The sequence below is a fragment of the Kluyvera genomosp. 1 genome, assembly GCF_001266615.1.
Lineage (GTDB): Bacteria > Pseudomonadota > Gammaproteobacteria > Enterobacterales > Enterobacteriaceae > Kluyvera > Kluyvera cryocrescens_A.
Genome location: NZ_LGHZ01000012.1, coordinates 1 through 230686 on the forward strand (window position 1 = coordinate 1; position 230686 = coordinate 230686).

A 230686-nucleotide genomic window follows, 5' to 3' on the forward strand; every position below is an offset into this window, starting at 1 on the left:
CAGGAATAGCACCATTAACTGATTGATTGCCCCGCAGTAAAGACTCACCACCAGCCCTGCGAGAATCAGCGTGACCGGCGACAGACGTTTACCCCACGCCACGCCGAACACCAGCGCACCGACGATACATGCCCCCGCGAGCGCTGCAAATTGCGAAGTCAGTACGCCTGGAATCGCCCACAGTGTAGTGACGGTCATACCGAGCTGCGCCCCCGTCGCCACGCCAAGCGTGGTCGGTTCTGCCAGTGGATTTCGCAGCACCTGCTGGAACAGCACGCCAACCAGCCCTAACCCTGCACCAACCAGCAGTGAAATCGTCAGGCGCGGCAGCAGGCTGTAGTGGAAGAGCATCTGGTCGATAGCGTCAATGTTCGGCTGACGCATAGCCATAAACCACTGACTGCTCGGCAGTGCAAGGTTGAAGTTAAACCAGGTCAACGCCAGTGCGGCAATAAACAGCACGACGAGTAAGAGGGCGGCAAATGGCGACAATTTTGCTTTCACGCCTTGCCTCCGAGTGCATTATCCAGAATACGGGCAAAATTCATCGCCGACAGCGTTGCCCCATAGAACCACACAGCAGGAACAATTTGCAGACGGTTTGCGCGAACGAACGGCATCGCCTGCCATAGTGGTGTAGCCTCAAGCTGACGCATTTGCGCGGCGTTGCCGTGATCAAAGCACAGCACATCCACGTCTTTATAGGCAGCCAGCCGGTCGATACCCACCGCTGTACTGCCCCAAAAATTAGTTTCCCCTTGCCAGGCGTTTTTCACCCCTAGACGGTCCAGGATCTCCTGGAACAGACAGTTAGGCCCGAACACCAACATATGGCGCGGATCCAGCAATGAAACCATCAGCAAGGGACGGTCGCCGCGGTATTTAAAGCGCGGCTTCAGACTGTCGATATAGGCGTCGAATTCCGCCAGATGACGCTGCGCCACCGCCTGCTTGTCCAGCATTTCCGCCATCTCCAACAACGAGCGACGCGCCTGAGCCAGCGGCAATTTACCGTCACTGAAGGCAAAGCTGCGGCCAGGGGCGATTCTGGCGAGGATTTCTGGCGAAGGGCCATAGCCTGCCGACCAGACAAGCATCGAAGGCTTCATCTGCGTCAACAGTTCAAGATTGGGCTCAGTACGTAACCCGACATCAATCACCGACTCCGGCAGCACCGGTTCGTTGACCCACATCCGGTAGTTAGGAATATCCGCTACGCCGTAGGGTGTGACACCCAGCGCCAGCATCAGCTCAACGGGCAGCCACTCCAGCGCCACGATACGCTCCGCGCTAACCGGCGCGGCCTGCGCCTTTTGCATCTGCCACAGCAGCGGTGAGAGCGCCATCGCCGTCAGTAAACGACGGCGGCTAATCCGATTATCAACCATCATCAATAGACAAAACTTACCGGTGCAGCACCGGCTGGATGAGGCAGAATGCCCATTGGAATACCGTAGATTTTTTCCAGCGTTTCGCTGCGCATCAGCTCATTCGGTGTGCCCTGGGCAATCATTTCACCGCCGCGCAGCGCCACCAGATAATCACAGTAGCGCGCCGCCATATTGATATCATGCAGCACAGCAATCACCGTCAGACCACGCTGTTCGCTTAAGCGATGTACCAGCGCCAGCACATCAACCTGGTGTGCGATATCCAGCGCCGAGGTCGGTTCATCCAACAGCAGACAGCGGCTGTCTTGCGCAACCAGCATCGCAATCCACGCACGCTGACGTTCACCGCCAGAGAGGCTATCAACCAAACGCTGAGCCAGCGGTTTTAACCCCACCAGCGCAATGGCTTCGTCCACTTTCTCGCGGTCGGCAACGCCAAAACGCCCCAGCGCGCCGTGCCATGGGTAGCGACCAATCGCCACCAGCTCACGTACCGTCATCCCTTCCGCCGGCGGTAATTGCTGCGGCAGATAGGCGACCTTGCGGGCAAAGGCTTTGCTGTTCCAGCTCGCCAGCGGCTGACCATCCAGCAGGATATCACCCTCTGATGGCGGCTGATGCCGGCCTAGCATTTTCAATAGCGTGGATTTACCCGAACCGTTATGCCCGATAAGACCAGTCACTTTCCCCGCAGGAAAAGTTAAAGAGAGTGGGTGAAGAAGCGTACGGCCTGGAACGCGAAAAACGACCTGTTCCAGAGAAAAGGTCGTATCAGAATGAGTTGTGTTGTCCTGCATAACCGTCAACATGTTAAAGGGCGCGGAAAACCCGCGCCCTGGAGGTGGTTAGAAACGGAACGTTGCAGTAGCAACAACCTGACGCTCTGCGCCCCAGTAGCATGCATACTCGCTATAGCAGCTGGAAACGTATTCACGATCGAACAGGTTATTCACGTTAACTGCGACTGACGATCCCGCCAGGCCGAAGCGTGCCAGATCGTATTTCACCATGGCATCAACAACGGTGTAGTCACCTACGTTAAACGATTCGTTTTTCTTGCCGGTTGAGGTGTCATTTTTGTAGTAACTGACAGTCGAACCGGTGTAACGCACACCCGCCCCGAAGGTCAGGCCACTGAGTGCAGTATCGTAGAAGGTGTAATCAGTCCAAAGAGAAGCCTGGTTACGTGGAACCTCTGCTGGACGTTTGCCTTTAAAGATAGTGTCTTCAGTGTATTCTGCATCGTTATAGCTGTAGGCTGCCGTTACGTTGATATTTTCGTTAACGGCTGCTTTGGCCTCCAACTCAAGACCACGGGAACGAATTTCACCGGTCTGAACGCTATACAGGCCCGTAGAGTCGTTCGGATCGGACGTCAGGTTCTTGTTTTTGGTCAGTTGGTAAATGGCTGCTGTCAGGACAACAGGCATATCCTTCGGTACGTATTTCACGCCCGTCTCATACTGCTTACCGCGAGAAGGATCGAACGGTTTGCCTTCTTTCGTCGAACCAGAAGTTGGTTCGAAGGATTCGCTATAGCTAAAGTATGGGGAAATACCGTTATCAAACAGATAGTTCACCCCACCACGCCAGGTGAACTGCTGGTCGTGATTCATGGCTTCTGTACCGGTGGTACGAGTCAGGGTTGAGGTCTTCGCATAGTCATAACGACCGCCCAGCGTCAGCACCCATTTGTCCCATTCCATCTGATCCTGTGCGTACAGGCCGGTCTGTTCCATACGGTTCAGAACCTGATACTTCGCATACGGACCGCTGACGTCGATGTTCGGATTACCGTACTGCGGATTCAACATATTCAGAGAATCAGCTGAACCGTACAGTGCATCGATGTCGTTACGCATACGAGAGTAATCAACACCGGTTAGCAGCGTATGGCCGACGTCACCAGTAGCAAAGTTGGATTGCAGCTGAGTATCGACAGTAAAGGTATTCAGATCTTCGTCAGAACGGACGTAGTTACGTTTGATGTTACCGGCACCGTCATAGCCAAAGCCATACACAGAACGGTACAGCGTTTTCACCTGGTCGTAGCGCAGGTTCTGGCGCACGGTGAAGGTATCGTTAAACGCGTGAGAGAAGTTGTAGCCCACCATCTGCTGGCGACGCTGCATCTTGTTATCTCGTTCACCTTCGTTGAAATCGGTCGGCAGCTTATGCGAATTGCCGTTGGCATCAACGTAAGGAACAACGGTACCTTCGCGTGGCAGCCAGCCGTAGTAGCCTGCATCCGGATCGCTTTGGAAGTTGCTCAGGAAGGTGAAGTCAGTTTTATCATCCGGACGCCAGCTAAAGGATGGTGCCACCGCGTAGCGGCTGGATTTCACCATGTCCTGCTGAGCATCCTGACTGCGGCCTAAGCCGGTCAGACGATAAGACCATACGCCAGCGTCATCAATCGCATCGCTGAAGTCAAAACCGGTCTGCCAGAGGTTATCCGTACCCATTTTGAACTGAATTTCGCGCAGCGGTTCAGTCGTCGGGCGCTTGCTGACCATGCTGACGATACCGCCCGGGTTGCTGTTGCCATACAGCACGGACGTTGGCCCACGCATCACTTCTACGCGTTCCAGGAAATAAGGGTCCATGGAAATTTCAGAGTAGTTATTACCCTGAAGTTTCATCCCATCCAGATATTGGTTGGTATTAACGGTGGTTGGTGCTGTAAAGCCACGAATGGAAACAACATCATAAGTCGAAGAGCTGCCGCGAGTGGAGAAGACGCTCGGCGTATAGGCCATAGCATCTTTCACGGTCGTCGGTTGACGAATATCCATCTCCTGACGGGTAATCACCGAAACAGACTGTGGCGTCTTCTCAATCGGAGTATCCGTTTTGGTTGCCGTCGCTGAGTGCTTAGCAGCAATCGTTGCCGCCGGACCCCAGGCACTTTCCTGAGCCGCAGGTGCTGCGGTGACGGTGATGGTTTCTTCTTTCGGTTTATCTGCAGCCTGTGCGTAAACAGACATGCCGCTAACCGCTGTGGCGACTACGACTGCGAGTTTACGCAGCGAGTGGGTTGGCTGAGCAGTTTTAGAACGCGCCATTGGTATGTCTCTGATGAAGTGAATGATAACGTAAACGAGAATTATTATTATAACCGGATGCATGATAGGACAGCAGCTGGACGTATAGCAAGCGATAAAAGTCCCTACCAGAATTAAGGGGTTAAGAAATAAACAGATGAAATAAAGGCGTTAAGAAAAAGAAAAAAAGAGATGAAAAAAAGCCCCTGTATCAAACAGAGGCTTTTTAATGACCACAAGGTCGTATTAATTCCCGCCGAACATATCCTTAATCCAGCCGGCTACGCCATCGCTGTCTTTCTTCTCCTGCGCTGGCGGCTGTTGCTGCTGTTGCTGCTGCGGTTGAGAAGAGGAATTATCAAACGGATTCGCAGACTGCTGCTCAATCTGCTGCTGGCTCTGCTGGCAGAGCGCATCCGGATTGGTGGTCCAGACCGGCAGCATACGCAAGCCACCGCCGCCGCAGATAAAGTTACCGTTTTCATCCACGCCCATATTGACGATATCTTCCGGCGGCGTCAGATCCAGCGCGATCGGCGATTCACTCGATAAATAGCGCTGGTAGATAGACATCGCACCGCTAGCACCGTACAGCTTGGTTGGCTGGTTGTTATCGCGACCTACCCAGGTAATCACCACTTCACGCCCATCAATCCCGGCAAACCAGGTATCGACGTTATTGTTGGTGGTCCCGGTTTTCCCTGCCAAATGCAGGTTCGGGTATTTCGCGCCCAACTGACGGCCCGTACCGCGCTGGACCACCTGCTGCATGGTCCACAGCGTCATGTAGGCCGCCTGTGCCGGAACGGCGCGTTCAGCCTGCGGGAAGCTCTGATACAACACAGTACCGTCTTCAGCAATCACCGAACGCAGCGCCGAAAGCGTTGCGCGGTTACCGCCGCTGGCGATAGTCTGGAACGCCTGCGCCACTTCAATCGGCGTCAGGTTCAGCGCACCCAGCAGCATTGCCGGAACGGCGTTAAGCTGATCTTTCGGCGCCCCCAACTTCAACCAGGTATCGGTGACGGCTGGTAAGCCTAGCGCCATGCCAAGGTTGACGGTCGGCACGTTCATCGAACGGGTCAACGCATCCACCAGCATGACCTGGCCGCTGTAGCGACGATCGTCATTCTGCGGTGACCATACCTGGCCGTTTGGCTGACGCAGAGCAATTGGCGCATCGGCAATCCAGGTATTCAAGCGATACTGATTCGGCTGGCTTAACGCCGTCAGATAGGTCGCCGGTTTTGCCAGAGAACCAATTGAACGACGCGCCTGCATAGCACGGTTGTAACCGGCAAACTGCGGCTCAGCCCCGCCAACCATGGCACGCACTTCACCACTGAAGCGGTCAACCACCACCATCGCAGTTTCCAGGTCATTCAGCTTGCGCTGTTTCTTCAGTACCGGAATGCCTTCGGTCGCTGCTTTTTCTGCGGCATCCTGGGCAACAGAGTCGAAGGTAGTGAAGATTTTCACCCCAGACAGGTCTTTGACCTTATCGCCCAGCTTCGCCTGCAGCTCCTGACGTACCATCTGCATAAATGCTGGCTGCGGCGAAATCACCCCACCGCGCGGCTGTACGCCCAGTGGTCTCGCGCTCAGCATGTCGTACAGTTCCTGATCGATGACTTTCTGCTGTTGCAGCAGGCGCAGCACCAGGTTACGACGCTCCAGCGCCAGTTTCGGGTTACGCCATGGGTTATAAACCGACGCCCCTTTCACCATGCCCACCAGCAGCGCCTGCTGATCGAGGCTCAGCTCTTCGACCGGACGGCCAAAGTAATAGAGGCTCGCCAGCGGGAAGCCGCGGATCTCATTGTCGCCGCTCTGACCGAGATACACCTCGTTCATGTACAGCTCAAGAATACGGTCCTTGCTGTAACGTGCATCGACGATCAGCGCCATGTACGCTTCGTTCGCTTTACGCCAGTAGGAACGTTCGCTGGAGAGGAACAGGTTTTTCACCAGCTGCTGGGTCAGCGTACTCGCGCCCTGCACCGTACGTCCGGCAGTCAGGTTGGCCAATACCGCACGACCAATCGAGAAGAAGCTGATGCCGTCGTGCTCGTAGAAATGGCGGTCTTCGGTGGCGATAAGCGTGTCCACCAGCAGGTCCGGGAAGCCATTGCGCGGGACAAACAGACGCTGCTCGCCGTTTGGCGAGGACATCATGGTAATCAGGCGCGGGTCGAGGCGGAAGAAACCGAACTGACGGTTGCTGTCCATGTTCTCGATGGTTTCCAGATGATCACCATCAAAGGTCAGGCGCGCACGCACCTGCCCTTCTTTGCTGTCCGGGAAATCGAACGGGCGGCGGATCATTTCGATGCTGTTGGCCTGCACGGTGAATTCACCCGGCCGCGTCATCGCCGTCACCTGACGATACTGAGTCGCGGTCAGCAGCTGTACCATCTCGTTTTTGCTGATGGTCATATCCGGCTCAAGGTTGACCATACGGCCATACACCGCCGCCGGAAGCTGCCAGACTTTGCCATCAATACGGCTGCGGATTTTTTGATCCAAATAGACGCCGTAAATCGCGATCAATACCGCAAAGACGATGCCGAGTTTGAGCAGGAACCAGAACCAGCGGTGTTTTCTGCGTGGTTTGCCTCCTTTACCGCCGCCTTTACGCGAACGCGGTTTTTCCTCATCGTAGTCATCGTCATCATAATCGTCGTCATACTCATCATCTCTGAGCTGTCGACGGCTTACCTTTTGTTTCGCCGGACGTGCAGGCTTACCTTTTCGTCCAATCGGCTCGCGGTCATTCCCCGCCATGCTTTCTCTCCGCAACATTCAGGCATAAAGGCCTGATTCTCAATTCTTCTGTCCTGTGACAGAAGAAGATATCTCTCAATTTTACGTCCCGGCGTAAACGTTTCAGCCAGGTTTACACCATCACGAATACTTCTTCGTCCGCCGCGTTGGCGCGGTATTCGCCGGGTCGTCCGGCCAGACATGCTTCGGATAGCGCCCTTTCATTTCTTTTTGCACCTCGCGGTACGCCCCTTGCCAGAACGCGCTTAAATCACGCGTGATCTGCAATGGACGCTGAGCGGGTGAAAGTAGCTCCAGCACCAGTGCCACTCGCCCTTGGGCGATGGTCGGCGTACTGGCTTCACCAAACATTTCCTGCATCCGTACCGCGAGTGCCGGCGGATTGTCTTCGTCATAGCGAATCGCAATTCGGCTTCCCGTCGGCACAGTGTAATGAGTTGGCAGTGAACTCTCCAGACGTTGTTGTAATGACCACGGCATCCGGTCGCGCAGCGCCTGGCAAATATCGACGGATTTCAGCCCGCGCAACGAATGGACGCCATTCATATGCGGCAACAGCCAGCTTTCCAGCTCATCCAGAAGCGTCGCGTCATCCACCGCAGGCCATGGTTCCTCGGGCAACCAGCGTGCTGCACACTGTAAACGCAAGCGTAGCTGCTGCGCTTCGCTCGTCCAGTTAAGCACGCTTAATCCTTTCTCGCGAATCCCGGTCAGCATGGCCTGATGCAGTTCGCTTTCGGACAGCTTGCCCAGCGGGCGCACGCTAAGCGTCAATTGGCCAATCTGGCTTCGACGCAGCGCCTTGAGCGTCCCCTGAGCATCATCCCACTCAATGGTGTCAGATTGTTGAAGCAGTGAAGGACAACGGGCGGTGAGCGCGTCAATATCCAGCGCACAGGCCTGCAAAATACGCGCATCCGGCGACGCGCTAACCTGCAGCAACAGCGGCGCAATCAGCCATTCGTAGCGGTTTAACGCATCATCCGCATCCAGCATCGCTCCCATTCCGTTGGCCAGTTGATAGCGTCCTTCCTGGCCACGCCGACGGGCAATACGGTCAGGGAAGCCCTGCGCCAGCAGCGCGGGGATCGCATCGCTATCCGGCTGCCCCGCGCGACGATTAAGGCGCTTACACAGCTGTTGGCTGCGCTGCTGCCATTGGCCCTGCGGGCGGGCAAATGCCTGTAACAGGTCATGATTGGCACCACGCGGTGGCTCTTCAAGAATCGCCGCCAGCCGTGCGGCCGTTGCCACTTCATCATCGCTCTGTGCCGCCACCAGCATCGCTGCCAGGCGCGGATCGTTGCCCAGCGTCGCCATTTTCTGCCCCTTCGCCGTTAAACGCTCATCGGCCAGCGCCGCAAGCTGCGTCAACAGCCGACGCGCTGCCGCCAGGTTTACGGCCGGGGGCTGATCCAGCCAATTGAGCTGTGTTGGATCGGTGCAGCCCCACTGCAACAATTCCAGCAGCAGTGACGACAGATCGCTTTGTAAGATTTCCGCATCGCTTTGCACCGCCGCGCGTTCTGCCTGCTCTTTTGCCAGCAGATGCATGCAGACGCCCGGCTCCAGTCGCCCGGCACGGCCGGCGCGCTGGGTCATCGACGCCTGGCTTACCCGCTGGGTTAACAAACGCGTCAACCCGGTGCGCACGTCAAAACGGGCGACGCGCTCCTGCGCGCTGTCCACCACTAGGCGAATACCTTCAATGGTCAGGCTGGTTTCGGCGATATTGGTCGCCAGCACCACCTTACGTTTACCCGGCGGTGCGGGAAGAATCGCCTGCCGCTGTTCGCTGAGCGATAGCGCACCATATAAAGGACAAAGCAGCACATCATCAGCCACCCGTTCGGCAAGATAGTTTTGTACACGCTGAATCTCGCCCACGCCGGGCAAAAACAACAACAGTGAACCGGGCTCATTGCGCAACAGTTCCGCCGTGGCAATTGCCACCGCTTCATCAAAGCGCTGGTGTGAGGGCAACGACTGATAGCGGCGTTCCACCGGGTAGGCCCGGCCTTCGGAAATAATGGTTGGTGCCTGCGGCAGGAGACGCTGGAGTTTGTCGTTATCCAGCGTCGCCGACATGATAAGCAGCTTGAGATCATCACGAAGCCCCTGCTGCACATCCAGCAACAACGCCAGCGCCAGATCCGCCTGCAGGCTGCGCTCATGAAACTCATCCAGGATCACCAGCCCCACGCCCGACAGTTCGGGATCGTGCTGGATCATGCGCGTCAGGATCCCCTCGGTCACAACTTCCAGCCGGGTATTGGTGCCCACACAAGTTTCGGCACGCATACGGTATCCTACCGTTTCGCCCGGCTTTTCACCCAACAGCTCCGCCAGACGTTGCGCAACGTTGCGCGCCGCCAGCCGACGTGGCTCCAGCAGGAGAATACGCCCTTCAATCGCTCCTTCACGCAAAATCTGCAACGGCAGCCAGGTTGATTTGCCCGCGCCCGTTGGCGCATTAAGCAGAACCTGTGGGGATTGCCGTAAGGCGAGAAGGAGTTCAGGAAGGATGCTTGCGACCGGCAACAGGGACACGAATGGCTCCAGGGGTTAACATTAAACGGCGGACATTGTAGCATCGCCTCAATTCATAACCGAGTACCCACGATGTCTGAGTCAAAAAGACTGTTTTTCGCCGTTGAGATCCCGGCGAAAATTCAGAAGCAGCTGGTGCAGTGGCGAGCGGATAATTTTCCCGCCGACGCCGGTGTGCCGGTAGCTGCCGCCAATATGCACATCACGCTGGCGTTTCTCGGCGAGGTCAGCGCGGAAAAACAGCTCGCGCTAGCGGCCATGGCCGGACGCATTCACCAGCCAGGCTTTACGCTGCATCTCGACGATGCCGGGCAGTGGCTGCGTTCGCGCGTAGTCTGGCTCGGTACGCGCCAGCCGCCACGCGGTTTGCTACAGCTCGCCAATATGCTACGTGCGCAGGCCGCCCGCAGCGGCTGTTATCAAAGCCCACAGCCGTTCCACCCACACCTGACGCTGCTGCGTAACGCGGGCCAGGCGGTGCCGATTCCGGCTCCGGGTTTTCATTGGGACTTTCCGGTGACGGAGTTTGTTCTGTATGAATCGCGCTATGCCGGAGGGCGTACACGATACACGCCATTACAGCGCTGGACGCTCAGCGAATAAATAAGGAAACCCAATGCAGTTCATGCCGCCGCTCCAGTCCGCCACGCTAATTAAACGCTATAAACGCTTTCTGGCCGACGTGGTCACGCCATCGGGCGAGGTTTTTACCCTTCACTGTCCAAACACCGGCGCGATGACCGGTTGCGCAACGCCGGGCGATACCGTGTGGTATTCAACATCCGAAAATACTAAACGCAAATATCCGCATACCTGGGAACTGACTCAAACGCAAAATGGGGAATTTATCTGCGTTAACACGCTTCGTGCGAATACCGTAGCAAAAGAAGCGATCGAGACCGGAAATATTCCTGAACTCACCGGCTACAACACGCTGAAAAGTGAAGTGAAATACGGTGAGGAAAACAGCCGGATTGATATCATGTTACAGGCAGATGATCGCCCCAGATGCTATATTGAAGTGAAGTCGGTAACGCTCGCTGAAAATGAGTTTGGTTATTTTCCCGATGCAGTCACCCTGCGGGGCCAAAAACATTTACGCGAGCTTATGGGCGTTGTGGCGAACGGAGAGCGCGCCGTTTTACTGTTTGCAATCTTGCACTCAGCCATTGAATATTTCTCTCCTGCACACCATATTGATGCTCAATACGCAAAGCTATTGAATGAGGCTTACAAAAAGGGGGTGGAGATTTTGGCTTATAAAGCGGAACTTTCTGCCGATAATATGACTCTGATATCGCCGTTACCCGTTTCATTGGTTTCGGGTGAATTTGCATAGAAAGTGTTCGGGCTGCGGCGCAAATACGCTTTTCCTCACAGCATTGTCAAGTGTTACGTTTAGATAATTGCCAACCGGAAAAGCATCTGTTATTTATAGCGGCCTGATTTTTCCCCCGAACACGGGGATCGATAGTGCGTGTTAAGGAGAAACAACATGCAAGAAGGGCAAAACCGTAAAACATCGTCCCTGAGTATTCTGTCCATCGCTGGGGTGGAGCCGTACCAGGTGAAACCGGGCGAAGAGTATATGAACGAAGCCCAGCTAGCGCACTTCCGACGTATTCTTGAAGCATGGCGTAATCAACTTAGGGATGAAGTCGATCGCACCGTTACTCACATGCAGGACGAAGCTGCAAACTTCCCGGATCCGGTAGACCGTGCCGCACAGGAAGAAGAGTTCAGCCTCGAACTGCGTAACCGCGATCGTGAACGTAAGCTGATCAAAAAGATCGAGAAGACGTTGAAGAAAGTCGAAGATGAAGATTTCGGCTACTGCGAATCCTGTGGTGTTGAAATTGGTATTCGTCGTCTGGAAGCGCGCCCAACGGCCGACCTGTGTATTGACTGCAAAACGCTGGCAGAAATCCGCGAAAAGCAGATGGCAGGTTGATAGAACGCTAACACTCTATCTTCAAGGCGGGAGTCACTTCCCGCCTTGTTGTTTTTTATTGCTATAAAAATGTCATCACAACCTTATATAGGGCGCTTCGCCCCCTCACCTTCCGGTGAACTGCATTTTGGTTCTCTAATTGCGGCCCTTGGCAGCTATCTACAGGCTCGTGCCAGGCAAGGTATCTGGCGAGTTCGCATCGAAGATATTGATCCTCCACGTGAAGTTCCCGGTGCTGCAACCACCATTTTGCATCAGCTGGAACATTACGGCCTGCACTGGGACGGCGATGTTCTGTGGCAGTCTCAGCGCCATGACGCCTACCGTGAAGCGCTGGCTTGGCTGAAAAATCAGGACCTGTGTTATTTCTGTACCTGCACGCGTGCGCGTATTCAGAGTATCGGCGGCACCTATGACGGCCACTGCCGCACGCTGAATAATGGCCCCGACAACGCGGCCCTGCGTCTGCATCAGCTGCATCCAGTATTGGAATTTACCGATCTGCTGCGCGGTACGCTTATAGCCGATGAACGCCTGGCACGCGAGGATTTCATTATTCATCGCCGTGATGGGCTTTTTGCCTATAACCTCGCCGTGGTCGTGGACGACCATTTTCAGGGGGTTACTGAGATTGTGCGCGGTGCGGATTTAATTGAGCCGACGGTCCGGCAAATTTCGCTCTACCAACAGTTTGGCTGGCCGGTGCCTGACTATATTCATCTGCCGCTGGCATTGACTGTAGAAGGTGCTAAACTTTCCAAGCAAAATCATGCACCTGCTTTGCCTCACGGCGACCCTCGCCCGATACTCATCGAGGCGCTGCGCTTTTTGGGCCAGGACATTCCGGCGCAATGGCAGGATTTCAATACAGCGGATCTCTTGCAAAATGCAGTCACTAAGTGGTCGCTTTCCGCTGTGCCTGAGACGGCGAAGATCAATCCGCCATTCTCAAACGCGTAATGCTGAGCTATGATTAGCCGCTATTTTTTTGTCCTGGATACTGATATTACCGAGGTGCACCATTTTTACCCGAGTCGCTAATTTCTGCCGCAAGGTGCTAAGCCGTGAGGAGAGCGAGGCTGAAAACGCCGTTGCTAAACCTGTTATGACTGTCATTCCGCGCGAGCAGCACGCTATTTCCCGCAAAGATATTAGCGAGAACGCCCTCAAGGTTCTTTATCGTCTGAATAAAGCTGGCTACGAGGCATACCTCGTCGGCGGGGGTGTCCGCGACCTGCTTCTAGGCAAAAAACCGAAAGATTTCGATGTGACCACCAGCGCTACGCCAGACCAGGTACGTAAGCTGTTCCGTAACTGCCGTTTGGTCGGTCGCCGCTTCCGTCTGGCCCACGTCATGTTTGGCCCGGAAATTATCGAGGTCGCCACCTTCCGTGGCCACCACGAAGATGGTCAGTCTGACCGTACCACCTCTCAGCGTGGGCAAAATGGCATGCTGCTGCGCGACAACATCTTCGGCTCCATCGAAGATGACGCTCAGCGCCGCGACTTTACCATCAACAGCCTTTATTACAGCGTGGCTGACTTTACCGTCCGCGACTACGTTGGCGGCATGCAGGATCTGTCTGACGGCGTGATTCGCCTGATAGGCGTACCGGAAACCCGCTACCGCGAAGATCCGGTACGTATGCTGCGCGCCGTGCGTTTTGCCGCCAAGCTGAGTATGAGTATTAGCCCGGAAACCGCTGAGCCAATTCCGCGTCTGGCAACGCTGATGAACGATGTCCCTCCGGCGCGTCTGTTTGAAGAAGCGCTCAAGCTGCTTCAAGCGGGCTACGGCTATGAAACCTATAAGCTGCTGCGCGAATATAATCTGTTCCAGCCACTGTTCCCAACCATCACCCGCTATTTCACCGAAGACGGCGATAGCCCGATGGAACGCATTATTGCGCAGGTGCTGAAGAACACCGATAACCGCATTCATAACGATATGCGCGTTAACCCAGCATTCCTGTTTGCCGCGATGTTCTGGTATCCGCTGCTGGAGATGGCGCAGAAGATTGCCCAGGAAAGCGGTCTGGCCTACCACGACGCTTTCGCGCTGGCGATGAATGAAGTGCTGGATGAAGCCTGCCGTTCACTGGCCATTCCAAAACGTATTACCTCGCTGGTACGCGATATCTGGCAGCTGCAGCTGCGTATGTCTCGTCGTCAGGGTAAGCGCGCCTGGAAGCTGATGGAGCATCCTAAATTCCGCGCCGCATTCGATCTGCTGGCACTGCGTGCTGAAGCCGAAAACAATCATGAATTGCAGCGTCTCACCCAATGGTGGAGCGAATTCCAGGTTGTCGCGCCGCCCGCGCAAAAAGACATGCTTAACGAGCTGGATGACGAGCCGGAAAATCGCCGTCGCCATCGCCGCCCGCGTAAACGTGCACCGCGTCGCGAGGGTAGCGCGTGACGCTGGTTTATATCGCACTCGGCAGCAACCTCGCCTCGCCACTTGAGCAGGTGAATGCTGCCGTCAAGGCACTGGGAGAAATTCCGGACACACGCCTTGTCGCGGTCTCCTCGTTTTATCGCACGCCGCCACTTGGACCGCAGGATCAGCCAGATTATCTCAATGCTGCCGTCGCGCTGGAGACTGCGTTAGCGCCAGAAGTGCTGCTGAGCCATACCCAACGCATTGAACTGCAGCAGGGGCGCGTACGCAAAGCCGAACGCTGGGGGCCACGCACACTCGATTTAGACATTATGCTGTTTGGTCAGGCGATGATTAATACCGATATTCTGACCGTGCCCCACTACGACATGCATAACCGCGGCTTTATGCTGTGGCCCCTGTATGAAATCGCCCCTTCTCTGACATTCCCTGACGGGATCAGCCTGCAACAGCATCTTGAAACGCTGGGCGCTGAAAAACCCGCACTCTGGTAACGTATAGCTCTCATTTTTAACGTTCCCTGCTTTACGGGGAATCGGTTGCCTAAAATAATTGCCCCCCTGAATTCGGCTGTTAAAATGCCGGGTAATTCGACCTTATCATCAGGGATTATTATGAAACCGACCACCATCGCGGTATTGCAGAAATGCAAGCAAGAGAAAAAACGCTTCGCCACCATTACGGCTTACGATTACAGCTTTGCCAAACTGTTCGCCGACGTTGGCATCAACGTGATGCTGGTCGGTGATTCTCTTGGCATGACGGTGCAGGGGCACGATTCCACCCTGCCGGTTACCGTTGACGATATTGCTTACCATACACACGCCGTTCGCCGCGGGGCACCAAACTGCCTGCTGCTGTCCGATCTGCCGTTCATGGCTTACGCCACGCCTGAACAAGCCTTTGAAAACGCCGCCACCGTTATGCGTGCGGGCGCCAATATGGTGAAAATCGAAGGCGGAGCCTGGCTGGTTGAGACGGTGAAAATGCTCACCGACCGTGCTGTACCGGTATGTGGTCATCTGGGATTAACACCGCAGTCAGTCAACGTCTTTGGCGGCTACAAGGTCCAGGGGCGCGGCGATGCCGGCCAGGTCCTGCTCGACGACGCGTTAGCCCTGGAAGCCGCTGGCGCTCAGCTGCTGGTACTGGAGTGCGTGCCGGTTGAGCTGGCGAGGCGCGTTACTGAAGCGTTATCGATCCCGGTTATTGGTATCGGTGCCGGTAATGTCACCGACGGGCAGATCCTCGTAATGCATGACGCCTTCGGCATCACCGGTGGCCATATCCCTAAATTTGCTAAAAATTTCCTTGCTGAAGCGGGCGACATGCGTGCCGCTGTGCGGCAGTATATGACGGAAGTGGAGTCCGGGGTCTATCCGGGCGAAGAACACAGTTTCCATTAAGGAGTCTTGTTGTGCTAATTATCGAAACCCTGCCGCTGCTGCGCCAGCATATCCGCCGTCTGCGTCAGGAAGGCAAACGCGTCGCGCTGGTCCCGACGATGGGCAATCTCCACGATGGCCATATGACGCTGGTTGAAGAAGCCAAAACGCGAGCAGATGTGGTCATTGTCAGCATCTTCGTCAACCCGATGCAATTCGACCGCGTTGAAGATCTGGCAAACTACCCGCGCACGCTCCAGGAAGACTGTGAAAAGCTGAACAAGCGTAAAGTCGATTACGTCTTTGCCCCAGCCGTCGCAGAAATCTACCCACAGGGCACCGAGAGCCATACCATTGTTGATGTTCCCGGTCTTTCAACCATGCTCGAAGGTGCCAGCCGTCCAGGCCACTTCCGCGGCGTGTCTACCATCGTGAGCAAACTGTTCAATCTGATTCAGCCTGATATCGCCTGCTTCGGTGAAAAAGATTTCCAGCAGCTGGCGCTGCTGCGCAAGATGGTCGCCGATATGGGCTATGACATTGAGATCGTCGGCGTGCCGATTATCCGTGCGAAAGATGGCCTCGCGCTCAGCTCGCGCAACGGCTATCTGACGGCAGAACAGCGTAAAATCGCGCCGGGTCTGTATAAAGTGCTCAGCAGCGTGGCCGAAAAACTGAAAGGCGGTGAACGCGATCAGGATGAGATGATAACCCTCGCAGAACAGGCGCTGAACGAGAAAGGCTTCCGTGCCGACGATATTCAGATCCGCGATGCTGATACCCTGCTCGACCTGACGGAAAACAGCAAACGTGCGGTTATCCTGATGGCCGCCTGGCTTGGTAAAGCCCGCTTGATTGATAATCAAAGCGTCGAGCTGTAATACCCGCCTCGTAGCCCGGCGGCAGTTTACTCCCCCGGGCTACGAGGAAAAATGATGTCAGTACAGGTGTTAATTTACGCTTTCAGCGATGTGTTCTGGCTACATGAATGGTAGCGATGCTGTGATACGACAAGGGTTGCAGAGCATAATGCGGGATGATGCGCAATTCATCGAGGCCTGGTGAATCGCATATGGACACCTGGTTTAAATCAGGCAATACTGCCTGCGAAATTTCTCAAGGCAGCCGCTGACTGCTTTGTTTCCGTTAAGAATTAAAGGTAGACGCTATGATTCGCACTATGCTGCAGGGCAAACTCCACCGCGTTAAGGTCACGCAGTCTGACCTGCACTATGAAGGTTCCTGCGCGATTGATCAGGACTTCCTTGACGCCGCGGGGATCCTGGAAAACGAAGCCATTGATATCTGGAACGTTAACAACGGCAAACGTTTCTCAACCTACGCTATCGCGGCGGAACGTGGTTCTAAAATCATTTCCGTTAACGGTGCGGCTGCACACAACGCCGATGTTGGCGATATCGTCATCATCGCCAGCTTTGTCACTATGTCTGATGAAGAAGCCCGCACCTGGCGCCCGAACGTGGCCTATTTTGAAGGCGACAATGAAATGAAACGTACTGCGAAAGCTATTCCAGTACAGGTTGCCTGATCTCCTCTGGCGCCCGGCATTCGTCGAGCGCCAGCTTAACCCTGCGGCTGGTTACTGACTAACCGCGACATCGTCTCCAGCGAATCCGTTCTCAGAATATACAGTCTCTTGAGCAGCATCGGATTATCCCCCGGCTTCACCTTCCCTTTCACCGTCGTCACCGCCAGATGAAAACCGGCATCACCCGCTGCCTTCACCGCCGTCGCGTTGTAGCCACCGAACGGATAGGAAAGGTACAGCACATGTGGATTAAACTGCGCCAGAGCACGCCTGGAGTGCTCAAAATCAAAAAGGATGTTGTGGTAGCTGCGGCTAAGCAAAATCGGCCGACGATAGCCGTCTACCCGATGCAAGAAGTGGGTATGCGACTGGAAGTCGAACACGTTTTTAATTTCGTTAAGTTCAGAAATACTCATAAACTGCAGCGATTTCGGCGCCCACTTTTGCGGGTGACGCTTGATGCGCGATGAAATAATAAACGCCGTCGCCTTCATACCGTACTGATGCAGTATCGGCCAGGCATAGCGGCTCACCGATTTGAGCCCATCGTCAAAGGTGATGACCACCGCCCGCGCGGGTAAATTAGCGCGGTTATGCACGTAATCTTCTAGCTGATACATCGTCAGCGTGGTGTAACCCATATCGCGCAGCCAGGTCATCTGGTTACTGAAAGCACGCACGGAAGTGGTGGTTGAGGTATGGCGAAAACGGGTGTTCTCTTCATCACGCAGAATATGGTGATAAGTCAGGACCGGAATTCCGTTGTCAGGCTGCGCATCCAGCGCGCTGATATAGGCTAGCCGATCGCCAATGCGAATTTGGTACCAGGTCTGGTTCAGACGGTCTTTAAGCCGGTTAATGACCGGATAACGCAAGTTCTCCGCCAGCGTTCCAAACGGCGCGCTACCGACGTCCGGCGCGTTATAAACCGGCGTATCTTTCCACGTAATCAGGTTCTGATTGCTAAGCGGCTTATTTAAATCCCCCAACCCATCTTCAACCCGCTGACGTCCCTGCACCGGCTCAAGATGACCTTTGTCGATAAAGCCTTTGCCGAAGCCAAAATTAAAGGTGTAGTAATCCTCAACGTCCGGCTCAATGGCAATAATTTGCCCGGCGCGCAGATTTCCTACCGTCATGGTTTTATTGCCGATGCGCGCCCAAACCGTCGCATCTTCGGTGGTTTGCATATAGCGCATAGGCAAAGCGGCGGCGGCACCACCGGAGAGGAACAAAACAAGCAGTACGACAGCGCGTATAACCATGAGCAATAACCAAAGCGGGAACCGACCTGTTTATTGTAACAAAAGCGGCATCAATACCAACGTTTAATTCTCATACAAATCATGGAGTAGAACAAAGGGGGGATTTTTCTGCTGCTGATGCCACAAGCTCGTGACTCCCGGCGTTCCCAGCTCAACGATACGCTGACGAAACTCGCTGCTGCTCGTGGATTCCCGCATTGGAACCATTTGCTCAAGCAATGAATACTGGATACCGGCGATGACTTCACAGCCGCTGTGCTTGTGGCTCATCAGCGATGCCACACGATACGGCGCAGCGCCTGCGCTGTCGGTGAGGAAAATAACACCGTCGCCCGAGTCAGTCTGATGCAGCGCTTCGCACATCATGCGACTCAGCATATTGGCGCTTAATCCGCGCCAATAATTCACCGCCCGACACTGCGGTAGCGGACCATATTTTTTTTCCAGACGATCCAGCAGTTCCTGTGCGCGATCGTCATGGCAGGAAATCACCCAACCCAACATAGCTTGCCTCCTTAGCAGGCAAGTAGTTTAGCGAAGCAATCGATAATTTGGGGTGATGGTTGTCAAAAAACGCTTCCCGGCAGCGGTTAACTGCCGGGAAAGACAGCGTAATTAACTGCGCAGACCGCGCCCGCGCTGGATCAGATACCAGCACAGCAGGTAGAAGGCAGCGATAAACACCACCAGCACGCCGAAGGTGGTGACCAGCGGCACATCGTTAATGCCGAGGAAACCATAGCGGAAGCCGCTAATCATGTAGACGATCGGGTTCAGATGCGACAGCGCCTGCCAGAACGGCGGCAGCAGAGTCAGCGAATAGAACACCCCACCCAGATAGGTCAGCGGCGTCAACACGAAGGTTGGGATCAGGCTAATGTCGTCAAAGGTTTTGGCGAATACAGCATTCAGCAGGCCGGCCAGCGAGAACAGTACCGCCGTCAGCACCAGCGTCAACGCGACGAAAACCCATGAGTGCACCTGGAATGGCACAAAGAAGAGTGAAATGGCGGTCACCAGAACGCCGACACACAGGCCACGCGCGACGCCACCGCCAACAAAACCGGCGATGATGACATGCGTCGGTACCGGGGCAACCAGCAATTCTTCAATGTTGCGCTGAAACTTGGCACTGAAGAACGATGACGCCACGTTGGCGTAAGCGTTGGTGATCACCGCCATCATGATCAGGCCCGGCACGATGAATTGCATGTAGCTAAAACCGTGCATTTCGCCAATCCGCGAGCCAATCAGGTTACCGAAGATGATAAAGTACAGCGTCATAGTGATGACGGGCGGCACCAGCGTCTGCACCCAAATACGCATAAAGCGGTGGATCTCTTTCGCCCAGATGCTTTTCAGCGCGACCCAATAAAGCTGCATCATGCGCGATCTCCTTGTTTTTCATGAACCAGTGAAACAAACAGCTCTTCCAGGCGGTTCGCTTTGTTACGCATACTCAATACTTGAATTCCCTGTGCGCTAAGCTGCGCGAAGACGCTGTTAATTCCCTGCTCACGCAGCACTTCCACTTCCAGCGTTGAGGTGTCCACCAGGCTATACTGGTAGCCTTCCAGCTTCGGCAGCGGGCTTTTCGGCGCCAGGTCGAGGATAAAGGTTTCTGATTTCAGCTTGGAAAGCAGATTCTTCATCGAGGTGTTTTCCACCAGTTCACCACGCTGGATAATACCGATATTGCGGCACAGCATTTCTGCCTCTTCCAGGTAGTGGGTGGTGAGGATAATGGTAGTGCCTTTATCGTTGAGATCTTTGAGGAATCCCCACATTGAGCGGCGCAGCTCAATATCTACGCCAGCCGTAGGTTCATCGAGAATCAACAGTTTAGGCTCATGCATCAGCGCGCGAGCAATCATCAGGCGACGCTTCATACCACCGGAAAGCATCCGCGCACGTTCATTGCGTTTTTCCCACAAATCGAGCTGCTTGAGGTATTTTTCGCTGCGGATAACCGCTTCTTTGTACTCAACGCCGTAGTAACCCGCCTGGTTCACGACGATTTGCTGTACAGTTTCAAACGGGTTGAAGTTGAACTCCTGCGGCACGAGACCCAGCTGGCGTTTGGCATTGACCACGTCTTTTTGCAGATCATAGCCAAAGACGCTGACGCGCCCGGACGTTTTGTTCACCAGCGAACTGATAATGCCGATGGTAGTGGATTTCCCCGCGCCGTTCGGCCCCAGAAGCGCATAAAAATCGCCGGCTTCAACTTGTAAATCTATCCCACGCAGCGCCTGGACGCCGCCGGGATAGGTTTTCGTCAGTTGCTCTAATTCCAGTGCAATGGTCATAGATATTTGCTTACCTTACATTCTGATACTTGATATTTACTCTACGTAATTTACGTTGCGACAAGGCGGCGACGCAGCGAATCTCCAGGAGCGTACACCAGTACGTGACTGGGGTAAGCGAGGAAAGCCAACGCAGTGGCAACGTAAAGTACAACGAGTATTTGGTTTTAATAAATCAGGAGTTGCCCTATATTAGCCCAACGCAATTTACTTGGTTACAGCCTCCATGAACGACATAGATACACTCATCAGCAACAACGCACTATGGTCAAAAATGCTGGTAGAAGAGGATCCCGGTTTTTTTGAGAAACTGTCGCAAGCGCAAAAACCGCGCTTTTTATGGATTGGGTGTTCTGACAGCCGTGTTCCCGCCGAACGTTTGACCGGGCTCGAGCCTGGCGAACTGTTTGTTCACCGTAATGTAGCCAACCTGGTGATTCATACCGATCTCAACTGCCTTTCCGTGGTGCAGTATGCCGTTGATGTGCTGGAAGTTGAACACATTATTATCTGCGGCCACTATGGCTGCGGCGGCGTTCAGGCGGCGGTAGAAAACCCAGAACTGGGACTTATCGACAACTGGCTGCTGCACATCCGCGATATCTGGTTCAAACATAGCTCATTGCTTGGCGAGATGCCGCCGGAACGTCGCATGGATACCCTTTGCGAACTCAACGTTATGGAGCAGGTGTATAACCTCGGTCATTCCACCATTATGCAGTCAGCGTGGAAGCGCGGTCAGAAAGTGATGATTCACGGCTGGGCTTACGGTATTCACGATGGCCTGCTGCGCGATCTTGATGTCACGGCCACCAGCCGCGAGACTCTGGAACAGCGCTACCGCCACGGAATTTCCAACCTCAAGTTAAAGCACATCAACCACAAGTAAGTGAAAAGTGCCGGGCAGTGGCGATGCCTTACCCGGCCTACAGGTCTGTGCCCGCAGGCCTGATAAGTGAAGCGCCAGCAGGCGCTCCTCGCAATATTACTCGTCCAGCATGACCACTTTGCCAACGTACGGCAGATGGCGATAGCGCTGAGCATAGTCGATACCGTAACCGACCACGAACTCATCAGGGATGGAGAATCCGATAAACTCAACCGGCACATCAACTTCACGGCGGGATGGTTTATCCAGCAGCGTACAGATGGCCAGCGATTTCGGCTCGCGCAGCCCCAAAATTTCACGCACTTTCGACAGGGTGTTACCTGAGTCGATAATGTCTTCAACGATTAGCACGTCTTTACCACGAATATCTTCGTCGAGGTCTTTGAGGATTTTCACGTCGCGGGTGGTGGACATACCGCTGCCATAGCTGGATGCCGTCATAAAATCGACTTCGTGCGGAACCTGTACTTCACGGCACAGGTCAGCCATGAACATGAACGAGCCGCGCAGCAGGCCCACTAACACCATTTCGCTGCCGCTATCCTGGTAGCGCTCATTAATCAGACGACCTAATTCGGCGATACGTGCTTTGATCTCCGCTTCCGGGATCATCACTTCAACAGTATGTTTCATTTAACTAACCACATGATTTTAAATGTAAATCACTCAACCTGTTAACCCTAAGGCACCAGGTTGATCAGCAAGCGAGAAAGTATACCAGTAAAAGGGATCGGGCCGTTAATTCGATAATAAAGCTCATTTTGTGATTTCGATCACACTTGTTAAATCCTATAATGAAATGAAAGCAATAATTAACAAACGAATGGACACCTTTCTATGGCAGAAACAAAATCTCAACAATCACGGCTACTCGTGAGGCTAACGGCCCTCTTCGCGGCATTCTGCGGGCTGTATTTGTTAATCGGTGGTATATGGCTGGTCGCGATCGGCGGCTCCTGGTACTACCCCATCGCAGGTCTGGTGATGCTGGGTATTACCGCGATGCTCTGGCGCGCGAAGCGTTCAGCACTGTGGCTTTACGCACTACTGCTGGTCGCCACCATGGTCTGGGGCGTCTGGGAAGTTGGCTTTGACTTCTGGGCGCTGACGCCGCGCAGCGATGTGCTGGTCATCTTCGGCGTGTGGCTGATTCTGCCATTCGTCTGGCATCGTCTGGTAGTACCTTCCAGCGGTGCGGTCGCCGCGCTGCTGGTTGCCCTGCTGATTAGCGCCGGGATCCTCACCTGGGCCGGTTTTAACGACCCGCAGGAGGTGAACGGCACGCTGAGCGCGGATGCTACGCCTGCCGAGCCTATCTCACAGGTTGCCGATCAGGATTGGCCTGCTTACGGGCGCAATCAGGAAGGTCAACGGTTCTCCCCGCTCAAGCAAATCAATGCGGATAACGTACACAATCTGAAGGAAGCGTGGGTATTCCGTACCGGCGACCTGAAGCAGCCAAACGATCCGGGTGAAATCACCAACGAAGTGACACCGATTAAAATCGGCAACATGCTGTATCTCTGTACCGCCCACCAGCGCGTGTTTGCTCTGGATGCGGCAACCGGTAAAGAGAAGTGGCACTTTGACCCGCAGTTGGGCACCGACCCGAGCTTCCAGCATGTGACCTGTCGCGGTGTTTCATACCATGAAGCCACGGCCGCCAACGCTTCGCCGGATGTGGTGGCCGACTGCCCACGTCGTATCATCCTGCCGGTAAACGATGGTCGTATTTTTGCGCTCAACGCCGATACCGGCAAGCTGTGCGAGTCCTTCGCCAATAAAGGTATCCTCAATCTGCAGACCAACATGCCAGTGACCACACCAGGCATGTACGAACCGACATCACCACCTATCGTCACCGATAAAGTGATCGTGATTGCCGGTGCGGTCACCGATAACTTCTCGACTCGTGAGCCCTCTGGCGTAATTCGCGGTTTCGACATCAACAGCGGCAAACTGCTGTGGGCTTTCGATCCGGGTGCTAAAGATCCGAACGCTATCCCGGATGACGAACACCATTACACGCTCAACTCACCAAACTCGTGGGCGCCAGCCGCCTATGACGCGAAGCTGGATCTGGTTTATCTGCCGATGGGCGTGACCACCCCGGATATCTGGGGCGGTAATCGCACACCTGAGCAGGAGCGCTACGCGAGCTCAATTGTGGCGCTGAATGCGACCACTGGTAAACTGGCCTGGAGCTATCAGACCGTCCACCACGACCTGTGGGATATGGATATGCCGTCCCAGCCTACGCTGGCAGATATTACGGTTAACGGCAAAACAGTACCGGTTGTCTATGCTCCAGCGAAAACAGGCAACATCTTCGTGCTGGATCGTCGTAACGGCGAGCTGGTCGTTCCGGCCCCGGAAAAACCGGTTCCGCAGGGTGCAGCCAAAGGCGACTACGTCACCAAAACGCAGCCATTCTCTGATCTCAGCTTCCGTCCGAAGAAAGATCTGACTGGCGCGGACATGTGGGGCGCCACCATGTTTGACCAGCTGGTGTGCCGCGTGATGTTCCATCAGATGCGCTATGAAGGCATTTTCACGCCGCCATCTGAACAGGGTACGCTGGTGTTCCCGGGTAACCTCGGAATGTTTGAATGGGGTGGTATCTCTGTCGATCCAAACCGTCAGGTGGCAATTGCCAACCCGATGGCGCTGCCGTTCGTATCGAAGCTTATCCCTCGTGGCCCAGGCAACCCGATGGAACCGCCGAAAGACGCAAAATCCAGCGGTACCGAGTCCGGTATTCAGCCGCAGTATGGCGTACCGTTTGGCGTGACGCTGAACGCTTTCCTGTCACCGTTTGGCCTACCGTGCAAACAGCCGGCCTGGGGTTACATCTCGGCGCTGGATCTGAAAACCAACGAAGTGGTGTGGAAAAAACGTCTGGGTACGCCGCAGGATAGCCTGCCGTTCCCGATGCCAATTCCGCTGCCGTTCAATATGGGTATGCCAATGCTGGGCGGCCCAATTTCAACAGCCGGTAACGTCCTGTTTATCGCCGCCACGGCTGATAACTACCTGCGCGCCTATAACATGAGTAACGGTGAGAAACTGTGGCAGGGACGTCTGCCAGCAGGCGGCCAGGCAACACCGATGACCTATGAAGTGAATGGCAAGCAGTATGTTGTCATTTCTGCCGGCGGTCACGGTTCGTTTGGCACAAAAATGGGCGACTACATCGTGGCATACGCCCTCCCGGACGACGCGAAGTAAGCGCAAGAAAAACCCCGAGGCGATATAAACACACTCGGGGTTTGACAGCAGGCCGGATGACGCTAACGCGCATCCGGCTTTTTTATACGGTAAATCCGAGCATCATGCCGGTATCTTCATGTTCCAACAGGTGGCAGTGCGCCATATACATGTTCTCTTTCGATGCCTCGTGGTCGAATTTCACCAGCACTTCGCTCACCCCGCCTTCCACGCGTACCGTATCTTTCCAGCCTGTACGATGAGCCGCTGGAGCCTGACCATTTTCACGTAAAATACGGAACTGGGTACCGTGAATATGGAATGGGTGCAGCATCATGTCGCCTTCACCGGAAATCACCCAGCGCTCGTACTGCCCTTTGGTCGCGGCAAACATCGGTTCATTCATATCAAATGCCTTACCATTTATACGGTTAGCATTATGGAAATCAAAACCACCATCACCGTGATGCATATTACCCATCCCACCGTGATCCATTTTCATGCCGCCATGTCCCATCATGTTGCCGTGATCCATGCCGCCCATCGCCTGATTGCCGTACTTCTTCATCAGCGCCTGCATACCCATCATGTCGAGCATCGGGTCCATCGATAGCTGGAGCTTACGCTGGGTGATCCCGTCCAGCGAGGGCAGCGCGGACATGGAGGCCAGCGAATCCGGCAGCGTCCCCGAACCGGGAATCCCCACCGGCTGCACGCGCAGCACCGGTACCGCGCTATCAAATGGCGCAATGGCCATCCCCATCTGTGTTACCGGCAGCGTGACCAGATCAAATGGCTTGCCGTCGCGGACATCCACCAGCACTTCAAAGCGCTCGCCCATCAGCATCGGCAGTTCATTGACCTGCACCGGCTCCGCCAGCAGGCCGCCGTCGCTGGCGACCACATACAGCGCACGTTTATCACTGGCGGCAATCGTCAGCGAACGAGCATTGCAGCCATTCAGCAGACGTAGACGCACCCAGCCGCGCGGCGGCGCATGCTGCGGATACTGGACACCGTTGGTCAACAGAGTATCGCCAAACCACCCCACCGCTGCGCTCATGATATCGAGCTGGTAGTCAATCTCGCCCGCTGCGGTAAATTTCTTATCCTGCATAATCACTGGGATATCATCGATACCCCACTGCTTCGGCAGCATCAGCTTCTGACTGTCTTCATCCTCAATCAATACCAGACCCGCTAGCCCCATCGCCACCTGATGCCCGGTTTTTCCGTGCTGATGCGGGTGGAACCAACAGGTCGCCGCACGCTGCGTCGGCGTAAAGCTGACCGTACGACTGGCACCGGGTTGAATCACCCCCTGCGGCCCGCCGTCAACATCACCAGAGACTTCCAGTCCATGCCAATGCACGGTGGTTTCTTCTGCCAGGCTGTTGCTAATTTTCACCGTTGCCAGCTTCCATTGCTCAAGCTTTATCGCCGGGCCCAAAAGGTTGCCGTTGTATCCCCAGGTGGTCGCCGTTTTCCCGCCAAACTGCGTCTTTCCGGCCTGCACGTTAATCAGTATCTGGTTATTCGCATCAGGAGTGAGTAAAGGTGGAATGGGAAGCGTGGTACGTTCGGCGGCGAATACCGCCCGGCTCCACAAAGGCAAGGCGCTGACGGCACCGATAGCGGCACCCAGTTTGATAAAATCACGACGATGCATCGTTACATCCTTTTCGGCTTCTGGTGATTAATTGAGCTTAAACCCTACCCCTGCGGGAAGGTCAAGCATAAAGCGGCGAATAATGCTCCCCGTCCCGTTGGGAAGTATGTTAACGTTGAATATCGACGATGTAAGGTATAAGAAATGACAATGTTTTTCCGGACTGTGCTGCTTGGATCGCTGCTGGCGATCTCCAGCTCAAGTTATGCGCTAAGCGAATCTGAAGCGGAAGATATGGCCGATCTGACGGCGGTATTTGTGTTCCTGAAAAATGACTGTGGCTACCAGAACCTGCCTAACACGCAAATTCGTCGTGCGCTGGTCTTTTTTGCTCAGCAGAACCAGTGGGATCTGAGCAACTACGATACCTTCAATATGAAAGCACTCGGTGAAGACAGCTATCGCGACCTCAGCGGTATCGGTATCCCAACCGCGAAAAAATGCAAAGCGCTGGCCCGGGACTCCCTTAGCCTTCTCGCTTACGTAAAATAAAAATAAATCTTCGCGTGAGATAAACATGTAGCCGTATCAGGCGGCTACATAGCGCGATATTGCTCTCAGCGTTTCATCAATCCTTATCTTCAATTCACATCTCACTTCAACAATTCATTAAGCGTTGCGTTAATAAATAAATATAAAAATCACTATTCACATATTAAAAAACACATCATCACGCATTGCATTATTAATATCTCAACACTACCATCGCTCGATATCAAACCCGACCATCAATGGAATGAGACCTTGAATATATCTTCTATTATCCGCATTGTACCGCTGGCTATTATTTTGTTATCTGGCTGTCATTCGACACAATCCCAACCATCATCCGGGCTGGCAAAACAAGCATCAGAGAGCGAGCAAACTCAACAACAAACTGAGCAACGCCGAGTCGCCAGTGAGCAAGAGCGTATTAATACCTGCCGTCAGGCTTTAGAGTCGCTAAAAGAAGTGAGTCCTCAACAGGCCGCAAAATTGGGTAATGATTTTACAGCCTTAATCAACGCGGCATCGCAGTACAATGCCGTGCGTAATAAGGTGGCCGAACCGACAAAACAAGGAATTGACTCAATGTATCAGTTTAAATCAATCAAGCTATGTGCTGATATCGAAAAGGAGTTGATAGACAGTCTGGTTAAGCGTGGCGACAATATTAAATCATGAAAATATTGATTACGCTTTATGTAAATACGTTGGCGCTAATCATTACGTTAGCGCTATTGTTTTCGCATAATGCCTATGCCGAACAAGAAATGTTAGCGAACGTAACGGCGAATTCAAACAGCAACGGTTCAGGCCCGGCATTTCTGGATTATGCACAGCAGCAAACGCAGGAAAATAAAAACTCAGAAAAAATCGCTGTGAGCAAACCAATAAATACTGAGATAGTTAACAACTCAAAGCCTCAACATATAAAAAGAATCTCAGATCAATCTTCAACTATTGCGCAAAAAGATAAAACAATTCGCCAACTGCAAAAGCAGTTGGCGGACAAATCCACTGCAATATCATCAGCACCGGCCCAGCAACAGATGCTGGTCGCAAAACTAAAACAGTTGCAGGAAAAACTCGACGCGGCCACCGCGGAAAAACAGCAGTTAATCCAGCAGGCACTCGCTGTGGATAAAACAAAAACGCAGAACACGGCAAAATCTGCCGAAACAGCAAAAATGATAGCACAGCAGGCGGCAAAGCTTTCCCTTGTTGAATCAGAGAAGCATAAGCTGGAGACCTTCCTGTCTACGGTCGCCGCCCAGGAACAGGAGCTGAAAACACAGTTAGCCAACACGGAAGCAAAAAATAGAGAAATGACCGAAAAGCTAACCAGCGCAGTATCTGATAAACGCACGTTTACCGAAAAACTGACAGCAAGCGAAGCGGCCCAGAAGGTTTTCAGCAAAAAAGTCAGCGACGTGGAAAGTGAGAAAGAAAATCTTCTGACAAAACTCAACGCCATCACAACGGAAAAAGAGGCGTTAACGAAAAAGCTTGGTATTGCCGCGGCCGATAAGCAGGCCATCACGGCAAAACTAACCGATACCAAAGTAGAACTGCTGGCTTTGACAACAAAACTTGATCTACTCACCATCGCACAGCTGCAGTCATCTGAGAATAACGGGGCGCTGGCCCAGCAAGTGGAAAAAGATAAACAGCGTCTGCTGGCACAAACGGATCAAATCAAACAGCTCAACGCGCAGCTAAGCAGCACCAACAGTAAAAGTAAGACGACACCGCTCGATCTCTCCAGTGAGTCCCAGCAACAAGCCTATTCGATTGGCGTGTCTCTGGGAGATAAAGCGCTAAAAATGTTATCGACCCGAGATGCTCAGGGCATCAAAATCGATCTTAACACCGCCCTACAAGGAATCGCTGATGCCTTCTCAGGAACAATCGCTTTAGATGAAAAAACGCGTGATAAAGCCCTATTTACCGCCTCTGAAAAGGTAGCCAGGAGTTTACAGAAAGTTGAGCAACAGGCAGCAAGTGATGGCAAGCGCTATCAGGAAGAATTCGCGAAACAAAAAGGGGTGATGCTGAGTCAAGGAGCCTATAGCCGCATTGACTCTTTGGGCGAAGGTAAAATTCATGACGATGATATTGTTACCGTCACTATCAAGGAAATGCTTACCGATGGAACCGTCATCAATGATATGGCTGCAGAGGATAAGGTCCTGTCACAAAAATTAAAAACCTATCCTCCGATATTCCTTGCGGCAATCAAGCGCCTGCAAAATCACGGGACAGTGACCATTGTAATCCCTGCCGAACGCGCATACGGTACTGAAGGCCGTCCCCCAAAAATTCCACCAGGGGCAACCATGGTCTATTCGGTCAGTATTATCGATACCGTTGCCGCCAACCCTCTGGCTAAACAGTCATAACGCAAACGCCTCCCGGTAAGGGAGGCGCTCGCTTTGGGGGCGAATCAGACTACCTTATTTTTGCTGTAAAAATTGCCGATAGGCGGCAACAACCTGCAAAAAATCTTCGACGCCACAGAGCGATAGGCTCTCTTCATCGTAGTAGTTCATCCCTTCTTCCATTTCATCGCCAGAGAACTCCAGCTGATTGGCGCGAATCATCACTTCCTCACCATCCAACCACAGGGTGTACTCATGCCCGGCGCGCTGCCATGAACGTTCACTGCCTTTTACAGTACGTGCGGCCTGTTCTACTTCGTCCAGTAGTGAGAGGTTATCTTTGACCTCTTCGTTAAACCAGTGACCGACCACTTCGTGGCCCATCGACATACGTACTCTTACCCCTCCGGTAACGTCGCGCAGAAATTCGTATTCCATGATCTGTTCCTCTACAAAGGCAATGCGTCACCGCTGCATTGTACCTATAGGTAATTATCGCAGCAGCGGGCAATAAAAAAAGCGCGCCAGGTAGAGGTCGTGCAAATAAAAGCACGTTCGCCACCGGTATGACCGTATTATCATCAATTTCCGGGCATTATTCCGCCATCTATGCCGACAGGCTGGTACGAAGCGGTGGGAGGATGAATTGCCGTGCGGCAAAAAGCGGTTAGGAATAAGGATAAAAGCCGGCATAGACCTTTACTGTGTATCGCAGAAATAAAAAAGGGGAAAGCTAATGCTCTCCCCTTTCCCATTTCCCGGAGGCGGCGTTTACACGCTTTCCCCGATCAATCACCTTAAACCGCGGTCTGGAAAATCACGCCATCGGCTTTCTCAGTGTACTGAGCCAGCTGGTCGAAGTTCAGATAACGATAGGTATCAACAGCCGTCTTATCAACCTGCGCAACGTAGGTCTGATACTCTTCCGGCGTAGGCAGTTTACCGATAAGCGCCGCCACCGCCGCCAGCTCAGCCGAAGCCAGGAAGACGTTAGCACCGGTACCTAAACGGTTTGGGAAGTTACGGGTAGAGGTAGAAACCACCGTCGCCCCATCCGCTACGCGCGCCTGGTTACCCATACACAGGGAACAGCCAGGGATTTCGATGCGTGCGCCACTCTTACCAAACACGCTGTAGTAGCCTTCTTCCGTCAGCTGTGCCGCATCCATACGGGTTGGCGGAGCCACCCACAGGCGCGTTGGCAGCTGGCCTTTATGCGCATCCAGCAGTTTACCTGCCGCACGGAAGTGGCCAATGTTGGTCATGCAAGAACCGATAAACACTTCATCGATCTTCTCACCCTGCACATCGGACAGCAGACGGGCATCGTCAGGATCGTTTGGCGCACACAGGATTGGCTCTTTGATATCCGCCAGATCGATGTCGATCACTGCCGCATATTCGGCATCAGCATCAGCTTCCAGCAGCTGCGGATCCGCCAGCCATTTTTCCATGCCCTGCACGCGACGTTCCAGAGTACGGCGGTCGCCGTAGCCTTCCGCAATCATCCACTTCAGCAGCACGATGTTGGAGGTCAGGTACTCTTCAATCGGAGCCTGGTTCAGTTTGATGGTACAGCCCGCCGCAGAACGCTCTGCGGACGCATCGGTCAGCTCAAACGCCTGCTCGACTTTCAGATCTGGCAGACCTTCAATTTCCAGGATGCGGCCAGAGAAGATATTTTTCTTCCCTTTCTTCTCAACGGTCAGCAGACCCTGACGAATCGCGTACAGCGGAATAGCATGTACCAGATCGCGCAGAGTAATGCCTGGCTGCATTTTGCCTTTGAAACGCACCAGAACGGATTCCGGCATATCCAGCGGCATCACACCGGTCGCAGCAGCAAACGCCACGAGACCCGAGCCCGCAGGGAAAGAGATACCGATTGGGAAACGGGTGTGGGAATCACCGCCGGTGCCCACGGTATCTGGCAGCAGCATGCGGTTCAGCCAGGAGTGGATAACGCCATCGCCCGGACGCAGCGATACGCCGCCACGGTTCATGATGAAGTCAGGCAGAGTGTGGTGCGTAGTGACATCAACCGGCTTCGGATATGCAGCGGTGTGACAGAACGACTGCATCACCAGATCGGAAGAGAAGCCCAGGCACGCCAGGTCTTTCAGTTCGTCACGGGTCATTGGGCCAGTGGTGTCCTGTGAACCCACGGAAGTCATTTTCGGCTCGCAGTATGCGCCAGGGCGAATACCGGTCACGCCGCAGGCACGGCCAACCATTTTCTGCGCCAGAGAGAAGCCACGGCTGCTTTCCGCCACGTCTTTCGCCTGACGGAAGACATCACTGTGCGGCAGACCCAGCGATTCACGCGCTTTAGTGGTCAGGCCACGGCCGATGATCAGTGGAATACGGCCACCGGCGCGCACTTCGTCGATCAATACGTCCGTTTTCAGTTCGAAGTTTGCCAGCAGCTCGTTGGTTTCGTGATTGCGCACTTCACCTTTGAATGGGTATACGTCAATCACGTCGCCCATGTTCAGCTTGTTCACGTCAACTTCAATTGGCAGTGCGCCCGCATCTTCCATGGTGTTAAAGAAGATAGGTGCAATTTTACCGCCGAGGCACAGGCCACCGCCGCGCTTGTTCGGCACGTGCGGGATATCGTCGCCCATAAACCACAGTACGGAGTTGGTTGCGGATTTACGGGAAGAACCGGTACCCACAACGTCGCCAACGTAGGCCAGAGGGAAACCTTTTTGCTGCAGCGCTTCGATCTGTTTGATCGGGCCAACGGCGCCCGGCTGATCCGGGTCAATGCCTTCGCGGGCGTTTTTCAACATTGCCAACGCGTGCAGTGGAATATCTGGACGGGACCACGCATCCGGTGCAGGAGACAGGTCATCGGTGTTGGTTTCGCCGGTAACTTTAAAGACGGTAACGGTGATTTTATCAGCCAGCTGCGGACGGTTCAGGAACCATTCTGCGTCAGCCCAGGACTGGATAACCTGTTTCGCATAGACGTTGCCCGCTTTGGCTTTTTCTTCTACGTCATAGAAGTTGTCAAACATCAGCAGAGTCTGGGACAGCGCTTTCGCGGCAATCGGTGCCAGTTTTGCATCGTCCAGGGCATCGATCAGCGGATGGATGTTGTAGCCACCCTGCATGGTGCCTAACAGTTCAACGGCTTTTTCAGGGGTAACCAGCGGAGAGGTCGCTTCGCCTTTCGCAACGGCTGCGAGGAAGCCCGCTTTGACATAGGCGGCTTCATCAACGCCCGGCGGTACACGATTAATTAACAGGTCTAACAGGAATTCTTCTTCGCCAGCAGGCGGATTTTTTAGCAGCTCAACCAAGCCGGCCATTTGGGTTGCATCTAAGGGTTTGGCAACAATCCCTTCGGCGGCACGCTCAGCTACGTGCTCACGGTATTCTTTTAGCACGACGGTATCTCCTCGCTCTCATTGTCATATGCGGTCGGCGATCTCTTCACGCTCCTGTGAGACAGCAGTTTGTAGGGTAAAAGCCCGGTACCGCGTGGGCCAGCATAGCAGGATTTCCAGAGGGTGTTAATCCGTTTACAAAAAAGCAACATTAAATACTTGCTGAATCGTTAAGGCCAAAATAAACCCATTCTTAACTGTTTTTTTAGACACAATAATCTTATCCGGTTACACACTTCGACCCTCGATCCCAACTTAAGTCAAAAACGAAAAATAAGCCTCCCTATACTTCCGCCAGTGCTGACATTTTCGACAATACTCTCTGCAACAGGCCAAACTATTTGCGCCAGGAGACACAAATGACATTACCTTTTAAGCCTCATATCCTTGCTCTGATCTGCAGTGCAGGGCTGCTAGCGGCCTCCGGTACTCTATATGTCAAAAGCCGCGCCGCCGATGCGCAACCGGCGCCAGTGGTTCACCCCACCGTCCCAGCTCCGGCTCCAGCGGTTGAGCCTACGGCCAGCGTTCAACCGGCAGCGCCGACTTACACTTCTGCGCAAATTGACCAGCTAACGGCTCCCGTGGCTCTGTATCCTGACAACTTACTGTCACAGGTGCTGATGGCCTCTACCTACCCCAGCAATGTGCTACAAGCCGTACAGTGGTCGCAGGATAACCCCACTCAAAAAGGTGATGCCGCGGTGCAGGCCGTCGCAAATCAGCCATGGGATCCGAGCGTAAAATCACTGGTTGCGTTTCCAGCGCTGCTGTCACTGATGGGCGAAAACCCGCAGTGGGTTCAGGACCTTGGCAATGCCTTCCTGGCGCAGCCGCAGGATGTAATGAATTCGGTACAAAAACTTCGCGCGGTGGCTCAACAAACGGGGACACTGAAATCAACACCGCAACAGAAGGTCACCACCGCCACAAAAGCCGCTGTTCCAGCCTCTTCGGGGACGACAAAAACCACGGTAACTGCACCGCCGCCTCAGGTTATTAAGATTGAATCCACCGATCCGAATGTCGTATACGTGCCAACTTATAATCCAAATACCGCATACGGTGCCTGGCCATCCACCGCCTACCCTCCGGTTTATTTGCCACCAACTCCGGGCCAGCAGTTCACCAACAGCTTTGTGAACGGACTGGGCTTTAGTCTTGGCGTAGCAACCACCTATGCGCTGTTCAGCAGCATCGATTGGGATGACGATGACGATCATCACCATCACGATGATGACTATCATGACGGTGGCTGGCACGGCGGCGGCAATAACAACATCAACATTGACGTCAATAACTACAACCACATTACCGGCCAGAACTTTAATGGTAATAACACTCACTGGCAGCACAATCCGGCGTATCGCAACAACGTGCCTTACCCAAATAATAATGTCGCGCAGCACTTCCACCCGACTAACGTGCCGGGCGGCTTAAGTGCCACACAGAACACGCCTGCAGTTCTGGACAACCAGCGCCAGGCAGCACTCAATCAATTCCAGCACAGTACCCACAATGGTGCGGCCAAAAACCTAACCTCAGGCAATGTGGCAGCGCCGGGAACGCGTGATGCCCAACGTCAGGCAGCCTCTAATCAGCTGCACCAGATCACCCAGCGTAGTAACTATCGTGGCTATGATGGAGCGCAGACCGCGAAGCAAAAATTACAGAATCCGACGGCACAACAGCAACAGCGCCGTGAGAATGCAAAATCTCATCTGCAAAATCCAACAACGCAACAGCAGCAGCGACGCGAACAGCTCCAACAGCATCAAGGTTCGCTCACCTCAGAACAGTACCAGCATCGCCAGCAGCAGGTGCAAAACCTCCGTGCCAATGCGTTAAGCGGCAATGATAGCCGTTCGCCATCCTGGCAGTCGCAGAGTCAACGAGGGCAGCAAAGCCGTCATGCGTCAGGTATCAGCGATGCGCAAAAATCGGCTGCGCGCGAACATCTCTCTCAACATCGTGAACTGCATCACCGCTAAGGAGACGCTATGAAAAAGCTCATCATCACCGGCCTGCTGACGCTGTTCACTCTGCCAGCGTTTGCCCAGCAGAATTACGCTACGCCGGAAAAAGCCGCCAGCGCCTTTGCCAATGCGCTAACCACGCAGGATGATAACGCGCTCAATGAGGTGCTAGGCGATAACTGGCGCCAGTATCTCCCACAGCGTGAAGATGAACCGGAGGCCGTTGCCCGCTTCCTGCGCGACTGGAAGGTAGGTCACCAGATTGATGAACATGGTGACACCGCTCATCTCAATGTCGGTAGCGACAGCTGGCAACTGCCGATCCCGATGATCAAGACGGCCAAAGGCTGGCACTTTGATATGGTTCAGGGGCAGGATGAAATCCAGACCCGCGAAATCGGCCGTAATGAGCTGTCGGCCATTCAAGCCATGCACGCTTATGTGGATGCGCAGAACGATTACTATCAACGTTTCCAGCATTACGCCGCAAAATTGCTGAGCAGCGAGGGGCAGAAAGACGGGCTTTACTGGCCAACGGGCCCCGGCGAGGAACCCAGTCCATTGGGGCCAGCCTATAGCCCAACCCTGCCTGATGTTGGTTATCACGGTTATCGTTTCCGCATTATCGCCGATCAAGACCCGCAGGGCTTTGCCCTGATTGCCTGGCCCGTCAAATTTGCTGAAACGGGGATCATGAGTTTTATTGTCGATCAGAACGATACGGTATATCAGGCTAATCTTGGCGAGCAGTCCGCATTGAAAGCGGCAGAGATGAAAGTCTTTACCAGAGACAAGCCCTGGGATGAGATGACGCAGTAAAAAAAAAAGACCTGGCACCAGCCAGGTCTTTTTCTTGGGGGACAAAATACCACTATGGTGTCAAAGCGTGCTGTCCTGATACAGGCTGAGTACTGGAAAGCGCCTGTTCGTCAGCTTTGATGCTACCCGTGTTTGCCGCCCACACTCCTTCTTGCGTTTTGCTGATAGCCTGATGCTGCACATTGAGGTTCTGCCCCATCGATGCAATATGCGTGGATTCTGTCCCTCCACTGTTATCAGCCCATGGGATAACCGGATCGTCGGCTATGGCGAAACCAGAAATGAGCGTAGTGGCAAGTAATGTCGTCGTCAGAAAGGCTTTCATGATGCACCTCAACATCGTTCACACGCTATAAGTTTAGTGCATAACTATTATTGAGATAATGACCAGTTGTTTGCAGATATTTTTAAAGAAATGTTTTTAAATACATCAATTACCGCTTCGCTAGCGTTCTACAGACATAAAAAAAGCGGCCGTTAAGCCGCTTTTTTCACATCCGAAGAATTACTTCTTCTTCGCCTTGGCGTTCGGCAGGTCGGTAATGCTACCTTCAAAGATTTCTGCTGCCAGGCCAACAGACTCGTGCAGAGTCGGGTGAGCGTGGATGGTCAGCGCGATATCTTCAGCATCACAGCCCATTTCGATAGCCAGACCGATTTCACCCAGCAGCTCGCCGCCGTTGGTACCGACAATCGCACCACCGATAACACGGTGAGATTCTTTGTCGAAGATAAGCTTGGTCATACCGTCTGCGCAGTCGGAAGCGATAGCACGGCCAGAAGCTGCCCACGGGAAGGTGGCGGTTTCATAGCTGATGCCTTTCTCTTTCGCTTCTTTCTCAGTCAGACCCACCCAGGCAACTTCTGGATCAGTATACGCAATGGATGGAATCACTTTCGGATCGAAGTAGTGTTTCTTACCGGCGATAACTTCAGCGGCAACGTGGCCTTCGTGAACACCTTTGTGCGCCAGCATCGGCTGACCGACGATATCGCCGATAGCAAAGATGTGCGGTACGTTGGTGCGCAGCTGTTTGTCGACGTGGATGAAGCCACGGTCGTCAACTTCCACGCCAGCTTTGCCCGCGTCGAGGTTTTTACCGTTTGGTACGCGACCGATAGCCACCAGTACGGCGTCATAACGCTGTGCTTCTGCAGGGGCTTTTTTGCCTTCCATGGAAACATAGATACCGTCTGCTTTTGCTTCAACGGCGGTCACTTTGGTTTCCAGCATCAGGTTGAATTTCTTGCTGATACGTTTGGTGAAGACTTTAACAATGTCTTTGTCGGCTGCCGGGATAACCTGGTCAAACATTTCAACCACGTCAATCTCTGAACCCAGCGCATGGTATACGGTACCCATTTCCAGACCGATGATACCACCGCCCATGACCAACAGGCGTTTTGGAACTTCTTTCAGTTCCAGTGCGTCTGTGGAGTCCCACACTCGTGGATCTTCATGTGGAATAAATGGCAGTTCAATCGGACGGGAACCCGCCGCGATGATGGCATTGTCGAAGTTGATAACGGTTTTGCCGTTTTCACCTTCCACTTCCAGAGTGTTGGCTCCGGTGAATTTACCCAGACCGTTAACCACTTTCACTTTACGGCCTTTCGCCATACCAGCCAGACCGCCGGTCAGTTGAGTGATTACTTTCTCTTTCCAGGTACGAATTTTGTCGATATCGGTTTTCGGCTCGCCGAAGACGATACCGTGTTCAGCCAGTGATTTGGCTTCTTCGATAACTTTTGCAACGTGCAGCAGCGCTTTAGAAGGGATACAGCCAACGTTCAGACAAACACCGCCCAGGGTGCTGTAACGTTCTACGATTACGGTCTCCAGACCTAAATCCGCGCAACGGAAGGCAGCAGAATAACCTGCTGGGCCCGCCCCAAGTACCACGACCTGAGTTTTAATTTCAGTGCTCATCATGACCTCTATCATTTATATCCGGCGGGTCTGACGCTTATGTTTTTACGCCCATGTCCACCGGGACGTTCTATCCGCGTGTATTTTACAAAATTGTTAACAATTTTTAAACAACAAACGGCAAACGATTTTGTCCTTTGTTGCTGGTAACCCCGAAACAGCCCCAAGGTTACCAGAAAAAAGCCGGCCGTCAGGCCGGCTTTTTTGTTACATCACCAAACGGCGAATGTCGCTCAACATGTTGTTGATGATGGTGATGAAACGCGCACCATCAGCACCGTCGATTACGCGGTGGTCGAAGGAAAGAGACATCGGCATCATCAGACGCGGAGTGAACTCTTTACCGTTCCACACTGGCTCCATCGCAGATTTGGAGACACCGAGGATAGCCACTTCTGGCGCGTTAACGATTGGCGCGAAGTGAGTCGTCCCGATACCACCCAGGCTGGAGATAGTGAAGCAACCGCCCTGCATTTCGCCCGCGGTCAGCTTGCCATCACGTGCTTTCTTAGAGATCGCCATCAGTTCGCGAGACAGCTCGGTAATGCTCTTCTTGTTCACGTCTTTGAAGACCGGAACAACCAGACCATTTGGCGTATCAACTGCAACACCGATGTTGATGTATTTCTTCAGCGTCAGCTTCTGACCATCTTCAGACAGAGAGCTGTTGAAACGTGGCATCTGCTCAAGCGCCGCTGCAACGGCTTTCATGATGAAGACCACTGGGGTGAACTTCACGTCCAGTTTGCGCTTAGCAGCTTCATCGTTCTGGGCTTTACGGAACGCTTCCAGATCGGTGATATCGGTTTTGTCGAAGTGGGTAACGTGCGGGATCATCACCCAGTTACGGCTCAGGTTAGCACCAGAGATTTTCTGGATGCGGCCCATTTCCACTTCTTCGATTTCGCCAAACTTGCTGAAGTCGACCTTCGGCCAAGGCAGCATGCCCGGCAGACCGCCGCCAGCCGCTGCTGCTGGAGCAGCTTCAGCGCGCTTGATAGCGTCTTTCACGTAAGATTGAACGTCTTCACGCAGGATACGACCTTTACGACCGGTACCTTTCACTTTCGCCAGGTTAACACCGAATTCGCGCGCCAGGCGACGAATCAGCGGAGTCGCGTGAACGTAAGCGTCGTTTTCAGCGAAATCGGATTTACCGGCTGCTGCGGCTGCCGGAGCAGGTGCCGCAGCTGGCGCAGGTGCAGCGGCCGGAGCCGGTGCTGCTGCTTGTGCCGGAGCGGCTGCTGGTGCAGCGCCTTCCACTTCGAAGACCATAATCAGAGAGCCGGTTTTCACTTTGTCGCCGGTGCTGATTTTGATCTCTTTCACGGTACCCGCGAACGGAGCCGGGACTTCCATGGAAGCTTTGTCGCCTTCAACGGTGATCAGTGACTGTTCAGCGGCAATTTTATCGCCCACTTTCACCATCACTTCGGTCACTTCAACTTCGTCACCGCCGATGTCCGGTACGTTCACTTCTTTAGAACCGGAAGCTGCTGGTGCAGCCGCCGCAGCTGGAGCCGCAGCCTGAGCTGGTGCCGCAGCAGGCGCAGCGCCCGCAACTTCGAAGACCATAATCAGGGAGCCAGTCGACACTTTGTCACCGGTGTTGATTTTGATCTCTTTAACGGTACCCGCGAATGGCGCAGGAACTTCCATAGACGCTTTGTCGCCTTCTACGGTGATCAGAGACTGCTCAGCCGTAACGGTGTCGCCCACTTTAACCATGATTTCGGTGACTTCGACTTCGTCGCCGCCGATGTCAGGCACGTGTACGTCTTTTGCCGCTGCCGCAGCAGGTGCTGCTGCCGGAGCCGCTTCTTTCTTCTCTTCTGCCTTGGCAGGTGCAGCTGCTGCTGCACCGTCGGCGGAATCGAAAATCATGATCAGTTTGCCGGTCTCAGTTTTGTCGCCAACAGAGACTTTGATCTCTTTAACAACGCCAGCCTGAGGAGACGGAACTTCCATAGAGGCTTTGTCGCCTTCTACGGTGATCAGCGACTGTTCAGCTTCAACTTTGTCGCCTACTTTGACCAGGATCTCGGTGATTTCAACTTCATCAGCCCCGATGTCCGGTACATTGATTTCGATAGCCATTGTTTCTTTACCTCTTACGCCAGACGCGGGTTAACTTTTTCTGCATCGATGTTGAATTTAGTGATGGCTTCCGCAACCACTTTCTTATCGATTTCGCCACGTTTAGCCAGTTCGCCCAGTGCCGCTACAACCACGTAGGAAGCATCAACTTCGAAGTGGTGACGCAGGTTTTCACGGCTGTCAGAGCGGCCAAAGCCGTCGGTACCCAGTACGCGGTAATCATCAGCCGGTACATAAGTACGAACCTGCTCAGCAAACAGTTTCATATAGTCGGTGGATGCCACTGCCGGCGCGTCGTTCATCACCTGAGCGATGTAAGGAACGCGTGGAGTTTCCATTGGGTGCAGCATGTTCCAGCGCTCACAGTCCTGACCATCACGTGCCAGTTCGGTGAAGGAGGTGACGGAGTAAACGTCGGAACCTACGCCGTAGTCGTTCGCCAGGATCTGCGCTGCTTCACGAACGTGACGCAGGATAGAACCGGAGCCCAGCAGCTGAACTTTACCTTTGCTACCTGCAACGGTTTCGAGTTTATAGATACCTTTACGGATACCTTCCTCGGCACCTGCTGGCATCGCCGGCATGTGGTAGTTTTCGTTCAGCGTGGTGATGTAGTAGTAAACGTTCTCTTGCGCTTCACCGTACATACGTTCCAGACCATCATGCATGATGACCGCAACTTCGTACGCGTAAGACGGATCGTAAGAGATACAGTTCGGGATAGTCAGAGACTGAATATGGCTGTGACCATCTTCGTGCTGCAGACCTTCGCCGTTCAGCGTCGTACGACCGGAAGTACCGCCTACCAGGAAGCCGCGAGCCTGTTGGTCGCCAGCCTGCCAGCACAGGTCACCGATACGCTGGAACCCGAACATGGAGTAGTAGATGTAGAACGGGATCATCGGCAGGTTGTTGGTGCTGTAAGAAGTCGCAGCCGCCAGCCAGGATGCGCCAGCGCCCAGTTCGTTGATACCTTCCTGCAGGATCTGACCTTTTTCGTCTTCTTTGTAGTAAGCAACCTGCTCACGGTCCTGCGGGGTGTACTGCTGGCCGTTCGGGCTGTAAATACCGATCTGACGGAACAGGCCTTCCATACCAAAGGTACGCGCTTCATCGGCGATGATTGGCACCAGACGGTCTTTGATGGACTTGTTCTTCAGCATCACGTTCAGGGCACGAACAAACGCGATGGTGGTAGAAATTTCTTTGTTCTGCTCTTCCAGCAGCGGACCGAAATCTTCCAGCGTTGGCAGCTCCAGCTTCTCGTCGAAGTTAGGCTGACGGCTTGGCAGATAACCGTGCAGTTTTTCACGCTGGGCGTGCAGATAGGTGTGCTCTTCGGAACCTTCAGGGAAGGTCACGTATGGCAGTTTTTCGATATCAGCATCGGCAACCGGCACATTGAAACGATCGCGGACGTAGCGAACGCCGTCCATGTTCATTTTCTTAACCTGGTGAGCGATGTTTTTACCTTCAGCGGTGTCGCCCATGCCATAACCTTTGATGGTATGAGCAAGGATTACGGTCGCTTTACCGGTCGTTTCCTGCGCTTTTTTCAGTGCAGCGAAGACTTTCTTCGGATCGTGACCACCACGGTTCAGTGCCCAGATCTGCTCGTCGCTCCAGTCAGCAACCAGCGCAGCGGTTTCTGGGTATTTACCGAAGAAGTGCTCACGAACATAAGCGCCGTCTTTGGATTTGAAGGTCTGGTAGTCGCCGTCAACGGTTTCGTTCATCAGCTGGATCAGTTTACCGCTGGTGTCTTTACGCAGCAGCTCATCCCAACGACCGCCCCAGATAACCTTGATAACGTTCCAGCCAGCACCTGCGAAGATGCCTTCCAGTTCGTTAATGATCTTGCCGTTACCGGTGACTGGGCCATCCAGACGCTGCAGGTTACAGTTGATAACGAAGACCAGGTTGTCCAGTTTTTCACGGGTGGCAATGGTAATCGCACCTTTGGATTCTGGCTCATCCATCTCGCCGTCGCCCAGGAAGGCATAAACGGTTTGCTTGGAGGTGTCTTTCAGACCACGGTGTTCCAGATATTTCAGGAATTTAGCCTGGTAGATCGCACCGATTGGACCCAGACCCATAGAAACGGTCGGGAACTGCCAGAAGGTTGGCATCAGTTTCGGGTGCGGGTAGGAAGACAGACCTTTACCGTGAACTTCCTGACGGAAGTTGTTCATCTGCTCTTCGGTCAGACGGCCTTCGAGGAATGCACGTGCGTAAACGCCCGGGGAGATGTGGCCCTGGAAGTACACCAGGTCGCCGCCATCCTGCTCGTTACGGGCGCGGAAGAAGTGGTTGAAACACACTTCATAGAATGTGGCTGAAGACTGGAAGGAAGCCATGTGGCCGCCGAGCTCGAGGTCTTTTTTAGACGCACGCAGCACGGTCATGATGGCGTTCCAACGGATAGCAGAACGAATACGACGTTCCAGCTCCAGATTGCCCGGGTATTCCGGTTCATCTTCAACGGCAATAGTGTTGACGTAACCGCTCGCCCCTGCACCAGCAGCTACCTGAACGCCGCCTTTGCGCGCTTCAGAGAGCAGTTGGTCGACCAGATACTGAGCACGCTCAACACCTTCTTCACGGATGACCGATTCGATCGCCTGTAGCCAGTCGCGAGTTTCGATCGGATCCACGTCATTTTGTAAACGTTCTGACATGGGGGTATTCCTTATCTATCTAATACGTTGAGTTATCTGGAACCTGTCCCATTGCACTCTTGCGAAAGAACGCAATAAGACAGGTTCTGCGTTTAGTTGCCGCGCGTTAAATAGCGCTTGATTTACAACATCTTCTGGTTAAATTTCTGCCAGAAAAATCACTAATTCTTTCGTTGCTCCAGGCGGCGTAAGGAGCGTTCACGACGGCTTTCCTCACGGCTACGGTCCAGGAGAATCTCTTCGATAAACGCCAGGTGACGGTGGGACGCTTCGCGTGCCTCTTCCGGCTTGCCAGCGATAATCGCTTCAAAAATACGGGTTCGGTGGCTGCTGACTAACGGCAGCATTTCCCGACGCGCGTACAACAATTCAAAGTTTTGGCGAACATTCTGCGCCAGCATCGGCTCCATACATCTGAGCAAATGGAGCAGCACAACATTATGTGCCGCTTCGGTGACAGCAATTTGATACTGAAGTACCGCATCTGATTCACCGTCAAGGTCGCCGGACTGTTGAGCAAGCTCGATGGCATGGTGGAGTTCACGGATACGCGTTTTGTCTTCATCCGTGCTACGTAATGCAGCGTAATAGGCCGCAATACCTTCCAGCGCATGGCGCGTCTCAAGCAGGTCAAACTGGGATTCAGGATGGTCGGAGAGCAGCTCAACCAGTGGATCGCTAAAACTCTGCCACAGGCTGCTCTGAACAAAAGTGCCACCACCCTGACGACGCAGCAGTAAACCCTTCGCTTCGAGACGTTGGATCGCCTCGCGTAAGGAGGGGCGGGAAACGTCGAACTGTTTTGCCAGCTCACGTTCCGGTGGGAGTTTTTCCCCGGGGCGTAAAGTCCCCTCAAGAATTAAAAACTCCAACTGCTGCTCAATCACATCGGAGAGTTTTGGTTGGCGAATTTTGCTGTAGGCCATGATTTCCTGTCTTAAGCCATTTGCCCGGAGTCAATTGGTCTTACCAATTTCATGTTCTTGACGCTAAAGTAACAAAGTATTCACCTTCTGTCCATACAGGTTTTGATTGAAATCAGTAAACCCGGCACTTTTTAACAACATTACAGAAATGATGTTTCAGAATTGTAACCTTGCACAAAAAACAACTTTACCTATAAAGAAGTACAATTAACTAAATAAAAACAAAGATAAGCAAACTGAAGCGTTTCAATACCGAAATAAATGAATTTAAATTCATATTAATGATTTAATATTCACTTTTAATGCAATGTAACAATTACAAACCTGCGTGACAGCTGTTGGCTTTTTATCCAACCTGTCTTCATCCCTTCATAAAGCAGGTGCATTCCTCCGCGCTTACCACTATTCTGCTGATGACGAAAGAGTCTTACCTCTTTTTAAGAAAAGCTTTTCGTAAACATAACAATACAGAAAACGGAATTTCTTAAGTACATACGCAACAGCGTCACAATAATAACCACACACGAGGTTTCACAATGGAAGGTCAACAGCAAGGCTCCCAGCTTAAGCGCGGCCTTAAGAACCGCCATATACAGCTGATCGCTCTGGGCGGCGCTATCGGCACGGGCCTGTTTCTCGGCAGCGCTTCCGTTATTCAGTCGGCGGGTCCGGGGATTATTCTCGGCTACGCTATCGCCGGTTTTATTGCTTTTATGATCATGCGCCAACTGGGCGAAATGGTGGTAGAAGAGCCCGTAGCAGGCTCCTTTAGCCACTTCGCCTATAAATACTGGGGCAACTTCGCCGGCTTCGCATCGGGCTGGAACTACTGGGTACTGTACGTTCTGGTTGCCATGGCCGAGCTGACGGCGGTCGGTAAGTACATCCAGTTCTGGTGGCCTGAGATCCCAACCTGGGTATCCGCAGCGGTCTTCTTCATCGCGATCAACGCCATCAACCTGACCAACGTGAAAGTGTTTGGTGAGATGGAGTTCTGGTTTGCCATTATTAAAGTTATCGCCGTTATCGCGATGATTTTGTTTGGTGCATGGTTGCTCTTCAGCGATACCGCAGGCCCGCAGGCCACCGTACGTAACCTGTGGGAACAAGGCGGCTTCCTCCCGCATGGCTGGACCGGGCTGGTCATGATGATGGCAATCATCATGTTCTCCTTCGGTGGCCTGGAGCTGGTTGGGATCACCGCGGCAGAAGCGGATAACCCAGAGCAGAGCATTCCAAAAGCCACCAACCAGGTTATCTACCGTATCCTGATTTTCTATGTGGGTTCGCTGGCTATCCTGCTCTCCCTGATGCCATGGACCCGCGTGACGGCTGATGTCAGCCCGTTCGTGCTGATCTTCCACGAACTGGGTGACTCTTTCGTTGCTAACGCCCTGAACATCGTGGTACTGACCGCTGCACTGTCCGTGTACAACAGCTGTGTTTACTGCAACAGCCGTATGCTGTTCGGCCTGGCGCAGCAGGGCAATGCGCCAAAAGCATTGCTGAGCGTTGATAAACGCGGCGTACCGGTCAACACCATTCTGGTTTCTGCTTTCGTTACCGCACTGTGCGTGCTGATCAACTACCTGGCCCCTGAGTCGGCGTTTGGTCTGCTGATGGCGTTGGTGGTCTCGGCCCTGGTGATCAACTGGGCAATGATTAGCCTGGCTCACATGAAGTTCCGCAAAGCGAAACAGCAGCAGGGTGTTACCACTCGCTTCCCCGCGCTGTTCTATCCGCTGGGTAACTGGATCTGCCTGATCTTCATGGCGGCAGTGCTGGTCATCATGGTGATGACGCCAGGCATGGCTATCTCCGTTTGGCTGATTCCGGTGTGGCTGGTTATTCTCGGCATTGGCTACATGTTCAAACAAAAGAACGTGAAAACCGTGAAGGCGCACTAATTTCTGTCCACGCTCTGTATCCACCGCGGGTACAGAGCGTTCACCCTCCCGCCAAAGTGATGTACCATTGCCTGGGTTACCGCCGATAAAAGGACCCGGATGGCCGATGAAAAAAAACCTCACAATCAAAGACATTGCTGAACTGGCAAGCGTCTCTATCGCCACCGTTTCACGGGTACTCAACAACAACAGCTGGGTCTCGGATAAAACCCGAGCCAAAGTGCAAAAAGTCATCGACGAGAATCACTTCAGCCCAAATCTGATGGCGCGCAGCATGATTTCGCGTAAGAGCATGACGCTTGCCGTGGTGGTCTCCGATATTACCAACCCCTACTTCGCCACGCTGGTGGAGCAAATCGAGAAAGCCTGCCTGCAAGCTGGCTACAAAATTATCCTCTTCGATACTCAATCGGCGAACAAACGCGCGGGTTCAATGCAGGTGATTGCCGAAGATCAAATCTTCAGCACCATCATCGACAGCCAGCTCGACGGCGTCATCATCCTCGGCGGCAATATCGACTACCTGAAAGTCCCCGAGAGCTATCTACAAGGCCTGACAAAGCTGATTGCCGCCCTGCCGGTTATCGTGGTCGGCCGCAAGCTTGCCCGTTACGATTACGCCTGTCTCGAGCGTGACCAGGTCAACTGTGTGGCCATGGTGACTCGTCATCTGCTGGACAAAGGCTATCGCGACATTGCATTTGTGGGCGGCTCCTCGCACGTCTATATGACCGGCCAACGCGTCGCTAGCTTTCTGCAAACGCTGAAAGAGGCTGGTCTTGATGAACAAAAGGCCGCTATTTTCGAGACCAACTTCTACCCGGAACATGGCTACGAGGCCGCAGAACAGCTGCTGAAATCCGGTCGCGCCCTACCTCAGGCTATCCTCGCAATAAACGATCGCGTCGCGATGGGCGCCATCCGCGCGCTGAAAGATAATGGCCTGTCTGTCCCTGATGATATCGCCGTCGCCAGCTGCGAGTACTTCCCCGGCAGCGAGTATTTCATTCCTCGAATAACTACCGTTAATCATAAAAATAATGAAATTGGTCAACAGGTTATCCGCCAGATGATGACCATTCTTCAGGACATGCTGCCCGACATTTCTCCTATTACGCCAGTGCTGATCGCCGGCGAATCAGCGTAACGCCTCCGCTGGCCGCACGGCCAGCTGCACACTAAATATTCAGATCTTAATCACAGATCGTCGTTCGTAAAATTGACGGTTCATTTTCTCTCATAATATTTTACTGAAAACGTTTTCAGTTTTCAGCAATGAGAGGCCGTAATGAAACCCACGATGATGACCTATATCCATGAAGAGCAGGCGACGCTTGCCCAGATTCTGGATAGCTACCCGCAGAATGTGCCCGCTATTGACGATGACAGCGAATGGTTGGTCCTGGCAACAGGCTCCAGCGCCAACGCCGCTGTGAGTGCCAAATACTACATCGAAAGCCTCTCTGCGGTGCGCCTGACGCTGGCCGAACCTTTCCACTATCAGCATTTTGAGAAGCACAATCCAGACGTCAAAACGGTGATTGCTGTCTCCCAGAGCGGTGAAAGCACCTCAACGCTGCACGCACTGGAGGCGTTGAAACAGCGCTACTCGTTGCAAACGGTAGGCTTAACCAGCAAACCGCAGAGCGAGTTGGCCAAAACCGCAGACTGCTTCGTCATGCTGGATATTGGCGAAGAGCGCGTGGGCTATGTGACCAAAGGCTACGTGGCAACCATTCTGACCTTGATGCTGATGGGCCTGCGCCATGCTCGTGCGGTGAACGCCATTGACGACGCGCGTGAGCAGCAGGAGCTCACGATTCTTCGTGAGGCCGTTAACGCGATTGGCGCAATCATCAATACCACCGAAGACTTTTTCAGCCGCTGGCAGGAAGAACTCACCGCCTCGCCACGCTTCACCAGCATCGGCTACGGCCCGGCTATCGGCGTGTGTATGGAGATGGCAACTAAATTTACCGAGACCGTACGCGTGCCTTCTCAGGGCATTGAAATGGAAGTCTTTATGCACGGTCCGTATTTTGAAATTAACCCGCAGCATCGCCTGTTCTTCCTCGATGTGCCAAGCGTGGCCCGCGAACGTCTGACCCTGCTGCGCCAATATGAGCAGCGTCATACCCAGTACGTCTATACCGTCACGCCGGAAGCCAGTGACGATCCCCATACCCTGGCACTAAATATCAAAACGCCGGAGACCGTGCTGCCGCTGCTGATGGTGATCCCCTTCCAGATCCTCGCGCACCACATCGCCGAAGCGAAGGGCAATAACCTGCCGCAGCGGATCTTCACCGACTTTGGTGTCGCGGTAAAAAGTAAAACCAAACCCGGCGATTACGCCTGATTCACGGCCTGTACTCTACCTACTGATAAAGGTGCCTCGTTATGGCGACTCAATACTTAGCCGTTGCACAACAAATCCTCTCCGCCGTGGGTGGCAAGGAGAATATCGACCACGCAAATCACTGCGCGACCCGCTTACGCCTGAATTTAAAGGACGATACGCGAATTGATGAAAAGGAGCTGTACGAGATTTCTGAGGTAGTAAAACTGGTCAACAACGGCAGCCAGTTTCAGATAGTGATCGGCCCTAAAGTCGAAAAAATCTTCGCGGCACTCAGTGAGCTGCTGCCTTCAGAACAGGAGAAAGAAACTGTTCAGACACAGGACATTTCTCTCTTTAACCGTCTGCTGGCAACGCTGTCCGCCATTTTTACCCCGTACATTGGCGTACTCGCCGGCGTTGGTGTCGTCAAAGGACTGGTCGTCCTGCTGCAAACGCTGGATCTGATATCAACCAAATCCTGGCTGTTTGTGGTATTTAACGCGCTCTCCAGCGGTGTGTTCGTCATGCTGCCGCTGTTTATCGCTGTTACCGCCGCCGACCGCTTCAAAACTAGTCGCTTCACCGCCCTGGCACTGACCGCCGCGATGATCTTCCCGCTAACCGACGCCGCTACGCCGGATCACGTAGAGATTTTCAACCTCGCGTTCCCGCTGAAAATTTACGGCGGTGCGGTGATCCCGGCTATCTTTGCGGTATGGTTCCTGAGCTACGTCGAACGCTGGTGCAAAAAGTGGGTGCCGGAAATCGCCGCGCTGGTATTTGTACCCTGCCTGTCGCTGATTATTAGTGGATTCGTGGTTTTTACTGTGATTGGCCCGATTGCCGATTACGTGGGGATTGGCATTGCCAACGGCTACACCTGGCTGTACAACTTAAGCCCAATGCTCTCCGGCGCCTTACTGGCGGGGATTGGTCAGCTGTTCGTGGTCTTTGGCGTGCACTGGGGCATTATCCCCATTGCGTTGATCAACATGCAGGTAAACGGCTACGACACGGTGATGGCGATGTTCATGTCCGCGGTCATGGGCCAGTTCGGTGCCGCCTTTGGTGCCATTTTTATCGCCCGTAACCTGAAAGACAAACAGCTGGCAATTTCGGCCTCGATCTCCGCGTTCTTTGGGATTACCGAGCCTGCGCTGTACGGCGTGAACCTCAAATACCGGATGCTATTTATCTTCGGCTGTATTGGTGCAGCGTTAGGTGGTGCAATTACCGGGCTGCTGGAGGTAAAAACCTACAGTTTCCTGCCGGTGCTGAACGTCTTTGAACTTGGGCTGTTCAGCGGCCCGGAATCCAAAGCCATCTATGAAGTGTTTGCCATTCTCGTCGCCTTCAGCGTGCCGATGATCCTGACGATTATCTACGGTAAAACGCGCGTTTTAGTTCCTGCGGCGGATCTTCGTTAAGCCTCTTTCTGTGGTGGCGGATGTAAACCGCTACCACGCCTGTTATCTGACTCACACTTTCCCATTAGCAGCAATTTTGTCCATATCAACAACGTTATCCTGCTACGCATTTTTATATTTCACAACCAATAATCCTCTCCATATACCCCAAGAGAGATCTGGCGATGAACGCAAGCAAACTGTCAGTAAAAGAGAAGATTGGCTATGGTATGGGCGATGCGGGATGTAACATCATCTTCGGCGCTATCATGCTGTTCGTTAACTATTTTTACACCGATATTTTTGGCTTAGCGCCAGCGCTGGTTGGCGTGTTACTCCTGTCTATTCGCGTGATTGATGCGGTTACCGACCCGATTATGGGCGCATTAGCCGACCGTACCCGCAGCAAGTACGGTCGTTTTCGTCCATGGCTCCTGTGGATAGCGTTCCCGTATGCTCTGTTCAGCGTGCTGATGTTCACCACGCCTGAATGGAGCTATAGCAGCAAAGTTATCTATGCATTTGTCACCTATTTCCTGTTATCCATCACCTATACCGCAATCAATATTCCCTATTGCTCCCTCGGCAGCGTCATCACCAACGATCCAAAAGAGCGCGTGGCCTGTCAGTCCTATCGCTTCGTGCTGGTTGGTATCGCCACTCTGCTGCTGTCGCTGACCCTGCTGCCAATGGCAGACTGGTTCGGTGGCGAAGACAAAGCCAAAGGTTATCAAATGGCAATGACCGTGCTGGCGTTTATCGGCATGTGTATGTTCCTGTTCTGCTTTGCTACCGTCCGTGAACGCGTCCGTCCGGCGGTACAGACCAACGATGAACTCAAGCAGGACTTAAAAGACGTCTGGAAAAACGACCAGTGGGTACGCATCCTGTTGCTGACCTTGTGCAACGTCTGCCCGGGCTTTATCCGCATGGCGGCCACCATGTACTACGTGACCTGGGTAATGGGTGAGAGTACGCACTTCGCCACCCTCTTTATTAGCCTTGGTGTCATCGGCATGATGATTGGCAGCATGCTGGCGAAAGTCCTGACCGACCGCTGGTGTAAACTACAGGTCTTCTTCTGGACCAACATCGCACTGGCCATTTTCTCCGTAGCCTTCTACTTCTTTGACCCGCACGCCACGATGCTGATTGTGGTGCTCTACTTCTTGTTAAATATCCTGCACCAGATCCCATCGCCGCTGCACTGGTCGCTGATGGCCGATGTTGATGACTACGGTGAGTGGAAAACCGGCAAACGTATCACCGGGATTAGCTTCTCCGGTAACCTGTTCTTCCTGAAAGTCGGCCTCGCAGTCGCCGGCGCGATGGTCGGTTTCCTGCTCTCCTGGTACGGTTACGATGCAGGTGCCAAAGCGCAAAGCGAAACCACCCTCAATGGCATTATGCTGCTGTTCACCGTCATTCCGGGCGTAGGCTATCTGATTACCGCTGGTGTAGTGCGTCTGCTAAAAGTGGACCGTACATTGATGAAACAGATTCAGGAAGATCTGGAAAAACGTCGTGCCAACTACCGGGAACTGAATGAATACCAACAAGAATTGCAATCGACTGAACACGTAAGGAAAGCCTGATGAAGAACTGGCCCAATCCCTTTATTGAGCAACGCGCCGATCCGTTTATTCTGCGCCACCAGGGAGAGTACTACTTTATCGCCTCCATGCCGGAATACGACCGGCTGGAGATCCGCCGCGCCGCTGATTTAGATAGCTTGCGCAGCGCAGAGCCTGTTGTGGTTTGGCGTAAACCAGAAAGCGGCCCAATGAGCAATCTTATCTGGGCTCCAGAGCTGCACGCGATCAACGGCAAATGGTATATCTACTTCGCCGCCGCCCATACCCAGGCGCTTGACGAGCTGGGGATGTTTCAGCACCGCATGTACGCGCTGGAGTGCAGTGACGCCGATCCGTTAACCGGAAAATGGGTCGAAAAGGGGCAGGTGAAGACACCGTTTGACACCTTCTGCCTCGATGCCACGACGTTCCATCATCAGGGTAAACAGTGGTATCTGTGGGCACAAAAATCCCCGGAGATTGCCGGTAACTCCAATATCTACCTGGCAGAACTTGAGAATCCGTGGACGATAAAAGGTGAGCCCGTGATGCTCAGCAAACCCGAATTTGACTGGGAATGTCGAGGCTTCCTGGTGAATGAAGGCCCTGCCGTCGTCACTCACGGTAATCGCTTATTTATCAGTTATTCCGCCAGCGCCACCGATGAAAACTACTGTATGGGGCTGCTGTGGATCGATAAAGATGCCGATATAACGGCCCCTGCAAACTGGCATAAATCGCCAACGCCGGTGTTCACGACAAGCTATGAAAACCGCCAATATGGCCCAGGGCACAACAGCTTCACGCAAACGCCGGACGGCGATGACGTGCTGGTATATCACGCAAGGAACTACACGGAAATTGAAGGCGACCCGCTGTATGACCCGAATCGTCATACGCGGCTAAAAACGGTGCGCTGGCGGGAGGATGGCATGCCAGACTTCGGTATTCCCCCCGCAGATACGCTGTAAAAAATAAGCCCGGTAGCGTGATGCTGACCGGGCCTTTTGACTACACCAGCGTTCCGTAGATGGTCAGCAGTGCCATAACCACCACCACTGCATAGGATGTTTTCTTCGCCATCGACACAGCCGCTTTTGGCGTCTCAACTTTATCAACGTGCGGTTCACGAGCCAGTGAATACTGCGCCAGCGTTGTTAGCACCTGATACTGAGAAGTGTGGCGGTCGCCCAGCGAAGCAAACCACGCCGGAAGCGCTTTCTCGCCATGGCCAATCAGCGCGTACACCACACCCACCAGGCGAACGGGTACCCAATCCACGATATGTAAGATGGCATCGATACCCGACTGTAAACGGTGATGCGGCGTCTGGTAACGCGCAAGCCAGGACTGCCATGCCCGCAGGAAAGCATAGCCCATCAGCGCTACCGGCCCCCATGAACCGCCCACCACAAACCAAAACAGCGGAGCAAGGTAAAAGCGGTAGTTGATCCACAGCAGCGCGTTTTGTAACTCGCGCAAAAATTCTCGCTCATCACAGCCGGCCGGCACGCCATGAATCATGGTCAACTCGCTAGCCATCGCTTCGCGAGCGTGGGCATCATCGCGCGAAGCAGCTTTCAGGTAGGCGTGATAATGCAGGCGCACACGGCCTGCGCCGATACACAGTAACCCCAGCAGGATCCAGAAAATCAGCGACGGCACGTTAAACAACATCCCACTCAACGCCCGCTGAACAATACCCACCACCGCCATTGCTACGATGGTCATAACCAGGGTACCAGCAAGCGAATAGTGCTTCACCCGCCGAAACAGCGTCTCCAGCCGATGATCGAGCTGCCAGTGTTCGCCCAGTTTAAACAGGCGCTCTGCAAACAGCACCAGAAGCGTGGTGAATAACGTCATGTCATCTCCTTATTTGACGAGGGGGTGACCAGCGCACGAAAACGGGCCCAATCAAATGCCGGGCCGGGATCGGTTTTGCGCACGGGCGCGATATCACAATGACCGGTGATGTGATTAGCCATCGTCGGGTATTCGGTAATTAGCAGTTGGGTTAATGCCGCCAGCCGCTCGTACTGCGCGTCGGTATAGGCCAACGTATCGGTGCCTTCCAGCTCAATACCGATGGAGAAATCATTACAGTGTTCACGTCCATGGTAGCTCGACACGCCGGCATGCCAGGCGCGTTTATCAAAAGGTACGTACTGAACGATCTCTCCGTCACGACGGATCAAACAGTGGGCTGAAACCCGCAGATGGACAATTTCGGCAAAGAAAGGATCGGCATCAGGATCGAGCGTGCCGGTAAACAGCGCATCAATCCAGGGGCCGCCAAACTGCCCCGGTGGCAGGCTAATGTTATGGACAACCAGCAGTGAAGGAGCTTCGTCCTCCGGGCGGCAATCGTGATGGGGAGAAGGTACCTGTCGAACACCCACCAGCCAGCCCTTATCTATACGCAAAATCATTTAAATTTCATCACATCGGCAAATGAGATTAACCTCAGAAACGTACCTAAGTGCGTCGCTAAAGTGAACGAACGCAGCCACGGCTGAGACAGCGCAAAGGATGACCTGTATAACTGCATGCCGGATATCCTTATGAGTGGTTATGCTAGTCGGTTCAGAGTAGCATGTTTCAATCTTTCGCATCGTTACCATTTTGGAGCTTAATCATGCCGCCTCGCCGCTATAACCCAGACCACCGACGTGACGCGCTGCTAGAACGTATCAACCTCGATATCCCCAACGCCGTGGCCCAAGCGCTGCGTGAAGACCTGGGAGGCGAGGTTGATGCGCATAACGATATTACCGCACAACTCTTACCGGAAAACAGCCATTCTCATGCGGTAGTGATCACCCGCGAAGACGGCGTTTTCTGCGGTAAACGTTGGGTTGAAGAAGTCTTTATCCAGCTTGCCGGTGATGATGTAACCCTCACCTGGCATGTCGCTGACGGCGATGTCGTTACCGCCGACCAACCGCTGTTTGAAATTCTCGGCCCATCTCGCGTACTGCTGACCGGCGAACGTACCGCGCTGAATTTTGTGCAAACGCTCTCTGGCGTAGCCAGTGAAGTGCGCAAATATGTGAATCTGTTGGAAGGCACGCATACCCAACTACTGGATACCCGTAAAACGCTGCCGGGCCTGCGCACCGCGCTGAAATATGCCGTCCTGTGCGGCGGTGGCGCTAACCATCGTTTAGGGCTTTCTGACGCCTTCCTGATTAAAGAAAACCACATTATTGCCTCTGGCTCCGTACGTCAGGCGGTAGAAAAAGCCTTCTGGTTGCATCCTGATGTGCCGGTAGAAGTGGAAGTCGAAAGCCTGAAAGAACTGGAAGAAGCGTTGAAGGCTGGCGCCGATATCATCATGCTCGACAACTTCGATACCGAACAGATGCGCGAAGCGGTAAAAATCACCCGCGGCCAGGCGCAGCTCGAGGTTTCCGGTAACGTTACTATCGACACCCTACGCGAGTTCGCCGAAACCGGCGTTGACTATATTTCCGTAGGGGCGCTGACCAAACATGTCCGCGCACTCGATCTGTCGATGCGTTTTCGCTAATACCAATCTCCTCTCTCATGCCCTCCCTCCGGAGGGCATTTTTTCCGACTCTGCTTCCCTTTTTTGATGCATCGCTGCAACGGGATAACACATCCTGGAATGCGGCTTCCTTAATCCATTATTGATCCTCGCCGTTGTTTCTGCGCTTTGACAAAGTAGCGCCAGACCCAGCAAGGAGCAGATCATGGATAAACAAAAAGGCTTTACCCTCATCGAATTGATGGTCGTTATCGGCATCATCGCCATCCTCAGCGCAATCGGTATTCCGGCTTACCAGAACTACCTACGTAAAGCGGCCTTGACCGATATGCTGCAGACGTTTGTTCCCTACCGCACCGCCATAGAACTTTGCGCTCTCGATCGCGGTGGTATAGATAACTGCAATGCCAGCAGCAATGGCATTCCATCACCCACCACCACTCGTTACGTCTCAGGAATGAGCATAACAAAGGGCACCGTCGTACTCACCGGCCAGGAAAGCTTGAACGGGTTAACCGTCACGCTGGTTCCCGGCTGGGATAACGCGAATGGCATTACCGGCTGGCAGCGAACCTGCGGCATTCAAAGCGACAGCGCGCTGAAACAGGCCTGTGAAGATGTGTTTCGTTTTGACGCCGAATAAGGCAAGGAGCCGTCAATGAAGAACGAGCAATTACTGACACTGTGCCAGCGCCATCACGCTGTACTGCTACTCAACGGCACAGATGAACTCAACATCGCGGTGGTCGGTTCGCCGGCCAGCGAACTCATGGATTCCCTACGTTTTGCGACACAAAAACGGATAGATATCGAGTGCTGGGATCAGGACAGAATGGATAAACATCTGCAAAAAATCACCAGCATGAGTCCTCCCGCTCCCCATGAAGAGCATAGCAATCCAGTGGATTTGCTGAACCAGTTATTTAAGCAAGCACTGTTACAACGGGCGTCGGATATCCACTTTGAACCCACTGAACACAACCTGCGTATAAGGCTACGGGTCGATGGCGTGTTACACACACTGTCAACCGTCCCACTTCCATTGATGATGTCGCTTATCGCCAGGCTAAAGGTGCTCGGAAGTCTGGATATTGCCGAGCGTCGTCTGCCACAGGATGGGCAGTTTGCGGTTGAGGTGGGTGAAGTGCCACTCTCTTTTCGGATTTCCACCCTCCCCTGCCGATATGGTGAAAAAGTGGTTCTGCGCCTGTTGCATAAGGTTGAGCAGGCGTTGGATCTCCAGTGCCTTGGCATGACCCCTGAAGCATTGACACAGTTTACGTCATCGCTCAATCAACCGCAGGGGTTGATATTAGTTACCGGGCCAACCGGCAGTGGGAAAACCGTCACGCTCTACAGCGCACTGCAAAGCCGCAACGGCAGCGATGTGAATATATGTAGCGTTGAAGACCCAATAGAGATCCCGCTTGATGGTCTTAACCAGACGCAGGTTAGCCTCCGTGCGGGACTCACTTTTCAAAGCGTACTGCGATCCTTATTACGCCAGGATCCGGACATTGTCATGGTCGGTGAAATCCGCGATAGCGAAACCGCAGAGATTGCGATTAAAGCGGCTCAAACGGGGCATCTGGTACTCTCAACCTTGCATACGAACTCTACGGTAGAAACGCTGGTACGGCTCGAACAGATGGGTGTCGCTCGCTGGATGGTCTCATCAGCGCTTATCATGGTGATCGCACAGCGCCTTGTGCGAAAACTCTGTCCTCACTGTCGTATTGACACTCTGACTAGCCACCCGCTGCCGTTATCACTCTGGCCCCGCCCACTACCACATTGGACGGCACCGGGATGCCAGCACTGCTACCACGGTTATCAGGGGCGGCTGGCGCTATTTGAGGTGCTACCGTTAACGCCAGCGCTACGGCAATACATTATCCAGGGTGCAAGCCCAACAGAACTAATGCATCGTGCAAAACAACAAGGGATGAACACGCTATTCGAAAATGGCTGTCTCGCCGTTGAGCAGGGGCTAACGACTCAGCAAGAGCTGCTCCGCGTCCTCGGAATTCCTGAAGATGCGTGAACAACTTTGGCACTGGCAGGGTCTTGATGCCAATGGAGAAAGACTCAACGGCGCAGTCTGGGCCAGCCATCGTCCAGCAGTATTGATAGCGCTACAGCAACAGCGTATTACCGTTGTGGCACTCAAACGTCGGAGTATTAATACCGCGCACTGGCGGGCACAACATAGCTGCATGGTTATCAGTCAGTTAGCCACGTTGCTACAGGCAGGGCTTACGCTTTCAGACAGCCTGAAGCTTTTAGCCCAACAGCACCCCATAGCACAATGGCGAGCCTTACTGACTGCATTGTCTGAACGGTTGGCGCAAGGTGTCTCATTGTCAGAAGGACTACAGCAGTGGCCACAGGCCTTTCCACCTTTATACCTCGCGATGATTCGCACCGGTGAGATAACCGGTAAGCTTGAACAGTGCTGCCTTGAGCTTGTTCGCCAGCAGAAAGCTCAGCTTTTACTGGCTTCAAAGGTCAAAAAAGCGCTGCGCTATCCCATCATTATCCTGTCACTTGCGGCCTTAGTCGTCATGGCCATGACTGGCTTTGTTCTGCCGGAGTTCACTGCGATATACCGCACTTTTAACACGCCGTTACCGACACTAACGCTTGCCGTAATGGCAATGGCCGCTTTCGTCGAGCGGTGGTTCATCGTGCTACTCGTGCTACCGCTGATCCCCGTCGTCATAACTGCAGTACTAAAAAATCATCCCCCCTGGCAACGCATTCGCCAGCAGATACTGCTCTCTCTTCCACTCATGGGAAAACTCGCTCGCGGGCAAAAGCTGAGTCAGATTTTTACCGTACTTGCGCTCACCCAACGCGCGGGAATCGCTTTTTTACAAGGGTTGGAAACCGTTGAAGTGACGCTGACCTGTCCGTGGTGGCGCGATGTCATTCACACGCTTCATCAGGAGATCGCTGAAGGGAGTCCCATTTGGCAGGCGATGGAGAAAAGTCGGGTGTTTACACCGCTCTGCTTACAGCTGGTGAGAACCGGTGAAGCATCCGGGGCGCTGGATGAAATGCTGGAAAATCTGGCGCTCCACCATGATGAGGGAACGCAAAATCTGGCGGATAATCTGACATCACTGCTGGAGCCTGCGCTGCTGATAGTGACCGGAATAATTATTGGTACGTTAGTGGTGGCAATGTATCTGCCCATTTTTCATCTGGGGGATGCCATCAGCGGAATGGGTTAACGCTGGCGCATTTTACGCCAGCGATAATCCCGAGCATTACAGGCTGTTGAACACGCGGTTCTCTTGTTCCTGCACGCGGATAAAGGTCGTACGCTTAGTCAGTTCTTTCAGACGCGATGCCCCAACATAGGTACACGCTGAACGCAGGCCACCAAGGATATCACGAGCGGTATGTTCTACCGGCCCACGTAGTGGCAGCTTAACGGTTTTACCTTCGGCAGCACGATACTGGGCAACGCCGCCAACGTGACGGTTCATCGCTGACTCAGAGCTCATACCGTAGAACAGCATAAATTTCTCGCCGTTCTCTTCAACCACTTTACCGCCGCTCTCATCGTGACCGGCCAGCATACCACCCAACATAACGAAATCAGCGCCACCGCCGAATGCTTTTGCTACGTCGCCCGGCATAGTACAACCGCCGTCGCTGACGATTTGGCCGCCCAGACCGTGTGCAGCATCAGCGCACTCGATAACGGCAGAAAGCTGCGGGTAACCGACACCAGTTTTCACGCGAGTGGTACACACAGAACCAGGGCCAATGCCGACTTTGACAATATCGGCACCGGAGAGGATCAGCTCTTCACACATCTCACCGGTCACAACGTTACCCGCACAGATGGTTTTAGTTGGCCACGCTTCGCGTGCTTTCGCCACGAACTGAACGAAGTGCTCGGAGTAACCATTCGCCACATCGATACATACAAAAGTCAGTGCCGGATTTAGCTTGAGAATCTGCTGCGTTTTTTCAAAATCAGCGTCGGAGGTACCGGTGGAAACCATCACATGCTTGAGCACGTCGGCAGACTCGATCTGTACGAAGGTTTGCCACTCTTCAACGGTGTAGTGCTTGTGAACAGCGGTCAGAATACCAAAAGAGGAAAGCACTTTTGCCATCTGGAAGGTGCCTACGGAATCCATATTCGCAGCGATAATCGGTACGCCTGACCAGCGTTGTCCAGAATGTTTAAAGGTGAAGTCGCGTTCCAGTTCAACGTCGGAACGGCTTTTAAGAGTAGAGCGTTTAGGGCGGATAAGAACGTCTTTGAAACCTAACTTCAGATCTTCTTCGATACGCATGTGCGGATTCCTGGGGTTAATGGCAATTAAATTGAGAGCACAACTCCAGTAATGTAATCATACGCACTAATCAGGGCTTCGCAAGACTGCGATTTTCAGTTTTTTTAAGCTACAATCCCATAAATTTACCTGGCGATTAGCGCCGCGCAGCATTAACTATCTTGTTGCAGGCCGCCGGTTAATTAACCAAATGATTTTCATACTAAAAATCCAGGGCAAAGCGGTATGACTTACACAGTAGCGTTAACGGGCGGCATCGGCAGCGGTAAGAGCACGGTCGCAGATGCATTTTTTAGCCTGGGAATTAACGTTATTGATGCAGATATTCTTGCCCGCCAGGTTGTCGAACCAGGTACACCTGCGCTTGCTGCAATAGCCGAATATTTTGGTCCTCATATGCTGACGGCGGAAGGTGCCCTCAACCGTCGGGCGCTACGCGAACATATTTTTGCACACCCTGATGATAAAGCCTGGCTCAATGCCCTGCTGCATCCGCTTATCCAGCAAGAAACACAGCGTCAGTTCCAGCAGGCTACCTCGCCTTATGTACTCTGGGTTGTGCCATTGCTGGTGGAAAACAAACTCTATCAACGGGCCGATCGCGTTCTGGTCGTCGACGTCACGCGCGAGACTCAGCTCTACCGAACCATGCAACGTGACCATGTGTCGCGAGAGCATGCGGAAAATATTCTTGCAGCCCAGGCCAGCCGTGAAGAGCGTTTGGCCGTGGCTGATGACATCATTAATAACAACGGCACACCAGATGCGATTGCATCGGATGTCGCTCGCCTGCACGCACGCTATCTTCAGCTCGCCGCGCAGGCTGTATCACAGGAAAAATCGTAATGCACACCCACATCCTTTTTGAGCATCCCTTGAATGAAAAAATGCGTACCTGGCTGCGTATTGAATTTCTGACAGAGCAAATGAATGCCAATTTACCTATCAGGGATCACGCCAGCGCGCTGCATTTTTTTCGTAATGTCGGGGATTTACTGGATGTGTTCGAGCGCGGTGATATCCGTACTGAACTCCTCAAAGAGCTGGAGCGTCAGCAGCGAAAACTGAACGCATGGAGCGAAGTTCCTGGCGTCGATCTGAGTCGCATTGATGCATTGCGCCAACAGTTAAAAACCAGCAGCAGTATCCTGATGGCTGCTCCGCGCATTGGGCAATTCCTGCGCGAAGACCGACTGATTGCGTTAGTTCGCCAGCGTCTGAGCATTCCAGGCGGCTGCTGTAGCTTTGATTTGCCGACATTGCATATGTGGCTACACGCAAAGCAAAGTCAGCGAGATACGCTGGTGGAATCATGGCTGGCTAGCCTTGAGCCGTTGAATCAAGCCCTGGCGTTGATCCTCGATCTGGTGCGTAACTCCGCACAGTTCCGTAAGCAAACTAGCCTTAATGGTTTCTACCAGGATAACGGTGACGATGCCGATCTGCTGCGCTTGAAGCTGGATTTAGTGTCCCAGCTGTATCCACAAATCTCCGGCCACAAGAGTCGCTTCGCTATTCGCTTTATGCCGCTGGATAGCGAGCACGGTAGCGTACCAGAGCGCCTCGATTTTGAACTGGCATGCTGCTAAGGAGCAATGATGTCTGACGTAACGACGGTAAATTGCCCGACCTGCAACAAGCCGGTGATTTGGGGTGAACAGAGCCCGTATCGCCCGTTTTGCTCCAAGCGCTGTCAGTTGATTGACCTTGGAGAATGGGCAGCTGAAGAGAAGCGTATTCCTAGCAGCGGCGATCTCTCCGACAGCGATGGCTGGAGCGAAGAGCAACAGTAAGCACGCCGAATACCACGACGCCGGGTTATCCCGGCGTCTGCATACAGTGTGATTAAGACGACGTTAGCCGCCAATCAGCTTTTCAATAATCGGTGCATTAGCCGGTGGGAACTCATCAACTACCAAATTCTGTTGCGCAATCCAGCGCCCCGGTTGCCCTTCTTTGCCCCACGGCTCACCTTCCCAACCCTCAACCAACCAAAACCATAAAGTGATATGGCGGTCGGGGAACTGATATTCGAGCTTATCAAACTGTTGCAATGACGTAGCGGTGATCCCTACCTCTTCTTGCAGCTCGCGAACCACCGCCTGTTCAGCAGACTCCCCCTCTTCTATCTTCCCACCAGGAAACTCCCACTTATTCGCCATGTGCGCGTCGGCAGCACGCTGGGTGATATAGATTTCACCTTCGGCGTTACGAATGATGCCGACGGATATTTGCAGTTTTTTCATATTGTTTTACCCATAAAAAAGGCGCAGTAATCTGCGCCTTTTGTTTTCCTATTTGTCCTTAGCTCAGGCGGCCATGGCACTGTTTGTATTTTTTACCGGAGCCGCATGGGCATGGATCGTTACGTCCCACTTTGCGCTCACCGGTTTGTGCCGCCAGGTCTTGTGCGGCAACAGCGTCATCGCTCTGATGGCTCAACTGCTGCATCTGCGCCAGACGCTCAGCTTCAATACGGCGCTGCTGTTCCATCTCTTCGACTTCTTCCGGCATGCGCACCTGGACTTTACTCAGAGTACTGATCACTTCGTACTTCAGTGATTCCAGCATGGAAGCAAACATGGCGAAGGATTCACGTTTGTATTCCTGTTTTGGATCTTTCTGTGCATAGCCACGCAGGTGGATACCCTGACGCAGGTAATCCATTGCTGCCAGGTGCTCTTTCCACAGGGAGTCGAGGGTCTGCAGCATTACGCCTTTCTCGAAGTGACGCATCATTTCGGTGCCAACCACTTCCTCTTTGCGTTTGTAGACTTCTACCGCATTTTCCAGAATACGTTCACGCAGCGTCTCTTCATGCAGCTCTGGCTCTTTGTCCAGCCATTCAGAGATCGGCAGTTCCAGATCGAAGTCGTTTTTCAGACGTTCCTGCAAGCCAGGGATGTCCCACATTTCTTCCAGTGACTGAGGAGGAATATGTGCATCAATGGTCGCTTTGAAGACATCTTCGCGAATGCTATTGATGGTTTCGCTCACGTCAGACACGTCCAGCAGTTCGTTACGCTGAGTGTAGATAGCACGACGCTGGTCGTTAGCAACATCATCATATTCCAGCAGCTGCTTACGAATATCGAAGTTACGGCTTTCCACTTTACGCTGGGCGTTGGCAATTGCTTTGGTCACCCATGGGTGCTCGATGGCTTCGCCTGGTTTCATCCCCAGTTTACGCATCATGCCGGACACACGGTCAGAGGCAAAGATACGCATCAGGGCATCTTCCATAGACAGGTAGAAACGGGAAGAACCCGCATCACCCTGACGACCGGAACGACCGCGCAACTGGTTATCGATACGACGAGATTCGTGGCGCTCGGTACCAATGATGTGCAAGCCGCCTGCCGCCAACACTGCATCGTGACGAACCTGCCAGTCAGCTTTGATTTGCGCAATCTGTTCAGGTGTTGGGTCTTCAAGCTGAGCCACTTCTGCCTGCCAGCTACCACCGAGCATAATATCGGTACCACGACCTGCCATGTTGGTGGCGATGGTCACCGCAGCCGGGTAGCCTGCTTGTGCAACGATATCCGCTTCACTGGCGTGGAATTTGGCATTCAGTACGTTGTGCTTGATGCCCGCTTTAGTCAGCTCATTCGACACAACTTCAGATTTTTCGATAGAGATAGTCCCCACCAGAACCGGCTGACCGGCGGCGGTACGTTCTCTGATATCTTCGATAATCGCCTGAATTTTTTCCGCTTCAGTCATATAGACCAGATCCGGCATATCTTTACGGATCATCGGGCGGTTCGTTGGTACCACCACAGTATCCAGCTTGTAGATAGAGCTGAATTCGAATGCTTCGGTATCCGCAGTACCGGTCATCCCTGCCAGCTTCTCGTACAGACGGAAGTAGTTCTGGAAGGTGATAGATGCCAGCGTCTGGTTCTCGTTTTGAATGTCCACACCTTCTTTGGCTTCAACCGCCTGGTGCAGACCATCAGACCAGCGGCGGCCCTGCATGGTACGACCGGTGTGTTCATCAACGATGATGACTTCGCCATCTTTAACGATGTAATCCACGTCGCGAGTGAAGAGCACGTGTGCACGCAGTGCTGCAGTCACGTGGTGCATCAGCATGATGTTGGCTGGAGAGTACAGGGACTCGCCTTCATCCATAATGCCTTCGTTAACCAGAAGCTCTTCAATCAGTACCAAACCACGTTCAGTCAGGTTCACCTGACGTGCTTTTTCATCCACGGAGAAATGACCTTCACCCTGGAAGGTATCAGAGTCTTCTTTTTCCTGGCGAACCAGATGTGGGATGATTTTGTTCACTTTCTTATACATTTCCGAGCTGTCTTCAGCCGGGCCGGAGATGATAAGCGGAGTACGTGCTTCATCGATAAGGATGGAGTCGACCTCATCCACCAACGCATAGTGCAGCTTACGCTGTACGCGTTCTTCAGGGCTGAACGCCATGTTGTCACGCAGGTAGTCAAAGCCGTATTCGTTGTTTGTACCGTAGGTGATATCCGCGTTGTAGGCTTCGCGCTTAGCGGGAGCCGGCAGGCCGGACATGTTAATGCCCACGGTCATGCCGAGGAACTCGAACAGCGGACGGTTATTTTCGGCGTCACGCTGCGCCAGGTAGTCGTTGACGGTAACCACGTGCACGCCCTTACCAGAGAGTGCATTCACGTAAGCTGGCAGCGTTGCGGTCAGGGTTTTACCCTCACCAGTACGCATTTCCGCAATACAGCGGTCGTTCAGAACCATACCACCGAGCAGCTGCACGTCGAAGTGACGCATGCCGAACACGCGCTTACTGGCTTCACGTACCACAGCGAACGCTTCCGGGATCAGGCTTTCTACGCTTTCACCCTTTTCAATACGCGCGCGGAATTCGTTGGTTTTGGCTTTCAGCTCGTCGTCGGAGAGTTTTTCCATCTCCGGTTCCATGGCGTTGATCTGGGTAACAGCTTTGCGCATACGACGCAGTGTACGGTCGTTACGACTGCCAAAAACTTTGGTCAATAATTTGATTAACATAATAAAATCTCAAGCGCCCCGACATTTCGGAGTCATAAAAATAAAAGGATAAAAACGGTTATTTCAGACGAGGCGCTGTGGTCCGGCGCGGATCCCATGAACCTGGCTTATCCAGGACGGGATACTAAAGACCAGAGGAGGTAATGCGGGTAGCACCGCGGCCTGTGCAATGACAAGCGACGGCTGGCTTTCTACGTTAAGTAACGCATTCAGCGAATCCAGTAATGCCAGATGTTGCGCCTGCAGCGGTGATGCGGATTCCGCAACCGGCAGCGCGGTCGGCACCATGGCAAAAGAGAGGTGGCGAATAACCGTGCGGATGGCATGTTGATGCCAATAATCGACGTTAAAAGAGGGGCGACGATTATTTTCCAGCCGAGCCAACTGGGTGAAATCAATTTTCTGCGACGGACTGTGATTGCTCGACGTCGTGCGGGTAGGCGAAGCAGGCTCGGTATTATTCGCAAGTGCGGGCAGGCCAAATCCAGCAGCAACCATCCCCAATAGGAGATGCGGCCAGAAGTAGCGTCTACCAAACTGTCGCCAACGCGTCAGCATTCCACTCACGTAATGTTCCACCTTCGGTTTTATTGTCATTATTCTATTTTAGCGCCCAGATATTACCATTAATGCGACACTACAGCAGCAGTATTGACGAAATCATCAGCGAAAAATGGTTTAAGAAATCAGCGGTTGTGCAGGAGTGTGATCTTTACGACGGCAGCAAAGCCAGAAAGACAAAGGATGGAAGGAAAAAAGAAAAAACGACTGGTTCCCTGACCGGAGAGAGTGCCAGGTTGCCAGTCGAATTTACGTAACGGTTAAGCTTATGCCAGAACCATTGTCGGAGCTTTGAACGCCAGCGGCAATTCTGCGTCGTCTTCGAAGGTCACGTATTCCCAAGCTTCCTGTTTAGCCAGGACTGCCTGCAGAAGTTTGTTATTCAGCGCATGACCGGATTTGAACGCGGTAAATGCACCAATAATATTGTGACCACACATGAACAAGTCACCGATAGCATCCAGCATTTTGTGACGAACGAATTCATCTTCAAAACGCAGACCGTCTTCGTTCAGTACGCGATAATCGTCAACAACGATGGCACAATCGAAGCTGCCGCCCAGGCACAAACCACGGGACTGCAGATATTCGATATCACGCATGAAGCCGAAGGTACGTGCTCGGCTGATCTGGCGCATAAAGGCGTCTGCGGAGAAATTCATCGCATAACGCTGGGTGCTTGCATCAATCGCCGGATGGTTAAAGTCGATGGTAAAGTCCAACGAAAAACCATTGTACGGTTTGAATTCAGCCCATTTATCGCCATCTTCAACACGAACGGTGTCTTTAATACGGACGAATTTCTTCGCGCAGTTCAGTTCATCAATGCCAGCATCCATCAGCAGATAAACGAATGGCGCAGCACTACCGTCCATGATCGGGATTTCTGGCGCATCAACTTCAACAATAATGTTGTCGATACCCAGACCCGCCAGCGCGGCGTTAAGGTGCTCTACGGTCGAAATCCGCACGTCATGCTCGTTGACCAGACAAGTACAGAGCATTGTATCACGCACAGATTTGGCATCGGCCGGAAAATCTACCGGTGGATTCAAGTCGGTGCGACGATAGATGACCCCGGTATTTGCCGGCGCAGGGCGCAGCGTCAGTGTGACCTTTTTGCCGGTATGTAAACCGACGCCAGTCGCCTGAACGATACGTTTAAGTGTCCTTTGTTTGATCATCGTATAATCTCGCCAAATTAACTATCCAACCGAAGTGTACTATACATTCGGTGAGCCAGTTTAGCACAAAGAGCGCAGATTCCCTAATTCCAGCTAATTCTTAATCAGCTTGCTTACGCAGGAACGCTGGGATATCCAGATAATCCGGTTCTTTGGTGGTCTGCGCCGTATTGTCGTTTACCACTTTTGCTGCCGGCTTCTGCTCTTGCGTCAACGGAGCCATTCCGTGCTGCTGATAACGATCCAGCACTGGCTGTTGCGCCTGTTTGTTAGCCACAAGGGTAATCTCTGGACGTTTGTCCATACCGATACCGGTCGCAACGACAGTTACGCGCAGCTCATCGTTCATATCCGGATCAAGGGAAGTACCGATAACCACGGTCGCGTTATCCGATGCAAATGCACGGATAGTGTTACCGACGGTTTCGAACTCATCCAGACGCAGGTCGAAGCCCGCAGTGATGTTGACCAGCACGCCGCGCGCACCAGACAGATCGATGTCTTCCAGCAGCGGAGAAGAGATAGCCATTTCAGCCGCTTCTTCCGCACGATCTTCACCGCTCGCAATACCAGAGCCCATCATGGCATAGCCCATTTCGGACATCACGGTACGAACGTCCGCAAAGTCGACGTTCATAAGGCCAGGACGTGTGATCAGTTCAGCGATACCCTGCACAGCGCCTTTCAGCACGTCGTTCGCCGCGCCAAACGCGTCGAGCAGAGAAATGCCACGACCCAGCACTTTCAGCAGCTTGTCGTTTGGAATGGTGATCAGCGAGTCCACATGTTTGGACAGCTCAGTGATCCCCTGCTCCGCAAATGCCATACGCTTCTTGCCTTCAAAGTTGAAAGGCTTCGTCACGACAGCAACGGTCAGGATACCTAAATCTTTAGCCACTTCGGCAACAACAGGTGCTGCACCGGTACCGGTACCGCCACCCATGCCCGCTGCGATGAAGACCATGTCCGCACCTTCCAGCGCAGCGCGCAGCGCTTCACGGTCTTCGTCAGCCGCGTTGCGACCCACTTCCGGGTTAGCACCGGCACCCAGACCTTTGGTAATACCGTTACCAATCTGGATGGTCTGGCCAACGGCCGTTTTACGCAGTGCCTGCGCATCGGTGTTTACTGCAAAAAACTCAACACCTTCAATGCGTTCGCGCACCATGTGTTCAACGGCATTACCGCCGCCGCCACCGACGCCGATGACTTTAATCACCGCGTCGTTGGTCAGTTCCATAGGTTCAAACATAGTTTCTCTCCGTTTTGTGCCTGTCGCCTGAGACCGCTAACATGCCCGGTCTCTTTAAAAATTAAAACTCTTTCCGTAACCAGCTATTCAGTCGTTTGATCCACGATCCAACCGATGCGGTTACGCGCTTTTCTACCTCTGCTTCACCACTTAAGTGGGACTCTTTCCCGTAGTGCAGCAGGCCCACCGCCGTTGAATAATACGGCTCCTGGGCATAGTCCGTCAGACCAGTAATGTTCAGCGGTGCACCAATACGAACCTGCGTATGGAACACGCGCTGTGCGCAGGCCGCTAACCCTTCAATTTGCGCCGCGCCGCCGGTCAATACAATCCCCGCCGCCAGGTGGTGTTTTACCCCTTGCTGACGCAGTTGCTCTTGTAACTGTAAAATCTCTTCATTGACGAGGTTCAAAAGCTCGGTATAACGCGGCTCGATAACCTCTGCCAATGTCTGGCGCTGCAGGCTACGCGGTGGACGTCCACCGACGCTTGGCACTTCAACGCTCTCATCTTTGCCCACAATGGAGCCTAATGCGCAGCCGTGGCGCACTTTAATCGCTTCGGCGTCGCTTGGCGGCGTACCGAAGGCGTAAGCGATATCGCTGGTCACCACGTTCCCTGCATACGGGATCACTTTGGTGTGACGCAGCGCGCCGCCGGTGTATACCGCGATATCCATTGTACCGCCACCGATATCCACGACGCAGACGCCTAGCTCACGTTCGTCTTCCGTCAATACAGAATAACTGGACGCCAGCCCGGCGAAAATCAGCTGATCAACCTTCATACCACAACGTTCGACCGCTTTGACAATGTTTTTTGCCATATCGTTGTGGCAGGTAATCAAATGTACCTTGGCCTGCATACGCACGCCGGACAAACCTACCGGGTTTTTAATGCCTTCCTGGTAATCGATGGCGTATTCCTGAGGAATAACGTGCAGAACTCGATGCTCATCACGTACGCGAACTGACTTCGCCGTATGCACCACGTTCTCAACGTCTTCCTGCGTGACCTCTTCTTCTGAGATAGGCACCATCCCTATCTCATTTTGACAGCTAATGTGTTTACCGGAAAGCGCCAGATACACAGAAGAGATCTGGCAATCCGCCATCAGCTCAGCCTGGTCGATAGCGCGCTGTACGCATTTCACTACCGACTCAAGGTCGTTCACACCGCCTTTGTCCATCCCTCGGGATGGGCAACTGCCGACCCCAATGATATTAATCACTCCGTCGGGCAGAACTTCCCCTACTAAAGCGGCTACTTTTGCAGTGCCGATCTCCAGTCCAACTACCAGTTTTCTGTCCGTCGCCTTGATCATTGTTGTTCTGCCTGTGCCTGATTCTGTTGTTGATTGGTGTCCGCCGCAGGTGCAGGTTCCCAGCCTACTGCCGCCCCTGAGTCATAACGCAAATCAACATAGCTAATCCGATTACCCTCTGTTTGCGCCTGCTGCAACAGAACTGGATACAGTTCCATAAAACGCGCCAGCCGCTTCATCGTATCGCCCCGCCCCAGATTCAGCTTGATACCGTTATCAAGCGTCAGCTGCCACGAACGGCGCGCGGTCATCGCCGCAACCTTCAACGAGAATTTCCCTTTCGCGAGCACCGCCCCCATGTCGTGATAACCCTGTAAAACTTCGCTTGCGCTACCTTCAGGGCCATAGAGCATAGGTAAATTTTGCTTGTTGGCGCGATCTGCCGGTACGCTAAAGGCTGTGCCCTCGGCGTCCACCATGTGCTGATCATTCCAACGCGCAATGGGCACATATTCAACCAGATGAATCTTCAATTCGTCTGGCCACTGCTTTCTTACGCTTGCCTGTTTAATCCACGGCAGTCGTTCAATCTGGCTCTGAACGATGTTGACGTCCTGAGTCATAAAGGTTCCCGGCGATCCCAGTGCCAGTATGGACTGACGGATATCATCGTTACGCGTGTAATGACGATCGCCAGTCACCACCAGTTTTGAGATGGGCAAACGTTGCGCATCTTCCATCCAGCCCAGCACTACCCAGCCGCTAACAAACACGGTACACAACACGGCCAGCAGGAAAACGATACCCACCAGCTGTGTTCCATTATTGCGCCGTGAAGAGGCGTATTCCTCTTCTTCACGGTTCCGCGTATTCAGCGCAGCCTGCGACATATCACCCCGCCAGGTCCAGAATTCGTACTACCAGCTGCGAGAAGCTCATTCCCGCCTGACGCGCCGCCATCGGCACCAAGCTATGGCTGGTCATCCCTGGAGAAGTGTTCGCCTCCAGCAGATAATATTGCCCGTCATTATCCTGCATGACGTCAATACGTCCCCAGCCACGACAACCTAAAACTTTCCAGGCTTTCAGCACCAAAGATTGCATTGCCGCTTCCTGGTCAGGTTCCTCACAACCAGGGCAGAAATATTTTGTCTCATCAGAGAGATACTTCGCCTCATAATCATAGAAGGTTCCAGCCGGTTGGATGCGAACTGAGGGCAAAATTTCTTCACCGAGCACTGCAACGGTAAATTCAGGCCCACTCAGCCATTTTTCCACCAGAACTTCGTCATCGTGTTGAAACGCCTGCGATAACGCATCCGCAAGTTTGCCACTCTCCGTGACTTTCGACATCCCGACGCTGGAGCCTTCGCGGCTTGGTTTAACAATCAGTGGCAAACCCAGCTTAGCTATCTGATCTAACATCTCATCAGATAACCCGTTTTCAAACATTTCACGCGTTATCGCCGCCCATGGAGCAACCGGCAATCCCGCGCCCTGCCACAGTAATTTACTGCGCAGTTTGTCCATAGATATTGCCGATGCCATCACGCCGCTACCGGTATAAGGCAGAGAAATGAGCTCAAGAAGCCCTTGTAGCGTGCCATCTTCCCCGCCGCGACCATGCAGTGCAATAAACGCTTTCTTAAAACCCATATTTTTCAGCTGGGTAACATCTGTCTCTTTCGGGTCTACCGCATGAGCATCAATGCCCGCTTCACGCAGACCCGCTAGCACCGCAGCACCAGAATTGAGCGAGACTTCGCGCTCGGCGGAGGTTCCCCCTAAAAGAACCGCGATTTTATCAGCCATGACGCGGTTCCTCCTGAGTTTGCGGCTTGAGTTTGATTTCAGCTAAGTTACGCGCGATTTTACCGATATTTCCCGCGCCCTGAATCAAGACAAGATCATTACCTGTCAGTACTGACGCCAACATTTCCGGTACCTGTGCTGGGTCGGAAATCAAAATGGGGTCAACTTTACCGCGCCCTCGAATGGTACGGCACAATGAACGGCTATCGGCACCTGGAATTGGTGCTTCCCCAGCCGGATAAACATCCAGCATCAGCAGCGCATCAACCTGCGTCAGTACGTGAGCAAAATCATCGTACAGATCGCGTGTACGGGTATAACGGTGCGGCTGGAAAACCATGACCAGTTTTTTATCCGGCCAGCCTGCACGTGCGGCTTTAATCGTGGCATCCACTTCTGTTGGGTGGTGACCATAGTCGTCAACCAACATGGCGGAGCCTTCCTGGCCATTCACTTCGCCCAGCGGGAACTCACCCAGAAAATCAAAGCGGCGACCAGTCCCCTGGAAGCTTTCCAGCGCACGCAGAATTGCATCGTCTTCAATGCCTTCTTCCGTCGCAACAGCAACGGCCGCAGCGGCGTTCAGCGCATTATGACGGCCAGGCGCATTGAGCGTCACGCGCAGGTTTTCTTTATCCTGACGCACCAGCGTGAAGTGCCCCTGCGGGCCAATCTGCTGGTAGTCTTCAACGCGTACATCCGCATCATCGCTAAAACCGTAGGTGGTAATCTGACGGCCTACGCGCGGCAGCAGCTCGCGAATCACCGGATCGTCCACACACATCACCGCACGACCATAAAACGGCAAATTGTGCAGGAAATTAATAAAGGTCTGTTTTAAATTTTCGAAGTCGCCCTGGTAAGTATCCATATGGTCAGCTTCGATATTGGTAACAATCGCTACCATCGGTTGCAGGTGCAGGAACGACGCATCGCTCTCATCCGCTTCCGCAATCAGATAACGGCTGTGGCCCAGACGCGCATGCACGCCCGCCGCCTTCACCAAACCACCGTTCACGAACGTCGGATCAAGTCCGGCTTCCGCATAAATACTGGACACCATCGCGGTGGTGGTAGTTTTACCGTGCGTCCCGGCGATAGCAATACCGTGACGAAAACGCATTAACTCCGCCAGCATCTCTGCACGGCGAATCACCGGAATACGCGCTTCATGAGCGGCGACGATTTCCGGGTTATCGGCGGAAATCGCCGTGGAGACCACAACTACACTCGCATCGCGCACGTTTTCCGGGCGATGGTTGAAATAAATAGTGGCGCCCAGTTGAGCCAACTGCTGCGTCACCGGATTTGGCGCGAGATCGGAACCGCTAATCTGATACCCTTCGTTGGCCAATACTTCAGCAATACCGCCCATACCGGCGCCGCCGATGCCAACAAAGTGAATGTGCCGGACGCGACGCATCTCGGGCACGATAGAACGCAGTTTCGCCAGTTGTTGTGTATTCATTCTCTAAACGCCATCACTTCTACAAATTCGGGCGACGCAAATGCGCCGCGATGATTAAGCCTTTGCCGCCAGGCTCACTTCTTTTGCTACCCGCTCGGTAGCGTCCGGGATAGCCGCTGCGCGTGCGCGTTCGGCCATCTCTAATAATGTTGCTCGATCCCAGCTCGCCAACGTATCGGCGACAGCTTGCGCGGTAAACTGGGGCTGTTCAAAAATCTTTGCCGCGCCCGCTTTTTCCAACGGTAATGCATTCCAGTACTGCTGTCGGTCTTTATGCTGGAAAGGCACAAAAATCGCCGGTAACCCTGCAGCAGCGATTTCGCTCACCGTCAGCGCCCCAGAGCGGCACACCACCACGTCGGCCCACGCATAGGCCGCCGCCATGTCATCAATAAATTCCGTCACTCTATGCTGTGGCTGGCCAGCATCAGCATAAGCTTGCTTAACGGTTTGTTGCCCACCTTTACCGCTTTGATGCCAGATAGTCACCCCATCACCCAGCAGCGCCGCAACCTGCGGCACGGTCTGATTGAGCACGCGAGCGCCCTGCGAACCACCCACCACCAGCACACGAATCGGGCCATTGCGGCCGACCAGACGCTGTTCAGGCAGCGGCAATGCAAGTACATCGACGCGCACGGGGTTACCAACAACTTCTGCATTGGCAAATGCGCCTGGGAAAGCCTGCATCACTTTGGTCGCAATCTTCGCCAACCATTTGTTGGTCAGACCGGCGATACCATTCTGTTCATGCAGCACCACCGGGATCCCCAGTGACCATGCCGCCAGACCACCCGGCCCGGAAACATAACCGCCCATACCCAGCACCACGTCCGGCTTGAAGCGTTTCATAATGGCGCGCGCCTGACGCCAGGCATTAAAAATACGCATCGGTGCCAGCAGCAGCGCTTTGAGGCCTTTACCCCGCAGCCCAGAAATGTGGATGAAGTCGATCTCAATACCATGTTTCGGCACCAGGTCAGCTTCCATACGATCTGCGGTTCCCAGCCAGCGTACCTGCCAGCCCTGATCCATTAAATGGTGCGCAACCGCCAGCCCTGGGAACACATGTCCACCAGTCCCGCCTGCCATCACCATTAACCGCTTTGTTTGACCGCTCATCGAGAACCTCGGGTAAACGCCTGCGCTTTTTCCAGACGCGTTTCATAATCAATACGTAACAAGAACATAATGGCAGTCGACATAATCAGAAGACTGGAGCCACCGTAGCTTATCAACGGCAGAGTCAGACCTTTGGTCGGTAACATACCGGCCGCGGCCCCGACGTTGACCAACGCCTGGAAGCTGAACCAAATGCCGATTGCGCAAGCCAGGAAACCAGAAAAACGTTGGTTAATCTCCAGCGCTTTGCGACCGATGGACATGGCGCGGAAAGCGACGAAGAATACCATTAAAAGGGCCAGTACCACACCGATATAACCCAATTCCTCACCGATGATGGCGAAGATGAAGTCGGTATGTGCTTCCGGCAAATACTCCAGTTTCTGAACCGAGTTGCCTAATCCCTGTCCCCACATTTCACCGCGGCCAAAGGCCATCAGTGATTGCGTCAGCTGGTAGCCGCTACCGAATGGGTCTTCCCACGGGTTCCAGAAAGAGGTCACGCGTCGAATACGATACGGCTCGGCAAGGATCAGCAGCACCACCGCCGAAATCCCCATGCCGATAATGGCGATGAATTGCCACAGCTTTGCGCCAGCGAGGAACAACATCGCCAGAGTGGTGACAAACAGCACCACCACGGTACCTAAGTCCGGCTGCGCCAGCAGTAAAATCGCCAGCACGAAAATCACACCCATCGGCTTTAAAAAGCCGCGCAGGTTGTTGCGCACTTCATCGGCTTTACGCACCAAATAGTTGGCGATATAGCAAAACAGCGACAGTTTGGTCAGCTCAGCGGGCTGAATACGCAGTGGACCGAAAGCAATCCAGCGCGATGCCCCGTTAACTGAGCTCCCAACGACCAATACAATCAACAACATGCCAATAGAGGCAATCAGCATAAATGTGCTGTGTCGCTGCCAGAAAGCCATTGGCATACGCAAGGTAATCAGCGATAACCCAAGCGCCAGCAGCAGGTACAGACCATCGCGCTTGGCGAACAGGAACGGATCGTTTGCCAGGCGCTGACCAACCGGCATCGATGCCGAGGTCACCATGATGAAACCAATGGCCGCCAGACCAAGCGTCAACCACAGCAGCATACGGTCGTACATGATCAGACTGTCGGAATCTTTATCCCGAGAGCCCATCACCCAGCCTTTTAACGCAGCAAACAGCCATGCGAAAATGCCCATGCCCGGCAAACGCGGCAGCCTCAGTTGAGGCAGTCTCAGGCGCGGGAGCGAAAAACGCATCAACCTAACTCCTTCGCCAGACGAGCAAATACGTCGCCACGCTGCTCAAAGCTCTTAAACTGATCGAGGCTTGCGCAGGCAGGTGACAGTAGAACCATATCGCCATTTTTCACTAGCGGAGCGAGCAAACGCATCGATTGCTCCATGGTTTCTGTCTGTGTGGCAATCTCCGGACGCAACGCGGCCAGTTCACCGCCGTCGCGGCCAAAGCAGTACAGACGAATATTATCGCCTGTCAGATAGCGCTGCAGCGGCGCGAAGTCGGCTGATTTACCGTCCCCCCCCAACAACAGATGCAGAGTCCCTGCAACGTGCAAACCATTTAACGCGGCCTCGGTACTGCCAACATTGGTGGCCTTAGAGTCGTTAATCCAGCGCACGCCGTTATGTTCGAGCACGATCTGGAAACGGTGAGCCAGCCCGGTAAAGGTGGTCAGCGCTTTCAGGCTTGTCGCACGCGGCAAACCGACTGCATCTGCCAGCGCCAGCGCGGCCAGGGCGTTACTGTAGTTATGCTGCCCGGTGAGCGGCATCTCTTTCACGTTCAGGACTTTCTCACCTTTCACGCGCAGCCAAGTTTCCCCCTGCTGGCGATTGAGGTGATAGTCACCCACGTCAACGCCAAAACTGACGCAGCGCTCATCCGCACCGCGAACCGGCATCGTCAGACCGTCATCCGCGTTGACCACGCAAACTTTAGCGTTTTCATAGACGCGCAGTTTTGCCGCACGGTACTGCTGTAACCCCAACGGGTAGCGGTCCATGTGATCTTCGGTAACATTAAGGATTGTCGCTGCCGCCGCATGCAGGCTGGAAGTGGTTTCCAGCTGGAAGCTGGACAGTTCGAGCACGTAGAGCTCGCGGGCCGGATCCAGCAGCATTAACGCCGGTAGGCCAATGTTGCCACCCACACCCACGTTCACGCCTGCAGCTTTCGCCATTTCACCCACCAGCGTGGTGACGGTGCTTTTACCGTTTGAGCCGGTAATGGCGACAATCGGTGCCTGCGCTTCACGACAAAACAATTCGATATCGCCAACAATTTCAATACCAGCATCCGCGGCACGGGAAAGTGCCGGATGTGCCAGCGCGATACCCGGGCTGGCGACGATCAGATCAGCTGCCATCAGCCAATCTTCATTCAAGCTCCCGACGTAACGCTCTACCGTTTCCGGCAGTTTATCCAGACCGGGTGGCGTCGCTCGGGTATCCATCACGCGCGGCGTGACGTTCTGCGCAAGGAAAAAATCCACGCAGGAAAGCCCGGTCAATCCAAGACCAATAATGACGACGTTTTTACCCAGGTAATCTGCCATGATTAACGTACCTTCAGCGTTGCCAGGCCAATCAGCACCAGCATCAGCGAAATAATCCAGAAGCGCACGATGACGCGCGGTTCCGGCCAACCTTTCAGTTCATAGTGGTGGTGAATCGGTGCCATACGGAAGATGCGCTGACCACGCAGCTTGAAGGAGCCGACCTGCAAAATGACCGACAAGGTCTCCACGACAAAGACGCCGCCCATGATCACCAGCAGGAATTCCTGACGCAGCAGCACGGCGATAATACCCAGCGCGCCGCCCAGAGCCAGAGAGCCGACATCGCCCATGAACACCTGTGCCGGATAGGTGTTGAACCACAAGAAACCTAATCCCGCACCGACAATGGCCGTACAGACAATCACCAGCTCGCCCGCGTGACGCAGGTAAGGGATATGCAGATAGCTGGCAAAGTTCATGTTACCGCTCGCCCACGCCACCAGTGCAAAACCGGCAGCCACGAATACGGTTGGCATAATTGCCAGACCGTCGAGGCCATCGGTCAGGTTCACCGCGTTGCCAGTACCGACGATAACGAAGTAGGCCAGCAGGATATAGAACAGACCCAGTTGCGGCATGACGTCTTTAAAGAACGGCACCACCAGCTCGGTGGCTGGCGTGTCTTTACCCGCAAGGTACAGCGCGAAGGCTACCCCCAGCGCAATCACCGACATCCAGAAATATTTCCAGCGGGCAATCAGGCCTTTGGTATCTTTGCGAACCACTTTGCGGTAGTCATCAACGAAACCGATAATGCCGTAACCGACCAGCACGGTGAGCACACACCAGACATACGGGTTAGACGGATAGGCCCAAAGCAACACGGAGACGACAATCGCGGTGAGGATCATGATCCCCCCCATTGTCGGGGTACCGCGTTTGCTGAAGTGGGATTCCGGACCGTCGTTACGCACAACCTGGCCGAAGGACATTTTTTGCAGACGGGCGATCATGCGCGGGCCCATCCACAAAGAGATGAACAGCGCGGTCAGCAGGCTGACGATGGCGCGAAACGTCAGGTAGGAAAAGACGTTAAAGCCAGAATAATATTTGACCAGATGTTCGGCCAGCCATACTAACATGTCCCATTCTCCTGTAATGCGCGTACGACCTCTTCCATGGCGGCACTGCGTGATCCTTTCACCAGAATGGTGATCGTTTTATGTTCATTAATCAGCGTATTCAGACGAGCAATCGCCGATGATTTATCGGTGAAGTGCTCCCCTGCCCCGCTGGCGTCACTGATAGCCTGACTTAAATGGCCAACGCTCAGCACGCGGTCAATACCCGCGGCTTTCGCCGCCTTACCCACCTGAATATGGCAGGCTTCGCTTTCATCACCGAGTTCAGCCATATCGCCAACGACCAGCACACGGTAACCCGGCATTTCAGACAGCACCTGCACCGCCGCGGTCATGGAACCCACGTTGGCGTTGTAGGAGTCATCCAGCAACAGCTGGGTCTCCGACAGGTGTACCGGGAAAAGACGACCAGGAACCGCTTTAAGCTGAGCCAGCCCCGTTTTCACCGCCTCTAACCCAGCGCCAACGGCTGTTGCCAGCGCAGTTGCCGCTAACGCATTCGCGATGTTGTGGCGGCCCGGCAGTGGCAGGAGCACTTCAATACTGCCGTTTGGCGTATGCAGCATGAATACGGTTCCCTGTGCGGTAATCCGGATATCGGACGCGCTAAAATCACTGTCTGCTGCATTTGGCGAGAAGCGCCACACGGTGCGATCGCCAATGACATGCTGCCAGTTTGCCCAATCGTTATTATCCGCATTCAGAATGGCAATGCCGCTGTCTGACAGGCCGGAGAATATTTCCCCTTTCGCTTTCGCCACACCGGCTAACGAACCAAATCCTTCCAGATGCGCAGCAGCTAAATTATTGACCAGCGCCGCTTCCGGGCGTGTCAGACTCACAGTCCATGCAATCTCGCCCTGGTGGTTTGCCCCGAGTTCAATCACGGCAAACTGATGTTCCGGTGTCAGGCGAAGTAATGTCATCGGCACGCCGATGTCATTGTTTAGATTGCCCGCGGTATAAAGTGTGTTGCCACACTGCGCTAAAATGGCCGCGGTCATCTCTTTCACTGACGTTTTACCGGATGAACCTGTGAGCGCCACCACGCGTGCAGGCACCTGTTTACGCACCCACGCTGCCAGTTCGCCAAACGCCAGGCGGGTATCACTCACCACCAGCTGCGGCAGGTCGATAGCCAGTTTACGGCTCACCAGCAGTGCGCCAGCACCAGCGTCTTTCGCCGTTTGCGCAAAATCATGCGCATCAAAGCGTTCGCCTTTCAGCGCCACAAACAGACAGCCCGGAGTAATTTTTCGTGTGTCAGTCGTGACGTCATCAATCAGTAAATCATCACCCTGAAGCTCGCCGTTCAGTACGCCGGAAAGCTGGCTAAGCGTTACGCCAATCATGCCACCACTCCCAGCAGACGCGCTGCGGTAATACGGTCTGAGTAATCCAGACGACGGTTGCCGACAATTTGATAATCTTCATGGCCTTTACCGGCCAACAGTACGACATCGTTCTCTTTCGCTTGCATGATGGCGTTGGTGACCGCTTCGGCGCGGCCTTCCATCACTTTCACATGCCCAGCGTCAACCATGCCCGCCAGAATGTCGTTAATAATGGCCCGTGGCTCTTCAGTACGCGGGTTGTCATCAGTGACCACCACAATGTCGGAGAACTCTTCAGCAATCGCGCCCATCAGCGGACGTTTGCCTTTATCGCGATCGCCGCCGCAGCCAAAGACACACCACAGCTTGCCTACGCAGTGTAGACGTGCAGCTTGTAGCGCTTTCTCTAGTGCATCAGGGGTATGTGCGTAATCAACAACCACTGTCGGTTTGCCTGGCGCGCTGAACACTTCCATGCGGCCACAAACCGGTTGCAGACGCCCAGCGGTTTTCAGCAAATCGGCCAGTGGATAATCCAGGGCCAGCAGCGTAGCCAGCGCCAGCAGCAGATTGCTAACGTTAAAAGCACCCATGAGGCGGCTTTCAATCTCGCCCCCACCCCAAGAGGATTCAAAACGAATCGTCGCACCGCTGTCGTGATACTTCACGTCAATGGCTTTCAGCCAGCGACCGTGGCAGTTTGGGTTGATATGGTTTTCCATCGACACCGCCACCGCGTCCGGCAGACGACCGAGCCAGCGGCGGCCCACTTCATCGTCGGCATTCACAATCGCCTGGCCACAGTGGTGAGTAGAATAAAGTAGCCATTTGGCGGCTTCGTAATGCTCCATGTCACCGTGATAATCGAGATGATCACGGCTCAGGTTGGTGAACACGGACGCAGCAAACTTAAGCGCTGCCACGCGATGCTGCACCAGGCCATGGGAAGAAACTTCCATCGCCGCCATGGTCGCGCCCTGCGCCACCAGACCTGAAAGCACGTGCTGAACGTCTACCGCCGAGCCGGTGGTGTTCTCCGTAGGAATGACTTTATCCAGCAGCCCATTGCCGACGGTACCCATCACGGCGCTGGTTTCGCCAAGCAGCTGGCACCATTGCGCAATCAGCTGCGTGGTGGTGGTTTTGCCGTTAGTGCCGGTCACGCCAATCAGACGCAGACTATCGGACGGCTCATGATAAAAGCGCCCGGCCAGCGCTGATAAACGTTCATTTAATTGGCTGAGGTAAATAACCGGCACGCCGTGCATCTCGCGAATTTCACCGTCGGTCGCTTCATCTTTTGCCTCGGCGACAATCGCAGCAACACCTTGCGCAATTGCCTGCGGGATATAACGACGCCCGTCCGCCTGATGACCCAATACCGCTACGAACAGATCGCCCGATGCAGCCACACGGCTGTCGAGCGTCATCTCCCGCAGTACTCGCTCCGGCGCATTTGGCACCCACGGAGCAAGAAGGTCGCGCAAATTACGATCTGCCACCTGAACCCTCGCCTTGATTTGTCACAAATTCACTTTTATCGCCCGTTGCCAGCGCATCCGGTTCAATGTTCATCGTGCGCAGTACGCCGCCCATGATGGCACCAAAGACCGGCGCGGAAACGGCGCCACCGTAGTATTTACCCGCCTGCGGGTCGTTGATGACCACCACCAGCGCAAAACGCGGCTGACTGGCTGGCGCAACGCCCGCGGTGTAAGCAATGTATTTATTGATATAGCGCCCGTCCGGACCGACTTTTTTCGCCGTACCGGTTTTAATCGCGATACGGTAGCCTTTAATCGCCGCCTTCACACCGCCGCCGCCAGGCAGCGCCACGCTTTCCATCATATGCACGACAGTGCGGACGATTGATTCCGGGAAGATGCGCTCGCCGGGTACCGGCGGGTCAACTTTGGTAATCGACAGAGGACGGTAGATGCCGTAGCTGCCAATCGTTGCGTAGACTCGCGCCAACTGTAACGGAGTTACCATTAGCCCGTAGCCGAAAGAGAAGGTGGCCCTCTCTATGTCAGACCACCGTTGTTTTTGAGGATATAAGCCACTGCGTTCCCCGACCAACCCCAAATTGGTCGCTTTTCCCAGTCCAAAACGTGAGTAAGTATCTACTAACGCTGAGGAGGGCATCGCTAACGCCAGCTTGGAAACACCGACGTTACTCGACTTCTGTAATACCCCGGTCAGGGTCAATTCGCTGTAACGCGCCACGTCTTTGATTTCGTGACCGTTAATTCGATATGGGATGGTATTCAGTACGGTATTTTCACGTACCACACCACGCTGAAGCGCAGTCATGACCACCATCGGTTTTACCGTTGAACCCGGTTCGAACACGTCGGTGATCGCCCGGTTACGCATGGTGTCTTTCGCCGTGCCGGTAAAGTTGTTTGGGTTATAAGACGGGCTGTTCGCCATCGCCAGCACTTCACCGGTACTCACATCCACCAATACGGCGCTGCCGGATTCCGCTTTGTTAAACGCCACGGCATTGTTCAACTCACGGTACACCAGCGCCTGCAGGCGTTCATCGATACTTAGCGCGAGGTTATGCGCCGCCTGGCTATCGGTTGAGGAGATATCTTCGATGACGCGCCCATAGCGGTCTTTACGCACAATACGCTCGCCCGGCTGCCCTGTGAGCCACTTGTCGAAGCTTTTCTCGACGCCTTCAATGCCCTGGCTGTCGACGTTGGTGAAACCGATCAAGTGAGCGGTCACTTCGCCAGAAGGGTAATAACGGCGCGATTCTTCTCGCAGATAAATACCAGGAAGCTTAAGTTTTTTGATGTAGTCGGCCATATCAGGGTTCACCTGACGAGCCAGATAGATAAAGCGCATCCGAGGATTGGTGTTGATGCGCGATGCCAGTTGGTCGAGCGGCATATTGAGCGCATCCGCCAGCGCCTTCCAGCGGTTGTTCAGCACCACACCACCGGCTTCATGCAGTTCTTTCGGGTCAGCCCAGATAGCTTTTACCGGTACGCTGACAGCCAATGGACGACCGGAGCGGTCAGTGATCATGCCTCGCGAAGTGGAGACTTCCTGCACGCGCAGTGAGCGCATGTCACCCTGACGCACCAGCATGTCCGGTGCGATAATCTGCAGCCAGGCCACGCGGCCCAGCAGGAAACCCAATGCAATCAGAATACAGCCGCAAAGCAACGCAAAACGCCAGCTAATAAAGCTGGCCTGTTCTTCCTGACGTTTCGGTTTAAGCGTTTTTGCCGCCGGTTTCATGCGTTGCAATAATCCTTATTTTTGAACAACAATGTTTTCTTTTGACGGATCAACATGTTGCATCTGCAACTTATCTGTAGCGATGCGTTCGACACGGCTATGATCGCCCAAAGCATTCTCTTCGAGGATCAGGTTTCGCCATTCGATATCCAGCGCATCGCGCTCCAGCACCAACTGTTCACGTTGTGCCGTTAACAGGCGAGTATGGTGAGCGGTCGTCACCACCGTTACCGCCGTAACAATAATGCAAATGAACAGACAGAGTGGCAGCTTCCCATATTGCAAAAGGTCGTCGCGAATAACGCCAGGCAAAGCATGACGTTCGCTATTTCCTAACGACCCGGTAATTTTGCCTAGGGTTTCTGTCACTCTGCCGATCATGCGTTCGTCCTCTCTGCAATACGCAGCACTGAACTACGAGCACGTGGATTCTCGGCCACTTCTTCTTCGCCCGGCATCAACTTGCCTAGCGCTCGTAAATGACGGCCACCCAGCTTCCTGAGTTGCTCTTCAGTCATCGGGATCCCCGCTGGAACCTGCGGACCGCGGCTCTGCTCACGCATAAAGCGTTTCACAATGCGGTCTTCCAGCGAATGGAAGCTGATGATTGACAGCCGCCCACCCGGGGCCAGCACGCCAAGCGAGCTTTTTAGCGCCTGCTCTATCTCCTCCAGCTCACTATTCACCCAAATGCGCACCGCCTGGAAGGTGCGGGTTGCGGGGTGTTTGAATTTGTCTTTTACCGGCATCGCAGCGGCGATCACTTCCGCCAGCTCTTTGGTTCGCGTCATCGGTTCAATACGATTACGTTCAACGATGGCGCGCGCGATGCGTTTACCAAATCGCTCTTCACCAAAGGTTTTAATAACCCAGGCAATATCCGCTTCTTCAGCGGTAAGCAGCCACTCAGCAGCCGACTGACCGCGCGTTGGATCCATACGCATATCCAGCGGGCCGTCACGCATGAATGAAAATCCGCGTTCGGCATCGTCCAGCTGCGGTGATGACACGCCAAGATCGAGAAGAATACCGTCGATCTTGCCGACAAGATCGCGCTCGGCGACATAGTCCGCCAGCGCAGAGAAAGGGCCATGCACGATGGAAAAACGCGGATCATCAATGGTCTTCGCCACCGCAATCGCTTCAGGATCGCGGTCGATTGCGATCAGGCGTCCCTGCTCGCCAAGCTGCGAGAGGATCAGACGCGAGTGACCGCCGCGGCCAAAAGTGCCATCAATATAGATACCGTCTGGACGAATATTCAGGCCGTTCACGGCTTCATCCAGCAGTACAGTAGTGTGTTTAAAATTTTCCATCATATTTATAAGGACAAATCCTGCAATCGCTCCGACAGCGCCCCTGAAGCAGATTGCTCAGCGTCGATATCTTCCTTGACCCGTTGATACCAGGCCGTTTCATCCCACAGTTCAAATTTGTTGAACTGCCCGACCAGCATCACTTCTTTGGTCAATCCGGCGTGTTGCCGTAAAACCGGCGCAATCAATAATCGCCCCGCGTTATCCATCTGACATTCGCTAGCATGTCCCAACAGCAGTCGCTGTACGCGGCGCTCGACGGGGTTCATGCTCGACAAACGCGATAACTTTTGCTCGATAATTTCCCACTCGGGCAGAGGATAAAGCAGCAGGCAGGGGTGATGGATGTCAATGGTGCAAACCATTTGACCGGTAGCGCTCTCAAGCAGCATATCCCGATATCGGACAGGGACGGCTAAACGCCCTTTGCTGTCAAGATTGACTAACGTTGCCCCTCGGAACATGCCAGCCTCTCCCCTAATTACCACTTTGCCCCACAAATTCCCACTTAAAGGAGTTTACGGAGCAGAGGAAAAGCTTGTCAAGCCAGCATGAATGCCAACAGAGTCCAAAATACCGCTATTTACGGACGACAATAGCCCTGATTAATATTTATCCAACCGACGAGGCAAATTAACGTCATGAATACCCGCAAGAAAAATACAGAGTGATTCACAACGCGTTAACGCGACTTAATATCATCAAAAGAATTAATAAAGTGTCAGTTTGCGACGCGAGCGGCATTTTAGGACATTCTGCTGTCCGTTAACAGTCCTAGTGGCGCGCCCTTACAAGGATTTCAAATGCAACGGAGACCCCATTCTGGTAGGGCAGCAAAGAAGTGTTTGTTATTTCGGCAATCTGCCGGGAGAGTGTAACAAAATAATACACAAATAATATAATTTTACTTTGTGTTCACAATAATAAACGCCCGGGGACGTGAAATGAGGGGAATTAAATAGAAGGCTAACAAAAAATAAGGAATTATCTGAATATCCACACGAGAATAATGTTTTCACGATGAAGGCAGCCTATTGCCACCCTCATCGTAAAATGATTACCGGCGACTCAAACTTCCGCGGCGATAAAGATTACGGCGAATACGGCTTAACCCAGGTTTTGGTTTACGCGGCTCGTCGAGGCTTGCCAGCACAATTTCCAACACACGCTCAGCCACATCGCGGTGACGCTGAGCCACCGCCAGCACCGGGCACTGCAGGAAATCGAGCAGTTCATTATCACCGAATGTTGCAATCGCGAGGTCGGTCGGCAACTTACCTTCACGGCGCAGCGTGACGTCCATTACCCCTTGCAGCAACGCAAATGAGGTGGTGAACAACGCCTGCGGCATCGGATGAGTCTCCAGCCACTTTTCAAACAGCACCGCTGACGCTTCGCGTTCGTAGCTGTTGGCATAGAGGAAGTTAACTTCACGCGGATCGTCTTTCCAGGCGGTACGGAAACCCTGCTCACGCAGATAGCTTACCGACAGCTCCGGTAACGCCCCAAGATAGAGGACGGTTTCTGCCGGGAAGGTACGCAGTTCAGCGGCGAGCATTTCCGAGTCGTCCTGATCCGCACCCACCACGCTGGTAAAGTGTTCACGATCGAGCGCACGGTCAAGCGCGACAATAGGGAACGAGTCGTTGGCCCAGCGCTGGTAGAAAGGGTGTTCCGGCGGCAGAGAGGTGGAAACGATAATCGCATCAACCTGACGCTGCAGCAGATGTTCAATACAGCGCATTTCGTTATCCGGCTGATCTTCCGAGCAAGCGATCAGCAACTGATAGCCACGCTGGCGCGCCTGGCGCTCGAGATAGTTCGCAATGCGCGTATAGCTGGTGTTCTCAAGGTCCGGGATGACCAAACCAATCGAACGCGTGCGTCCTGCACGCAGGCCGGCAGCAACCGCGTTAGGATGGTAGTTATGCTCACGCACGACGGCCATCACTTTTTCGACAGTCTTGTCGCTTACGCGATACTGCTTCGCTTTGCCGTTAATCACATAGCTGGCGGTGGTTCGGGAAACACCGGCAAGCCGGGCGATCTCATCCAGTTTCACAATTGCCCCTTGCTTTATAAGTATAATCCGTAACATCTAAACGCAGAATGATCTCATCGGCAATAGCTTTTATTCGCACTTCTTGCTGATTTCGCAAAAAAAAGCCCGACATCTGGCCGGGCTACGATAAAGCGATGAGATCCAGGCTAACGCATAATCTTGTCACCGCGTGACAATCCGACCACACCGGAGCGCGCCACTTCCACAATTCTCGCAACATCACGCAGCGAGGCGAGGAACGCATCCAGCTTATCGCTGGTGCCCACCAGCTGCACGGTATAGAGCGACGGCGTGACATCGATGATCTGCCCACGGAATATTTCCGTGTTGCGTTTCACCTCATCACGACCATAACCGCTGGCCTGCACCTTCACCAGCATGATTTCACGCTCTACGTGCCCGCCCTGCCCCAATTCGTTAACCCGCAGCACGTCCACCAGCTTGTGCAGCTGTTTCTCAATCTGCTCAATGGTCTTTGCATCACCGACCGTCTGAATGGTCATGCGTGAGAGCGTGGGATCATCGGTAGGTGCGACGGTCAGGCTTTCAATGTTGTACCCACGTTGTGAGAAAAGCCCAATCACGCGTGACAGCGCACCGGACTCGTTTTCCAGCAATACAGATAATATCCGGCGCATAATCAGGTTCTCTCCGTTTTACTCAGCCACATCTCGTCCATTGATCCCCCGCGAATCTGCATAGGGTAGACGTGCTCGCTTCCATCGACGCAAACGTCGACAAACACCAGGCGATTGTTGTGCACCTGTTCCAGCGCCTCCGTGAGTTTGCTTTCAAGCTCGGACGGCTCGGTGATGCGGATCCCCACATGACCGTACGCTTCCGCCAGGCGGACAAAGTCCGGGAGCGACTGCATATAAGACTGCGAGTGGCGACCGGAGTAAATCATATCCTGCCACTGCTTCACCATCCCCAGATAACCGTTGTTCAGGTTGAGCACCAGCACCGGTAGCTCGTACTGCAGCGCAGTAGACAGCTCCTGGATGTTCATCTGAATGCTGCCATCACCGGTCACGCAAACCACGGTGGCATCCGGCAGTGCCATTTTCACACCGAGCGCTGCAGGCAGGCCAAAGCCCATCGTGCCGAGACCGCCGGAGTTGATCCAGCGCCGAGGTTTATCGAACGGATAATACAGCGCGGCAAACATCTGATGTTGACCAACATCGGATGTCACATAAGCGTCACCTTTGGTCAGTTTCCAGATGGTTTCAACCACCGCTTGAGGCTTAATCTGCCCGCTTTGGGTGTCATATTTCAGACATTGCCGCGCGCGCCATTGTTCGATTTGCTGCCACCAGTCACGAATATCATCCAACGGTTGAGCTGCGCTCTCCTGATCGAGCAGCTCAAGCATTTGATCGAGTACCAGCCCTGCATCACCGACGATCGGAATATCCGCCGGGACCGTTTTAGAGATCGAGGTAGGATCAATATCGATATGCAATACCGTGGCATTTGGACAGTACTTGGCCAGATTATTAGTCGTACGGTCATCGAAGCGGACCCCAACGGCAAAAATCACGTCAGAGTTATGCATCGTCATGTTGGCTTCGTAAGTACCGTGCATGCCCAGCATCCCGAGCGCCTGTCGATGTGTCGCAGGGAAGCCCCCCAACCCCATCAGCGATGAAGCGACTGGCAGGTTGAGTTTTTCGATTAACGTGCGCAGTTGCGCATCACATTCGGCATTCACCACGCCGCCGCCAACGTATACCACCGGTTTTTTCGCCGCGATAAGCGTCTGCAACGCCCGCTTGATCTGGCCCTTATGCCCCGTGGTCGTTGGGTTATAAGAACGCATGCTCACCGCATCAGGCCAAACGTACGGCATCTTATGGGCGGCATTAAGAATATCTTTTGGCAAGTCAACAACCACCGGGCCTGGACGACCGCTGGCCGCCAGCCAGAACGCTTTTTTCAGTACACCGGGAATATCTTCGGTCTGTTTGACCAGGAAACTGTGCTTCACCACCGGGCGCGAAATCCCAACCATATCGCACTCCTGGAACGCATCGTAGCCAATCAGCGAAGTCGCGACCTGGCCGGATAGCACCACCAGCGGAATGGAGTCCATATAGGCGGTTGCAATACCCGTAATGGCGTTGGTCGCTCCTGGGCCAGAAGTCACCAGTACAACGCCAACCTCCCCCGTCGCACGCGCCAGGCCATCCGCCATATGGACTGCCGCCTGTTCGTGGCGCACCAGCACATGGTCAATGCCGCCAACGGTATGTAGCGCATCGTAAATATCGAGGACCGCGCCTCCCGGGTAGCCAAATACCTGCTTCACGCCCTGATCGATTAACGATCGAACGACCATCTCGGCTCCAGACAACATCTCCATGGTTTGCCTCCAGGCTTCTCTTGCATCTTAATGGCCGAGGAATTCATTTTCCTGCGGCCATGGATCGACGGCGCATCACTCATCCGTCGACCTACGTTATCGGTAAAGACCTAACATAACCGCTCACCACAAGGCAGGCAATTCGCACATCTGGAGTAGAACCGGTACTAATAAGTGGAAAAATAAGGGAAAAAGGGAAAACGATGGTTGATTGCTTCAGCGATAAGAAAAGAATAGCGTGGATACTCGGACGAAACGTTCCAATACAGCAAAACCTGCATTTTTCACTTTGTTGCTCCCACCGGCAGCAGACAACAACAGAAGAATATTTTACGTTTAATTGAATTAACAAAATAAACAGGGTGTCATCACACCCTGTTTATTTATACGGATTATTGCTGACGGCACGCATTAATCAGTAGCTCTTCCATCCACTGATGACCTTTATCACGGCCGGCGGCCTCATGCCAGGAAAGGTAGCAGGTACGGCTATTTAGCTTCATCGGCAACGGTAAAATTTGCAGCCCAAGCTGTTCAGAGAATTCTTCGGCTAAACGGCGTGGTGCAATAGCCACCAGATGCGTTTGAGAAACGACATTCAGCACACTAATGAGCGCCATTCCCTGATAGGCAATACGATTTTGTTTATCAACGGTGTCATACCAGGGTTGACTAAATGATGCGTAGCGTTCCAGAGAAACAACGGCATGCTCTTCCTGATAAATATCCTCTTCCGTCATTGGACCATTAATGCGCGGATGATTTTTACCGGCGACCAAAACCATTTCATCATTAAATAATGGAACACAGGCAAATTCAGGACGACGGAATTCGTCATAACCTAAAACAAACTCAATTTCCTGATAGCGAAGCTGATGTTCTGTATTTTTATTTAAGGCTGATTTAAATACCATGTGAATATGTGGAGCAACAGCATTCACCTTATTGAGGATAACGGAGGTCAAATAGTTATCCAACGGGCTACACACGCAAAGATTAAAAATCCGTTCGCTGCTGAGAGGTTCAAATCCGGAACCCGGCAATTCATTTTGCACCAACTGCAGCGCCTGGCGAACCGAGCCAAACAGCTGAAACGCACGGGCGGTAGGCTGGATCCCTCTGCCATAACGCACAAACAGCTCATCATTAAACATCACTTTCAGCCGGGCAACGGCATTACTAACCGCCGGTTGCGACATGCCGAGTGCATGCGCTGCACGGGTTATATTTTGCTCCTGCATTACCGCATCAAATACAGTCAGCAAATTTAAATCAACCATCCGGAGCTGCGGTTTCATCCCTTCATGAGCTGATGCCAGCTGCTGCTCTGGGGTATTAATTCCAGATTCAGATACCATTGTCATACAACACTCCCTTTGCCAAATGACATAAATATATTGTGGCCATATGATTTACCATGCATATAAGTTCCAAAAAAGAAAATTTGATAAAAATAGGAATAAATAAAGAGGCAAGCTGAGTGGCTTAAATCGATAACCACAACGCTTATATATATTGCCAAGTTAATGGAACGTAGTTTACCCATGGATCAGGCGAATACACAACACACCCAAATCGGAATAATGGATTAAGATTTATTAAAGTGTGTTATTAAACAAGAAATGAAAATTAACATTCTTCTAGCAGAAATACTCTTTTTAACGATACAAAACAAAATCTCAGACCGACTAATCCTTTATTATCATAATGATATACACAGCACCTATACATGACAAATGAATGAATGAATGCAATCAAATTTGTTTAAATGCGACAAGATATTAAAACCGCACGCTAACCTAAAAACGGATTCGCTATAAAATGGGATGTTTATCAGCACAATTAGCTAATCCAGACATTTCATTTGCCCCCTCAATTGTCCCAATCGTCTTCATAGAGTGTTGACATCAGAAGTCATATCCAGTACCACTAATAGCATATCGAATTCATCTGGAGCATGATGACAATGTTACGTACCTCTCGCATCAACGGTCTACTACTACTAAACGCCTCTTCTGTGCGCGGTAGACTGGTGTGCGACGTATTACGTTAAGTCATCATCAGTAAAACAAAAACCCGCGCCGCTGCGCGGGTTTTTTTATGCTCGTAGCAAGGCGCCCAAGTAAACCAAGGACCTAAACCATGAGCCAGCAAGTCATTATTTTTGATACGACCTTACGTGATGGTGAACAGGCATTACAGGCAAGCCTGAGCGTGAAAGAGAAGCTGCAGATTGCCTTCGCCCTCGAGCGTATGGGCGTTGACGTAATGGAAGTCGGCTTCCCGGTCTCTTCCCCTGGCGATTTCGAGTCTGTACAGACCATCGCCCGTAATATCAAAAACAGCCGCGTCTGTGCACTGGCCCGCTGCGTAGAGCAGGATATCGATGTCGCCGCCGAATCGTTGAAGGTAGCGGAAGCCTTCCGGATTCATACCTTTATCGCCACGTCGCCTATGCACATCGCCACCAAGCTGCGCAGCACGCTGGAAGAGGTCATTGAACGTGCGGTCTACATGGTGAAACGCGCACGTAACTATACCGATGACGTAGAGTTTTCTTGTGAAGATGCGGGCCGTACGCCAATCGACCAATTGGCTCGCGTGGTTGAAGCCGCCATTAATGCTGGCGCAACCACCATTAATATCCCGGATACCGTCGGCTATACCCTGCCATTCGAGTTCTCCAATATCATTACCGGCCTGTATGAGCGCGTACCGAATATCGACAAAGCAATCATCTCCGTTCACACCCACGACGATTTAGGCATGGCGGTCGGTAACTCCCTGGCCGCAGTCCATGCGGGCGCACGTCAGGTTGAAGGCGCGATGAACGGTATCGGTGAACGTGCGGGTAACTGTTCTTTAGAAGAAGTCATCATGGCGATTAAAGTGCGCAAAGACATCATGAAAGTGCACACCGCCATCAACCATAACGAAATCTGGCGTACCAGCCAGACCGTCAGCCAGATTTGCAACATGCCGATCCCGGCGAACAAAGCCATCGTCGGCACCGGCGCCTTCGCCCATTCTTCCGGCATCCACCAGGATGGCGTACTGAAGAACCGCGAAAACTACGAAATCATGACTCCGGAATCCATCGGTCTGAACCAGATTCAGTTGAACCTGACGTCACGCTCCGGCCGCGCCGCCGTGAAACACCGTATGGAAGAGATGGGCTACAAAGATACCGACTACAACATGGATCACCTGTACGACGCCTTCCTGAAACTGGCGGACAAAAAAGGTCAGGTCTTTGACTACGATTTGGAAGCGCTGGCCTTCATCAACAAACAGCAGGAAGAGCCAGAACACTTCCGTCTGGACTACTTCAGCGTGCAGTCCGGCTCCAGCGATATCGCCACCGCTTCCGTTAAGCTGGCCTGCGGTGAAGAGAGCAAAGCCGAAGCCGCTAACGGTAACGGTCCGGTCGATGCGATTTACCAGGCGATTAACCGTATTACCGGCTATGACGTTGAACTGGTCAAATATGACCTGAATGCAAAAGGCCAGGGGAAAGACGCGCTGGGTCAGGTTGATATCGTCGTCACCCATAACGGTCGTCGTTTCCATGGCGTTGGCCTGGCGACGGATATCGTCGAATCCTCCGCGAAAGCGATGGTCCACGTGCTGAACAATATCTGGCGCGCCGCCGAAGTCGAAAAAGAATTGCAACGCAAAATTAAGAATAACGAGAACAACAAGGAAACCGTGTAATGTCGAAGAATTACCATATTGCTGTGTTACCAGGTGACGGTATTGGCCCTGAAGTCATGACACAGGCATTGAAAGTACTGGAAGCCGTGCGCCAACGTTTTGATATGCGTATCACCACCAGCCATTACGATGTCGGTGGTATCGCCATCGACCGCCACGGTGAGCCTTTGCCACAGGCGACCGTTGACGGTTGCGACCAGGCCGATGCCATTCTGTTTGGCTCCGTAGGTGGCCCAAAATGGGAAAACCTGCCGCCAGTGCAGCAGCCAGAGCGCGGAGCCCTGCTGCCGCTGCGTAAACACTTCAAACTGTTCAGTAACCTGCGTCCAGCGAAGCTGTATCAGGGGCTGGAAGAGTTTTGCCCACTGCGCGCCGATATCGCCGCCAACGGCTTCGATATTCTTTGCGTCCGTGAACTGACCGGCGGCATCTACTTCGGTCAGCCGAAAGGCCGTGAAGGCAGCGGTCAGCACGAGAAAGCGTTTGATACCGAGGTGTATCACCGTTTTGAAATTGAGCGTATTGCCCGCATTGCTTTTGAATCTGCGCGCAAACGCCGTCACAAAGTGACCTCGATCGACAAATCCAACGTGCTGCAGTCTTCTATTCTGTGGCGCGAAATCGTCAGCGAAATCAGCAAAGAGTATCCGGACGTTGCGCTGTCCCATATGTACATCGACAACGCCACCATGCAGCTGATTAAAGACCCATCCCAGTTTGACGTGGTGCTGTGTTCTAACCTGTTCGGCGACATTCTCTCCGACGAATGCGCGATGATCACCGGTTCCATGGGAATGCTGCCATCTGCCAGCTTGAACGAAGAAGGTTTCGGTCTGTACGAACCAGCCGGCGGCTCGGCCCCGGATATCGCAGGGAAAAATATCGCCAACCCAATCGCGCAAATTCTGTCGCTGGCGCTGTTGCTGCGCTATAGCCTGGATGCCAACGACGCCGCTTCCGCCATTGAAGCCGCAATCAACCGCGCGCTGGAAGAAGGCGTTCGCACCAGCGATTTAGCCCGCGGCGGCGCGGCTGTCAGTACCGATGAAATGGGCGACATCATTGCCCGCTACGTTGCCGAAGGGGTGTAACCATGGCGAAGACTTTATACGAAAAATTGTTTGATGCTCACGTGGTCTTTGAAGCGCCAAATGAAACGCCATTACTGTACATCGATCGCCACCTGGTGCACGAAGTCACTTCACCACAGGCGTTTGACGGCCTGCGTGCGCACAAGCGCCCGGTACGTCAGCCGGGCAAAACCTTCGCCACCATGGATCACAACGTTTCAACTCAGACGAAAGACATTAACGCCTCCGGCGAAATGGCGCGTATCCAGATGCAGGAGTTGATTAAGAACTGCAACGAGTTTGGTGTTGAGCTGTACGATCTGAACCACCCTTATCAGGGTATCGTCCACGTCATGGGGCCGGAACAAGGCGTCACCCTGCCGGGGATGACCATTGTCTGCGGCGACTCCCACACTGCGACCCACGGCGCGTTTGGCGCACTGGCGTTTGGTATCGGCACCTCGGAAGTCGAACACGTGCTGGCGACTCAGACGCTGAAACAGGGTCGCGCAAAAACCATGAAGATTGAAGTCAACGGCAAAGCAGCGCCTGGCATTACAGCCAAAGATATTGTCCTGGCGATTATCGGTAAAACCGGCAGCGCAGGCGGCACCGGTTACGTCGTGGAATTCTGCGGTCAGGCCATTCGTGACCTGACCATGGAAGGCCGTATGACTCTGTGTAATATGGCCATCGAACTGGGCGCGAAAGCAGGCCTGGTGGCGCCAGACGACACCACCTTCAACTATGTCGAAGGCCGTCTGCACGCGCCGAAAGGCAAAGACTTTGACGATGCGGTGAGCTACTGGAAAACCCTGAAAACTGACGACGGCGCGACCTTTGACAACGTTGTCACGCTGCAAGCCGAAGACATCGCACCGCAGGTGACCTGGGGCACCAACCCGGGACAAGTGATCTCCGTGAATGACAACATTCCGGACCCGGCTTCCTTTAACGATCCCGTCGAGCGCGCCAGCGCCGAGAAAGCGCTGGCTTATATGGGGCTCAAGCCGGGTATCCCGCTGACTGATGTCGCTATCGATAAAGTGTTTATCGGTTCCTGCACCAACTCGCGCATTGAAGATTTACGTGCGGCGGCAGAAATCGCCAAAGGCCGTAAAGTCGCGCCTGGCGTGCAGGCGCTGGTTGTGCCTGGCTCCGGCCCGGTAAAAGCGCAGGCTGAAGCAGAAGGTCTGGATAAGATCTTTATCGAAGCCGGTTTTGAATGGCGTCTGCCGGGCTGCTCCATGTGCCTGGCGATGAACAACGACCGCCTGAACCCGGGCGAACGCTGTGCATCCACCAGTAACCGTAACTTTGAAGGCCGTCAGGGCCGCGGTGGCCGTACTCACCTGGTTAGCCCGGCGATGGCCGCAGCGGCCGCGGTAACCGGCCATTTCGCCGATATTCGTAGCATGAAATAAGGAAACCATCATGGCAGAGAAATTTACCCAACATACGGGACTGGTGGTGCCGCTGGATGCCGCGAACGTCGATACCGATGCGATTATCCCGAAACAGTTTTTGCAGAAGGTGACCCGTACCGGTTTTGGCGCACACCTGTTTAACGACTGGCGCTTCCTCGACGACAAAGGCGAGCAGCCGAATCCTGAGTTCGTACTGAACTTCCCAGAGTTCAAAGGCGCGTCTATTTTACTTGCGCGTGAAAACTTCGGCTGCGGTTCCTCACGTGAACACGCGCCGTGGGCGCTGACCGACTACGGTTTCAAAGTGGTGATCGCGCCAAGCTTCGCCGACATCTTCTACGGCAACAGCTTTAACAACCAATTGCTGCCGGTGACCCTGAGCGATGAGCAGGTCGATGAGCTGTTTACGCTGGTGAAAGCCAATCCGGGAATTAAATTTGAAGTGGACCTGGAAGCGCAGGTGGTGAAAGCGGGCGATAAGTCTTATAGCTTTAAAATCGACGACTTCCGCCGCCACTGCATGATTAATGGCCTCGACAGCATCGGCCTGACGCTGCAGCATGAAGATTCCATTTCTGCTTATGAGAATAAGCAGCCGGCATTCATGCGTTAACACCGCTTATGCCGGATGCCCACGCATCCGGCATCATCATCTCACACGTCCTTCACCCGGCAAGTCATCGCCAGCGTGACCACGGAAATTCCGGCAATCACCCAGTACACCGAAAAATGGCCAAAGCTTTGCGCCAGCGCCCCCTGCACGATACCCGCAAGGATCACCCCGGTTGAAATACTGTTAGTAAACAGCGTGGTCGCCGCCCCTGCGCGTCCCGGCATCAAATCCTGAAACCAGAGCATGCCAATCCCGGCAACAATACCAATAAATACGGCGTTAAACAGTTGCAGAACCAAAAGAGACGTGTGGCTATGGAAGAAAATCAGCCCAACGTAGAACAGAACGCCCGCCGCCACCGCCGTCACCATCATTCGCCGTTTACCAAAACGCTTCACGTAGAAGCCCGCAAGGATCATCGCCGGAATTTCAAGCCCCGCCGCGGTACCCATCAGGATCCCCGCCAGGCTGTCCGGTAGCCCGAGATCGCTGCTGATCCACAACGGCATATCGATGATATACATGGTGTTACAGGTCCACATCAGCGTCGACGCAATAAACAGCATGCGCACGTTGCTGTCCTTCCAGCCGCTCAACTGATGCTGTTCGACCTCGCTGGGCTGCTCTACCCGCGCCACCGAAGGCAGCGTCAGCGCAATCAGCGCCAGGCTAATGGCAAAAATAGCGGCCGCAATAGAGAACATGGCGGTGAAGCCATAGTTCAGCGCCAGCATAAAGGCCAACGGCGGGCCAATTACCCACGCCAGCGAAAGCTGCGCACGCATCACCGAGCTAAACATCACCACTTCACGGGCCGAACTGTCGGCATATTCGCGCGCCAGGGCAAACAGCTGCGGCATGGCGGCGTTGGCAATCGAGGCCAGCAGCACGCCGCAGGTAATCAGCGTCAGGTAATGGCGATTAAAAGCGAAAAGCAGTGCGTTGCCAACCGCCATCAGGCAGCAGAACATAATCAGCTTACGCCGGTCACCCCGGCTATCGGATCGCTTTGCCAGACCGAGGCTGACGACAATCCCGGCCACCGCATTGACGGTGTAGAACAGGCCAACCCAGAACGGCTGTACGCCGACCTCACGGCTGAGATACAGGCTCAACGTCGGCGCCTGTAGCGCTCCTGCGATCCCCATCATAAACGCCACCATCATAAAAGCAGCGTACACACCGTTGAGACGTCGTCCCATCGTCATTAACCAGAGCATGTGAAATCCTTTAAGCACGCGAAAGAATAAAAAAAAGCCAGCAGATAATACCTGCTGGCAAATACTCAGTCACACATGATTAGGCGAATTAATGCTCAGAGGTCGGTTTCGTAACTTCCCACTGCATCAGATAGTTCAGCACTTCAAGCCGCTGCGCAGTTGCCTGACGGGCCAGCCAGGAAACCTGTTTGGTAGCAGAAAAATAACGCTGGTAAAACTGATACATAGTGACCTCCTCATCTACCTTATGGCTTTCACGTTGCCGGTAAACCGCAAACCTGATAATCCCCGATGTGGCCGGGGCGAGTCAGCGCAGCCAATGCATCCGCAACCTGAAAGACGACGGGTAGACACCTCCTCGCTTCATCGAAAGCCATTATTGGCTTAATATAGGGATTAATAAATTGCTGAGTTTTTCGCGGGAGTTCCTCTTTTATGCCTTCAGGTCGACTGCAACAACAATTCATCCGCTTATGGCAGTGCTGCGAAGGTAAATCGCAGGAGACGACGCTTAACGATCTGGCCGAACTGCTGAACTGTTCCCGCCGCCATATGCGTACGCTGTTGAACACCATGGAGGCGCGTGGCTGGCTGACCTGGGAGGCGGAAGTCGGGCGCGGCAAGCGCTCTAAGCTGCACTTCCTCTATACCGGCCTTGCGCTACAGCAGCAGCGCGCAGAGGATCTACTGGAGCAGGATCGGATCGATCAGTTGGTACAGCTAGTCGGTGATAAAGCGGCGGTGCGTCAGATGCTGGTGTCGCATTTAGGGCGTAGTTTCCGCCAGGGGCGGCATATTTTACGCGTGCTTTACTACCGACCCATGCACAATTTACTACCAGGAACCGCACTGCGGCGTTCAGAAACGCACATTGCGCGGCAGATTTTTAGCGCTTTGACCCGGGTGAACGAAGTAAATGGGGAACTGGAAGCCGATATTGCGCACCATTGGCAAGCCATTTCCCCATTACACTGGCGTTTTTATTTGCGTCCCGGCATTCATTTTCATCACGGCCGTGAACTGGAAATGGAAGACGTCATTGCATCACTCCATCGCAGCATGACGTTGCCGCTGTTCTCCAATATTGCGCGCATCGACTCCCCGACCGCCTGGACGCTCGACGTTCACCTCATCCAACCTGACCGCTGGCTGCCGCTACTGCTAGGCCAGGTCTCGGCCATGATCCTGCCACGCGAGTGGCAATCGCTGCCCGATTTTTCCCGCATGCCCGTCGGTACCGGGCCGTATGCTGTGTCGCGCAATAACCAAAACCAGCTGAAAATCCACGCCTTTGATGACTACTTTGGCTTCCGCGCTTTAATTGATGAAGTTAACGTCTGGGTACTGCCGGAAATTGGGGAAGAAAATAACTGCGGCCTGACGCTCCAGGGCACAACGCAAAGCGAAAAAGCGATAGAAAGCCGACTGGAAGAAGGCTGCTACTACCTTCTTTTCGATGCACGCAGCCCACTGGGCAATAATCCATCGGTGCGCCAGTGGTTGAGCCACGTGTTCCATCCCAACAACCTGCTCTATCATGCGGGTGAACAGCATCAGAGCCATTGGTTCCCGGCCTACGGTCTGTTGCCACGCTGGCACCATGCGCGCAGCCTCGCCTGTGAAAAACCCGCAGGACTGGAATCCGTCACGCTCACCTATTATCGGGAACACGTCGAGCATAAAACCATTGGCCGTATTATGCAGGCACTGCTGGCGGAGCATCAGGTCACGCTAAATATTCAGGAAGTGGATTATGACGAGTGGCATCGTGGTGAAGCCGTGAGTGACGTTTGGCTCAATAGCGCCAACTTCACGCTGCCGCTGGACTTTTCTCTTTTAGCCTATCTGTATGAAGTGCCGCTGATTCGTCACTGCGTGCCCATCGACTGGGAACAGGATGCAGAACGCTGGCGAGCGGGCGATCTGCAACAGGCAGACTGGTGTCAGCAACTTCTGGCAAACCAGTCAGTGGTGCCGCTGATCCACCACTGGCTGATGATCCAGGGGCAGCGCAGTATGCGCGGCGTACGCATGAACACCTTAGGCTGGTTTGACTTTAAATCGGCGTGGTTTGCTCCACCGGATCCCTAGCGCCGGAGAGATCGCGCTTAAGGCTTTTGATTTATTCACGTAATCATTACAATGTGCCGTTCTCAACGGGGTGCTAAAAAACATACACGAAATCATTTGAGCTGCATCAAGGCGGCGAACGAGTGCAGCCAACGCAGAGGCAGCTCGAAGGATGAAGTGTATGGGCTGAGATAATACCCGTCGAACCTGATCCGGATAATCCCGGCGAAGGGATTTGAGGCTCACTCAAAATCCTTTGCCACCCATATACTAAAGGTGCAAAGTGTTCAAAAAATTACTCCCCCTGCTGCTCCTGGTGGCCGCTCCCGCCTTCGCAAAACCGGTTTTGACGGTTTATACCTATGACTCTTTCGCCGCCGACTGGGGCCCTGGACCTGCGGTGAAAAAAGCCTTTGAAGCCGATTGTAACTGCGAACTGAAATTCGTGGCGCTGGAAGACGGCGTATCGCTGCTTAACCGTCTGCGGATGGAAGGCAAAAACAGCAAAGCCGACGTGGTATTAGGTCTGGATAACAACCTGCTGCAAGCCGCAACTGACACTAAGCTGTTTGCCAAAAGCAACGTTCCTGCCAGCGCAGTCAGCGTCCCCGGCGGCTGGACGAACGATACCTTCGTACCATTCGACTACGGCTACTTCGCCTTCGTCTACGATAAAAACAAACTGAAAAACCCGCCGAAAAGCTTGAAAGAGCTGGTTGAGAGCGATCAGAAATGGCGTGTCATTTACCAGGACCCACGCACCAGTACGCCGGGCTTAGGCCTGCTGCTGTGGATGCAGAAAGTCTATGGCGACAAAGCGCCAGAAGCCTGGCAGAAACTGGCGGCCAAAACCGTCACCGTGACCAAAGGCTGGAGCGAAGCCTATGGCCTGTTCCTGAAAGGGGAAAGCGATCTGGTGCTGAGCTACACCACGTCTCCGGCGTACCACATTATCGAAGAGAAAAAAGATAACTACGCGGCCGCCGCCTTTACCGAAGGGCACTATCTGCAGGTGGAAGTGGCCGCGAAAACCGCCGCCAGCAAGCAACAGAAACTGGCAGATGAGTTCCTGAACTTTATGGTCTCCCCGGCGTTCCAGAACGCCATCCCGACCGGCAACTGGATGTATCCGGTTACCCAGGTCACGCTGCCGGACGGTTTTAACAGCCTGGTGAAACCACAAACCGCGCTGGAGTTTACGCCACAGCAGGTTGCAACCGAACGTCAAAACTGGATTAACGCATGGCTTCGCGCAGCCAGCCGTTAATTCCCCGCTGGCTTTACCCAGGGCTCACGGCCACCGCGTTGATGGTGGCCGTCGCCCTGGCGGCGTTTCTGGCGCTGTGGCTCAATGCGCCAGAATTCTCGTGGTCGACGCTGCTCGGCGATAGCTACCTGTGGCACGTGGTGCGCTTCTCCTTCTGGCAGGCGTTTCTTTCCGCGCTGCTGTCGGTTATCCCGGCCATTTTCCTCGCTCGTGCGCTCTACCGGCGCCGCTTCCCCGGCCGTCAGCTATTGCTGCGGCTGTGCGCAATGACGCTGATTTTACCGGTGCTGGTCGCCGTGTTTGGTATTCTGAGCGTCTACGGGCGTCAGGGTTGGCTGGCGCAGCTTTATGCGTGGCTCGGCTGGCAATGGAACTTCTCGCCCTACGGCTTGCAGGGTATTTTGCTGGCACATGTCTTCTTCAATATGCCGATGGCAACCCGTCTGTTGCTGCAAGCGCTGGAGCAAATACCCGGTGAACAGCGTCAGCTCGCGGCACAGCTTGGTATGCGCGGCTATTCGTTTTTCCGCTACGTCGAATGGCCATGGATGCGGCGGCAAATTCTGCCCATCGCCACGCTGATTTTTATGCTCTGTTTTGCCAGCTTCGCTACCGTGCTGTCATTGGGCGGCGGGCCTTCCGCTACCACAATTGAGCTGGCTATTTATCAGGCACTGAACTTCGATTATGACCCGGCCCGCGCGGCCATGCTGGCAATCATTCAAATGACCTGCTGTCTGGCGCTGGTACTGTTAAGCCAGCGCTTAAGTCGGACGATCGCCGTCGGCAATACGCAGGTCCACGGCTGGCGGGACCCCGATGACCGCTGGTACAGCCGGATTAGCGACACGCTGCTGATTTTTCTCACACTATTACTGCTACTGCCACCACTGCTGGCGGTGGTGTTTGACGGTATCAACGCCAGCCTGTGGCAGGTGTTACAGCAGCCGATTTTGTGGCAAGCCATTGGCACCTCGCTGCGTATCGCTCTTGCCGCCGGCATATTGTGCGTCATACTCACCATGATGCTGCTGTGGAGCAGCCGCGAGCTACGGGCACGCAACCAGCCGCTGGCCGGACAGGCGATGGAACTGAGCGGAATGTTAATTCTGGCGATGCCGGGGATCGTTCTGGCCACCGGCTTCTTCCTGCTGCTGAACAATACCGTTGGCCTGCCGGAATCCGCCGACGGCATCGTGATTTTCACTAACGCGTTGATGGCGGTGCCGTATGCAATCAAAGTGCTGGAAACGCCGATGCGTGACATTACCGCCCGCTACACCATTTTGTGCGACTCACTGGGTCTCGCCGGTTTTAACCGCCTGCGGGTGGTCGAACTACGGGCACTGAAAAGGCCGCTGGCGCAAGCGCTGGCCTTCGCCTGCGTCCTGTCGATTGGTGATTTTGGCGTCGTGGCGCTGTTCGGCAACGAGAATTTCCGCACGCTGCCATTTTATCTCTACCAGCAAATTGGCGCCTACCGTAGCCAGGATGGCGCGGTGACCGCGCTGATTCTACTGTTACTGTGCTTTGCTCTGTTTACCGTTATCGAAAAGTTACCCGGACGCCATGCTAAAACTCAATGATGTCACCTGGCTGTATCAGCACTTGCCGATGCGCTTCACTACGTCCATCGCTCAGGGCGAAAAAGTGGCGATTCTCGGCCCTAGCGGGGCGGGTAAATCCACGCTGCTCAATTTGATCGCCGGTTTTCTGCCGCCGGCCAGCGGGACGATTATGCTGGAAGGCCGCATCCACACGGATACGCCGCCCTCTAAACGACCGGTGTCGATGCTGTTTCAGGAAAACAATCTGTTTAGCCACCTGACGGTACGCCAGAACATTAGCCTGGGAATGAGCCCACGGCTGAAACTCACCGCAGAACAACAGCGGAAACTACAGGTGATTGCCGGACAGATGAGCATTGAGACGATGCTCGATCGGTTGCCCGGCGAGCTTTCCGGTGGCCAGCGTCAACGCGCGGCGCTGGCGCGCTGCCTGGTGCGAGATCAACCCATTTTACTGCTGGATGAACCCTTTTCCGCGCTCGATCCGGCGCTTCGTCAGGAGATGCTGCAACTCGTCGACGACGTCTGCGAGCGTCAGCAATTGACACTGCTGATGGTGTCGCACAGCGTGGAAGATGCGGCGCGTATTGCTACACGCGCGATGGTCATTGCCGAGGGGCGTATCGCCTGGGATGGTGACACTCAGGAACTGCTCAGCGGGAACGCTAGCGCTTCCGCCCTGCTGGGCATCAAAGCGTAAGTCACTGCCGGGCGTGACCTACAGCTCCGGCAGCGTTTTGGTTACAGACCCACCACTTTGCGTAAAATATCGATATACACCGGCATCAGCGGATGACGAATCACGCTAACCAGCGCCACCACCGCCACACCGGTCACCAGCGGAGCCAGCAACAGCAGACGCTGGCGGGGTAAATATACACTCAGGCGGTCGTGATTCTGGCTGGCACTACGCCACAGACGCCAGCACAGCCAGCCGCCAACCCACAGCAGTATCGCCGCCGCCAATAACATCCATTTAAAGCTCGCGCTATTTTCATCCGCCGGAATATCGATGGCCGCTCCAGCCAGGATCCCCGGCAGGAAGTACAGCGGTGGCCACAGCACGCAGCCGATGATGTTGGGCGTAATGAATTTGGCGATCGGCAGGTCAAGCATCCCGGCAACCATCGGTACCAACGGGCGCGTCGGGCCGACAAAGCGACCAATCAGAATGGTTATCATGCTGTGCTGATGCAGCGCGTGCTCTGTTTTATCCAGCAGCGCGCGGTTTTTCTTCATAAACGACCAGCGGTGCAGCGGCTTCTTAAAACGCCACCCCAGCCAGAAAGAGATCCAATCACCCAGTAAACAGCCGATGATCCCCACCAGCCACGCTTGCCAGAAATTCACCTCGCCGCTGCCAATCAGCGCACCCAGCCCCGCCATCATCACGGTACCCGGCAGAATCAAACCGACCAACGCCAGGGATTCCAGAAATGCGACCAGCGCTACCGCAATCAGAGAATAGGTCGTGGATTGCGTAATAAAGTGTTCCAGCAGTTCTTGCATAGTGTGCCCGGTTTGCAAACGAAGCAGGGATTCTCCGGAGCGCCCCCTGCATCGTCAAGCGTTCAATTGTCTTTAGAGTTTACTGGCAAAGACAAAACCCGACACAGTGCATTTCCTTTTCTTTACTTTTTATTCACACCCGGCACGGAATTCGCTCGGGCTAGCGCCGGTGCATTTTTTAAAGACCCGCGAGAAATAAAGCTGATCTTCAAAGCCGACATTACGCCCTACGCTGGCAATAGGCATTCGTGTAGTGCTCAGCAATAGCTTTGCCTGGCTGATGCGCTGGTCTTCACGCCAGCTCAGCACGCTCACCCCAAGCTGTTGGCGGAACAGGTGCGACAGACGCGATGGTGACAGGCAGACATGCTGGGCGACGCTGGCGATTTCAAAGTGGTTATCGGCCAAATGATCGCTAATGTACTGGCAGGCATCGCGCACCCGGTTATCCATTGGCGGATGCAGTGACTCGTTGATTGCCTCCATCCGCCGCAGCAGCAATTGCTCCAGCAGATTGATGGCCAGCAGCTCCGAGTAACGTCCTACGCCCTGTCCGGCATCAATAATCTTGCCAAACAGATTGGTGATTTCGGCCTGATGCGCCTCATCGGGCCGATAAAAGCCGGTTTGAGCCACAATTGCTGGCCAATTCAACCACTCGTGCCAGTAGGCACGCGGACGGAAGTAAACCCATTGGTGATACCACTCGCTGGCATCAGGATGGCGACCGTAATGGTGAATTTCACCCGGCGGGAACAGCAGCATATCGCCCTGACGGCAGACAAACTGTTTGCCCTGATTTTCAATCACCCCTTCTCCGCGCACCGTCATATTCAGAATAAACCCTTTCATCCCGAGCGGTCGGTCGATGAAAAAATCCAAATATCCTCCGGCCTCAATCGGCGTTAACCCGGCCACCAGATGGGCATTAAACGAGTAGCCTGGCAGCAGGGGATCGTTTTGCATTTCAGCCATTTCAGCTCACCCTCATTGATATCTCAAGAAACCAATTATCCATATTCTGCTTTTTATCCTTACGGCTGACGCGGTAAATCAACAACAGAACCAGAGCGGCTGTCAACCCCGTTATTTCAAGGCACTTAGAGAATTAGCACGGGAAAGAGCGGCGCTCAGGACGACAACTGAAGTGTCTATAAAGACGGCAGAAAAGTCCACATTGATTATTTGCACGGCGTCACACTTTGAGACCTCACAGCAAGATCATCCATAAGATTAGCGGTTCCTGCCTGACGGTTTTTAGCGGAGATATCTACTGTTTCACTATCACGTTTTCTTTGAGATGGAGTAACACGATGGCAATCGCAATTGGCCTCGATTTTGGTAGTGACTCAGTCCGCGCCCTGGCAGTGGATTGCGCGACGGGTGAAGAAATCGCTACCAGCGTCGAATGGTATCCGCGCTGGCAGGAAGGGCGTTTCTGCGACGCGCCGAATAACCGCTTCCGCCATCATCCTCGCGACTATATCGAGTCGATGGAAGCCGCCCTGAAAGGCGTTCTGGCAGAACTATCCAGCGCCCAACGTGCAGATGTCGTCGGTATTGGCGTCGACAGCACCGGTTCAACTCCCGCGCCGATTGATGCCGACGGTAACGTCCTGGCATTGAAAGATGAATTTGCCGATAACCCGAACGCCATGTTTGTACTGTGGAAAGACCACACGGCGGTTGAAGAGGCTGAAGCCATCACCCGCCTGTGCCACCAGCCGGGCAAAGAAGACTACTCCCGCTATATTGGTGGGATTTATTCCAGCGAATGGTTCTGGGCCAAAATCCTCCATGTGACCCGCGAAGATCGCGCCGTCGCTCAGGCTGCCGCGTCGTGGATTGAGCTCTGCGACTGGGTTCCGGCGCTGCTTTCCGGTACTACCCGCCCGCAGGATATTCGCCGCGGTCGCTGTAGCGCCGGGCATAAATCGCTGTGGCATGAAAGCTGGGGCGGCCTGCCGCCGGCAGCGTTCTTCGACGAACTTGACCCGATTCTCAATCAGCATCTGCCCTGCCCGCTGTTTAGTGAAACCTGGACCGCGGACGTTCCCGTCGGCACGCTGACCGCCGACTGGGCCGAGCGCCTGGGGCTATCGACCCACGTGGTTATCTCCGGTGGCGCTTTTGACTGCCATATGGGCGCAGTCGGCGCAGGCGCACAGCCAAACGCGCTGGTCAAAGTCATAGGCACTTCTACCTGTGACATTCTGATTGCCGACAAACACAGCGTCGGTTCGCGGACGGTGAAAGGCATCTGCGGCCAGGTTGACGGCAGCGTAGTGCCGAACTTTATCGGTATGGAAGCGGGACAGTCAGCCTTCGGCGATATCTACGCCTGGTTTGGCCGCGTGCTCGGCTGGCCGCTGGAACAACTTGCCGCCCAGCATCCTGAACTCAAAGAACAGATCAAAGCCAGCCAGAAACAGCTGCTGCCGGCGCTTACGCAAGCATGGGCCAGCAATCCGTCACTCGACCACCTGCCGGTGGTGCTCGACTGGTTTAACGGCCGTCGTACGCCGAACGCTAACCAACGGCTGAAAGGGGTGATCACCGATTTAAACCTCGCCACCGATGCCCCGGCGCTATTCGGTGGGTTGATTGCCGCTACCGCCTTTGGCGCACGCGCCATTATGGAGTGCTTCACCGAGCAGGGTATCCCGGTCAATAACGTGATGGCGCTGGGGGGAATCGCCCGTAAGAACCGCGTCATCATGCAGGCCTGCTGCGATGTACTCAACCGCCCGCTGCAAATTGTTGCCTCCGATCAGTGCTGCGCGCTGGGTGCCGCCATTTTCGCCGCCGTCGCTGCGCGCATTCATAACGATATTCCTGCCGCCCAGCAGCAGATGGCCAGCCGCGTCGAACACACCCTACAACCGCAACCACTGCAGGCCCAGCGCTTTGAACAGCTCTATCAGCGCTACCAGCAATGGGCCGTAAGCGCCGAACACCATTATCTTCCTGCTGCTTCGTCGGACACATCCGCGACCTCCACTGCAGCGTTGACTCATTAAGGATACGACTATGACCGTTTTTGATAATTATGAAGTGTGGTTTGTCATTGGCAGCCAGCATCTGTATGGCGCTGAAACCCTGCGTCAGGTGACGCAACACGCGGAACACGTGGTTAATGCCTTAAATGCTGAAGCCAAGCTGCCGTGCAAGCTGGTGCTCAAACCACTGGGGACGCGTCCAGATGAGATCACCGCAATTTGCCGCGATGCCAACTACGATAACAAATGTGCTGGCCTGGTTGTCTGGCTGCACACTTTCTCCCCGGCGAAGATGTGGATCAACGGTCTCACCCAGCTCAACAAACCGCTGCTGCAGTTCCACACCCAGTTCAATGCCTCCCTGCCGTGGGACAGCATCGATATGGACTTTATGAACCTGAACCAGACCGCACACGGCGGCCGCGAATTCGGTTTCATCGGCGCGCGTATGCGTCAACAGCATAGCGTCGTTACCGGCCACTGGCAGGAAAAACGCGCTCAGGAGCGCATCGGTGACTGGATGCGTCAGGCCGTATCAAAACTGGATACCCGTCAGTTGAAAGTGTGCCGCTTCGGCGACAACATGCGCGAAGTGGCGGTGACCGACGGCGATAAAGTCGCGGCGCAGATTAAGTTTGGCTTCTCAGTCAATACCTGGGCAGTGGGCGATCTGGTACAGGTTGTCAACGCAGTCACCGATGGCGAAATCAGCGCGCTGGTCGATGAATATGAAAGCAGCTATCGCCTGAGCCCAGCCGCACAGGTCCACGGCGATAAACGTCAGAATGTGTTAGACGCCGCGCGCATCGAACTGGGGATGAAGCGCTTCCTCGAAGAAGGCGGTTTCCATGCCTTCACCACCACCTTTGAAGATTTACACGGCCTGAAGCAGCTCCCGGGCCTCGCCGTGCAACGCCTGATGCAGCAAGGCTACGGCTTTGCGGGCGAAGGCGACTGGAAAACCGCCGCCCTGCTTCGCATTATGAAAGTGATGTCGACCGGTCTACAGGGCGGCACCTCATTTATGGAAGACTACACCTACCACTTCGACGGTGGTAACGACCTGGTGCTCGGTTCGCATATGCTGGAAGTTTGCCCGTCCATCGCGGTCGAAGACAAGCCGCTGCTTGACGTGCAGCATCTGGGCATCGGTGGCAAGGCCGATCCGGCACGTCTGATCTTCAACACCCAGACAGGTCCGGCGATCGTCGCCAGCATGATCGATCTTGGAGACCGCTATCGTCTGCTGGTCAATACCATCGAAGCGGTGAAAACCCCACACAACCTGCCGAAGCTACCGGTGGCGAATGCACTGTGGAAGGCGCATCCAAATCTGGAAACCGCGTCCGAGGCGTGGATTATCGCCGGCGGCGCGCATCACACCGTATTTAGCCATGCGCTGACGCTGGACGATATGCGCCAGTTCGCTGAACTGCACGACATCGAAATCGCCGTCATCGACAACGATACCCGTCTGCCAGCGTTTAAAGATGCGCTGCGCTGGAACGAAGTGTATTTCGGTTCTAAACGCTAAGCCGCCTCTCCTCACCCTAACCCTCTCCTTGTGGGAGAGGGCCGGGGTGAGGGAAATCCAGACTCGGAGCAAACCATGTTAGACGATCTTAAACGTCAGGTACTGGAAGCCAACCTGGCGCTTCCCCGACACAACCTGGTGACCTTAACCTGGGGCAACGTCAGCGCCATTGACCGTGATCGCGGCGTGTTGGTAATCAAACCTTCCGGCGTCGACTACAGCGTGATGACCGCCGATGATATGGTGGTGGTGAGCCTCGAAACGGGTGACGTGGTTGAAGGCAAGAAAAAGCCCTCATCGGACACCCCAACGCACCGCTTGCTGTATCAGGCCTTTCCAACGCTTGGCGGTATCGTTCATACCCACTCACGCCACGCCACCATCTGGGCGCAGGCTGGGCAGTCAATTCCAGCAACCGGCACCACCCATGCCGACTATTTCTACGGTGCGGTACCCTGTACACGTCTGATGACCGACGCGGAAATCAATGGTGATTATGAGAGGGAAACCGGCGCGGTGATTGTCGAAACCTTCCGGAAAAACGAAATTGACCCGGCGCAGATGCCCGGTGTGCTGGTGCATTCTCACGGGCCGTTCGCTTGGGGCAAAAATGCGGAAGATGCGGTGCATAACGCCATCGTGCTGGAAGAAATTGCCTATATGGGGATCTTCTGCCGTCAGCTCGCACCAGAACTCCCGGAGATGCAGCAAACGCTGCTGGATAAACACTACCTGCGCAAGCACGGAGCAAAGGCCTATTACGGGCAGTAACTTGTGGCCCGGAAACGTAATGTTTACCGGGCCGTCACGCATTTAGAACGAAGATACATTATTCTCCTACCCGGATCACAACTGTATAAAACCACAGCAAATCACCCTTAACCAGGCTATAATCAGGCCTGGTTTTGTTGATAGGGTACAGGCGTGACGCAGCCACAAGCAGGTTTTCTACTCACTCGTCACTGGCGGGATACGCCGCAAGGCACGGAGCTGGCTTTTTGGCTGGCGACCGACGACGGCCCACTGCAGGTCACGCTGCCGCCGCAGGAGTCGGTGGCGTTTATCCCCGAATCCCAGCGCGCGCAGGTTGAACGCCTGCTGCATGGTGAAAAAGGCCTGCGCCTTGCTCCGCTTACCCTCAAAGATTTCCATCGCCAGCCGGTTTTCGGCCTTTACTGTCGTGCCCATCGACAGCTAATGCGGCTGGACAAGCTGCTGCGTGAAAATGGCGTTACCGTTTACGAAGCCGATATCCGCCCGCCGGAACGCTACCTGATGGAGCGCTTCATCACGGCGCCAGTATGGGTCGAAGGTGACATACGCGGTAACACTCTTCGTCAGGCGCGAATGAAGCCAAACCCCGACTACCGACCACCGCTGAAATGGGTATCACTGGATATCGAAACCAGCCGCCACGGCGAGCTGTACTGCATCGGCCTTGAGGGCTGCGGCCAGCGCACCGTCTATATGTTGGGTTCGCCACCCGAACAGCCGCCGCAGGTGGATTTCCATCTCGAGTACGTTGCCAGCCGCCCATTGCTGCTGGAAAAGCTCAACGCCTGGTTTGCCGAATACGATCCGGATGTCCTAATCGGCTGGAACGTCGTGCAGTTTGACCTTCGGGTACTGCAAAAAAGTGCTGAACGCTACAAAGTCCCGCTGCTGCTCGGGCGCGGCGGCAGCGAGCTAGAATGGCGCGAGCACGGTTTTAAAAACGGCGTCTTCTTTGCCCAAGCCGCCGGACGGCTGATTATCGATGGCATTGAAGCGCTAAAGTCCGCTTTCTGGAGCTTCTCCTCATTTTCGCTGGAAAACGTCGCGCGCGAGCTGCTGGGCGAAGGTAAAGCCATCGATAACCCATGGGACAGAATGGACGAAATTGACCGCCGTTTCGCCGAAGATAAACCGGCTTTGGCCACCTATAACCTAAAAGACTGCGAGCTGGTGACGCGTATTTTCCACAAAACGGAAATCATGCCGTTTCTTCTGGAACGCGCCACGGTCAACGGACTGGCCGCCGACCGACACGGTGGTTCAGTCGCAGCCTTCAGCCATCTCTATTTTCCACGGATGCACCGCCTGGGCTATGTCGCCCCCAATCTTGGCGAAGTCCCGCCGCAGGCCAGCCCCGGCGGCTACGTGATGGACTCGCGCCCTGGCCTGTATGATTCGGTGCTGGTGCTCGATTACAAAAGTCTGTATCCCTCGATCATCCGTTCGTTCCTGATCGACCCGGTTGGGTTGATTGAAGGAATGGCCCACCCCGAACCGCAGCACAGCACCGAAGGTTTTCTCGACGCGTGGTTTTCCCGCGATAAACACTGCCTGCCGGGGATCGTCAGCCAGATTTGGCACGCTCGCGATGAGGCCAAACGCCAGCACAACAAGCCGCTATCGCAGGCGTTGAAGATCATCATGAATGCTTTCTATGGTGTATTGGGCACCAGCGCCTGCCGCTTCTTCGATCCGCGGCTAGCCTCGTCGATCACCATGCGCGGCCATGCGATCATGCGACAAACCAAAGCGCTGATCGAATCGCAGGGCTACGACGTGATTTATGGTGATACCGACTCCACTTTTGTTTGGCTCAAGCGAGCCCACGATGAAGACAAAGCCGCCGAAATTGGCCGCTCGCTGGTCGCCTTCGTCAACCAATGGTGGGCCGATGAGCTCCAGAAAAGCGGCCTGACCAGCGCCCTGGAGTTGGAATTTGAGACCCACTTTTGTCGTTTCCTGATGCCAACCATTCGCGGGGCGGATACCGGCAGCAAAAAACGTTACGCCGGGATGATTCAGGAAGGCAGCCAGCAGCGGATGTTATATAAAGGATTGGAAACCGTGCGCACCGACTGGACGCCGCTGGCGCAGCAGTTTCAGCAGGCCCTCTATCTCCGAATCTTCCGCAATGAGCCGTACCGGGATTTCATCCGCGAAACCATTGATAAGCTGATGGCCGGAGAATTGGACGAACAGCTGGTGTATCGTAAACAGCTGCGCCGCCCGCTGGCGGAGTACCAGCGCAATATCCCGCCGCACGTGCGTGCCGCTCGTCTGGCCGATGAACACAATGTGCGACTTAGCCGCCCACAGCAGTACCAACAGCGCGGCAGCATCCGCTACGTCTGGACCACCAATGGCCCGGAGCCGCTGGCTTATCAGCAATCGCCGCTGGATTACGATCACTATCTAACAAAACAATTAGCCCCCGTTGCCGAAGGAATTCTCCCCTTTGTCGACGACGATTTTGCTACAATAGTGACAGGGCAACTGGGTCTATTTTGACAGGTGACTAACGTCTCGCCATCCAGTACCATAGCGCCCTTTCCATTCCTGGACCTCATTCACTCGCCGCCTTCCTTTAGGTGGTGGATGAATATTGCCTGCAATTTATTAAAGATAGAGCCGAACGCATATGCCTTTTACACTTGGTCAACGCTGGATCAGCGATACAGAAAGCGAACTGGGACTTGGTACTGTTGTTGCAATGGATGCACGCACCGTCACCCTGCTCTTCTCCGCAACCGGAGAGAACCGTCTGTACGCCCGTAGTGACTCCCCCGTGACCCGCGTAATGTTCAATCCCGGCGACACGATCACAAGCCATGAAGGCTGGCAGTTGCTCGTTGATGAAGTTAAAGAAGAAAATGGCCTGCTGGCGTACATCGGTACCCGTCAGGACACCGAAGAAGAGAACGTGATGCTGCGCGAAGTGCTGCTCGACAGCAAACTGGTGTTCAGCAAACCGCAGGACCGCCTCTTTGCCGGGCAGATTGACCGCATGGACCGTTTCGCGCTGCGTTACCGCGCGCGTAAGTATCAAAGCGAACAGTACCGTATGCCGTGGAGCGGCCTGCGTGGCCAGCGTACCAGCCTTATCCCTCACCAGCTCAATATCGCCCATGACGTTGGCCGCCGCCACGCTCCGCGCGTACTGTTGGCGGATGAAGTCGGTCTGGGTAAAACCATTGAAGCTGGGATGATTCTGCACCAACAGTTGTTGTCCGGTGCGGCACAGCGCGTACTGATTATCGTGCCTGAAACCCTGCAGCATCAGTGGCTGGTCGAAATGCTGCGTCGCTTCAACCTTCGCTTTGCGCTGTTTGATGACGAGCGCTACGCCGAAGCCCAACACGACGCCTACAACCCGTTTGAAACCGAACAGCTGGTTATCTGCTCGCTGGACTTCGTGCGCCGGAGCAAACAGCGTCTGGAGCACCTGTGCGATGCCGAATGGGATCTGATGGTTGTCGATGAAGCGCACCACCTGGTGTGGAGCGAAGACGCGCCAAGCCGTGAATATCAAGCGATTGAACAGCTGGCCGAGCGCGTCCCTGGCATCCTGCTGCTGACCGCAACGCCGGAACAGCTGGGTATGGAAAGCCACTTCGCGCGTCTGCGCCTGCTCGATCCAAACCGTTTCCACGATTTCGCGCAGTTCGTTGAAGAACAAAACAATTATCGCCCAGTAGCCGACGCGGTTGCGCTGCTGCTGGCTGGCAACAAGCTCAGCAATGATGACCTGAACATGCTGGGCGATCTGATTGGCGAGCAGGATATTGAAGCCCTGCTGCAAACTGCCAACAGCGACCGTGAAGGTGCTGAAGCCGCGCGCCAGGAACTGGTCTCCATGCTGATGGACCGTCACGGCACCAGCCGCGTGCTGTTCCGTAACACTCGTAACGGTGTGAAAGGCTTCCCGAAACGCGAACTGCACACTATCAAGCTGCCGCTGCCAGCGCAGTATCAGACGGCAATCAAAGTCTCCGGCATTATGGGTGCCCGCAAAAGCGCGGAAGAACGTGCCCGCGACATGCTGTACCCAGAGCAGATTTATCAAGAGTTCGAAGGAGATACCGGCACATGGTGGAACTTCGATCCTCGCGTTGAATGGCTGATGGGCTACCTGACCGCACACCGCTCGCAGAAAGTGCTGGTGATTTGCGCCAAAGCCGCCACCGCGCTACAGCTTGAGCAGGTGCTGCGTGAGCGTGAGGGCATCCGCGCTGCCGTATTCCACGAAGGTATGTCGATTATCGAACGTGACCGCGCAGCCGCGTGGTTTGGTGAAGAAGACAGCGGCGCGCAGGTTCTGCTGTGCTCGGAAATCGGCTCCGAAGGCCGTAACTTCCAGTTCGCCAGCAATCTGGTGATGTTCGACCTGCCGTTCAACCCGGACCTGCTGGAGCAGCGTATCGGCCGTCTGGACCGTATTGGCCAGGCACACGATATTCAGATTCACGTGCCGTTCCTTGAAAAAACCGCTCAGTCCGTTCTGGTGCGCTGGTTCCATGAAGGTCTGGACGCCTTCGAGCACACCTGCCCGACTGGCCGCACCATCTATGACAGCGTACACGATCGCCTGATCGGCTACCTGGCAAACCCGGAAAACAACGAAGGCTTTGACGATTTAATCAAAGACTGTCGTGAGCAGCATGAAGCGCTGAAAGCGCAGCTGGAACAGGGCCGCGACCGTCTGCTGGAAATCCACTCCAACGGCGGCGAGAAAGCCCAGCGTCTGGCCGAAAGCATTGAAGAACAGGATGACGATACCAACCTTATCGCCTTTGCTATGAACCTGTTCGACATTGTCGGTATCAACCAGGACGATCGCGGTGAGAATCTGATCGTGCTGACGCCGTCTGACCACATGCTGGTACCAGACTTCCCGGGTCTGCCAGAAGATGGTTGCACCGTGACATTCGAGCGTGATGTGGCCTTATCTCGTGAAGATGCGCAGTTCCTGACCTGGGAACACCCGCTGATTCACAATGGTCTGGATCTGATCCTCTCCGGTGATACCGGGAGCAGCACCATTTCCCTGTTGAAAAACAAGGCGCTGCCGGTCGGCACGCTGCTGGTTGAACTGATTTACGTTGTCGAAGCCCAGGCACCAAAACAGCTGCAGCTCAACCGCTTCCTGCCACCAACGCCGGTACGTATGCTGCTGGATAAGAACGGTACTAACCTCGCCGCTCAGGTTGAGTTTGAAACCTTCAACCGCCAGCTCAGCGCGGTTAACCGACACACTGGCAGCAAGCTGGTGAACGCCGTGCAGCAGGACGTACATGCTATTTTACAGCAGGGCGAAGGCCAGATTGCTAAAGCGGCTCAGGCGCTGATTGATGGTGCACGTCAGGAAGCGGATGAGAAACTCAGCGCAGAGCTGTCGCGCCTGGAAGCGTTGAAAGCGGTGAACCCGAACATTCGTGATGATGAACTCTCCGCGATTGAAAGCAACCGTCAGCAGGTGATGGAAAGCCTGTCGCAGGCGGGATGGCGTCTGGACGCACTGCGTCTTATCGTCGTCACTCACCAGTAACAGGAGCCCGCTATGGGAATGGAAAACTATTTTCCGCCACAGGATCCATGGCTGGTCATCCTTTATCAGGATGAGCACATCATGGTGGTCAACAAGCCGAGCGGCCTGTTGTCCGTGCCCGGCCGTCAGGAAGAGCATAAAGACAGCGTCATGACGCGCGTCCAGCGTGATTTTCCACAGGCAGAGTCCGTGCACCGCCTCGATATGGCGACCAGCGGCGTGATCGTAGTGGCCCTGACCAAAGCGGCAGAACGTGAGCTCAAACGCCAGTTCCGCGAACGCGAGCCGAAAAAACAGTACGTGGCTCGCGTGTGGGGACATCCGCAGCCGCAGGAAGGCTTGGTGGATTTACCGCTGATTTGCGATTGGCCGAACCGGCCTAAGCAGAAGGTGTGTTATGAAACCGGGAAGTCGGCGCAGACCGAGTATGAAGTGTTGGAGTACGCGGCGGATAATACCGCACGCGTATTGTTAAAACCGATTACCGGGCGTTCGCATCAGCTACGCGTGCATATGCTGGCGCTTGGACACCCGATTCTGGGCGACCGCTTCTATGCGACCCCGGAAGCGCTGGCAATGGCCCCTCGTCTACAGCTGCACGCGCAGACGCTGACCATTACCCATCCGGAGTTTGGCACTAGCATGACGTTCAAGGCACCGGTCGATTTTTAACGACGCCCCAGCCCTCTCCCTTGGGGAGAGGGTCCAGCGCGCAATGGCGCTTACTTAAACCCCTTCTGTTCTTTAATCAGTTCGTACGCTTTCTGAATTTCCTGCGCTTTCTGCTTCGCCATCTCCATCATCTCCGGCGGTAACCCTTTGGCCACCAGCTTATCCGGGTGATGCTCGCTCATTAGCTTACGGTAAGCGCGCTTAATGGTCGTTGCATCGTCGTTGGGCTTCACACCCAGTACGTTGCAGGCATCTTCAAGCGTAGGGCCGCGTTGCGCCTGCTGCCAGCCGCCGCCGTTTCCGCCCTGAGATTGTTGATGATAGCCGCCACCAAACTGCGCGCCGCCCTGCATCATGCGCAGGAACTGATCGAACTGGGCGTTGGATATCCCCAGTTCTTCGGCTATCACATACAGCACATCGCGCTCGTTCGGGTGCAATGAGCCGTCGGCAAATGCCGCCTGAATCTGGATTTCCAGAAACATGCGAATCAGATCAAAACGGCCAAAACAGACGCTACGGAACTGACGCATTTTTTCGCGCAGCGGATAATTGTCGGCTTTACCGACACGAAACGCCTGCTGAGCCGCCGTGCGCGATTCACCGTGCAGATTCATACGGTCCATAAACAGACTGGCAATATGAATATCCGCTTCGGTCACGCGCCCTTTCGATTTGGTCAGGTGGCCCATCACTTCAAACGTGGTCGCAAAGAACAGCGACTGACGCTGCTGTTGATTCGCAAACCAGTTCATGCGACGGCTGCGCGCCTTATCAAACATGTGACCGACGAGCAGCCCGAGGACAACGCCCCAAAACCCTCCGCCCATCATTAGAGCGACGGCCACACCAATCACTTTTCCCCAATACTGCATATACTCCCCAAATCGTCATGCCAGCGGCTAAAATATGCATTATCATACCTGTCATTCAATGCCGTGCATAACACCTCTGGCGAGAACGGGCAGGATAAAACTAGCGTGATAACGATGAGTACGTTAGTCTCTGACCGTTTGCAAGCCGCAATGCTATAGATGACGGAACAACAAATACAACGTATGAAAAAACGTATTCCCACTCTCCTCGCGACCATGATCGCCAGCGCCTTGTACAGCCAGCAGGGATTGGCTGCGGATCTCGCATCACAATGTATGCTTGGCGTCCCGAGTTACGATCGCCCGCTCGTGAGCGGCAAAACTAACGAGCAGCCCGTCACCATTACGGCCGATCACGCCGATGGCAACTACCCTGACAACGCCGTGTTTAAAGGCAACGTTGATATTAATCAGGGCAACAGCCGTCTACAGGCGGATGAAGTTCAGCTGCATCAGAAACAGGCCGATGGCCAGCCTACGCCAGTTCGTACCGTTGATGCACTCGGTAACGTCCACTATGACGATAATCAGGTGATTCTGAAAGGGCCTAAAGCCTGGTCAAACCTGAACACCAAAGACACCAACGTCTGGAAAGGTGATTACCAGATGGTTGGCCGCCAGGGTCGTGGTAACGCGGACGTCATGAAACAGCGTGGTGAAAACCGCTATACCATTCTGGAAAACGGCACCTTCACCTCCTGTCTGCCAGGTTCTAACACCTGGAGCGTCGTGGGTAGTGAAGTGATTCACGACCGCGAAGAACAGGTCGCTGAAATCTGGAATGCGCGCTTTAAAATTGGCCCGGTGCCAGTTTTCTATAGCCCCTATCTGCAGTTACCGGTCGGCGACAAACGCCGTTCCGGCTTCCTGATTCCAAACGCCAAATACGGTAGCTCAAACCACTTTGAGTTCTCGCTGCCGTACTACTGGAACATTGCGCCAAACATGGACGCAACCTTGACGCCGCACTATATGGACAAGCGTGGCGGCGTCATGTGGGAGAACGAATTCCGCTATCTGACCCAGGCAGGTCAAGGTCTGTTTGAGCTCGATTACCTGCCATCAGACAAGGTCTACTCAAACGATCACCCGAGCGACGATAACAGCCGTCGCTGGCTGTTCTACTGGCGTCATGCTGGGGTGATGGATCAGGTGTGGCGCTTCAACGCCGATTACACCAAAGTCAGCGATCCTGACTATTTCAACGACTTCGACTCGAAATACGGTTCCAGTACCGACGGCTATGCCACGCAGAAACTGAGCGTCGGCTATGCGGTACAGAACTTTGACGCCACCGTGTCGTCAAAACAGTTCCAGGTCTTCGACCGCGCCAACAGCAACTCTTATTCTGCTGAGCCGCAGCTGGACGTTAACGTCTACAAAAATGACCTTGGTCCGTTTGATACCCGCCTGTATGCGCAGGCGGTGAAGTTCGTCAACAGCAACAGCAGCATGCCGGAAGCGACGCGTGTGCATATGGAGCCAACCATCAGCCTGCCATTAGGCAACCGCTGGGGTAGCCTCAACACCGAAGCGAAACTGTTGGCCACGCACTATGACCAAACCAATATCGACAGCTACAACCGCGATACCGCTAATGCCAATCAGCTGGCCGGTTCGGTTAACCGCACCATGCCGCAGCTTAAAGTTGACGGTAAGCTTATCTTTGAGCGTGATGTTGAACTGACGCCGGGCTATACCCAGACGCTGGAACCACGGGTGCAGTACCTGTACATCCCGTACCGCGACCAGAGCAAAATCAACAACTACGACTCGACGTTCCTGCAGTCTGACTACTCGGGTCTGTTCCGCGACCGCAGCTACAGCGGCCTCGACCGTATTGCGTCGGCAAACCAAATCACGACCGGTGTCACATCACGTATTTATGATGACGCCGCCGTTGAACGTTTTAACGTTTCCGTTGGTCAAATCTACTATTTCACCGAGTCTCGTACCGGTGATGACAACGTAAACTGGGAGAAAGACGACAAAACGGGTTCACTGGTATGGGCGGGTGACACCTACTGGCGCATCAGCGACAAATGGGGCCTGCGCGGCGGGATTCAGTACGATACCCGTCTGAACAACATCTCTACCAGCAGCTCAGCGATTGAATACCGCCAGGATGACGAGCGTTTAGTGCAGTTGACCTACCGCTACGCCAGCCCAGAGTATATCCAGGCCACGCTGCCAACTTACTCAACGGCTGAACAGTATCGGGAAGGGATTTCGCAGGTTGGCGCGACGGCAAGCTGGCCGATCGTCGACCGTTGGTCCGTGGTGGGTGCGTACTACTTTGACACCAACACCCATAGCTCGGCCGATCAGATGCTTGGCGTGCAGTATAACTCCTGCTGCTATGCGATCCGCGTTGGCTACGAGCGTAAGCTCAACGGTTGGGACTACAACAGCAACAACACGGGTGGTCGCTCCAAATATGATAACTCCATCGGCTTCAGCATTGAGCTGCGTGGTCTGAGCTCTAACTACGGTCTGGGTACTCAGCAGATGCTGCGTTCCAATATCATGCCGTACCAAAGCTCGCTGTAATGTCACTGGTTAGACACATAATCCGCATTGCGGTTAATTGAAATGGAAAAAGTATGAAGAACTGGAAAACGCTGCTTCTCGGTATCGCCTTAGTTGCGAATACCAGCTTCGCTGCCCCACAGGTTGTCGATAAAGTTGCAGCCGTCGTAAATAATGGCGTCGTACTCGAGAGCGACGTTGATGGCCTGATGCAGTCCGTCAAAATGAACTCTGGCCAGGCTGGTCAACAGCTGCCAGACGACGCAACCCTGCGCCACCAGATTCTGGAGCGTCTGATCATGGATCAGATCATCCTGCAGATGGGGCAGAAAATGGGCGTTAAGGTTTCTGACGAGCAGCTCGATCAGGCTATCGCCAACATCGCCAAGCAGAACAACATGACGCTGGATCAGATGCGCAGCCGTCTGGCCTACGATGGGATGAACTACAACACCTATCGCAACCAGATCCGCAAAGAGATGCTGATTTCTGAAGTGCGTAACAACGAAGTGCGTCGTCGCATTACCGTGCTGCCGCAGGAAGTTGACGCGCTGGCCAACCAGATTGGTACCCAGAACGACGCCAGCACCGAGCTGAATCTGAGTCACATCCTGGTTCCGCTGCCAGAGAACCCAAGCTCCGATCAGGTTAACGAAGCGCAAAGCCAGGCCGAGTCTATCGTTGAACAAGCACGTAACGGCGCTGATTTCGGTAAGCTCGCCATCACCTATTCTGCAGACCAGCAGGCGCTGAAAGGCGGCCAGATGGGCTGGGGTCGTATTCAGGAGCTGCCAGCTATCTTCGCACAGGCACTGAGCACGGCGAAAAAAGGCGATGTTGTCGGTCCAATCCGTTCCGGCGTAGGTTTCCACATTCTGAAAATCAACGACATGCGTGGCCAGACTCAGAGCATCTCTGTGACGGAAACCCATGCTCGCCACATTCTGCTCAAGCCGTCACCAATCATGACCGACGACCAGGCTCGTGCGAAGCTGGAACAGGTTGCAGCGGATATCCGCAGCGGCAAAACCACCTTCGAAAAAGCGGCCAAAGAACTGTCTCAGGATCCCGGCTCTGCTAACCAGGGCGGTGACTTAGGCTGGGCGACGCCGGATATCTACGATCCATCATTCCGCGATGCGCTGATGAAACTGAACAAAGGCCAAATGAGCGGCCCGGTTCACTCTTCCTTCGGCTGGCACCTGATTCAGCTGCTGGATACGCGCAACGTCGACCGTACCGATGCCGCACAGAAAGATCGTGCATATCGTATGCTGATGAACCGTAAGTTCTCTGAAGAAGCAGCAACCTGGATGCAGGAACAGCGCGCAAGCGCCTACGTTAAAATTCTGAGCAACTAATGACTCAACATCGCGTTGTTATCACTCCCGGCGAACCCGCCGGGATTGGCCCGGATCTCGTTATCCAACTGGCCCAGCGCGACTGGCCGCTCGAACTGGTCGTCTGTGCTGACGGCGGCCTGCTCACCGAGCGGGCCAGGCTCCTTGGCCTGCCCCTCACGCTTTTACCCTACTCTCCCGACCAACCCGCTATGCCACAACGTGCCGGCACGCTCACGCTGCTGCCCGTTGCACTGCATGCCGACGTCCAGCCCGGCGTATTAAACGTCGACAATGGCCGCTACGTTGTCGACACGCTGGCTCGCGCCTGTGACGGTTGCCGGGACGGAGAATTTGCTGCGCTGGTCACCGGGCCAGTACACAAAGGCATTATCAACGATGCTGGCGTCGCCTTTACCGGCCATACCGAATTCTTCGAAGAGCGTTCAGGCGCTGAAAAAGTGGTGATGATGCTCGCCACCGAAGAACTGCGCGTGGCGCTGGCGACAACTCATCTGCCGATAAAAGCCGTGAGCGATGCCATTACGCCCGATCTGCTGCGCGAAGTCATTACCATCCTGCACCACGATTTACAGAACAAGTTTGGTATTGCCGAGCCGCACGTTCTGGTTTGCGGTTTGAACCCACATGCCGGAGAAGGTGGACATATGGGTACGGAAGAGATCGACACGATCATTCCGGTGCTGGATGAGATGCGGGCCAAAGGGATGAACCTCAGCGGGCCGCTGCCTGCCGATACCCTATTCCAGCCGAAATATCTGGACCACGCCGATGCCGTTCTCGCAATGTTCCACGATCAGGGCCTACCCGTGCTAAAATACCAAGGCTTTGGTCGCGGCGTGAATATTACGCTCGGCCTACCCTTTATTCGCACCTCCGTTGACCATGGAACCGCCCTTGAACTGGCAGGCCTTGGGAAAGCGGACGTCGGCAGTTTTATTACGGCGCTTAATCTCGCCATCAAAATGATTGTTAACTCTAATGAATAATCGAGTCCATCAGGGCCACTTAGCCCGTAAACGCTTCGGGCAAAACTTCTTAAACGATCAGTTCGTGATCGACAGCATTGTTGCGGCCATTAACCCGCAAAAAGGCCAGGCGATGGTTGAAATCGGCCCGGGCCTCGCCGCGCTGACCGAACCGGTTGGCGAACGTCTTGACGAAATGACCGTAATCGAACTCGACCGTGATCTCGCGGCGCGTTTGCAAACGCACCCGTTCCTGGGGCCAAAGCTGACCATTTATCAGCAGGATGCCATGACCATGAACTTTGGCGAGCTGTCCGAAAAACTGGGCCAGCCGCTGCGCGTATTCGGTAACCTGCCGTACAACATCTCTACCCCATTGATGTTCCACCTGTTTAGCTATACTAATGCTATTGCAGACATGCACTTCATGCTGCAAAAAGAGGTGGTTAACCGTCTGGTCGCAGGGCCAAACAGTAAAGCCTATGGCCGTTTAACCGTCATGGCGCAATACTACTGTAATGTGATCCCGGTTCTTGAAGTGCCGCCGACCGCATTTACGCCACCACCAAAAGTGGATTCCGCCGTGGTTCGTCTGGTGCCACATAGCACCAAGCCGTACCCGGTAAAAGATGTCCGCGTACTGAGCCGTATTACGACCGAAGCCTTTAACCAGCGTCGTAAAACCATCCGCAACAGCTTAGGCAATCTGTTCAGCGTTGAGCTGTTGACGGAGTTGGGCGTCGACCCAGCGATGCGTGCAGAAAATATCTCGGTTGCGCAGTACTGCCGGATGGCCAATTATCTGTCAGAAAATGCGCCCTCCAAGGAGAGCTAGACCATGATCGATTCGCCACGAGTTTGCGTCCAGGTTCAGAGCGTCTACATTGAGACGCACTCTACGCCGGAAGAGGAACGTTATGTCTTCGCTTATACGGTAACCATTCGCAATCTCGGGCGAACCGCGGTTCAGCTTCTTGGCCGCTACTGGGTCATTACCAACGGCCACGGCCGTGAAACCGAAGTTCAGGGCGAAGGTGTGGTGGGCGTTCAGCCGCATATTGAACCCGGTGGTGAATATCAGTACACCAGCGGTGCCGTGCTGGAAACCCCGCTCGGCACCATGCAGGGTCACTATGACATGATCGACGTGGACGGCGTGCCGTTCGCTATCGATATCCCCGTTTTCCGTCTCTTTGTTCCCACGCTGATCCATTAATTATGTCTACATACCTTATTGGCGACATTCACGGTTGCTACGATGAGTTTATTGGCCTCTTGCAGCAGGTAGAATTTACGCCGGGCAAAGATACCCTGTGGCTGACGGGTGATTTGGTGGCGCGCGGTTCTGGTTCGTTGGAGGTGCTGCGCTACGTTAAATCACTAGGCGATTGCGTCAAAATCGTGTTGGGTAATCATGACCTACACCTGCTTGCCGTTTTTGCGGGCATCAGCCGCAATAAGCCGAAAGACCGCCTCAATCCGCTGCTTGAAGCGCCGGATGCCGACGAGCTGCTTAACTGGCTCCGTCGACAGCCGCTAATGCAGGTGGATGAAGAGAAAAAGCTGGTGATGGCGCACGCAGGCATTACCCCACAGTGGGATATGGAAACTGCGAAACAGTGCGCACGTGACGTCGAGGCCGTCTTATCAAGTGACTCCTATCCGTTCTTCCTCGACGCCATGTACGGTGATATGCCGAATAACTGGTCGTCAGAGCTCAGCGGCCTGGCGCGCCTGCGCTTCATCACCAATGCCTTTACCCGCATGCGCTACTGCTTCCCGAACGGCCAGCTGGATATGTACAGCAAAGAATCACCTGAAGATGTAGCGGCGCCGCTCAAGCCATGGTTTATGCTGCCAAGTCCGGTGACTGAAGAGTACAGCATCGCCTTTGGACACTGGGCATCGCTGGAAGGCAAAGGCACACCAGACGGCATTTATGCGCTGGATACCGGCTGCTGCTGGGGTGGCGATCTCACCTGCCTGCGCTGGGAAGATAAAACCTATTTTGTACAGCCGTCGAATCGTCGCCTGGAGCCGGGCGAGAGCGAAGCGGTAGCTTCGTAATACGGGACATTGTCAGCGGCGCTTAGCCGAATGACCAAAACAAAAAAACGCCGGGTTAACCCCGGCGTTTTTATTTCCGATTTATCACCTGGCTAAGCGAAGTGCCGCCGGGAAATCAGCCGTCTTAACGACGCTCGAGCACTTCGAAGCAGTAGCTGTGGGAGTTTTGCTCGTCCGCGTCGTGGAATTCGCTAAACACAGATTCCCACTGATCCGGATCGTAGTCCGGGAAATGAGTATCGCCTTCCACTTCCGCATCGATATGCGTCAGATACAGCTTCTGGGCTTTTGGCAGGAACTGCTCGTAAACGCGACCACCGCCAATGACCATGATCTCTTCCACGTCGCCGCAGGCCGCAATGGCTTCATCAACCGATTTCACCCACTGCACGCGATCGTCAGTGCCCGGCTGGCTGCTGATAACGATGTTTTTACGGCCCGGCAGCGGACGACCGATGGATTCCCAGGTCAAGCGCCCCATCACCACAGGCTTGTTTAACGTTGTGCGTTTAAACCAGGCCAGATCGGCCGGCAGGTCCCAGGGCATGGCGTTTTCCATACCGATAACGCGATCTACCGCTAGTGCAGCAATCAGACTGATCATTGAGTGTGTCCCAGATGCGAAAAAAATTGTCGCCACTATACGGAAAGCATAAACTTTCGTCGACTGGCAGCCAGGTAAAGAATAAGAAAATTTTTAGATTTGCTGGCAAGTCCACGAAGCTAAAGTGGACAGCCAGCATTACAGTTCAGTCGTGTTTACAGCGTTGGCTTGACCTCGGGTTCATCCTGTGGATTCCCGCTGTGCTTGCCTTCTTCCGTTCCCTGCCAGCCGTGGCGCTGTACCACCGACAGATGATTACGATCCTCATTGATGATTTCCGTCAGCATCGCACTGGTGCGTTTAAACGCCGCCGCTCGCGAAGAGGCGTCGTTTTCCGCCATCATCACCATCTCCTCCATCAGCTGCGTATTGAAGCGGCGGAACAGATCGGCCCGTTCGCGGGCTTCATAAGCGCCAAGCCCTAAAGACTCCAGCGCCAGTCGGCCTGACTTCAGCGCCCCTTCAAAGGTTTCACGTTCCGGTGCTTCTACCCCAGCCTGACGCAGTTGAATATAGTGTTCAACGTCGCGGGCGCGGGCAATCACCGTCAGATGTGGGAAATGCTCTTTCACAAGCTCCGTCAACTGCAAACTGGCCTGCGGATCGTCGATGGCGTTAATCAACACTTCCGCTTTTGCCGCCCCTGCAGACTCCAGCAGATCAACACGCGTCGCATCGCCATAGAACACCTTCATATCGAATTTACGCAGCGTATCGACATGATCCGGGTCGTGGTCGAGGATGACCATTTTTACGCCGCTGGAGAGCAGCAGACGGCCGGTAATCTGACCAAAACGGCCGAACCCGGCGATAATCACCCGTGGCTGTTCTTCGTCGATTTCATCCGCTTCACGGGAATCACCGGAACTGGCGCGTTTTTCCAAACGCGTCAGCAATACCAGCAGAATCGGCGTCGCAGCCATCGACAGCGCTACTGCCAGCGTCAGCGCTTTTGCCCAGTCCGCATCCAGCACATTCGCCATCTGCGCGGCACCAAAGACCACGAAGGCAAATTCACTGCCCTGCCCCAGCAGTGCCGCAAACCACAGACGCTGCGAACGCGGGACCTGCAACGGTTTAGCAATAAGCCACAGCAGGAACGACTTAATCACCAGGAAACCGACCAGCAGCGTAATGATACGCAGCGGGTTATGAATTAATGTCCCGAAATCGATAGACATCCCGACGCCGATGAAGAACAGCCCCAGCAGCAGCCCTTTAAACGGTTCGATATCGCTTTCCAGCGCGTGGCGATATTCAGAGCTTGCCAGCAGAACCCCGGCCAAAAACGCCCCCATCGCCATCGACAGACCGACCTCTTCCAGCAGCAGACCAAAGCCAAACACCAGGAACAAGGCTACGGCGCTGAACACTTCGCGCAGCCCGGAACGGGCAACGAAGCGTAACAGCGGTCGCGTAACATAGCGACCCAGGACAACGACCAGCGCCAGCGCCCCGGCGACCTTCAGGGCAGAGAAAGCAAATGCGCCAAGCGTTGTCGAGCCGCCGCTGGTTGCCAGCAGCGGGATCATCGCCACCAGCGGGATTGCCGCGATATCCTGGAACAGCAGCACCGCAAACGCGCTGCGCCCGACCTGAGTCACCGTCAGATTGCGTTCGTTCATCGCCTGCATCGCAATGGCGGTCGAAGAGAGCGCCAGCGTCATGCCGATCAGCTCGGCCACCTGCCAGCGCAGGCCAAGGAAAATACAGAAGGCGCCAATCAACGCGCCGCACAGTACCATTTGCAGCAGGCCGCCACCAAAGACAGATGCGCGCAGCTTCCACAGCCGCTGCGGATCCAGCTCAAGGCCAATGACAAACAACATCAGCACCACGCCGATTTCCGCAAAGTGCAGAATCGCCTCAGCGTCGGTCACCAGCCGCAGCCCCCAAGGCCCGATAATGCAGCCGGCAATCAGGTAGCCCAGCACCGAACCCAGCCCCAGACGAACGGCAATGGGCACAATCAGCGCCGCTGACCCGAGATAAATCAGCGCCTGTATGAGCGTATGACTATCCATTATTGTGCTCCTCCTGCCAGGCCAGTAGCCGTTGTTTATAGTGTCGCGCTTTCGCCTGCAGCGTCTCTTCATCGCAAATAAACGTGCAGTGCACGGCAAACGGCGGCAGCCATTTCATACCGCAATAAACAGCGGTGGCTTCCAGCGGCTGTCCCAGCACCTCAAATCCCGGATGTGAGCCAATTTCAAAGTGGCTTTCACCGCCACCGGTGGTCACGGCCCACATCACGCTTTTACCATGCAGCGCCGTACCGCCGTGGCCGTATGCCCAGCCGTGCGACAGCACTTTATCCAACCATAGCTTGAGCAGCGGCGGCGTGCTGTACCACTGCATTGGATGCTGAAGAATAACCAGATCGGCGCGGGACAGCGCCTCCTGCTCAGCGGCGACATCAATATTGAAATCAGGATAGAGGTGATAGAGAGAACGGATTTCCACACCGTCGAGCGTCCTTACCTGCTCAAGCATCCGCTTATTCGCATGCGAGTGATGCGGATAAGGATGCGCATAAATAATTAGAATCATGATTTGCCTGTCTTACTTCATTATTTTACTCCTGAGTTTAGACAGTTAATGATGACACTTACAGGATCAGTTGGCGTAACCGCAGGAATTGGGGGGCATCAAATGCCCCCGCAGAGGACTCAGGAAGGTTGATTGGCCGGTTTGTCCGCCACTGGCGGGACATCAGGTGTCTGGCTCAAATCGCAATTTTTCGGCAGGAAGAAGGTTATGGTCCCGGCAATTATCAGCGAGCCCGCGAGGGCACATACCGCCACGTTTTGTCCGTAAAAATAAATCATCACGCCAACCAGATACGGGCCGCAGAAACCACCGAGATTCCCGAGTCCGTTAATCACGCCGCGCGCGCTGCCTGCCACCTCCGGCATCGCGATACGCCCCGGAATCGACCAGAACGGACTGGTTGCCGCTTTGAGGAAGAAACCGCACACCACCAGCGCAATATAGGCGGCCACGACATGGTCGCGCAGCACCACCGAAGCCAACAGCGCGGCGGCAAAACCGTAGAGCGAGAAGCGTACCCACAGTCGGCGTTTACCGCTGCGATCGCTAAACAGCGAAATGATGTAGATCCCAGCAAGGGTGGCAACAAAAGGCAGGATAGCCAGCACGCCGACGCTCGCCATATTGGCTCCGGTCAGGTTCTTCAGAATGGTCGGCAGCCACAGCGTGTAGCCATAGTCCCCGGTCTGGTAGAAGAAGTTCAGCAGCACCAGCTTCATCAATCCGGAATTACGAAACACTTCCCGCACCGGAGCTTTACTGACCGGGGCTTCTGAACGGCGCGCTTCTCGTTCGGCATGGAGAGCCGTCAGCAAATACTCCCGTTCGCGAGCCGGTAGCCAGCGCGCCTCTTCCGGACGGTCGCTTATCATCAGCCACCACACCAGCAGCACGACCAGTGACAGCAGGCCTTCGATGATAAACAACCAACGCCAGTCGAGCGCGGCAATAATCGCCCCGGAGACCGGTGCCGTTAACATGCCGCCCAGCGGGGCAAACATCATGACAAAGGCATTCGCGCGGCCAATCTCTTTTTCCGGGAACCAGTTACTGATCATCGTCAGTACGACCGGCAGCATCCCGCCTTCCGAAACGCCCAGAATAAAGCGCAGCACCAGCAGTTGATATTCGTGAGTCACAAAACCGGTCGCGATGGATACTACCGCCCAGGCCATCAGGGACCAGGCGATAAATCGTTTCCCGCTGCCGTTCACGGCAATACGGCCACCGGGTATTTGCAGGAATAAATAACCAATAAAAAAGATACCGCTGGCCACACCGGCCATCTGACTGGTAATGCCCAGGTCAGACTCCATCCCGCCGGGCAAGGCAAAACTAATATTAACCCGGTCCATAAACGAAATAATGCACGCGATGAGAACAGGCGCAATGATGCGCAGCCAGCGAGTGCCAGGGATTTTCTCATTCATAATTCACTCTCTCTATCGAGGGAAGGTCACGCTATTTAAGGGCGAGAAAAGACAGTCTTTAATCAATGGCGTTCGGTAATGGGGCATGATCGAAAAAGGCGGCGACATTATTAAAGACCACCTCGCTCATGCGCTGGCGGGTTTCATGGGTGGCGCTCGCCACATGCGGCTGTAAGACGACGTTATCCAGCGCCATCAGTGCCGCCGGAACGTTCGGTTCGTCTTCATAAACATCCAGCGCAGCACCGGCAATCACGCCATTTTGGAGCGCATGAATTAAGGCCTTTTCATCCACCAGCGTGCCGCGCGCGATATTGATAAGCCACGCGTGTTTCGGCATGACGTTAAATACGCTGGCGTCAATAAGCCCGCGATTTGCCGCACCACCAGAGGCAGCAATCACCAGGAAATCACTCTCATGGGCCAGCGTGTGCAGGTCAGCGCGCCACTGGTAATCAACATGGCTAAGTTTTTTCCGGTCGGTATACAGGATCTCCATATCAAAGCCGTGGGCGCGACGAGCAATGGCCTGGCCGATATTGCCCATGCCGAAAATACCGATTCGCTTGCCGCTGACCTGAGTCGCCAGTGCCGGGGCCTGCTTGAGCCATTTTCCTTCGCGGACAAATTTGTCGCCCTGACAAAGCTGGCGCGCACCGGAGATCAGCAGCCCCATTGCCAGGTCTGCCACATCATTGGTGAGTACGCCGGAGGTGATGGTTACCGCAATTTGATGAGCACGGGTATAGTCGAGATCCACCGCGTCAGTGCCGACGCCAAACACGGCTACCAGCCCAACATTCGGCAGTTGTTCAAGTACGGCGTGTGTCACACCAATATCGCCACGGGTTACCACTGCCTGAACATCATCGCCGACCAGGCGTAAGAACGCCTGCGGGTCAGCCTGTTCGTATAGGCGATGGACCTGAAATGCAGAAGAGAGTTTATCCAGCAAGCCGTCAACCACCGGAGCAATCAACAACACAGTATTCGGGTTCGCAGTGTTCATCGTTTTACCTGTTTGAGAGTTCGTAGATTCGTTACGCCTATCAAACGGGTTTTCACTGCGTCATTTTGCGATCTGCATCACGCTGGATCGTGTTAGAAATCCGTGTTACGGATGGCGTGATCCCTTAGGCAAAAGCCCGAACTGGCGCGGGCTGGATGACAACAATCACGTAACATAGAACATCAGGCGGGTCGTCGTTAGATGGTTTCCCCCATCGACAGACGATAGTGCAGGTCGACTTTCTCGATAGTCGGTAAGCCTTTTATTTTCTTAATTAAAATCTCGGTGGCGACTTTGCCCATTTCAAAACGCGGCGTCAGTACGCTGGCTAGACGCGGGCTGACTATCTGCCCGATCTCCAGCCCATGGAAGCCGGCAATCGCCATCTCTTGCGGAACGTTGATACCCGAGGCGAGGCACTCTTGTAACACACCGACTGCCAGGTCATCGTTGGTGCACAAAATGGCATCCATCGCTTTATACATTTGTCGCGCCAGCGTCATCATGCCGGTACCAATCGACACTGAAGAGACCTTATTTGGCGCAATTCGTCCGACCGTGAGACCGGCCTCCTCCATCGCTTTGCAGTAGCCCGCATAGCGTTGTTCGTCGCGGATATCTGACATCGATCCAAAATAGATAATCTGTGTTTTCCCGCTGGCCAGCAGCATGTTGGTCATATCAAATCCGGCGCGATAGTTATCAAACCCAACGTTAATACGCCCGGCGTTATCGGAGAGGCCCATCACTTCGGCAATCGGTATTTTCGCCGCCTTCAGGTATTTATCCGCCCGCAGCGTATGCACAGATTCGGTTAACAGTAGCGCTTTCATGTTAAGCGCCAGGACGGTGGCGATTTGCTCCTCTTCACGCTGGCTGTCGTAGTCATAGTTCACCACCAGCGTTTGATAACCGTGAGCGATGGTCACCGATTCAATGCCTGCCAGTACATCGGCAAAGATCTGATTATTAAAGGAGGGAATTAACACACCTATACGTGGCGCAATATTGCTGCTGATGGCGGGGTTATCGGCATCCGGCTGGTAGCCCACTTCGGCAATCACGCTGGCAATCCTTTCCGCTGTTTCCGGTTTCACCTTTTCCGGCATGCGCAGATAACGGCTGACGGTCATTTTAGTTACACCCGCGAGCGTGGCGATATCATCTAACGTTATCCGTTGTGCTTTCATTAACCCCGTCCGTCATTACCCAATACAGTCCCGTCATTATGCCCGCTTGCGCCACAAAAGAGAATGCGCGAGCGCAGGCTCAAAGCCCCGTACAGCGCGGTTTTCCCGGCAACTTCCTCCCCTGGATCACACATGCTGTAACCCCTTTTTGTAACATAGTTGAGAGTGATCTACATCACAGTTTAACCGTCACAAAAACCGTGAGATAGACAGCATCTTCCCAGGGCGCTTTCGGTCCGCGATACAGGAAACAGCAATGAACAACTTATTCAGCTTGCAGGGCAAACGTATTTTAATTACCGGCTCCGGCCAGGGTATCGGCTACGTGATGGCGCAAGGACTGGCACAGTACGGCGCGGAAATCATCATTAACGACATTTCTGCCGAACGTGCAGAACAGGCAGCGATGCAATTGCGTGACGAAGGAGTCACCGCCCACACGGCGGTCTTTAACGTCACTGACCCGGAGTCCGTGGAAACCGCTATCGCGCAAATTGAGGAGAATATTGGCGCAATCGACGTGCTGTTTAACAATGCGGGTATTCAGCGCCGCCATCCCTTCACCGAGTTTCCAGTCAAAGAGTGGAACGATGTGATTGCCGTGAACCAAACCGCCGTGTTCCTCGTTTCACAGGCCGTCGCCAAACGCATGATGACCCGTCAGGCCGGGAAAATCGTCAATATTTGCTCCATGCAAAGTGAGCTGGGTCGCGACACCATCACCCCTTATGCCGCCGCCAAGGGTGCTGTCAAAATGCTGACGCGCGGTATGTGCGTGGAGCTGGCGCGGCACAATATTCAGGTTAACGGTATCGCCCCCGGCTATTTCAAAACGGCGATGACCCAAGCATTAGTCGATGATAAAGCCTTTACCGACTGGTTGTGCAAACGCACCCCGGCAGCACGCTGGGGCGATCCGCAGGAGCTGGTTGGCGCCGCGGTATTCCTGTCGTCAAAAGCGTCGGATTTCGTCAACGGGCATTTGCTGTTTGTTGATGGTGGCATGCTGGTTGCGGTGTGAGTAAGGAGCCACTTATGGCAGGGCAATGCATTATTTTAATGGGCGTTTCCGGCACCGGAAAAACCACCGTTGGGCTGGCGCTATCGCAAGCGCTGGGCGCGAAATTTATTGACGGTGACGATCTGCATCCACGACAAAACATCGTCAAAATGGCCTCCGGCCAGCCACTGGAGGACAGCGACCGCCAGCCGTGGCTGGAACGTATTGGCGATGTTATTTTCAGCCTGGGGCAAAAAAATGAGTCCGGCGTACTGGTCTGCTCGGCGCTAAAAAAACGCTACCGCGACCAGCTGCGTGAAGGTAACCCGCGCTTACGTTTTCTGTGGCTAACCGGCGACTACGACTGCATTTTGCAGCGTATGCAGGCGCGTAAAGGCCACTTTATGCCGGAAGCGCTGCTACGCAGTCAGTTTGCCGCGCTCGAAGCACCAGATGCCAGCGAGCCGGATATTCTGCCGGTCGATGTTTCAACCGACGTGCCGAGCATCGTCGCCCGCTCGTTAACCCTTTTAGCCCATCAACCCGCACAGGGAGTTCCGGCATGATTATCGATACACTGACGCGCGCCGAGAAAAACGCGTTCTATCCTCCCGTTATCCGCAAAGCGCTGCGCGCCGTCATTCAACAGGAGCCGCACTCGCTGCCTCCGGGAAAATACATCGTTGACGGAGATAATCTGTTCTTTAACGTGGTAGAAGGCGAAACCAAGCCGCTTGCCGAGCAGCGCCCGGAATATCACCGTCAGTACATTGATATTCATATCGTGCTAGCGGGTGAAGAGATCATTGGTGCAGGAAATAAAGGGCTGGAGATCATCGCGGACGGTGAGTTTAATCAGGCGCACGATATCGGTTTTTGTACGCAAATCAGCAGTGAAACGCTGATTCACCTGCATGCGGAAGAAATTGCGATTCTGTTTCCCGGGGAGCTTCATCGCCCAATGGCGAGCCTGGGAACGGGGGCACCGCTGCGTAAAATTATCGTCAAGATTGATAGCGCGCTGCTATCAGCGTGATGCGTGGGCCCCGGACGACTTCGCTCGGGGCCACACTGAAAGGTAGAGCCTACTGAGGCAGGTTCTTAATTATCGAGCTCGTTCATTTCCTTAACCTGATCACGGTTAATCTGCTCGGTTTTACCTGTTTCAGCATTTTTGTACGATACCAGACCGGTGTCATCATCCACCTGAGGTTTACCATCCGTCACAATCGTTTTGCCATCGGTCGTTTTTAACGTCTGGTTGGAAGAACACCCGGCAACAGTAAAGAGTGCACCTGCGGTAAGCATCGCTACGGTCAATCGCTTATAGTTGGTCATGTTTCCCTCCTGCTTTTCAGCTAAATTCGTTATCACTCTAACCATTTTAGGTTAGTGGCTAAAAAACGTGAGCGAAACCAGAACACTCCGAAGCGTGATCCTTGAAGGCTATCCAACAATCCACATGACGTTCCCCACGGCACCGGGATTCTATGGTACAAAGTACCGGCTATTTATTTTCAGGGGCTTACCATGTCCGTTTCCATCGACATCATTTCCTGCATTACCGACCGTTTCGTTGAACTGACCGCCACCGAGAAGCGCATCGCGCAGTTTATTCTCGACGATATCCAGGCTGCGACCACCTTGCCGATCGCCGAAATGGCGCGTCTCACCCAAACCAGCCAGGCGTCGATCACCCGCTTCGCCCGGGCTATTGGCTGTAAAGACGTGCGCGAGCTGAAGGTCAAACTGGCACAGTCGCTGGCAGTAGGACAACGTTTTATCCTCGATGTGCCAGATCTCGAAGGGGTACAGGGGATCTATGAAACGATCATCAATGTACTGGAGATCAACCGCCGAGCGCTTAACCCGGAAGCGCTGAAAAGCGCCGTTGAATGGTTAAGCGGTGCGCGGCAGATCCTCGCGATCGGAATGGGCGGCGGATCGACGATCTGCGCGCAGGAAGTGCAATTTCGCCTGTTCCGCCTGGGGCTGCCGGTAGTGAGCCAAAGCGACGGTTTATTGGTGAGGATGATGTGCTCATCGGTGGCATCCAATGACGTGGTGCTGGCGCTGTCGCTCGGCGGCTACACCCAGGAAGTGGTGGAGAGCGCGGCGATTGCCCGCCAGTACGGAGCGAAGGTGATTGCGATTACCCCCGCCGATACGCCGCTGGCCAATCAGGCCGATGTGGTGTTGCCGCTTATCGTGCGTGAAAACGATTATATCTTTAAGCCGAGTACGTCGCGTTACGCGATGCTGGCGATGGTTGACGTGCTGGCGACGGAGCTGGCAATGGTGAATAAGACCCAGGCGAAAAACCGGCTGCGGCGGATTAAGCTCGCACTGGACAGCCACCGCGGCGGCGTGGATCGGCAACCGTTGGGGGATTAGCGTTTATCCCCTCACCCTAGCCCTCTCCCCATGGGGGAGAGGGAACCGTTTAGCGCAGGACCTGGTTTTCCCTCCCCATGAGGAAATCGGTACCGTTTAGCGCCGGACCTGGTTTTCCCCCTCTCCCTTCCAGGGAGAGGGCCGGGGTGAGGGTCAAGCACTCAAATATCTTGTTACTTCGCGCGCTCCGCGTTGTAACAGGTCAAATCAACTTCGACCTTACAGTCCACCACCAAATCCGCTACACAGCAAACGCGGGCCGGTGGATGGTCGGCAAAAAACTCGCGGAACACCTTGTTGAACGACTGGAAGTAGCGCGCATCGGTGAGATAGACCTTAACGTGCACCACGTCAGCCAGTGTGTATCCCGCATCCTGCATGATATCCACGCAGTTTTGAATCGCCAGCCGCGACTGCTCGACAATACCGCCCTCAACCACTTCGCCATCTTTCATCGGCGTTTGCCCGGAGACATACAGCCAGCCGCCGGCTTCTACTGCCTTAGCAAAGGGCAAAGACTGTCCGCCCGTACCGGTACTGCCGCCTACGCCATAACGTTTAATGCTCATTATTGCTCCTTAAGTTGGTGGCCTACCGGCGCAGGAATCGCCCGGCACGCCCGATAATTTTATGATCCTGACCATAGCTCATCACACCGTTAACCATCACTGCCTCGATACCGGCGGCAGGCTGCTGTGGATCGCTGAAACTGGCCACATCACGGACAGTTTGTGGATCAAACAGCACCAAATCGGCGAAATAGCCACATTTTACCAGCCCGCGCTCGGCAAGCTGGAAACGCGCCGCCGACATCCCGGTCATCTTGTGAACCGCCTCGGTCAGCGGGAAAAGCTGCTCATCGCGACTGTAGTGCCCCAGAACGCGCGGGAATGCGCCCCACAGGCGTGGATGCGGCATCGGATCATTAGGTAATCCATCAGATCCAACCATCGTCAGCGGATAGCGCAGCACCCGCTGCACGTCCTGCTCATCCATGTTGTAGTAGATGGCTCCGGCAGGCATCAGCCGTTTGCCAGCCTCTTCCAGGCTCAACGACCAGCTATCGGCAATCTGCTGCAAAGTCTGCCCGGCCATTTCCGGATGCGGGGTGGACCAGGTGATAACAATGTCGAAATCAGCGGTAATTTGCTTCATATCCAGCGTTGATGAACTGGCGGAATACGGGTAGCAGTCACAGGCAACATCCTGGTGCTGGCGTACCTTATCGAACAACGCCAGCGTTTCTACCGTTCGTCCCCAGTTTTTCGCCCCCGCGCATTTATGGTGCGATACCACCACGGGGACCTTCGCATAGCGACCCACGCGGAATGCCTCATCAAGGGCGTCGAGAATCGGTTCAAATTCAGAGCGTAAATGCGTGGTGTAAATGCCATTTCCCTCAGCCAGCTCCTGCGCCAGCGCCATCACCTCTTCCGTCGTCGACTGGAAGGCGGAAGCATAGGCCAGCCCGGTGCTCAGCCCTAACGCACCCTGCTGCAGAGCCAGACGCAGCTGCTCACGCATGGCATCAATCTCCGCGTCATTGGCGGCGCGGAACAGTGAGTCCATATGGTTATTACGCAGCGCAGTGTGGCCAATGAGCGTTCCGACATTCACCGCAGGCCGTGCCTGAGTCACCGCTTCGGCGTAGGCATCAACCGTTGGGTAGATAAAATGCCCGGCCTCGCCCAGCAGATTCATTGGGTCGGGAACCTCGCCTTTCATGCTCGCCGCTGCCGCGCTAATACCGCAATTCCCCACGATGACGGTTGTCACCCCCTGGCTGATTTTCGGCAGATACTCAGGCATACGGATAACGTTGATGTCATCGTGCGTGTGAACATCAATAAACCCCGGCGCTAACACTCGCCCGGTGCCGTCAATCTCATGCTGGGCTGAGCCGTGGATAGCAGGAGCGATCTCAACAATGCGATCGCCTTTTACCGCCACATCACCGCGATACTGCGGGCTGCCGCTGCCGTCGATAACCGTGACATTGCGGAACAGATAATCAAACTGCATCTCTTCATTACCCCTGTCGTTTCCTGCCTTAAAGTTGACCATTTACAAGTGCAGAAAACAGTGAAAGACTACGCAAAACAAGCGCTGAATAATGATACTTTAATTCACTAACAACAATAAAAATTAAAAATTTCGATTATTTACATAAAGTTAAAACTGAAATGAATCATGATACAAAAAACAATCGCTAAGGAATTATGTTATGAAATACCAGAACAGCTTCCTCGTCCCTCACAAATCCGCCCCACTGTTTACCCCTGCTAATATTCTCAATGAAGACGTTTGTCTGCCGGCCGCTGTTATCAAAAAGACGGCACTAGACAACAATATTCAGTGGATGCAGCGCTATGCCGATACGCGCGGTGTGTCGCTGGCACCGCACGGTAAAACCACCATGACCCCATGGATTTTCCAACAGCAACAGCGGGCGGGCGCCTGGGCAATTGGCGTTGGCAGCGCCTGGCAAGCCAGCGTGGCGATGGCCAGCGGTATTCAGCGCGTACTGATGGTGAATCAGCTGGTCGGCAAGGCCAATATGCAGCTCATCTCCGAGCTAAAAACCCAATACCCGCAGGTCGACTATCTGTGCTGCGTCGACAGCATCGATAACGCCCGCACGCTTTCGGCCTTCTTTGCAGGCAAAAACCAGACGCTGGATATTTTGCTGGAGCTGGGCGTCCCGGGCGGACGCTGCGGCTGCCGCACGGCAGAGCAGGCACTGACGCTGGCAGACGAGATCTCCCGCCTACCGGCCTTACGCCAACGTGGCCTGGAGCTGTACGAAGGGGTGCTGCACGGCGACAACCCGCAGCCAAAAGTTGAAGCGCTACTGCGCGATGCCGCTGCGCTGGCCTGTCAGCTTCAGCGCTACGTTAAGGGCGAGTTTATTCTGACCGGCGCAGGTTCGGTGTGGTATGACGTGGTCTGTAACGTCTGGCTGGAGACGGCAAAACCAACGAACTGCCGGATCGTGATTCGTCCAGGTTGCTACATCACGCACGATGATGGGATCTATCTGGAAGCACAGGATGCGATCCTTGCCCGCGATCGGACCGCCTGCGATCTCGGCGGCTGTCTGGTTTCGGCGCTGGAACTGGTCGCGATGGTGCAATCAGTGCCGGAACCCTCCCGGGCGATAGTGAATTTTGGTAAGCGTGACAGCGCCTTTGACGCCGGATTACCGCAGCCTATCGCACATTATCGCGCTGGAAAATCTCGAGAACTGGCAGTGAAAAGTATCGAAACCACCGGCATTATGGATCAACATGCGATGCTAAAACTGGCGCCTGAAAGCGATGTGAAGGTCGGCGATATTCTGGTATTCAGCACTTCGCATCCCTGCCTGACCTTCGACAAATGGAAAGCGCTACTGCTGGTTGACGAGGGCTACAACGTGCTGGAAACCCTGGAAACCGCGTTCTGACAAGAGGCCTCGCGTCACACGGCGTGAGGCACAATGACTCTACTTGTTCTCAATCCCATCGCAGAGTAGATCAATCACCAGTAGCGAACCGTAGCGCGGATCGTTAAGCGGCAGCGAGATCGTATCTTCATGTGCAAGCGTGCCTTGCGATTCGCCAATCACTACGATGTCCGCTCCCGCCCACCGCGCCTGATGAACGGCGGCAATCAACGCGCTGCCAGGGACGCTGGCAGCAAACACCACCAGCACCTGGCCGGCTCCCAGCATCGATGCGGTAATCCCCATCAGCGCAGGATCCAGGCAGACGTTCGCCGGATAGCCCTGGGTGAGCAACCGGTACTGCAAAAGATTAGCAAACGGCGCATCGGCGGTGCTGGCACTGAAAATATGCCGCCCCTTTGCCTGTTTTATCACGCTAGCCGCCTTTTCAACCGCCGCCGGAGACAGCTCGCAGAGCTGGGTATTGAGCGATTGCTGAATATGATTAAGCGTTTCACGCCATGGTCCGGGCATATCCCCGCCGTTCAGCGGCGTGCTGGCCTGCGCCAGCTTCATGCGAAGATCGCGAATATCGTCACAGCCCGCCGCGCGTGCAAAGCGGGTGATCGTCGCCGGGCTAACCCCCGCCGCGGTCGCTAGCTGATCGATAGTGGCAGAAGCCGCAAATGACACATCGTCGAGGATCATCTGGGCAACGCGCGACTCCTGTTGGCTGAAATCATGCAGTCGCTGGCGGATTTGCCCCAGAATATCGTCACTGCTTTCCCGGCCGATCGAATGGGAAAAACGTTCGAGAATGTCGCGACTCACCCCCGCATTCTTCGCCAGCTTTTGCAGCGTTCCGGGATCGACCCACGCGGCGTCGCCCAGCATCGGTGCCACCGGCAACGCACGGCTGTTATCCTGCTGCTGCCGTCGCACCTGGCCAATAAAATCGTTGATATCGCTACAGCCAATGCTGCGCGAGAAATGCTGTAGCGTCGCCGGGCTCACGCCCGCTTTAGCCGCCAACTCCTCAATGGTCGCTTCGGGGATTTGGGCAAAATTGTCGAGGAAAAAACGTGCCAGACGGGATTCCTGCGCCGGTAGCCCAGAGATCCCATTCACCAGCTGATAAACAATATCCATAACCAGAGTGTCCTCTTGTCGGCAGATTCTTTTCTGCTCATGAAAAACATCATAATTTATTGAAATTATTTTTCAATTTATTCGATCGTCTACGCGATACCTCCGCGAAAAAGATCCTGAAATATTCATTTTCTTTGCGAGGATCACATTTTCATCCCTTCACCATAGGCTTATGCAATATTTTAACGCCGATCACACTCATGAAAATAATTTTCATACATCCTAAGCAAAACCGCTAATGTATGAAATATGTTTTCAAACGAGGGGAAAGATGTAATGAAAAAAATCATGTTGTGCTGCGCCGCTGGGATGTCCACCAGCATGCTGGTGCAGAAGATGCGCGCCGAAGCCGAAAAACGTGCGCTGGCGGTAGAAATCAACGCCTACCCGGTCGCGGAAATTGAACAACAGCTTGCCCACGCCGACGTCGTGCTGCTGGGCCCACAGGTGCAGTTTGAGCTGGCGCGCCTGAGCGAGATTTCCGCGCCTCTCGGTAAACCAGTGGCGGTTATCGACATGATGGATTACGGCACCATGCGCGGCGATCGCGTACTCGACAAAGCGATCCAGCTGATGGCCTAAGGCCGTGGAGAAGATAATGAAAATTACCGTTATTGGTGGGGGGAGCAGCTATACCCCGGAATTGATTGAAGGATTAATTACGCGCCATGCCTCCCTCCCCATGGCGGAACTGGCGCTGGTTGACGTTGAGGCGGGACGCCAGAAGGTTGAGATCATCGCCGCCCTCGCCCGCCGCATGCTCGACCGCAACGGGCTGGAATCGGTGAAAGTATCGGTCCATTTCGATGCCGATAATGCCATTAAAGGATCGCAATTTGTTCTCACCCAGCTACGCGTAGGCCAGTTGCCCGCTCGCGCGGCTGATGAACGCCTGGGATTAAGCCATAAGCTGCTGGGACAAGAAACCACTGGCGTCGGTGGCTTTGCCAAAGCGCTGCGCACCATCCCGGTCATGCTGGATATCGCCGAACGCGTGGAACGCCTGGCTCCAGATGCGTGGATCATTAACTTCACCAACCCCGCGGGGATCGTCACCGAAGCGGTATCACGCCACAGCAAGGCCAAAATTATTGGCCTGTGTAACGTGCCGGTCACCATGCACCACATGATTGCCGACATGCTGAAACTGCCTTATGACGAGGTCTCACTGCGCTTTGCTGGCCTGAATCATATGGTTTGGGTACATAACGTGCTGGCCGGCGGGCGCGATGCCACCGACGAAGTGATTGAGATGCTGTGCGACGGCGAGCAGCTGTCGATGAATAACATCAAAGCGATTCCATGGCCGCCTGAGCTGCTGCGGGCGCTGCGCGCCATTCCTTGCCCCTATCACCGTTACTTCTGGCAAACCCGCACCATGCTGGAAGACGAACTGGCGGACGCCGACAGCAAAGGCACTCGTGCCGAGCAGGTAATGAAAGTGGAAGCGTCGCTATTCGAGCTGTACGCCGATCCGCATCTGGATAAGAAACCCGAATCGCTGAGCCAGCGCGGCGGTTCTTTCTATTCCGAAGTGGCGGTCCAGCTGATTAACGCCCTGCATAACAACCTCGGCGTTGAAATGGTGGTCAACACCGCCAACAACGGTGCTATTCAAGGGCTGCCGGACGATGCGGTGATTGAAACCAACTGCCTGATTGATGCACTCGGCGCGCATCCACTGGCCTTTGGCAAACTGCCGCCGCTGATGAACGGCCTGACGCAGCAAGTGAAAGATTTCGAACGTCTGACCATCGATGCAGCGGTGCACGGCGACAAAGATAAAGCGCTGCTGGCGCTGGTTGCCAACCCATTAGTCGCCGACGTCAACCTGGCGGCGGCGCTGGTCGACGAGGTACTAAGCATCAATAAAGCGTGGCTGCCGCAGTTCGGCAAACAATAACTAAAACAATAAAACCCGGTCGGCAACGTCTGCTCCGGGCAGGGGGTGTCTGTGAATAAATCGATAATTGATAAATACGTTTTGCCGACCGCGCTAAAGATCGCCGGACAAAAACACGTGCTTTCGGTGCGTGACGGTATCATCCTCAATATGCCGTTTATGCTAATAGGCTCGTTTTTCCTGATTTTTGCCTATCTGCCGGTACCGGGCTACGGCCAGCTGATGAGTGAACTTTTCGGCCCAACGTGGCAGGAGAAAGTCCTCTATCCGGTGAAGGCGACCTACGACATCATGGCACTGATCTCCAGCTTCGGTATCGCCTACCGTCTGGCGGAGAAGTACCGCACCCTTGATCCGCTGACCGCCGGGGCCGTATCTCTGGTGGCCTTCGTGATGACCATTCCTCAACACATCATGTTTACGCCTGCGGGCAGCGATGTGGCACAGCTGGTGAAAGGAGTGATGCCGATGGGGCAAATTGGCAGTCAGGGGCTATTCGTGGCCATCCTGATTGCCCTGCTGTCTACGGAAATCTACCGCTTCGTGAATGACCGTAATTTGGTTATCCGCATGCCGGAAGGCGTTCCTCCGGCGGTGGCGAAATCATTCCTCGCGCTGATCCCTGGTTTCTGCGTGCTGGCAGTGGTGCTGGCGCTGCGTCTGCTGGTTGAAGCCACGCCGTTTGGCGACATTAATACCATGATCACCGAGCTGGTTGGCATCCCGATGAGCCACGTCGGCGGTTCATTGCCGGGGATGATTATCTCGGTACTGCTGATTGGGATTCTGTGGATGTTGGGCCTGCACGGCGACACCATCGTACTGGTGTTTATCCGCCCGGTCTGGTTAAGCAATATGTCTGAGAACCTGGAAGCATTCCAGAACGGCCTGCCGATCCCACACATCATTACCCAGCAGTTTTACGACTTATGGATTGCGCCGGGTGGCACCGGGGCGCTGTTAGGGCTGGTGATTTTCATGATTCTGCGCAGCCGCAGCGTGCAGATGAAGCAGCTCGGTAAAATCGCCGCGCCGGGCAGCCTGTTTAATATCAGTGAGCCGATGGTATTCGGTATTCCGATCGTGATGAACCCGTACCTGGTGGTGCCGTTTATCCTGACCCCGGTGGTGCTGGTGATTGTCTCTTACGTGGCGATGACTACCGGTCTGGTGGCCAAACCGGCCGGGATCGCGCTGCCGTTTACCACGCCAATTGTGGTCAGCGGATATCTGGCAACCGGTGGCCATATCTCCGGTTCGGTGCTGCAAATCGTCAATCTTGGCATCTCGCTGGTGATGTATTACCCGTTCTTCCGCATCTGGGATAACCTGAAATATCGTGAGGAGCAGGCCAGCAAGTCACAGCAGGTCTCCGGCGTGACACCAGCGACAGAACAGTAATACACCGGGCGTTGTAATAAGCCGCCGCCGCAAGGCGAACGGTCAGAAAAAGAGTCAGATGTACCAAACAAAAACGCCGGGCAGAGCCCGGCGTTTTTTATGCCTTACGCTTACTTATTAATCTGCGCATGCATTTCCTGAACTGACGTCACCTTCTCGGTGGCATCCGCATTCAGCGCCATCGCGGTAGCGAAGCCGCCGTTCAGGGTGGTGTCGTAATGCACCTTGTACTGCAGCGCGCTGCGGCGAATCAGCTTGGAGTCTTCAATCGCCTGACGACCTGCGGTGGTGTTGATGATGTAGGTGTATTCGCCATTCTTGATACGGTCCTGAATGTGCGGACGACCTTCATGCACCTTGTTCACCAGGCGTGGGTTAATACCCGCTTCGCCCAGTACTACGGCGGTACCGTGGGTAGCATCCAACTCAAAGCCCTGTTTCAGCAGCTTAGCGGCCAGGTCAACCACGCGCTCTTTATCGCCTTCACGGACGGAGAGCAGCGCACGGCCCTGTTTTTTCATGGTAGAACTGCTGCCCAGTTGCGCCTTAGCGAAGGCTTCTGCGAAGGTGCGGCCCACGCCCATCACTTCCCCGGTGGAGCGCATTTCTGGCCCTAACAGTGGGTCAACGCCTGGGAATTTGTTGAACGGCAGTACCACTTCTTTGACCGAGTAGTACGGTGGGATGATTTCTTCAGTCACACCCTGCTGTGCCAGCGTTTGGCCAGCCATCACGCGTGCTGCCACTTTCGCCAGCGGTACACCGGTGGCTTTAGAGACGAACGGTACGGTACGTGCCGCACGCGGGTTAACTTCAATCAGGTAGACTTCGTTATCTTTCACCGCAAACTGCACGTTCATCAGACCGCGTACCTGCAGCTCGAAGGCCAGTTTCTGCACCTGCTGGCGCATCACGTCCTGAATTTCCTGGCTCAGCGTGTAGGCTGGCAGAGAACATGCGGAGTCACCGGAGTGAACGCCAGCCTGCTCGATGTGCTCCATGATACCGCCAATCAGCACCATTTCACCGTCACAGATAGCGTCCACATCGACTTCAATCGCGTCGTCCAGGAAGCGGTCCAGCAGTACTGGCGCATCGTTAGACACGCTGACTGCGGTCTGGAAGTAGCGACGCAGGTCAGCTTCGTCGTAGACGATTTCCATCGCGCGGCCGCCGAGTACATAAGAAGGGCGAACCACCAGCGGATAGCCGATATCTTTCGCTTTCTCTACCGCCATTTCGATGGCAGTTACGGTGGCGTTCGCCGGCTGTTTCAGCTTCAGACGGTCAACCGCATGCTGGAAGCGCTCACGGTCTTCTGCGCGGTCGATGGCATCCGGGCTGGTACCGATAACCGGTACACCTGCGGCTTCCAGCGCACGCGCCAGTTTCAGTGGGGTCTGGCCGCCGTACTGCACGATGACGCCTTTTGGCTTCTCGATGCGTACGATTTCCAGCACGTCTTCCAGGGTAACCGGCTCAAAGTACAGGCGGTCAGAGGTGTCGTAGTCGGTCGAAACGGTTTCCGGGTTACAGTTGACCATGATGGTCTCGTAACCGTCTTCACGCAGCGCCAGTGAGGCGTGTACGCAGCAGTAGTCAAATTCGATACCCTGGCCGATACGGTTCGGGCCGCCGCCGAGAACCATGATTTTATCGCGGTCAACGGACGGGTTAGACTCACACTCATCTTCATAGGTGGAGTACATGTAGGCGGTATCGGTCGCGAACTCTGCCGCACAGGTATCGACGCGCTTGTAGACCGGGTGCAGGTCATACTGGTCGCGCAGTTTGCGGATTTCCGCTTCGCGTACGCCAGCCAGCTTCGCCAGACGCGCATCGGCAAAGCCTTTACGTTTCAGGTGGCGCAGGAAGTCAGCGTTGAGGCCGGTGATACCGACTTCAGCCACTTTCTCTTCCAGGCGAACCAGCTCTTCAATCTGCACCAGGAACCAGCGGTCAATGTTGGTCAGGTTAAAGACGCCATCAACGGACAGGCCCGCACGGAAGGCATCGGCGATGTACCAGATACGCTCGGCACCCGCGTCTTTCAGCTCGCGGCGGATTTTGGTCAGCGCTTCTGGGTCGTCAAGGCTCACTTTCGGGTCGAAACCGGTCGCGCCCACTTCCAGGCCGCGCAGAGCTTTCTGCAGAGATTCCTGCTGAGTACGGCCAATTGCCATCACTTCACCGACAGATTTCATCTGGGTGGTCAGGCGGTCGTTCGCGCCAGCAAATTTCTCGAAGTTGAAGCGAGGAATCTTGGTTACAACATAGTCGATGGACGGTTCGAAGGATGCCGGAGTACGGCCGCCGGTGATGTCGTTCATCAGTTCGTCGAGGGTGTAGCCCACCGCCAGTTTCGCCGCGACTTTAGCAATCGGGAAACCGGTGGCTTTAGACGCCAGCGCCGAAGAGCGGGATACACGCGGGTTCATTTCGATGACAATCAGGCGACCGTCTTTCGGGTTTACCGAGAACTGGACGTTAGAGCCACCGGTCTCGACGCCGATTTCACGCAGTACCGCCATCGAAGCGTTACGCATGATTTGGTATTCTTTGTCGGTCAGGGTCTGCGCAGGTGCCACGGTGATAGAGTCACCGGTGTGGATGCCCATGGCGTCGAAGTTTTCGATAGAGCAGACGATGATGCAGTTGTCGTTTTTATCACGCACCACTTCCATCTCGTACTCTTTCCAGCCAATCAGCGACTCATCAATCAGCAGCTCTTTGGTTGGGGACAGATCCAGACCGCGTTCGCAAATTTCTTCGAACTCTTCGCGGTTGTAGGCGATACCGCCGCCGGTGCCGCCCATGGTAAAGCTTGGACGGATGATGCACGGATAGCCCACGTCAGCGGCAACTGCCAGCGCTTCTTCCATGGTATGTGCGATGCCGGAACGCGCGGTGTCGAGGCCAATTTTCTTCATCGCCACGTCGAAACGGCGGCGGTCTTCGGCTTTATCAATCGCGTCGGCGGTCGCACCAATCATGGTGACGCCGAACTCTTCCAGCACGCCCTGGCGTTCCAGCTCCAGCGCACAGTTCAGCGCGGTCTGGCCACCCATGGTTGGCAGCACGGCATCCGGACGTTCTTTCTCGATGATTTTGCGTACCACTTCCCAGTGAATCGGCTCGATGTAGGTCGCATCGGCCATTTCCGGGTCGGTCATGATAGTTGCTGGGTTGGAGTTCACCAGAATGACGCGGTAACCTTCTTCACGCAGCGCTTTACACGCCTGGGCACCGGAGTAGTCAAACTCACACGCCTGACCGATAACAATCGGGCCCGCGCCCAGAATCAGGATACTTTTTATGTCTGTACGTTTTGGCATGGCTCTTTAACTCCTGATTATTTCGCGGACTGACGGTATTGCTCAATTAACTCGATAAAGTGGTCGAACAGCGGCGCAGCATCGTGTGGACCCGGGCTCGCTTCAGGGTGACCCTGGAAGCTAAATGCCGGTTTATCGGTGCGGTGAATCCCCTGCAGCGTGCCATCGAACAGCGATTTGTGGGTCACGCGCAGGTTAGCAGGCAGCGTCGCTTCATCCACCGCAAAGCCGTGGTTTTGCGCGGTAATCATCACCACGTTGTTATCGATATCTTTCACTGGGTGGTTGCCACCGTGGTGACCGAATTTCATCTTGATGGTTTTCGCACCGCTGGCCAGCGCAAGCAGCTGATGGCCCAGGCAGATGCCGAAGACCGGAACCTCGGTCTGGAGGAATTTTTCAATCGCTTCAATCGCGTAGTCACACGGAGCCGGGTCACCGGGGCCGTTTGACAGGAAGATACCGTCTGGATTCATTTTCAGCACCTCTTCGGCAGAGGTTTTCGCCGGGACAACCGTCAGGCGGCAGCCGCGGTCTACCAGCATACGCAGAATGTTGCGTTTGGCGCCAAAATCGTAGGCAACGACGTGGAACGGCAGCTCTTCTTCGGACTTCGCTTCCGGCAGTTCGCCTGCCAGCGTCCAGCTACCCTGAGTCCAGCCGTAGGTTTCAGCCGTGGTCACTTCTTTTGCCAGGTCCATTCCGTTCAAGCCTGGGAACGCTTTGGCTTTTTCCAGCGCCAGCTGCGCATCGAGGTTATCATCCGCGATGATGCAGCCGTTCTGAGCGCCTTTCTCGCGCAGCAAACGAGTCAGCTTACGGGTATCGATATCGGCAATCGCCACGATGTTATGGCGCTTAAGATAAGAAGAGAGGTCTTCTGTGTTGCGGTAGTTACTGGCAATCAGCGGCAGGTCGCGAATGACCAGACCCTGAGCATGAACTTGGGAAGACTCTTCATCGGCGGCGTTGGTGCCGACATTACCAATATGGGGATAAGTAAGAGTGACGATTTGGCGAGAATAGGAAGGATCAGTGAGGATTTCTTGATAACCGGTCATTGAAGTATTGAAAACGACTTCCCCAACCGCCGAACCCGTTGCCCCGATGGCCCGACCGTAAAACTGGGTTCCGTCTTCCAGAACCAATAGCGCTGACTTAATCAAAACACCCTCCAGAGAATATTTACTCGCTTTATTTGCATATTAATTCATAACAATGGCACAAATCAATGCAAATCTGCTTACCGACGTATTTCTGGCAAACGGCGGCATTCTAGAGATAGCCTCAGCAAAAGTCTACCTTAAAGGGCATTTTTTATTATTATTTTGTGGCACTGGTGAAATCAGTCGCCAAAAGAGGTTAAAAAGATCAACTAACTCATTGTAGAAAACGCTTGCGGACCAGGAAGAGTGTTAAATGGCATCAGGCGGAGTCAAAAAGTAGACCAGATGGTCAAAATTTACATTTAACCAACACTTTAAAGCAAGAAAATATAGGAAAATGCCAATCTAAGAGGTTATTAACCAATAAACAGATAAAATAAAGGGCGATAAAATATCGCCCTGTGTAATCAAGTCGTTATGATTACAACAACCACATCACGATGGGTAATAAACTCTTATAGATCATTCAAATTCAATACATCACGCATGTCAAAAAGACCATTTGACTTTGATTTAAGCCATAAAGCCGATCTCACCGCGCCGTTGGCAAACGTCATGCGGCTGGAAGCCTTGTGGGTAATCTCCACGCGCTCGCCAATGTCCGCAAACATGGCGGTATGTTCGCCCACGATGTCGCCCGCACGTACGGTTGCAAAACCAATGGTGCCCGGTACGCGTTCGCCGGTATAGCCTTCACGCGAGTAGACCGCGCACTCTTTTAGATCTTTATCCAGCGCACCGGCAATTGCCTCACCCATTGCCAGCGCGGTGCCCGAAGGCGCATCCACTTTGTGGCGGTGGTGCGCTTCAATAATTTCGATATCGGTGTAGTCACCCATCACCTTCGCCGCTTTCTCCAGCAGCTTCAGCATCACGTTAACGCCAACGCTAAAATTGGCCGCAAACACAATAGCAATCTGTTGAGAAGCATCGTGAATGGCCTGTTTACCCGCATCGTCGAAACCGGTGGTGCCAATCACCATGCCTTTGCCGTGCTGACGGCAAAATGCCAGGTGCGTTAACGTCCCTTCCGGGCGCGTAAAATCGATAAACACGTCAAAATCATCTTTTACCGCTTCGAGGCTGCTCTGAACGGTCACGCCAGACTTTCCTGCTCCCGCCAGCTCACCGGCATCGCTGCCCAACAAGGAGGAGCCTTCGCGTTCCAGCGCAGCACCCAGTTGAACGCCTTCCATTGCCATCGCAGCTTGAATTAACTGTCGTCCCATACGGCCGCCAGCGCCCGCGATGGCAACGCGGATTTGTGCATCATGCATAGCTATTCTCTTTTATTAAAATTGCGTAAATCGTTTTCAGAGTAACCAGCCCGCTGGAGGGTCGCTAGCCGAAAACGTCCATAATTAGAATTTAATGATAAACAGAGAGGAATATCAGTAAAAGACATGATTCATCCCGCAGGATGAATCATTGCCGTAGTGAGGGAAGGAAGTCAAACTCGCTCGCAATCGCGTGGAGTGGTGAGAAAACAACCAGAAAAACGCAGACAGCCAGCCAATCAACGTAGCCCTATTGCAGGTGAGGACTTCATGGCTGTAACGAATAGTGAACGATCATTTGTCCCTTCTTGAGCTTTAGCTGGGTTATTGTCACCTCACCAATCTCAGATAATTGGGCGACATGCGTTCCACCGCACGGATATCCAGCCAACTCACCAAATCCCACCTGCCGTAAACCACCGTCGAAGGTGATTCGGCGCGAAAGATTCACACCCTGCCAGTCACGGAGGGTTGCCAGTAAAGTGTCTGCTTCTGGTAGCCGATGCGATTCACCCGGCGCAAAGGTGATACGCCCTTCGCCCGGCCAGTGATGGGCCTTAACCGGCCGCCAACCGCACTGTTCACCCGCCATGCCTATCAGATGTCCGGCAGAATGCAGCCGCGCGTGGAGCTGGCGGCGATCAACGTCAACACATAGCCTTGCCTCTCCCAACGGGAGTGGCTCTGCCACAATATGTACTACCTCTTCACCGCGCGATATCACGCTTTGTACCACTGCACTTTCAATCCAACCGCTGTCCGCAGGCTGTCCGCCGCCCTGTGGGTGAAACAGCGTACGGTCTAACACAATGGCATATTGCCCATCCGATTCGGCCAAACAACTGATAATGTTAGCCTGCCCTTCAGTCGCATCGCTGGTGTAATAAAGGCGTTCAGTCATGGTTGTTCTCCTCTTAATGAGCAGAGTATATTCAATTTACTCACGACGATAATCCCGTGTACGCTCAATGCATCTTTGCCTGGAATGCACAAATGAACCCTAATCTCCTTCCCGATCTTGCGACCTTTGTATTGATTATCGACCAGGGCAGTTTTTCGGCTGCCGCAAAAATCGCAGGAGCAACGCCTTCAGCCATGAGCCGAAGCGTTTCGCGTCTTGAACAGGCGCTGGGCAGCAAACTGCTGCATCGCACCACGCGTAAGCTGGCGCTGAGCGATACCGGCAAGATGGTATATGAACATGCCCAGGAGATGCTGAGTGCGGCGCAGATGGCAATAGATTCCGCTAGCAGCCGCCAGAATATTGCCCAGGGGAAGCTGACCGTCAGCGTTCCTAAAGCCGTCGGGCGATTTGTCGTCCACCCTTTGATGGCTGAATTCTTCGCACGCTTCCCTGACGTGGATGTCTGCCTGCGACTGGAAGATCGCTATATGGATCTCATTGACGATGGCGTTGACCTGGCGCTGCGTATCAGCCAATCGCCATCGCCTGGCCTCTACGGTAAAGCGCTGATGCCGGTCAGCCATATTATCTGCGCCACGCCGGAATACTTACGCCGCCACGGAACGCCGGATAATCCACAGGCACTGCGCGATCACAGCTGCATTAGCCTTGGCGAGACGCCCGCCGACTCGCGCTGGAAATTTCGCCGTGGTGATAAAGTAGAAACCCTGCAAACGCGTGGGCGCTATGCCGCCAACCATACCGGCGTGCGGCTGGATGCGGTAAAGCATCATCTGGGGATTGGCAGCCTGCCGCTTTTCACCGCACGCGAAGCGCTGGCCAGCGGCGAGATTGTACAGGTTCTGCCCGAGTGGGAATTTATCAGCGACTACAGCGGTGATCTGTGGCTGCTGTGGACACGCGACAAGCATATGCCGGCCAGAATGCGGGCGATGATTGATTACCTCAGTGAGAAACTCTCCGGCTCCAGCGTCTGACAGACGCTTAGCACCTGCTGCCGCAGCCAGCGATGCGCCGGGTCCATTTCCATTCGGGGATGCCACATCTGCGAAACGGTAATCGGTGGCGTTTTTACCGGCAGCGCAAAGCCCTGAAATACCCCTTCAGGAAAACGCGCCTGCTGGTTAGCAAACCAGGAAGCCGGAACCTGAGCAATGAGATCGGCGTGTTGAACCACCGACATTGCCGCCGAGTATCCCGGTACAATAGCGGCAATGTTGCGCTGAAGCCCCAATTCAGCAAGAGCAATATCGACCGGCCCCTGCGCTTTACCGTGACGTGATGATACGACGTGCCCAAAGGCCGCGTAGCGCTCCGCGCTCACTTCCCCCGTTTGCAGCAGCGGATGCCCCTGCCGCACCATGCCGACAAAATGGTCGCGGAAAAGCGCCTGCAAGCGGATCTCTGGCCCCATCCCGCTCAATACACCGATCTCCAGATCCACCCGCCCTTCGCGAAGCGGTGCGGCATCTTTCTCCGCTTTTGGTACAAAACAGAGACACACACCCGGTGCGACAGCCGCCACCGCGTTAATGAGGCACGGCCCGAAGGTTTCAATAAACCCTTCATTAGTCCGCAGCGTGAACGTTCTTTCCAACGCCGGCAGCGTCAACGCCGATACCACCGGCGTCAATACTAAACGCGCTTCCAGCGTGGCGCTATTAGCCCGCTGCTGGATAGCCTGCGCATGCGGCGTTAACACCATCCGTCGGCCTGCACGCACCAGCAACGGGTCACCGGTGGCAGTACGCAGCCGGGATAAGGTCCGGCTCATCGCCGAGGCACTCAACCCCAAACGCCGCGCAGCACCGGCAACGCTGGCTTCGCTCAGCAGCGCATCCAACGCCAACAGCAAATTAAAATCAGGCTCGTTCATGGCGGACTCCGAATGAGGTAAGGCGTTTGATGCAGGTTATTACTGTAATCGCTGCGTCTTCCGCCATCTAATGTTTACTTCTATATTTTCGACATCACGCGACATTCGCGAACTGGAGAGAACATCATGCACAGCAAAACCTTACTTTTGATTGGCGCATCACGCGGTCTGGGCCATGCCATGGCAGAAACCTTTGTTCAACACGGCTGGCAGGTGATCGGTACTGTCCGCAATACCGCCCAAGACACACCGTTGCACGCGCTAGCGCGCGAATACCCACAGCAGGTACGAATTGAACAGCTGGATATCTGTGAACCGACACAAATCAGTGCGCTACGCCAACGGCTCAGCGGCCAAGCGATTGATATGCTGTTTGTGAATGCGGGAACCACCAACCGCGATCCTTCGCAGACTATTGGTGAAATCACCACCGACGAGTTTATGCAGGTCATGCTGACCAACGCCCTGTCGCCAATGCGAGTGATTGAACAGATCGCCCCACAGGTCAGCGATGGCGGGCTGATTGGTGTCATGTCTTCAGGCCAGGGCAGCATTGCGAATAATGAGGGCGGGCAGCGCGAACTTTACCGGGGAAGTAAAGCCGCGCTGAATATGTTTATGCGTAGCCTGGCCGCACGTCCAGAGATGAAGGCACGGCCGATGGTGACGATGGCGCCGGGCTGGATAAAAACGGCGCTGGGCGGCCCTGATGCGCCCTACACCATGGAAGAAACCATCCCGCTGCTGGTCAATGTGCTGCTGGAAAAACAGCAGCGGCCAGGGCTCGAATACCTCGACTTTCGTGGCAATACGGTTCCCTGGTAATCACTACGCTGCGCGCGACAGGACTTCAGCCACCCACGCCTGAAAACCGGCAACGTCCAGCCCCAGCGCAACCTGCGCGTTGGCGGGCTGGCCGAGCCGCCCTTCAATATCCACCACGGTCGTACCTGCGGTGTATTGTCCCTGCTTCTCAACGGCCACAAAGCACGATTGCAGCGTAAACAGTTCAGGACTTACCAGCCACGCAATCGCGCACAGGTCGTGCATCCGTAATCCACTTTGCATACTGCCGCTTCGGTAGTGGCTAAATAGTGCGTGCAGCATCGCACCGGTTTTATTGAGCGCCGGGAGTGACGCAAGGTAGTCCGGAGTCAGCATCGCCTGGTTAGTGACATCCAACCCACACATCACAATATCCAGGCCGCTGCGGAACACCAGGGCAGCAGCTTCCGGGTCGATAGCAATATTGAACTCTGCGTTTGGGGTAAAATTACCGCGTCCGGCCGAGCCGCCCATAATCACCAGGCGACGGATATTAAAGCGGCATTCGGGGTATTGCGTCAGCAGCAGAGCTATGTTGGTCAACGGGCCAATTGCCACCAGCGTGATGGGCTCCGGCGCCAGCATCAGCGCGTCGCGGATAGCCTGGAACGCCGGTTTCGCCAGCGGCTGGCGGTTATGTTCAACAAAGTCGTATCCTTCCATGCCGGATTCACCGTGCACAGAAGCCGCGTCGCGCAGCGGACGAACCAGCGGCGCAGCGGCACCCTGCGCCAGCGGGATATCGGCGTCCCAGAAATGCAGCAGTTGTAGGCCATTGCGCGTTGTTTTTTCAACGGAGACGTTACCGGCAACGGTGGTCATGAGCTGCAGATCCAGCTCGGGAGCAAAAATGGCGGCGGCAATCGCCGCGGCATCGTCGATGCCGGGATCGGTATCAAGAAATATAGGCAGGCGCATGATTTCTCCATAAAAAATGCCAGACGTTAAGCCTGGCATTTTTTCACATCTGCGGGAGAATTAATTTATTCGACTTCACGAACATCCACACGCAGCTCGCGCGGGACCTCAAAGACGATATTCTCTTCACGGCCTTCAAGCGTGATGGCTTCACCACCGCCCAGCGATTGAAGGCGGGCAATGACGTTCTGCACCAGAATGTCCGGCGCCGAAGCCCCAGCGGTCACGCCGACGCAGGTAGCATCCTTCACCCACGCTTCCTGAATATCCGTGGCATCGTCAATCAGATAGGCGGCTTTGCCCATTCGCTGCGCCAGCTCGGCCAGACGATTGGAGTTGGAGGAGTTTTTGGAGCCGACCACCAGCACCACATCCGCCTGCTGAGCAAGCGAACGCACCGCTTCCTGGCGGTTAGTGGTAGCGTAGCAAATGTCATCTTTACGCGGGCCAACGATTTTCGGGAAACGCTCACGCAAGGCGTCAATGACGTCTGAAGTATCGTCCACCGAAAGCGTCGTTTGGGTCATAAATGACAGTTTGCTCTCATCCTTCACCGCCAGCGTCAGCACATCTTCCGGCGATTCAACCAGATACATGCCCCCTTTCGGATTGCTGTACTGGCCCATGGTGCCTTCCACTTCCGGATGGCCGGCGTGGCCGATAAGAATCGACTCTTCGCCACGACGGCTGGCACGGGCAACTTCCATGTGGACTTTAGTCACCAGCGGGCAGGTTGCATCAAATACCGTTAAATCACGGCCTTTGGCTTCGTTACGTACGGCCTGCGACACACCATGCGCGGAAAAGATCAGAATTGCGCCATCCGGCACTTCGCTAATCTGCTCGATAAAGATAGCCCCGCGCTCGCGCAGGCTGTCCACCACGTAGCGGTTATGTACCACTTCGTGGCGCACGTAGATTGGCGCGCCATAAATAGCGAGCGCATTTTCAACAATGCTGATAGCGCGGTCAACGCCTGCACAAAAGCCGCGTGGGTTGGCCAACAGGATCTGCATTTTACGCCTCCAGTACCGGATCGACTTCCAGTACTTCAATATCAAAGTGAACGGTATGACCTGCCAGCGGATGGTTAAAATCAACCGTGATCGAATCACCGTTAATCTCGCGCACAACGCCCGGCATTTCGCTGCCATCCATTGCGGTGAACAGCATGATCGCACCGATGGTTGGCTCACCCGCATCCATAAATTCGCGGCGTGAGAAATACTGAATCAGATCCGGTGTTGAGATACCAAATGCCGCATCTGGCTCCAGCGAGAACGCTTTTTTATCCCCGGCCTTCAGGCCGAGAAGATGCTGTTCCAGCCCTTCAGACAGCGTAGCATCACCCAGACGAAACATTGCGGGTTTGCCGTTGCTACGGGTGGACTCGGCGGTAGAGCCATCGTCGAGTTTCAGCGTGAAGTGCACCAGCACTGCGCTATTGCTTTGAATCGTTTTAGACATGCAGGGACAGCCTTCTATCTTACGACATTGGAATGACGATGATTGTTATAAGTATGGCACCGTCTTGGGTGCTTTCTTTTCATCTGTGTGCCCGGTGGCACGACGCTCACCGGGCCGACAAGGATCGCCTGATAATCGAAGCCGGAGGCGCGCAAGCGACATCCGGCATTTTATTACGCGGCTTTTTTCTGTTTAGAAGGCAAGAATCCTTCCAGTACAACCAGCGCCGCACCAATGCAAATAGCGGTATCGGCCAGGTTGAACGTGGCAAAGTGCCAATCACCGACGTAGAAATCGATCATGTCGACGACGAAACCATGCCACAGGCGGTCGAACAGGTTACCCAGCGCGCCGCCTATAATCAGTGCATAGGCGATATTGTTGAGCTTCTGCGTCGCTTTGGAGCGGTACATCAGCACCGCCAGGATAACGCAGATCCCCACCGCAATTCCGGCGAAGAACCAGCGCTGCCAGCCGCCGCTGTCAGCCAGGAAGCTGAACGCAGCGCCATAGTTACGCGCATAATGCAGATTAAGCGACGGGAACAGCGACACCGTATCCCCCAGAACGAAGTTCTGGAGGATCAGGTATTTACTGCCTAAGTCGATAATCAGCACGACTACCACCAGCCACAGCCAGCGCAGCCCTGTTGAACAGACAGATTGACTCATCAGGCAAACTTACGTTTTTCGCCGTCACCGGCCACGTTACTCACACAGCGGCCGCAGATTTCTGCGTGTTCCGCCACCTTGCCGACATCGGTGGTGTAATGCCAGCAGCGCGGGCACTTCTCACCTTCGGCTTTATTCAGTGCGACCTTCAGCCCTTTGAGCAGTTCGCTCTGCTGGGCATCGGTAGTCGCCTGCGCATAATCCGCAACTTTGGCACCGGAGGTCAACAGGACAAATCGCAGTTCATCGCCCAGCGCGGTCAGTTTCGCCGCCAGCTCTGGTTCAGCGTACAGAGTCACCGCGGCTTCCAGGGAACCGCCGACTTTCTTATCCGCACGTGCCTGTTCGATAACCTTGTTCACTTCGCCACGAACCTGCAGCAGAACGTCCCAGAAGCCATCGTTCATCGCTTCAGCTTCGCCCAGACCAAACAGACCTTCATACCATTCGCCGGTAAAGACGTATTTCTCACGGTCGCCTGGCAGGTAGCCCCAGATTTCATCCGCGGTGAAGGACATGATCGGTGCCATCCAGCGAACCAGCGCTTCTGCAATGTGGTACAGCGCAGTCTGGCAGCTACGACGCGCCACGCTGTCCGCTTTCGCGGTGTACTGGCGGTCTTTGATGATATCGAGATAGAACGAGCCCATTTCTACAGAGCAGAAGCGCATCAGGCGCTGTACCACTTCGTGGAAGTCGTAGGATTCGTACGCTTTCAGGATGTCTTCCTGCGCTTCTTTCGCACAGCCAACCGCCCAGCGATCCAGTACCACCATCTCTTCCGGTTTCACCATGTCTTTTACTGGATCGAAACCGTTGAGGTTTGCCAGCAGGAAGCGCGCGGTGTTACGGATACGACGATAGCTGTCGGCAGCACGTTTGAGGATTTCATCAGAAACAGCCATTTCACCGGTGTAGTCGGTAGATGCCACCCACAGGCGCAGGATATCCGCACCCAGTTTGTTCATCACGTCCTGCGGAGAAACGGTGTTACCGATAGATTTGGACATCTTACGGCCCTGACCATCAACGGTGAAACCGTGGGTCAGTACCTGACGATAAGGCGCTTTGCCTTTCATCGCCGTAGAGATCATCAGGGAGGACATGAACCAACCGCGATGCTGGTCAGAACCTTCCAGATACATATCCGGGGTATGGCCGCCAAATTCTGGGCGCGCATCTACGACAGAATAGCTGGTAGAACCGGAGTCAAACCACACATCCAGGGTATCCGGCACTTTCACGTAGTTGTCAGCGTCGTCGCCGAGGATTTCACGCGGGTCGAGATCCCACCACGCCTGAATACCGTCTTTTTCAACGTATTTAGCCACTTCTTCAATCAGTTCGGTGGTGCGCGGATGCAGCTCTTCGGTGTCTTTGTGCACGAACAGCGACATCGGCACGCCCCAGGTACGCTGACGGGAGATACACCAGTCAGGGCGGTTGGCGACCATCGATTCGATACGCGCTTTACCCCATGCAGGGATCCAGCCGCTCAGATTTTCTTTCGCCAGACCATCCTGCTCGATACGGTCGATCTCTTTGAGCGACTGAATACGCAGGCCTTTCTGATCCATGCTGATAAACCACTGTGGGGTTGCACGGAAAATGATCGGCGTTTTGTGACGCCAGCAGCATGGGTAGCTGTGCTGCATTTTTTCAACTTGCAGCAGCGCGCCTTTTTCAGTCAGCAGTGCCACGATCTTGTCGTTGGCTTTGAAGACATTCACGCCGTCTAGTTCTGGGTAGGTACCCGCCAGGTAAGCACCGTCTGGGCCAACCGGGTTAGCGATTTCCAGACCGTATTTCTGGCTGATCACGTAGTCATCAGGACCGTGGCCACCGGCGGTATGGACCGCACCGGTACCGGCATCCAGCGTCACGTGGTCGCCCAGGATAGCTGGCACGTCGAAGCCCATGAACGGATGGGTAAAGCGCATCAGTTCAAGTTCTGCACCTTTTACGGTGCCCAGCACGGTGTAATCGGTCGCACCGATACGCGCCATTACGCTGTCGAGCAGGTCTTTGGCCACGATGACGGCCTGGCCGTCGATCTGCACCAGTACGTATTCAAATTCTGGCGCGATAGAGATCGCACGGTTCGCTGGCAGGGTCCACGGCGTGGTGGTCCAGATAACCAGAGAAATCGGGCCATTGACGCTGCTGGCGCCAAATTTCGCTTTCACCGCATCCGCATCAACGGCGTGGAAAGCCACATCGATAGACGGCGAAGTTTTGTCGTAATATTCCACTTCCGCTTCTGCCAGCGCAGAGCGACAGTCAACGCACCAGTGAACAGGCTTAGCACCTTTCAGCATGTGGCCGTTATGAATGATTTTACCCAGCGCACGGATGATGTTGGCTTCAGTTTTGAAGTCCATCGTCAGGTACGGATGCTGCCAGTCGCCCAGCACGCCCAGACGGATGAAGTCCTGACGCTGACCATCAACCTGACCTGCTGCGTATTCGCGGCATTTCGCACGGAATTCAGCCGCCGTGAACTTCTCGCCCGGCTTACCGAATTCTTGTTCAACTTTCAGCTCAATTGGCAGACCATGGCAGTCCCAGCCTGGAACGTAAGGCGAGTCGTAGCCGGTCAGCCCTTTGGACTTAATAATAATGTCTTTGAGAATCTTGTTTACAGAGTGACCAATATGAATGCTGCCATTCGCATATGGAGGGCCATCATGCAGAATGAAGGTTTTTTTGCCCTTTTTCGCGGCACGAATGATGCCGTACAGGTCATCTTCGGTCCAACGCGCCAGCATTCCCGGTTCACGCTTGGCGAGATCGCCGCGCATCGGGAACCCTGTTTCCGGCAAATTCAGGGTTGATTTAAAGTCACTCATCAGATTCTCGGTTCCGTATTTTTACGTAGGCATTTAAGCCGGGTTTGATAGCCCAAATAACTCGCGGGCCGTTAATTCATCACGCGCAATCTGCGCCTTTAGCTCATCAAGCGAAGCAAATCGCTGTTCATTGCGTATTTTCTTACGCAGCACTACATCTATGTGGCGACCATAAAGGTCCATTACAACGTCCAGCAAATGCACTTCTAGCTGCTGACGTACGCCAGCAACCGTCGGGCGCGTACCAATATTGGCTACGCCCGGCAGAGGCTTATCACCCAGCCCCATGACTTCTACCGCATACACCCCTTTTACCGGGGAGACCTGACGACGCAGCGGCAAGTTCGCCGTCGGGAAACCGATAGTACGGCCCAGTTCATCGCCGTGTACTACGCGTCCAGAGATAATAAATGGATGGCCCAGCAGGTTTTCGGCTTGCTCGAGATTATCCTCAGCCAGTGCCTGACGCACCGCAGTGCTGCTAATGCGCACACCGCCATGACAGAAGGTTTCGGTACTGGTGATATCAAAACCAAACTCTGCGCCAGCCTTCTGTAATAACAAGAAATCGCCCTGACGACCAGCGCCAAAACGGAAATCATCGCCCACGGCCAGGAACTGGACGCCGAGACGCTTGACCAGCAGGTCGCTGATAAATGCCTGCGCGGTGAGCGCGGCAAAGCGACGGTCAAAGCGCAGGCAAACAACGTAGTCCACTCCACTTTCAGCCAGATAGCGTAGCTTTTCGCGCAGCCGCGTCAGGCGCGCAGGGGCTTTATCAGCCGCAAACAGCTCCAGCGGCTGCGGTTCAAAAATCATCACTACCACGGGCAGGCCACGCGCCCTGCCTTCAGCACGTAAGCCCTGCAGGAGCGCCTGATGCCCACGATGCACACCGTCGAAATTACCAATGGTCAGTACGCACCCATGTGGTGCCTGACTGAGATTATGTATGCCGCGTATCAGCTTCATGTCTGGCTCAAAAGAGTGAAAATCGTCAGAGTATACCTTGTACAGCAGCTCACGTTAACCCGCTATTGCACCTCGCCGCAGAAAGTGGGAATGATTTCATCGGCATCCGGCGAAAAGGCAAGAAAATATAGTTGGGCCGGGTGATTTTTGTGCCAGAAAGACTGTATTCGTTGCCCACAAGCTGGTAGAATCCTGCGCCATCACTACGTAATGCAGCGTTGTCAAATTAGCGACGCTTATTTGCACAAATCCATTGACAAAAGAAGGCTAAACGGGCATTCTCCTCGGCCTTTGAATTGTCCATATAGAACACATTTGGGAGTTGGACCTTGGCTAATATCAAATCAGCTAAGAAGCGCGCCGTTCAGTCTGAAAAGGCCCGCAAGCACAACGCTAGCCGTCGCTCTATGATGCGTACTTTCATCAAGAAAGTATACGCAGCTATCGAAGCTGGCGACAAAGCTACTGCACTGAAAGCATTTAACGAAATGCAACCAATCGTGGACCGTCAGGCTGCTAAAGGTCTGATCCACAAAAACAAAGCTGCACGTCATAAAGCAAACCTGACTGCACAGATCAACAAACTGGCTTAATCGCCCGCTTGTTATCAGCTTTGAAAAAAACCCGCTTAGTGCGGGTTTTTTTACGTCTGCGATTTGAGATGTATTCCTTGATTTAACGATGAGTCTGTACCGAACGCAGGCCAGAAAAGCCGGAGCCATTATCTGGCGATAGCGCTCCGGGCTCGCCGCTCACAGAATGCTTATCAGGTGAATGTCCCGCTGACGCCGCTCAGCGAGTCAGCTTTTCAGGCTCGGCAAAAAGCGCAGAATAGTCGCGATGGCAGATACGCTGTACCGCCGGGTGCTGAATCATGCGTTCGGCAAAAATCGCGTGGTACTCTTCCATCACGCTATCCATACGCCCAATCTCCACAATGCTGTTATCCGCATAGAAATCATGAGCATACAGCGTTGGCGCAACGAAAATGGCATTGTGTGCCGCTCCGAACGCCTTCATCAGCGCGGCATCGTCAAACTCACCGAGAATCTCTACTTTTAGCCCCTGCACGTTAAACCAGTTCAGCAGCTTGCGCCCCAACATGGAACGGCGGCCTGGCACCAGCAAACGACGCTCTTCCAGGCAGGCCGGGAAAGGTTTTTCCGGCGGCGGATTCATACACCAGAAGCTGACGCTGCACTCACCGATTTTCACCGAGAACAGTCCTTCTTGCTGCGTCGAGTCGATTGGGCAATCCGAGATGATCATATCCAGCTTGTGCTGGCTTAACTGCTCCAGCAGCATCTCGTGCGTGGATTCAAAGCAACGCAGATGAATTTGCTCATCTTCCACGACGGCGGCATCCAGCACGCCGCTGACCAGCCGTTTTGATAGCGCATCAGCCACGCCGACGTCGAACAGCAGGTTGGACTCTTTGCGATAGTTGACGATATCCAGCATTTCCTGGCTTAAGGTGAACATCTTATCAGCGTAGCGGAACACCAGTTCGCCTAGCTCGCTCGGTTCAATCCCACGTCCTTTACGTTTAAACAGCTTGCCCTGCAGCCGCTCTTCCAGCGCCTTTATCTGCCCGGTAATGGTCTGCGGCGTGAGGTAGAGAGCCTCCGCCGCCCCCACTACCGAGCCTTCCTTGTAGACATGCCAGAAGTAGTACAGATGGTTGTAATTAATGTGCGACATGTCCTGTGCTCCCCAATCCTTTCATCATCATTTGCAATGCTTACGCCGACTGCGGCTTTAAATGCGCCCGCAGCAAGCTATATCCTACGACCGCCGAGAGTACGGACCCCACCAGAATGCCCAGCTTCGCCCAGTTAATCAGCGACGGGTCAACGCTGCCAAATGCCAGGCTGGCGATAAAGATAGACATGGTGAAGCCAATTCCACACAGCAGGCCAACCGCCATAATCTGTGAGAAATTCGCCCCTTCCGGCAATTTGGCCAGTTTCAGCTTCAACGCCAGCCAACAGAACAGACTGATCCCCAACGGTTTACCGATGAACAGGCCCGCGATAATCCCCAGCGGCAGCATCGAGGTCAGGCCGCTGAAAGTGACGCCCTGCAGTGAAACGCCAGCGTTAGCAAAGGCAAACAACGGCAAGATCATAAAGGCCACCCACGGATGTAGCACGTGCTCAAGCTGCTTCGCCGGTGATTTCCCCTCCTGCTCACGCAGCGGGATAAAGAAGCCAACAATCACACCGGCCAGCGTCGCATGCACGCCGGATTTCAAAACGGCCGTCCATAGGATAACGCCCACCAGGATATAGATACCCGTGCGACGCACTCCACTAAGATTTAGCGCGGCCAGCGCAACAATAGCGGCAGCGGCAACGCCCAGCGACAGCAGCGACAGATCGCTGGTATAGAACAGGGCAATAATAACAATTGCCCCCAGATCGTCGATGATAGCCAACGCCATCAGGAAGATCTTCAGCGAGGCTGGCACTCGGCTACCCAATAGCGCCAACACGCCTAATGCAAAGGCAATATCGGTGGCGGCGGGGATCGCCCAACCGCTGCTGGCAATCGGGTCTTGAGCATTGAAAGCCAGATAGACTAATGCCGGTACTACCATGCCGCCCAGTGCTGCAATGACCGGGAAAATCGCCTGTCGACGGGTGGCCAATGAACCCTGCATCAACTCACGCTTGACCTCAAGCCCGATCAGCAGGAAAAAGACCGCCATCAACGCGTCGTTAATCCACAGCAGCATATTTTTATTGATTTCCAGCGCACCGACGCGCAGCTGCACCGGCGTCTCCAGGAAAGCATGATACAGACCGCTAGTCGCCCCCATATTTGCCATCAGCATCGCTAATACAGCGGCGATAATCAGGAGGATGCCACCAGAGGCATCGTTGTTAAAAAAGCGCTGAATATGTTTCACTTTTCATACTCTCTATCAAGTAAATACTTCGTGATTACTATCTTACATCGCCATATACATCGTTAAAATTAGATTATACATGGTTAATTGGTCGATTTTTCCGAATAAAAGGTTTCCCAAAAATATTATCAGCATAGTCCATCGATGATGGCTCTTTCTCTTCCAGCTTCATCGACTAAGACCCGTAGCCCAATAAAAAAGCCCAGGGTTTTGCAACCCTGGGCTTTTATCGGAAATGACGGAAGTGATTAACGCGTCAAATCGTCAAAGAACTTTTTCACACCGTCAAAGAAGCTTTTGGAGCGAGGACTATTGTTCTCACCAGTTGGGCCGCCGAAGCTTTCCTGCAGGTCTTTGAGCAGCTGTTTTTGCTTCTCGTTCAGACTAACAGGGGTTTCAACAACCACGCGGCACAGCAGGTCACCCTGAGCACCGCCGCGGACGGACTTCACGCCCTTGCCGCGCATGCGGAACAATTTGCCCGTTTGCGTTTCACCCGGCACTTTCAGCTTCACGCGGCCATCGAGGGTTGGAACTTCAATCTCACCGCCCAGCGCTGCCATCGAGAAGTTGATCGGCACTTCACAGTACAGGTTATTACCTTCACGCTCGAAGATAGCGTGCTGTTTCACCTGAACCTGAACGTACAGATCGCCTGCCGGTGCACCGTGCTCACCTGCTTCGCCTTCACCAGACAGACGAATACGATCGCCGGTATCCACGCCTGCAGGAATCTTCACAGACAGCGTTTTGGTTTTCTCTACGCGACCATGACCATGACATTTGTTGCACGGGTCTTTAATCAGCGTACCGCGGCCCTGGCAGTGTGGACAGGTCTGCTGTACGGCGAAGAAACCCTGGCGCATCTGCACCTGGCCTGCACCGTGACAGGTTGGACAGGTTTGCGGCTGTGAACCCGCTTTCGCGCCGCTGCCGTGGCAAACATCACACTCTTCCAGCGTTGGAATGCGGATCTCTTTGGTCACACCACGAACCGCTTCTTCCAGCGTCAGATCCATGTTGTAACGCAGGTCTGCGCCACGGGATGCGCGCTGACGACCACGGCCACCGCCGAAGATGTCACCGAATACGTCACCAAAGATATCGCCGAAATCTGCGCCGCCGCCGTAACCACCGCCGCCGCCCATACCGCCCTGTTCAAAGGCTGCATGGCCGTACTGATCGTAGGCCGCACGCTTTTGCGCGTCGGTCAGGATCTCATACGCCTCTTTGATCTCTTTAAACTTGGCTTCGGCCTCTTTGTCACCCTGGTTGCGGTCCGGGTGGAATTTCATGGCCAGGCGTTTGTACGCCTTTTTGATTTCACGCTCTTCCGCTGTTTTGGAAACGCCCAAAATCTCGTAGTAATCTTGCTTTGCCATTGTTGTTTTTCAGCCCCTTAACATACGAGCACGGGCGTGGAGAGATCTCCTACGCCCGTGCCGATTAACTACCCTGCATCAGGGCGATTATTTTTTGTCTTTCACTTCTTCGAACTCAGCGTCAACAACGTCGTCGTCTTTCGCATTGTTCGCGGAAGCGTCAGCACCTTCTGCACCAGCCTGCTGCTGTGCATGCTGCTGCTGAGCGATTTCCATCAGTTTCTGGGAAACCTGAGCCAGCGCCTGCATTTTCGCTTCGATATCTGCTTTGTCTTCGCCCTTCAGGGACGCTTCCAGCGCAGTCAGCGCAGACTCGATAGCAGTTTTGTCGTCAGCTGGCAGCTGTTCGCCTGCTTCTTCAACCTGCTTACGGGTGCTGTGCAGCAGATGGTCACCCTGGTTACGGGTCTGAACCAGTTCTTCAAACTTACGGTCAGCTTCGGCGTTAGCTTCGGCTTCACGAACCATTTTCTGAATTTCGTCTTCGTTCAGACCAGAAGAAGCCTTGATGGTGATCTTCTGCTCTTTACCGCTGTTTTTGTCTTTAGCAGACACGTGCAGGATACCATCAGCATCGATATCGAAGGTCACTTCGATCTGCGGCATGCCGCGTGGTGCTGGGCTGATACCGTCCAGGTTGAACTGGCCGAGATCTTTGTTATCGGAAGCACGTTTACGCTCACCCTGCAGCACATGGATGGTTACCGCAGACTGGTTGTCTTCAGCGGTAGAGAACACCTGGCTGTGCTTAGTTGGGATGGTGGTGTTTTTGTTGATGAGCGCAGTCATCACGCCGCCCATGGTTTCGATACCCAGAGACAGAGGGGTAACGTCCAGCAGCAGTACGTCTTTCACTTCACCCGTCAATACACCACCCTGAACTGCCGCACCGATAGCAACGGCTTCGTCCGGGTTAACGTCTTTACGTGGCTCTTTACCAAAGAATTCAGCCACTTTCTTCTGAACCATAGGCATACGAGTCTGACCACCGACCAGGATAACGTCCTGGATATCGGATACAGACAGACCAGCGTCCTGCAGTGCAACTTTCAGCGGCTCGATGGAACGGTTAACCAGGTCTTCTACCAGGCTTTCCAGTTTCGCACGGGTCACTTTGATGTTCATGTGTTTAGGACCAGACGCATCTGCGGTGATGTACGGCAGGTTCACGTCGGTCTGCTGAGCAGAAGACAGCTCGATTTTCGCTTTTTCAGCTGCTTCTTTCAGACGCTGCATCGCCAGCGGATCGTTACGCAGGTCGATGCCCTGATCTTTCTTAAACTCGTCAACGAGGTAGTTGATCATACGGCTATCGAAGTCTTCACCACCCAGGTGGGTATCACCGTTGGTTGCCAGAACTTCGAAGGTTTTTTCGCCGTCAACTTCGTCAATTTCGATAACGGAGATATCGAAAGTACCACCACCGAGGTCATATACCGCGATAGTACGGTTGCCGACTTCTTTATCCAGACCGTATGCCAGTGCAGCAGCAGTTGGTTCGTTGATGATACGTTTGACTTCCAGACCTGCGATACGGCCGGCGTCTTTGGTTGCCTGACGCTGAGCATCGTTGAAGTAAGCAGGTACGGTGATAACCGCTTCAGTTACTGGTTCACCCAGGTAATCTTCCGCCGTTTTCTTCATTTTTTTCAGCACTTCAGCAGAGATCTGCGGTGGTGCCATTTTCTGACCTTTCACATCAATCCATGCATCACCGTTGTCAGCACCGATGATTTTGTAAGGCATGATGGCTTCATCACGCTGCACTTCTTCGTCCTGGAAGCGGCGACCAATCAGGCGTTTAATCGCAAACAGGGTGTTTTGCGGGTTTGTCACTGCCTGACGTTTAGCCGGCTGACCAACCAGAGTTTCACCATCCTGGGTATATGCAATAATAGAAGGCGTGGTGCGATCGCCTTCGGCGTTCTCCAGCACACGTGCAGTAGTGCCATCCATAATCGCTACACAAGAGTTGGTAGTACCCAGGTCGATACCAATAATTTTACCCATCTAAACGTCTCCACTAAAAATTCATTCAACATGTGGTTGTGAGTCTGTAATAAGGGCGAAACCTACGGTTTCAACTGCCTCGAATCGTTTTTTTTCAGACTCATTCACTGCGGTTGACTACAAGATGGGGGCTCAACGTCATCCATCAAGGGGCAGGCTAAAAATTTTTTCAATCAGTGCGCTTTAAATTTGAATTCCCAGGCGCTCCCTTCGCGCAATTCATTCACACGTAAAATATAAAAACATAAATATATTCAAAGAATTATTGTCACACAAAAACATAATTAAGCACTGAAAGCCTGACCTGAGATCGATAAAATTCAGCTTCCTGTTTCAGGTATGAAAACCGTCAATTCGGTAAGGAACACAATGAAAACCATTATGAATCTCTCCGCATGCCTGCTGCTCGGCCTGCTAGTGGCGGGATCGGCCTCTGCCAACGATAATAAAATTTTGGGCGTCATCGCATTACCGCGCAATGAAACTAACGACCTTGTTCTTAAACTCCCGGTGTGTCGCGTAGTGAAACGGATCAAACTCACCGCTGATCGCGGTGATGCGTCGCTAAGCGGTGCCTCCGTTTATTTCACTGCGGCCCGCAGCAGCAGCCAAAGCCTGAATGTACCGTCGACACTAAAAGAAGGTGCCACCACGGACTGGATTAACATCAATAGCGATAACGACAACAGGCGCTGTGTTTCAAAAATATCCTTCTCCGGACATACCGTAGATTCCTCCGATATGGCCTCGCTAAAAATCATCGGCGACGATTAACTCCGCCCTCAGACAAAAGCAGCTTACTCATGAAAGTCTCTTACCTGAATGATGATGACCTCATTTTTCTCCAGCACTGTAGCGAAGAACAGTTGGCAAACTTAGCGCATCTTCTCACGCACAATGAAAAGGGAAAACGCCGGTTATCAAGCGCCCTGCTAAACAATGAATTGTTTATGTCGATGGAGGGACACCCTGAGCAACACCGTCGTAATTGGCAGGTGATTGCTAGTGAGCTTCAGCATTTTGGCGGCGACAGTATCGCCAATAAATTACGTGGCCACGGCAAACTGTACCGCGAAATCCTCAGCGATGTCGCCAAACGTCTGAGCCTCAAAATTGATAAAGACATGGCAACGGCCGCGATTGAAAAAATCCTGCTTGAGCACTTTATCCGTTACGCCTGGCAACGCATGGATGATGAGCAGAAAGCCCGCTTTCATGCCGCAGTCGAACTGAAAGTGATGGAACTGGAGAAGTTACTGCCTCAACTTATCGAAAGCCATCGCCTCGAACACGGTGTCTCACACCTATTGGCCGAACAGCTAAATCACATTTTGCATAAACACGCCGCAGTCAGCGTTATTGGCCATGGACTGATTCGAGGCATAGGACTTGGCGGGCCTGTAGGTGCAGCAGTCAACAGCGTTAAGGCCGTTAGCGGTAGCGCCTACCGGGTCACCATTCCGGCCGTTCTTCGCATTGCCTGTCTACGTCGGATGACTGCACTTGCGTCGCTAAAACATCCGGATTAAGCGTAAAAGGGGAGAAATAGTTTATTTTCCCCTCATCAGATCATAGACAGCCCATTAACTCCTGATTATTATGCCGCGCCCCAGCATTGGGGAGACTATTTCACCATTCAATGATGATTTGAGGAATTATGGGCAACACTAAGTTGGCTAACCCGGCACCGCTGGGCCTGATGGGCTTCGGCATGACCACCATTCTGCTTAACCTGCACAACGCGGGTTTCTTTGCTCTTGACGGTATTATTCTGGCAATGGGTATTTTCTACGGCGGTATCGCACAGATTTTTGCGGGCCTGCTGGAATATAAAAAGGGGAATACTTTTGGTCTGACCGCATTCACATCTTACGGATCTTTCTGGCTGACTCTGGTCGCCATCCTGCTGATGCCGAAAATGGGCCTGACCGAAGCACCTAACGCACAGTTCCTCGGCGCTTACCTGGGTCTGTGGGGTGTATTCACGCTGTTCATGTTCTTCGGTACGCTGAAAGCGGCACGCATGCTGCAGTTCGTGTTCCTGAGCCTGACCGTGCTGTTCGCACTGCTGGCGATTGGCAACATCAACGGTAATGAAGTCATTATCCACGTTGCAGGCTGGATTGGCCTGATCTGTGGCGCAAGCGCTATCTACCTGGCGATGGGCGAAGTACTGAACGAGCAATTCGGCCGCACCGTGCTGCCGATTGGTGAAAAACACTAATCCTCATCTCTTTTAAAAAGCGCCGGCAAGTCCGGCGCTTTTTTTTGCCCGCCAACTACCGATCCTGGGGTTACCCACCACCCGCCATTTACGTTATTTTCAATGGCTTCTTATCATGAAAAAGGAATGTTGAGGATGCGGCGTACCACTGTCTGCGGCCTGATTCTGGCCACCTGTGCCCTTCTATCCACTCGTGGATATGCAGTAGAGGTCAACGATGTAACAAGCGTTGATTTGGATAAAGACAATACCGTGCGCACAGGCGGAAGTATCAACACGGCTTACCGCATTCTGATGGCTGGGGGAGCGAGTAACGAACTCTGGCTAAACATGGACTGTTACACCCAGGCGAAAACGTTGCTGTATATGAACCTTAAGACGCCTGCTGGAAAGGATCTCCGCGTCTACGGTAGTCACTCTATTGGCCGCTATATCCCCGGCGTCCCTTTTGAACCCGATGCTGACAGCATGATGAGCACCGATCCCGCGCTGAATATCTGTCAGCAAAAAATACCGCAGGACCACTGGGCGGGACTGAGTGCACCGGATAAAAACGGCGACCAGCTTTTTATCGACCTCAGCAACAGCCAACGTCGGGGCAATATGCTAAGCCTGCGGCTAGGAACGGATTACGCACAAATTCATCGCGACGAAAAATATCTGGCCCCCTACGACTTTAAGATCCATCAAATTCAGGTCAACTGCAGCAATCATCAGGCGCGTATTGAGCGCACATTCTCGCTTAACGGTACCGCTGTCACCGATAACAGCACAACGCCAGATGCAACTCCCTCCCCGCTTCCGGCACCGTTTGTTTCGCCAATAACGCGGCTTTGCGGGCTGAAAGATATTAGCCAGTTTGTCGGGCTTGGGCCGCGGGTTGAACGGTATAAAACGGCCGCCGATGCGCCGCTAATACTCCCGGATTTTGCGCAAAACGATCCGAGCGCGTTTGCTCGCTATCCGCTGCCAGACTCCGTTAACAAAACGATTCACCAGGTGCTGAACAGCGCAGACAGCACGCCGACATTTAGCCGTCTGACCTTTACCCAGCTATGGCCTGGCCCCGATGATAGCAGCGCACAGACGCGTATCGATCGCCTGCCAGACGGCAGCACGCTCACGCTCGATACCCTCATTCTTAAAGGAGTGACGTTCTACACTCAGTATCATCGGCTGTTCAATATCGTGAACCTGAAGGAGTGGGATTCGATGCAAAACAGCCCATTTATCGGTCAGTCTTTAGAGACGGACTTTCACGCGGCACCTGAAATAGGTAAGCAATACCACTGGCATACGGTATTGAAAAATGAACAAGGCGCAGAGAAACGTAAGTCCAAAAGTCAGATTTGCCTCGTGGAGAACGGGTGGCATGATGCCTCAATGTTGAACGAGAAGTTCCCCGGCCGCTATCTTGAGCTGAGCTGTACTGACGACCGTGGTGATGGCCGAGCCATGAGCAGCGATTATGCCTGGTTTGAAGACCTGCGCATCTTTATTCGCATTGGCTATCAGGAAGAAGGGAAGAAGAAGCGCTTTATGTTTAAAGACGTCAATATTACTCGCTAATGAATCGCCCGGCATTGCAGCGCCGGGCGATTCGATATCATTAGGATTGTGGTAATTCAGCACCCACTGTCGCCGGTGCCTCTTTACGCAACCAAATTCCCAGTGCCAACCCCAGCAACGACAGCGCCAGCACATACCAGGCTGGTGCCATGGGTGACACACCCATCAGCATCGTCACGGCAATCGGCGTTAGGCCACCAAAAATGGCGTAAGAGACGTTATAAGAAAATGAAATGCCGGTGAAGCGAACCTCTGCCGGGAAAGCTCGAACCATAACGTACGGCACCGCGCCCACCACGCCAACGCATAGCCCCACCAGCCCGTACAGCAGGAACAGCTGTTCTGGATGGGCTCCCGCCAAATGGTAAAAAAGCCAGCTGGAGCAAGCGAGCAGAATGCTGCCAACAATAAACGTTTTGCTGGCCCCCACTTTATCGACAATTAGCCCCGCCAGCAGGCAGCCGACGCAGAGCATCACCGTGGCTACACTGTTAGCCTGTAGCGTCAGCGCCGGAGCAAAGCCATACTGCTTTTGCAGCCAGACAGGTGACATCAAAATCACCACCACAATGCCTGCAGACAGCAGCCAGGTCAGCAGCATGGAAACCACAACTGCCTGCTTGTGTTTAAGGACCACAGATTTAATCGGCAGCTCTTGTGCCAGCGCTTTGCGCTGCTGCATCTCAAGGAAGATAGGCGTTTCCTGCAGCCAGCGGCGCAGATACATCGCCACCAGGCCAAAGATACCACCCAGTAGAAAAGGGACTCGCCAGCCGCCATCGTGGATGGCTTGCGGTGTGAGTTGTGTATTAATCAAGGTGGCGACTACCGAGCCGAGAAGGATCCCGACCGTCAGACCAGCCGTCAGCGTACCGCAGGCAATGCCAATACGACGTGCTGGCACGTGCTCGGCGACGAATACCCACGCGCCAGGCACTTCGCCACCAATTGCCGCTCCCTGCAGAATACGCATCAGTAGAAGTAGCAACGGGGCGGCCAGCCCGGCGGTGGCATAAGTTGGCAACAGGCCAATCGCTAGCGTTGGTACCGCCATCAAGAGAATACTGAGGGTAAACATCTTCTTGCGCCCAACCAGATCACCGAAGTGCGCCATGATAATGCCGCCCAAAGGACGAGCCAGATAACCAGCAGCAAAGATGCCGAACGTTTGCACCTGGCGTAGCCACTCAGGGATATCTGCCGGGAAAAAGAGTTCCCCAACGACAGCAGCAAAGAAAACGAAAATGATGAAGTCGTAAAACTCTAGGGCGCCGCCTAATGCCGCTAATGTCAGCGTTTTATAATCTTGTCGATTTAGAGGTCGGGTGTAATTTGACATAACAAACCATTCGCAAAGTTGAGCTGTTGATTTAAGTTTACGATTAATGTAAAGCAAAAATTACTATACCGTAAACCCAATATCGCTCCAGAGGAATGATAGGTTATGTCAGGAATGAATTACATTCAGGATAATGTCTCGCGGCGAGCGCTCTTAGGTCGAAAAGCTGCTACAACTTCTGCATTCGTTTCAATGTATGGCCCCTCCAGCAACTGTACACAATATGGTACACTTGCAAAGATACCGTTGACCAGTACTTTACCTTCCGCGTCTTTAACACCTTCCAGCGTCTCCTGAATCGCTTTCGGCTGACCCGGTAGATTCAGAATCAGCGCCTGTTTACGGATAACCCCAACCTGGCGGGAGAGAATCGCCGTCGGCACGAAATGCAGGCTCACCTGACGCATCTGCTCACCAAAACCCGGCATGACGCGGTCGGCAATGGCCAGCGTCGCATCCGGTGTGACATCACGGCGCGCAGGGCCGGTGCCGCCGGTGGTCAGAACCAAATGACAGCTCATCTCATCCACCAGCTCACACAGCGTTTGCTCAATGATGGTTTGCTCATCGGGGATCAGGCGCGTTTCAACTTTAAAAGGAGTGGTCAGGGCTGATGCCAGCCACTCTTCGAGAGCCGGGATGCCTTTGTCCTGATACACGCCGCTGGAGGCGCGGTCAGAGATAGAAACTAAACCAATGCGTAAAGTGTTCATGATTATTCCATTAAAACGGTGCTATTAAGCGGAATGATACACGCGATTGGCCGGCAATACTAAGTCCCCAAACGGGTTATCCTCACCGTATGACTGCGCTGCGCTATGGAAGCTGAATGCGGATTTAGGCTTTGCGAGCAGGTGAATTTCTTCGTGGTAGCGCGCGAAGGAATGGCGGCTATGTCGCTTCAAGCAGGATTAAAAAAGCCCGCTCTCAGCAAAGAGAAGCGGGCTTTTATCATGCAACAATGCTGTCTTACAGCAGGTCGCCGATCATTTTTTCCAGTTTTTCCTGGTCGATAGCAAACTTACGGATACCTTCCGCCAGTTTATCAACGGCCATTGGATCCTGGTTATGCTGCCACAGGAACTCAGATTCAGTGATGCGGCCTGGGCGCGCTTTCACTTCACCAGTAAAGGTCAGTTTACGTTCCAGTGCGCCTTCGCTTTCAGCCAGCTCTTTCAGCAGTGCTGGTGCGATGGTCAGACGGTCACAACCGGCCAGTTCCAGGATTTCACCGATGTTACGGAAGCTTGCGCCCATCACCACGGTCTCGTAACCGTGCTGTTTGTAGTACTGGTAGATTTCGCTAACGGAAACCACACCTGGATCTTCTGCTGGTGCATACTCTTTCTTGTCGGTATTGGCTTTGTACCAATCCAGAATACGGCCAACGAATGGAGAAATCAGGTATACGCCAGCTTCAGCACAAGCACGAGCCTGAGCGAAGGAGAACAGCAGCGTCAGGTTACAGTTGATGCCTTCTTTTTCCAGCTGTTCTGCCGCGCAGATACCCTGCCAGGTAGAAGCCAGTTTGATCAGAATACGATCGTTGCTGATACCAGCATCGTTGTACATTTTGATCAGGCGTTTTGCTTTCGCGATAGAGGCTTTGGTGTCATAAGACAGACGCGCATCAACTTCAGTTGAAATGCGGCCAGGGACCAGTTTCAGAATTTCCAGACCGATATTTACGGCCAGTTTGTCGGTGGCATCAACCACCTGCTGAGCACGATCGCTGCTCTGGCTACGCGCCCACTCTACCGCATCATCAATCAGTTTACGGTACTCAGGGATCTGCGCTGCACCCAGAATCAGAGAAGGGTTGGTTGTCGCATCCTGAGGCTGATACAGCTTCATTGCTGCGATGTCTCCGGTGTCAGCCACTACGGTTGTGTACTGACGCAGAGATGTCAATTTATCCGTCATGATAGTGTTTCTCTTTAAACAGCTGTTAGGGGGATGTAACCGGTCTGCCCCGATAATATCACGCCGCACCCTCAGCGCAACCGCCGACGTCGCGAGAGCGCAGAGTATGATAAACTGAAGCATCAAACTTTGAGGGTTGAGTTTCTGCGCCCTGATTGTGGTAGCGCTTACATTGGCTGAATCGAATCGTGCGAGGCAACTTTACCTTCCCGCGGCCAGCCCTCTATTTTGGCATAGACAAGAGGACGTTTAATGCCTGATTTTCTCTCCTTTATCAGCGAGATACTTTGGGGATCGGTAATGATTTACCTGCTCCTCGGCTGTGGCTTATGGTTCACATGGAGAACCGGCTACATCCAGTTTCGCTACATCCGTCAGTTTAGCAAAAGTCTGAAAAGAAGCCTGACGCCACGTGAAGGCGGTCTGACCTCATTCCAGGTTTTGTGCATTAGCCTTGCCGCTCGCGTGGGCAGTGGCAACCTGGCTGGCGTCGCACTCGCGATTACCGTCGGCGGCCCCGGCGCGGTGTTCTGGATGTGGATTGCCGCCATTATCGGAATGGCCAGCAGCTTTGCTGAATGTTCCCTGGCGCAGCTCTACAAAGAGCGTGATGCCAGCGGACAGTTTCGCGGCGGCCCGGCCTGGTACATGTCCCGTGGGCTAGGAATGCGCTGGATGGGCGTCGTTTTCTCCCTGCTGCTGCTGCTTGCCTACGGGCTGATTTTCAATACCGTGCAGGCCAACTCAACCGCACACGCGTTGGAATATGCTTTCGACATCCCTAAAGCCGTGACCGGCGTGGTGATGGCGCTGCTCGCTCTGATGGTGATTCTACGCGGCATGAAAGGTGTGGCGAAGTTCAGCCAGTGGGTTGTGCCATTTATGGCGCTGCTGTGGGTTGCGGCGTGTCTGCTCATTACCCTATGGCACATTGTCGAGTTGCCCGCCATTCTCGAGATGATTATTCGTAGCGCCTTTGGCTGGCAGGAAGCCGCGGCTGGCGCGGTGGGCTACAGCGTGAGCCAGGCCATCACCAGCGGTTTCCAGCGCAGCATGTTCTCCAACGAAGCCGGAATGGGGTCAACGCCTAATGCTTCGGCGGCAGCGTCCTCCTTCCCTCCACACCCGGCGGCGCAGGGGATCGTCCAGATGATAGGTGTATTGATTGATACGGTGGTCATCTGTAGCGCCAGCGCGATGGTGGTATTACTGGCGGGCCACGGAACCAAAACCACCAGCTATGACGGTATCCAGCTGATTCAACATGCAATGAACGTGCTGGTTGGCGATTGGGGAGCCAGCTTTGTAGCGATCATCATGATTTTGTTCGCTTTCACCTCGGTGGTCGCCAACTATGTCTACGCCGAAAACAACCTCATTTTTTTACGTTGGGATATGCCATGGGCCATTTGGCTGCTGCGTATTGCCACACTGCTGATGGTGGTTGCTGGCAGCTTACTAAATCTACCGCTGGTCTGGCAGATGGCGGACGTGATTATGGCACTGATGGCCATCACTAACCTGACGGCCATTCTGCTGCTCTCACCGGTAGTGCGTATTATTGCCACCGACTATCTCCGCCAGCGCAAGCTGGGCGTAACGCCGGTGTTCGACCCGGATTATTACCCCGAGATTGCCCAACAGCTAGCGCCGGAAAGTTGGGATCAACCACCGCGCCAATAGCAGCAATCGATCACCTGATGCCGTTTTTTTGTTAAAGTTGAGTGAAATTTTCTGCAAGGACTGGATATGCTGATTCTGATTTCTCCTGCTAAAACGCTCGATTACCAAAGCCCGCTGGCAACGACGCGCTATACCCAGCCCGCGCTTCTGGAATATTCTCAACAGCTGATTGGCGTTGCGCGCAAACTTTCCGCGCCGCAGATTAAAGCGCTGATGGGGATTAGCGATAAACTCGCGGATCTTAACGCCACCCGTTTCCATGACTGGCATCCGGACTTTACCCCCGAGAATGCGCGCCAGGCAATTCTGGCCTTTAAAGGGGATGTCTACACCGGATTACAGGCGGAGACGTTCAGCGAAGCTGACTTCGATTTCGCCCAAAAACACCTGCGCATGCTCTCCGGCCTGTATGGCGTACTCCGCCCGCTGGATCTGATGCAGCCTTATCGTCTGGAGATGGGTATCCGCCTGGAAAACCCGCGCGGAAAAGATCTGTACCAGTTTTGGGGAGAAGAGATCACCCAGACGCTCAACGCGGCCTTAGCGGCTCAGGGGGATGATATCGTGGTGAACCTGGCGTCAGACGAATACTTCCGCTCGGTGAAACCAAAAGTGCTGAAGGGGCAACTCATCAAGCCGGTCTTCCTTGACGAGAAGAACGGTAAATTTAAGGTTATTAGCTTCTACGCTAAAAAAGCGCGCGGGCTAATGAGCCGATTTATCATTGAAAATCGTCTGACCAAACCCGAGCAGCTTACTGGTTTTAACAGCGAAGGGTACTTTTTCGACCCCGAAAGCTCCAGCAACGACGAACTGGTCTTTAAACGCCACGAGCAGTGATCGAAAAAGCCCGGTAATACCGGGCTTTTTTATACGAATTAGCGATGATCTGGCGGTGGACGGTGATCGTCGCGATGATCGTTGCCAGGGCCGCGATCGTCATGCCCTCGATTATCATGGTGATCGTCATGACCGCGATAATCGTGATGTGGTTGCGGCGGCGGTGTATGAGCATGCCAGCGGTTATCGCGCCATTCATAGTGATCTTTCCACCAGCTATGATCGCGCCAGTTTCCACCATCCCAATAACGCCCGCTACTATCCTGATCGCCTATCTGTAATTTCACCGCTGGGATAAGCGTTATCTCCGCGGCCTGTACCATCACCGGAGCTGCCAGCATCATTGCCAGTGCAAACATCGCAGGTTTTAACATGGGGAACTCCTTTGTTCATCATTTGCCAATATGGCCGATGAAGAGAGCTTACCGTGACGAAACCCTGCTTGTTATTCTCCGCAATCCTATATTGTAACCTCCCGCATTTATTGGGAATTTCTCCTTTTTCCCTGCGAGATCTCTACATAATTTCTCCCTATTTCCCCCTCCGTTCAGAAGGGGGAAACGGAGACGTTACGCTTTGTCCATCATCAGCTTACGCAGTGCAGCATAGTCAGCCGGCAGATTATGCGACAGCAGCGGCAGATCGGCGCGATCCGCCAGCGCTTTTGGCAGCGGCAGCGTTTCTTGCAGGATCTCTTCCACGCTTTCCTTAAATTTCGCCGGATGTGCAGTGCCAAGGAACAGCCCGTACTCGCCAGGCTGCAGTTGGTCACGCAACGCGCGGTAGGCAATCGCAGCGTGAGGTTCTGAGGTGTAGCCCAAAGCCTGCAGCTCGCGCATCGTCGCTTTGGTGGTTTCATCGTCAACCGCGGCATAGCCCAGCTCGTTGAGACGCCAGATTTTACGACGGAACAGCTCTTCAACACGTGGCCAGTTGTTTGGCTGGCTCACGTCCATGGCGTTAGACAGCGTCGCCTGAGTCGCTTTTGGCGCCCATTTGCCGTCCTGCAGGAAGCGCGGCACGGTGTCATTGGCGTTGGTGGCGGCAATAAAGCGCTTAATCGGCAGGCCTAAGGACTTCGCCAGCAGGCCAGCGGTCAGATCGCCGAAGTTGCCGCTCGGTACGGAAACCACCAGCTGATTACGCGCTTCCTGCGGCAGCTGGGCCACCGCTTCAAAGTAGTAGCAAATCTGCGCCAACAGACGGCTGATGTTGATGGAGTTCGCGGAGTTCAGACCCAGAGCAACCTTCAGCTCTTCATCGTCAAAGGCCTGCTTCACCAGCGCCTGGCAGGCATCGAAATCGCCGTCGATCGCGACGGTTTCAATATTACCGCCCAGCGTGCAGAACAGTTTTTCCTGCAGCGGGCTGATTTTGCCACGCGGGTACAGAATCACCACTTTGACATTCGGCAAGCCGTAGAAAGCATGCGCCACCGCTGCACCGGTATCGCCAGAAGTGGCGGTCAGAATGGTCACCGGTTTTTCGCCAGCGATAAGGGTAAGCATCTGCGCCATAAAACGGCCGCCAAAATCCTTAAACGCCAGCGTCGGCCCATGGAACAGCTCCAGGCAGCCGATATCGTCCTGCACTTTATTCACCGGTGCCGGGAAGGTAAACGCATTACCGATACGCTTCGCGAGTTCATCCTGCGAAATTTCGTCGCCGATAAACGCAGAGAGAATTTTCGCGCTGCGGGTAACAAAATCCTGTGTGAGCAGGTCATCGATGTCCGTGAGGTTGAATTCCGGCAGATCGTGCGGGAAGAACAGCCCTTGATGCTTGCCAAGCCCTTGAGTAATGGCCTGCGCAAAGCTGACCTGTTCATTGTGATCTTTTAAATTGTAGAGTTTCATCAGTTATCCCACGACTCGTGCGCCGGCTGTATCCAGTCGACAAATATGAACAAAACCTTCTTGATTCTGCAGGTAATTCTGGCCAAGCCAGTCGGCCACTCGCTGCGCGGTCTCCGCTTTATCACACAGAGCAAACAGCGTTGGCCCGGAACCGGAAATACCGCAGGCAATTGCGCCAATACCGGCCACGGCCTGTCGAGCTTCGCTGAAGCCTGGCAGGAGTTTGGTACGATACGGTTCAGCAATCACGTCCTTCATCAGCTTCGCCGCCAGCTGCGGCTGACGGGAGTAACAGGCATGAATAAAGCCCGCTAAATGACGCCCATGCGCAATACAGTCCTGACGACGATACTGCGCAGGCAGAATGGCCCGCGCCTCCGCCGTGGAGACTTTGATGCCCGGATAGGCCAGTACCCATAGCCATTCATCGAAGCAAGGAACCTGCTGGCTGATGATGCCATTTTCTTCGATCATCAGCTGCATTCCGCCAAGGTAGCACGGCGCTACGTTGTCATAATGCACGCTGCCGGAGATGCGCCCTTCGAGCTCGCCCATCAGAGCCAGCATACGGGTTTCGTCCAGCGGCTTGCCGCAATGCTCATTCATCGCCACCAGCGCAGCAACCACGGAGCAGGCACTGGAACCCAGCCCAGAGCCAATCGGCATATTTTTTTCCAGCGTCATTGCCACTGGAACCTCTTTGCCGATTTGGCGGCAGAATAACTCCCAGCACTGATAAACGATATTTTCATGCGGCTCGGTTGGCAGCTTATCCGCAAAGCGACCCACATTTTGCAGGCTGAAGCACTCTGCCGCCTCAACCGTCACGTTATCCCCAAGCAGGCTGCCATCAATCGGCGTTACCGCTGCCCCCAGGACATCAAACCCGACGCTCATATTGGCACTGGAAGCCGGGGCATAGACCTTAACCATGTTTAAACTCCTAACTTCCATGACAGCGTGCGCAGAAGATCGGCAAATACCCCTGCCGCCGTAACATCGTTACCTGCGCCATAGCCGCGCAGCACCAGCGGCAGCGGCTGGTAATAGTGGCTGTAAAATGCGAGGGCGTTTTCGCCGTTCTTCACTTTATACAGCGGGTCATTGCCGTCAACTGCGGCCACTTTCACCCGGCAAACACCGTCTTCTTCGATGTTGCCAACATAACGCAGTACTTTACCTTCATCACGCGCTTTCGCCACGCGAGCAGCAAATTCATCGTCCAACTGCGGCAGACGCGCCATAAAGCTTTCAGTATCGCCGGAGGCATCAAAGCTTGATGGCAGCACCGATTCAACCACGATATCACTCAACTCAAGATTGCGTCCGGTTTCACGCGCCAGGATCAGCAGCTTACGCGCCACGTCCATGCCCGACAGATCATCACGCGGATCAGGTTCGGTATAACCCATTTCACGAGCAACCTTCGTTGCCTCTGACAGACTCATGCCTTCATCGAGCTTACCGAAGATAAACGACAGTGAACCCGAAAGAATACCGGAGAAGTGCTGCAGTTCATCACCCGCGTTCAGCAGGTTTTGCAGGTTCTCAATGACCGGCAACCCCGCCCCAACGTTGGTGTCGTAGAGGAATTTTCGACGCGACTGGCCAGCTGCATGGCGCAACTGATGGTAATAATCCATCGACGAGGTGTTGGCCTTTTTGTTCGGAGTTACCACGTGGAAACCTTCACGCAGGAAGTCGGCGTACTGGTCAGCAACGGTTTGATTGGAAGTACAGTCAACGATCACCGGGTTCAACAGGTGATACTCTTTCACCAGACGGATTAAGCGCCCCAGATTGAATGGCTCTTTGGCCTCCGCCAGCTCCGCCTGCCAGTTTTCCAGATTCAGTCCGTGTACGCTGGTCAGCAGCGCACGGGAGTTCGCCACGCCACAAACGCGCAGATCGATGTGCTTTTTCTTCAGCCATGCCTGCTGGCGTTTGATTTGATCCAGCAGCGCCCCGCCAACACCGCCAACGCCAATCAGGAACACTTCAATGACCTGGTCAGTGTTGAACAGCATTTGATGCGTGACGCGGACGCCCGTTACCGCGTCGTCATTGCTCACTACCACCGAGATAGAACGCTCGGAGGAGCCCTGGGCGATGGCGACGATATTAATATTGGCGCGGGCCAGTGCGGCAAAGAATTTCGCCGAGATGCCGCGCAGAGTTCGCATGCCATCACCCACGACGGAGATGATAGCCAGACGCTCCATGATAGACAGTGGCTCCAGCAGCTCTTCTTTGAGCTCCAGATAGAACTCATCTTCCATCGCTTTTTTCGCCCGAGCACAGTCGCTCTGTGGAACGCAGAAGCTGATGCTGTATTCGGATGAAGATTGCGTAATCAACACCACCGAGATCCCGGCGCGCGACATGGTTGCAAAGACACGAGCTGCCATGCCGACCATGCCTTTCATCCCAGGGCCGGAAACGTTAAACATCGCCATGTTGTTGAGGTTAGAGATGCCTTTAACGGGCAAATCATCTTCGTCACGGCTGGCGCCAATCAGCGTGCCCGGAGCCTGTGGGTTGCCGGTATTTTTAATCAGACAAGGGATCTGGAATTGGGCGATTGGCGCGATGGTACGTGGATGCAGCACTTTTGCGCCGAAATAGGAAAGCTCCATCGCTTCCTGGTAAGACATGCTTTTCAGCAGGCGAGCATCGGGAACCTGGCGCGGGTCGCAGGTATAGACGCCGTCAACGTCGGTCCAGATTTCGCAGCAATCAGCGCGTAAACAAGCAGCCAGCACGGCAGCAGAATAATCGGAGCCGTTACGCCCCAGCACCACCAGCTCACCTTTTTCATTGCCTGCGGTGAAGCCAGCCATCAATACCATATGGTCGGATGGGATCTGGCTTGCCACAATTCGACGGGTTGATTCAGCAATATCAACGGTCGATTCAAGGTAGTGGCCCACGGCCAGCAGTTTTTCAACCGGGTTAATTACCGTGACGTTGTGGCCACGAGCACTCAGCAGTCCTGCCATGATAGCAATAGAGAGCTTTTCACCACGGCAGATAAGGCCCGCGTTGACGCTGTCCGGGCATTGCCCCAGCAGGCTGATGCCGTGCAGGATATGTTTAATTTGGGCAAATTCGAGATCAACGGCAGCTTTCAGCTCGGCATGAGGAAAGCCTGGCTGGGCGTCTGCGAGCCCTGAGAGCAGATCGGCAAAGATACGTTCGGCGTCATCAATGTTGGTCAGTGCATCCTGGCCACCAATGGTTTTTTCAATCATCGCCACCAGGTGGTTGGTGATTTTTGCCGGGGCAGAGAGCACGGTTGCTACCTGCCCCTGCCTGGCGTTGCTTTCCAGGATATCGGCTACGCGAAGAAACCTTTCCGCGTTTGCCACTGATGTACCGCCGAACTTCAAGACTCGCATGGTTTGGACCCCTTGATCTTTAGTCGAAAAAAAAGCCCGCACTGTTTAGGTGCGGGCTTTTTTCTGTGTTTCCTGTACGCGTCAGCCCGCACCGTTACCTGTGGTAATAGTGGTGGTGGTAATCGTCATAATGCTGCTGATGCGAATCATGGATGTTGTGTTCTCTGTTATTTATTTCTCTATGGACTTCGCGTTACAGGAAGCGGTCAGTGATTCGGGTGAACGAACACAGTCAACGCACCTGTAACGAGAAAGACGACGAGAATAGCTGTCTGTGCCTTATACCCCTATTGGTTAAAGTATCTGGCCAGCTAAGTCAATGAATTTCTATCTTCGTCACATTTCTAAACGACTTCACATCAGCCCATACATCGGCCGACAAACCACCATTACAGCCATAAGTTAAGTAAAATGCCGGGGCATAACACCATATGAAAACGCAATGGTGGAATTTTACTCTGGGAGATTTTTTTCAATATCATGCAGCAATCGATGCAACATTACCGTATCGCGATGCTCGAACAAGCCAATACGCTGTTGCAGCCAGTCAGCCAGTTTTACATCTCCGGCCACATCAAGCCGTTCGAGTAAGGCGGTGATACGCCCTCTTAACGCAATCAGCTGATTTTCGTCACCTGCCGTTACGCTCTCGTTCGCCGTTTGTAAGAGCGACGAGAGCTGATAACAATAAACCATCACCGCCTGGCCGAGGTTCAAAGACGGATAATCGGCCACCATTGGCACGCCGGTTAACACATCGGCCAGCGCCAGCTCTTCGTTGGTTAGCCCTGAGTCTTCACGACCAAACACCAGGGCTGCGTGGTCCATCCACTGCGATTTCTCGGTCAGCATCGGCACCAATTCCTGTGGCGTGGCGTAGTAGTGGAAGCGAGCGCGGCTACGGGCGGTGGTGGCGATAGTGAAATCCACATCATGCAAAGCGGCTTCAAGCGTGGAATAAGTCGTAATGCCGTCAATGATATCGCCCGATCCATGTGCAACCCACCGAGTCGCAGGTTCCAGATGTGCAACACTGTCCACAATACGCAGGTCGTTAAATCCCATCGTTTTCATCGCCCGAGCGGCCGCGCCGATATTTTCGGCTCTTGCTGGTGAAACCAGCACAATAGATAAGCGCATTTAAAGTTCTCTTAATTTCCTGTTATCTGGCAATAATGTGATGTAGTTCAACATATTGCGCGGCGCGAATTTACAAAAACGCAACAAAAATCAATGAAATGACGTTTCATAACACATAAACGACACTACACTATTCCCTCTGAAACTATCAGTTTTGAATGTTAACAGAAGTCAGATATCTCTCTGTTTATACGAACTATTTTCATTACCATCGAACAATAACAATTGGATTCACCACATTTATCAGTTAACCTGTGCAACTACTTGAGTTGTGGAAAAAATGTGATAGGCGTTATCATTCGAGAGCGTTGATTTCACCAAACTGTTAACGTGCTACAATTGAACTTGATATATGTCAACGAAGCGTAGGTTTATTGGCTGTCTGGTGCCTCTTTACCTGTTATGTTGCTGTTAAAATGGTTAGGATGACAACCGTTTTTGACACTGTCGGGTCCAGAGGGAAGAGTACCCACGACCAAGCTAATGATGTTGTTGACGTTGATGGAAAGTGCATCAAGAACGCAATTACGTACTTTAGTCATGTTACGCCGATGATGTTAATTTTCGACATGCATCAGGCAGGTCAGGGACTATTGGTACTTCCTGTTTCGATTTAGTTGGCAATTTAGGTAGCAAACATGCAGACCCCGCACATTCTTATCGTTGAAGACGAGTTGGTAACACGCAACACGTTAAAAAGTATTTTCGAAGCAGAAGGCTACGATGTTTTCGAAGCGACCGATGGCGCGGAAATGCATCAGATCCTGTCTGAAAATGATATCAATCTGGTAATCATGGATATCAATCTGCCAGGGAAAAACGGCCTTCTGCTGGCACGCGAACTGCGTGAGCAAGCGAATGTCGCCCTGATGTTCCTGACCGGCCGCGACAATGAAGTCGACAAGATCCTCGGTCTGGAAATTGGCGCAGATGATTACATCACCAAGCCGTTTAACCCGCGTGAACTGACTATCCGTGCGCGCAACCTGCTGTCTCGTACCATGAACTTGGGTACCGTCAGTGAAGAACGTCGTAGCGTTGAGAGCTACAAGTTCAACGGTTGGGAGCTGGACATCAATAGCCGCTCTCTGGTGAGCCCAAACGGTGAACAGTACAAGCTGCCGCGTAGCGAATTCCGCGCCATGCTGCACTTCTGCGAAAACCCGGGCAAAATTCAGTCTCGTGCTGAACTGCTGAAGAAAATGACTGGCCGTGAGCTGAAGCCGCACGACCGTACGGTTGACGTGACCATCCGTCGCATCCGTAAGCACTTCGAGTCTACGCCGGACACTCCGGAAATCATCGCCACTATTCACGGCGAAGGTTACCGCTTCTGCGGCGAGCTGCAGGAATAAGAAAACAAAACGGCGCGTTCAGCGCCGTTTTCATTTCTGCTTATTTTGCCGACCCGACTTCATCTCCCCACGGCATAATCGGCACTGCGCTGATCGCATTCTTCGGTGAGCCATCCACCACTTTATCTGAATAGGTCAGATAAACCAGCGCGTTACGTTTACTATCGTAAAAACGCACCACCTGTAACTTTTTAAACACCAACGATGTCCGTTTCTGGAATACTACTTCACCCTGCGCTTTTCCGTTTTTGATTTTATCAGTCAGTACAATTGACCCAACCTGCTGGCAGGAAATCGCCGCATCGGAAGTATCTTCCGCAAGACCTAAGCCCCCTTTGATACCACCGGTTTTCGCCCGGCTGATATAGCAGGTGACGTTTTTGACGTCCGGATCATCAAAGGCCTCAACGACAATTTTGTGGTCGGGGCCAAACATTTTGAAAACCGTATCAACAGAACCAATCTGCTCTGCATGTACGCCGAGGCTCGAGACACCGAGTAACAGGCCAGCCATTAATTTCTTGTATTTCATATTGTTACCATTTTCATTTATTAAGTTAAGTGACTATTCAACATCTGACGGGAAAGTGTTTAAAGATCACAGCTTTACAAAAAACCGCGCCATTTTTAATGTAAAAACGCACTTATGCACAAAAAAAACACTGAATCCTAAAACAGCAAAAGATGCTATTATCCGCTACCTTGGTAACAGGCACCTAAGAATTTAAGGATGAGGGCATTATATGGATCAGGCTGGAATTATTCGCGATCTCCTCGTGTGGCTGGAAGGTCATTTAGACCAGCCATTATCGCTGGATAATGTGGCGGCAAAAGCCGGTTATTCCAAATGGCACCTGCAACGGATGTTCAAAGACGTGACCGGTCATGCCATTGGTGCTTACATCCGCGCACGCCGTCTGTCTAAATCTGCCGTTGCGCTACGCCTGACCGCACGCCCTATCCTCGATATTGCACTGCAATATCGTTTTGACTCTCAGCAGACTTTCACTCGTGCCTTTAAAAAGCAGTTTTCGCTCACGCCTGCGCTCTACCGTCGTTCTCCAGACTGGAGTTCATTCGGGATGCGTCCGCCGCTGCGTCTGGGCGAGTTTACGATGCCGAAATACGAATTTGTCACGCAGCCAACTACTCATCTGGTCGGTGTGACCCAAAGCTATACCTGCAAGCTGGAAGAAATTTCCGAGTTCCGTCAGCAGATGCGCGTACAGTTCTGGACCGACTTCCTCGGTAATTCGCCGTCCATTCCACCAATTCTGTACGGGCTGCATGAGCCACGCCCAAGCCTCGAGAAAGATGACGAGCAGGAAGTGTTCTACACCACCGCGCTGACGCAAGAATTGGCCAATGGGCACATCCACAATGCGCACCCGGTTACCCTTGAGGGCGGGGAGTACGTGATGTTTACCTATGAAGGTTTAGGCACTGGGCTACAGGAGTTCATCCTAACGCTTTATGGCACCTGCATGCCGATGCTCAACCTGACCCGCCGTAAGGGCCAGGATATTGAACGCTTCTTCCCGCAGGATGAAGCACGGAACCAGGAACCGCCAATTATGCTGCGCTGCGAGTACCTGATTCCGATTCGCCGCTAACGCTGTAGCTCATCCAGTGCAGGGGTATCCAGATGCGAGATATCCCCTGCCGTTTCAACAACCCACCCCGGCGCCAGCCACAGGCTCTCCTGATAATCGACCCGCGAGATTGAGCAGTTGCGCAGACGCAAGCGACGCTCCGCATGGGCCGGCAGCCCCAAAATCGTACTGACCAGACAGCCCAACGCAATACCGTGGCTCACCAGCAGTGGGCGGCTTCCCGCAGGAAGATTAAGACAGGCCGCAAGTCCCGCATGCATACGCTCGCTCAGCTCCTGCATCGACTCACCTTCCGGAATACGTCCATCCGGCGTGCCGTTCACCACCAGCCGACGCCACTCTTCTTCCTGCGGACTCAGTGAGTCGAGATGACGCTGTTCCAGAATCCCCATATCCAGCTCGCGTAGACGGGAGTCCAACGTGACGCCGCAGCCGCATGCATCGGCAATGATCTCGGCGGTACGCTTTGTACGGCCCAGATCGCTGGCGATAACGTGGGTGATGCCGTAGGTGCGAACACGTTCGCCAACCTGCACTGCCTGCAACTCACCTTTAGCCGTCAGAGGACTATCGGACTGGCCTTGAATACGCCGTTCGGCGTTCCACTGCGTTTCGCCATGGCGAACAAGATATACCTGTAACATGTTTTTTATCCGTTATACTGCGATGACATTTTTGTATGGGTTGTGGTGCTCTGCGGATTTCGCGTTGCGGGAAGACGGCAGACGGGAAAAACAGCCAACATACCGGCAACATGAAATACGACGAGTATAGATTATGCATCAAGTTATTGTAGCTACCACCAATCCTGCCAAAATTCAGGCGATTCTTGCGGCTTTTGACCAGATTTTCGGCGAAGGAACCTGTCATATCGACGCAATTTCCGTTGAAACCGGCGTACCAGAGCAGCCTTTTGGCAGTGAAGAAACACGTGCCGGCGCGCGTAACCGCGTGGCAAATGCACGGCAGGTGAAGCCTGAGGGAGATTTCTGGGTCGCCATTGAGGCTGGGATTGACGAAGGCGCCACTTTCAGCTGGGTGGTCATTGAAAGTCGCGCTCAGCGCGGTGAGGCGCGTTCCGCCACGCTGCCATTACCGGAGGCTATTCTTGATCAGGTTCGCGCGGGTGAGGCGTTGGGGCCGGTCATGTCGAAATACACCGGTATCGATAAAATCGGCAACAAAGAAGGGGCAATTGGTGTGTTCACCGCCGGTGTGCTGACGCGCAGCAGCGTTTACCATCAGGCAGTGGTTCTGGCGCTAAGTCCTTTCCACAATGACCTTTACCGTGCATAACTCCCTGCTCTGCACCGGATAAGGCGATGTCTTTACCCGGCCGGGGGGAGTAAGAGTAACGGAAAAACGCCGGGCGAATCCTCAGACTATGGCTGCGTTTTCGGTAACGTTTCTTCGAGCCACTGGCGCAGTTCAACCGGCGCAGACTTCAGGCTGTTAGAGCCGCGGGTGATTGTCGCGATCCCCGCGCCAAGTTCATTTTTCAACTCGCGCTGGCTCATTTCGCCGCGCAGCAGCTCTTCAATAATTCTCACACGCGTCCCCAGCGCTTCTCGTTCGTCTGGGGTCATGATCAAATTCAACAAAGGCAAAGAAAGCTCGTCGGTATACGCCAGACGCAGAAGCTCCACAAAGCGAAGCCACTCCTGGTTACGCTGCTCAGCCACTGTCGCTGAATAAGGGGATTGTTGGGTCATGATAGGCCACCGTGTTATGCATGTACTCTTGAGCGAGTACAAGCATAACACAGGTCTGAGGTATCAGTAACGTCGTTGCCACTCATTACTGGTCAGGACGTCCTCTTTCTCACCCATAAAGTGGCGATAATAGGCATCATAAGCCAGCACGTTCTTCACGTAGCCACGCGTTTCCGAGAATGGAATACTCTCGATAAACGCCACCGCATCCACGCGCCCAGCGCTGTTACCAAGCCAGGTTCGCACTCGTCCTGGGCCCGCGTTATAGGCCGCAGAGGCGAAAATACGGTTATTTTCAAACTGTTGATACACATATTGCAGATAGCTGGTACCAATATTAATGTTGGTTTCCGGATCTAACAGCTGAGCCGGATTGCTGTAGCCCGGTAGATTAAACATCTTCACCGTATGCGTCGCAGTACCCGGCATTATTTGCATTAACCCACTTGCCCCAACTGGCGATTTCACTTTCGGGTTCCATGCACTTTCCTGGCGCGCAATCGCCATGGCGTAGCTTTGCGGCACATCTTTCCCCGAGGTATAGCGCGTAAACAGGTCGTTATAGGCCAGCGGGAAACGTTCCTGCAGGTTGTCCCACAGCTTTCCGGCAATCGTCGCCTGTACGCTGAGATCCCACCAATTCTGGTCAAACGCATAGCGTGCCAACTGCGCTTGTTCCGTTGGGCTGCGGCTACTCACCAGGTTTGCCCATTCACTGCGGGCAGTGTTGTCCTGGCTCCAGTACATCAACTCGCGCACACGCGCCATTTCCGCACCGCTGGTCAGCGTAGAAGAGATCGCACCCGGCGCTTTCTCCACGCGAAGCGTATACGGTTCGCCCAGCCGCTGTGCCGCCACCATCGGATAGAATCCACGCTGGGTCATCAGCGAGAGTAAAATTTGTCGTGCTTCATTGTCGCGCCCTTGTTCCATAAGCAGATCGGCCTGCCAGTAGCGCCATTCATCCTTCTCTTTTGCGTCCATCGGCAGCCGCGCAAGCCAGGTATTCAGCCCCGTGCGATCGCCAATCCCCAGGGCCATACGCACCCGACGCTCTACCAGCGATGTCGACTGTGAACGCATAATGGCATCGTCACGCCAGCGGGCCTGCTCATCGGTCACGTCAGTGCCCATCAGACGCCACGCGACAATATCGCGCAACTCCTGGGTTTGTTCTTCATTAAGCTGCTGCGCCTGCACCAGCGATGGAATCATCAGACGCGCATTTTCAACATCCTGACGAGCCACGCTGCTAAAAGCCACCGCCGCCAGCTGGCGAGTAAAATCAGTCGCCCCCGTGGTGCGCGCGAAGGTCAACACGTTATTAGGATTGTTGGCCAAATCGGTAATCGCGGTGGCCATGGTCTGGTATTCCGGGGGCATCTGCGACGCCAGCACCTTCACCAGCCCGGTATTACCCGCCTTCATGACCAGACGAATACGCTCGAGGTAAGCGAGCGGATCCTGAGTGCCAGACGATCGCCAGGCGCTGAAGAGTTTATCGCAGGCATTCGGTCGATTTTGCCCGCTCAGCCACAACGTTTTTGCCCCATCCCATGCCCCCTGAGTATCGCCTACAGAATATTTGGCATAGTAGTAGTTACACTGCGCTTCTGCGGTGCCCGGTTTATCGGGGCTAAATGCCAGCAAACCGCGCCAATCTTCACGACGCGCCAGTTCATTAACGAAACGGTTTTTGAGCGTGCGGGCAGGCGGCAGCGTCGGGTTAGCCTGCACAAAATTTGTCACGGTCAGCGCAGGCGTGTTCATGAGATCGCTGGAAATCTGGCGATACTCAAGATAGGGATAAAGCGGGTAGTCGCGCAGGGTTGGCATCAAGCTGTCCACCACATCCATCTGGCGGTTGTCCCATGCTTGTTTGATTTGCGCATAGCGGCTGCGCTGCTGATCCAGAGAATCAGCGTGGGCCGCGCTACTAACGGTCAGCAGGCAGACACCTGCTGCCAGCAGACGCCACGTAAATTGTTTGGCTGTTTCCACAAGCTCTTCCTCGTTGTCACGTTACGTCAGTGCAGCTTCGTGCCGCGTAATAAATTTATGCTAACTATTGATGGCTAAATGTTCCACGTAATGAACACTTTTTTACGTTTTATCTGTATGTTAACGCCGCTGAATTTGCCTGCTGGGCTTGAAGGGGGAAAACAGCTACACTTCGCCTTTGAAAACTCTATTCATCACTATAAAAGAGGCGAAGTCCAACGTGGCTCAATTCGTTTATACCATGCATCGTGTCGGCAAAGTGGTTCCGCCGAAACGTCATATTCTTAAAAACATCTCACTGAGTTTCTTCCCTGGCGCAAAGATCGGTGTTCTGGGCCTGAACGGTGCCGGTAAATCCACCCTGCTGCGCATCATGGCCGGTATCGACACCGATATCGAAGGTGAAGCTCGCCCACAGCCGGGTCTCAAGATTGGTTACCTGCCGCAGGAACCAAAACTGAACCCAGAACATACCGTTCGTGAATCCGTTGAAGAAGCGGTTGCCGAAGTGGTTAACGCGCTGAAAGGCCTGGATGAAGTGTATGCGAAATACGCGGAACCTGATGCCGACTTCGATAAACTCGCCGCGCAACAGGGCAAGTTCGAAGAAATTATCCAGGCACACGACGGTCACAACCTGAACGTGCAGCTTGAGCGTGCGGCTGACGCCCTGCGTCTGCCGGACTGGGATGCAAAAGTTGAAAAGCTGTCCGGTGGTGAACGCCGCCGCGTCGCACTGTGCCGTCTGCTGCTGGAAAAGCCAGACATGCTGCTGCTCGACGAACCAACCAACCACCTGGATGCGGAATCCGTTGCCTGGCTGGAACGCTTCCTGCACGACTTCGAAGGCACCGTTGTGGCAATTACCCACGACCGTTACTTCCTCGATAACGTCGCCGGCTGGATTCTGGAGCTGGACCGCGGTGAAGGTATTCCGTGGGAAGGTAACTACTCCTCCTGGCTGGAACAGAAAGATCAGCGTCTGGCGCAGGAAGCCTCTCAGGAAGCGGCTCGCCGTAAATCCATTGAGAAAGAGCTGGAGTGGGTACGTCAGGGCGCTAAAGGCCGTCAGTCCAAGGGTAAAGCCCGTCTGGCGCGCTTCGAAGAGCTCAACAATACCGAATATCAGAAACGTAACGAAACCAACGAACTGTTTATTCCACCTGGAGCACGTCTGGGCGACAAAGTCGTTGAAGTCAGCAATTTGCGTAAATCCTACGGCGATCGCGTACTGATCGACGATTTAAGCTTCTCGGTACCGAAAGGCGCAATCGTCGGCATCATCGGCCCGAACGGCGCGGGTAAATCCACGCTGTTCCGCATGATGTCCGGCCAGGAACAACCTGATAGCGGTACGATCTCACTGGGTGAGACCGTGAAGCTGGCTTCCGTTGATCAGTTCCGTGACGCAATGGATAACAGCAAAACCGTATGGGAAGAAGTTTCCGGCGGCCTGGATATCATGAAGATCGGCAACACCGAAATGCCAAGCCGTGCCTACGTCGGCCGCTTCAACTTCAAAGGTGTTGATCAGGGCAAACGCGTTGGCGAATTGTCCGGCGGTGAGCGCGGTCGTCTGCATCTGGCTAAGCTGCTGCAGGTTGGCGGTAACATGTTACTGCTCGATGAACCAACCAACGACCTGGATATCGAAACCCTGCGCGCGCTGGAAAACGCCCTGTTGGAGTTCCCAGGCTGCGCAATGGTTATCTCGCACGACCGTTGGTTCCTCGACCGTATCGCTACCCACATTCTGGACTACCAGGATGAAGGAAAAGTGGAGTTCTTCGAAGGGAACTTCACCGAATACGAAGAGTACAAGAAGCGTACGCTGGGCGCAGATGCGCTGGAGCCAAAACGTATCAAGTACAAGCGTATATCGAAGTAATGTCAGCAACGGGAGCCGCGGTAACGCAGCTCCCGTTTTTTTATTTGTGCTATGCGACCACCTCTTGCGATACCAAGACCGGTCTGACACGTAGAAAAAAATGCAAAGAATCATTGAACACCATTATATAAAAGTTTAAAAACCCATTATTTAATATAGTGAAATCATATCCAGCAATATTTAATGAAACTTGAAGTATAAATTAAGTTATTCATAAAAACGTTCAATGCCGCCATCTCTCTATAAAAAAACGCTTTTTATGAAGGTAACCATAACCTACGATAATAAAATAAAGATAAGGCAAACCCGTAATATATAATCACTATTGTGGTGACTTACTGGCTGTGCTAAAAAATGCCGGATGAGTTCAGGGCCAGAACCCATTCTTTAAAATTATCCATAAATAAAATACATTGGATAAAACTATAATCAAAAATATCATAAAGGAATGAGATGTTTGATTACAGCAAACATCGTGCGTTATATGAGATGAATAAAATAAATAAATGGAGTGGATAACCCCCACCAAACAGCAGACCTATTTATTCATTTAATAAATTCAACGAAAAATCCAATAACCCATGAAAATCAATAAAGTGCTGTTTAGTCGTTTTATTGCCAGAGAAAAAAAGCTGGCTCGTACAGTCGTAAAAAAATGTCGGCAAATCGATATCCAGCGCCATTTATGGAAAGCCATTATTGCAGCGCCAATGTGCCTGCTGATTATCTACCTCGCGATTTTCAGCCAGCCTCGTTATGTCAGTGAGTCAAAAGTCGCCGTCAAGCGCCCCAACGATCTCGACAGTTCAAGCCTAAACTTCGGTCTGCTGTTAGGTGCATCCAATCCATCCTCTGCAGAAGACTCTCTGTATCTGAAAGAGTACATCAACTCACCGGATATGCAGCAGGCGTTAGATAAAAAACTCAATTTTCATCAATCATTTAGCCAAAGCGGCTGGGATTTCCTATACCACCTTCCGGCCAATATTACCGCTGAACAATATCTCGAATACTACCGCTCACGCCTGACCGTCGATTATGATGAAAAAACCGGGCTGCTATCAATCCAGACGCAGGGTTTTACGCCAGCGTTTGCCCAGGAGTTTAATCAAGCGGTGTTGAAAGAGTCCGAGCGTTTTATCAACGAATTGTCCCATAAAATTGCCCGTGAACAGATGCAGTTTGCCGAAGAGCAGCTACAGGAAACCAAAGCCCGCCTGAACACCAGTAAAAACCAGCTGCTGGCATATCAAAACAGCAATAACGTGCTCGATCCAGCAGCTTCTGCTGAAGCGGCGACGTCATTAGTTAACACGCTCATTGCCAAAAAAATTGAGATGGAAGCGGACCTGCGCAACCTGATGACTTATCTACGTGAGGACGCCCCTCAAGTTGTCAGCAGTAAAAATGCGATTAAGTCCTTACAGGCACAGATTGACGTTGAGCAAAATAAAATTACCGCACCGGACGGTAAAAAACTCAACAGTATGGCCGCGGATTTTGAGGACCTGAAAACGACAGTGAAATTCGACACCGATTTGTATTCCCTGGCATTACAAGCTATCGAAAAAACGCGACTCGAAAGCGCCAGGAAATTAAAAACGTTGTCTGTAATTAGTTCGCCACAGCTACCACAGGAATCCCGATTCCCCAACGTACCGTATTTATTAGCCAGTTGGTTATTGGTGTGTTGTCTGCTCTTTGGCACGGCAAAACTATTGATCGCCATTATTGAAGATCACAAAGACTGATTAACCGCCAATATCATTAACAGAGCCTATTATGAAATTAGTCAAAACGCTTCTTATATTGAGTTTCCTACAATCCTGCCAGGCGCTGGCAGTGGGGATTACCGCCGATCCTGAACTCACCGGAGCGGCCGGATTACCACAGATACTGGCGGCAAAAACTCAGAGCACAAATAACAATGGCTTCGATGATACACCAGCCCCGATGCCTGCCCAGCCGCTGAGCAGAATGTTCGGCGCCCAGTTGTTCAATGGCACCACGGCCGATAGTGGGAGCAGCATTGGTTTTAACCCGAGCTATATCATTGGACTGGGCGACACCATCCAGATTCGCCTTTGGGGTGCCTTTAATTTTGACGGCGCGCTGGCCGTTGACCCTAAAGGCAATATTTTCGTCCCCAACGTTGGTCCGCTCAAAGTGACCGGTGTCAGTAACGGCCAGCTTAATAGTCTGGTGACAGCCAAAATTAAGGAAGTTTATCAATCTAACGTCAACGTTTATGCCTCTTTGCTACAGGCACAGCCGGTAAAAGTGTTCGTCACGGGCTATGTCAGAAACCCAGGCCTGTACGGTGGTGTAGCTTCCGATTCTCTACTGTCTTATCTGAGTAAAGCGGGCGGCGTTGATAGCGATCGCGGCAGCTACGTTGATATCACCGTGAAGCGCGGAAAGAGCGTGCGTTCACACGTTAACTTGTATGATTTCCTGCTCAACGGTTCACTGAATCTGTCGCAGTTCTCTGACGGCGATACTATCGTCGTTGGTCCTCGCCAGTACACTTTTAGCGTTGAAGGCGATGTCTATAACAGCTATGACTTTGAGTTTCATGACGGCAGTATTCCGGTAGCAGAAGCACTGGAATGGTCACGGCCTAAACCGGGTGCGACGCACTTTACCATCATACGCCAGCAAGGGGCGATGAAGCGGACCGAATACTATCCGTTGAGCAGTGCATCGGGAAAAATGCTGCAGGATGGCGATAAGCTGATTATCAGCTCTGACCGCTATGCCGGTACTATCCAGGTACGTATTGAAGGCGCCCATTCCGGCGAACATGCAGTGGTACTGCCATATGGTTCAACGATGAAGCAAGTGCTGGCACAGTTAAAACCCAATAGCATGTCGCAACTTAGCAGCATCCAGCTATACCGCCACTCGGTCGCCGTTCGCCAGAAAGAGATGCTCAATACCTCGTTGCAGAAACTGGAAGAAGCTTCCCTTTCCTCACAATCATCCACTCAGGAAGAGGCTCGTCTGCGCGTTCAGGAAGCCCAGCTAGTGAGTCGGTTCGTCGCTAAAGCACGCAACGTGGCACCTAAAGGACAGGTCGTGCTTAACGAAAATAATCTCGACAGCGTGATTCTGGAAGATGGCGACGTGATTACTATCCCAGAGAAAACGTCGCTGGTAATGATTCACGGTTCCGTGCTGTTCCCCAACGTAATCTCCTGGGATAAGAAATTGGATGTGGATGATTACATTGAAAAATGTGGTGGTTTAACGCAGAAATCAGGGCAATCCAAAATTATCGTCATTCATCAGGATGGCTCGGCAGTGGATGCCGACGACGTAGATGATGTTATCCCAGGTGATGAAATCATGGTGCTGCCGAAGTACGAAACCAAGAATTTGGAGGTGACGCGCGGTATCTCTACCATTCTTTATCAAATGGCGGTGGCGGCAAAAGTCATTCTGGAACTGTAAAAACGATGGCGTGGCGGAGAAATCCGCCACCAACAACACACCAACACGGAAGCCGTTCAGGATGATAGGCATCTACTCTTCGGGTATCTGGCAGATCCCGCACCTTCAGAGTTTCTTAGGCAAAGCATGCTGCAAACTGTCGTCTTTAGCGGCTATTTCTGACGACGTGGATGCTATTGCCGTCTGGGGGGAACGCCCCTCGGCCCAGCGTCCCATTGAGCGCGCAATAAAATGCGGGCGACCGGTCCTGCGTCTGGAAGACGGTTTCACACGTTCGTTAGGCCTGGGTGTGAACGGCACGCCTCCATTAAGCATGATCGTTGACGATCTTGGGATTTACTACGATGCCAGTCGCCCCAGCCGCTTAGAAATGTTAATCAAACAGGAAGCTGAGACACCGACCTTGCAGCAGGAAGCGCAACGTGCAGCCGCATTCATTGTTGAAAATGACATATCAAAATACAACCATGCCCCTACTTTCAACGAAACCCATCATACTGATGTCGTGTTAGTGGTAGATCAAACCTACGGCGATGTATCCGTCACACTAGGCGGAGCAACAGAAATGCAGTTTGCGGCGATGCTTTCTTGTGCAAAAAAAGAACATCCTCAAAGTGAGATTTGGATAAAAACACACCCAGATGTGCTGACAGGTAAAAAGAGCGGTTACTTTGACTCGCTAACCACTGACCCGCGCATTCGACTAATTACTAAAGATTTCAGCCCGCAATCTCTGCTTCGCCAGGTGTCCCATGTTTATACCGTGACATCGCAATACGGCATTGAAGCATTAATGGCGGGTAAAAAGGTCGTTTGTTTTGGCTTGCCTTGGTATGCAGGATGGGGGCTCACCGATGACAGGCATCCACTGGCAACCGAGTTAGCCGCCCGGCGCCGACGCGCGCCTCTGAGCGCACTGGTCGCTGCGGCCTGGCTGCAATATACCCATTATATCGACCCCTATACGGGACAGCCTGGTACATTATTCGATGTTCTGGACTATATCCACATGCATCGCCAGCATCTACTTGCACGTTGCGGTCATCTCTGGGCCCCAGGAATGACGCTGTGGAAAAGCAGCATCGTGAAACCCTTCTTGAAAACGTCTGGCAATAGTATCGATTTCTCGCACAAAGGCCGAGATGCCAGCACCTGCATAGTATGGGGAATCAAAGATGAGCTGCGCTGGCGCCAGAAAGCCTCTCAATTAGATATTCCAGTTTGGCGAATGGAGGATGGCTTCCTGCGATCGTCTGGTCTAGGTTCCGATTTACTTCCCCCCCTTTCACTCGTTCTGGATAAAACCGGAATTTACTATGATGCTAGCCGACCAAGCGATCTCGAAAACTCACTCATCTATTCAGAGTTAACAACGGAGCAGCAGCGACGGGCAGAGGCATTACAACAGAATCTTATCGCTAACAAACTGAGTAAGTATAACCTCGGAGCGAGCTGGAAAATCTCCGCCGACGTAGAAAGCCGGCGCAAGATTTTGGTCACCGGACAGGTAGAGAACGATGCGTCCATAGCCCGTGGAACAACAAGCATCAATACCAATCTGATGTTGTTACAAACCGTCCGGGAACGCTATCCGGACGCATTCATTATCTATAAACCACACCCAGACGTTCTCGTGGGTAATCGCCCGGGTCATATCTCTGTTCAGGACATGAATACTCTCGCTAATTGTGTCGCAGTGGATGCGGATATTATCGAATGCATACAGCAAGCTGATGAAATTCATACCATGACTTCACAGTCAGGTTTTGAAGCGCTGATGCATGGAAAAAAAGTCTTTTGCTACGGTATGCCCTTCTATGCTGGCTGGGGGCTTACTACGGATGAATATACCTGTGAACGCCGCAACCGACGTCTTTCCATTACCGACCTGGTGTATCAAACCCTCATTAGCTACCCAACTTACATTCACCCAGATTCTAAGCAATGCATTCCACCTGAAATGGCCATGGACTGGTTGCTTGCGCAAAAAAAGCAGGACATTGGGATCAGACGTGGCCCGGGGCAGTATTTGCAGCGGCAAGGCCGAAAACTACAGATGCTACTTAAGGCGATGAAGAAGTAATATCGAGAGGGATTCGCTATGAACAGCAATACGATCAATACGCTACTATCAGGGAAACGATACCTGCTATTGCAGGGGCCGATGGGGCCGTTCTTCAACGATATGGCGGAATGGCTAGAGTCTCAAGGACGTGAAGCCGTAAACGTCGTGTTCAACGCAGGTGATCGCTTTTACTGCAGAAAACGGCAGTATCTGACATACACGCAAACCCCAAAAGAGTTCCCCCATTGGTTAAAAGAGACCTGGCAGCAATATCCTTTTGATACCATCCTGTGCTTCGGTGACTGCCGCTTGCTACACCAAGCCGCAAAGCGCTGGGCGCATGCTAAAGGAGTGCGCTTTTTAGCATTTGAAGAAGGATATTTACGCCCACATTTTATTACCCTGGAAAGCGGCGGCGTAAACGCCTATTCCTCACTACCCAGAGATCCCGATTTCTATCGTCATCTGCCCGCTCTACCTGAGCTTGAGGTACACAGTTTAAAACCCTCAACCAAACTGCGTATCTGGCATGCTATGTGGTATTACTTTGTGAGCTGGCATCATCAGGATCAGTTCCCTCAATATCGTCACCACAAGGTTTTTTCACCATGGTATGAAGCCAAATGTTGGATCCGTGCCGGCTGGCGTAAGCAGTGGTATCGCTACAAGGAAAGACACGTTATGGGCCGTCTGCAAACCGCGCTGGATCAACGTTATTTTTTGGCAATTCTACAGGTTTATAACGACAGCCAAATTCGCAACCATAGCCCTTATAAGGATGTTCGTAACTACATAAATGATGTGATGTTTTCGTTTTCTAAAAAGGCATCACCAACGGACTATCTTGTGTTCAAACACCATCCAATGGATCGTGGGCATCGTCTGTATGGACCGCTCATTAGAAAATTAGGCAAACAGTATGGCGTTGGGGACCGAGTGATTTATGTACACGATCTACCAATGCCAAAAATGCTGTCACATGCCAGGGCTGTCATTACGATTAACAGTACTGCTGGAATATCTGCGCTGATCCACAACAAGCCGCTAAAAGTGATGGGGCAGGCTCTTTATGACATCAAGGGCTTAACCTATCAGGGGCATCTGAATCAGTATTGGGGGGCTAATTTTAAACCTGATGAGAGATTGTTTAAGAAATTCAGTATATATCTTCGGATGAATACACAGATTAATGCAGTATTCTATGGAAGGAAGTCACCTGAAATAATCAGATATCAGGTGACTCACCAGGAAAAATTGACGGAAGGGAAGTGGTTTTTACAGTGAGGAACAAGAGGCGAAATTTATGATCTAGCTCATGTGCGTCAGCGTAATAATAATTTACAACGCCGAGAAAAACCATATTACTCTTTAGTGATCTGAGTTTAGAGTGGAGCTAACAATCACATCTGAATCATTCACTTGTACACTTTGGTTTAGAGGGTAAACAAACTCACTAAAATCAAAATAAACATGCAACCTCATATTATACGAACCAACTGAAATGTGTTTTATAATATCGAACCCCTTTTGCCAATATATACACACTGCTTTATCAAACTTTTTATTTAGCGAGACCGAGTAGCTACAATCTAAATTATAAAATTCAATTTCCGCATAAATCTTCCCAAGCATTGACTCCTCTTTAAAGGCCCCTAACAATCTTGATGCGCACAACTTATTGTTCACAAAAACAAATCGCATATCTATATTTTTTTTATAAACAGCATCCCTTCCTGATACTATTTGTATAACTTTCGAGAATTGCCGTTTAACAAACTCCATCGCAGAACCTGAGTGGGGCATATCTTTAAGCATAACAACATTAAGACCACTGAATGACTTCATGGGGATTCCCCTGGAAGCATCGAAATCATTCTCTGCAAAAGAATATGTTACGTTTTTATTTATTAATTCAGGAAGGGTTTTAATATAATTATAATAGAGCCTTGCATTTTCACCTAAGCTATATCTCATTAACGGATTTTGTGGTAGGTAATTATATAAATCAAGCTGAGGTATATCCAAAAAAAATTTTGAGAAGGGGAATTCATCTATATAATCAATAGCAATAGACGCACCTTTAGAGTTCCCATAAAAAATCAAATCCATCGGTGCAAGATTATATTTCAACATCAACGCAGAGATTAATTCCCTTACAATACTTTTAATTTTAAATCCATTTTTAGTTTCATACATGTAATTACCATAAACACTCTCCTTGTCCTGAAAAGCAAGTATAAGCACATCATGTAATCTTGATTGAAGAGAAGTCATTGCGCTTAATCGATAATTAATATTATCAAAATTGCTAACCCCTGGAAAAGTTATCAAACATTTTTTTGGGTTAGTAATATTTCCTGTCAATGAGTAAAAAACAGGCTCACCTTCTAAAAAAAACTCTTGGATTTTATGTTTATTATCAAACGCAATCTGATCTGGATGATAAATTTTATACGGCAAAATATCCAATGATACATGCTCAGTATTTCCAACCAATTCAACTTTATCTCCTTCTTTTATTGGGAGGTTTGTGAACCATTTTTCTTTACGGCCAGAAATAGGCACCTCAATATTATTTATTACTAACTTTGATTTGACTGAATTTAAAGAATTATCAAACTTTATATTTGCATACAGTGACATAAAACCCCTCAATATGAACCGTGAAATATTAATTACTTAATCTTAAAGAACAAATCAACAGGTAAGGACTTTTCTTGTATCTTCATTAGCCCAAATTCTAGCAGTTGCAAGTCTGCTCTTCATTTCATGATCAACTATAGGCAGCTTTAGTAGGCAAGCCTGTTGGAAACAGGCCACCGCGGTTTCATATTCACCATAAGACATAGCCAATTCTCCAAATAATTCAAGACTTTTACTCGACAACTTAGAAACATTAATCCTTTTAAAATAATCATAGGATTCCTTAGTGAAATTATCTGAACACAATCTGTATAAATAATCCTCAATAATCCTCACTGGAATAGTTTCAAAACATTCATCAATAAACAACTTTACTTTTTGTAGATCTTTATCAATATACAAAAAATATTTTAAAACGTCTAATCTATAATTCTCTTTTAATAATGATGGTGATAAAAACAAGAATGCAAAGTCATCTATATTTTTTATTTTTAAATGAGCCCCCCTCATACTAAAAAAATAACATGAAGCAAATAGTGGAATAGATGTCCTCCCTTGAAGAATACTTGACAAACCAATATATTTTTGAATTACACTCCATTTGTTAAGTTTATAAAGAGATCGTAAATAGATAAATTTAACAAGAATATTTTGTTTATCTAGCATAGAGAGCTTAGGATAGTCTCTTATTATATACTCCGGATGTCCAGATAACTCAAAAACTCTATACATCAAAATTGTATGGTTTATTACAACAAAATCAAAAGAAGATATATTCTCGGAAATATAATTAACTGCGGACATTGGATTTTCATTATAAAGTTGTAAAAACACCTCATCGCATTCACGCAAAAAATTGTTATTTGTAATTTTATTTAAAGAACAACCTTCTGAAAAGAATAAGTTATAATAGAATCCTTCTATATCGTTATCTTGTAAGGTAATAACGCCATCAGACTCCATAAGGATATTTTTCACCAAATTTATTTGAGATCTTAACTTTAATGACTGATCTATAGGTAATTTAGAAGCCAATTGGATAAATTCTATTGCTCTATCAATATAGCCAAGATGTGTAAGCACATCGATATAGTTGACTATATATTTATTATCAATTTTTTCAAATTGCTCCTCACCATCTTTTTCAGAGAAAATTGAAGAATACCGTCGGTTAGCAATAATCATATTTTGAGCTTCATAAGCTTTCAATGCCCATTCAGCTGTTTTAGCTCTTCCAGACACATAATCAGAATCAGAAAAGACACTATCACTCAACTCTTTCTTATCGAGAGATTCAATTGCAGCCACTGTTCTTTCACAACAGAGTCCATCTCTATATGGAAAGAATACATTTGCTTTCAAAGCATAACTTGAATGCATAATGCAATTATTAGCTATCGTTTTTATAATGAAATCTACAACCTCATATTCATCATTATAAACAGGCCCGAAACCATTTTCTCGATAACTGTAATACCCTTTGTTATAATGACCTTTATTAAAGAAATCATCCTCATCAAACTGATAATAGCATACAGGTTTATTAAGATATGCCATTTCAAAAGCAACTGAAGAATAGTCCGTAATCATTATGCTAGCACGTAAAAAAAGCTCCTGAATACTTCCACTTGAATGACTTAACACCGTCACATGTTCTGGAAGAGTATATTTATCCAGATATGGTTGTATATTCGCATGAGGGAAAAAAATAATTTTATATCCTGAAGATTCTGCAGCGTATTTTAACTTATCATTTGATAGAAAATTATACCACGTCGTAGCATATTCACTTTCAACGAAATCTGGAAGCAACTCACGTTCAGTCCCTGAAATAACCTTTCCTAGTAATGATGGCCTCCATGTCGGCATTACCAGAATGATTTTCTCACTTTCAATTTCAGAATTTATTAACGCATCATGCCGTGGTAATCCAGTAAGAGCCACTTCCTTAGGAGTGAATTTATAAGGGCTCATATCATCTACTATTGATTTATATTCACCAATTGCCGATGTTACAAATAAATCAAATTTTTTCCAATCAGGTTTAAATAATGCTGACTGATCATTATGTATAACACCATGCTGAAGAAAGATAAATTTCTTCCATGTCATGCGTTTATCTTTGAAGTAATCTGTTGCAAACTGCGCAGCATGTGAGCTAATCACCCGAGAGCATGATTCTAATGCTTTTTCATGCTCAGCCTCACCAAAAGCGAGCAGTTTAAAACCTTCATCGCTTAGTCTCTGCCAGTCATGGGATTCCTTTTGTAGTACAAACCATGCAGGAATATCTGGTCGGGTATTATGTACGTACCGATATAGATGCTCAGCATTATCATCAGCTTGATTGTCACGATCCATGAATATCCAAGCATCGCGATATATTGAAGATGGTTTAAATTTTGGCTTAAGATTAATATGTTGTCTTTTAATAAGAACTGGTGTAATTGAATTAACAACTTTCTTATCCAATCCTCGCATCTTAATTAAACGATTATTTAATTTTATAGATAATGGTTTGGATATAACATCACTGCTTGCGCTTAACCAGGCGACACGTTCAACAAAAAACACCTCTCCGAATAGATTGTGTGAAATGTTTTTATCAATGCACGGGATGATATCTTTACTCCCAATAATAAAACATTCTGTCAATAACGATGATGTATAATATCTAAGCATAAACATATTTTTATCTATATCATACTGAAGGATATCGACAGCGTTGCTAATTCGTTCTTTCCCAATGATATTTAGGCAGCCAACTTTAAACTGTTCAGCGCATGAAATATTGAATTTATTAATAACTTCCTTACCAATTAATTGCATTGTTTCTTTAAATGACTCAAGGAATTTATTTTTTTCATCATTTGATAGATTATCTAACAAAGACTGATTGACAAGACCTTTTTTTATGTATTTTAAAAGCATATAGAAAAGTGAACGTCTCAAGAAATCTTGCCACTTTTTTGCTCCTGGAATATTTAATTTAAACTTATCACCAAGTAAAATAAAATACTCAGTAAATAAAACAGGCTCACTCCAACTATTTTCCTTGAATGGGTTTGATATATTTTCCTCATGAACTAGATATTTTGACTTTGTAGAAATAGTTATTCTCCTGGTTTCTGGAAGGCTTCTAAAAATGTCAAAGAAAAGGCCAATACCATCAAATTTTAAAGTATAAAACCCTCCTTGCTTGCGCAATATTGCCTTCAGAACACCAGATGGAAACAAGCACCCATAAATAGAATCAACAGCCATCTGCTCAGGTAACATATTATCTACAGATAACTTAGAATGTAATGCTGTAATAGGATTAAAATTACGGCCAACTTCGCTGTTAGAATTAGCAGTCAACACAGCAGAACAGATAATCGACCCTCTTCTTACTTTTTTAGAATCCGACAATAAAAAATCATCAGTTGCCTTAAAGAAAGTCATATCGAGGAAATCATCTCCCCATATAAAAAGAGTATAGTTTTGTTGTAATGATGAGGTAAATGATAAATACCCTAGTTCTTCTTTGACAGAAAACACTTTCACATTTTCATTTAAAGAACTTATATACACAGTCTGTTCTTCATTTACACCTAAATCGAGTATTGTTACATTTATATTTTCAAAGTCCAAGTCCTGTTGCTCATAGATAGAAGACATACAACGTTCTAGATTTGATACTTTCTCATTCACTACAACAACAATTTCATACGAATACCGTGTTTTTGTTTTCGCAGCATTTTTCTTGACATCATTTAGACCATGCTCCGCAATGTTTTTCTTTTGAACAACTATTTTTCTTTTAGACAGCATGTCACTAAAAAAAAGTTTAGGCTCTCTAATTAATTTCTTTAACTTTTTGTTCATTTATTACAAATTCCATTAGTTGTATATGAATTATCTGCCTTGAAATAACTTTCTAAAGTTGTTATCAATAGTATTTGATAATTATCAATTGCTTCTTTTTCCGTATGAAAATCGTTAGCACAAAATGAATGTGGTTGACATCCATTATGTAATGCATTGATTAGTGCCCTATAGCTGTCTATTGCAGAGTTAGACCTAATATTAAAGTAATAGCAAATGTCTCTCGCTAAAACAGCCTGGCCTTCTAAATATGCCAACCATGGAACAAGATAAGTAGCTAGATTTAAATCATAGTTTGTTCTAAATCGATTAGATAAAAAACCAAGTATTTCTTTCGCATAAATATCCCAAGCTAAAGTAAACATGCTCTTTTTCAAAGGTATATATGTATGTACTAAAGAACCACCAATTGGCACATCATAATCAGCATTCAACAATACTCTTGAGCTAATAGATGCAGATAACGTTGGTGTATCCACACCTCTTTGTTTTAGCACATCTAAATCTTTTGAAGATATAAAAAGTGATGCAATACCATTACTTTTAAAGAAATGAGAGGCCGTTAATGGACGAGCTGCAAAAACATCATCATTGAAATATATAAAATTCTCTGACAATCCTTCGATTTTATGCAAATGCGCCTCAATGACATGAGAGTTAAACGTTGGAAGAAAAGCTTCATCAATAATATCGTGATGATCGACAACTTTAATTTTACTCGATAAATAAAGAACATCTGGAATCTGATTATCGGTTACAATAAAAATATTCCTTACCCATGGCATATTAATTAGAACACTTTTTATTGAATAAAATATCTCATTGTGATTGTCAAACCTTGCTTTATCAGTCGAATATCTACCTAACCGCTCTTTATTTTTTACATTATAATTATTAATTTTCTCAAGCCATTTTATATCATTGTTATCCACCCATGTATACACCACATCTACTGGGAAATTGGTAGATAACTTACTCTCTATAACTATATCATGATCAATAAGCACTCTCTCTTCATGTAATGGACACCGTATTTCATTCCTAATTATCGGGTGTCTTTTCATTAAATAATCGCGAAAAAAAAGACCAGGGGTTCGTACTAACTTAAATAATTTCTTCATCATCCACCTTGATTATATTTAATGCGTAATACACGATATAATCAAACTATACCAAACTCTTCAAACCTATATTTTTTTATAGCATCTATGACCGTATCGAAATATGTCACATTATTATCACGATCGAAAAACAATGCAGCATCACAATGTTCAACTAATGAGTGAAAACTGTGTGACACCATTAATATATTTGATTGCCTACCACGTTCCTTAAATATATCAGAGCATTTTTTTTTGAATTTTTCATCTCCAACAGCGGTAACTTCATCCACTAAGTAATAATCAAATTCAAATGCCATACTTAGCCCAAAACCAAGTCTTGATCGCATTCCGGAAGAATATGTGTTGATTGGCATATCAAAGTATTTATCTAACTCAGAAAACTCTTCGACAAAATCAACAACATCAGAAACACGGGCTTCCTTAGCATAAACCCGAGCAACAAACTTTACATTATCTCGGCCTGAAAGGCTTCCCTGAAACCCACCAGATAAACCTACAGGCCATGAAATTTTTTTATTAGTTATAACTTTTCCTCGATCAGGCTTATCTATACCGCCGATAATTCTTAGTAATGTAGATTTTCCTGCTCCATTTCTGCCTACTAAGGCTATGCTCTTATGTTCCGGAAGAACAATGCTTACATCCTTAAATACATACTTCCGACCATGTGGAGTTTTATAACTTTTCGTTAAACCTTCAATCTCTATCATGATGTGAGCATTGCCTCTTCCTGAAATTCATACAATACAATTCCTATAAAAAATGTAAGTAATGAACTAAATGCCAAGTACCACATACTGACGCCAGCACTTGAATATCCTGCAACAACAGACTCTCTGCTTATCTCAACGGCATGAACTATTGGATTAATTAAAATATACTTCCTATACTCCTCTGGAATAGAGTGCAATGGAAACATAATGCATGAAATGAAATAAAGTGGTTTCAATAGAATAGGAAGAAATTTTTCAGTCTCCCTAAATGTTTTGCCTATCACCATAAAAATAGTACCTACTCCACACGCAAAAATGATAATGCAAAACCATGCCATAACGAGATCTATAATCTGATTCACCTCATATTCCTCACCAAGCAAACCAACCAATGCCATCAAAAATATATATACCGAAACATAGATGAAACTCTCAAGAATAGCTCTTGCAAATATAGTATCGATTGGTTTTACTGGTTTATAGTTGAATAAACCTGAGTTTGCATCGATTGCTTTTATTGACCGGTTACTTATATTCGTAAATATGAAGTATGGTATCAGTCCATTTAATATAAAAACGGGAAAAGATATATCCGGCATTGTTTTCTTCATAATGTAACCGAATATTGTTAAAAGAATTAAAAGATGAGCAGCCGGCTCCAACACCGCCCACAAATATCCCAATCTATACTTTCCAAAGCGCGTTTTTATTTCACGCATGAATAATGCTTTGATAACCGCCTTCTGTACTTCTAAGCCGCTCCTCGCCATACAACCTCAATCTGTCACTTTATTTTTGGCACGCTACCGCCCATGGCTTATAGCTACCAGAATGCTAACGGTGAAAACATATATTTTTGGGAAATGATTAAAGAGAGAGATGCAAATATATTAAATGCCTGAATATATTTTTCAGCTATCGGAGAGGCCCGAAACATCACTCCATTGAACATTTCAGAAGGCACTTATGCCTTGCTGTATTGTACTCAATCTCGTGTTATTTCGCAGTCTATGTGATTTAGTTAAATTAAAAACGGGTTTAAATTTATCTTATAATTGATAGGAATTCATTAGAATCAATATAAAAAAGATATAAATACACTCTACGGGTATATTTATATATATCTATTATTAAAATATATTCATAATAAACAATACAATGAATGGATATAATTCAAAATAACGCTCGATTTTATATTATATATAAAGGGCTTTTTCATCAGAAAAGCCCTTCATTTAATCAGTCGCCCATTAACTCTTTCACCAATTCGACGCAGCGCAAGAAGCGTGAGTCATAATCCGACTCTTCAACGTGGACAAAATCAATGTTGTTCTTCTCGAGCATTGAGACCAACAACGTTTGGAACTCCTTCCGGTCTACTGAGCTACCGAGGCTACGCAAACCATCAGCCACCCATGGTGTATTGTTTTCCAGCAGAATGACCAGATCGAAACGATATTCATCGATCAACGCCTGCACAAAGGGATGTTCACGTCCTTCATACTTCTTACAAAACGCTTGAGTACTAACAAAATCAGTATCAATAAATGCCACTTTGTTAGCATACTTCACCGCAAAATCGATGTACTGCGCGTGGCCAAGGGCAATTTTATCGTAGTCTGAATACTGAAGTGCCATCTCATCACCGCCCAGGTGAGAGAAAACATAGTCGCGCCCATATTCCCACGCACTGGTGGTATTGAAGATATTCGCCAGCTTATTCACCAGCGTTGATTTCCCGCTCGACTCGCCGCCGAGGATTGCCACTGTACGCACAAAAAAGGGCTTAACTTCAGTTGGTATATAATCCCAATAGCGGAAAGGATTTTCACGTATCTGCGCACCGCTGATATTCATGAAGGTACGTTTCGGGTCCACCAGCACGGTTTCAATTCCCAGATGTTCGAGATATTGCGGCGCATCGGACTCTTCGGAGGTATAAATCCAGTTAGGCTGAATGCCCTTCTCCTCCATGAAGTTTTTTATCCCCGCGCTCCATACGTCCCAACCATGCGGATACGGTTCCATCCCTTCTTCATTAAAAGCATGGATACGAATATTTTTTTGATATTTGAAAGTCTGTAAAAGCCAGCGTAGGCGATCGGGCACCGTTGGCTGCTGAGACATCGCACTCTCTTCAAACAGTGCGCGATCGCGAGTGTCATCATAACCCATGATGATATGTAACTCGTCCACCTGACTGCAGGCGCGCTGAATAAGATAGATATGCCCCGTATGCAGGGGATAAAACTTCCCAAAGACCACGCCGATATTTTTTTGCTGGCGTGGGAATTCCAGATTGAGAAAACGGTGTAACGCTTCCAGCTTTTGCGCGCTGGGGCTTTTAATTTTGGCATTCAAAAGCTGGCTTAAATAGCCCTTGGTCATGCCGCTCGCGTCAGCGACCTGCTGTAAGGTGCAGCCTTTCTGACGGATTGCGGTTTTAAGATAGTCAAACGATGACACAAGAGCCTCCTGCAAAAATTGGGATAAACCATATACCCATTATACAAAAAACCCGGAAGTCCTCACCGCACTATCCGGGCCAATATGTCCGACAATATTGAGTAACGTCGTATCTATGAATATAAATCGTCAAAAACACCGAGTGCGTCAGACAGTTTTTTCACGCCAAACACCTGCATCCCTTCCGGGAGTTTCTTGGGTACGTTTGCTGCAGGGACAATCGCGCGGCGAAAACCGTGCTTCGCCGCTTCTGATATACGCTCCTGGCCACTCGGCACAGGACGAATCTCACCGGCCAACCCGACTTCACCAAATACCACCAGATCGTGTGGAAGTGGTCTATCGCGCAGACTAGAAACCATCGCTAAAAGCAACGCAAGATCGGCGCTGGTCTCCGTCACCTTCACGCCGCCGACGACGTTAACAAACACGTCCTGATCGGACATCTGCAGGCCACCATGACGATGCAGTACCGCCAGCAGAATCGCCAGACGATTCTGCTCAAGCCCCACGGCAACACGCCTTGGGTTCGCCATCATCGATTGATCCACCAGCGCCTGAATCTCAACCAGCAGCGGCCGCGTGCCTTCCCAAACCACCATCACCGAACTACCGGAGGTGACTTCATCACCACGGCTTAGGAAAATAGCGGATGGATTGCTAACCTCACGCAGGCCCTGCTCGGTCATGGCAAACACGCCCAGTTCATTCACCGCACCAAAACGGTTCTTATGGCTTCGCAGGGTACGGAAACGTGAATCGGCGTCGCCATCAAGCAGAACTGAACAGTCGATACAGTGTTCCAGCACCTTTGGGCCGGCCAGAGAACCATCTTTCGTCACATGGCCAACCATCACAATAGCCACACCGCGGGTTTTGGCAAAGCGCGTGAGATATGCCGCAGTCTCGCGCACCTGCGCAACGCTGCCCGGCGACGACTGGATATCCGCCATGTGCATCACCTGGATGGAGTCGATAACCATCAGCTTCGGCTGCTCTTCCTCAGCAATCAGGCAAATTTGTTCAATGCTGGTTTCCGAGAGCATATTCAAATTAGCGGTCGGCAAGCCCAGGCGATGCGCGCGCATGGCCACCTGCTGCAGCGACTCTTCCCCGGTGACATACAGCGTTTTCATCTGTTCAGCCAGTTTGCACAAGGTTTGCAGTAGCAGCGTCGATTTCCCGGCTCCCGGGTTACCGCCAATCAGAATCGCGCTACCAGGCACCACACCGCCGCCCAATACGCGATCGAACTCTTTAAAGCCGGTAGAAAAGCGCGGCAGTGCCTCCAGGCTAATGTCGGACAACTTCTGGACTTTTGCGACGCCCGCATTTCCCGCATAACCACTTAAGCGCTCATTACGTGCGACCGTTGGAGAAGCCGCAACGCGCACTTCGGTGATGGTATTCCACGCCTGGCAGGCGCTGCACTGCCCCTGCCAGCGAGGGTAATCCGCACCGCATTCATTACAGACAAATGCGCGTTTAGGAGCTTTCGCCACGTTAACCTCTTTATTTCTGATTCAGGCTGCCGGAGAGGATACAGAATACCCCCATCAAGTCAGCATGACGGATAGTGACTTCCGTCTGTTCATTCACTTTTGGTTTGGCATGATACGCAATACCCAACCCGGCCGTTTTGATCATCGGCAGATCGTTGGCACCATCACCGATAGCCACCGTCTGCGCATGGTTGATTTCATGTTTTTCAGCCAGCTCGAGCAGCGTTTTGGCTTTGTACTGCGCATCGACAATATCGCCCACCACTTCTCCCGTTAACTTGCCGTCGCGAATACCCAGTTCATTGGCAACCGCCGCAGTCAAACGCAGCTTGTCGCGCAGGTATTCAGCAAAGAAGGTGAAGCCGCCGGACGCAATGGCCACTTTCCAGCCCAGCGTTTCGAGTTTTAACACCAACTGGGTTAAGCCGGGCATTAATGGCAACGTGTCGCGTACCTGACGCAGAATATTAGCGTCAGCATCCTTCAGCGTCGCAACGCGTTGGCGCAGGCTGGCACTAAAATCCAGTTCGCCTCGCATCGCGCGTTCGGTCACTTCAGAAACCAGCTCCCCGGTTCCGGCAAGTTTGGCAATCTCATCGATACATTCGATCTGGATCGCCGTGGAATCCATATCCATCACTAGCAGACCCGGCGTACGGAGATGAGGAATTTTCCCCAGCGGGGCGACATCCAACGTGGCCTCATGTGCCAAGCGTGTCGCTCGCGGGGTTAATGAACCCGCCAGACGAATCACCTGATAGTCTTCAACGCACCAGGCTGCTACGATCACCATAGCCGCACCCAGTTTTCGCTGATAAGTTGTCAGGCGATCCTTATTGAGGCCACGGCCATACAGCAGCCAGCCGCTGCGTCCGGCGTGATAATCCAGCGGCATCACTTCATCACCGCTAAGCGAAAGCGGCAACCCAGGCCACAAGGAGACATCTTCAGGCAGGTCGCACCAGGTCAAACTGTTTGGCATTACAGCTCCAATCTTCTCTATTAAGCCCAGGAAAATAACGCATGAGGCTACCTTGTAACCAACGCTTCTGGCAACATTAAGCTGTAAATTTTCAAAGGTGGAATATGGTTCGCGCAAAACTGAAATTTCGACTGCATCGCACCGCGATTGTTCTGATATGTCTCGCCCTGCTGGTCGCTTTGATGCAGGGAGCCTCCTGGTTCAGTCAACAAAGCCAAAAACAGCGAAATCCTCAGCTCGAAGAACTCGCCAGAACGCTGGCCTATCAGGTTTCGCTGAACCTGGCCCCCATGATGAAAAGCGAAACGCCGGACGAGAAAAAAATTGGCAATTTACTCAAACAACTTACCGTTAAAAGCCGCATTCTCGATGCTGGCGTTTATGATGAACAAGGCGATCTGATCGCCCGCGCCGGTGAACAGGTCGATCTCCGCGATCGCCTTGCGCTCGATGGTAAAAAGGCCGGTAGTTACTTCAATCAGCAGATCGTCGAACCTATTCAAGGGAAGAATGGTCCGCTGGGCTATCTACGCCTGACGCTGGATACCCATACCATCGCCACCGAATCCGGGCAGGTGGATAACACCACCAACATTTTACGCCTGATGCTACTGCTATCGCTGGCGATTGGCGTCGTGCTGGCCCGCACCCTGCTGCGCGGTAAACGCACCCGCTGGCAGCAGTCACCGTTCCTGCTCACCGCCAATAAGCCGGTGCAGGACGAAGATAAAGATTAATCAGAAAAGGAAATCGCTATGCCAACGCTGCGCCTGCTGCTTTCAGATTCTCACGATCCGTGGTTTAACCTCGCCGTTGAGGAGTGCATTTTTCGCCAGATGCCTGCCACTCAGCGGGTACTCTTCCTGTGGCGTAATGCCGATACGGTGGTTATCGGTCGGGCACAGAATCCGTGGAAAGAGTGTAATACCCGGCGTATGGAAGAAGATAACGTTCGTCTGGCGCGCCGGAGCAGCGGCGGTGGCGCGGTATTCCACGATCTGGGGAATACCTGCTTCACCTTTATGGCCGGTAAGCCGGAGTATGACAAAACCATCTCCACGGCTATCGTGCTAGAGGCGTTGAATTCGCTGGGGATCACCGCAGAGGCTTCCGGGCGTAACGATCTGATCGTCAAAACCGATGAGGGAGACCGCAAAGTTTCGGGTTCGGCCTATCGAGAAACCAAAGATCGCGGCTTTCATCACGGCACGCTGCTGCTCAATGCCGACCTTAGCCGTTTGGCCAACTACTTGAATCCGGATAAGAAAAAGCTACAGGCCAAGGGAATTACTTCCGTGCGTGGCCGCGTGGCGAACCTGGTTGAGCTGCTGCCAAATATTACCCATGAACAAATTTGTGAAGCCGTGACTGAAGCCTTCTTTCAGCATTACGGTGAGCGCGTCGAAGCAGAGATTATCTCTCCCGATAAAGCCCCCGACCTGCCCAACTTTGCCGAAACCTTTGCTCGGCAGAGCAGCTGGGAGTGGAACTTCGGTCAGGCGCCCGCCTTTTCACATCTGCTGGATGAGCGTTTTACCTGGGGCGGCGTAGAGCTGCATTTCGATGTTGAGAAAGGTCTAATCACCCGCACGCAGGTATTTACCGATAGCCTGAACCCTGCGCCGCTGGAAGCGCTTGCTGAGCGTTTACAAGGCTGTCAGTACCGTTCAGACGTGCTGCAGAAAACCTGCGAAGCGTTGATTGATGATTTTCCGGAACAGGAAAGCGAGCTGCGGGAACTGTCGATGTGGATTGCGGGGGCTGTGCGCTAATAAATTGCCGGAGAGCGATAACGCCTTCTCCGGCAATATTCATACCTGTAAACCCGGTGAGCATCGCACCACCGGGTACAACAATGTTTACGCTTTATCGCCCAGCAGAACGGATTCCAGCGCAATTTTGATCATATCGTTGAACGTGGTCTGACGCTCAGCGGCAGTGGTCTGCTCGTGGGTACGGATATGGTCAGACACGGTACAGATGGTCAGCGCTTTCGCACCGAACTCAGCCGCAACGCCGTAGATACCGGCCGCTTCCATTTCCACACCCAGGATGCCGTATTTTTCCATTACGTCGAACATGGTTGGATCCGGCGTATAGAACAGATCGGCGGAGAAGATGTTACCGACGCGAGCGTCAACGCCCAGCGCTTTCGCCGCATCAACGGCGTCACGCACCATGCCGAAGTCCGCGATAGCCGCAAAATCGTGATCTTTAAAACGCAGGCGGTTCACTTTGGAATCGGTGCAAGCCCCCATACCGATAACCACGTCGCGCAGTTTTACGTCAGCGCGTACAGCGCCACAAGAACCCACACGGATGATTTTTTTCACGCCAAAATCGGTGATCAGCTCTTTCGTGTAGATAGAGCAGGATGGGATACCCATACCGTGGCCCATCACAGAAATTTTACGGCCTTTATAGGTACCGGTAAAACCTAACATGCCGCGAACGTTGTTTACTTCACGGACATCTTCGAGGAAAGTCTCAGCAATGTGCTTAGCACGCAGCGGGTCGCCTGGCATCAAAACTACGTCAGCGAAATCACCCATTTCTGCGTTAATGTGTGGAGTGGCCATCGTTTTATCCTTATTAAAATTGAGAAGAATACCCTCAGGATTTCGCGTTGTAAGAAGGCGACGAATTCGTGAATCCCCGGGAGCATAGATAAACTATGTGACCGGGGTGAGCGAATGAAGCCAACGTATCAACAGCGCGAAAGACAACGGGTATCACAGCATATTTTTACCGTACGCCATTGGAGAGGTACCGAAGTAGCTCGCCAGCGTCTGGCCGATATCCGCGAAGGTTTCACGGTGGCCTAAAGAGCCCGGTTTTACTTTTGGACCATACACCAGCACAGGAATGTGCTCACGGGTGTGGTCGGTACCCGTCCAGCTTGGGTCACAGCCGTGGTCAGCGGTCAGGATCAGAATGTCATCCTCACCTACCAGTTCCATCAGCTCAGGCAAACGGCGGTCGAACAACTCAAGACCGGCCGCATAGCCCGCGATATCGCGGCGGTGGCCCCAGGAAGAGTCGAAATCAACGAAGTTGGTGAAGACAATGGTCTCATCACCGGCTTCTTTCATCTCTTTGATGGTGGCGTCAAACAGCGCGTCCAGGCCCGTCGCTTTCACTTTCTTCGTGATACCGCAGTTGGCATAGATATCGGCAATTTTCCCGACAGAAACGACGTGTCCGTGTTTTTCATCCACCAGTTTCTGCAGAACGGTTGCTGCTGGCGGCTCAACGGCCAGATCGTGGCGGTTGCCGGTACGCTGGAAGTTACCCGCTTTATCACCTACAAACGGGCGCGCGATAACACGGCCAATGTTGTAGCCACCTTCAGTCAGCTCTTCACGGGCGATCTCGCACAGTTCGTAAAGTTTATCCAGACCATAGGTTTCTTCGTGGCAGGCAATCTGGAACACGGAGTCAGCGGAGGTATAGAAAATCGGCTTGCCGGTTTTCATATGCTCTTCGCCCAGTTCGTCCAGGATTACCGTACCGGAAGAGTGGCAGTTACCGAGGTAACCCGGCAGATTGGCACGCTTAACCAGTTTATCCAGCAGCTCCTGTGGGAAGCTGTTCTGATGGTCGCTGAAATAGCCCCAGTCAAACAGAACCGGTACACCGGCGATTTCCCAGTGACCTGATGGGGTGTCTTTACCGGAAGAGAGCTCGTGCGCCCAACCGTATGCACCAATAACGTCTGCGTTGCCGTCCATGCCGGCAGCAATTTTACCGGTTGAACCTTCATGCGCTTTCACCAGACCCAGACGAGTCAGGTTAGGCAAATTCAGCGGGCCCTTACGGCCTTTGTCAGCCTCGCCTTTGGCGCAGGCTTCCGCAATGTGGCCCATCGTATCTGCGCCAACATCACCAAAGCGGTCAGCGTCTTCCGTTGCACCAATCCCGAAGGAGTCCAGCACCATAATAAATGCACGTTTCATCTTGTTCTCCATACATCTTGCGCTGCAAAAAAGCGATCAGATCAGTATATAACTATTCGGTGATGCGACGATAGACGGTCGGCGTAATTTCAGGCGCTTTGTCGTCCAGTTTAATTGCCGCTTTGACGGCTTTCGCCGCGTCCTGCCAGCTGGCTTCGTCTTTCGCGTGGATGACCGCCAGCGGACGTTGCCCATCAACGCTGTCGCCCAGACGCGCCATGTCGGTGAAGCCGACGCTGTAATCAATGGTGTCAGATGCCTGACGACGACCGCCACCCATCGAAACCACTGCCATTCCCAGTGCACGGGTGTCCATTGCACTCACAAAACCTTCGGTATCAGCATAGACGGCTTTGCTAAGCATCGCCGTTGGCAGATATTTCGCATAATTTTCAACGAAATCGGTCGGGCCTTTCTGTGCCGCGACCATACGGCCGAAGATGTCAGCCGCCTTGCCGTTATCCAGTACTGCCTGTAATTTAGCGCGCGCTTCAGCGTCATCTTTCGCCAGATTACCGGAGATCAGCATTTCCACACACAGCGCCATCGTGACGTCGAACAGTCGTGGGTTACGGTATTCGCCGGTCAGGAACTGGACCGCTTCGCGAACTTCAACCGCGTTACCCGCGCTGGATGCCAGAACCTGATTCATATCGGTCAGCAAGGCGGTGGTACGCACACCCGCGCCGTTAGACACGCCGACGATGGCTTCTGCCAATGCGGCCGACAGTTCGTAGGTTGGCATAAAGGCGCCGCTGCCTACTTTCACGTCCATCACCAGCGCATCCAGGCCTTCAGCCAGTTTCTTCGCCAGAATAGAGGCGGTAATCAATGGAATGGAGTCTACGGTCGCGGTGATATCACGAGTGGCATAAAAACGTTTATCCGCCGGTGCCAGCGAGCTGGTTTGCCCAATAATCGCCACACCCACGTCTTTAATAATTTCGCGGAAACGGTTGTCGTCCGGGAAGATGTCGAAGCCGGGGATAGCTTCCAGTTTGTCGAGCGTTCCGCCGGTATGGCCAAGGCCGCGACCGGAGATCATCGGAATATAGCCGCCGCAGGCAGCCACCATTGGGCCAAGCATCAGTGAAGTAACGTCACCGACACCGCCGGTGGAATGCTTATCGACAATCGGGCCGTTCAGATTAAGGCTCTTCCAGTCAAGGACGGTGCCCGAATCCCGCATCGCCATGGTCAGCGAGACACGCTCCGGCATGCTCATATCATGGAAGAAAATGGTCATCGCCAGGGCTGCAATTTGCCCTTCAGAGATGGTGTTATCGCGAATACCGTTGATAAAGAAACGAATTTCCTCATCACTCAGTGCCTGACCATCACGTTTTTTACGAATAATTTCTTGAGCGAGAAACAAGGTACCCTCCTATGAAGTTAATAGCGAGGCTGGGGTGTAAACCCTCATCCTGGTCCTCCCCCGACAAGGGAGAGGGAAGCGGATGACATGATTGGTTGTCATCACGTTACCCGGTTTTCGCCCTCTCCCATCCGGGGAGAGGGTTGGGGTGAGGGTGCACCCGTGAGTCATGAAGACTTAGTAGCTGCTTGCGCTTTTACCGTCGCCGTGGCCCAGCGCTTTCAGCAGGCTCGCCAGCAGGGAAGATGCGCCAAAGCGATAGTGACGGGAATCAGCCCAGTCAGCGCCAAACAGTTCGTCAGCAATTGACAGGAACAGCTGCGCGTCTTCTGCGCTGCGAACGCCGCCCGCCGGTTTGAAGCCGACGGTTTTTTCTACGCCCATATCACGAATGACTTCCATCATGATGCGCGCGCTTTCTGGGGTTGCGTTGACCGGAACTTTACCGGTAGAGGTTTTAATGAAATCAGCGCCAGCCTTGATAGAAATTTCAGAGGCTTTACGAATCAGCGCTTCTTCTTTCAGTTCACCGGTTTCGATGATCACTTTCAGCAGTACGTTCGCTGCCGCACAGGCCTCTTTACAGGCTTTAACCAGATCAAAACCGATCTGCTCGTTGCCTGCAATCAGCGCGCGGTATGGGAATACAACGTCAACTTCGTCAGCACCATAGGCAATCGCTGCGCGGGTTTCTGCCAGCGCGATATCGATATCGTCGTTACCGTGCGGGAAGTTGGTAACGGTGGCGATACGGATGTTCGGCGTACCCTGCTCGTTCAGCGTTTTACGGGCAATGGGAATGAAACGTGGGTAGATGCAGACTGCAGCAGTGTTGCCAACCGGCGTTTTTGCCTGATGACACAGGGCGATCACTTTCGCATCGGTGTCGTCTTCATTCAGGGTCGTTAAGTCCATCAACTGCAGCGCACGCAGGCTGCTTGCCTTTAAATCAGTCATTTTGCTCTCCGACGGCTCTTTGCCGTGTAAATCGTTACCTTGCGGGTCTGTGACTATTGTAACACTGCCCCACGCTCACACTTCGACTTTCATCACACTTAGTGAAAACTTCGTACAAATTTGCATTACAACAACGCGACACACTTCAAACTTTAGCCGTAAAGGTACGAATTAAAACGCCCATTCAGCCGCTGGGATCAAAGGATCGCCCTATCGCATTTCATACACTTCTCGCATCACTCGTCTGAGGAACCGAACATGCCAACATCGATTGATTCACCGCTGCTGACACAGTGCCAGCAAATTGTGACAAGCTCCGTGTTAACCCCGGAACAGAAACGTCATTTTCTGGCTCTCGAAGCCGAAAACGCCCTACCGTACCCCGAAATTTCAGCACAGGCTCAGGCGGCACTCGCCGACGGCGTGATCTGCGATATGTTCGAAGGGCATGCGCCCTATAAACCGCGATATGTCTTACCGGACTATGCGCGTTTCCTGGCGAACGGCTCAGCCTGGCTTGAGCTGGAAGGGGCCCAGGATCTGGATGACGCGCTTTCGCTGCTGACCATCCTGTATCACCATGTCCCTTCCGTCACCGCGATGCCGGTCTATCTCGGTCATCTGGATGAGCTATTGTCGCCTTATGTTATAATTCTAACACAAGATGAAATCGATATTCGAATAAAACGTTTCTGGCGCTATCTCGATCGCACGCTTCCTGACGCTTTCACTCACGTCAACATTGGCCCACACGATACGCCTATCACCCGCGCCATTTTACGTGCGGATGCCGAGTTAAAGCAGGTTGCGCCAAATCTAACCTTTATCTATGACCCGGAAATTACCCCTGACGATTTACTGCTACAGGTGGCACAAAATATTTGCGAGTGCAGCAAACCGCACATTGCCAACGGGCCATTAAATGATAAAATTTTCACAAAAGGCCAGTATGGTATCGTCAGCTGTTACAACTCGCTGCCGGTCTCTGGCGGCGGCAGCACCCTGGTACGGATGAACTTACAGCAGGTCGCCCTCCGTAGCCGTTCCATCGACGACTTCTTCAGCCATCAGTTGCCGCACTACTGCCAGTTGCAAACCGACATCATCAACGCGCGCAGCCGCTTCCTCTACGAACAATCTCACTTCTTTGAGAATAGCTTCCTGGTGAGCGAAGGCTTGATCGACCCGAACAGATTTGTTCCGATGTTCGGCATCTATTCGCTTGCCGAAGCCGTCAACGTGCTATGTGAGCGTGATGGCATTCAAGCGCGCTATGGCAAAGACGAACAGGCCAATCAACTTGCCTACCGCATCAGCGCCGAGCTTGCCGATTTTGTCTCCCGTACGCCGGTGCAATACGGCTGGCAACAGCGCGCGTTGCTACACGCGCAATCAGGGATCAGTTCTGACACCGGTACCACGCCGGGGGCACGTCTGCCATATGGAGATGAGCCAGACCCGATTACCCATTTACTCACCGTCGCGCCGCATCATGCGCACTATGCAGCAGGAATCAGCGACATCCTGACATTGGATGAAACGGTAAAACGTAATCCGCAAGCGGTGATGCAGCTGTGTCTCGGTGCTTTTAAGGTTGGGATGCGTGAATTCAGCGCTAACGTCAGCGGCAACGATTTGGTTCGCGTCACGGGCTATATGGTGCGCCTGTCAGATCTCGAGAAGTACCGCGCCGAAGGCTCACGCACCAACACCACGTGGCTTGGAGAAGAAGCCGCCCGCAATACCCGTATCCTGGAACGTCAACCTCGCGTCGTAAGCCATGAACAACAGATGCGCTTTAGTCAGTAAAATCATCCCATTTTCCTGCGTCGATGGGCCGGGCAGTCGCCTGGCTCTGTTTCTGCAGGGCTGCAACCTACGCTGCAAGAACTGCCACAACCCGTGGACCATGGGACGATGCAATGACTGCGGCGAATGCGTACCTCAGTGCCCCCATCAGGCGCTAAGTCTGCGCGAGGGGAAAGTATGCTGGCAGGCGGATGTCTGTCAGCAGTGCGACACCTGCCTGCATCTGTGTCCGCAGCAGGCGACGCCCATGGCTCAGACCATGAACGTTGAGCAGATTATACAACGAATACGCCAGGTAACGCCGTTCATCGAGGGCATTACCGTCAGCGGCGGGGAAGCCACCACTCAGTTGCCGTTTGTCTGCGCCCTCTTCCAATGCGTAAAGGAAACGCCTGAACTCAAGCACCTGACTTGTCTCGTCGATAGCAACGGCGAATTACCGCTTACCGGCTGGGAGAAACTGCGTCCAGTGTGTGATGGCGTGATGGTCGATTTAAAGTCGTGGGACAACGCCGTGCATCAGGCGCTCACAGGTAGAGGCAACGCCCGGATCAAACAAAGTATCCAGTGGCTAGCGCAGCAGGGAATGTTGAGCGAGTTACGGTTACTGGTGATCCCGGAACAGACGGATTATCTGCAAGAATCCGTCGCGCTGAGCGCATTTATCGCCAGTCTGGGTGACGTGCCCGTGCGCCTGAATGCGTTTCACGCTCACGGAGTCTATGGAGAAGCAAAAACATGGCGCAGCGCTGGGCCGCAGGATATTGAAGCAGTCAGCCAGGCGCTGCAGGCCGGAGGAATAACGAGGCTTATCCCTCCGGCACTGTACTTATAGGGCTAAGAACACACCGGCGATGGTCGCACTCATCAGATTCGAGAGCGTACCCGCCGCGACCGCTTTCAGGCCCAACTGCGCGATTTCCTGACGACGATTAGGTGCCATGCTGCCCAACCCACCGATAAGAATCGCAATCGAAGAGAGGTTCGCAAAGCCGCACAGCGCAAAGGAGATGATCGCTTTGGTGTGGTTAGAAATCACCTGCAGCCCGGCCGCCGCAACGTCGGCATCCGCTTTCAGGTACTCACCAAAGTTCATGTAGGCCACGAATTCGTTGATCACCAGCTTCTGACCGATAAAGGAACCGGCCACCGTGGCTTCACTCCACGGAACGCCAATCACCCATGCCAGCGGCGAGAAGACCCAGCCCAAAATCAGCTGTAGAGACAGGTCTGGATAGTTAAACCAGCCGCCAACGCCAGAGAGAATGCCGTTAAGCAGTGCAATCAACGCGATAAACGCCAGCAGCATAGCCCCAACGTTCAGCGCCAGCTGCATCCCAGATGCTGCACCCGATGCAGCGGCATCCAGTACGTTGGCTGGTGCATCCGCATCTTTTTCATTCTTTTCAAGAGTTGGCGAATCATGCGGCGTTTCCGTTTCCGGCACGATGATTTTCGCGAACAGCAGGCCACCCGGTGCCGCCATAAACGACGCTGCAATCAGGTATTCCAACGGTACACCCATCTGTGCGTAACCGGCGAGTACAGACCCCGCCACCGACGCCAGGCCACCACACATCACCGCAAACAGCTCGGAACGGGTCATGGTTGCAATGTAGGGACGCACCACCAGAGGCGCTTCCGTCTGGCCAACGAAAATATTCGCCGTGGCCGACAGTGATTCCGTACGGGAGGTTTTAAGCACCGCACGCAGCGCCCCGCCCAGAATACGAATCACAAACTGCATGATGCCGAGGTAATACAACACCGCAATCAGTGAGGAGAAGAAGACGATGACTGGCAGAACGCGCAGCGCAAAGACAAAGCCGCCGCCGCCAAACACTTCAAACATTTTATCGGAAACCAAGCCACCGAAGAGGAAACCAATCCCTTCGTTGCCATAGGCAATCACGTTAGCGACGCCTTCCGACATTGCCAGCAGCACTTTTCGCCCGGCGGGCACATAGAGAATTAACGCACCAATGCCGACCTGTAAAAGCCAGGCACCCAGCACGGTTCGGAGATTAATCGCTTTACGATTACTGGAAAGCAGCAAGGCGATGGCTAGTAGCACCACCATGCCAATAAGTCCCATGAGGATTTGCATACAGAGTCCCTGTGTATTGAAAAACATGATAATTACGGCAGAACAACGCGGCGATTATAACGTCACGTAATTATCTTTTTCGGGCAATGTCACAGGTTTAGCGCAACAGAAACGGGTTAAAAAGTAATAATGAGATCTAAGTCACCCTACAAGTTCGAAAATAGTGCAGTGGTATTCTCGTAGAGCGCGTGGGCTATCTCATCCGGCGACTCCTGCCGTAAAGCACACAGGTGCGTAAAGACATCGGCAGCCCGCTCCGGACGGTTCGGCTGCCCCTGATAACCATTCAGCGGCATATCGGGCGCGTCGGTCTCCAGGACCAGCGACTGTAGGGGCAATCTTGCCATCACGGCACGGGTTTTACTCGCTCGGGGATAAGATATCGTACCGCCAACGCCAATTTTATACCCCAGTTGCACGAAGCGCTCCGCCTGCTGCAGGCTGCCGGCGAAACCATGCACCACGCCGGTTCGCGGAAGGTTATGCCGTTTTAGATGCAACGCTAGCTTATCGTGGGTCCGACGCGAGTGAAGGATAACCGGCAGATCGTAGCGTTTCGCCAGCTGCAATTGAGCATCCAGCAGGTACTGTTGGCGCTCAAACTGCGGATTTTCTCGATACAGGTCGAGACCGATTTCGCCCACAGCAACTAATTTTAATGGCTTCATGGCTATTTTCGTTTCCAGCGCTGCCAGGCACTCATCGCGATGACGCTCCACCACAATGGGATGCAACCCAAGCGCAGCGTACAGTGGAGCAAACTGCTCGGCCAGCGCCAGCACGCGTGGGAAGTTATCGGCTTCGGTGGCTGGGATAATGATCTTGCCAATACCGGCAGCGGCGGCGCGCTCGATACTTGCCGCTTCATCGCCGGTAAACGGAGGGAAATCAAAATGGCAGTGGGTATCAATGAAACGGCCGTTCACGCCAGATCCTTATCATTAAAAAGTGTATCGTTTCCGGGTAACACGCCGGCCATTGCCGCCGTGGGTATCTCGTTCGCAGCCGGTATTTCGGTAATGGGCTGCGCAATAGACGTCACGCTCGGTGAACGGTGGCGTACAAGCGGCGGTTTCTCCACTAACAGTTTACCGATGGTCGCCAGAAAGTAGCGCCCGCATAAGCGCCCAATCTTATAGTCCTGACGCAGTGCCGGTATGCCGCTCCCTAGCGCCATGCTGAGTAACGGTTTCGGCGGATAGATTTCAAAAATACGCAGTTTACCCGGCGGGTTTTCAATAAATTGCTGGATTTCGGAATAGCTGGCTTCATGGTGCTGTACCAGGTTCACCAGTGGCTGCAAGCTACTCTCACCGAGCCAACGCTCCATGCGTTTAAACCATTGTGGCGTGTAATACATTTGCGACGGAACGGTACGGATAACCACCAGCGTCTTTGCTCCCTGCCTCGCAGCCTCGCGAACCGGAATCGCATCGCTCACACCGCCATCAAGGTAACTGACGCCATCCAGTGCGACACCGGGTCGGTAAAAACCAGGAATCGCGCTGGAAGCACGAATAATATCGAGCCAATTCTGCTTGGTGGGCGAAAAATAACTGGGCGTATAGTCATCGCTACGGCAGGCACAGATATAAAAGGATTTACCGAGTTCAAACAGGCGTTCGGCGGTTTCCATCGCCAGCGGCATTTGCCCCGCAGTAGAGCCAACCAGCCAGTCGAGATCGATAAGGTTACCGCCGCGGACAAAGCGAACCGGGTCGAAAAACTCCCGCCGGGTGGTGTAGCGCATGATGACTTTACGTCCATACCCCGGTTGATGACACAAGTAGGCAGAAAGATTTTGCGCCCCCGCAGAGGTGCCATAATAGAGGTCGAAAGGGTTGAACCGTGCCCGCATAAACTCATCAAGCACTCCCGCGGTGAAAATACCACGCTGCCCGCCACCTTCACAGACCAGCGCCATGCGGCCGGGTTTAAAACGACTCAGCGATAATGGCGAAATATTGCCAAGCGTGACGGGTATACGCTGCCCCACCTCTGCCTACCTGTTTTTTTGATTCTTCAGTATTACAAAGTAGCCTAATTTCCCGTCGGCTAAAACTAATAAAGCCAGTCCACTGGACTGGCTTTGCTGTTGTACTCGTTTTCGCGTGTCGTTCTAAGGCCGTTTACGCCCGGCAAACAGGCTGACCAGGAAGATAATGATCCCCACAACAAACACGATTTTTGCTGCCCAAGCAGCGGTACCCGCCAATCCACCAAATCCTAATGCGGCGGCAATTAACGCGATAACCAGAAATATAATGCCCCAACGAAACATAAGCTTCTCCTTTACCATAGTTAATGTCGACCGCTTGCTATGAACGTTCAAACCACTCATATGCACTATTTTTAGTGTGGTGCACATTTTGCCTCCTGCCAAATATCAGGAGACAAAATGACCACTTATTACTGCGTTTTCAGATCATTTTTGACGCTTTTCACGCCGTCAACCGCTTTGGCGATACTTTCAGCGCGATCGCTTTGTGCCTGAGATTTCACCGTCCCTGACAGCTGGACAACGCCATCGGTGGTCTCGACTTTCACGTTACGCGAAGGAACGATGTCATCCGCCAGCAGTTTCGCTTTTACTTCGCTGGTCGTTGCCGTATCTCCGGCATAGCCTTTAATCGAACTTTCTTTGCTGTCGCGGACGTGGAGTTTGTCACTCACAGAGGTGACCCCCTCAACCGCTTTTGCCGCCGCAACGGCGGCTTCGGCCTGAGCCTGGCTTTGCACAAAGCCACTCAACGTCACGACTTTTTTCTCTGTTTTCACCGAGATATCGGTGCTCTTAATACTGTCGTTATCCACCAGGGCTGCTTTGACTTTCGCCGTGATGGTGCTGTCATCCATAAAGCTTCCCACTTTATTCCCTGCACTTTCGGCACTCGCCTGCGCCTTATCCATCGTCGTTGTTTCCGCATAAACGGAACCGGTGGCTACAGCAGAGGTCAGCATCACGGCAAGCAGAGTTTTGGACATCGTCATTTTTTTCATCATCAATGTATTCCTATCTGTTTTGCTCGTAATTTGAGCATGAGCAACACGCTGGTTGCATTGCTGAATAGGGTAAGAATCCCCTATGGCCGCGTATTTCTAACGGTTGCCCGAATCCATCGAACTCATCATTCACCGCTAAATCGCGTCCAAATCCAGTTATTAATATTGCGATAGAAATAAATGTTAGCTTTAAGCGCTTATCCAAAATTGAAAATCAGAATTTAAAGCCAACACAGATGTCATCGCTTTGTTAAATATAGATCACAATTTTGAAACCGCTCGCTTCGTTGTGCAAAAAACAAACAGTTAGCGAAAAAAGGGAGGGAATTAGGAACTTTCCGTAAGAGGCTAATAAGGAAGGAAAAGTGTCAGGATGCAGCGGCTGCCGCATCCTGAAGAGGTTTTTTAGTGCTCGCGAGTTTTACGGAACTCAACGTCAGGATAACGCTCCTGAGTCAGGTTCAGGTTGACCATGGTCGGCGCGATATACGTCAGGTTATCGCCGCCGTCGAGCGCCAGCTGAATTTCGTTCTTACGCTTAAACTCTTCGAATTTCTTCACGTCCTTGCCTTCGACCCAGCGGGCAGTGGCGACGTTAACGGATTCGTAGATAGCTTCAACGTTGTATTCGCTTTTCAGGCGGGCTACGACCACGTCAAACTGCAGCACACCAACGGCGCCTACAATCAAATCGTTGTTAGCGATTGGGCGGAATACCTGTACCGCACCTTCTTCCGACAGCTGGACCAGACCTTTCAGCAGCTGTTTTTGTTTCAACGGGTCTTTCAGGCGGATACGACGGAACAGTTCAGGTGCGAAGTTCGGAATACCGGTGAACTTCATCATTTCACCCTGAGTAAAGGTGTCGCCAATCTGAATCGTGCCGTGGTTATGCAGGCCGATGATATCGCCCGGATAGGCTTCTTCAACGTGCGAGCGGTCACCGGCCATAAAGGTCAGCGCGTCGGAAATCACCACGTCCTTACCAATACGTACCTGACGCAGCTTCATGCCTTTTTCATATTTACCGGACACCACGCGCATAAACGCCACACGGTCGCGGTGTTTCGGGTCCATGTTGGCCTGAATTTTAAAAACAAAGCCGGTGAACTTCTCATCCTGCGCTTCAACCAGACGCGTATCTGTGCGACGCGGCATCGGTGCCGGAGCCCACTCCACTAAACCGTCAAGCATATGGTCTACGCCAAAGTTACCCAGCGCGGTCCCGAAGAATACAGGGGTAATTTCGCCAGCCAGGAACAGCTCTTTATCGAACTCGTTGGATGCGCCCTGAACCAGTTCCAGCTCATCACGCAGCTGCTGCGCCAGGTCTTCGCCCACCGCGGCATCCAGTTCCGGGTTGTTCAGACCTTTAACAATGCGCACTTCCTGGATGGTGTGGCCCTTACCGGTCTGGTACAGATAGGTTTCATCTTTATAAAGATGGTACACACCTTTGAACAGCTTGCCGCAGCCAATCGGCCAGGTGATAGGCGCACAGCCGATTTTCAGCTCGCGCTCCACTTCATCCAGCACTTCCATCGGATCGCGGATGTCACGGTCAAGTTTGTTCATGAAGGTCAGGATCGGCGTGTCACGCAGACGGGTGACTTCCATCAGCTTACGAGTACGATCCTCGACCCCTTTTGCGGCATCAATCACCATTAAACAGCAGTCCACCGCCGTCAGAGTACGGTAGGTATCTTCCGAGAAGTCTTCGTGCCCCGGGGTGTCCAGCAGGTTCACCAGGCAGTCGTGATACGGGAACTGCATGACGGAGGTGGTAATGGAGATCCCACGCTGTTTTTCCATCTCCATCCAGTCAGATTTTGCATGCTGGCTGGAGCCACGGCCTTTTACGGTACCCGCAGTCTGAATGGCCTGTCCGAATAACAGAACCTTTTCAGTAATTGTCGTTTTACCGGCATCCGGGTGAGAAATAATGGCAAAAGTGCGGCGCTTGGCCACCTCTTGCAGATAAGGAGACAACGTCATAATTCATTCTTCTTAGTAAACGCGGCAACGCGCCACGCATGTTGAATACGAAAAAATTGCGGCTATTTTACCCATCAATGGGGGGCTGGCAATCACTGTTTACACAGGAGTAACTCCAGTTCAGGCAATGAGGTCACCGTCCAGTCAGGCTTAATGCCTTCTGGCAGCGGACGTTGATGGGCATTTAACCAGCAGGTAGCCCAACTGGCGTTCATGCCACCGCGAATATCAGACTCGGCGGTATCGCCAACCATGAGTACGCGAGAACGGTCCGGGTTCCCGGCCAGTTCCAGGGTATAGTCAAAGATCCGGCGATCCGGCTTTGCGACACCCACTTCTTCCGAAATTATCAGCAGTTCAAAATGGTCGCGTAGCCCCGTGCGTTCCAGACGCGTCTGCTGCAGCGAGGTGAAGCCGTTGGTGATAATGCCCATTTTCACCTTTCCTTGCAGCGCATTCAGCAGCGATACCGCTCCCGGTAGCGGCGCACAGATCTCGGCCATCGCATTCATAAAAGCATCGTTAAGATCGCCTGGATGGACGTTTAAACGTTCTGCCCAACTGGTAAAGCGCTGATGTTGAAGCTGGAGCGAGGTAATCGCGCCATTCTGGTAATCCACCCACAGCGGTTTATTGATCGCCTGGTAGTCCTGAAAATCTTCCGCGGTAAATGTCACGCTATAGTCGAGAAACATCCGCTGTAGGCCGCTAAACGAGTCAAACGTAAACAGCGTCTCGTCGGCATCGAAGAAAATCCAGTCCCACTTCATCATCTTTTCACCTTGTCTTACATACTGATGGGCAGCGCCATAATAATGGCATCCTCACGGCCTTCTGCCGTCGGATAATAGTTGCGACGAATGGTCGCTTCGTTAAAGCCTAAACTCTCATACAACGCGATAGCCGCGTGATTTGACGCACGAACCTCAAGCCATAGCGTCGCCACACCGCGCGTTTCTAATGAATCAATGAGATGTTCAAGCAGTTCACGCCCCAGGCCACGGCGCTGATAATCAGGGTCGACGGCAATATTAAACAGCGTCGCTTCATCCAGGACAATTTGCGTAATCGCAAAGGCCGCCATCTCACCATCGACTGACATCTGGAGATTCAGATAGCGTTCACCCTGATTGCTGGCAAAGGTTTGTTCACTCCAGGGAAACGCATGGGCGCGTTTTTCAATGTCAAAGGCGCGAGGTAAATCAGTCGTGCTGAGGATAGAAATCGTGTTCATGGGCGCAAATTTGTTGCCAAAGCGCGGCGCGCGCAGGCGCGCTGGCTTGCAGTTCATTAAATGTAGGCGTCGTAAGGACAACGCCTTCCAGCGTGGCTGATGCCGTATTGCCAAGATGCCAACAATGACAGCGGCTGCCCTCGGGCAGCATGGCGACACGATCGGGCGTCAGCGGTAAAACCTGGTCAGGCGTAAGACATAACGCGCGAAGAATATCGCTTATTAATGGCTCCGTCAGCGCGGGTAACGCTTCCCCCACCATCACTAAACGAACATGCTGCGGGAGCGTAATGGCGATTTCACCCTGCAGTACCCCGGGGCGGTGCAGTGACCACTGGGTAATACCCAACTGTTGTAATTGCCAGTCTCGCCGGGATGTCATGTGAAATGCTCCTGTCTATCAAGGGCGCAAATATAGCAAATTCATCGAAACTGCGCCAATGACACTCTCTATTCACAAAATCATTCGAGTTGTATCACCAAACGCCTTAGCGTTTTGAACAGCGCTTGTGCTGGCCCCGAAGGGGCGAGGCTGCAAGCCGAGTAACCCAGCAAGCAAGTGCATCCCTGGATGCGTACATAAGTAGGTGACTGGGGTGAAAGAGTGCAGCCAACGTAGAGGCAACTTGCAGGATGACGTGTATAATCGCCGCTTAAGTTTATTGAGGAATAATTCATGTCTGCTTTTACCCCGGCAAGTGAAGTCTTGCTGCGCCACAGTGATGATTTCGAACAGAGCCGTATTTTCTTTGCCGGCGATTTGCAGGATGACCTGCCCGCTCGTCTGGAAACCGCGGCCAGCCGCGCACATACCCAGCAATACCACCACTGGCAGGTACTGAGTCGCCAGATGAATGACAACGTCCGTTTTAGCCTTGTGGCCGAAGCGGAAGATGTGGCGGACAGCGATACCTTTATCTACTACTGGCCGAAAAACAAGCCAGAAGCGCAGTTCCAACTGATGAATATTCTGTCCCTGCTGCCGGTCGGCACGGATATTTTCGTTGTCGGCGAGAACCGTAGCGGTGTGCGTAGCGCAGAGCAGATGCTGGCGGAGTTCGCACCGCTCAACAAAATTGATAGCGCCCGCCGTTGTGGTCTGTACCACGGTCGTCTGGAAAAGCAGCCGACATTCGATGCAGATGCTTTCTGGGGCGAATACGCTCAGGGCGATCTGACCATCAAAACGCTGCCAGGCGTCTTCAGTCGTGATGGTCTGGATGTGGGTAGCCAACTGTTGCTCTCTACGCTGACTCCGCATACTAAAGGCAAAGTGCTGGATGTGGGCTGTGGCGCGGGCGTGCTTGCGGTTTCATTGGCTAATCATTCACCGAAGGTTCGTTTAACGCTATGCGACGTGAATGCAGCAGCAGTCGAAGCCAGCCGCGCAACGCTTGCAGCAAACGGTATTGAGGGCGAGGTTCTGGCGAGCAATGTCTTCTCCGAGATCAACGGTCGTTTCGACATGATTATCTCCAACCCACCGTTCCATGATGGCATGCAAACCAGCCTGGATGCCGCACAGACTCTGATCCGCGGAGCGGTGCGTCATCTGAACAGCGGTGGCGAACTGCGCATCGTGGCCAACGCCTTCCTGCCGTATCCGGCGATACTGGACGAAATGTTTGGTTTCCATGAAGTGATCGCTCAAACCGGACGCTTCAAAGTCTATCGCGCCATCATGACCCGTCAGGCGAAAAAGGCTTAATCCACAGGCCGGATGACGCATAAACGCGGCATCCGGCTCAAAACTGAGGCAATCGCCGTTTTTTGCAGCAATCACGCACCGACCTACAATTAAGTATTGACGTCAAGCGTAAAACCACTAGAATGCGCCTCCGTGGTAACGATACTTTTTTGTATCGATGGTATGCGAAGGTGGCGGAATTGGTAGACGCGCTAGCTTCAGGTGTTAGTGTCCTTTCGGACGTGGGGGTTCAAGTCCCCCCCCTCGCACCATAAACCACGTTATATCGCTCGCACTGTGCGAAGGTGGCGGAATTGGTAGACGCGCTAGCTTCAGGTGTTAGTGTCCTTAGGATGTGGGGGTTCGAGTCCCCCCCCTCGCACCACGAGGGCGATATAATAGCAACGAGACTTCTGTGCGAAGGTGGCGGAATTGGTAGACGCGCTAGCTTCAGGTGTTAGTGTCCTTAGGATGTGGGGGTTCGAGTCCCCCCCCTCGCACCAGCATTCTCGTTCTCTCCCTGAAATTCCTCCTTGATTATTCCATCATTTTTAAATTCATCGTTATCAAGACAATGCCGCCGATCAAAGCAATGCATGATGGCAGCAGTACGAAATGACGTAGCTGACGATGCCAAATCATTACGCAGCTTAACAGCAAACCGACAACAATCACTGCGCGCCAAACGTCCGCCGACAGGCCCATTGTACTCAGTATCGCCAACGCAACACCCGGAATCAGAACGCCCCAGCCACTGCCTAATGTTCTTTGCAACATGACCCAACCCGCAAATGATAATGATACTCAATATCATATGTTATTTTTTGTTATTTGTCAGCTTATACGCTAAGGTTTCATAATCATTAATGACATGAATATTGTATGGTGATACGTTGTATAAAAATAATATGTCGAATAATTATATATTCGCGTTTTAACGCATCTTTTATTCTTGTTTTTTATGCACTTAATTATTTATTTAAGGCTGACTACAACTTCAAACAATGACTGTACAATCATGGCGCACGCTGCGCGCACAAAAATATCAGCTCACGTTCAGGCTGTATTTGTTTCTAAACCTCGTCTCATCGGCGCTATCTGTCTTGAGCCCGATATATGACGTCAATATTTTCCCTCTGCCCGCAACGCTGATTGCGGTAGGCAGCGGAATACTGCTGCTCTGGAACTGGCGATATTCCCGTATCCGTTTGAATGTACCGATAATTTCGGCAGCCTTTGGCTGTTTTTGGGCGTGGCATACTTTAAGTAAAACTCAGGTCCTTTATTCGGCAAACGACAATTTCCAACTTGTAGCGCTATTCAGCGTACTATTTGTTGGGACGATTGCATTTTCAAATAATATCATCGCCTTTGCGCTACATTCACTGCCAACCTTTATTGTCTGTTTAGCAACCAGTGACACCGACCAATGGTGGCGAATGGTCTACTGCTTCGCACTACCATTAATTGGTATTGCCATCCAATACGTTATCCAGCGACGTAACGATACTTTCGCCCAGGGATTAATGTATAAGCTGCTGGAAGAGCGAGAAACCCTAAACGGCCTGAGCATGCTTGACCCGCTGACCGGTCTCTATAACCGCCGTGGCTTCCAGTTCCGTCTGGAGTCGCTGCTGGCGGTAGGAACGGGGCAGCACTCAGTATTGCTGTTAGATATTGACCATTTTAAGGCCTATAACGATCATTATGGCCATATGATGGGTGACCAGGCGCTTATGCGTGTCTCTGCCGCTATTCGCAATTCTGTACGCTCACGCGACATTGTGACGCGTTTTGGCGGTGAAGAGTTCATGGTGCTACTGCCACACTGTGATATCCCGACCGCCATGCAGGCGGCAGAACGCATTCGTCAGCACGTGTATGATCTCAAAATCCCACATATGTTTAACGCCAGCGTCGCAACCCATGTGACCGTCAGCATTGGTGTCGCCCCGCTGATAGATAAAGACATCAACGCCTCGATGGCCATGGCGGATAAAGCGCTATACGAAGCCAAAAACATGGGACGTAATAACATTCTGAACAGCGATCAGATTCCCGCCGTCTAAGTTCACAAAAATCAGGCGCAGGTGACAAACCGCTTGCGCCTGATTTCATCTATAGCTACGATTACTAATCATTATCATTTAGGTTTGTATCTCGCTATTCCTATGGCTTATCGTTCCGCTCCCATTATTGATGATCTGATCTGGCGTACGCCGCTCTCACCGAGCGAAAATGCGTTAGCGGAATCGGTGCGTGCGAAAATAACCGAACAGCGTCCACATATGCTGGAGCTGTTTCGCCTGAATGAAGATACTCCAGACCGTGCTAAAACACTGGCTGAATGGGCAAAACCCGCGGAGTTAAGCTCGCTGCTAGCCGTCTACTCCGATCATATCTACCGTCATCAGCCAACGCAGACGAGGGAAAGTAAGCCGCTGATTTCGCTCTGGGCGCAGTGGTATATCGGCCTGTTAGTACCGCCATTAATGTTGGCGCTGTTGACTGAAGAATCGGCTATTTCCCTCTCTCCTGACCATTTCCGCGTGGAATTTCACGAGACAGGCCGCGCGGCCTGCTTCTGGGTCGATGTGTACCACGATCTCCGCGCCAGCCAGAAACCCGTCGCCGACCGTATGGATAACATCGTGACACAGGCGCTGATGCCTGTCGTTGAGGCTCTGGAAGCAACGGGGGATATCAACGGTAAGCTTATCTGGAGTAATACCGGTTATTTAATTAACTGGTATCTCGGTGAGATGATCGCACTTCTGGGTGAGGAACAGGTTAGCCTGCTGCGCCAACGCTGCTTCTTTGCCAAAACGCTCGCTAACGGTCAGGATAACCCACTGTGGCGTACCGTGGTCATGCGGGATGGTCGTTTAGTTCGCCGTACCTGCTGCCAGCGCTACCGCCTGCCAGACGTTCAACAATGCGGTGATTGCACGCTGAAATAATCAACGGGGCTTTCGCCCCGTTGATATCCTACCGATTTATGCAACCTGCTGGCTTTCTTCTGCCGCCGCACGCTGCGCCTCTTCTTCTTCCTGCTCAAGCAATTGTTTTTCGTAGACTTTAAAGAATGGATAGTAAATAACCGCTGAAACACACGCCAGCAGCACAACCAGAATTGCCGCACGGAAGTCCCAGCCAAGTGCCCACGCGCCACCGATTGGTGCAGGCGCAGTCCACGGTACAACGGAGATCACGCGACCAATCAGATCCAGTTTCATTGCCGCCCAAGCCAGAATGGCGTTAACCATCGGCGCCAACAGGAACGGAATAAAGAACACCGGGTTCATTACGATTGGCGTACCAAAAATCACCGGCTCATTGATATTGAACAGGCTAGGCACCACGCTCAGGCGACCAATTGAGCGCAGATGCGCTGAGCGGCTACGCAGGTAGCAGAACACCAGTCCCATCGTCGCACCGGAACCGCCCACTACGATAAAGAAGGTCCAGAAGGCCTCCATAAAGATGTGTGGCAAAGGCGCACCTTGTGCCAGCGCAGTCTGGTTCAGGCCCAGGTTGGTCAGCCAGAACATCTGCAGCATGCCAGAGACAATCGCCGCACCATGGATGCCAGCAAACCACAGCAGGTGACCGATCAGGACCGCCAGCAGAATGGCCGGTAAAGAGTCAGCTGCGGAAACCAGCGGTTTAAATACCGACATAATGGCCTGTGGGATCAGCATGTCGAATTGGCTTTGAATGAACAGACTTAGGGGGTACAGCGTCAGCACTACAACCAGTACAGGAATCAACAGATCAAAGGAGTTTTTGATCATCGGCGGCACCTGGTCCGGCAGGCGGATACCAATGTTGCGGATTTTCAGAAAGCGCATCATTTCGACACAGTAGACCGCCACCAGAATTGCGGTGAAAATACCGGTTCCACCAAGACTGTCTACAGGCAGATGACCGCTGGTTTTGGGTGCAGCAACCAGCAGAAATGCCATAATTGACAGCATGGAGCACATGAACGGGTCGAGCTGATTGGTTTTTTCGTAGTGCTTACCCAAGTTGTACGATATTGCCGCGCAGATATAGATCGACATTATGCCCATCGTCATATCAAACGGCGTCAGAATACGCCCTTCAAATTCTTTGGCCAGGTCTAGCCACGCGCGAGCAAAGCCCCAAGTGGTATCCGGTGAAAACGGTGGATAAGCAAACACTAACAAGAACGACCCAACGATCATGAAAGGCATCGCGGAGATAAAACCGTCACGGATAGCCATGACGTGGCGCTGAGATGAAATCCGTCCTGCAACGGGACTGACGTAATTTTCTACAAAACGAAATATTAAATTAAATGCAGCGTGATTAGCAGACATAGCAGCCCTCCTGACAGGCTTGAGACGTAAGCACAGCAACAACGATTTTGCCGACGCATAACTGGGCATACGATGAACTACCATGACGCGCGGATGTGTGGCCCGCATTGATGTTCATTTGAATACAGTTCATACACGGCTCTTATTATAGATACAAAGGAAGTTACCACCGCAGTATCAGTCGCCGCGCAAAGAACAGCAACCGGTTACAGTAACCGGTTGCATTGATTGTGAAGGAGATCCAGAAATCAAACAATTTTTGCACAACTTCATCGCGATATTTACAACCTAATTGGCTTTGTGACAGAGTGGCTCGCCGAAATTTCTGGAGAAAATGATGAGCCTACAGTCTGTACGAGAATTCTTTGCCGAGAATGCCCCTGACATTGCGATTATCGAGCTTGAACAAAGTACAGCGACCGTTGCATTAGCCGCCGCTGCACACCAGGTAGAACCAGGGCAAATAGCAAAAACGTTATCATTGAAGATTAAAGACAAGGTCATTTTAGTGGTCGCTAAAGGCGATGCACGTCTGGACAACAAAAAGCTAAAAGATACGTTTGGCGCGAAAGCAAGAATGCTCAGCAGCGACGAAGTCGTCGTGCTTACCGGGCATCCGGTTGGCGGCGTCTGCCCGTTCGGCCTGGAAAATCCACTGGCCGTTTATTGCGACATTTCGCTTCAACAGTATGAAGAGGTTCTACCTGCGGCTGGAGGCACCCACAGTGCCGTGCGAATTTCCCCCCAAAGAATGGCGAGCCTCACCGCAGCAACGTGGATTGATGTTTGCCAGTAAGCGATATTCATTATGCTGAGCGTAGCGGCTGCGTAAATGCAGTATTACGATCGGGTAAGGACACCAGTAAATCCGCCGCGCTCAGAAGGCCAACATCGGAACTCACGCCAAGCTTCGTCATCGCGTTAAATTTATGCGCGCGGATCGTTTTGATATTCCGCCCCAACCGCTGAGAGATTTCCATCAACGAATAGCCATAAGTCATATAGCGTAAGATCATGTTCTCCGTTGGGCTAAGGAAATGACATTCGCTCCGAATCGACGAGGTCTCTTCACATTTATTCCCTAACGCCGCTTCACTCAGCAGATTGAGCATTTCCTGTTGCAGCTCAAGCAGCGTACAGGCTTTACTTAACACGCCATGGATATAGGTCGGTGAAAGGTGTTTGATTAGCGCCATTTCCGTTTTGTCATTGGCCAGTATGACTCGTACCATATCTGGAAAATCGCGTGCAATCTTCCCCAACGCATACAAACATTCAATGCGTGAGTCTCGCGTTCCGGAAAGACAAAAAATCACCGCGTCATATGATGTTTGCCGCAACGCCTGGGTAAACTCGGCGATATTGCGGAAGTACTGAAAAGAACGATGCTCATCCTGAGCATTCATGAATAAATGACGCAATCCTACTGCAGTCATAATACAGTTCTCGATTACAGCAACGCACTGCTTCCCGCCGTGCTTTTCCATTCAGCTTGCTCTCCATAGGCTGTGTAGAGATTGAGTTCTTTAGTTCCCTGGCTGCTGTTGAGCCAGGCGTACATTTCGGCATTACTACGAAGAGCAAGACGACGCATTGCGCTATTCTTTTGCGCACTAATGGTTTTATTACTCTTCTTCAATAAAGCTGCAATTTGGTTGATACCCCATCCTTTCGCTAAAAGGCGGAGGACTTTGCGTTCTGACAGCGTCAGCATAATGAGCCGCTCGCTTTCACTTTCCGTATCATCATTTTTAGGCATTGAAAGCAGCGTCTGGCTAATTTTCTCCACGCTCATACCACCCTGCTGAATGGCCTGAATGACGCGCTCAACCGAGTCAGAATCCGAAAGTAAGGTACTTTCCGGACGCATGAGAAACTCAACGGCCAGCGCATAGTATTGCCGACCAATCATGAACACCCAGTGAATATCGCGATACTGCGACAATAACGTATAGTATTGTTCGCAAAGAGCTCGGGGATTTCTGATATCGCCTGAAAAATCAATAATGACAACATCAGCACGGCGAAGTTGAAGTAGCGTCAGCTCTTCCAGAGTCTGACAAAAGTTGAGTTCGTAATCGGGGAAGTGCGCCCCCATGATAGTGCTAAGCCCGGACTGCATTACCGGTATTTTACTGATGATGACTGCGAACTTGCAGAATTCTGGCACCATATAACCTCCGTATCCATTCGAAGATTCATTTCCTGAATATAAATACATCAAGAACAGAAATAATATTAACAGGAAATAAACCAATCCTTTTCTATTTCCTTAAATAGAATATTTTTGACGCTTTGTGCCAGTCTATTAGTTGATACAGCTGTATTGAATCACTGGCTGTGTTGACTAAATCAGTATTACATATCAATCAATGAGCAATCACTTAGAAAACATTAATCCCAAGATAAGTAAAAATTAAAATTCATCCACACTATTTAACCCGGATCACTCTATTTCTAATTTGAATTCCTTCGGGGTCATACCGCCCTTTTTACGGAAAAATCGGGAAAAATAAGTGACATCACTAAACCCTAAGTAATCAGAGATTTGTGTCACTGTCATACTGGTGTACTGCAGGCTTCTTTTCGCTTCCAGCAGCAGGCGCTGATGCAACACCCCCAACGCACTGGCACCGTGAAACTCCCGGCATAAACAGTTTAAGTGCGTTGTGGACACTCCTAATTTTTGCGCATATTCGGCAAGCGAAAGATGTTCACGATAGTGGCTTTCAATGAGTCGAGAAAATTGTCGTAGCACAACACGTTTACGCTCACTTTTGTCTTCAATCACAGTAGGTTGCGAGCCTTGCCGGTTAAGCCAGACCAGCAGCGCGCTAAGTAATGAGTACAGCATCATTTCACGCGCATCATTATCTTGTGTGTATTCATGGAGTAACGTCGAAAACAGCGTCTGAATATGTCGATTCGATCGGTTAACCGGGATACAGTCAGGTCGACTGAGAACATCAAGCTGACGGCCAAACTGTGTCTCCAGTCGACTTAATAAAGGCAATGCCAGCGACAGGACATACCCTTGGGTACCCGGTGAAAAACGAAATCCATGCACACAGAGCGATGGAACGACTTGAATACTAGACTCAGTCACCACTCGCCGCTCCCCCTCTATTTCAATATCTGCCTGCCCTTTATGCAGATAAAGCAGCTGTACCAGCTCCGCATGCTGGTGCACCTGAATATGCCACTCGTACAGGCTGCTTCGCTGAAGGATTGATTCACAGTGCAGCAGATCGGGCGTTGGCCAGCCCTTTTGTTCACCATAGAGCTTAAAGACCGGCACAATATTGACCGACTGTCCCGCGCCTCCCGCTCGTTTCATTCTCTATTCCACCCTTTCATAAGGTAAGCCAACATAGTTCTCCGCAATCGTGGTCAGTCCGGCCCGTGACCCTAGATAGTACTGGCGATCGGCTTCCTGCATCTTTTTATCGAATGCACTCTTATCCTGGAAATCATGCAGCAAATGAGTCATAAACCAGCTGAACCGTTCACCTTTCCACACACGATTGAGCGCCAGCTGCGAGTACTGGCTCAGTAGATCGACACGCCCGTTGTGATAATACTGACGCAATATACGCCACAGATAATTCACGTCAGACACCGCCAAATTCAGCCCTTTTGCACCTGTCGGAGGCACAATATGCGCCGCATCCCCGACGAGGAACATACGGCCAAACTGCATTGGCTCCACCACATAGCTACGCAGCGGCGCAATACTCTTCTCAAGTGAGTGACCAGTTACTAACTTCTTACTCAGTTCATCCGGTAAACGGCATTTCAGCTCATTCCAGAAGCGTTCGTCAGTCCATTGCTCAACCTTGTCACTCAGCGGGACCTGCAGATAGTAGCGACTTCTTGTTAGTGAGCGCTGACTACACAAAACAAATCCGCGCTCATGGTGCGCATAAATCAGCTCAGGGTTAACCGGTGGGGTATCCGACAACAGCCCCAACCAGCCAAATGGCCAGATACTTTCGTACTCGCGGAGAATCTCGCGTGGAATACTCTGCCGGGAGACACCGTGGAATCCATCGCATCCCGCGACAAAGTCGCACTCAATTTTGCAATGCTCGCCATCCTTCACGAAGGTGACATACGGCTTATCGCTTTTGAGATCGTGTAGCGCGACCTGCTCAACGCCATAAATCGTCTGCGCACCACTGGACTCACGCGCTTCCATCAGATCGCGCGTAACCTCCGTCTGCCCGTATACCATCACGCTCTTGCCTTGTGTTAACTCACTTAGCGGCACCGGAATACGCCTGTCAGCAAACAGAAACTCTACGCCGTGATGAATAAGCCCCTCAGCATCCATGCGGCGGGAAACTCCCGCCTCACGCAGCAGCTCAACGGTACCGTTCTCAAGAATCCCGGCACGGATACGCCCCAGCACATACTCTGGTGTCTGGCGCTCCAGGATCACGGTTTTAATCCCGGCATTGTGCAGCAGCTGTCCAAGCAGCAGCCCCGAAGGCCCGGCACCGATAATGGCGACTTGCGTGTTCATAGGGAGACCTCACATTCTGGTTAATTATTTGTTTATTTTGTGTATCGATAAAGTTTCAGAATGCATTTTTGATAAGTCAGTAACGAAAAAGAAGGCCAGAATCCGTTCAAAAATTGCACTTTCGAA

Annotated in this window: 199 protein-coding genes, 3 tRNA genes, 1 pseudogene, 1 riboswitch and 1 other annotated feature; of the genes and pseudogenes, 86 read left to right on the top strand and 117 right to left on the bottom strand. The window is 52.8% G+C overall.

Going from position 1 to position 230686, the window contains the following annotated elements; genetic code table 11:
* The 6 genes from KP80_RS07540 to hrpB form a co-directional block, all read right to left on the bottom strand.
* A partial coding sequence (locus KP80_RS07540; protein WP_156315615.1) for an iron chelate uptake ABC transporter family permease subunit occupies positions 1-504 on the bottom strand: 504 nt, incomplete at its 3' end.
* On the bottom strand, positions 501-1388 hold the full coding sequence (gene fhuD / locus KP80_RS07545; protein ID WP_156315625.1) for a Fe(3+)-hydroxamate ABC transporter substrate-binding protein FhuD: 888 nt from the start codon (positions 1386-1388) through the stop codon (positions 501-503). The genes KP80_RS07540 and fhuD, both read right to left, overlap by 4 nt.
* A gap of 2 nt (positions 1389-1390) precedes the next feature.
* Positions 1391-2188: a Fe3+-hydroxamate ABC transporter ATP-binding protein FhuC gene (gene fhuC, locus KP80_RS07550; protein WP_052283236.1), complete on the bottom strand. Its 798-nt coding sequence runs from the start codon at positions 2186-2188 to the stop codon at positions 1391-1393.
* Between the two features lie 48 nt (positions 2189-2236).
* Complete coding sequence (gene fhuA, locus KP80_RS07555; RefSeq protein WP_052282985.1) at positions 2237-4456, bottom strand: ferrichrome porin FhuA; 2220 nt, start codon at positions 4454-4456, stop codon at positions 2237-2239.
* A gap of 225 nt (positions 4457-4681) precedes the next feature.
* Positions 4682-7219 (bottom strand): bifunctional glycosyl transferase/transpeptidase, encoded by a 2538-nt coding sequence (gene mrcB / locus KP80_RS07560; protein WP_052282986.1) that lies wholly within the window; start codon positions 7217-7219, stop codon positions 4682-4684.
* 120 nt (positions 7220-7339) lie between these two features.
* On the bottom strand, positions 7340-9769 hold the full coding sequence (gene hrpB, locus KP80_RS07565; RefSeq protein ID WP_052282987.1) for an ATP-dependent helicase HrpB: 2430 nt from the start codon (positions 9767-9769) through the stop codon (positions 7340-7342).
* A gap of 72 nt (positions 9770-9841) precedes the next feature.
* Here hrpB and thpR point away from each other — a divergent pair, with 72 nt between their 5' ends.
* From thpR to panD, 9 genes are all read left to right on the top strand, one after another.
* On the top strand, positions 9842-10372 hold the full coding sequence (thpR, locus tag KP80_RS07570) for an RNA 2',3'-cyclic phosphodiesterase (protein WP_052282988.1): 531 nt from the start codon (positions 9842-9844) through the stop codon (positions 10370-10372).
* Between the two features lie 13 nt (positions 10373-10385).
* Positions 10386-11108, top strand: coding sequence for a DNA/RNA nuclease SfsA (sfsA, locus tag KP80_RS07575; protein ID WP_052282989.1), 723 nt, complete (start codon positions 10386-10388; stop codon positions 11106-11108).
* 156 nt (positions 11109-11264) lie between these two features.
* A complete protein-coding gene (gene dksA, locus KP80_RS07580) occupies positions 11265-11720 on the top strand; it encodes an RNA polymerase-binding protein DksA (RefSeq protein ID WP_035891939.1) in 456 nt (151 codons plus the stop codon).
* A gap of 69 nt (positions 11721-11789) precedes the next feature.
* Entirely contained in the window at positions 11790-12680 is an 891-nt protein-coding gene (gene gluQRS / locus KP80_RS07585) for a tRNA glutamyl-Q(34) synthetase GluQRS (RefSeq protein WP_052283237.1), read from the top strand.
* Positions 12681-12741: 61 nt separating this feature from the next.
* Positions 12742-14139, top strand: coding sequence for a polynucleotide adenylyltransferase PcnB (pcnB, locus tag KP80_RS07590; RefSeq protein WP_197276145.1), 1398 nt, complete (start codon positions 12742-12744; stop codon positions 14137-14139).
* Positions 14136-14615, top strand: coding sequence for a 2-amino-4-hydroxy-6-hydroxymethyldihydropteridine diphosphokinase (gene folK / locus KP80_RS07595; RefSeq protein WP_052282991.1), 480 nt, complete (start codon positions 14136-14138; stop codon positions 14613-14615). Before pcnB ends, folK begins: the two co-directional genes overlap by 4 nt.
* A gap of 120 nt (positions 14616-14735) precedes the next feature.
* The gene (gene panB, locus KP80_RS07600) at positions 14736-15527 is read left to right on the top strand and encodes a 3-methyl-2-oxobutanoate hydroxymethyltransferase (protein WP_052282992.1); all 792 of its coding nucleotides are present in this window, start codon (positions 14736-14738) and stop codon (positions 15525-15527) included.
* Between the two features lie 11 nt (positions 15528-15538).
* Complete coding sequence (panC, locus tag KP80_RS07605) at positions 15539-16387, top strand: pantoate--beta-alanine ligase (protein WP_052282993.1); 849 nt, start codon at positions 15539-15541, stop codon at positions 16385-16387.
* A gap of 287 nt (positions 16388-16674) precedes the next feature.
* Positions 16675-17055 (top strand): aspartate 1-decarboxylase, encoded by a 381-nt coding sequence (panD, locus tag KP80_RS07610; protein ID WP_052282994.1) that lies wholly within the window; start codon positions 16675-16677, stop codon positions 17053-17055.
* 35 nt (positions 17056-17090) lie between these two features.
* Here the strand turns inward: panD and KP80_RS07615 are convergent, their stop codons facing one another.
* From KP80_RS07615 to KP80_RS07630, 4 genes are all read right to left on the bottom strand, one after another.
* A complete protein-coding gene (locus KP80_RS07615; protein ID WP_052282995.1) occupies positions 17091-18320 on the bottom strand; it encodes a polysaccharide deacetylase family protein in 1230 nt (409 codons plus the stop codon).
* A gap of 63 nt (positions 18321-18383) precedes the next feature.
* Positions 18384-18824 carry a PTS sugar transporter subunit IIA gene (locus KP80_RS07620; protein WP_052282996.1) on the bottom strand — a complete coding sequence of 147 codons (441 nt, stop codon included), beginning with the start codon at positions 18822-18824 and terminating at the stop codon, positions 18384-18386.
* A 111-nt stretch (positions 18825-18935) separates the two neighbouring features.
* Positions 18936-19706, bottom strand: coding sequence for an ABC transporter permease (locus tag KP80_RS07625; protein WP_052282997.1), 771 nt, complete (start codon positions 19704-19706; stop codon positions 18936-18938).
* Positions 19703-20629 (bottom strand): ABC transporter ATP-binding protein, encoded by a 927-nt coding sequence (locus KP80_RS07630; RefSeq protein ID WP_052282998.1) that lies wholly within the window; start codon positions 20627-20629, stop codon positions 19703-19705. Before KP80_RS07630 ends, KP80_RS07625 begins: the two co-directional genes overlap by 4 nt.
* Positions 20630-20855: 226 nt before the next feature.
* Between KP80_RS07630 and can the strand changes: the two genes are divergently transcribed.
* A complete protein-coding gene (can, locus tag KP80_RS07635) occupies positions 20856-21518 on the top strand; it encodes a carbonate dehydratase (protein WP_052283238.1) in 663 nt (220 codons plus the stop codon).
* Positions 21519-21614: 96 nt separating this feature from the next.
* On the opposite strand, the gene hpt is transcribed toward can, so the two are convergent.
* Positions 21615-22151, bottom strand: a complete 537-nt coding sequence (gene hpt / locus KP80_RS07640; RefSeq protein WP_052282999.1) for a hypoxanthine phosphoribosyltransferase — start codon at positions 22149-22151, stop codon at positions 21615-21617.
* Between the two features lie 204 nt (positions 22152-22355).
* Here hpt and KP80_RS07645 point away from each other — a divergent pair, with 204 nt between their 5' ends.
* Positions 22356-24746 (top strand): glucose/quinate/shikimate family membrane-bound PQQ-dependent dehydrogenase, encoded by a 2391-nt coding sequence (locus KP80_RS07645; protein WP_052283000.1) that lies wholly within the window; start codon positions 22356-22358, stop codon positions 24744-24746.
* Positions 24747-24828: 82 nt separating this feature from the next.
* On the opposite strand, the gene cueO is transcribed toward KP80_RS07645, so the two are convergent.
* Entirely contained in the window at positions 24829-26394 is a 1566-nt protein-coding gene (gene cueO / locus KP80_RS07650) for a multicopper oxidase CueO (RefSeq protein ID WP_052283001.1), read from the bottom strand.
* A gap of 144 nt (positions 26395-26538) precedes the next feature.
* Between cueO and KP80_RS07655 the strand changes: the two genes are divergently transcribed.
* The 3 genes from KP80_RS07655 (at position 26539) to KP80_RS07665 (ending at position 29276) form a co-directional block, all read left to right on the top strand.
* Entirely contained in the window at positions 26539-26886 is a 348-nt protein-coding gene (locus KP80_RS07655; protein WP_052283002.1) for a YacC family pilotin-like protein, read from the top strand.
* 252 nt (positions 26887-27138) lie between these two features.
* Complete coding sequence (locus KP80_RS07660) at positions 27139-27558, top strand: hypothetical protein (RefSeq protein WP_052283003.1); 420 nt, start codon at positions 27139-27141, stop codon at positions 27556-27558.
* Positions 27555-29276 (top strand): FKBP-type peptidyl-prolyl cis-trans isomerase, encoded by a 1722-nt coding sequence (locus KP80_RS07665; protein ID WP_052283004.1) that lies wholly within the window; start codon positions 27555-27557, stop codon positions 29274-29276. Before KP80_RS07660 ends, KP80_RS07665 begins: the two co-directional genes overlap by 4 nt.
* A gap of 54 nt (positions 29277-29330) precedes the next feature.
* On the opposite strand, the gene yacL is transcribed toward KP80_RS07665, so the two are convergent.
* Both yacL and acnB read right to left on the bottom strand, forming a co-directional pair.
* Entirely contained in the window at positions 29331-29693 is a 363-nt protein-coding gene (yacL, locus tag KP80_RS07670; RefSeq protein ID WP_052283005.1) for a protein YacL, read from the bottom strand.
* Between the two features lie 359 nt (positions 29694-30052).
* The gene (gene acnB, locus KP80_RS07675; protein WP_052283006.1) at positions 30053-32650 is read right to left on the bottom strand and encodes a bifunctional aconitate hydratase 2/2-methylisocitrate dehydratase; all 2598 of its coding nucleotides are present in this window, start codon (positions 32648-32650) and stop codon (positions 30053-30055) included.
* 359 nt (positions 32651-33009) lie between these two features.
* Between acnB and KP80_RS07680 the strand changes: the two genes are divergently transcribed.
* Positions 33010-34641, top strand: a complete 1632-nt coding sequence (locus tag KP80_RS07680) for a DUF3300 domain-containing protein (protein ID WP_052283007.1) — start codon at positions 33010-33012, stop codon at positions 34639-34641.
* 9 nt (positions 34642-34650) lie between these two features.
* Positions 34651-35445: a DUF2950 family protein gene (locus KP80_RS07685; RefSeq protein WP_052283008.1), complete on the top strand. Its 795-nt coding sequence runs from the start codon at positions 34651-34653 to the stop codon at positions 35443-35445.
* A gap of 52 nt (positions 35446-35497) precedes the next feature.
* On the opposite strand, the gene KP80_RS07690 is transcribed toward KP80_RS07685, so the two are convergent.
* The 5 genes from KP80_RS07690 to pdhR form a co-directional block, all read right to left on the bottom strand.
* On the bottom strand, positions 35498-35770 hold the full coding sequence (locus KP80_RS07690; RefSeq protein ID WP_052283009.1) for a hypothetical protein: 273 nt from the start codon (positions 35768-35770) through the stop codon (positions 35498-35500).
* Between the two features lie 180 nt (positions 35771-35950).
* The gene (lpdA, locus tag KP80_RS07695; RefSeq protein WP_052283239.1) at positions 35951-37375 is read right to left on the bottom strand and encodes a dihydrolipoyl dehydrogenase; all 1425 of its coding nucleotides are present in this window, start codon (positions 37373-37375) and stop codon (positions 35951-35953) included.
* A gap of 207 nt (positions 37376-37582) precedes the next feature.
* The gene (gene aceF / locus KP80_RS07700) at positions 37583-39472 is read right to left on the bottom strand and encodes a pyruvate dehydrogenase complex dihydrolipoyllysine-residue acetyltransferase (protein WP_052283010.1); all 1890 of its coding nucleotides are present in this window, start codon (positions 39470-39472) and stop codon (positions 37583-37585) included.
* 14 nt (positions 39473-39486) lie between these two features.
* Entirely contained in the window at positions 39487-42150 is a 2664-nt protein-coding gene (aceE, locus tag KP80_RS07705; protein WP_052283011.1) for a pyruvate dehydrogenase (acetyl-transferring), homodimeric type, read from the bottom strand.
* Between the two features lie 161 nt (positions 42151-42311).
* The gene (pdhR, locus tag KP80_RS07710; protein ID WP_052283012.1) at positions 42312-43076 is read right to left on the bottom strand and encodes a pyruvate dehydrogenase complex transcriptional repressor PdhR; all 765 of its coding nucleotides are present in this window, start codon (positions 43074-43076) and stop codon (positions 42312-42314) included.
* A 536-nt stretch (positions 43077-43612) separates the two neighbouring features.
* On the opposite strand from pdhR, the gene aroP reads away from it, so the two are divergent.
* From aroP to KP80_RS07740, 6 genes are all read left to right on the top strand, one after another.
* Positions 43613-44983, top strand: a complete 1371-nt coding sequence (gene aroP / locus KP80_RS07715) for an aromatic amino acid transporter AroP (RefSeq protein WP_052283013.1) — start codon at positions 43613-43615, stop codon at positions 44981-44983.
* Positions 44984-45089: 106 nt separating this feature from the next.
* Complete coding sequence (locus KP80_RS07720; protein ID WP_052283014.1) at positions 45090-46130, top strand: LacI family DNA-binding transcriptional regulator; 1041 nt, start codon at positions 45090-45092, stop codon at positions 46128-46130.
* Between the two features lie 141 nt (positions 46131-46271).
* Positions 46272-47342, top strand: coding sequence for an SIS domain-containing protein (locus KP80_RS07725; RefSeq protein ID WP_052283015.1), 1071 nt, complete (start codon positions 46272-46274; stop codon positions 47340-47342).
* A 41-nt stretch (positions 47343-47383) separates the two neighbouring features.
* On the top strand, positions 47384-48751 hold the full coding sequence (locus tag KP80_RS07730) for a PTS transporter subunit EIIC (protein WP_052283016.1): 1368 nt from the start codon (positions 47384-47386) through the stop codon (positions 48749-48751).
* 164 nt (positions 48752-48915) lie between these two features.
* Positions 48916-50325 (top strand): glycoside-pentoside-hexuronide (GPH):cation symporter, encoded by a 1410-nt coding sequence (locus tag KP80_RS07735; protein WP_052283017.1) that lies wholly within the window; start codon positions 48916-48918, stop codon positions 50323-50325.
* A complete protein-coding gene (locus KP80_RS07740) occupies positions 50325-51275 on the top strand; it encodes a family 43 glycosylhydrolase (protein ID WP_052283018.1) in 951 nt (316 codons plus the stop codon). The genes KP80_RS07735 and KP80_RS07740 overlap by 1 nt, the downstream gene beginning before the upstream one ends.
* Positions 51276-51315: 40 nt before the next feature.
* Here the strand turns inward: KP80_RS07740 and ampE are convergent, their stop codons facing one another.
* Both ampE and ampD read right to left on the bottom strand, forming a co-directional pair.
* Positions 51316-52170, bottom strand: coding sequence for a beta-lactamase regulator AmpE (gene ampE, locus KP80_RS07745; RefSeq protein WP_052283019.1), 855 nt, complete (start codon positions 52168-52170; stop codon positions 51316-51318).
* Entirely contained in the window at positions 52167-52736 is a 570-nt protein-coding gene (gene ampD, locus KP80_RS07750) for a 1,6-anhydro-N-acetylmuramyl-L-alanine amidase AmpD (RefSeq protein WP_419772953.1), read from the bottom strand. Before ampD ends, ampE begins: the two co-directional genes overlap by 4 nt.
* A gap of 206 nt (positions 52737-52942) precedes the next feature.
* On the opposite strand from ampD, the gene nadC reads away from it, so the two are divergent.
* The 4 genes from nadC (at position 52943) to hofC (ending at position 57051) form a co-directional block, all read left to right on the top strand.
* Positions 52943-53836 (top strand): carboxylating nicotinate-nucleotide diphosphorylase, encoded by an 894-nt coding sequence (nadC, locus tag KP80_RS07755; RefSeq protein ID WP_052283020.1) that lies wholly within the window; start codon positions 52943-52945, stop codon positions 53834-53836.
* A gap of 184 nt (positions 53837-54020) precedes the next feature.
* On the top strand, positions 54021-54458 hold the full coding sequence (ppdD, locus tag KP80_RS07760; RefSeq protein WP_052283021.1) for a prepilin peptidase-dependent pilin: 438 nt from the start codon (positions 54021-54023) through the stop codon (positions 54456-54458).
* A gap of 15 nt (positions 54459-54473) precedes the next feature.
* On the top strand, positions 54474-55859 hold the full coding sequence (gene gspE / locus KP80_RS07765) for a type II secretion system protein GspE (RefSeq protein WP_052283022.1): 1386 nt from the start codon (positions 54474-54476) through the stop codon (positions 55857-55859).
* Entirely contained in the window at positions 55852-57051 is a 1200-nt protein-coding gene (hofC, locus tag KP80_RS07770) for a protein transport protein HofC (protein WP_052283023.1), read from the top strand. The genes gspE and hofC overlap by 8 nt, the downstream gene beginning before the upstream one ends.
* A gap of 36 nt (positions 57052-57087) precedes the next feature.
* On the opposite strand, the gene KP80_RS07775 is transcribed toward hofC, so the two are convergent.
* A complete protein-coding gene (locus tag KP80_RS07775; RefSeq protein WP_052283024.1) occupies positions 57088-58131 on the bottom strand; it encodes a GMP reductase in 1044 nt (347 codons plus the stop codon).
* 225 nt (positions 58132-58356) lie between these two features.
* Between KP80_RS07775 and coaE the strand changes: the two genes are divergently transcribed.
* The 3 genes from coaE to yacG are packed head-to-tail and all read left to right on the top strand — an operon-like array spanning position 58357 to position 59924.
* The gene (coaE, locus tag KP80_RS07780; protein ID WP_052283025.1) at positions 58357-58977 is read left to right on the top strand and encodes a dephospho-CoA kinase; all 621 of its coding nucleotides are present in this window, start codon (positions 58357-58359) and stop codon (positions 58975-58977) included.
* Positions 58977-59720, top strand: a complete 744-nt coding sequence (zapD, locus tag KP80_RS07785) for a cell division protein ZapD (RefSeq protein ID WP_052283026.1) — start codon at positions 58977-58979, stop codon at positions 59718-59720. Before coaE ends, zapD begins: the two co-directional genes overlap by 1 nt.
* A gap of 9 nt (positions 59721-59729) precedes the next feature.
* Positions 59730-59924 (top strand): DNA gyrase inhibitor YacG, encoded by a 195-nt coding sequence (gene yacG / locus KP80_RS07790; RefSeq protein WP_052283027.1) that lies wholly within the window; start codon positions 59730-59732, stop codon positions 59922-59924.
* A 63-nt stretch (positions 59925-59987) separates the two neighbouring features.
* Here yacG and mutT read toward each other — a convergent pair whose 3' ends face one another.
* The 23 genes from mutT to leuO form a co-directional block, all read right to left on the bottom strand.
* Entirely contained in the window at positions 59988-60377 is a 390-nt protein-coding gene (mutT, locus tag KP80_RS07795) for an 8-oxo-dGTP diphosphatase MutT (protein WP_052283028.1), read from the bottom strand.
* A 58-nt stretch (positions 60378-60435) separates the two neighbouring features.
* Positions 60436-63141: a preprotein translocase subunit SecA gene (gene secA / locus KP80_RS07800; RefSeq protein WP_052283029.1), complete on the bottom strand. Its 2706-nt coding sequence runs from the start codon at positions 63139-63141 to the stop codon at positions 60436-60438.
* 63 nt (positions 63142-63204) lie between these two features.
* The gene (gene secM, locus KP80_RS07805; protein WP_197276142.1) at positions 63205-63708 is read right to left on the bottom strand and encodes a secA translation cis-regulator SecM; all 504 of its coding nucleotides are present in this window, start codon (positions 63706-63708) and stop codon (positions 63205-63207) included.
* Positions 63709-63968: 260 nt separating this feature from the next.
* Complete coding sequence (lpxC, locus tag KP80_RS07815) at positions 63969-64886, bottom strand: UDP-3-O-acyl-N-acetylglucosamine deacetylase (protein WP_052283032.1); 918 nt, start codon at positions 64884-64886, stop codon at positions 63969-63971.
* A 100-nt stretch (positions 64887-64986) separates the two neighbouring features.
* On the bottom strand, positions 64987-66138 hold the full coding sequence (ftsZ, locus tag KP80_RS07820) for a cell division protein FtsZ (RefSeq protein WP_052283033.1): 1152 nt from the start codon (positions 66136-66138) through the stop codon (positions 64987-64989).
* A gap of 61 nt (positions 66139-66199) precedes the next feature.
* Positions 66200-67462, bottom strand: a complete 1263-nt coding sequence (ftsA, locus tag KP80_RS07825; RefSeq protein WP_052283034.1) for a cell division protein FtsA — start codon at positions 67460-67462, stop codon at positions 66200-66202.
* On the bottom strand, positions 67459-68292 hold the full coding sequence (gene ftsQ / locus KP80_RS07830) for a cell division protein FtsQ (protein WP_052283035.1): 834 nt from the start codon (positions 68290-68292) through the stop codon (positions 67459-67461). Before ftsQ ends, ftsA begins: the two co-directional genes overlap by 4 nt.
* Before the next feature lies 1 nt (position 68293).
* Positions 68294-69214: a D-alanine--D-alanine ligase gene (locus KP80_RS07835; RefSeq protein ID WP_052283036.1), complete on the bottom strand. Its 921-nt coding sequence runs from the start codon at positions 69212-69214 to the stop codon at positions 68294-68296.
* Positions 69207-70682, bottom strand: a complete 1476-nt coding sequence (gene murC, locus KP80_RS07840; RefSeq protein WP_052283037.1) for a UDP-N-acetylmuramate--L-alanine ligase — start codon at positions 70680-70682, stop codon at positions 69207-69209. The genes KP80_RS07835 and murC overlap by 8 nt, the downstream gene beginning before the upstream one ends.
* A 54-nt stretch (positions 70683-70736) precedes the next feature.
* Entirely contained in the window at positions 70737-71804 is a 1068-nt protein-coding gene (gene murG / locus KP80_RS07845) for an undecaprenyldiphospho-muramoylpentapeptide beta-N-acetylglucosaminyltransferase (protein ID WP_052283038.1), read from the bottom strand.
* Positions 71801-73060, bottom strand: a complete 1260-nt coding sequence (gene ftsW / locus KP80_RS07850; RefSeq protein ID WP_052283039.1) for a cell division protein FtsW — start codon at positions 73058-73060, stop codon at positions 71801-71803. The genes murG and ftsW overlap by 4 nt, the downstream gene beginning before the upstream one ends.
* Positions 73060-74376, bottom strand: a complete 1317-nt coding sequence (murD, locus tag KP80_RS07855; protein ID WP_052283040.1) for a UDP-N-acetylmuramoyl-L-alanine--D-glutamate ligase — start codon at positions 74374-74376, stop codon at positions 73060-73062. The genes ftsW and murD overlap by 1 nt, the downstream gene beginning before the upstream one ends.
* A gap of 2 nt (positions 74377-74378) precedes the next feature.
* Complete coding sequence (gene mraY, locus KP80_RS07860) at positions 74379-75461, bottom strand: phospho-N-acetylmuramoyl-pentapeptide-transferase (RefSeq protein ID WP_052283041.1); 1083 nt, start codon at positions 75459-75461, stop codon at positions 74379-74381.
* Positions 75455-76813, bottom strand: a complete 1359-nt coding sequence (gene murF, locus KP80_RS07865) for a UDP-N-acetylmuramoyl-tripeptide--D-alanyl-D-alanine ligase (RefSeq protein WP_052283042.1) — start codon at positions 76811-76813, stop codon at positions 75455-75457. The genes mraY and murF overlap by 7 nt, the downstream gene beginning before the upstream one ends.
* Positions 76810-78297 carry a UDP-N-acetylmuramoyl-L-alanyl-D-glutamate--2,6-diaminopimelate ligase gene (gene murE, locus KP80_RS07870; RefSeq protein ID WP_052283043.1) on the bottom strand — a complete coding sequence of 496 codons (1488 nt, stop codon included), beginning with the start codon at positions 78295-78297 and terminating at the stop codon, positions 76810-76812. Before murE ends, murF begins: the two co-directional genes overlap by 4 nt.
* Entirely contained in the window at positions 78284-80050 is a 1767-nt protein-coding gene (locus KP80_RS07875) for a peptidoglycan glycosyltransferase FtsI (RefSeq protein WP_052283044.1), read from the bottom strand. Before KP80_RS07875 ends, murE begins: the two co-directional genes overlap by 14 nt.
* A 15-nt stretch (positions 80051-80065) precedes the next feature.
* Positions 80066-80431, bottom strand: a complete 366-nt coding sequence (gene ftsL, locus KP80_RS07880; protein ID WP_052283045.1) for a cell division protein FtsL — start codon at positions 80429-80431, stop codon at positions 80066-80068.
* A complete protein-coding gene (rsmH, locus tag KP80_RS07885; protein ID WP_052283046.1) occupies positions 80428-81369 on the bottom strand; it encodes a 16S rRNA (cytosine(1402)-N(4))-methyltransferase RsmH in 942 nt (313 codons plus the stop codon). The genes ftsL and rsmH overlap by 4 nt, the downstream gene beginning before the upstream one ends.
* A 2-nt stretch (positions 81370-81371) precedes the next feature.
* Positions 81372-81830, bottom strand: a complete 459-nt coding sequence (gene mraZ / locus KP80_RS07890; RefSeq protein ID WP_052283047.1) for a division/cell wall cluster transcriptional repressor MraZ — start codon at positions 81828-81830, stop codon at positions 81372-81374.
* 593 nt (positions 81831-82423) lie between these two features.
* Complete coding sequence (cra, locus tag KP80_RS07895; RefSeq protein WP_052283048.1) at positions 82424-83428, bottom strand: catabolite repressor/activator; 1005 nt, start codon at positions 83426-83428, stop codon at positions 82424-82426.
* A 146-nt stretch (positions 83429-83574) separates the two neighbouring features.
* Positions 83575-84066 (bottom strand): acetolactate synthase small subunit, encoded by a 492-nt coding sequence (ilvN, locus tag KP80_RS07900; protein ID WP_052283049.1) that lies wholly within the window; start codon positions 84064-84066, stop codon positions 83575-83577.
* A gap of 2 nt (positions 84067-84068) precedes the next feature.
* Positions 84069-85793 (bottom strand): acetolactate synthase 3 large subunit, encoded by a 1725-nt coding sequence (gene ilvI / locus KP80_RS07905; protein ID WP_052283050.1) that lies wholly within the window; start codon positions 85791-85793, stop codon positions 84069-84071.
* 392 nt (positions 85794-86185) lie between these two features.
* Entirely contained in the window at positions 86186-87157 is a 972-nt protein-coding gene (leuO, locus tag KP80_RS07910) for a transcriptional regulator LeuO (protein ID WP_052283051.1), read from the bottom strand.
* Positions 87158-87759: 602 nt separating this feature from the next.
* Between leuO and leuL the strand changes: the two genes are divergently transcribed.
* From leuL to leuD, 5 genes are all read left to right on the top strand, one after another.
* Positions 87760-87846: a leu operon leader peptide gene (gene leuL, locus KP80_RS23435; protein WP_156315628.1), complete on the top strand. Its 87-nt coding sequence runs from the start codon at positions 87760-87762 to the stop codon at positions 87844-87846.
* A gap of 89 nt (positions 87847-87935) precedes the next feature.
* Positions 87936-89507 carry a 2-isopropylmalate synthase gene (gene leuA / locus KP80_RS07915; RefSeq protein ID WP_052283052.1) on the top strand — a complete coding sequence of 524 codons (1572 nt, stop codon included), beginning with the start codon at positions 87936-87938 and terminating at the stop codon, positions 89505-89507.
* Positions 89507-90598, top strand: coding sequence for a 3-isopropylmalate dehydrogenase (gene leuB, locus KP80_RS07920; RefSeq protein ID WP_052283053.1), 1092 nt, complete (start codon positions 89507-89509; stop codon positions 90596-90598). The genes leuA and leuB overlap by 1 nt, the downstream gene beginning before the upstream one ends.
* A 2-nt stretch (positions 90599-90600) precedes the next feature.
* Positions 90601-92001, top strand: a complete 1401-nt coding sequence (leuC, locus tag KP80_RS07925; RefSeq protein WP_052283054.1) for a 3-isopropylmalate dehydratase large subunit — start codon at positions 90601-90603, stop codon at positions 91999-92001.
* Between the two features lie 10 nt (positions 92002-92011).
* A complete protein-coding gene (leuD, locus tag KP80_RS07930) occupies positions 92012-92617 on the top strand; it encodes a 3-isopropylmalate dehydratase small subunit (RefSeq protein ID WP_052283055.1) in 606 nt (201 codons plus the stop codon).
* A gap of 41 nt (positions 92618-92658) precedes the next feature.
* On the opposite strand, the gene KP80_RS07935 is transcribed toward leuD, so the two are convergent.
* Positions 92659-93837, bottom strand: a complete 1179-nt coding sequence (locus KP80_RS07935; protein ID WP_052283056.1) for a sugar efflux transporter — start codon at positions 93835-93837, stop codon at positions 92659-92661.
* Positions 93838-93925: 88 nt separating this feature from the next.
* Positions 93926-94063, bottom strand: a complete 138-nt coding sequence (gene sgrT, locus KP80_RS22330; protein WP_072129073.1) for a glucose uptake inhibitor SgrT — start codon at positions 94061-94063, stop codon at positions 93926-93928.
* Positions 94064-94272: 209 nt separating this feature from the next.
* Between sgrT and sgrR the strand changes: the two genes are divergently transcribed.
* From sgrR to thiQ, 4 genes are all read left to right on the top strand, one after another.
* Positions 94273-95928, top strand: coding sequence for an HTH-type transcriptional regulator SgrR (gene sgrR, locus KP80_RS07940; protein WP_052283057.1), 1656 nt, complete (start codon positions 94273-94275; stop codon positions 95926-95928).
* Between the two features lie 56 nt (positions 95929-95984).
* Positions 95985-96159, top strand: a riboswitch (TPP riboswitch).
* 31 nt (positions 96160-96190) lie between these two features.
* Complete coding sequence (gene thiB, locus KP80_RS07945; RefSeq protein WP_052283058.1) at positions 96191-97174, top strand: thiamine ABC transporter substrate binding subunit; 984 nt, start codon at positions 96191-96193, stop codon at positions 97172-97174.
* Complete coding sequence (gene thiP, locus KP80_RS07950) at positions 97150-98760, top strand: thiamine/thiamine pyrophosphate ABC transporter permease ThiP (RefSeq protein WP_052283059.1); 1611 nt, start codon at positions 97150-97152, stop codon at positions 98758-98760. The genes thiB and thiP overlap by 25 nt, the downstream gene beginning before the upstream one ends.
* Positions 98744-99442: a thiamine ABC transporter ATP-binding protein ThiQ gene (gene thiQ, locus KP80_RS07955; protein WP_052283060.1), complete on the top strand. Its 699-nt coding sequence runs from the start codon at positions 98744-98746 to the stop codon at positions 99440-99442. Before thiP ends, thiQ begins: the two co-directional genes overlap by 17 nt.
* A 41-nt stretch (positions 99443-99483) precedes the next feature.
* Here thiQ and KP80_RS07960 read toward each other — a convergent pair whose 3' ends face one another.
* Positions 99484-100251 carry a DedA family protein gene (locus tag KP80_RS07960; protein WP_052283061.1) on the bottom strand — a complete coding sequence of 256 codons (768 nt, stop codon included), beginning with the start codon at positions 100249-100251 and terminating at the stop codon, positions 99484-99486.
* Between the two features lie 129 nt (positions 100252-100380).
* A complete protein-coding gene (gene araC / locus KP80_RS07965; protein WP_052283062.1) occupies positions 100381-101226 on the bottom strand; it encodes an arabinose operon transcriptional regulator AraC in 846 nt (281 codons plus the stop codon).
* A gap of 338 nt (positions 101227-101564) precedes the next feature.
* On the opposite strand from araC, the gene araB reads away from it, so the two are divergent.
* The 6 genes from araB to rluA all read left to right on the top strand — a co-directional run bounded on the left by araB (position 101565) and on the right by rluA (position 111775).
* Positions 101565-103271 (top strand): ribulokinase, encoded by a 1707-nt coding sequence (araB, locus tag KP80_RS07970; RefSeq protein WP_052283063.1) that lies wholly within the window; start codon positions 101565-101567, stop codon positions 103269-103271.
* Between the two features lie 10 nt (positions 103272-103281).
* Positions 103282-104784, top strand: a complete 1503-nt coding sequence (gene araA, locus KP80_RS07975) for an L-arabinose isomerase (RefSeq protein WP_052283064.1) — start codon at positions 103282-103284, stop codon at positions 104782-104784.
* 75 nt (positions 104785-104859) lie between these two features.
* Positions 104860-105555, top strand: coding sequence for an L-ribulose-5-phosphate 4-epimerase (araD, locus tag KP80_RS07980; RefSeq protein ID WP_052283065.1), 696 nt, complete (start codon positions 104860-104862; stop codon positions 105553-105555).
* A 153-nt stretch (positions 105556-105708) separates the two neighbouring features.
* Entirely contained in the window at positions 105709-108066 is a 2358-nt protein-coding gene (polB, locus tag KP80_RS07985) for a DNA polymerase II (protein ID WP_052283066.1), read from the top strand.
* A 130-nt stretch (positions 108067-108196) separates the two neighbouring features.
* On the top strand, positions 108197-111103 hold the full coding sequence (rapA, locus tag KP80_RS07990; RefSeq protein WP_052283067.1) for an RNA polymerase-associated protein RapA: 2907 nt from the start codon (positions 108197-108199) through the stop codon (positions 111101-111103).
* A 12-nt stretch (positions 111104-111115) separates the two neighbouring features.
* Entirely contained in the window at positions 111116-111775 is a 660-nt protein-coding gene (rluA, locus tag KP80_RS07995) for a bifunctional tRNA pseudouridine(32) synthase/23S rRNA pseudouridine(746) synthase RluA (protein WP_052283068.1), read from the top strand.
* Between the two features lie 50 nt (positions 111776-111825).
* Here the strand turns inward: rluA and djlA are convergent, their stop codons facing one another.
* Positions 111826-112650, bottom strand: a complete 825-nt coding sequence (gene djlA, locus KP80_RS08000; RefSeq protein WP_052283069.1) for a co-chaperone DjlA — start codon at positions 112648-112650, stop codon at positions 111826-111828.
* A gap of 183 nt (positions 112651-112833) precedes the next feature.
* Here djlA and lptD point away from each other — a divergent pair, with 183 nt between their 5' ends.
* The 6 genes from lptD to apaH are packed head-to-tail and all read left to right on the top strand — an operon-like array spanning position 112834 to position 119575.
* On the top strand, positions 112834-115200 hold the full coding sequence (gene lptD / locus KP80_RS08005; RefSeq protein ID WP_052283070.1) for an LPS assembly protein LptD: 2367 nt from the start codon (positions 112834-112836) through the stop codon (positions 115198-115200).
* 53 nt (positions 115201-115253) lie between these two features.
* A complete protein-coding gene (gene surA / locus KP80_RS08010; protein WP_052283071.1) occupies positions 115254-116540 on the top strand; it encodes a peptidylprolyl isomerase SurA in 1287 nt (428 codons plus the stop codon).
* Positions 116540-117529, top strand: coding sequence for a 4-hydroxythreonine-4-phosphate dehydrogenase PdxA (gene pdxA, locus KP80_RS08015; protein WP_052283072.1), 990 nt, complete (start codon positions 116540-116542; stop codon positions 117527-117529). Before surA ends, pdxA begins: the two co-directional genes overlap by 1 nt.
* The gene (gene rsmA / locus KP80_RS08020) at positions 117522-118343 is read left to right on the top strand and encodes a 16S rRNA (adenine(1518)-N(6)/adenine(1519)-N(6))-dimethyltransferase RsmA (protein WP_035895418.1); all 822 of its coding nucleotides are present in this window, start codon (positions 117522-117524) and stop codon (positions 118341-118343) included. The genes pdxA and rsmA overlap by 8 nt, the downstream gene beginning before the upstream one ends.
* A 3-nt stretch (positions 118344-118346) precedes the next feature.
* Entirely contained in the window at positions 118347-118724 is a 378-nt protein-coding gene (gene apaG, locus KP80_RS08025; protein ID WP_052283073.1) for a Co2+/Mg2+ efflux protein ApaG, read from the top strand.
* A gap of 2 nt (positions 118725-118726) precedes the next feature.
* Positions 118727-119575 carry a bis(5'-nucleosyl)-tetraphosphatase (symmetrical) ApaH gene (gene apaH, locus KP80_RS08030; protein ID WP_052283074.1) on the top strand — a complete coding sequence of 283 codons (849 nt, stop codon included), beginning with the start codon at positions 118727-118729 and terminating at the stop codon, positions 119573-119575.
* A 124-nt stretch (positions 119576-119699) separates the two neighbouring features.
* Here apaH and folA read toward each other — a convergent pair whose 3' ends face one another.
* The 6 genes from folA to KP80_RS08060 all read right to left on the bottom strand — a co-directional run bounded on the left by folA (position 119700) and on the right by KP80_RS08060 (position 126358).
* Positions 119700-120179, bottom strand: a complete 480-nt coding sequence (folA, locus tag KP80_RS08035) for a type 3 dihydrofolate reductase (RefSeq protein WP_052283075.1) — start codon at positions 120177-120179, stop codon at positions 119700-119702.
* Between the two features lie 155 nt (positions 120180-120334).
* The gene (kefC, locus tag KP80_RS08040; protein WP_052283076.1) at positions 120335-122203 is read right to left on the bottom strand and encodes a glutathione-regulated potassium-efflux system protein KefC; all 1869 of its coding nucleotides are present in this window, start codon (positions 122201-122203) and stop codon (positions 120335-120337) included.
* Positions 122196-122729, bottom strand: a complete 534-nt coding sequence (gene kefF / locus KP80_RS08045) for a glutathione-regulated potassium-efflux system oxidoreductase KefF (RefSeq protein ID WP_052283077.1) — start codon at positions 122727-122729, stop codon at positions 122196-122198. Before kefF ends, kefC begins: the two co-directional genes overlap by 8 nt.
* A gap of 119 nt (positions 122730-122848) precedes the next feature.
* Positions 122849-124159: an MFS transporter gene (locus KP80_RS08050; RefSeq protein WP_052283078.1), complete on the bottom strand. Its 1311-nt coding sequence runs from the start codon at positions 124157-124159 to the stop codon at positions 122849-122851.
* Between the two features lie 58 nt (positions 124160-124217).
* On the bottom strand, positions 124218-125168 hold the full coding sequence (locus tag KP80_RS08055; protein ID WP_052283079.1) for a 2-hydroxyacid dehydrogenase: 951 nt from the start codon (positions 125166-125168) through the stop codon (positions 124218-124220).
* Positions 125169-125365: 197 nt separating this feature from the next.
* Positions 125366-126358, bottom strand: a complete 993-nt coding sequence (locus KP80_RS08060; RefSeq protein WP_052283080.1) for a LacI family DNA-binding transcriptional regulator — start codon at positions 126356-126358, stop codon at positions 125366-125368.
* A gap of 256 nt (positions 126359-126614) precedes the next feature.
* Between KP80_RS08060 and idnO the strand changes: the two genes are divergently transcribed.
* The 3 genes from idnO to KP80_RS08075 are packed head-to-tail and all read left to right on the top strand — an operon-like array spanning position 126615 to position 128394.
* Positions 126615-127379, top strand: a complete 765-nt coding sequence (gene idnO / locus KP80_RS08065; RefSeq protein WP_052283081.1) for a gluconate 5-dehydrogenase — start codon at positions 126615-126617, stop codon at positions 127377-127379.
* A gap of 14 nt (positions 127380-127393) precedes the next feature.
* Entirely contained in the window at positions 127394-127924 is a 531-nt protein-coding gene (locus KP80_RS08070) for a gluconokinase (protein WP_052283082.1), read from the top strand.
* Positions 127921-128394: a YhcH/YjgK/YiaL family protein gene (locus tag KP80_RS08075; protein ID WP_052283083.1), complete on the top strand. Its 474-nt coding sequence runs from the start codon at positions 127921-127923 to the stop codon at positions 128392-128394. The genes KP80_RS08070 and KP80_RS08075 overlap by 4 nt, the downstream gene beginning before the upstream one ends.
* Positions 128395-128459: 65 nt before the next feature.
* Here the strand turns inward: KP80_RS08075 and KP80_RS08080 are convergent, their stop codons facing one another.
* Entirely contained in the window at positions 128460-128696 is a 237-nt protein-coding gene (locus KP80_RS08080) for a YgdI/YgdR family lipoprotein (RefSeq protein ID WP_052283084.1), read from the bottom strand.
* A gap of 192 nt (positions 128697-128888) precedes the next feature.
* On the opposite strand from KP80_RS08080, the gene KP80_RS08085 reads away from it, so the two are divergent.
* The gene (locus KP80_RS08085; RefSeq protein WP_052283085.1) at positions 128889-129752 is read left to right on the top strand and encodes a MurR/RpiR family transcriptional regulator; all 864 of its coding nucleotides are present in this window, start codon (positions 128889-128891) and stop codon (positions 129750-129752) included.
* A gap of 173 nt (positions 129753-129925) precedes the next feature.
* Here KP80_RS08085 and KP80_RS08090 read toward each other — a convergent pair whose 3' ends face one another.
* Both KP80_RS08090 and KP80_RS08095 read right to left on the bottom strand, forming a co-directional pair.
* A complete protein-coding gene (locus KP80_RS08090) occupies positions 129926-130321 on the bottom strand; it encodes a RidA family protein (RefSeq protein ID WP_052283086.1) in 396 nt (131 codons plus the stop codon).
* Between the two features lie 22 nt (positions 130322-130343).
* Positions 130344-131774, bottom strand: a complete 1431-nt coding sequence (locus KP80_RS08095) for an N-acyl-D-amino-acid deacylase family protein (protein WP_052283087.1) — start codon at positions 131772-131774, stop codon at positions 130344-130346.
* 202 nt (positions 131775-131976) lie between these two features.
* Between KP80_RS08095 and KP80_RS08100 the strand changes: the two genes are divergently transcribed.
* Positions 131977-133197 (top strand): amino acid deaminase, encoded by a 1221-nt coding sequence (locus KP80_RS08100; RefSeq protein WP_052283088.1) that lies wholly within the window; start codon positions 131977-131979, stop codon positions 133195-133197.
* 39 nt (positions 133198-133236) lie between these two features.
* Here KP80_RS08100 and KP80_RS08105 read toward each other — a convergent pair whose 3' ends face one another.
* Positions 133237-134325 carry a MurR/RpiR family transcriptional regulator gene (locus KP80_RS08105; protein WP_052283089.1) on the bottom strand — a complete coding sequence of 363 codons (1089 nt, stop codon included), beginning with the start codon at positions 134323-134325 and terminating at the stop codon, positions 133237-133239.
* Between the two features lie 276 nt (positions 134326-134601).
* On the opposite strand from KP80_RS08105, the gene KP80_RS08110 reads away from it, so the two are divergent.
* Genes KP80_RS08110 through celB form a run of 3 tightly spaced genes read left to right on the top strand, consistent with a single transcriptional unit; the run spans position 134602 to position 137629 of the window.
* Positions 134602-134907 carry a PTS sugar transporter subunit IIB gene (locus KP80_RS08110; protein ID WP_052283090.1) on the top strand — a complete coding sequence of 102 codons (306 nt, stop codon included), beginning with the start codon at positions 134602-134604 and terminating at the stop codon, positions 134905-134907.
* 16 nt (positions 134908-134923) lie between these two features.
* Positions 134924-136228: a 6-phospho-beta-glucosidase gene (locus KP80_RS08115; protein WP_052283091.1), complete on the top strand. Its 1305-nt coding sequence runs from the start codon at positions 134924-134926 to the stop codon at positions 136226-136228.
* 51 nt (positions 136229-136279) lie between these two features.
* The gene (gene celB / locus KP80_RS08120; protein ID WP_156315617.1) at positions 136280-137629 is read left to right on the top strand and encodes a PTS cellobiose transporter subunit IIC; all 1350 of its coding nucleotides are present in this window, start codon (positions 136280-136282) and stop codon (positions 137627-137629) included.
* Between the two features lie 110 nt (positions 137630-137739).
* On the opposite strand, the gene carB is transcribed toward celB, so the two are convergent.
* From carB to KP80_RS08140, 4 genes are all read right to left on the bottom strand, one after another.
* The gene (carB, locus tag KP80_RS08125; protein ID WP_052283093.1) at positions 137740-140964 is read right to left on the bottom strand and encodes a carbamoyl-phosphate synthase large subunit; all 3225 of its coding nucleotides are present in this window, start codon (positions 140962-140964) and stop codon (positions 137740-137742) included.
* 17 nt (positions 140965-140981) lie between these two features.
* A complete protein-coding gene (carA, locus tag KP80_RS08130; RefSeq protein WP_052283094.1) occupies positions 140982-142130 on the bottom strand; it encodes a glutamine-hydrolyzing carbamoyl-phosphate synthase small subunit in 1149 nt (382 codons plus the stop codon).
* Between the two features lie 455 nt (positions 142131-142585).
* Positions 142586-143407 carry a 4-hydroxy-tetrahydrodipicolinate reductase gene (dapB, locus tag KP80_RS08135; protein WP_052283095.1) on the bottom strand — a complete coding sequence of 274 codons (822 nt, stop codon included), beginning with the start codon at positions 143405-143407 and terminating at the stop codon, positions 142586-142588.
* 268 nt (positions 143408-143675) lie between these two features.
* A complete protein-coding gene (locus KP80_RS08140) occupies positions 143676-144308 on the bottom strand; it encodes a serine-tRNA(Ala) deacylase AlaX (RefSeq protein WP_052283096.1) in 633 nt (210 codons plus the stop codon).
* Positions 144309-144400: 92 nt separating this feature from the next.
* Between KP80_RS08140 and KP80_RS08145 the strand changes: the two genes are divergently transcribed.
* On the top strand, positions 144401-145309 hold the full coding sequence (locus KP80_RS08145) for a LysR family transcriptional regulator (protein WP_052283097.1): 909 nt from the start codon (positions 144401-144403) through the stop codon (positions 145307-145309).
* On the opposite strand, the gene KP80_RS08150 is transcribed toward KP80_RS08145, so the two are convergent.
* Positions 145273-146208: a LysR family transcriptional regulator gene (locus tag KP80_RS08150; RefSeq protein ID WP_052283098.1), complete on the bottom strand. Its 936-nt coding sequence runs from the start codon at positions 146206-146208 to the stop codon at positions 145273-145275. The two genes, KP80_RS08145 and KP80_RS08150, sit on opposite strands and share 37 nt — an antisense overlap.
* 126 nt (positions 146209-146334) lie before the next feature.
* Here KP80_RS08150 and KP80_RS08155 point away from each other — a divergent pair, with 126 nt between their 5' ends.
* Positions 146335-147033, top strand: a complete 699-nt coding sequence (locus tag KP80_RS08155) for an SDR family NAD(P)-dependent oxidoreductase (RefSeq protein WP_052283099.1) — start codon at positions 146335-146337, stop codon at positions 147031-147033.
* A gap of 3 nt (positions 147034-147036) precedes the next feature.
* On the opposite strand, the gene rihC is transcribed toward KP80_RS08155, so the two are convergent.
* The 7 genes from rihC to KP80_RS23305 all read right to left on the bottom strand — a co-directional run bounded on the left by rihC (position 147037) and on the right by KP80_RS23305 (position 154088).
* Entirely contained in the window at positions 147037-147951 is a 915-nt protein-coding gene (rihC, locus tag KP80_RS08160; RefSeq protein ID WP_052283100.1) for a ribonucleoside hydrolase RihC, read from the bottom strand.
* Between the two features lie 65 nt (positions 147952-148016).
* The gene (ispH, locus tag KP80_RS08165; protein ID WP_052283103.1) at positions 148017-148967 is read right to left on the bottom strand and encodes a 4-hydroxy-3-methylbut-2-enyl diphosphate reductase; all 951 of its coding nucleotides are present in this window, start codon (positions 148965-148967) and stop codon (positions 148017-148019) included.
* Between the two features lies 1 nt (position 148968).
* Complete coding sequence (gene fkpB / locus KP80_RS08170) at positions 148969-149418, bottom strand: FKBP-type peptidyl-prolyl cis-trans isomerase (protein ID WP_052283105.1); 450 nt, start codon at positions 149416-149418, stop codon at positions 148969-148971.
* A gap of 173 nt (positions 149419-149591) precedes the next feature.
* Entirely contained in the window at positions 149592-150089 is a 498-nt protein-coding gene (lspA, locus tag KP80_RS08175; RefSeq protein ID WP_052283108.1) for a signal peptidase II, read from the bottom strand.
* The gene (gene ileS / locus KP80_RS08180; protein WP_052283109.1) at positions 150089-152938 is read right to left on the bottom strand and encodes an isoleucine--tRNA ligase; all 2850 of its coding nucleotides are present in this window, start codon (positions 152936-152938) and stop codon (positions 150089-150091) included. Before ileS ends, lspA begins: the two co-directional genes overlap by 1 nt.
* A gap of 33 nt (positions 152939-152971) precedes the next feature.
* Positions 152972-153910, bottom strand: coding sequence for a bifunctional riboflavin kinase/FAD synthetase (ribF, locus tag KP80_RS08185; RefSeq protein ID WP_052283111.1), 939 nt, complete (start codon positions 153908-153910; stop codon positions 152972-152974).
* Positions 153911-153959: 49 nt separating this feature from the next.
* Positions 153960-154088: a hypothetical protein gene (locus KP80_RS23305; protein WP_156315619.1), complete on the bottom strand. Its 129-nt coding sequence runs from the start codon at positions 154086-154088 to the stop codon at positions 153960-153962.
* Positions 154089-154239: 151 nt separating this feature from the next.
* On the opposite strand from KP80_RS23305, the gene rpsT reads away from it, so the two are divergent.
* Positions 154240-154503 carry a 30S ribosomal protein S20 gene (gene rpsT / locus KP80_RS08190; protein WP_003018940.1) on the top strand — a complete coding sequence of 88 codons (264 nt, stop codon included), beginning with the start codon at positions 154240-154242 and terminating at the stop codon, positions 154501-154503.
* Between the two features lie 199 nt (positions 154504-154702).
* Here the strand turns inward: rpsT and nhaR are convergent, their stop codons facing one another.
* The 4 genes from nhaR to dnaK all read right to left on the bottom strand — a co-directional run bounded on the left by nhaR (position 154703) and on the right by dnaK (position 160213).
* Positions 154703-155611 (bottom strand): transcriptional activator NhaR, encoded by a 909-nt coding sequence (gene nhaR / locus KP80_RS08195; RefSeq protein WP_052283113.1) that lies wholly within the window; start codon positions 155609-155611, stop codon positions 154703-154705.
* 40 nt (positions 155612-155651) lie between these two features.
* The gene (gene nhaA, locus KP80_RS08200) at positions 155652-156821 is read right to left on the bottom strand and encodes a Na+/H+ antiporter NhaA (RefSeq protein ID WP_052283115.1); all 1170 of its coding nucleotides are present in this window, start codon (positions 156819-156821) and stop codon (positions 155652-155654) included.
* 248 nt (positions 156822-157069) lie between these two features.
* Positions 157070-158203, bottom strand: a complete 1134-nt coding sequence (gene dnaJ, locus KP80_RS08205) for a molecular chaperone DnaJ (RefSeq protein WP_052283118.1) — start codon at positions 158201-158203, stop codon at positions 157070-157072.
* A gap of 87 nt (positions 158204-158290) precedes the next feature.
* The gene (gene dnaK / locus KP80_RS08210) at positions 158291-160213 is read right to left on the bottom strand and encodes a molecular chaperone DnaK (RefSeq protein WP_052283121.1); all 1923 of its coding nucleotides are present in this window, start codon (positions 160211-160213) and stop codon (positions 158291-158293) included.
* Positions 160214-160582: 369 nt separating this feature from the next.
* Here dnaK and KP80_RS08215 point away from each other — a divergent pair, with 369 nt between their 5' ends.
* The 4 genes from KP80_RS08215 to KP80_RS08230 all read left to right on the top strand — a co-directional run bounded on the left by KP80_RS08215 (position 160583) and on the right by KP80_RS08230 (position 164006).
* Entirely contained in the window at positions 160583-160987 is a 405-nt protein-coding gene (locus KP80_RS08215) for a DUF2541 family protein (protein WP_052283123.1), read from the top strand.
* A gap of 29 nt (positions 160988-161016) precedes the next feature.
* On the top strand, positions 161017-161742 hold the full coding sequence (gene msyB / locus KP80_RS08220; protein ID WP_052283125.1) for an acidic protein MsyB: 726 nt from the start codon (positions 161017-161019) through the stop codon (positions 161740-161742).
* A gap of 128 nt (positions 161743-161870) precedes the next feature.
* Positions 161871-162437: an acetate uptake transporter gene (satP, locus tag KP80_RS08225; RefSeq protein WP_052283126.1), complete on the top strand. Its 567-nt coding sequence runs from the start codon at positions 161871-161873 to the stop codon at positions 162435-162437.
* A 135-nt stretch (positions 162438-162572) separates the two neighbouring features.
* Positions 162573-164006 (top strand): hypothetical protein, encoded by a 1434-nt coding sequence (locus KP80_RS08230; RefSeq protein WP_052283128.1) that lies wholly within the window; start codon positions 162573-162575, stop codon positions 164004-164006.
* A gap of 40 nt (positions 164007-164046) precedes the next feature.
* Here the strand turns inward: KP80_RS08230 and KP80_RS08235 are convergent, their stop codons facing one another.
* From KP80_RS08235 to tal, 3 genes are all read right to left on the bottom strand, one after another.
* Positions 164047-165345, bottom strand: a complete 1299-nt coding sequence (locus KP80_RS08235) for an MFS transporter (RefSeq protein WP_052283129.1) — start codon at positions 165343-165345, stop codon at positions 164047-164049.
* Positions 165346-165470: 125 nt separating this feature from the next.
* Positions 165471-166058: a molybdopterin adenylyltransferase gene (mog, locus tag KP80_RS08240; RefSeq protein ID WP_052283132.1), complete on the bottom strand. Its 588-nt coding sequence runs from the start codon at positions 166056-166058 to the stop codon at positions 165471-165473.
* Positions 166059-166314: 256 nt separating this feature from the next.
* Positions 166315-167268 (bottom strand): transaldolase, encoded by a 954-nt coding sequence (tal, locus tag KP80_RS08245; RefSeq protein ID WP_052283134.1) that lies wholly within the window; start codon positions 167266-167268, stop codon positions 166315-166317.
* A gap of 252 nt (positions 167269-167520) precedes the next feature.
* Here tal and KP80_RS08250 point away from each other — a divergent pair, with 252 nt between their 5' ends.
* Positions 167521-168951 (top strand): alanine/glycine:cation symporter family protein, encoded by a 1431-nt coding sequence (locus KP80_RS08250; RefSeq protein ID WP_052283136.1) that lies wholly within the window; start codon positions 167521-167523, stop codon positions 168949-168951.
* 66 nt (positions 168952-169017) lie between these two features.
* Complete coding sequence (yaaA, locus tag KP80_RS08255; RefSeq protein WP_052283137.1) at positions 169018-169791, top strand: peroxide stress protein YaaA; 774 nt, start codon at positions 169018-169020, stop codon at positions 169789-169791.
* A 38-nt stretch (positions 169792-169829) separates the two neighbouring features.
* On the opposite strand, the gene KP80_RS08260 is transcribed toward yaaA, so the two are convergent.
* The 7 genes and pseudogenes from KP80_RS08260 to yjjY form a co-directional block, all read right to left on the bottom strand.
* On the bottom strand, positions 169830-170165 hold the full coding sequence (locus KP80_RS08260) for a DUF2502 domain-containing protein (protein ID WP_052283139.1): 336 nt from the start codon (positions 170163-170165) through the stop codon (positions 169830-169832).
* 195 nt (positions 170166-170360) lie between these two features.
* On the bottom strand, positions 170361-171647 hold the full coding sequence (thrC, locus tag KP80_RS08265) for a threonine synthase (protein WP_052283141.1): 1287 nt from the start codon (positions 171645-171647) through the stop codon (positions 170361-170363).
* A 3-nt stretch (positions 171648-171650) separates the two neighbouring features.
* A complete protein-coding gene (gene thrB, locus KP80_RS08270) occupies positions 171651-172580 on the bottom strand; it encodes a homoserine kinase (protein WP_052283143.1) in 930 nt (309 codons plus the stop codon).
* Between the two features lie 2 nt (positions 172581-172582).
* Entirely contained in the window at positions 172583-175045 is a 2463-nt protein-coding gene (gene thrA, locus KP80_RS08275; RefSeq protein WP_052283145.1) for a bifunctional aspartate kinase/homoserine dehydrogenase I, read from the bottom strand.
* Between the two features lie 25 nt (positions 175046-175070).
* Positions 175071-175188, bottom strand: a sequence feature (Thr leader region).
* On the bottom strand, positions 175127-175195 hold the full coding sequence (gene thrL, locus KP80_RS23440; RefSeq protein WP_072129079.1) for a thr operon leader peptide: 69 nt from the start codon (positions 175193-175195) through the stop codon (positions 175127-175129). It overlaps the preceding feature by 62 nt.
* Positions 175196-175498: 303 nt before the next feature.
* The gene (locus KP80_RS08280; protein ID WP_052283147.1) at positions 175499-176185 is read right to left on the bottom strand and encodes a tRNA/rRNA methyltransferase; all 687 of its coding nucleotides are present in this window, start codon (positions 176183-176185) and stop codon (positions 175499-175501) included.
* Between the two features lie 400 nt (positions 176186-176585).
* A pseudogene (gene yjjY, locus KP80_RS23075) lies at positions 176586-176727 on the bottom strand (protein YjjY).
* A 96-nt stretch (positions 176728-176823) separates the two neighbouring features.
* Between yjjY and arcA the strand changes: the two are divergent.
* Complete coding sequence (arcA, locus tag KP80_RS08290; protein ID WP_015966004.1) at positions 176824-177540, top strand: two-component system response regulator ArcA; 717 nt, start codon at positions 176824-176826, stop codon at positions 177538-177540.
* Positions 177541-177580: 40 nt separating this feature from the next.
* On the opposite strand, the gene creA is transcribed toward arcA, so the two are convergent.
* On the bottom strand, positions 177581-178072 hold the full coding sequence (gene creA, locus KP80_RS08295; RefSeq protein ID WP_052283150.1) for a protein CreA: 492 nt from the start codon (positions 178070-178072) through the stop codon (positions 177581-177583).
* A gap of 211 nt (positions 178073-178283) precedes the next feature.
* Here creA and robA point away from each other — a divergent pair, with 211 nt between their 5' ends.
* Positions 178284-179153, top strand: a complete 870-nt coding sequence (robA, locus tag KP80_RS08300; RefSeq protein WP_052283152.1) for an MDR efflux pump AcrAB transcriptional activator RobA — start codon at positions 178284-178286, stop codon at positions 179151-179153.
* Here robA and gpmB read toward each other — a convergent pair.
* Positions 179150-179797, bottom strand: a complete 648-nt coding sequence (gene gpmB, locus KP80_RS08305) for a 2,3-diphosphoglycerate-dependent phosphoglycerate mutase GpmB (RefSeq protein ID WP_052283154.1) — start codon at positions 179795-179797, stop codon at positions 179150-179152. The two genes, robA and gpmB, sit on opposite strands and share 4 nt — an antisense overlap.
* Before the next feature lie 133 nt (positions 179798-179930).
* Here gpmB and yjjX point away from each other — a divergent pair, with 133 nt between their 5' ends.
* The gene (yjjX, locus tag KP80_RS08310) at positions 179931-180449 is read left to right on the top strand and encodes an inosine/xanthosine triphosphatase (RefSeq protein WP_052283156.1); all 519 of its coding nucleotides are present in this window, start codon (positions 179931-179933) and stop codon (positions 180447-180449) included.
* Positions 180450-180535: 86 nt separating this feature from the next.
* Here the strand turns inward: yjjX and trpR are convergent, their stop codons facing one another.
* Together trpR and sltY are read right to left on the bottom strand one after the other, a co-directional pair.
* Entirely contained in the window at positions 180536-180865 is a 330-nt protein-coding gene (trpR, locus tag KP80_RS08315; protein ID WP_052283158.1) for a trp operon repressor, read from the bottom strand.
* Positions 180866-180928: 63 nt separating this feature from the next.
* A complete protein-coding gene (gene sltY, locus KP80_RS08320) occupies positions 180929-182866 on the bottom strand; it encodes a murein transglycosylase (protein ID WP_052283160.1) in 1938 nt (645 codons plus the stop codon).
* Positions 182867-183086: 220 nt separating this feature from the next.
* Here sltY and ettA point away from each other — a divergent pair, with 220 nt between their 5' ends.
* From ettA to KP80_RS08345, 5 genes are all read left to right on the top strand, one after another.
* Positions 183087-184754, top strand: coding sequence for an energy-dependent translational throttle protein EttA (ettA, locus tag KP80_RS08325; RefSeq protein ID WP_052283161.1), 1668 nt, complete (start codon positions 183087-183089; stop codon positions 184752-184754).
* A 581-nt stretch (positions 184755-185335) separates the two neighbouring features.
* Complete coding sequence (locus KP80_RS08330) at positions 185336-186505, top strand: capsule biosynthesis protein (protein ID WP_156315621.1); 1170 nt, start codon at positions 185336-185338, stop codon at positions 186503-186505.
* A 31-nt stretch (positions 186506-186536) separates the two neighbouring features.
* Positions 186537-188207: a polysaccharide biosynthesis/export family protein gene (locus KP80_RS08335; protein ID WP_052283163.1), complete on the top strand. Its 1671-nt coding sequence runs from the start codon at positions 186537-186539 to the stop codon at positions 188205-188207.
* Between the two features lie 61 nt (positions 188208-188268).
* Positions 188269-190290, top strand: coding sequence for a capsular polysaccharide biosynthesis protein (locus KP80_RS08340; protein ID WP_052283165.1), 2022 nt, complete (start codon positions 188269-188271; stop codon positions 190288-190290).
* A gap of 18 nt (positions 190291-190308) precedes the next feature.
* Positions 190309-191556 carry a capsule biosynthesis protein gene (locus KP80_RS08345; RefSeq protein ID WP_052283167.1) on the top strand — a complete coding sequence of 416 codons (1248 nt, stop codon included), beginning with the start codon at positions 190309-190311 and terminating at the stop codon, positions 191554-191556.
* A gap of 84 nt (positions 191557-191640) precedes the next feature.
* Here the strand turns inward: KP80_RS08345 and KP80_RS08350 are convergent, their stop codons facing one another.
* The 8 genes from KP80_RS08350 to serB all read right to left on the bottom strand — a co-directional run bounded on the left by KP80_RS08350 (position 191641) and on the right by serB (position 203569).
* On the bottom strand, positions 191641-192915 hold the full coding sequence (locus KP80_RS08350) for a hypothetical protein (RefSeq protein WP_052283169.1): 1275 nt from the start codon (positions 192913-192915) through the stop codon (positions 191641-191643).
* 54 nt (positions 192916-192969) lie between these two features.
* A complete protein-coding gene (locus tag KP80_RS08355; protein WP_052283171.1) occupies positions 192970-196782 on the bottom strand; it encodes a CDP-glycerol glycerophosphotransferase family protein in 3813 nt (1270 codons plus the stop codon).
* Complete coding sequence (locus KP80_RS08360) at positions 196779-197903, bottom strand: stealth family protein (RefSeq protein WP_052283173.1); 1125 nt, start codon at positions 197901-197903, stop codon at positions 196779-196781. The genes KP80_RS08355 and KP80_RS08360 overlap by 4 nt, the downstream gene beginning before the upstream one ends.
* A gap of 41 nt (positions 197904-197944) precedes the next feature.
* A complete protein-coding gene (locus KP80_RS08365; RefSeq protein WP_052283175.1) occupies positions 197945-198616 on the bottom strand; it encodes an ABC transporter ATP-binding protein in 672 nt (223 codons plus the stop codon).
* Positions 198613-199389: an ABC transporter permease gene (locus tag KP80_RS08370; protein WP_052283176.1), complete on the bottom strand. Its 777-nt coding sequence runs from the start codon at positions 199387-199389 to the stop codon at positions 198613-198615. Before KP80_RS08370 ends, KP80_RS08365 begins: the two co-directional genes overlap by 4 nt.
* 469 nt (positions 199390-199858) lie before the next feature.
* Complete coding sequence (gene nadR / locus KP80_RS08375; RefSeq protein WP_052283179.1) at positions 199859-201085, bottom strand: multifunctional transcriptional regulator/nicotinamide-nucleotide adenylyltransferase/ribosylnicotinamide kinase NadR; 1227 nt, start codon at positions 201083-201085, stop codon at positions 199859-199861.
* Between the two features lie 113 nt (positions 201086-201198).
* Entirely contained in the window at positions 201199-202587 is a 1389-nt protein-coding gene (gene radA / locus KP80_RS08380) for a DNA repair protein RadA (protein WP_052283181.1), read from the bottom strand.
* Positions 202588-202597: 10 nt separating this feature from the next.
* The gene (gene serB, locus KP80_RS08385) at positions 202598-203569 is read right to left on the bottom strand and encodes a phosphoserine phosphatase (protein ID WP_052283182.1); all 972 of its coding nucleotides are present in this window, start codon (positions 203567-203569) and stop codon (positions 202598-202600) included.
* A 104-nt stretch (positions 203570-203673) separates the two neighbouring features.
* On the opposite strand from serB, the gene KP80_RS08390 reads away from it, so the two are divergent.
* Together KP80_RS08390 and lplA are read left to right on the top strand one after the other, a co-directional pair.
* The gene (locus KP80_RS08390) at positions 203674-204306 is read left to right on the top strand and encodes a YtjB family periplasmic protein (RefSeq protein WP_052283184.1); all 633 of its coding nucleotides are present in this window, start codon (positions 203674-203676) and stop codon (positions 204304-204306) included.
* An 18-nt stretch (positions 204307-204324) separates the two neighbouring features.
* A complete protein-coding gene (lplA, locus tag KP80_RS08395) occupies positions 204325-205341 on the top strand; it encodes a lipoate--protein ligase LplA (RefSeq protein ID WP_052283186.1) in 1017 nt (338 codons plus the stop codon).
* Between the two features lie 87 nt (positions 205342-205428).
* On the opposite strand, the gene deoD is transcribed toward lplA, so the two are convergent.
* The 4 genes from deoD to deoC all read right to left on the bottom strand — a co-directional run bounded on the left by deoD (position 205429) and on the right by deoC (position 209857).
* On the bottom strand, positions 205429-206148 hold the full coding sequence (gene deoD, locus KP80_RS08400) for a purine-nucleoside phosphorylase (protein WP_035894565.1): 720 nt from the start codon (positions 206146-206148) through the stop codon (positions 205429-205431).
* Between the two features lie 153 nt (positions 206149-206301).
* On the bottom strand, positions 206302-207525 hold the full coding sequence (deoB, locus tag KP80_RS08405) for a phosphopentomutase (protein ID WP_052283187.1): 1224 nt from the start codon (positions 207523-207525) through the stop codon (positions 206302-206304).
* A gap of 52 nt (positions 207526-207577) precedes the next feature.
* A complete protein-coding gene (gene deoA, locus KP80_RS08410; protein ID WP_052283188.1) occupies positions 207578-208900 on the bottom strand; it encodes a thymidine phosphorylase in 1323 nt (440 codons plus the stop codon).
* 177 nt (positions 208901-209077) lie between these two features.
* Positions 209078-209857: a deoxyribose-phosphate aldolase gene (deoC, locus tag KP80_RS08415; RefSeq protein ID WP_052283189.1), complete on the bottom strand. Its 780-nt coding sequence runs from the start codon at positions 209855-209857 to the stop codon at positions 209078-209080.
* Positions 209858-210115: 258 nt separating this feature from the next.
* Here deoC and KP80_RS08420 point away from each other — a divergent pair, with 258 nt between their 5' ends.
* Both KP80_RS08420 and KP80_RS08425 read left to right on the top strand, forming a co-directional pair.
* Positions 210116-211666 (top strand): YjjI family glycine radical enzyme, encoded by a 1551-nt coding sequence (locus KP80_RS08420; protein ID WP_052283190.1) that lies wholly within the window; start codon positions 210116-210118, stop codon positions 211664-211666.
* The gene (locus KP80_RS08425; protein ID WP_052283191.1) at positions 211638-212501 is read left to right on the top strand and encodes a YjjW family glycine radical enzyme activase; all 864 of its coding nucleotides are present in this window, start codon (positions 211638-211640) and stop codon (positions 212499-212501) included. Before KP80_RS08420 ends, KP80_RS08425 begins: the two co-directional genes overlap by 29 nt.
* Here KP80_RS08425 and KP80_RS08430 read toward each other — a convergent pair.
* The 9 genes from KP80_RS08430 to KP80_RS22355 all read right to left on the bottom strand — a co-directional run bounded on the left by KP80_RS08430 (position 212496) and on the right by KP80_RS22355 (position 220387).
* Positions 212496-213773 carry a NupC/NupG family nucleoside CNT transporter gene (locus tag KP80_RS08430; protein WP_052283192.1) on the bottom strand — a complete coding sequence of 426 codons (1278 nt, stop codon included), beginning with the start codon at positions 213771-213773 and terminating at the stop codon, positions 212496-212498. The genes KP80_RS08425 and KP80_RS08430 overlap by 6 nt on opposite strands.
* A 146-nt stretch (positions 213774-213919) precedes the next feature.
* A complete protein-coding gene (locus KP80_RS08435) occupies positions 213920-214699 on the bottom strand; it encodes a metal-dependent hydrolase (protein WP_052283193.1) in 780 nt (259 codons plus the stop codon).
* Entirely contained in the window at positions 214696-215769 is a 1074-nt protein-coding gene (locus tag KP80_RS08440) for a patatin-like phospholipase family protein (RefSeq protein WP_052283194.1), read from the bottom strand. The genes KP80_RS08435 and KP80_RS08440 overlap by 4 nt, the downstream gene beginning before the upstream one ends.
* A 123-nt stretch (positions 215770-215892) precedes the next feature.
* A complete protein-coding gene (locus tag KP80_RS22350) occupies positions 215893-216054 on the bottom strand; it encodes a DUF1328 domain-containing protein (RefSeq protein ID WP_146751526.1) in 162 nt (53 codons plus the stop codon).
* 128 nt (positions 216055-216182) lie between these two features.
* Entirely contained in the window at positions 216183-216776 is a 594-nt protein-coding gene (osmY, locus tag KP80_RS08445; protein ID WP_419772954.1) for a molecular chaperone OsmY, read from the bottom strand.
* A 405-nt stretch (positions 216777-217181) separates the two neighbouring features.
* The gene (gene prfC, locus KP80_RS08450) at positions 217182-218771 is read right to left on the bottom strand and encodes a peptide chain release factor 3 (RefSeq protein ID WP_052283196.1); all 1590 of its coding nucleotides are present in this window, start codon (positions 218769-218771) and stop codon (positions 217182-217184) included.
* 92 nt (positions 218772-218863) lie between these two features.
* The gene (gene yjjG, locus KP80_RS08455) at positions 218864-219541 is read right to left on the bottom strand and encodes a pyrimidine 5'-nucleotidase (RefSeq protein ID WP_052283241.1); all 678 of its coding nucleotides are present in this window, start codon (positions 219539-219541) and stop codon (positions 218864-218866) included.
* Between the two features lie 17 nt (positions 219542-219558).
* Positions 219559-220005 (bottom strand): ribosomal protein S18-alanine N-acetyltransferase, encoded by a 447-nt coding sequence (gene rimI, locus KP80_RS08460; protein WP_052283242.1) that lies wholly within the window; start codon positions 220003-220005, stop codon positions 219559-219561.
* Complete coding sequence (locus KP80_RS22355; RefSeq protein ID WP_072129075.1) at positions 219974-220387, bottom strand: DNA polymerase III subunit psi; 414 nt, start codon at positions 220385-220387, stop codon at positions 219974-219976. The genes rimI and KP80_RS22355 overlap by 32 nt, the downstream gene beginning before the upstream one ends.
* Before the next feature lie 294 nt (positions 220388-220681).
* On the opposite strand from KP80_RS22355, the gene rsmC reads away from it, so the two are divergent.
* The 4 genes from rsmC to KP80_RS08480 all read left to right on the top strand — a co-directional run bounded on the left by rsmC (position 220682) and on the right by KP80_RS08480 (position 222195).
* Positions 220682-221713 (top strand): 16S rRNA (guanine(1207)-N(2))-methyltransferase RsmC, encoded by a 1032-nt coding sequence (gene rsmC / locus KP80_RS08465; protein ID WP_052283197.1) that lies wholly within the window; start codon positions 220682-220684, stop codon positions 221711-221713.
* A 164-nt stretch (positions 221714-221877) separates the two neighbouring features.
* A tRNA-Leu gene (locus tag KP80_RS08470) sits at positions 221878-221964 on the top strand.
* A 27-nt stretch (positions 221965-221991) separates the two neighbouring features.
* Positions 221992-222077, top strand: a tRNA-Leu gene (locus tag KP80_RS08475).
* A gap of 32 nt (positions 222078-222109) precedes the next feature.
* A tRNA-Leu gene (locus KP80_RS08480) sits at positions 222110-222195 on the top strand.
* 34 nt (positions 222196-222229) lie between these two features.
* On the opposite strand, the gene KP80_RS08485 is transcribed toward KP80_RS08480, so the two are convergent.
* Entirely contained in the window at positions 222230-222469 is a 240-nt protein-coding gene (locus KP80_RS08485) for a DUF1435 domain-containing protein (RefSeq protein ID WP_052283198.1), read from the bottom strand.
* Between the two features lie 227 nt (positions 222470-222696).
* On the opposite strand from KP80_RS08485, the gene KP80_RS08490 reads away from it, so the two are divergent.
* Both KP80_RS08490 and fhuF read left to right on the top strand, forming a co-directional pair.
* Complete coding sequence (locus tag KP80_RS08490; RefSeq protein WP_052283199.1) at positions 222697-223761, top strand: GGDEF domain-containing protein; 1065 nt, start codon at positions 222697-222699, stop codon at positions 223759-223761.
* Positions 223762-223863: 102 nt separating this feature from the next.
* Positions 223864-224652, top strand: a complete 789-nt coding sequence (gene fhuF, locus KP80_RS08495) for a siderophore-iron reductase FhuF (RefSeq protein WP_052283200.1) — start codon at positions 223864-223866, stop codon at positions 224650-224652.
* Positions 224653-224688: 36 nt separating this feature from the next.
* On the opposite strand, the gene KP80_RS08500 is transcribed toward fhuF, so the two are convergent.
* Positions 224689-226035, bottom strand: a complete 1347-nt coding sequence (locus KP80_RS08500) for a PTS sugar transporter subunit IIC (RefSeq protein WP_052283201.1) — start codon at positions 226033-226035, stop codon at positions 224689-224691.
* 337 nt (positions 226036-226372) lie between these two features.
* Between KP80_RS08500 and KP80_RS08505 the strand changes: the two genes are divergently transcribed.
* A complete protein-coding gene (locus KP80_RS08505) occupies positions 226373-226831 on the top strand; it encodes a YbaK/EbsC family protein (RefSeq protein ID WP_052283202.1) in 459 nt (152 codons plus the stop codon).
* A gap of 10 nt (positions 226832-226841) precedes the next feature.
* On the opposite strand, the gene bglJ is transcribed toward KP80_RS08505, so the two are convergent.
* From bglJ to pobA, 4 genes are all read right to left on the bottom strand, one after another.
* A complete protein-coding gene (bglJ, locus tag KP80_RS08510; protein ID WP_052283243.1) occupies positions 226842-227471 on the bottom strand; it encodes a DNA-binding transcriptional activator BglJ in 630 nt (209 codons plus the stop codon).
* A 14-nt stretch (positions 227472-227485) separates the two neighbouring features.
* Positions 227486-228208 carry a helix-turn-helix transcriptional regulator gene (locus tag KP80_RS08515; RefSeq protein WP_052283203.1) on the bottom strand — a complete coding sequence of 241 codons (723 nt, stop codon included), beginning with the start codon at positions 228206-228208 and terminating at the stop codon, positions 227486-227488.
* Between the two features lie 273 nt (positions 228209-228481).
* Positions 228482-229372: a helix-turn-helix domain-containing protein gene (locus KP80_RS08520; protein ID WP_052283204.1), complete on the bottom strand. Its 891-nt coding sequence runs from the start codon at positions 229370-229372 to the stop codon at positions 228482-228484.
* A gap of 3 nt (positions 229373-229375) precedes the next feature.
* A complete protein-coding gene (pobA, locus tag KP80_RS08525; protein ID WP_052283205.1) occupies positions 229376-230560 on the bottom strand; it encodes a 4-hydroxybenzoate 3-monooxygenase in 1185 nt (394 codons plus the stop codon).
* Positions 230561-230686 lie beyond the last annotated feature (126 nt).

What these genes read in the sequence shown, in the direction of transcription:
- fhuD (WP_156315625.1), bottom strand. Translation starts at nt 1,388, where the DNA reads ATGGTTGATAATCGGATTAGCCGCCGTCGTTTACTGACGGCGATGGCG.
- fhuC (WP_052283236.1), bottom strand. Translation starts at nt 2,188, where the DNA reads ATGCAGGACAACACAACTCATTCTGATACGACCTTTTCTCTGGAACAG.
- fhuA (WP_052282985.1), bottom strand. Translation starts at nt 4,456, where the DNA reads ATGGCGCGTTCTAAAACTGCTCAGCCAACCCACTCGCTGCGTAAACTC.
- mrcB (WP_052282986.1), bottom strand. Translation starts at nt 7,219, where the DNA reads ATGGCGGGGAATGACCGCGAGCCGATTGGACGAAAAGGTAAGCCTGCA.
- thpR (WP_052282988.1), top strand. Translation starts at nt 9,842, where the DNA reads ATGTCTGAGTCAAAAAGACTGTTTTTCGCCGTTGAGATCCCGGCGAAA.
- sfsA (WP_052282989.1), top strand. Translation starts at nt 10,386, where the DNA reads ATGCAGTTCATGCCGCCGCTCCAGTCCGCCACGCTAATTAAACGCTAT.
- dksA (WP_035891939.1), top strand. Translation starts at nt 11,265, where the DNA reads ATGCAAGAAGGGCAAAACCGTAAAACATCGTCCCTGAGTATTCTGTCC.
- gluQRS (WP_052283237.1), top strand. Translation starts at nt 11,790, where the DNA reads ATGTCATCACAACCTTATATAGGGCGCTTCGCCCCCTCACCTTCCGGT.
- panB (WP_052282992.1), top strand. Translation starts at nt 14,736, where the DNA reads ATGAAACCGACCACCATCGCGGTATTGCAGAAATGCAAGCAAGAGAAA.
- panD (WP_052282994.1), top strand. Translation starts at nt 16,675, where the DNA reads ATGATTCGCACTATGCTGCAGGGCAAACTCCACCGCGTTAAGGTCACG.
- KP80_RS07615 (WP_052282995.1), bottom strand. Translation starts at nt 18,320, where the DNA reads ATGGTTATACGCGCTGTCGTACTGCTTGTTTTGTTCCTCTCCGGTGGT.
- KP80_RS07620 (WP_052282996.1), bottom strand. Translation starts at nt 18,824, where the DNA reads ATGTTGGGTTGGGTGATTTCCTGCCATGACGATCGCGCACAGGAACTG.
- KP80_RS07625 (WP_052282997.1), bottom strand. Translation starts at nt 19,706, where the DNA reads ATGATGCAGCTTTATTGGGTCGCGCTGAAAAGCATCTGGGCGAAAGAG.
- KP80_RS07630 (WP_052282998.1), bottom strand. Translation starts at nt 20,629, where the DNA reads ATGACCATTGCACTGGAATTAGAGCAACTGACGAAAACCTATCCCGGC.
- can (WP_052283238.1), top strand. Translation starts at nt 20,856, where the DNA reads ATGAACGACATAGATACACTCATCAGCAACAACGCACTATGGTCAAAA.
- hpt (WP_052282999.1), bottom strand. Translation starts at nt 22,151, where the DNA reads ATGAAACATACTGTTGAAGTGATGATCCCGGAAGCGGAGATCAAAGCA.
- KP80_RS07645 (WP_052283000.1), top strand. Translation starts at nt 22,356, where the DNA reads ATGGCAGAAACAAAATCTCAACAATCACGGCTACTCGTGAGGCTAACG.
- cueO (WP_052283001.1), bottom strand. Translation starts at nt 26,394, where the DNA reads ATGCATCGTCGTGATTTTATCAAACTGGGTGCCGCTATCGGTGCCGTC.
- KP80_RS07655 (WP_052283002.1), top strand. Translation starts at nt 26,539, where the DNA reads ATGACAATGTTTTTCCGGACTGTGCTGCTTGGATCGCTGCTGGCGATC.
- KP80_RS07665 (WP_052283004.1), top strand. Translation starts at nt 27,555, where the DNA reads ATGAAAATATTGATTACGCTTTATGTAAATACGTTGGCGCTAATCATT.
- yacL (WP_052283005.1), bottom strand. Translation starts at nt 29,693, where the DNA reads ATGGAATACGAATTTCTGCGCGACGTTACCGGAGGGGTAAGAGTACGT.
- KP80_RS07680 (WP_052283007.1), top strand. Translation starts at nt 33,010, where the DNA reads ATGACATTACCTTTTAAGCCTCATATCCTTGCTCTGATCTGCAGTGCA.
- KP80_RS07685 (WP_052283008.1), top strand. Translation starts at nt 34,651, where the DNA reads ATGAAAAAGCTCATCATCACCGGCCTGCTGACGCTGTTCACTCTGCCA.
- KP80_RS07690 (WP_052283009.1), bottom strand. Translation starts at nt 35,770, where the DNA reads ATGAAAGCCTTTCTGACGACGACATTACTTGCCACTACGCTCATTTCT.
- lpdA (WP_052283239.1), bottom strand. Translation starts at nt 37,375, where the DNA reads ATGAGCACTGAAATTAAAACTCAGGTCGTGGTACTTGGGGCGGGCCCA.
- aceF (WP_052283010.1), bottom strand. Translation starts at nt 39,472, where the DNA reads ATGGCTATCGAAATCAATGTACCGGACATCGGGGCTGATGAAGTTGAA.
- aceE (WP_052283011.1), bottom strand. Translation starts at nt 42,150, where the DNA reads ATGTCAGAACGTTTACAAAATGACGTGGATCCGATCGAAACTCGCGAC.
- pdhR (WP_052283012.1), bottom strand. Translation starts at nt 43,076, where the DNA reads ATGGCCTACAGCAAAATTCGCCAACCAAAACTCTCCGATGTGATTGAG.
- aroP (WP_052283013.1), top strand. Translation starts at nt 43,613, where the DNA reads ATGGAAGGTCAACAGCAAGGCTCCCAGCTTAAGCGCGGCCTTAAGAAC.
- KP80_RS07720 (WP_052283014.1), top strand. Translation starts at nt 45,090, where the DNA reads ATGAAAAAAAACCTCACAATCAAAGACATTGCTGAACTGGCAAGCGTC.
- KP80_RS07725 (WP_052283015.1), top strand. Translation starts at nt 46,272, where the DNA reads ATGAAACCCACGATGATGACCTATATCCATGAAGAGCAGGCGACGCTT.
- KP80_RS07730 (WP_052283016.1), top strand. Translation starts at nt 47,384, where the DNA reads ATGGCGACTCAATACTTAGCCGTTGCACAACAAATCCTCTCCGCCGTG.
- KP80_RS07735 (WP_052283017.1), top strand. Translation starts at nt 48,916, where the DNA reads ATGAACGCAAGCAAACTGTCAGTAAAAGAGAAGATTGGCTATGGTATG.
- KP80_RS07740 (WP_052283018.1), top strand. Translation starts at nt 50,325, where the DNA reads ATGAAGAACTGGCCCAATCCCTTTATTGAGCAACGCGCCGATCCGTTT.
- ampE (WP_052283019.1), bottom strand. Translation starts at nt 52,170, where the DNA reads ATGACGTTATTCACCACGCTTCTGGTGCTGTTTGCAGAGCGCCTGTTT.
- ampD (WP_419772953.1), bottom strand. Translation starts at nt 52,736, where the DNA reads ATGATTTTGCGTATAGATAAGGGCTGGCTGGTGGGTGTTCGACAGGTA.
- nadC (WP_052283020.1), top strand. Translation starts at nt 52,943, where the DNA reads ATGCCGCCTCGCCGCTATAACCCAGACCACCGACGTGACGCGCTGCTA.
- ppdD (WP_052283021.1), top strand. Translation starts at nt 54,021, where the DNA reads ATGGATAAACAAAAAGGCTTTACCCTCATCGAATTGATGGTCGTTATC.
- gspE (WP_052283022.1), top strand. Translation starts at nt 54,474, where the DNA reads ATGAAGAACGAGCAATTACTGACACTGTGCCAGCGCCATCACGCTGTA.
- hofC (WP_052283023.1), top strand. Translation starts at nt 55,852, where the DNA reads ATGCGTGAACAACTTTGGCACTGGCAGGGTCTTGATGCCAATGGAGAA.
- KP80_RS07775 (WP_052283024.1), bottom strand. Translation starts at nt 58,131, where the DNA reads ATGCGTATCGAAGAAGATCTGAAGTTAGGTTTCAAAGACGTTCTTATC.
- coaE (WP_052283025.1), top strand. Translation starts at nt 58,357, where the DNA reads ATGACTTACACAGTAGCGTTAACGGGCGGCATCGGCAGCGGTAAGAGC.
- zapD (WP_052283026.1), top strand. Translation starts at nt 58,977, where the DNA reads ATGCACACCCACATCCTTTTTGAGCATCCCTTGAATGAAAAAATGCGT.
- yacG (WP_052283027.1), top strand. Translation starts at nt 59,730, where the DNA reads ATGTCTGACGTAACGACGGTAAATTGCCCGACCTGCAACAAGCCGGTG.
- mutT (WP_052283028.1), bottom strand. Translation starts at nt 60,377, where the DNA reads ATGAAAAAACTGCAAATATCCGTCGGCATCATTCGTAACGCCGAAGGT.
- secA (WP_052283029.1), bottom strand. Translation starts at nt 63,141, where the DNA reads ATGTTAATCAAATTATTGACCAAAGTTTTTGGCAGTCGTAACGACCGT.
- lpxC (WP_052283032.1), bottom strand. Translation starts at nt 64,886, where the DNA reads ATGATCAAACAAAGGACACTTAAACGTATCGTTCAGGCGACTGGCGTC.
- ftsZ (WP_052283033.1), bottom strand. Translation starts at nt 66,138, where the DNA reads ATGTTTGAACCTATGGAACTGACCAACGACGCGGTGATTAAAGTCATC.
- ftsA (WP_052283034.1), bottom strand. Translation starts at nt 67,462, where the DNA reads ATGATCAAGGCGACGGACAGAAAACTGGTAGTTGGACTGGAGATCGGC.
- ftsQ (WP_052283035.1), bottom strand. Translation starts at nt 68,292, where the DNA reads ATGTCGCAGGCTGCGCTGAATACGCGGAACCGTGAAGAAGAGGAATAC.
- KP80_RS07835 (WP_052283036.1), bottom strand. Translation starts at nt 69,214, where the DNA reads ATGGCTGATAAAATCGCGGTTCTTTTAGGGGGAACCTCCGCCGAGCGC.
- murC (WP_052283037.1), bottom strand. Translation starts at nt 70,682, where the DNA reads ATGAATACACAACAACTGGCGAAACTGCGTTCTATCGTGCCCGAGATG.
- murG (WP_052283038.1), bottom strand. Translation starts at nt 71,804, where the DNA reads ATGAGCGGTCAAACAAAGCGGTTAATGGTGATGGCAGGCGGGACTGGT.
- ftsW (WP_052283039.1), bottom strand. Translation starts at nt 73,060, where the DNA reads ATGCGTTTTTCGCTCCCGCGCCTGAGACTGCCTCAACTGAGGCTGCCG.
- murD (WP_052283040.1), bottom strand. Translation starts at nt 74,376, where the DNA reads ATGGCAGATTACCTGGGTAAAAACGTCGTCATTATTGGTCTTGGATTG.
- mraY (WP_052283041.1), bottom strand. Translation starts at nt 75,461, where the DNA reads ATGTTAGTATGGCTGGCCGAACATCTGGTCAAATATTATTCTGGCTTT.
- murF (WP_052283042.1), bottom strand. Translation starts at nt 76,813, where the DNA reads ATGATTGGCGTAACGCTTAGCCAGCTTTCCGGCGTACTGAACGGCGAG.
- KP80_RS07875 (WP_052283044.1), bottom strand. Translation starts at nt 80,050, where the DNA reads ATGAAACCGGCGGCAAAAACGCTTAAACCGAAACGTCAGGAAGAACAG.
- ftsL (WP_052283045.1), bottom strand. Translation starts at nt 80,431, where the DNA reads ATGATCGGCAGAGTGACAGAAACCCTAGGCAAAATTACCGGGTCGTTA.
- rsmH (WP_052283046.1), bottom strand. Translation starts at nt 81,369, where the DNA reads ATGATGGAAAATTTTAAACACACTACTGTACTGCTGGATGAAGCCGTG.
- mraZ (WP_052283047.1), bottom strand. Translation starts at nt 81,830, where the DNA reads ATGTTCCGAGGGGCAACGTTAGTCAATCTTGACAGCAAAGGGCGTTTA.
- ilvN (WP_052283049.1), bottom strand. Translation starts at nt 84,066, where the DNA reads ATGCGCCGGATATTATCTGTATTGCTGGAAAACGAGTCCGGTGCGCTG.
- ilvI (WP_052283050.1), bottom strand. Translation starts at nt 85,793, where the DNA reads ATGGAGATGTTGTCTGGAGCCGAGATGGTCGTTCGATCGTTAATCGAT.
- leuO (WP_052283051.1), bottom strand. Translation starts at nt 87,157, where the DNA reads ATGACAATGGTATCTGAATCTGGAATTAATACCCCAGAGCAGCAGCTG.
- leuL (WP_156315628.1), top strand. Translation starts at nt 87,760, where the DNA reads ATGTTACGTACCTCTCGCATCAACGGTCTACTACTACTAAACGCCTCT.
- leuA (WP_052283052.1), top strand. Translation starts at nt 87,936, where the DNA reads ATGAGCCAGCAAGTCATTATTTTTGATACGACCTTACGTGATGGTGAA.
- leuB (WP_052283053.1), top strand. Translation starts at nt 89,507, where the DNA reads ATGTCGAAGAATTACCATATTGCTGTGTTACCAGGTGACGGTATTGGC.
- leuC (WP_052283054.1), top strand. Translation starts at nt 90,601, where the DNA reads ATGGCGAAGACTTTATACGAAAAATTGTTTGATGCTCACGTGGTCTTT.
- leuD (WP_052283055.1), top strand. Translation starts at nt 92,012, where the DNA reads ATGGCAGAGAAATTTACCCAACATACGGGACTGGTGGTGCCGCTGGAT.
- KP80_RS07935 (WP_052283056.1), bottom strand. Translation starts at nt 93,837, where the DNA reads ATGCTCTGGTTAATGACGATGGGACGACGTCTCAACGGTGTGTACGCT.
- sgrT (WP_072129073.1), bottom strand. Translation starts at nt 94,063, where the DNA reads ATGTATCAGTTTTACCAGCGTTATTTTTCTGCTACCAAACAGGTTTCC.
- sgrR (WP_052283057.1), top strand. Translation starts at nt 94,273, where the DNA reads ATGCCTTCAGGTCGACTGCAACAACAATTCATCCGCTTATGGCAGTGC.
- thiP (WP_052283059.1), top strand. Translation starts at nt 97,150, where the DNA reads ATGGCTTCGCGCAGCCAGCCGTTAATTCCCCGCTGGCTTTACCCAGGG.
- thiQ (WP_052283060.1), top strand. Translation starts at nt 98,744, where the DNA reads ATGCTAAAACTCAATGATGTCACCTGGCTGTATCAGCACTTGCCGATG.
- KP80_RS07960 (WP_052283061.1), bottom strand. Translation starts at nt 100,251, where the DNA reads ATGCAAGAACTGCTGGAACACTTTATTACGCAATCCACGACCTATTCT.
- araC (WP_052283062.1), bottom strand. Translation starts at nt 101,226, where the DNA reads ATGGCTGAAATGCAAAACGATCCCCTGCTGCCAGGCTACTCGTTTAAT.
- araB (WP_052283063.1), top strand. Translation starts at nt 101,565, where the DNA reads ATGGCAATCGCAATTGGCCTCGATTTTGGTAGTGACTCAGTCCGCGCC.
- araA (WP_052283064.1), top strand. Translation starts at nt 103,282, where the DNA reads ATGACCGTTTTTGATAATTATGAAGTGTGGTTTGTCATTGGCAGCCAG.
- araD (WP_052283065.1), top strand. Translation starts at nt 104,860, where the DNA reads ATGTTAGACGATCTTAAACGTCAGGTACTGGAAGCCAACCTGGCGCTT.
- rapA (WP_052283067.1), top strand. Translation starts at nt 108,197, where the DNA reads ATGCCTTTTACACTTGGTCAACGCTGGATCAGCGATACAGAAAGCGAA.
- rluA (WP_052283068.1), top strand. Translation starts at nt 111,116, where the DNA reads ATGGGAATGGAAAACTATTTTCCGCCACAGGATCCATGGCTGGTCATC.
- djlA (WP_052283069.1), bottom strand. Translation starts at nt 112,650, where the DNA reads ATGCAGTATTGGGGAAAAGTGATTGGTGTGGCCGTCGCTCTAATGATG.
- lptD (WP_052283070.1), top strand. Translation starts at nt 112,834, where the DNA reads ATGAAAAAACGTATTCCCACTCTCCTCGCGACCATGATCGCCAGCGCC.
- surA (WP_052283071.1), top strand. Translation starts at nt 115,254, where the DNA reads ATGAAGAACTGGAAAACGCTGCTTCTCGGTATCGCCTTAGTTGCGAAT.
- pdxA (WP_052283072.1), top strand. Translation starts at nt 116,540, where the DNA reads ATGACTCAACATCGCGTTGTTATCACTCCCGGCGAACCCGCCGGGATT.
- rsmA (WP_035895418.1), top strand. Translation starts at nt 117,522, where the DNA reads ATGAATAATCGAGTCCATCAGGGCCACTTAGCCCGTAAACGCTTCGGG.
- apaG (WP_052283073.1), top strand. Translation starts at nt 118,347, where the DNA reads ATGATCGATTCGCCACGAGTTTGCGTCCAGGTTCAGAGCGTCTACATT.
- apaH (WP_052283074.1), top strand. Translation starts at nt 118,727, where the DNA reads ATGTCTACATACCTTATTGGCGACATTCACGGTTGCTACGATGAGTTT.
- folA (WP_052283075.1), bottom strand. Translation starts at nt 120,179, where the DNA reads ATGATCAGTCTGATTGCTGCACTAGCGGTAGATCGCGTTATCGGTATG.
- kefC (WP_052283076.1), bottom strand. Translation starts at nt 122,203, where the DNA reads ATGGATAGTCATACGCTCATACAGGCGCTGATTTATCTCGGGTCAGCG.
- kefF (WP_052283077.1), bottom strand. Translation starts at nt 122,729, where the DNA reads ATGATTCTAATTATTTATGCGCATCCTTATCCGCATCACTCGCATGCG.
- KP80_RS08050 (WP_052283078.1), bottom strand. Translation starts at nt 124,159, where the DNA reads ATGAATGAGAAAATCCCTGGCACTCGCTGGCTGCGCATCATTGCGCCT.
- KP80_RS08055 (WP_052283079.1), bottom strand. Translation starts at nt 125,168, where the DNA reads ATGAACACTGCGAACCCGAATACTGTGTTGTTGATTGCTCCGGTGGTT.
- KP80_RS08060 (WP_052283080.1), bottom strand. Translation starts at nt 126,358, where the DNA reads ATGAAAGCACAACGGATAACGTTAGATGATATCGCCACGCTCGCGGGT.
- idnO (WP_052283081.1), top strand. Translation starts at nt 126,615, where the DNA reads ATGAACAACTTATTCAGCTTGCAGGGCAAACGTATTTTAATTACCGGC.
- KP80_RS08070 (WP_052283082.1), top strand. Translation starts at nt 127,394, where the DNA reads ATGGCAGGGCAATGCATTATTTTAATGGGCGTTTCCGGCACCGGAAAA.
- KP80_RS08075 (WP_052283083.1), top strand. Translation starts at nt 127,921, where the DNA reads ATGATTATCGATACACTGACGCGCGCCGAGAAAAACGCGTTCTATCCT.
- KP80_RS08080 (WP_052283084.1), bottom strand. Translation starts at nt 128,696, where the DNA reads ATGACCAACTATAAGCGATTGACCGTAGCGATGCTTACCGCAGGTGCA.
- KP80_RS08085 (WP_052283085.1), top strand. Translation starts at nt 128,889, where the DNA reads ATGTCCGTTTCCATCGACATCATTTCCTGCATTACCGACCGTTTCGTT.
- KP80_RS08090 (WP_052283086.1), bottom strand. Translation starts at nt 130,321, where the DNA reads ATGAGCATTAAACGTTATGGCGTAGGCGGCAGTACCGGTACGGGCGGA.
- KP80_RS08095 (WP_052283087.1), bottom strand. Translation starts at nt 131,774, where the DNA reads ATGCAGTTTGATTATCTGTTCCGCAATGTCACGGTTATCGACGGCAGC.
- KP80_RS08100 (WP_052283088.1), top strand. Translation starts at nt 131,977, where the DNA reads ATGAAATACCAGAACAGCTTCCTCGTCCCTCACAAATCCGCCCCACTG.
- KP80_RS08105 (WP_052283089.1), bottom strand. Translation starts at nt 134,325, where the DNA reads ATGGATATTGTTTATCAGCTGGTGAATGGGATCTCTGGGCTACCGGCG.
- KP80_RS08110 (WP_052283090.1), top strand. Translation starts at nt 134,602, where the DNA reads ATGAAAAAAATCATGTTGTGCTGCGCCGCTGGGATGTCCACCAGCATG.
- KP80_RS08115 (WP_052283091.1), top strand. Translation starts at nt 134,924, where the DNA reads ATGAAAATTACCGTTATTGGTGGGGGGAGCAGCTATACCCCGGAATTG.
- carB (WP_052283093.1), bottom strand. Translation starts at nt 140,964, where the DNA reads ATGCCAAAACGTACAGACATAAAAAGTATCCTGATTCTGGGCGCGGGC.
- dapB (WP_052283095.1), bottom strand. Translation starts at nt 143,407, where the DNA reads ATGCATGATGCACAAATCCGCGTTGCCATCGCGGGCGCTGGCGGCCGT.
- KP80_RS08140 (WP_052283096.1), bottom strand. Translation starts at nt 144,308, where the DNA reads ATGACTGAACGCCTTTATTACACCAGCGATGCGACTGAAGGGCAGGCT.
- KP80_RS08145 (WP_052283097.1), top strand. Translation starts at nt 144,401, where the DNA reads ATGAACCCTAATCTCCTTCCCGATCTTGCGACCTTTGTATTGATTATC.
- KP80_RS08150 (WP_052283098.1), bottom strand. Translation starts at nt 146,208, where the DNA reads ATGAACGAGCCTGATTTTAATTTGCTGTTGGCGTTGGATGCGCTGCTG.
- KP80_RS08155 (WP_052283099.1), top strand. Translation starts at nt 146,335, where the DNA reads ATGCACAGCAAAACCTTACTTTTGATTGGCGCATCACGCGGTCTGGGC.
- rihC (WP_052283100.1), bottom strand. Translation starts at nt 147,951, where the DNA reads ATGCGCCTGCCTATATTTCTTGATACCGATCCCGGCATCGACGATGCC.
- ispH (WP_052283103.1), bottom strand. Translation starts at nt 148,967, where the DNA reads ATGCAGATCCTGTTGGCCAACCCACGCGGCTTTTGTGCAGGCGTTGAC.
- fkpB (WP_052283105.1), bottom strand. Translation starts at nt 149,418, where the DNA reads ATGTCTAAAACGATTCAAAGCAATAGCGCAGTGCTGGTGCACTTCACG.
- lspA (WP_052283108.1), bottom strand. Translation starts at nt 150,089, where the DNA reads ATGAGTCAATCTGTCTGTTCAACAGGGCTGCGCTGGCTGTGGCTGGTG.
- ileS (WP_052283109.1), bottom strand. Translation starts at nt 152,938, where the DNA reads ATGAGTGACTTTAAATCAACCCTGAATTTGCCGGAAACAGGGTTCCCG.
- ribF (WP_052283111.1), bottom strand. Translation starts at nt 153,910, where the DNA reads ATGAAGCTGATACGCGGCATACATAATCTCAGTCAGGCACCACATGGG.
- nhaR (WP_052283113.1), bottom strand. Translation starts at nt 155,611, where the DNA reads ATGTCGCACATTAATTACAACCATCTGTACTACTTCTGGCATGTCTAC.
- dnaJ (WP_052283118.1), bottom strand. Translation starts at nt 158,203, where the DNA reads ATGGCAAAGCAAGATTACTACGAGATTTTGGGCGTTTCCAAAACAGCG.
- dnaK (WP_052283121.1), bottom strand. Translation starts at nt 160,213, where the DNA reads ATGGGTAAAATTATTGGTATCGACCTGGGTACTACCAACTCTTGTGTA.
- KP80_RS08215 (WP_052283123.1), top strand. Translation starts at nt 160,583, where the DNA reads ATGAAAACCATTATGAATCTCTCCGCATGCCTGCTGCTCGGCCTGCTA.
- msyB (WP_052283125.1), top strand. Translation starts at nt 161,017, where the DNA reads ATGAAAGTCTCTTACCTGAATGATGATGACCTCATTTTTCTCCAGCAC.
- satP (WP_052283126.1), top strand. Translation starts at nt 161,871, where the DNA reads ATGGGCAACACTAAGTTGGCTAACCCGGCACCGCTGGGCCTGATGGGC.
- KP80_RS08230 (WP_052283128.1), top strand. Translation starts at nt 162,573, where the DNA reads ATGCGGCGTACCACTGTCTGCGGCCTGATTCTGGCCACCTGTGCCCTT.
- KP80_RS08235 (WP_052283129.1), bottom strand. Translation starts at nt 165,345, where the DNA reads ATGTCAAATTACACCCGACCTCTAAATCGACAAGATTATAAAACGCTG.
- mog (WP_052283132.1), bottom strand. Translation starts at nt 166,058, where the DNA reads ATGAACACTTTACGCATTGGTTTAGTTTCTATCTCTGACCGCGCCTCC.
- tal (WP_052283134.1), bottom strand. Translation starts at nt 167,268, where the DNA reads ATGACGGATAAATTGACATCTCTGCGTCAGTACACAACCGTAGTGGCT.
- KP80_RS08250 (WP_052283136.1), top strand. Translation starts at nt 167,521, where the DNA reads ATGCCTGATTTTCTCTCCTTTATCAGCGAGATACTTTGGGGATCGGTA.
- yaaA (WP_052283137.1), top strand. Translation starts at nt 169,018, where the DNA reads ATGCTGATTCTGATTTCTCCTGCTAAAACGCTCGATTACCAAAGCCCG.
- KP80_RS08260 (WP_052283139.1), bottom strand. Translation starts at nt 170,165, where the DNA reads ATGTTAAAACCTGCGATGTTTGCACTGGCAATGATGCTGGCAGCTCCG.
- thrC (WP_052283141.1), bottom strand. Translation starts at nt 171,647, where the DNA reads ATGAAACTCTACAATTTAAAAGATCACAATGAACAGGTCAGCTTTGCG.
- thrB (WP_052283143.1), bottom strand. Translation starts at nt 172,580, where the DNA reads ATGGTTAAGGTCTATGCCCCGGCTTCCAGTGCCAATATGAGCGTCGGG.
- thrA (WP_052283145.1), bottom strand. Translation starts at nt 175,045, where the DNA reads ATGCGAGTCTTGAAGTTCGGCGGTACATCAGTGGCAAACGCGGAAAGG.
- KP80_RS08280 (WP_052283147.1), bottom strand. Translation starts at nt 176,185, where the DNA reads ATGCGCTTATCTATTGTGCTGGTTTCACCAGCAAGAGCCGAAAATATC.
- arcA (WP_015966004.1), top strand. Translation starts at nt 176,824, where the DNA reads ATGCAGACCCCGCACATTCTTATCGTTGAAGACGAGTTGGTAACACGC.
- creA (WP_052283150.1), bottom strand. Translation starts at nt 178,072, where the DNA reads ATGAAATACAAGAAATTAATGGCTGGCCTGTTACTCGGTGTCTCGAGC.
- robA (WP_052283152.1), top strand. Translation starts at nt 178,284, where the DNA reads ATGGATCAGGCTGGAATTATTCGCGATCTCCTCGTGTGGCTGGAAGGT.
- gpmB (WP_052283154.1), bottom strand. Translation starts at nt 179,797, where the DNA reads ATGTTACAGGTATATCTTGTTCGCCATGGCGAAACGCAGTGGAACGCC.
- yjjX (WP_052283156.1), top strand. Translation starts at nt 179,931, where the DNA reads ATGCATCAAGTTATTGTAGCTACCACCAATCCTGCCAAAATTCAGGCG.
- trpR (WP_052283158.1), bottom strand. Translation starts at nt 180,865, where the DNA reads ATGACCCAACAATCCCCTTATTCAGCGACAGTGGCTGAGCAGCGTAAC.
- KP80_RS08330 (WP_156315621.1), top strand. Translation starts at nt 185,336, where the DNA reads ATGAAAATCAATAAAGTGCTGTTTAGTCGTTTTATTGCCAGAGAAAAA.
- KP80_RS08335 (WP_052283163.1), top strand. Translation starts at nt 186,537, where the DNA reads ATGAAATTAGTCAAAACGCTTCTTATATTGAGTTTCCTACAATCCTGC.
- KP80_RS08340 (WP_052283165.1), top strand. Translation starts at nt 188,269, where the DNA reads ATGATAGGCATCTACTCTTCGGGTATCTGGCAGATCCCGCACCTTCAG.
- KP80_RS08345 (WP_052283167.1), top strand. Translation starts at nt 190,309, where the DNA reads ATGAACAGCAATACGATCAATACGCTACTATCAGGGAAACGATACCTG.
- KP80_RS08350 (WP_052283169.1), bottom strand. Translation starts at nt 192,915, where the DNA reads ATGTCACTGTATGCAAATATAAAGTTTGATAATTCTTTAAATTCAGTC.
- KP80_RS08355 (WP_052283171.1), bottom strand. Translation starts at nt 196,782, where the DNA reads ATGAACAAAAAGTTAAAGAAATTAATTAGAGAGCCTAAACTTTTTTTT.
- KP80_RS08360 (WP_052283173.1), bottom strand. Translation starts at nt 197,903, where the DNA reads ATGAAGAAATTATTTAAGTTAGTACGAACCCCTGGTCTTTTTTTTCGC.
- KP80_RS08365 (WP_052283175.1), bottom strand. Translation starts at nt 198,616, where the DNA reads ATGATAGAGATTGAAGGTTTAACGAAAAGTTATAAAACTCCACATGGT.
- KP80_RS08370 (WP_052283176.1), bottom strand. Translation starts at nt 199,389, where the DNA reads ATGGCGAGGAGCGGCTTAGAAGTACAGAAGGCGGTTATCAAAGCATTA.
- serB (WP_052283182.1), bottom strand. Translation starts at nt 203,569, where the DNA reads ATGCCAAACAGTTTGACCTGGTGCGACCTGCCTGAAGATGTCTCCTTG.
- KP80_RS08390 (WP_052283184.1), top strand. Translation starts at nt 203,674, where the DNA reads ATGGTTCGCGCAAAACTGAAATTTCGACTGCATCGCACCGCGATTGTT.
- lplA (WP_052283186.1), top strand. Translation starts at nt 204,325, where the DNA reads ATGCCAACGCTGCGCCTGCTGCTTTCAGATTCTCACGATCCGTGGTTT.
- deoD (WP_035894565.1), bottom strand. Translation starts at nt 206,148, where the DNA reads ATGGCCACTCCACACATTAACGCAGAAATGGGTGATTTCGCTGACGTA.
- deoB (WP_052283187.1), bottom strand. Translation starts at nt 207,525, where the DNA reads ATGAAACGTGCATTTATTATGGTGCTGGACTCCTTCGGGATTGGTGCA.
- deoC (WP_052283189.1), bottom strand. Translation starts at nt 209,857, where the DNA reads ATGACTGATTTAAAGGCAAGCAGCCTGCGTGCGCTGCAGTTGATGGAC.
- KP80_RS08420 (WP_052283190.1), top strand. Translation starts at nt 210,116, where the DNA reads ATGCCAACATCGATTGATTCACCGCTGCTGACACAGTGCCAGCAAATT.
- KP80_RS08425 (WP_052283191.1), top strand. Translation starts at nt 211,638, where the DNA reads ATGAACAACAGATGCGCTTTAGTCAGTAAAATCATCCCATTTTCCTGC.
- KP80_RS08430 (WP_052283192.1), bottom strand. Translation starts at nt 213,773, where the DNA reads ATGCAAATCCTCATGGGACTTATTGGCATGGTGGTGCTACTAGCCATC.
- KP80_RS22350 (WP_146751526.1), bottom strand. Translation starts at nt 216,054, where the DNA reads ATGTTTCGTTGGGGCATTATATTTCTGGTTATCGCGTTAATTGCCGCC.
- osmY (WP_419772954.1), bottom strand. Translation starts at nt 216,776, where the DNA reads ATGATGAAAAAAATGACGATGTCCAAAACTCTGCTTGCCGTGATGCTG.
- prfC (WP_052283196.1), bottom strand. Translation starts at nt 218,771, where the DNA reads ATGACGTTGTCTCCTTATCTGCAAGAGGTGGCCAAGCGCCGCACTTTT.
- yjjG (WP_052283241.1), bottom strand. Translation starts at nt 219,541, where the DNA reads ATGAAGTGGGACTGGATTTTCTTCGATGCCGACGAGACGCTGTTTACG.
- rimI (WP_052283242.1), bottom strand. Translation starts at nt 220,005, where the DNA reads ATGAACACGATTTCTATCCTCAGCACGACTGATTTACCTCGCGCCTTT.
- KP80_RS22355 (WP_072129075.1), bottom strand. Translation starts at nt 220,387, where the DNA reads ATGACATCCCGGCGAGACTGGCAATTACAACAGTTGGGTATTACCCAG.
- rsmC (WP_052283197.1), top strand. Translation starts at nt 220,682, where the DNA reads ATGTCTGCTTTTACCCCGGCAAGTGAAGTCTTGCTGCGCCACAGTGAT.
- KP80_RS08485 (WP_052283198.1), bottom strand. Translation starts at nt 222,469, where the DNA reads ATGTTGCAAAGAACATTAGGCAGTGGCTGGGGCGTTCTGATTCCGGGT.
- KP80_RS08490 (WP_052283199.1), top strand. Translation starts at nt 222,697, where the DNA reads ATGACTGTACAATCATGGCGCACGCTGCGCGCACAAAAATATCAGCTC.
- fhuF (WP_052283200.1), top strand. Translation starts at nt 223,864, where the DNA reads ATGGCTTATCGTTCCGCTCCCATTATTGATGATCTGATCTGGCGTACG.
- KP80_RS08500 (WP_052283201.1), bottom strand. Translation starts at nt 226,035, where the DNA reads ATGTCTGCTAATCACGCTGCATTTAATTTAATATTTCGTTTTGTAGAA.
- KP80_RS08505 (WP_052283202.1), top strand. Translation starts at nt 226,373, where the DNA reads ATGAGCCTACAGTCTGTACGAGAATTCTTTGCCGAGAATGCCCCTGAC.
- bglJ (WP_052283243.1), bottom strand. Translation starts at nt 227,471, where the DNA reads ATGACTGCAGTAGGATTGCGTCATTTATTCATGAATGCTCAGGATGAG.
- KP80_RS08515 (WP_052283203.1), bottom strand. Translation starts at nt 228,208, where the DNA reads ATGGTGCCAGAATTCTGCAAGTTCGCAGTCATCATCAGTAAAATACCG.
- KP80_RS08520 (WP_052283204.1), bottom strand. Translation starts at nt 229,372, where the DNA reads ATGAAACGAGCGGGAGGCGCGGGACAGTCGGTCAATATTGTGCCGGTC.
- pobA (WP_052283205.1), bottom strand. Translation starts at nt 230,560, where the DNA reads ATGAACACGCAAGTCGCCATTATCGGTGCCGGGCCTTCGGGGCTGCTG.